Source organism: Rhizobium metallidurans (genome assembly GCF_014196505.1).
GTDB classification, from domain to species: domain Bacteria; phylum Pseudomonadota; class Alphaproteobacteria; order Rhizobiales; family Rhizobiaceae; genus Rhizobium; species Rhizobium metallidurans.
Map to the genome: position 1 here is coordinate 1 of NZ_JACIDW010000006.1, position 210,483 is coordinate 210,483.

Consider the following 210,483-nt stretch of genomic DNA (forward strand, 5'->3'; position numbering starts at 1 on the left):
GACCTGAACCCCATCGAAATGGCATTCTCCAAACTCAAGGCGCTCCTACGAAAGCGAGCCGCTCGCAGCTTCGATGCCATCACGCATGCACTCGGAGATATAATCAGCCTCTTCTCGGTCGCGGAATGTCGAAACTTCTTCAAGGCAGCAGGATATGAGGCTGAATAGATGCGACACGCTTTAACGCCCTCGTGTTGTGATTATGAGATCGGGGACGGTGCCAGAGCGCCGTCCCCGATGCGTGATGCAAGGCTCTGTGGATTGCGGCGTCAGTCCTCCGCCGCGTCACGGCAATTCCCATTCAGAACGTGTCTTATCGAGATACTACTACTCGCCCGGCTGATCGCGATGCTTGCGCCATTCGCGTTCGTGCCAAAGAACAGCGGCATAGGCGAGGATACCGATAATGGCCGGCAGGCCGAATGATATGAACAGCAAGGCGCCAGTGTTCATGGCTTCAATCCCTTCAGCGTTCGTCTCGCCAGAGAATGTAGTATCGCAGCAATCAAAAGCCAACCTGCAAGATAGCACACGAGCCACAGGCTGGGTGTCTGAATGAAATTGCCGATCCCGTAAAGCACGCCGGCGATCGGGGTGACGATGCCGACGGTGAAACAGGCGGTGGATGCCCGGTCCAGCGCGTTGGCAAGGAGCTTGATCTGTTCATTCTCAACCAAACTCATCGCCGCCCTCCGCGGGCTATATCTGGCCCCGCCTAAACGTCCTCCGGCCGATCCTTCGGGTCGAACTGGATGATGGTCGTCCAGCGTGCGGTGAGCGCCGGCTTGCGTTCGTTTTCGATCTCGATGGTGACCTCGTAGGTGGTCATCAGCATGCCGGCGCCGCGGAAGCGGGCTTCGGCGAGGACGAAGCGGCCGCGGATGCGGGCGCCCGCCTTGACCGGGGCGGCGAAGCGGACGGCGTCGAAGCCGTAATTGATGCCCATGGTCTGCTCGCGCACCTTGGGCAGGCAGTTGTAGTTCATCGTCGACAGCAGCGAGAGCGTCAGGAAACCATGAGCGATCGTGCCGCCGAAGGGGCTTTCGGCGGCGCGCACCGGATCGGTGTGGATGAACTGATGGTCGTGGGTGGCGTCGGCAAAGGCGTCGATCATCGTCTGGTCGACGACGATCCAGTCCGAAAGGCCGGTTTCCGTGCCGACCAGCCCGCGAACGTCCGCAAGCGAAATTTCCTTGAGCATCAATTCCTCTTGAAAAAGCTGTTTCTAAAAGGCTTACAGTGCGTTCGTGACGATTACGACAAGGATTCTAATACAACTCACGGGCGCGTCAATTTTCAAGCAGGAAAGTGACGGACCGCCCCGGTATGCGCACTTGTTTCTCTGGTTTCGGGTTTTCATCGCCGCCGATCCGGCACCAGGCCGCGTCGGCCGGGAGCGAGAACGGCTGTTCGGATTGCGCGCGGTTGATGAGCACGGCCAGCCTGAGCCGCCTGCCGGTGCCGGCATCGTCGGTTTGCAGGATCATGCCGAGCGTGGCGAAATCGGGCGTCTCCCAATCAGACACGGCCATCGGCTGGCCTGAAGGCGTGATCCAGCTGACGTCGCCGTCGCCCTTGAAGAAGGAGAATTGCGAGAAGACGCCGAAGCGCTTGCGCAAGCCCGAGACGAAGGCGGTGTGGGCGATCAGCTCTTCGTCGAGTGCCGCCCAGTCGACCCAGGTGATTTCGTTGTCCTGGCAATAGGCGTTGTTGTTGCCGCGCTGGCTGCGGCCGCCTTCGTCGCCCGCCGTCAGCATGACGGTGCCGCGCGTCGCGAAGAGGGTGGAAATCAGCGCCTTCAAGTCGGCGCGGCGGCGGGCGACGATCGAGGGATCGTCGGTCTCGCCTTCAACGCCGTTGTTCCAGGAATGGTTCTCGTTGTGGCCGTCGCGGTTGTCCTCGCCGTTCGCCTCGTTGTGCTTGCCGTTGTAGGAGACGAGGTCCTTGAGGGTGAAGCCGTCATGGGCGGCGAGGAAATTGACGCTGCGGGTAGAAGTGGCGCCGCCGCGCGCGAAGATGTCGGAGGAGCCCGCGAGAGCAGACGCCAGCGCGCCGGTCTTGTCGTGGTCGCCGCGCCAGTAGCATCTGACGTCGTCGCGCACACGGTCGTTCCATTCGAGGAAGGGGGCGGGGAAGTTGCCGAGCTGGTAGCCGCCGGGGCCGATGTCCCAGGGTTCCGCGATCATGACGCGGTCGGCGAGCACCTCGTCCTCCAGCATCGCCTTCAGGGTCTCGCCGCGTGCCTCGAAGCCGGTGGCGGTGCGGCCGATGATCGGCGCAAGGTCGAAGCGGAAGCCGTCGATGCCGGCCTTGAGCACGAAATGGCGAAGCGTGTCGACGATCAGCTGCCTGACATAGGGATGGTCGCAGGCGACCGTGTTGCCGGTGCCGGTGTCGTTAACCAGCGTGCAGGGCTGGCCGGGGACGTGGCGCAGAGCCACGCGGTTGTCGAGGCCGCGCATGGAGAGTGTCGGGCCGAAGCGGTCGCTTTCGCCGGTATGGTTGAAGACGAGGTCGAGAATGACGCCGATGCCTTCAGCGTGGAGCCTGGCGACGGTGTCGCGCAGTTCGGCCATGCCGCCCGGGGCAAGGCGCGGATCGAGCGCCATGAAGGCGACGGGATTGTAGCCCCAGCCGTTGGTGAGGCCGAGCGGCGGAAGGTGGCGTTCGTCGATCCAGGCGGTGATGGGCATCAGCTCGATGGCGTCGACACCGATGCGCTTGAGGTGGGCGATGACCGAGGGATGGGCAAGCGCCGCGATGGTGCCGCGCTGTGCTTCCGGCACATCGGGGTGCAGCATGGTGAAGGGGCGGACCGCCACTTCGTAGATGAAGCCGCCGGGGCGGAAGACGGGGGGCGCTGGCGTCACGTCGATGTCGCGGGTGACGATCGCGCGGGGGACGAGGTGCTGCGTGTCGGCGCCGAATTTCGACAGCATCGGATCGTAGCGGAAGGGGCGGTCGAGCTCGGTCGCGTAGGGATCGACCAGGAGTTTCGAGGGATCGAACCATAGGCCGTCGTCGGGGGCGTAGGTGCCTTCGGCTCGGTAGCCGTAGCGAGCGCCAGGGGCGATGCCTTCGACGAAGAGGTGGTGGAGGTCGTCTTCATCTCGCGTCATCGGCAGGCGGTCGGTTTCGCGGCCGGTCTGGTCGAAGAGGCAGAGGTGGAGTTTCGTGGCCTCGCTTGAGCGGACGACGAAGGTGGCGCCTGTGGCGGTGAGGGTTACGCCGGAAACGAACGGCATGGGGTGCTAGGTCCTTGTTCCGGGGGGATGTTTGATGGGGTTGATGGGATGCCGCGTGGCCCCCTCATCCCCGGTGCAACTTGTTGCACCTGAAACCTTCGGGCCACCTTCTCCCCGTGGGGGAGAAGGGAAGGTCGGCGCGAGCGGCCCGCCTCGAGTCTCTTCTCCCCAACGGGGAGAAGGTGGCGGCAGCCGGATGAGGGGGCTGCACGCGCTAAAGTTTCCGCTATCTCAGGTGATCACCGAAGGGGCGTCGCGGCCGGTGCGGGACTTGATCTCGGCGATGGTCTCGGCGGCGGCGATGAGGTCGGCGAGCGCTTCCTGGGTTTCGATGTTGTGGCGGCTGGAATTGGCCTCGTATCGCTCGATGTAGACGCGCAGCGTGGCGCCCGAGGTGCCGGTGCCCGACAGGCGGAAGACCACGCGGGAGCCGCCCTCGAACATGATGCGGATGCCCTGGTGCTCGCTCACCGACTTGTCGACCGGGTCGTGATAGGCGAAATCGTCGGCCTTCTCGACCTTGAGAGGACCAAACGTCTTGCCCGGAAGGCTCGCAAGCTGGGCGCGCAGGTTGGCGACCAGGCCATTGGCGGCTTCGGTGTCGACGCCTTCATAGTCGTGGCGCGAATAGTAGTTGCGGCCGTAGGTCTGCCAGTGCTGGGTGACGATGTCCTGAACGCTCTCGCCGCGAACGGCCAGGATGTTCAGCCACATCAGAACCGCCCAGAGACCATCCTTCTCGCGAACGTGGTTGGAGCCGGTGCCGGCGCTTTCCTCACCGCAGATGGTCGCCATGTTGGCGTCGAGCAGGTTGCCGAAGAACTTCCAGCCGGTCGGCGTCTCGTACATGCCGATGCCGCGCTTTTCGGCGACGCGGTCGGCGGCGCCCGAGGTCGGCATGGAACGGGCGATGCCGGCGAGGCCGCCGGAATAGCCGGGCGCCAGATTGGCGTTGGCGGCGATGATCGCGAGGCTGTCGGAAGGGGTGACGAAGATGCCACGGCCGACAATGAGGTTGCGGTCGCCGTCACCATCGGAGGCCGCGCCGAAATCGGGCGCGTCGTCGCCCATCATCTCGTCGAAGAGTTCCTTGCAGTGAACCGGGTTCGGGTCCGGATGGTGGCCGCCGAAATCGGGCAGCGGCATGAAGTTGCGGACCGAGCCGGAGGGCGCGCCGAGACGGTTTTCGAAGATTTCCTTGGCGTAGGGGCCGGTGACGGCGCTCATCGCATCGAAGGCGATGCGGAAGCCGAGGCTGATGAGATTGCGGATGGCGCCGAAGTCGAACAGCTCTTCCATCAGCGCCGTGTAGTCCTCGACGGAATCCAGAACCGAAAGCACCGTGCCGCCGGGCAGCTCGTCCTTGCCGATGCGGTCGAGATTGACGTCGGCGAAGTCGGCGATCTTGTAGGTGTCGATCACCTTGGTGCGCGCGAATATCGCGTCGGTGATCTTTTCCGGCGCCGGGCCGCCATTGCCGATGTTGTACTTGATGCCGAAGTCTTCGGTGGGGCCGCCGGGATTGTGGCTGGCCGATAAAATGATGCCGCCGAAGGCCTTGTACTTGCGGATCACATGCGATGCGGCCGGCGTCGACAGGATGCCGCCCTTGCCGACGATGATCTTGCCGAAGCCATTGGCGGCGGCCATCTTGATCGCCTTCTGGATGACTTCCTTGTTGTAGTAGCGTCCGTCGCCGCCGATGACGAGGGTCTTGCCCTGGAAGCCTTCAAGCGAATCGAAGATCGACTGAATGAAGTTCTCGGCGTAGTTCGGCTGCTGGAATACCGGGACCTTCTTGCGCAGGCCCGAGGTGCCGGGCTTCTGATCCTGATAGGGGGTGGTGGATACGGACTTGTTCATTTTCTGTCACTTGCCTTTCGGGGCGAGGCTTGAATAGAGGGCAGCATAGCGCTCGGCGCTTTTCTCCCACGAGACATCCGATTTCATGCCCTGCTTTTGCAATTGGGTCCAGACCTTTTGATCGGTATAGAGATGTAGCGCGCGGCGGATTGCCTGCAACAGACCGGAAGCGGTCACCGGAGAAAATTGTATCCCGGTTGCCACCTTGGCCGCAAGTGCGGCGTGATTGGCATCGATGACGGTATCGGCAAGGCCGCCGGTGTGGGCGACGATGGGGACGCAACCATAGCGCAGGCCATAGAGCTGCGTCAGGCCGCAGGGCTCGAAGCGCGAGGGGATGATGATGGCGTCGGAGCCGGCCTGCATCAGGTGCGACATCGGCTCGTTGTAGCCGATCGAGACGCCGATACGGCCGGGATGGCGGGCGGAGGCGGCGAGCAGCGAGCCCTCGAGCGCCGGGTCGCCGGAACCCAGGATGGCAAGCTTGCCGCCCATGGCGACGATCTCGTCGGCGCAGGCGGCGATCAGGTCCATGCCCTTTTGCCAGGTGAGGCGGCTGATGATGCAGAAGATCGGCGCGTTGTCGTCGTGCAGGCCGAAGAATTCCTGGACGGCGGCGCGGTTGGCGGCGCGGTTCTTCAGCGTGGCGCCGGTGTAATGGGTCTGCAGCACGGCGTCGGTGGCCGGGTCCCAGACCTCGTGGTCGATGCCGTTGACGATGCCGTGCAGCGCCTCGATGCGGCTGGCGATGACACCCTCGAGGCCCATGCCGAACTCCGAGGTCAGGATCTCGCCGGCATAGGACGGGCTGACGGTGGTGATCGCGTGCGCGGTTTTCAGGCCACCCTTGAGAAAGCCGATATTGCCGTAATATTCCAGCGCTTCCACGGAGAAGGCCTGCGGGGGAAGGCGCAGGCCGGAGAAGATCTCGGCGCTGAACTGGCCCTGGAAGGCGATGTTGTGGATGGTGAGGATGCTCGGGAGTTCGGGCGTCGGGTAAAAGCGCATATAGACGGGCGTCATCGCCGCCTGCCAGTCATGCGCGTGGACGACGTCGGGGCGCCAGCCGGGCATCAGGCCGGCGGCGATCTCGGCGCCGGCAAGCGACAGCGCGGCGAAGCGGCGCCAGTTGTCGTGGTAGTCCTTGCCTGTTGCGTCGAGATAGGGGCCGCCGGAACGATCGTAATAGGCGGGAGCGTCGAGGATGAGGATGTCGAGCCCCTCGTGATTGACCTCGAGCACGGTGGCGGGTTCGCCGAGCAGATCATCGAAGCGCATTCGGACGACGGGATCGCGAATGACCTTCATCACCGCGGGATAGCCGGGCATCAGCGTCTTGGTTTCGATGCCGAAGCGCTTCAGCGCGATCGGCAGGGCGCCGGCCACATCGGCCAGGCCCCCTGTCTTGATCAATGGGAAGACTTCGGACGAAACCGAAAGAACTTTCATCTTTTACAAATCCAGCTTGTCGATCATCGGCTGCGTGATGAGGCAGATCCCGCCCTCGGAGCGGCGGAAACGCTTGGCGTCGAGAACCGGGTCCTCGCCGACAACAAGACCTTCCGGAATGATGACGCCGTGGTCGATCACGACATTGGTCAGCTGCGCGTGGCGGCCGATCTTGACGCTCGGCAGCACGACGGCGCCCTCGAGCTTCGAGTAGGAATTGGCGCGCACACCGGTGAAGAGCAGGCTGTTGTTGAGCGTGGCGCCCGAGATGATGCAATCGCCGGCAATGACCGAGGAGGTCGCGGACCCCCGGCGGTTCTCGTCGTCGTGCACGAATTTCGCCGGCGGCGAGATCTCGGCATAGGTCCAGATCGGCCAGGACTTGTCGTAGATGTCGAGTTCGGGAACGATCGCCGTCAGGTCGATATTGGCCTGCCAGTAGGCATCGATGGTTCCGACGTCGCGCCAGTAGGGCTCGCGCTCGAAATCGGAGCGCACGCAGGAATTGGCGAAGCGGTGGGCGACGGCTTTTCCGTTCTTGACGATATAGGGGATGATGTCCTTGCCGAAGTCACGGCTGGAATTCGGATCGGCGGCGTCGCGGCGCAGTTCCTCGATCAGGAACTTGGTGCGGAAGACGTAGATGCCCATCGAGGCGAAGGCGCTGTCCGGCTTGCCGGGAATGGCCGGCGGATCGGCGGGCTTTTCGACGAAATCGATGATGCGGTCGGTCTCGTCGACATGCACGACGCCGAAGCCCACGGCTTCCATGCGCGGCACTTCGAGGCAGCCGATGGTGACGTCGGCGCCACTGTCGACATGCTGCTGCAGCATGTATTCGTAATCCATCTTGTAGACGTGGTCGCCGGCGAGGATCACCATGTATTCGACGCCGTAGTCCTGGATGATGTCGATGTTCTGGTAGACCGCGTCGGCCGTGCCTTCGTACCACTGCGTCTCCGAGACGCGCTGGGAGGCCGGCAGGATGTCGAAGCTCTCGTTGCGCTCGGGGCGGAAGAAGTTCCAGCCGCGCTGCATGTGGCGGATCAGCGAGTGCGCCTTGTATTGGGTGGCGACGCCGATGCGGCGGATGCCTGAGTTCAGCGCGTTGGACAGCGCGAAATCGATGATGCGCGACTTGCCGCCGAAGTAGACCGCGGGCTTGGCGCGTCGGTCGGTGAGTTCCTTCAGACGGCTCCCCCGGCCGCCGGCAAGAACATAGGCCATTGCATCGCGGGCAAGTGGCTGAATGCGTTTTTCTACCATTGTCTTCCTCCCACCAGTCTCAAGTCTCAGGTTCAAGCATGATCACCGCCAGAGGCGGCAAGGTCAGTGATGCGACGATGGTGCCGCCGGCGTTGACCGCCTGGACACGACCGCCATTGCCTTTGCCGCTGCCGCCATAGATGTCGGCGTCGGTATTCAGGATTTCGCGCCAGCGGCCTTCGGTGGGCAGCTTGACGGCGTAGTTCTCGCGGTAGACGGGCGTCATGTTGCAGATGACGGCGACCGGCTTTTCACCCGGCGACTTGCGCAGCCAGGCGAAGACCGAATTCTCGTGGTCGTCGGCAACCAGCCATTCGAAGCCTTCGCCCTCGCAGTCGCGGGCGTGCAGCGCCGGCTTGCTGCGGTAGGTGAAGTTGAGGTCGCGCACCAGGCGGCGCATACCTTCGTGCATGCGGTACTGAAGCAGGTTCCAGTCGAGCGAGCCGGCCTCGTTCCATTCGCTCCACTGGGCGAATTCCTGGCCCATGAACAGAAGCTTCTTGCCGGGATAGCCCCACATCAGCGCGTAATAGGCGCGCAGATTGGCGAACTTCTGCCAGTCGTCGCCGGGCATCTTGGCGATCAGCGAGCCCTTGCCGTGCACCACTTCGTCGTGGGAGAGCGGCAGCACGAAGTTTTCGGAGTAGGCGTAGAGCAGGCCGAAGGTCAGCTCGTTGTGGTGATGCTTGCGGTGCACCGGCTCGCGGCTCATGTAGCTCAGCGTGTCGTGCATGAAGCCCATGTTCCACTTGAAGCCGAAGCCGAGGCCGCCTTCATGCACCGGCTGCGACACCTTGGGCCATGACGTCGATTCCTCGGCGATGGTCATGACGCCGGGGTGCTCGGCATAGATGCGGGTGTTCATGTTCTGCAGGAAGCGGACGGCCTCGAGGTTTTCGTTGCCGCCATATTCGTTGGGGATCCACTCGCCGTGCTTGCGGGAGTAATCGAGGTAGAGCATCGAGGCGACGGCATCGACGCGCAGGCCGTCGAGATGGAATTTTTCCGACCAGTAGAGCGCGTTGTTGACGAGATAGGACACGACCTCGGTGCGGCCGAAATTGTAGATCGCCGTGTTCCAGTCCGGGTGGAAGCCCTTGCGCGGGTCCTCGTGCTCGTAGAGCGCGGTGCCGTCGAACCAGCCGAGACCATGCTCGTCGGTCGGGAAATGCGCCGGCACCCAGTCGAGGATGACGCCGATGCCGACCTTGTGGGCGCCGTTGACGAAGCGGGCGAAACCCTCCGGCTCGCCGAAGCGGGCGGTGGGGGCATAGAGGCCCGTCGTCTGGTAGCCCCAGGACGGATCATAGGGGTGCTCGGTGATGGGAAGGAACTCGATATGGGTGAAGCCCATGTCGACGCAGTAGGGGATCAGGCGGGCGGCGAGCTCGTCCCAGGAGAGGAACGTGCCGTCGTCGCGGCGCTGCCAGGAGCCGGCATGCACCTCGTAGATGGAGATCGGCTGGCGGCGCTTGTCGATCTCGCTCCAGTGCTTGAGGTGGGCTTCGTCCTCCCACTCCTGCAACAGCTCAGGCGTGGTGACCGAGGCGTTTTTCGGGCGCAGCTCGCTGCGGCGCGCGAAGGGATCGGCCTTCAGCGGCAGGAGCACGCCGTCCTGGCCACGGATCTCGAACTTGTAGGCGACGCCCGTGGGTACATCGGGGGCGAAGATTTCCCAGATGCCGGCGCCTGATCGAAGGCGCATGACGTGGCGGCGACCGTCCCAATTGTTGAAGTCGCCGACGACGGAGACGCGCTGCGCGTTCGGCGCCCAGACGGCGAAATGGATTCCTTGAGCGCCTTCGTGCTTGATCCAGTGCGCGCCCATCTTGTCGAAGAGGCGCAGATCCGAGCCCTCGCGGGCGTAGTAATCGTCCATCGGCCCGAGAACGGGGCCGAAGCTGTAGGGGTCGGTGACGGCCCATTCGGCATCGCCGCGGCGGGCGCGGTAACGCACCGGCACCTGCTTGCTGACCGCGACGGTGCCGGCGAAGAATCCGCTCGGATGCTGGAGCGCCAGATCGCCGATCGCGGTGCCGTCGAGCGACATCGCGGTCACCTCCTCGGCGCCGGGAATGTAGCATCGGGCAACGTAAACGCTGCCCGATTTGTGGACGCCCAGAACGGCAAACGGATTGGAATGCGCGCCGGCAAGGATCGCCGCTATTTCATCTGCCGAAATTTCCCAGGGAAGCTTGACTTCAGGGGTCGCCTTCGGCGTTTTCATCCGGCTCTCCAGATTTCCTTGGCATACTGCCGGATCGTGCGGTCCGACGAGAACCAGCCCATGCGGGCGGTGTTGCGGATGGTCTTCTCGCTCCAGGCGGCCTTGTCGTTCCAGAGATCGTCGACTTCGCGCTGGGCCTGGGCGTAGGCGTCGAAATCGGCGGCGACCATGAACCAGTCGTGCGAATAGATACCCTCGATCAGCTCGGAATAGCGGTTGCGGTCATCCGGCGAGAAGACACCGGAGCCGATGGCCGAGAGCGCCTGCGCCAGCTCGTGCGAGCCTTCGATGATGGCGCGGGGATTGTGGCCGTCGGCGCGCAGCTTGGCGACCTCGTCGGCGCGCAGGCCGAAGATCTTGATGTTGTCCTCGCCGACATTGTCGCGCATTTCGACATTGGCGCCATCGAGCGTGCCGATGGTGAGCGCGCCGTTGAGGCCGAACTTCATGTTGCCGGTGCCCGACGCTTCCATGCCGGCGGTCGAGATCTGCTCGGAGAGATCGGCGGCCGGAACCATGACCTCGGCCAGCGAGACGTTGTAGTTCGGCACGAAGACGACCTTGAGCAGGCCGCGCACGGCCGGGTCGTTGTTGATGGTGCGGGCAACGTCGTTGATCAGCTTGATGATCAGCTTGGCGTTGTGATAGCTCGGCGCCGCCTTGCCGGCGAAGAGTTTTACGCGCGGCACCCAGTCGAGCTCGGGACGCGAGCGGATCTGGTCGTAGAGCGCGACCGCCTCGATGACATTAAGGAGCTGGCGCTTGTATTCGTGGATGCGCTTGATCTGGATGTCGAACATGGCCGACGGATCGATCTTCACGCCCATCCGCGATGCAACCAGATTGGCGAGCGCCACCTTGTTGGCGCGCTTCACCGCCGCGAACTTCTCCTGGAAGGCGCCGTCGGTGGCGAATTTGTCGAGCGGACGCAGCTTTTCGGCGTCGTCGAGGAAATCGTCGCCGATCGCCTCGCGGATCAGGCCGGTCAGACCCGGATTGCACTGCTGCAGCCAGCGGCGGGGGGTAATGCCGTTGGTCTTGTTGTTGATGCGATCGGGATAGAGCTTGTGCAGGTCGGCGAAGACCGTGACCTTCATCAGGTCGGTGTGCAGCGCCGAGACGCCGTTGATCGAATGCGAGCCGACGAAGGCGAGGTTGCCCATGCGCACCCGGCGGCTGCCGCTTTCCTCGATCAGCGAGATCGAGCGGATCTCGGTGTCGGAGAAGTTCTTGGTCTTGCGCGCCTCGAGCAGAACCTTGGCGTTGATCGCGTAGATGATCTGCATGTGGCGCGGCAGGAGACGCTCGAACAGCGGCACCGGCCAGCTTTCCAGCGCTTCGGGCAGAAGCGTGTGGTTGGTGTAGGCGATGGTGCCGCGGGTGATGTCCCAGGCCTGGTCGAACTCCAGCCCGTGCACGTCGCAGAGCAGGCGCATCAGCTCCGCGATGGAGACGGCCGGGTGGGTGTCGTTCAGCTGGATCGCCACCTTGTCGGGCAGCGAGGTGAAGTCGTCATACTGCTGCAGGTGACGGCGCAGGATGTCCTGCAGCGAGGCCGACGAGAAGAAGAACTCCTGGCGCAGGCGCAGCTCCTGGCCGGCGGGCGTGGCGTCGGCCGGATAGAGAACGCGGGTCAGGCTTTCGGCCTTGTTGCTCTCGCGCAGCGCGCCGATATGGTCGCCGGCGTTGAAGGCGTCGAGCAGGATCGGGTCGATCGGCTGGGCCGACCAGAGGCGCAGCGTGTTGACGCGCTTGCCGCGCCAGCCGACGACGGGCGTGTCGAAGGCGGCGGCGATGACGCGCTCGGCCGGCTTCCAGACATAGCGCGGTTCGCCATCGGCGCCGTTGGCGACATCGACCGAGCCGCCGAAGCCGATTTCATAGGCGCTCTCGCGGCGCTCGAATTCCCACGGGTTGCCGTGGGCGAGCCAGCTTTCCGGCAGCTCGACCTGCCAGCCATCGGCCATCTGCTGGCGGAACAGGCCGTGGACATAGCGGATGCCATAGCCATAGGCGGGCACGTCGACGGTGGCCATACTCTCCATGAAACAGGCGGCGAGGCGGCCGAGACCGCCATTGCCGAGTGCGGCATCCGGCTCGAGGCCGGCGATGACTGACACATCGACGCCGAGCGAACCGAGCGCGTCGCGCACCTCTTCCATCAGGCCGAGATTGGACACGGCATCGCGCATCAGGCGGCCGATGAGGAATTCGAGGGATAGATAGTAAACGCGCTTGGCGCCGGTGGCGTAGACCTTGCGCGTCGAGTCCATCCACTTGTCGATGATGCGGTCGCGGATGACGAGAATGGTCGCCGTCAGCCAGTCATGCGGCTTGGCGACCTTGGCATCCTTGCCGATGCGGTAGGTCAGGCGCTCGATGATTTCTTCTGCGAGAATTTCCGGCTTGGAACTGCGCGGCGCGGGAGAGGGGATGGTGGGCTTCGAAACGGGGGTCATCGTCAGGCTCGCCAATTCTGGTTTTGTTTCAGTATGTTATAGGTGCTTCAATCGATTTACTCACGCACTAGCCATGCAGTTTATGCACCGTTACTACGCACTTGCAACAAGGGAAAACCGGCAAACGGAAAAATTGACGCGGGCCGCCCATCGCCGATGGAAAGAACTTGATTTTTATCGGCTTTCTGATTTTGATAGAGGCGGATTTGCACAACAACGAAAAGCCGCTCCGGTTTGTTCCGGAGCGGCTTTTTTGGTGCGATGAAATTGATGTTACTGGGTCAGGCGGACGTAGTTGCTGTCGGTAGCGGTGCAATCCGACGAGATCGTGTAGAAGATGTCCTGGCGATCCCAACCGCCGCCGTCTTCCCAGGCGTGGCTTTGCGGCTTCGCGCAACCGAAGTATTTTTCCAGCGGGAAGTTGATGCCCTGGGGCATCTGCTTGCCATCAACAAACAGGTAGTTGCTGGTCGCCGGATTGTCGGTTCTGAGCGTGTTGTTGTAGGAGAAGTAACCGGAATATTGGCTCTTGTTCTTATCCTTGGCGGGGATCACGTTGCAGGTGACGTCTTTCTTGCTGTTGACCGTAGCGTAGGCGCCGAGCGGGCAGCCGTCGGTTTTGATGTCCATCTTCAGCACGAGCTTGGTATATTTCCCGAGATCGATCGCGCCGGAGGGGTTCATGACCTTCGTGCCCTGGCCGCTATCGTTTTGCGTTGTCGGCTGGTAGGTATAAGTGCCGAGTACAACCTCATCGGTCGTGTCCGGGCGTACGACGATGATCGATACGACCTTGTACCAAAAGCCCTGGGCATTGGTCGGTGTCAGCGTGATCTTTTGCGGCTTCATCGGCGATATTGCTGCTGCGTTCGCGCCGATCGATATTGAGTTATAGTTGGCGATCTTCATCAGCGATGTGTCGACCGACGCGTTCAGGGCAACCTTGAACGTCCGGCCATCGGCGGTCATTGTCGATGTGACATTGCCTGGCATCTGTGAGGAATAGCCCTTGAGGAAGGCCTGGGCGGTGGTGGTTGCCGCGGCAAGATTGGAGCCGTCGAAGACTTTGCCGCCTTCGAGCGCGGTTGCGTCGGCAATCTGCTGCAGATTCGTCCTCTGCGCGGATGCATTGGAATAATCGACCGCGACGCCCCCTGCCAGCAGCAACGGGGTGGCGATCAAAGCCGTTACCATAGCGAAGTTGCCGCCACGGTCTTTCAGCAGGCCGGCGAAGCTGGCCTTCAGCGAATGCAAGGTGCTCATCATGTTCACCAGAATGGGGTTGCCCTTAATGCAAGTATTCATGGGCCACATTCGTTGCGGTCGACTTTATGCATTCGTTCGAAATTTAGCGATTTGTCGCTTTCCTGCGCGGAATCGCGCGAAATCGGCGACGATGCGGTCGGATTCGCCTCCTGGCGTTCGCCGGGAGGCCGGATGGCCGCCTTATTTCACGTTGTTTTGCTGGCGCTACTTGACGGGAATGACGTCGACCGCCTGCACGGCGCGCTGGCCGCCATAGCTCTTCAGCACGCCGATGACGGGGGCGACGTCGGAGTAGTCGCGGCCGTAGCCGACGACGATGTGGTCGGTGCCGGCGGGGATGTTGTTGGTGGGGTCTAGCTCCACCCAGCCGGTCGTCTCGCCGCACCAGACGCGCACCCAGGCATGCATGGCGTCGGCGCCTTCCAGCCGCTCCTTGCCCGGCGGCGGGATGGTACGCAGGAAGCCGGAGACGTAGCCCGCGGGAATGCCGAGGCTGCGTAGCGCCAGGATCATCACATGGCTGAAATCCTGGCAGACGCCGCGCTTCAGCCGAAAGGCTTCGATCGGCGTGGTGTCGACGTTGGTCGCCTCGGCGTCGTAGGTAAAGTCCTTGTGGATCGCGGCACAGAGGGCGGTGGCGATTTCGAGCACGGTCAACCGGGGCTGGACGACGCCTCTCGCGTAATCCGAAATGACCGGCGTCTCGATCAGGCGCGGGCTGTTGCCGAGGAAATGATGCGGCGAGCCCGGCTTCAGCGACCAGACGCCCGATATCTCCTCCGGCAGATCGGCGAGCACGGGGGAGAAATCGGCCGTGATCGAGTGGCTCTCGACCTGGACGCGGGCGTGCATGCGGATGTCGAGCTTCTCGTGCGGCGCGCGGACCATGAAGGAGGTCGCGGGATGCTCGAAGAAATCGGTGAAACTGGACTGCTCGTCGGGCGTCGGCGATACCTTGATCGAACCCGCTATCAGGCGCTGGCGATCGGGCAGCGACAGAGGTAGCAGGCGCATGATGTGGCGGGCGCCGGAGGCCGGCCAGTCGTAGCTATAGCCCATGTGCAGCGACAGATCGTAGAGCACAACATCACCCCAGATAGGTTTGCGCGAGGAGATCGGAGAGGTTCTCGAGCTCGCGTTCGAGGCTGCGATAGACGTCGTCGGTCATCGTCTCGGGCGTCATGACGGCGAGGCCGGAGCGCAGGCGCATGGATTCGCGGTAGAAGGGCGACATCTGGCCGTTGGTGAGCGCGTTCGGCAGCTGTTCGACCTCGCGCAGGATTTCGTTCAGCTGGAACAGGATGGAGCGCGGGTTGAGCGGGTCGAGCGCCAGAAGGTCGGTTACGGTCAGCCGCGCCGTGTTGACGTTGTAGCGGCGGCGGTGGGTCATGACGCTGTCGCCGATCTCGAGCAGCATGTCGAGCGCGCCATCGGGCGCCTCGGGGCCGGACATGTGGCCGAGCAGGCGGGTCATGTGCAGCGCGCGCTCGATATGGCGGCCGAGCGACAGGAAGCGCCAGCCGGTGAAGCGGTACATGTTTTCATGCACGAGACCGGCGAAGCCCGCGAGCTTGCGCAACAGGATCGTCATCGCATGGCTGGCGTCGTCGCCCGGCGACACGGTGGCGTGGAAACGGCGGGCGGTCTTGGCGAGATCGGTCAGCGCCAGCCATCCATCCGGCGAGAAGCGGTCGCGGATGTTGCTTGCCGAATAGACGGCGCTGTCGATGTTGCGCAGCAGCGTGTCGGGCACCGCGTCCTCGGTGTCGATGTCGACGGCGGCGAGATAGGCGCTGACATCGGCCAACAGCGGCTGGCTCGGATCGGCGGCCTCGGCGAAGCGGGCATGCCAGGCGCGCAGGATGCGCAGCGCCCCTTCGGCGCGCTCGATATAGCGGCCGAGCCAGAAGAGATTGTCGGCGGCGCGGCTGGGAAGGCTCCCCGGCATGTTGCGGGTGAAGCTCGCCTCGGTCGGCAGCAGCGTGTGGCGCTCGACGGGCTTGTCCGAGACGATCCAGACGTCGGCGGCGGCCCCACCCGACTGCATCGCGATCGCCGCCACGTCGTCGCCGGCGCCGATGCGGGCGAAGCCACCGGGCATGATCTGCCAGCCGTTCTTGGTGCGGGCGGCGAAGACGCGCAGCGACATCGGCCGCGGCACCAACTTGCCGTTCACCCAGCTCGGCGTGGTCGAGAGCGTCACGGCCTCCTGGCCGACGAGCTTGGGGCCATCGCTGTTCAGCCAGTCGCTGATGGAATCGCGAGCGGTGGCGCGCAGCGCCGAGCCGAGCACGGATTCACCGTTGTCGTCGAAGAAGGGCGCGCGCGAATAGGCCGGGCCGATCACCATCTTCTCGATGTTATGGGCGACATGGTCGCGCTCGCTCTTCTGGCCGCACCACCAGGTGGCGATGGACGGCATCTTGAGCTCCTGGCCAAAGAGGCGGCGACAGATGGTGGGCATGAAGGCGAGCAGCGCGCGCGTCTCGATGATGCCGCTTCCGAGCGCATTGACGATGGTGACGCTCTCGGCGCGCAGCGCGTCCACCAGGCCCGGCGTGCCGATGTGCGAGGTCTGGTTGAGCTCGAGCGGATCGGCATAGGCGGAATCGAGACGGCGCCAGAGCACGGTGATCGGCTTCAGGCCGGAGACGGTTCGCACCATTACCTTGCCGTTGACGACGGTCAGGTCCTCGCCTTCGAGCAGCATGAAGCCGAGATAGCGGGCGATGTAGGCGTGTTCGTAATAGGTCTCGTTGGCGGGGCCGGGGGTGAGCACGGCGATGCGGTCGTCGCCACTGTGCTTCATGCCCTGCAGCGCATCGCGGAAGGCGCCGAAGAAGGAGGCGAGGCGGTGCACCGGGGTTTCGGCGTAGATATCGGAGAAGGCGCGAGTGGTCGCCACCCGGTTTTCCAGCGCGAAGCCGGCGCCGGAGGGGGCCTGGGTGCGGTCGGCCAGGACCCACCAGTTGCCATCGGGGCCACGGCCGACCTCGAAGGCGCAGAAATGCAGATAGTGGCCGCCGGCCGGCTTGACGCCGACGAGCGGGCGCTGGAACTCCGGATTGGAGGCGATCAGCGCCGGCGGCAGCACGCCATCCTCGACCAGCCTGTTGTCGCCATAGATGTCGGCGACGATCGCTTCGAGCAGGTCGGCGCGCTGGACGAGGCCTTCCGACAGGCTCTCCCATTCGCGCTCGTCGATGAGCACCGGGATGGGCGAGAGCGGCCAGGAGCGCTCGGCGCTGCCGGTGCTGCCATAGGCGCGGTAGAAGACGCCGGCATCGCGGAGGTAGCGGTCGGCGCGGGCGAAGCGCTCGGTCAGGTCCTTCTCCGGCATGCCGCTCAGAAGCGCCATGAAGCGCTGCCAGACCGGGCGGATCGCGCCGTTCTGGTCGACCATCTCGTCGGCGACGCCAGGCGGCGGGCGATAGCCGAGCACCGCCTCGTTGCCGATGCGCTCGCTCTTGTCTTGCCGCAGCTCTCTTGCCGGTTTCTTGCCCATGGACCCCTAGTCTAATGCGTCTAACTGCCTGCCGGTCTTCTCAGATCCAGCGTCAGCGGGAACTCCGGCGATCCGGTCTCGATCGCGGGGATATAGCCGCCCGATGTATGCCCCCATGGCTCGAACCGCGCCAGGCGCCTGGCTTCGGCTTCGTTACCATTGACCGGGAAGGTGTCATAGTTACGCCCGCCCGGATGGGCAACATGATAGATGCAGCCGCCGATCGAACGCTTCGACCATGTATCATAAATGTCGAAGGTGAGCGGCGTGTTGACCGGCAGTAGCGGGTGCAATCCCGACGCCGGCCGCCATGCCTTGAAGCGGACGCCGGCGACCGAGACGCCAGCGGTGCCCGTCGGCGTCAGCGGCACGGTGCGGCCGTTGCAGGTGACGGTGTAGCGGGACGAATTGCTGGTCTCGAGCCGCACCTGCAGGCGCTCGACGGAACTGTCGACATAGCGCACGGTGCCGCCGATCGCGCCTTCCTCGCCCATGACGTTCCAGGGTTCCAGCGCCTGGCGCAGCTCCAGCTTCGAGCCCTCGTATTCGACCTCGCCGCAGAAGGGGAAGCGGAATTCGAGCTGCGCCTTGAACCATTCCGGGCTGAGATCGAAGCCGTTCTGTTTGAGATCGGCCAGCACGTCCTGAAAATCGGCCCAGACGAAGTGCGGCAGCATGAAGCGGTCGTGCAGCGTGGTGCCCCAGCGCACGAAACGGCCATCGGCCGGGTTCCGCCAGAAGCGGGCGATGAGGGCGCGGACCAGAAGCTGCTGGGCGAGCGACATGCGCGCGTTCGGCGGCATTTCGAAACCGCGGAACTCGACGAGGCCGAGGCGGCCGGTCGGGCCATCGGGCGAAAACAGCTTATCGATACAGATCTCGGCGCGGTGGGTGTTGCCGGTGACGTCGATCAGCAGGTTGCGGAACAGGCGGTCGGTAATCCAGGGCAGGGGCGTCGGTCCACGGCCGGGCGCCGGGATCTGGGCGAGTGCCGTTTCCAGCTCGTAGAGGCTGTCATGCCGAGCCTCGTCGATGCGCGGCGCCTGGCTGGTCGGGCCAATGAACATGCCCGAGAACATGTAGGAGAGCGAGGGATGGCGCTGCCAGTGCAGCACCAGGCTCTTCAACAGGTCTGGACGGCGCAGGAACGGGCTATCGCCGGGATTGGCGCCGCCGACCACCACATGGTTGCCGCCGCCGGTGCCGGTGTGGCGGCCGTCGATCATGAACTTGTCGGCGCCGAGGCGCGACTGGCGAGCTTCCTCGTAGACGACGCTGGTGATCGCTACGCAGTCCTGCCAGTTGGAGGCCGGGTGGATGTTGACCTCGATGACGCCGGGGTCGGGGGCGACGCGGATGACGTTGATGCGCTCGTCCTGCGGTGGCGAGTAGCCCTCGATATGGACGGGCAGGCCGAGCTCGGCGGCGGCGTTTTCGGCGGCCGCGATCAGCTCGAGATAATCCTCGATGCGCTCGACCGGCGGCATGAAGACGCAAAGCCGACCGTCGCGCGGCTCCACCGAAATGGCGGTGCGCACCGCGCCGCCGATCTCGCCCAGCGTCTGCTCGACGCGGCTCTGCCCGGCCTCTTCGCTATGGCGCGAGGCCTCCGGCATGGCGCGGCCCGAGGGCACGAAGACGTCGGGCAGCGGCTTGCGGGGGATGGAGGGATCGGCCGGATGGATGTAGGGGAAACGCGCGGGCGGCACGTAGGGCAGGGTGCCGAGCGGCAGGCGGTACCCGACGGGGCTGTCGCCGGGCACGAGGAAGATCTTGCCGCGACGGGTCTTCCAGCGCTCGCTCATCCAGCGTTGGCCGGATGCCTGGGCGTTCCAGGCCTGGACGGGGAGGATATAGCCCGTCGGCGTCGTCAGGCCGCGCTCGAAGACGCGGGCGATGCGGTTGCGCTCTTCCGGGTCCTTGAGCTTGGAATTCGAGGGATCGACATTGTCAGGCAGGCTGCCTTCCTTGAGGATCCATTCGGCGGGGTCCTCATAGGCCGGCAGCGCCATGTCGGGTTCTATCGCGAGTTCGCGAGCGATGGCGCCGAGCAGGTTGGCGGCGTCGTCGGCCGCGACACCGGTGTCCTTGCCTTCGCCGGCAATCAGATCAGGGTTGCGCCAGATCGGCTTGCCGTCCTTGCGCCAGTAGAGCGAGAAGGTCCAGCGCGGCAGGCTTTCGCCGGGATACCACTTGCCCTGGCCATAATGCAGGAAGCCGCCGGGGGCGAAGCGCTCGCGCAGCTTGCGGATCAGGATATCGGCCTTTTCGCGCTTGGTCGGGCCAACGGCCTCGGTGTTCCATTCGGCGGATTCGAAATCGTCGATCGAGACGAAGGTCGGCTCACCACCCATGGTGAGGCGGACGTCTTCTGCCTGCAGGATGCTGTCGACCTTGGCGCCGAGCGCGTTGAGTTCGTCCCAGCTGTCGTCGGAGAAGGGCTTGGTGATGCGCGGATGTTCGGCGACGCGCGTGACCTTCATGTCGAAGGCGAATTCGGTGCTGGCGTGGCCGTAGAGCGCGCCGGAGATCGGGGCGGCGTTGCTATAGTGCGGCGTGGCGGCAAGGGGGATGTGGCTCTCGCCGGTCAGGAGGCCCGAGGTCGGGTCGAGGCCGATCCAGCCGGCGCCGGGGATATAGACTTCGCACCAGGCATGCAGATCGGTGAAATCGACCTCGGTGCCGGAGGGGCCGTCGAGCGCCTTTAGATCGGGCGTCAGCTGGATGAGATAGCCGGAGACAAAGCGGGCGGCGAAGCCTAGATTGCGGAGGATTTCGACAAGGAGCCAGCTGCTATCGCGGCACGAGCCGAGCGCCAGCTTCAGCGTCTCCTCCGGCGACTGCACGCCGGGCTCCATGCGGATGACGTATTCGACGTCGTTCTTCAGCCGGGCATTGAGGCCGACGATGAAATCGGTGGTTCGCATCGGCGTGCGGTCGATGCCTGATAGATAGGCCGCCAGCGCCGGCTCCACCGGCTGCGGCTGCATGTAAATCTTCAGGTCGTCCCTGATCTCCTCGGGGTAGGAGAAGGGCCACATCTCGGCGCTCTCCTCGATGAAGAAATCGAAGGGGTTGTAAACCGTCATGTCGGCGACGAGATCGACCTCGATCTTGAACTCGGTCACCGGGTCGGGGAAGACGTAGCGGGCCAGATAGTTGCCGTAGGGATCCTGCTGCAGGTTCACGAAATGGTTCGCCGGCGAGACCTTCAGCGAATGGCTGATCACCCGCGTCTTGGAATGCGACGCGGGCTTGAGGCGGATGATCTGGGGCCCGAGGCGGACCGGCTTGTCGTATTTGTAGTGCGTCAGGTGATAGATGCTGGCTTTGATCGACATGGACTGCCTTATCCGCGGCCGTATCGTTGTACGGCATTTGCTGTTCCCGGGTGCAGTGTGTGCAATGCAGCGAGAGAATGCAAGGTAGGGATGGGGTGGTTTGGCGGTCGTGCGTTTGTGCCGTATCATCGCGTCGGATCGGAGATCATTTCATGACGACAGTGACGGTAACGGAGCAGGGCAGCGCGATTTTGCCGAAAGAGGTGTTGGAGCATCTCGGAATCCGGCCCGGCGAGGCGATCAGGCTCGATCTGCTGCCAGACGGGCGCGCGGAACTCAAAGCAGCCGGAGGCAGCGGTTCCTGGCGTGAGCTGAGCGGCATGCTAAAGGGCAAGACCAACGGCCGGACGCTTTCGATCGAGGAAATCAACGATGCGATTGCCGAGGCGGGAACGGCCGGGATCATTATCAAGATAGATCCATTTCCCTCGGACGATGAACTCAACAGCCTTTGGGTGGAAGCCTGGGGCGCTCATGAGGCGCGGGATTTCGGTAAGGTACTCGCTCGCAGTCTCACCCATCTCGGAGCCTACGAGGGCCCGCGCCTGGTAGGATTTGTCAACGTCGCGACGGATGGTGGTCTGCACGCATTCATTCTGGATACCTGCGTCACGCCTGATATGCGGGGGAAGGGGATTGCCACGATGTTGGTCGAGGAAGCGATACGCGTTGCCCGAGACAGAGGCGCAACATGGCTGCACGTCGACTTTGAACCGCACCTGGCCTCATTTTATCGTGGTTGCGGTTTCAGATCGACGGAAGCAGGTCTAATTCAGCTATAGGACGGGCGTGTAGCCCTCCGTATCGATGATCTCCTCATCCTCTGGCAAACATCACCACTGCCTTCACCCCCCGTCCATCACCACCGGGACCGAGGTCGAGCGTCGCGCCAAACAACCCGCAAATCTCCTCGACAATCGGCAAGCCCAATCCAGCACCTGGGGCGCCGGATTGGTCGGCGCGGGAGAAGCGGCGGCGGACGGTTTCTAGCTGGTCGGGTGGGATGCCGGGGCCGTTGTCTTCGACTTCTAGCAATACGGCATCGTCGAGACCACGAATGCGGACGGTGACTTCGGCGCCGTGGCCGGCATAGGCGATGGCGTTGCCTGTAAGATTGCGCAGGAGTTCGCCGATCAGCAGCGGTTCGGCGCGGATCATCTCGGGGCCGTCGCCCTCGAAGCCGAGGTCGATGCCGGCGGCGGACGCGGTCGGGATGAGTTCGCCGGTGATCTCCTGGGCGATCGCGGTGAGGTCGATCGCTGTCGCCGTCAGTGCCTCGCGCGAGGTGGCGGCGTCGATCTTCGCCATCAGGAGCAGCTGCGCCAGCACGCGCTCGGCATGCGCCACGGCCTGGTCGCCCTTCAGCGCGACGGCCTGGGCGTCTGCCAGCGAGGTGGCGCGCGCCGACAGCGCAAGTTGCGTGCGGATGATGGCGAGCGGGGTTCGCAGCTGGTGGCTGGCATTGCCGGTGAAATTGCGCAGCGCGTCCAGCGCCTGCTCCAGCCGGATCATGAAGCCGTTGACGGTATCGACCAGCGGCTGGACCTCGCTCGGGACGGATTGCTCGATCGGGTGCAGGTCGTCCGGGCTGCGTTCGCCGATCGCGTCGCGCAGCTTGTAGAGCGGGCGCAGCGCCACGGTGACCGAGATCCAGACGATGATGGCGGCGCCGAGGATCATGACGGAGAGGCGCAGCGCCGAGCGCAGCAGGATGGCGCGGGCAAGCTGGCGGCGGGCGATGGTGGTTTCGGCGACGGTGACGGTGAAGGGAACCGAGCGGATGCCCGTCGAGGCCGAACGGTTGAGGGTGGCGACGCGGATCGGCTCGTTGCGGAAGAGGTCGTCGGCGAAGACGGCGCTGTCGCCCTTGGTGTTCTTGATGACGGGGAGCGCCTGGTAACCGGTGATGAACTGGCCAGGCGGGCCGTCGACGCGGTAGAACACGCGGTCCTGCGCGGCCGATGTCAGCATTTCGAGCGCCACATAGGGTATGTCGACCTGCAGCGAGCCGTCCTCGGCGACGACGACGCGTTCGGCGATCGCCAGCGCCGAACCGGCGAGGACGCGGTCGGAGACGATGTTGGAGGTCTGCACCGCCTCGCGGTAGGTATCGGCCAGCGCCACGATGCCGATGACGGCGGTCGAGATCAGCAGCCAGAAGAGCAGCCGGCGGCGAAGCGAATAGGCTGCTGTCATGGCGCCTCGGGAGTGGCGGCGCCCGGTGGCGGGGCGTCCGTCGAAGAGGGGGTGGGGAGCTTGTCGAGATAGTAGCCGATCCCGCGCGCGGTCTTCACCGTCAGCCCATGCGGCGCCAGACGCTTGCGGAGGCGGCTCACATATTGCTCGATCGCATTGGCGGAAATATCGTCGTCGAAGGCGGTCAGCGACTGGATGATCGCTTCCTTCGAAACGACCTTGCCGGCGCGCATGAAGAGGATTTCGAGCAGGCCGAGCTCGCGGGCGGGGATGTCGAGCGGTGTGGCGCCGGAAAAGAAGGCGCGGGAATTCAGATCGAGCGACAGGCCGCCGAAGCTGACGGTCGCCGAATGCAGGCCGGCCTGGCGACGCAAAAGGACGCGCACGCGGGCCTCGAACTCGGCTATGTCGAAGGGTTTGATCAGGTAGTCGTCGGCGCCGAGATCCAGCCCCCTGACGCGTTCCTCCGGCGTGCCGCGCGCCGTCAGGATCAGGACTGCGGCCTGGTTCTGGCGGGCGCGCATGGCGCGCAGCACGTCGAGCCCGTCCATCTCCGGCAGGTTGAGATCGAGCACCACGAGATCGAAGCTCTCGGCCGCCGTCACCGCATTGGCGGAGGCGCCGTCATGGACCACGTCGACGGCATGGCCGGTGCCGCGCAAGATTGCCGACAGCCCATCGGCCAGCGCGATATTGTCCTCGACCAGTAGAATGCGCACGGATGTTCCCTTGATTTTTGCCGGAGACTACAGGGCGGCGCCGACGATGTCACGATGCCTCGTCGGGGGTGTCGTGCGATGGCTCTCACTGCCGCGCGATGGCCGCCATCAGCTTGATGAAGCGCGGGTCGGAGCGGATGTTGTCGAGGTCGGAATCGTTTTCGAACCAGCCGATCTGGTAGGCGGAGCTGTTGGGGAGCAGCTGCTGCAGGAGTTCCATGGCGCGGTCGGTGTCGCCGAGCACGGCGTGGACGCAGACGGCGTTGTAGCGGGTGATGACGTCGTGCGGGTCCATGGCAAGCGCGCGGTTGATCCAGGAGACGGCGCGTCCGCGGTCGCCGATCTGCGCGTAGGCCAGCGCCGCGCGGTGGACGGGGGCGGAATTGCCGGGGTTCTGCTCGGCGGAGCGTTCGGCGCGGGCCGCCCCTTCGGCCGCCCAGTTTCGGGCTTCCTCGTCGCTTCCGAGCGAGCGGCAGGCGGCGGCGAGCAGGACGGGGGAGACGTAGTCATCGGCGTAGAGTGCCGCCGAACGTTCGAAATAGACGATCGCCTCCTCGAACTGGCCGCGCTTGAACAGGCGGTGGGCGAAGTGAAAATTGGCCTCGAAAAGATTGGGATCGAGCGCCAGCGCCCTGGCGAAATAGATGTCGGCCTCCTGATCGCGGTCCGCGTGATGCAGCGCGATGGCGCGGGCGGCATGCGCCTCGGCGAGAGCGGGATCGAGCGCCAGCGCCTTTTCGGTCGTCTCCAGAATTTCACCGATCGGCAGTTCGGCGGCGTACCAGATGTAAAGCGCGCTGTCGCAATCGGCGATGCCGGCATAGGCGCGGGCATAGTGTGGATCGAGCTCGATCGCCTTGTAGAACATGCGCCTCGCCATGATCAGATAGGACATGGTCATGCTGCGGGCGAATTTGCGACCGCGCAGATAGTAGGTGTAGGCCTCGACATTGGTGGTGGGGTCGCTTTCAAGCGCGCGCACTTCCTCCGGCCGCATCTTGATCTTCAATTGCCCGACGATCGCATGGGCGATCTCGTCCTGTATGGCGAAGATATCGGTGAGGTCGCGGTCGTAGCGATCGGCCCAGAGGTGGTCCTCGTTCAAGGCGTCGATCATCTGGGCGCTGATGCGCACCCGCGTTCCCGACTTGCGGACGCTGCCCTGCAACACATAGCGCACCGAGAGTTCGCGGGCGATCTGGCCGATCTTCACGCTGCGCCCCTTGTAGGAGAAGGTGGTGTTGCGCGGGGTCACCATGAGGTCCGAGATCTTCGAGAGATCGGTGATGATGTCCTCGGTCAGGCCGTCGGAGAAATACTCCTGGTCGGGATCGCCGCTCATGTTGGTGAAGGGGAGGACGACGATCGAGCGGTCGTCGCCGGCCGTCGTTTCTGGGGCGGGCGTTCGCGGCTTGCGATCACCGGTCGTGTCGGCGGGGCGGTCGAAGCGGACGGCGTAGACGTGAACCTCCTGCTGGATGTTCTTCAGCGTCTGCCGGCCGCGATCGTCGAAGCCGAGGTCGAGGTGGGCGCCGACATGGTCGCGCACCGACGACGAGACCGCGATGCCGTCGGGTTCCGCCACGGCCTCCAGCCTTGCCGCGACATTGACGCCGTCGCCGAAGATATCGTCGTTCTCGACGATGACGTCGCCGAGGTTGACGCCGATGCGAAAGCGGATGCGCCGGTCTTCCGGCACGTCGTCATTGTCCAGCGCCGCGCCGCGCTGGATGTCGACGGCGCAGGCGACCGCGTTGACGACGCTGCCGAATTCGGCGAGCAGCCCATCGCCGAGCAGCTTCACCAGCCGGCCGCGATGGCGGGCGATCGCCGGTTCGATCAGCTCGGTACGATGACGGTTGACCGCCTTCAGCGTGCCGGCCTCGTCGATGCCCATCAGCCTGCTGTAGCCGACGACATCGGCGGCGAGGATGGCTGTCAGTCGGCGCTCCAATGCGTCCTCCGAATGATCCGGGAAGGTGGTTCAGGCGGGTACCGCTCGAAGTCTAACGTCTTTGGCTGTTTTTGTCGCGCGCGACGGCTACGCCTTTGGACGGGCATGTGGCATGCGCGGCATGCGGCGAGGGCCAGATCGCGTGGGCAGAGGTGCTCCCTTGTGCGCGCCATCGCAGTCATGCATTCTTGATGGATGAGGAGACTGCCGTTACTTGCGCTGATGCTGATCTTTCCGGGGCTTGCCCTGGCGGAGCCGGTTTTCTATCCGGCGGTCTCGGGCAATGCCACGGCCCCGACGCTCATTGTCTATTCCTCGCTCGACGAGCCGCTGGCGCAGCCGATGATCCGCGGATTTCAGGCGGCCAATCCCGACGTCGCCGTCAGTTACGAGGACATGCTGACGGGCGAGATCTACGATCGCATCGTCAGGGAGACCGACGCCGGCAAACCGACGGCGGATTTCGCCTTCTCGTCGGCCATGGACCTGCAGGTGAAGCTTTCCAACGACGGCTATGCGCAGCCGAGCAACCTGCCGATGAGCGGGCTCTGGCCGAAGTGGGCGAACTGGCGCAACACCGCCTATGCGCTGACTTTCGAGCCCGCCGTCTTCGTCTACCACAAGCCGAGCTTCGCCAACGAACAGCCGCCGAGCTCGCGCGCCGAATTCGTCGACTACCTCAAGCGCAAGGGCGACGCCGTGCACGGGCGGATCGGCACCTACGATATCGAACGCTCCGGCGTCGGCTTCCTGTTCATGGCGCGCGACCAGGAGCAGTTCGGCGATATCTGGTCGGTGATCGGCGCCATGGGGGCGGCGGGCGTGAAGCTTTATTCGACGAGCTCGGCGATCCTCGAGCGCGTGTCGGACGGGCGCTTCGTGCTCGGCTACAACATTCTCGGCTCCTACGCGGCGGATTGGGCCAAGCGCAACCCGCAAGTCGGCATCGTGCTGCCGAAGGACTATACGGTCGTCATGTCCCGGATCGGGCTGGTGCCGCAGGCGGCCGCCAATCCGGAGCTCGGGCGGCGCTATCTTTCCTTCTTCATGTCGAAGGAGGGGCAGACGGTCATGGCGCGCGAGCTGCAGATTCCCGCCGTCAGCCCAGAGGTGACCGGCGAAAACACCGCCAACACGATGCAGGCGCTGCTCGGCGCGCAGCTGAGGCCGGTGCCCGTCAGCCCCGGTCTGATGGTCTATCTCGACCAGGTGAAACGGGCGCGGCTGATCGCGCGCTGGAACGAGGTGCTGCGCACGCAGTAAGCGCCGCACGATCGCCCGATAAGCGCCAGGCGTGTTGTTTCGGGGCAATTATATCGGGTGGGTTGCATAAGTATATTGCCGCCCGGTTTCCTCGGCTTTGCCGGGATATGCGGGCTTTGTATTGAACATTCATACCCCAAAATTGGTGCGTCGCGCATACTATTCTTTTAACCCTCGGGCTCCATATTAGGAAATTGGAAAGGTCGGGAACCAATCGCGCCGTCAGGCGTTTTCGGGTTTCAGGCTAGCGTGCATTCCACGGATATGGGCAATACCGCATGAACATTCTCATTGTCGAAGACGAATTGCTGATCGCACTCGATCTCGAAGCCATCGTCGAGGATCTCGGTCACACCGTCATCGGCCCGGCCCGAACGCTGGATGAAGCGCTGGAGTTGGCCGAGCAGGCCGAGGTGGCGCTGGTGGATGTTCAGCTTGCCGACGGCGTGACCGGCCCCGCGATCGCCGAGCGGCTGTCCAGCGAGCATGGCGTCACCGTCGTCTTCGTCACCGGAAATCCGGAGATGGTGCGCGACAACCGCAACGCCGTCGGCGTCGTGTCCAAGCCGCATTGGCCGGAGAAGGTGTCGGAGGCGCTCGATTACGCCGCCGCGATCCGCTTCGGCAAATCGCTGATCTCGCCACGCTTCCTGATGCCGCTCGCGTCTTGAACCGCCGCGCTATCCAGCGCAGTTTCAATCCCGAGTTTCCGGAAATGGATGCGGCGCTCTATCGCTGTCGCGTGCTGTTGCGCGCGGGCGTCAGACGAAAGGCCCCGGCGATGCCGAGGACCGTGTGTTTCCCGTATCGAACCTGTTCGCACGCCTCCTAGTCTAGCGGAAGCGGCAGGGGCGCTGGGCGTTGGAGAGCAGTTCCTGCTTCGTCGCGAAGGATCCGAAGAGCTTCAAGAGGCGCTTTTCCTCGTCCTTTTCCAGCCGGTGACGGCGCGAGAATTCGGTGACGCTCCATACCTCCCGCAGGCGGTCGTTCTGGCGGTCGTCGTTGATCTGGTTGACGTCGATGTGCGTGCTCATGGCGCGATTTCCCCTATTACATCGGCCTAACGTCGAAGGCCGCAAACGGTTCCCGTGGCGCGTGCGAAATTTGCGATTTCGGTTCCGAATTCGAATTGCGGCAAAAAAGTGTCCCGCGTGACTGGATAAGCGCGGGACGTCAGCTAAATGACAGCTTGTTGTGGTCCCTTTTGACGAACTTCAACTCCGTGGAGGCGGATAGGGGAAGTTTCGGGAGGAGTTTCGCCAGATGTTTCGGATGCGTCCAGCATCCGTGGGCGCTGTCCTTCCCGATCCGATCGAGAACAATGCGCGGTGCTCCGCCGCGCTCATGGAGGACAGTCTCTTGAAGCATATTTTCCTGACAAGCATGTTCGCGGCCGCCATCGCGCTGCCGGCCTTCGCCGCCGATTACACCATCATGGCGCCTGCCGCTCCCGGCGGCGGCTGGGACCAGACCGCGCGCTCGCTGCAGCAGGTGATGCAGAAGGAAGGCATCTCGGGCAACGTTCAGGTGATGAACGTTCCGGGCGCCGGCGGCACCATCGGCCTGGCGCAGTTCACCGGCCAGAACAATGGCAATCCGAACGCGCTGATCGTCGGCGGCTATGTCATGGTCGGCGCGATCCTGACCAACAAGTCGCCGGTCTCGCTGAAGGACGTCACGCCGATCGCGCGCCTGACGGGCGAATACGAGGCGATCGTCGTTCCCACCTCGTCCGACATCAAGACGATGGCCGACCTCGTCGCCAAGCTGAAGGCTGATCCGGGCTCGGTCTCCTGGGGCGGCGGCTCGGCCGGCGGCACCGACCATATCGCGGTCGGCCTGATCGCCAAGGCGGTCGGCGTCGATCCGACGAAGATCAACTATGTCGCGTTCTCGGGCGGCGGCGAAGCGCTGGCGGCCATTCTCGGCGGCCAGGTGACGGCCGGCATCTCCGGCTACGGCGAGTTCGAATCGCAGGTGAAGTCGGGCCAGCTGCGTCTGCTCGCCGTCTCCGGCGACGAACGCATCGAAGGCACCGACGCGCCGACGCTGAAGGAAGCCGGCGTCGATGTCAGCCTGCAGAACTGGCGCATGGTCGCGGCCGCTCCCGGCCTCTCGGCCGAGCAGACCGCCGCCGTGACCGCCGATTTCGACAAGCTGTCGAAGTCCGCCAGCTGGCAGGAGATGCTGAAGACCAAGGGCTGGGCCGACACCTACCTCGCCGGCGACGCCTTCAAGGCGCAGCTCGACAAGGATGTCTCGGCGACTGAAACGATCCTCAAAGACATCGGACTTGTTCAATGAGCATGGGTAGAGAACCCGTGGCAGAAAAGCGCCGCCCCGACTGGGCGGCGCTTGTCATCGCCATCTGTCTTTTCGCCGTTGCCGCCGTGATGCTGTGGGACGCCTCGAACATGCGCGTCATCGCGCAGTACGACCGCATCGGGCCGGCGACGGCGCCGAAGGTCGTGGCCTTCGGGCTGATCGGTCTCGGCATCTGGACGATCTTCGAGGCGTTTCGCGGCGAGTTTCCTAAGCGCGAGCGCCAGGAAATCGGCCCCGTGGTCTGGGTCATCGCCGGGCTCGCGGCGCAGATGCTGCTGCTGAAGACCGCCGGCTTCTCGATCGCCACCGGCCTGCTGTTTGCCTTTACCGCGCGCGGATTCGGGCAGCGCAAGCTCTGGTTCTCGATCCCCTTCGGCATCGCCTTCAGCTTCATCGTCTGGGTGATCTTCTCGCAGCTCCTGAAGCTCACGCTGCCCGCCGGGCCGCTCGAGCGACTGTTTTTCTAGGAAATAGGCGATGAATACCTTCGAATTCCTGTTCCAGGGCATCCTGGTCGCCGTGCAGCCGATGAACCTCATCTATGCCTTCATCGGCGTGACGCTTGGCACCGCCGTCGGCGTCCTGCCGGGCATCGGGCCGGCGCTGACCGTGGCGCTTCTGTTGCCCGTGACCTACCAGCTCGATCCGGCCGGATCGCTGATCATGTTCGCCGGCATCTATTACGGCGGCATGTATGGCGGCTCGACCACCTCCATCCTGCTCAACACGCCGGGCGAAAGCTCCTCGATCGTCACCGCGCTCGAGGGCAATAAGATGGCGCGCGCCGGACGCGGCGGCCCGGCGCTGGCGACAGCCGCGATCGGCTCCTTCGTGGCCGGCCTGATCGCCACGCTCGGGCTTGCCTTCATCGCGCCCTATATCGTCAAGCTGGCGCTGGTGTTCGGGCCGCGCGAATATTTCGCGCTGATGGTTCTCGCCTTCGTCACCGTGTCGTCGGCCTTCGGGGATTCGGCGCTGCGCGGGTTGACCTCGCTGTTCGTCGGCTTCGTGCTCGCCATGGTCGGCATCGACCAGCAGACGGGCCAGGCGCGGCTTGCCTTCGGCATTCCCGATCTGCTCGACGGCGTCGAGGTGACGACGCTCGCGGTCGCGATGTTCGCGATCGGCGAGACGCTCTACATCGCCGGCCAGGGCAACAGCATCGAGGAAAAGGTCGAGGCCGTGAAGGGCTCGCTGTGGATGACGGCGGAAGACTGGGGCCGCTCGTGGAAGGCCTGGCTGCGCGGAACCGTGATCGGCTTCCCGATCGGCGCGATGCCGGCGGGCGGCGCCGAGATCGGCACGTTCCTGTCCTACGCCACCGAGAAGAAGCTGGCGAAGAACCCGGAGGAATTCGGCCATGGCGCCATCGAGGGCGTCGCCGGACCGGAGGCCGCCAACAATGCGTCGGCGGCCGGCACGCTGGTGCCGCTCTTGACGCTCGGCCTGCCGACCTCGGCCACGGCGGCGATCATGCTGGCCGGCTTCCAGCAATACGGGCTGCAGCCCGGGCCATTGCTGTTCGCCAACAATCCGCAGCTCGTCTGGGGCCTGATCGCCAGCCTGTTGATCGCCAACGCCATGCTCCTGGTGCTGAACCTGCCGATGATCGGGCTCTGGGTTCGTCTCCTCACCATCCCGAAGACGTGGCTCTATGCCGGCATCCTGCTGTTTGCGACGCTCGGAACCATCGGCGCCAATCCGTCGGTGTTCGAGCTCGGCATGCTGCTCGCATTCGGCGTGCTCGGCTACATCATGCGGCTGTTCGGTTATCCGATCGCGCCGGCGGTGGTGGGACTGATCCTCGGGCCGCTCGCCGAACAGCAGCTGCGCCGGGCACTCGCCATCAGCCAGGGCGATGTGACGACGCTGGTCATGTCGCCGATCGCGGCGGGCCTGCTGCTCGTCGCCGCAGCCGCCTTCATCATCCCGCTCATCCTGCGCCTGCGCGGGCGCGGGCAGGTGCTGTCGCAGCTGGCGGCCAACGAGGACTGAGCGTCTGACAAAGAAAGTGCCGGGAAACGTTCATATGCGATGAACGTTCCCAACCCCAGGCGTTGCGGCCGGCGGATACATCATCCGCCGGCCGTTTCTCGTTTACGGCGGGCCGTCGCCGGCGCCGTTGACGTGGCGCAGGAAATCGACGACGCGGCGGGTCAATAGCTCGGCGGCGTCGGAATCCCAGGAGGGAAGCGAGCTGTCGGCGAAATAATGCTGGTCGCCGGGGTAGAGGAAGATGCTCGCGTCCTTCACATGCTCCAGGATCTCGCGGGCGGCATCGATATCGCCCTCGCGCATGAAGATAGGGTCGGCGTCCATGGCGTGGATCTGCACCGGCACGCCCTCCGGCCAGGGACCGAAGGACCATTCGCCCGATATCGGCAGGCAGGCGTGAAAGAACAGCGCGCCGCGCGCGCCGGGCCGCGTCTGCGCCAACTGCTGCGCCGGCACGACGCCGAAGGAGAAGCCGGCATAAACAAGCTCGGCGGGCAAGTTCCGCGCCATTTCGACGCCGCGCTCGCGCAACGCATCGAAGCCTGCCGCCTCGATATAGGCCATGCCCTCGTTGATGCTTGCGAAGACATGGCCATCGAAGAGATCGGGCGTGTGGACGACATGGCCGGCGTCGCGCAGATGATCGGCGAAGATGTGCATGCCAGGCGTCAAGCCCTGGGCGTGGTGGAAGAGCAAGACTTCGGCCATCGTTACCTCCGGGAGGGATAGCTATGGCGGGGGTGGGGGAAGTCCATGGGGGAGGCTTCGCCGGGCCGGTGGCGTCTTTGCATCAGGAGCGGACATTTCCACTCGGTGTTGCTAAAGTTGATGCGGCAATCATGGAGGGACTTAATGAGTGCACCCAAGCTTCTGTCCGGCGGCAATCCGCAGATACCGAAGGGGGAAGGGGATGCTCCGGTTCAGGCATATATCGCCGCGATGCCGGGGTGGAAGAGCGCGGTTGGGAAGCAGCTCGATCAGCTCATAACAAGTCTCGTCCCCGATGTGCGCAAGGCCGTCAAGTGGAACACGCCGCTCTATGGCGCGGCAGGCGACGGTTGGTTCCTGGCATTTCACTGCTTCGATCGATACATCAAGGTAACGTTCTTCAAGGGCGCATCGTTGGTTCCCTTGCCGCCCGTCGGGTCCAAACAGGACGGGGTGCGGTATGTGCATCTGCATGAAGATGAGCAGTTCGATGCAGTCTTGCTGAAAGGTTGGATATTGCAGGCGGTGGAGTTGCCGGGGCAGGTATTGTGAGGTTGGCGGAAATCCACCCCATCGATTCCCGCATGGCTGGGTTGAATTCCCGGTGGTTGTGGTTGGTGCCGGGCGCGCCCATATGTGAGCTGTCAATCATATGCTAGAGAAAGAAAGACAATGTCCTTCCGCCAGTCCATTCGTGATGGCTTTCTTGGTCGCGCCTTTGCGATGATCGGTGCAGCCAATGCCGCCAGCGCCGCCGTCGAATCCGGCCGCCGCCCCCGCGCGCGCGATCTGAAGAAGCTCGGGATCGATCCGCGCCAGTTCGACCGCATCAATCACTAAGCCTGCGACATAAAGCGTGTCGCGATCCCCAGGATTCGCTCGTCACGTTTTAAGTCTTTGTTTTGTCGGACGTTGTTGTCGCAAAACAGTTGTACATTCCTGCGCGACATGCTTGGAAGCGGTCCTCGACCGCCCGACATGAATGAGCCCGCCACCCGGTCAAGTGACCGAGGTCGCGGGCTTTATTTTTGTCGAAAGTTTTGTTGCGCCGAAGATCGGGCTGCGGCGGCTGCCGCGGCCCGATCTTCACGTGGGCGCAGCCTCAGGTCTGGACCTGCGGCTCCTGCTTCTTGTGGGCGTGCGTTTCGCCGCGCGCGTGCTCTTCGGCCACTTCCCGCCTGTTGTGGCGGATGGAGGACCAGAGCGAGAGGCCGATCAGCGTCGCGCCGCCGAGGCCGGTGATGACTTCCGGAACGCGAACCATCGTCTGCGCATACATGACCACCGAGAGGATCAGGATGGCGTAGAAGGCGCCGTGCTCGAGATAGCGGTATTCTGCCAGCGTTCCCTTTTCCACCAGCATGATCGTCATCGAACGCACATACATGGCGCCGATGCCGAGACCGATGGCGATGATGAAGAGGTTCTGCGTCAGCGCGAAGGCGCCGATGACGCCATCGAAGGAGAAGCTGGCATCCAGCACCTCGAGATAGATGAAGGCGCCGACGCCACCCTTGGCGGCCGCGTTCATCGTCTTTTGCGAGGCATCCAGCAGGCCGCCGATCACTTCGACCGCGAGGAAGGTCAGGAGACCATAGATGGCGCTTTCAACGAAGCTGCTCGCCTCTTCTTCCGGCAGGAAGGAGGAGAAGATCAGGATCAGCGAAAGCACGAAGGCGATCTCGATGCCCTTGATGGTGGCCGAGCGCGACATCAGTCTTTCCAGGCCGGCGATCCAGTGCACGTCCTTCTCGTGGTTGAAGAAGTAGCTGAGGCCGACCATCATCAGGAAGGTGCCGCCGAAGGCCGCGATCGGCAGATGCGCGCCGTTCATGATGCGGGCATATTCGTCCGGTTCGCGGGCGGCCAGAACCACGGCTTCCCATGGGCCGATCTGCGCGGCGATGGCTACGATCGCCAGCGGGAAGACGATACGCATGCCGAAGACGGCGATGATGATGCCCCAGGTCAGAAAGCGACGCTGCCATTCCGGCGTCATCTCCTTCAGCTTGTTGGCGTTGACGATCGCATTGTCGAAGGAGAGCGAGATCTCCAGCACGGCAAGCACGGTGCAGATGAAGAAGACGGTCGCCATGCCGCCGAGGGTGCCGGTGGTCTGCCAGCCGAGGGCCGCGCCAAGCGCCAGGCCGGCGGCCGTGACGATGAAGGACCAGGTGAAGTAGCTGATGGTCGATTTCGACGTGGTGGGGGCGCTCATGAGCGAACCTCCCCGCCGGAAACGGTGTTCGGGAGCGTAAATACGCTCGTGAGCATCGAAATGCTCGGGAGCATGGATATGCTCGGGAAACGCGACATGCCACAACGAGCATGCGCGTAAGGCATGGTGTGCTTTTTCATAGAATGAAAATCCGCCGGCTCATTTGCAGGCGGTACCGACATCACGAGAGCGCCGTAAAAACTCTCGCCAGAGGGGCCCGGCACCAGGTTGCCCGTCGGCCGATGTCTGAGGCCGCGGGATGTTCACAGAGATAATCAACTTCAAGCGTCAGTCAAGATCACCTTGCGGGTTCGTGTCGCTTTTCCGGGAACCATCCCGTCGCTCGATCGTTAGCTTTCCGATTACCCGACAAATGTGTCGCTGATGGGCTGTCGACCTTGGTCGCGGCGCGCTCGGTACGCGGTCGGGAGCAGAGCCAGTGCTTATCGAAAAAGTGCCATCGAAACAGTGCCAGCCGAAAATCGTCGGTTGAGAGAAGGGAGAGGACGACCATGCAGAACTTCAGCCACGTTCCGGAGACCCATATTCCCGACAAGCGCACGGAAGCGCCCGACCGCATGAAGCGGGCGAAGCCGAACCGGATGAAGACGGCACAGGTGATGCCGCCGCACCAGGTGGACCTGACGCTGACGCCGGGGGTTCATCACGACATCCATGTGCCCGCGCACGTGACGGGCGGCGACCTGTCGCGCGAGGGGCCGATCACCAGCGACGGTGACAAGGTGCAGAACAAGAGCGTCAACAAGAACTGAATTCAAGCCGACAGCGAGGACACATGACCGTAAACACCGTACCCGTCGACCTCTCCATGAAGCCCGTCGACCTCTCCATGAAGCACGAAAGCGAGTGGCGGGCGATCAGGGCAGTCGCCACGCGCGGCGGCGACATCATGACAGCCGGCTCCCGTCAGAACCCGATGGTTTCCTCGAAGGCGTCCCAGGAGCGGGTGAGTTCGTAGCGGCCGATGCCGGGGATGGCGAAGTGGCCGAAATAGGGGCTGAGCTGGAATTCGGCGAAGGCCTCGCTGAACTTGCCGACGGCGCCGACATAGATCGCCGCGGCAAGGCCAGTGCGGTTGGCGCCGTGTTCGCAATGGATGAGCAGCGGCTTGGGCGCATCGGCCATCAGCCTGGCAAGGCGCTGAGCCTCCGGGACAGGCAGGATTTGCGACGAGGACATGGGGAAATCGATCAGCGTGATTCCGGCCTTGGCGGCGGCAGCGGCCTCCTGGCGGTACCAGTCGGTGCGCTCCTCGTCGCGCAGATTGACGATCGTCTTGATACCATAGGTATCGGCATAGGTGGCGATGTCCGAGCCGGTCGGCTGGGCCGAGCGGTAGAGTTCGCCGGGTATGACTTCGTGAAAGTTGCCGGTGAGCTGGCGGATGCCCGCATGGCCGACGACCAGCAGGACCGCGCCCAGCGCAAGGCCGACGGGCCACTTCAGAACTGCAAGATATCTTCGCGCCATGCCTTCACGTCCAGGCAGCCTTCATGGCTGTCGCGTCACTGCGATTGCGGTGACCGGGCATGACATGGGGTGCTCGGCAAGGTCATGCCAGCCTCTTCAACGAAACGTGAGCGGATGGCTCTGGCAGGGAAATGCCGCGTGGACGTGGCGGCTGCATGGGCGAAAACTTGCTGGTGGCAAACGGCGCTTGCCAACCTTTCGGAAAGGATTGAGCGGCGATAATCGGCCATCACGGGATTTGGGACATCATGGCCAAGACAGCGACACGCCGCAAGACATCGACACGCTCGCGGGCGGGAGCGAGAAAAAGCGGAGGCGGCAGCGCGGTTCCCTGGGTGGTCGCCGGTGTGCTCGCCTTTGGCGGCATCGCCGTCTACGACAACTGGAAGAGCGTGAAGCCGATGCTGGCCTCGACCGCGCCCGCGGCATCGATCGCGAGGCCGGTCAGCGTGGCCAAGAGCGCGCTGGCGCGCGAGCGCGACAACAGCCGCGATACCGGACCGAAGCAGACCGCGTCGATTTCGTCGATCTCGAGGATGGTGCCGCCGGCCGCCGTGCCATTGCCGTCCAGGGGGCCATCATCCAATAATCCCGCGGCCGAAAAGGCGGTGCCGGTTTCCGTTTCCCCGGTCTCCGTTTCACCTGCGCAGACGCAGGCCGCCAAGGCCGCGTTCGGCTATTGCGGGCAGGGCGAGCATGTCAACTGCGTCGCCGACGGCAGCACCTTCTGGTACAAGGGCGAGAAGATCGTGATCGCCGATATCGTCAGTCCCGGCATCGACAATGCGCGCTGCGACGGCGAACGCCGCGCCGGCTTCGCCGCCAAGCTCAGGCTGCTCAATCTCCTCAACGCCGGCTCGTTTTCGATGAACGCCGCCGGCCAGCCCGACAAGGGCGCCGCACCTCGGGTCATCTCGCGCGACGGCCGCTCGCTCGGCGCGCAACTGGTCGACGAGGGCCTGGCGCGCAAGCCCGGCCAAGGCGCCTGGTGCGCCTGAAGGCGCTTGAAGCTACTTCTGCTTCGGCGCCTTGCCGTTGGTCTTGAAGAGGGCGGAGAAGGCGGTATCGGTGCTCTTGGCGGTGCATTCGATCGAGACCGGCTTGCCGTCGTAGGGGTTGCCGAGCGTGCAGCTTCCCGACACCTTGACCTGGCCGGTCATCTTCTGGCCGACCCCTGTCACCACCATGTCGAGCGGCAGGGTGACATTGCCTGACGATGCCGGCTTGATCTTGGTGCCATCGCCCTGGAAGCCGAGCATCTTGCCCTCGGCGCTGAAGATCAAGGTGACCTGACCGTTGATCAGCGTGACGCTGGCGATCTCGTTCTGGCAGGGCTTGGACGCGTCGACCTTGCCGACGACAAGCTTGCTGCATCGTCCCGCCAGCGTCAGCGCGCCCGGCGCGCCCGGAAAATTCTGCTGCGGCGTGCCCGCGGCCTGCGCGATCGTTGCCGATAGAAGCACGCCGGCGGTCAGGATTACCAGTTTCATTTCAATACCTCGTCATTCTCCAGGGCACCGAGGCCATGGCATTCTTCTGTGTTCGAAATTGGTCGGCGGCCCGGACTTTCAAGCCGGGTGCGTACAGCTTCGTGGCAACGGGAAAAGCCACCAGAAATGGCTTCCAACACCACTTTTACATATATCGATCCGATAATAAGACCGTCGCCGCCCCGTGTGGGGCGCAATGAGGGGAAACATGAGAAACATCACGCTGTCGGCGGTCTCCGCCATCGCATTCCTGGCATTTTCGGGCGTCTCTTACGCGGAAGACCTGGTCTTCACGCTGAAGAACGGCACCAACTCCGTGCTCACCAATTTCTATACCTCGCCCGTCGGCGTCAACGAGTGGGAGGACGACGTCTTCGGCAGGCAGGTGCTGAACCCGGGCGAGAGCATGGACATCACCATCGCCGACGGCCGCGACGTCTGCAAATACGACATGAGATTCGAATTCGAGGAGGGCTCCAGCCTCGACACGACCACCGATACGCAGAACCTTTGCGAAATGGGCTCCTATACGATCAACGAATAGGTGCCGCGCGAATTGCTTCGAAGGACGAGGCTTCCAGTGACGAGGCCCGGCCGATCCGCCGGGCCTCTTTTCGTTTGCGCGGGACCCGACGGCAAAACGCCCCGGAGACCGGGGCGATGGCTGTTGCGGTGGTGTCGGCGCAATGCCCGACATTCCTAGCGGCAGACGCGCAGGCTTTCCATGTGGTAGCCGCCGTCATAGGCGTTCGGCACCTCGCGGTCCTCGAACCAGCAGCGCGGCGGGGGCGGCGGTGGCGGATCGATGTAGCGCGGGCCGGAATTACCGTTGGCGATGGCGCCGCCGATCAGGCCGCCCAGAACGCCCGCCGCAAGACCGCCGGCGATCACGGCGCCGTCGTTGTTGTGGCGGCGGCGCGGCGGCGGCGGGGGCGGCCGCTGGTCGCGATAGCCGTAGCCCGGTGGGCGACGGTCGTAATACTGCGCCATGGCCGGCGCGGTGGTCGCCAGGACGCTGCTCAACGTGGTTGTGGCAACCACAGCGTACAGAACCATCTTCTTCATTCGCATGCGTCTCCGTTAAGATCGAGGGGCCTGATAACCACTCAACATGCCTAGAAGATGGCATTGGTGAGCTTAACGGATTCTGAACGAGGGAGCGGGGTGGACGAGTTCGAAACGGAGGATGCTGGGCGGTCGCGCGCGCTCGGCAGCCAGCCGCCGAAATGAAAAAGGGCTCAGTGATTCTCGCCAAGCCCCTGACTATTCAGTCTAATCTGGATGGTGGGCGTGACAGGGATTGAACCTGTGACCCCTACGATGTCAACGTAGTGCTCTCCCGCTGAGCTACACGCCCATCCGATGTCGGCGCATAGACCACAAACCTATTTGGCCGTCAATAGGCCTTTTTCAGATTTGTGACATGCGCCCACAGAAGCCTTAGGCGGCAAGCATTTTGTTGACTTCGTCGACGAGGTCGCGGAGGTGGAAAGGCTTGGAAAGGACCTTGGCGTCCTTCGGTGCCTTCGAATCAGGATTGAGCGCGACGGCCGCGAAGCCGGTGATGAACATCACCTTGAGGTCGGGATCGAGCTCGGTGGCGCGGCGCGCCAGCTCGATGCCGTCCATTTCGGGCATGACGATGTCGGTGAGAAGAAGCGAAAAGGGTTCCTCGCGAAGGCGGTCGTATGCGCTGGCGCCGTTGTCGTAGGACAGGACCTTGTAGCCTGCCTTTTCGAGCGCCTTCACAAGGAAGCGGCGCATGTCGTTGTCGTCTTCTGCAAGAAGTATCTTCTGAGTCATTATCCAGACCGCTGATCAGTGGAATTTATGCGTGAGTATTGGTCATTTACACTAGATTTCGGCCGGTAAACAACCGGTGAAGCGCCTGTGCAAAGCGTCATCCCCATGAGATAGTATGGACTTGGCGGCCTTCAACTGGCAACATGGGCAAAGCAGGTGCCTGCGAGCATGGTTAAGAGGGAAACAGGTGGACGAGATTCCCGCGTACGAGCTTTTTGAGATACGGGAACCCGCGTCGCACACCATTCCATTCGTCTACAATTCCCCCCATAGCGGCCGCATCTATCCGCCCGAGTTCATCGCGCAATCGAGATTGCAGGGGATTTCGATCCGACGCTCGGAAGACCACTATGTCGACGAGCTGTTTTCGGCGGCCGGCGCGCTCGGGGCGCCGCTGCTGCTCGCCAATTTTCCGCGCGCCTATCTCGACGTCAACCGCGAGCCCTACGAGCTCGACCCGCGCATGTTCGACGGGCTCTTGCCTTCTTACGCCAATATCAATTCTCTGCGCGTGGCCGGCGGCCTCGGCACCATTCCGCGCATCGTCGCCGAGAACATGGAGATCTACGCCCGCCGCCTGCCGGTGCAGGAGGCGCTCGATCGCGTCGAGGCGGTCTACAAGCCCTATCACGCGGCGCTGCGGCGGCTGATCGCGCGCACGCATGTGCAGTTCGGCTTCGGCGTCTTGATCGACTGCCACTCGATGCCGGGCAATATCCGCGTCGCCGGTGCGACCTCGCGGCCGGATTTCATCATCGGCGACCGCTACGGCACCAGCGCCTCGGCCGAGCTGTCGCGCATGGCCGTCAGCATCTTCGAGGAGATGGGCTTCGCGGCGATCCGCAACAAGCCCTATGCCGGCGGCTTCATCACCGAGCACTACGGCCGCCCGTCGCGCGGCCTGCACGCGCTGCAAATCGAGATCAACCGGTCGCTCTATGTCGACGAGGTGACGCTCGAACGGCGCGCCGATTTCCCGCTCGTCGTGGCGGCGATCACCTCGTTCATGCGACAGATGGCCGACTACGTCGCCAAGTTCGCCGGCGATACGGCGCTGGCGGCGGAGTAGGGCGGCTCTCCCACGGCGGCCACGCTGATGGCGCCGGCATTGACGCCTGGGTGCGGTGGCTCTATTTTTTGTTCAGGGTCAAAGGTGGTGACGATGGATATCGCAGCTACGGTCTTGAGCACTGTGAATGCGCCTTACAGGCGCAAGCTGACGGCCGCTGAGCTGGCGTTTTACCTGTCGCACAGGGATGACGCCAGAACCGTACCCGGCCACATGTCGTCCTTCTTCGCCGAAGTGACCCCGCAGCTTCAGGCGGCGTTCGCGGCCTCGGTCGGCATCCCTTTGGCTGAACTGGTGGAGGCGGCAACGGCGTTCTCCCTCTATTCCGGCGAAACCTATCCGTTGGCTGCGTGACGATCGGCGGCCCTCCCGATTGGAGGCGGCTTTTCACTGTTGCGACAGGCCTGATCAATCACGTCAACCGGTCGTACCCTGTTATCGACGAATGGTCTTTCGGTGGCGGTACGGCGATGATGCTCCAGCTCGACCATCGGGATAGTCATGATGTCGATATTTTCCTGCCCGATGCTCAGGTGCTGCGCTATCTCGATCCCGCGAAAGCCGAATTGGCGTTCGATGTCGTTCCAGACGGTTATCAAGGAGACGGCGTCAAGTTCCAGAAGTTCGCCTTCAACGGGATCGGCGAAATCGATTTCATCGTCGCTCAAGCGTTGACGTCGGTTCCGCATCTTCGGACTTCCGTCGAGGGCGTGTCCACGCGTCTGGAGACTGTAGCGGAGATCGTTGCCAAGAAGGTCTATTATCGCGGAGCATCCATCCGGCCCCGTGATATCTTCGACATCGCCGCCGCCGCGCAGAGCCACGAGCGCGAGCTCATCGAGGCGCTTCGGTATTATCGGCCGCATGTCGCGGCGACGTTGTCGGCGATCGCCGGGCTCAATGCGGATTTCGTTTCGGCCGCGATTGCTCCATTGATGATCCGGCCGACGTTTCAGCATATCGCGGCGACTGCGATCGAGCGTACTATTACTGTCTTGAAGAGGGTGTAGTTTTCCCGCGCCAGGGTTGCGGATCTGTGCCGATCATCCCGGCGCTATCCACCCGACAAAAAAAGACCGCCTTGCGGCGGTCCAAGTCTAGGGAGGAAACACCCAAGGAGGGTATTTACAGTCAGAAGACTGTAGGGAGACGCTACTATTGCAGTGCACAATTGTCAATCAGTTTATTGCGGTGCGCAAAATATAGGCAGCCGGCTAAAAATTGCTGCCCGCGTTTGCAAAATGACCGGTTTCGGCTATGGAAAGCGGCATCGACGGTCTCACACGGATGTCCCTTATGTTTCCTGATCGCACCTTCTTCAATCGTCTCGCCGAAGCCGCCAAGGCCGAGACGCTGCCGCGGTTTCGCTCCGGGATCGACGTGACCAACAAGCTGGCCTCGGGGTTCGATCCCGTCACCGAGGGCGACCGGGCGGCCGAAGCGGCGATCCGGGCGTTGATCGAGACGCATTTTCCCGAACACGGCATTCTCGGCGAGGAGTTCGGCAATGTCGGGCTCGAGCGCGAGCATGTCTGGGTGATCGATCCGATCGACGGCACGCGGGCGTTCATCTCGGGAGTTCCCGTCTGGGGGACGCTGATCGGCCTCTACAGGAATGGCCAGGCGGTCATGGGGATGATCGAGCAGCCGTTTACCGGCGAGCGCTATTTCGCCGACGAGAGCGGCTCCTACTATACCGGTCCCGAGGGCGAGCGGCGGCTCAAGGTGCGCGATTGCGCCGGGCTTTCCGATGCGATCCTGTTCACGACGTCGCCGCATCTGTTTGCCGGTACCGAGATGGAGCGGTATCGCGAGATCGAAGGCCAGGTGCGGCTCTTCCGCTACGGCACCGATTGCTACGCCTACGCGCTTCTGGCCGCCGGGCACATCGATCTCGTCATCGAGAACAGCCTCAAGCCCTACGACGTCGGCGGCATCATTCCCGTCATCGAGAAGGCGGGCGGCATCATCACCACCTGGGACGGCGGGCGGCCGGAGAATGGCGGCTCGATCATCGCCGCGGGTAGCCGGGCGGTCTATGACGCGGCAGTGGCGATCCTGCGGCGTTAAACCGGTGGTTGCTTCCATTCCGGCAAGATGAAGCCGAGTTTTGTCAGATTCGTACAGTGTTCAGCATCAAAAGTTGCTCTCGTATATCCTCATCTCTCCCTGGTTGTTTTATTCACGAAAACGTGCCTCTACTTGCGCGATAAGATGCGCGCACTGGGCGAACATTAATCAAACAGAAAGAGTTCGCTGCAAATCTTGCTGATGAAGTGAATATTTCTACGGAATTTTGCCTTCCGGCGATCCGTATTTCAGTTTTGAGGCAAATATAATGCAGCTTTTTTCTTTCGGGTCCGCCGCCGGCGCCAAGGCCGTTCTTGATGCGGTCAGCCGCTCGCAGGCGGTGATCGAGTTCGACATGGCTGGCAATATCCTGTCCGCCAACGAGAACTTCTGCCAGGCGATGGGATATCGTCTCGACGAAATCGTCGGACGGCCACACAGCATGTTCGTGGAACCGGAAGAAGCGAAGAGCGCGGACTACGCCGCTTTCTGGAAGCAGCTGAACAAGGGCGAATTCGACCGCCGGCAATACAAGCGCGTCGGCAAGGGCGGGCGCGAAGTCTGGATCGAAGCCTCCTACAATCCCGTCTTCAAGGGCGGCGCGCCCTACAAGGTCGTGAAGTTCGCGACCGTGATCACCGACACGAAGCTGAAGAGCGCGGAAGACGCGGGCAAGCTCGACGCGCTGTCACGCGCGCAGGCGACGATCGAGTTCACGCCCGACGGTCATATCCTGACGGCCAACGAGAATTTCCTGACGACGCTCGGTTATACGCTGGAGGAAATTCGCGGACGGCATCACTCGATGTTCTGCGACCCCGCCTATGCCGACAGCGGCGAGTACAAGGAATTCTGGCGCAAGCTCGCGGCCGGGCAGTTCGCCGCCGACGAGTTCGCGCGCATCGGCAAGGGCGGCCGGAAGGTGTTCATCCAGGCCTCCTATAATCCGATCCTCGACATGAACGGCAAGGTGTTCAAGGTCGTCAAGTTCGCAAGCGACGTCAGCGAGCGGGTCAGGGCCGTCAACGAGCTCGCCGTCGGCCTGCAGGCGATGGCCGAGGGCGATCTGGACCAGACGATCGAGAAGCCGTTCATCGCCTCGCTGGAAACGCTGCGCACCGACTACAACTCCTCGATCGGCCGGCTGCGGGCGGCGATGCAGGCGATCGCCAGAAACGCGACGCAGATCGCATCGGGAACGCGCGAGATCAGTGCCGCGTCGGACGACCTTGCCCGCCGCTCCGAATCGCAGGCCTCTTCCGTCGAGGAGACCGCCGCGGCCGTCACCGAGATTTCCACGACCGTGTCGGATTCGGCCCGCCGGGCGGCCGATGCCGGACGGCTTGTCGACGACACGACGAAGAGCGCACAGGATTCCGCCGATGTCGTGCGGCAGACCGTCGAGGCGATGGCGCGGATCGAGCGCTCGTCGACCCAGATCGCCGGCATCGTCAGCGTCATCGACGATATCGCCTTCCAGACCAACCTCTTGGCGCTGAACGCCGGCGTCGAGGCCGCGCGCGCCGGTGAAGCGGGCAAGGGTTTCGCGGTCGTGGCACAGGAGGTGCGCCAGCTGGCGCAGCGCTCCGCCGATGCGGCGAAGGAGATCAAGGCGCTGATCCGCGATTCGGAAGCGTCGGTTCGCGACGGGGTCACGCTCGTCGACAAGACGGGTTCCGCGCTCGAGGCGATCGCGGCGCGGGTGCTGCAGGTGCACGACAACGTCTCCGGCATCGTGGTGGCGGCGCGCGAGCAATCGCAGGCGCTTGGCCAGATCAACGAGGCGGTGATGTCGATGGATCAGGACACGCAGCGCAACGCGGCGATGGTCGAGCAGACCGCGACGGCGAGCCGCAAGCTGGCGACGGAGGCGAGCGCGCTGTTCGACCTCATCGGCCAGTTCAAGGTTGGCGACGAGCGACGCGAACGCGTGACGGCGCCGTTGTCGAGAGTGGCCTGACCGTTCTCCGACAACTGTCCGGCGGGTGCCGGACAGTTGCGAGATCGCGTTTTGGCGATGACACGGCATCGTTCCGAGGACTGGCAGGGCGAACAGCCTGGCATATGAAGACATGAAAAAAGGGTTCCGCCGATAGGCTGGAACCCTTTTTCGTTCGATGGCACTGCTTGCGGCGGCGGCGATCAGCCGCCGATGCCGCCACGCATGCGGGCCATATCAAAGGCCGCCGGGCGCGGCGTGGGGACGGCGACCGCCGTCGGGATGGTGTAGGCAACGGCCTCGAAGGCGGCCGGCTCGGGCACCGACGGGACGTAAGCCTGCTGGACCGGAGCCTGCAGCACCTGCTTCTGCTGGATCTGAGGCTGCTTAGACTGGGTCTGTTGAAGCTGCGCCTGCTGAAGCTGGGGCTGCTGCATCCGCACCTGATCGGCGGTCGTCTGCATCGGCGCCGCCTGCGGCACGGGCACGTTATCAGGCGCTTCGTAGGCGGTATCGACAACGCCGTCCGCCATCGGGATCGGCGCGCGGGCCGGCGAGGCGGCGGGCGTGAGCAGCTCGAACTGCGCCGCCATCTGATTGTGTTCCGGCACGAAATTCATCGCGACTTCATAGGCGGGCAGCGGTGCGGGGGTCTGCAGCTCGCCGTCGGCGCCGCGCTTCTCGTAGAACGAATTGCCGCCGGCAACCGTCACGTAATACATGTTGTCGTAGGGGAACTTCAGGCCGCTTGTGTGGAAGAACATGGCCTTCTTGACGGCGGGGTTGCGTTCACCCTTCAAAAGCGCGTCGGCGGCCTCGTTCAGATCGGGCTCCGCCTGGGGCTTGACTTCGCGGGTCATGACGCCGGGAGCGAACTGTCTGGCCTGCGAAACGACGCCGCAAATGGACTTAGGGTAGGCCGGCGATGTCAGCCGGTTCAGCACGACGCTGCCGACCGCCATATAGCCGTCGCGATCCGACTGCCGCGATTCGAAATACATTGCCCGCTTGAGACAGGTGCGGTCTTCCGTCGTGTAATTGTAGGTGACCTTGCCGGGTGTGCTGGTCTGCAGCGGCTTTGTGGTCTGGATGCTGCCGGTCGTCTTCGGCGTGCTCGTGCACCCCGTGGTCGCCAAGCCCACAATCATGATCCCGAAAAGAGATCGTCCCAATACGTAATGCGCCCTCAACGCCAGGTGCCCCCTATGTGATTAGTTCAGCCCTTATCGAAAAAGTGAGTAACTATTATCTTACAATCGTAAAAATTCAAACACCGCGTTACATTTTTGTCTCAAAATGTGATCGGGCTCGGGTCGAGCCATGCGATATCGGGCGCGCGGGGCGTGGGAACGGCCCGACCGGGGACGCATCGCGTTCAGGTGCCGAAGCCCTCGAACTCCTCGGAAACCTCGGCATCCGCGCCCGGAATGAAGGCGTGGAAGGCGGCGAGCGCCGCCTGCCGGTAGACATCGCGTTCCTGCAACACTTCGTGACGGGCGCCGTTGATCGGCACCAGTTGGCCGGCGCGGAAATAGCGCGAAAGGCGCTCCTGGGCGATGTAGGGCACGATCGTATCGCGCGTCGGCGCGATGACCACCGTGGGAATGGTGATCGAAAACAGATGGTTCGGCGCGGTGACGCGTTCTATGGTCTTGAAGGATTCCAAAAGCCAGCGGGCCGTGGGCGGTCCGAGCGTCAGGTCGGGCTGGGCTTCGCCGATCGCGACATTGCGTTCGAAGCGCACCTCGTCCGATGTCAGCGGATTGTCGCGGAACGGCTTTTCCTTGAGCCTGCGCGCCAGCGGGTACGAGCCGAGGCCGAGCACGCAGGCCATGGTGGCGAGCCGCCGGATGGTGCCGGCCGAGGCGGGCTGGCCGGCGAGGCCGATAAAGGGCGCCGTCAGCACCATGCGCTCGATGCGGGTCGTGAGATAGGGGGCAGCCGACAGCGCGATCAGCGCGCCGGTCGAATGCGCCAGTATATAGAAGGGCAGGCGGGTATCGGGCAGCACGACCTTCTCGAGGAAGGTGTCGAGGTCGTGCTCGTAATCGATGAAGCGGCGGACATGGCCGTAATGCCGCTTCTTCAGCATGCGGTCGGAATTTCCCTGGCCGCGCAGATCGAAGGTGGCGACCCAGAGGCCCTTGTCGGTCAGGTCGCGGATCGTCTCGTAATATTTCTCGATGAATTCGTTGCGCCCGTGGAGCAGCACGACGGTGCCCTTGGCGACGGGGGCCGAGGAGCGGAAGACGGCGTAGCGCAGCTTCAGGCCGTCATGCGTCTCGAAGAAGCCTTCGGTACGGTTTTCCGGAACCGGATTGCCGGGTGTCGAATAGAGAACCTGGTCCATGGCCGTGCGCGCGCGTCCTTCGAAAGGATTCGGATAGAAGTAAAGCGGATAGGCGATCGGCCTGTCAAATCAAAGAAAAAAGCGCTCTTGCTGTGCGCTTGCCGCGCCCGGTCAAAAAAAAGTGGCCGGCATGCGGGACCTGAGGGGAGCGCAATGCCGGCCGGAGATCGGGCTGGAGACGAAGGGACGATACACTCCAGCCATCGAGCCAGTGTAACCCGATGACGCAATCTCTAGGCCCACGCGTCTGAACGGATGCCGAACCGGGCGTTCATGCGCGGTTCACGGTGGCTGGCCGCGGATTTCCGGTGGTTGTGGGCGGCTCTTCGAAAGGGTCTTGAAGTCCGAAAAAGCCATCCCCATCTCATGGTAGCGGACGCCAGAACGGGTCCGCGGAACCGTCCCGAAGCTGCCGATCAAGGGGTTTCAGGGGCAACTTATCGCAACCAGTCGCTTCCTCAGGAGGACATCATGCGTCACGTAGACTTCTCTCCCCTCTATCGTTCCACCGTCGGTTTCGACCGTCTCTTCACCATGCTCGACAGCCTGGGCCAGCCCGACCAGGGCCAGACCTATCCGCCCTACAATATCGAGCGCACCGGTGAAAACACCTACCGCATCACCATGGCCGTCGCCGGTTTCGACGAAACCGAAATTTCGATCGAAGCGCAGGCCCATGCTCTCACCGTCAAGGGTGAGAAGAGCGAAGATAATGCGGAAGGCTCCGAATTCCTCTATCGCGGCATCGCCAAGCGCACTTTCGAGCGTCGCTTCCAGCTTGCCGACCATGTCGAGGTGGCAGCCGCTTCGCTGAAGAACGGCCTGCTTCACATCGACCTTCTGCGCAGCATTCCCGAAGCGATGAAGCCGCGCAAGATCGCGATCGCCGCTGAGCCGGTGAGCGCGCCGAAGGCGATCGAGGCTCAAGTCACCAACTAAGTCACCAACTAACCAATCCCTCCCAGGATATGGCAAAGAGGCGGCGCTCCGGACGGGGCGCCGCTTTTTCGTTGTCCGGCGTTCGATCACTCCGGCCATTACACCGGCCATCACGCCGGGTTGGCGGCTTGCTCGATCTCGGCGGCGGTGGCGCGGCGGTGGTGGGCGGCGGCGTATTTCTGGGCGATGACGGCGCAGACCATCAACTGGATCTGGTGGAAAAGCATCAGTGGCAGGACGATGGCGCCGATCGGCTGGCCGGCGAAGATGACGTTGGCCATGGGAACGCCGCTCGCCAGGCTCTTCTTCGAGCCGCAGAAGGTGATGGTGATCTGGTCGGCCTCGTTGAAGCCGAGCAGGCGGCTGCCGAAGGTGGTGGCGCAGAGAACGATGGCCAGCAGGACGATGTCGGCGACGATGACGACGGCGATGTCCGTCAGCGAGAAGGTCCGCCACAGGCCCTCGACCACGGCGGTCGAGAAGGCGAGGTAGACGACCATCAGGATCGAGCCTCGGTCGACGGGCATCAGGAGCTTCTTCTTGGCGCGGATCCAGTCGCCGATCCAGGGCTGCAGCGCCTGGCCGAGGATGAAGGGGAGCAGCAGCTGCGTGAAGATCTGCAGCAGGGCGTTCCAGGAGAAGCCGCCGTGGCCGCCAACCGAGAAAAGCAGGCCGACGAGAAGCGGCGTCAGGAACATGCCGAAGATATTGGAGGCCGAGGCCGAGCAGATCGCGGCGGGCACATTGCCGCCGGCCATCGAGGTGAAGGCGATCGACGACTGCACCGTCGAGGGCAGAACGCAGAGAAAGAGAATGCCGAGATAGAGCGGTCGCGGCAGGATCGAATCCGGCACGAGGCCGAGCGTCATGCCGAGCAGCGGGAAGATGGCGAAGGTGGTGAGCAGGATCACCAGATGCAGCCGCCAGTGCAGCAGGCCGGCGATGACGACATCGCGCGCCAGGCGCGCGCCATGCAGGAAGAAGAGGAGCGCGATGGCAAGCGTCGTCGCCGTGCCGAAATAGCCCGCGAAGGCGCCACTGGCCGGAAGGATCGAGGCCAGGATGACGGTGCAGACCAGAAGGATGGTGAAGGTATCGGGCAGGAAACGGCGCATGGGCTGAACTCGGCTTATCCGGCGGGTCGACCGGCTTGGGATGGATCAGTCCTGTTTCTTCCATTATGATATGCGATGCAAGAAATAACAGTTATCGCGAAATGGGATAAGCATGCTTGATCTTACGCAATTGCGCAGCTTCGTCGCCGTCGAGCAGATGGGGAGCTTCACGCTGGCGGCCGAGCGGCTTGGGCTCGGGCAATCCACGGTCAGCCAGCATATCCAGCGGCTGGAGACGTCGATCGGGCGGCGGCTGCTGGCCCGTGACACGCACAAGGTGGTGCTGACCACGGATGGCGAGGCCTTGCTGTCGCATGCGCGCGCCATGCTCTCGATCGAGGGGCAGGTGCAATCGCTGTTCGGCGGGCCAAGCCTGCGCGGCAAGCTGAGGCTCGGGGTCTCCGAGGATTTCGTCACCAGCCAGCTGCCCGGCGTGCTCGAGGATTTCGTGCGCTCGCACCCTTCGGTCGATCTGGAGCTGACGGTGGCGCTGTCGGGCACGCTTTATGAAATGCAGGACAATGGCGAGATCGATCTGGTACTGGCCAAGCGGCGGCTCGGCGACGCGCGCGGGCGGCTGGTCTATCGCGAGCCGCTGGTCTGGCTGGCGCGCGATCCCGATCATATCATGAGCGCCTCGCCACTGCCGCTGATCGCCTTTCCGCCGCCAAGCGTGACGCGAGCGATTTCGCTGGAGGCGCTGGGGCGGCACCAGATTCCCTGGCGGATCGTCTGCACCTGCGGCAGCCTCAGCGGGCTGACGGCGGCGGCGCGCGCCGGCATGGGCGTGCTCGTGCAGCCGCGCAGCATGGCGCCGTCGGGGCTGAAGGTGATCGCGAAGGGCAAGCTTCCCGTGCTCGAGGATGTCGAGTTCGTGCTGGTGCCGCGCAAGGGGGCGGACCAGGCGCTGGTTTCGGCGCTCTCCGACGATATCCTCGCCAAGGTCAGGAGCCTGCGGTCGGGGTGACTGTTGCTCCGGCCCGGATGCCCGGTCTTGCGGGCGCGCGTCGTGGTTAATCCGTTGTCTCGAATTTTAAGTATCCTTCAACCCTGTCGCTTAGGTTTCTGGTTACCTTGGACCCCTTAGTCTGGTCTTCGCTCAAGGTCGACGTTCGGGGCTACAGGGAGAACGGACGATGGTATATGGAGCGCTCTTCGTCTCCGGGCTGGTTGCCTGCGTGATGCTCATCGTCGTGGCTGGTCACGACTCCAAGACGGCGGATACCGGGGCGCCGCCTTCCGCCGTGATGCTGCGTCAGAACTAGCCGCTTCGGAGAAACAATACGACAATGTCGACAATGGTGATCCGCCGCTCATGGCCGCGGATCACCATTGGAACGCGCCACCGCAGCCACGGTGACGATCTTCTTCGCCGTTCCCATGTCCGTCTATGATGCGAGGCAGCTCAGGAAGCCGTCGACGTCCTTTTCCTCTGTCGCGAAGCTGGTGACGAGGCGGATCAGGATCTCGTCAGGGCCGACGAGATCAGGCGTGGCCGACGGGATCGGCCATTCGTAGAACTTCGCGCCCTTGTCCTCGGCGGTCTTTCCGGCGCTCTTCCTTATAATGGCGAAGACTTCGTTTGAAGTCGTCGACCACGCAAGGCGGGCCGAGTTGCTGGCACCGATGCCGGAGCGCAGGCGGTCGGCCATGCCGTTGGCGTGGCGGGCAAGCTCCATCCACAGGCCGTTATCGAGATAGGCGTCGAACTGGGCGGCGATGAAGCGCGACTTCGAGAAGAGCTGGGCGGCGCGCTTGCGGATGAAGGACATTTCCTTCGCCTTGTCGGGATTGAAGACGACGATCGCCTCGGCGCACCAGCAGCCGTTCTTGGTGCCGCCGAAGGAGAGGATGTCGACGCCGCGCTTCCAGGTCATCTCGGCCGGGCTCGCATCGAGCGCCACCAGCGCATTGGCGAAGCGAGCGCCATCCATGTGGAGCGGCAGCTTGCGCTCTTTGCAGATGGCGGAAATGGCGTCGATCTCGTCGAGCGCGTAGACGGTGCCAATCTCGGTCGCCTGGGTGATGGTGACCGCTGTCGCGCGGCCGTGATGCACGGCGTTCTCGGGGAAGCCGGCGATCGCCTTGGAGAGCTTCGCCGGATCGATCTTGCCCAATTCGCCATCGACAGGCGACAGCCGTGCCTGGCTGAAGAAATCGGGCGCGCCGCATTCGTCGGCGATCACATGGGCTTCGGAATGGCAGAAGGTGATGCCGCCGGGGCGCTGGACGCTGGCGAGCGACAGCGAATTCGCCGCCGTGCCGGTCGCCACGAAGAAGACGGAGACCTCGCGCTCGAAGATCTCTGAGAAGCGCGCCTCGACGCGGCGGTCGAGATCGCTGGTGCCGTAAGCGGCGGCGAAACCGGCGGATTCCTGAAGCAGGCGCTCGGCAATGGAACGGTGGGCGCCAGCCCAGTTGTCGGAAGCAAAGATCATGGAAAATGCCTAGGAAAAATGGAGGTGGGGGCGGGTTCGGGTGGGAGCTTAGTCCAAAGCTTCACGGGATCAAGCGATTGGGGCGCAACCCATCACAAAAATTGAATTCCGCAATCAAGAAACAATATAATAGGGGATCGCGTAATTTTATGTCGCCACCTTGATCGATTTGGTAATCTTCCTGCGTCAATTGACGTTTTTTTAATTTATGGCCCTTGCGAAGCCGTCCTGTTTCTGGCATAGAACCGATGAATTAGGACAGGGTTGCTGTCCTATTTTGGCCGTCAAGGCCGAAGAGGCGCCAAGAGACCTTACACTGGTGGGGTTTCACGCTATAGTTCACCGAGCGCGGACGATGTTTCCCGCACGGACCTATGGCAGGCGCGGAGCGCAACGGCCGCTTTGTCGGGAAAGGCTCTGCCTTCCCGGATAATCCGGCCGCCGGCGACCGGATCTTCGATAATGCAACAGCGCTGTCATGCGCCGAACCTAAGATCAGGGGCGGTGCGCGACGAAGAGCCGCCCGCACAGTCGCGGGCTCTGACAGGAGGCAAAACGATGACGAAGAACACGCCATCCACTGACATCGACCAGTTCGCGGCCGCAGACATGCGCGCGGTGGCCGATACGCGTAAGTTCGCCGCCGGTCTCCCGGGTAAGCAGGGCCTGTACGACCCGCGCAACGAACATGACGCCTGCGGCGTCGGTTTCGTCGCGCATATGAAGGGTCAGAAGTCGCACCAGATCGTCAAGGACGGTCTCTTCATTCTCGAAAACCTGACGCACCGCGGCGCTGTCGGCGCCGACCCGCTGATGGGCGACGGCGCGGGCATTCTCGTGCAGATTCCCGATCGCTTCTTCCGCGAGGAAATGGCCAAGCAGGGCATCACCCTGCCGAAGGCTGGCGAATATGGCGTCGGCCACATCTTCATGCCGCGCGACGAACAGCAGATCGCGCACTTCAAGAAGGTGATGCAGGACGTCATCTCCGAGGAGGGGCAGGTTCTCATCGGCTTCCGCGACGTGCCTGTCGACAACTCGTCGCTGTCGAAGGCGCCCGATATCGCCGCCACCGAACCGCATCACTGTCAGATCTTCATCGGCGCCGGCGCCGGTGCCGCGACCACCGATGAATTCGAGCGCCGGCTGTTCACGCTGCGCAAGGTGATCTCCAACCGCATCTACGACGAGTTCGAAGGCGAGGAGAGCCATTTCTATCCGGTGTCGCTGTCGTCCTCGACGATCGTCTACAAGGGCATGTTCCTGGCCTATCAGGTCGGCGCCTATTACAAGGATCTGTCGGACCCGCGCTTCGAGAGCGCGGTGGCGCTCGTGCACCAGCGCTTCTCCACCAACACCTTCCCGTCCTGGAAGCTGGCGCACCCCTACCGCATGGTCGCCCACAACGGCGAAATCAACACGCTGCGCTCCAACGTCAACTGGATGGCGGCGCGCCAGGCTTCGGTGTCGTCTCCGCTCTTCGGCGAGGATATCTCCAAGCTCTGGCCGATCTCCTACGAGGGGCAGTCGGACACGGCCTGCTTCGACAACGCGCTCGAGTTCCTCGTGCGCGGCGGCTATTCCATGGCGCATGCCGTGATGATGCTGATCCCGGAAGCCTGGGCCGGCAACCAGTCGATGTCGAAGGAACGCAAGGCGTTCTACGAATACCATGCTGCCCTGATGGAGCCGTGGGACGGCCCCGCCGCCGTTGCCTTCACCGATGGCAAGCAGATCGGCGCGACGCTCGACCGTAACGGCCTGCGTCCGGCCCGCTATCTCGTCACGTCAGACGATCGCGTCATCCTGGCCTCGGAAGCCGGTACGCTGCCGGTCGCTGAAGAAGACATCGTCAAGAAGTGGCGCCTGCAGCCGGGCAAGATGCTCCTGATCGACATGGAGAAGGGCAAGATCGTCTCCGACGAGGAGCTGAAGACCGAGCTTGCGACCAAGCATCCCTACGGCAAGTGGCTCGATCGCACGCAGCTGATCCTCGAGGAACTGAAGCCGGTGGAGCCGCGCGCGCTGCGTCGCGACGTGTCGCTGCTCAACCGTCAGCAGGCCTTCGGCTATACCACCGAAGACACCCGAATCCTGATGTCGCCGATGGCGACGACGGGCCAGGAAGCCGTGGGCTCGATGGGTACCGATACGCCGATCTCGGCCATGTCGGAAAAGTCCAAGCTGCTCTACACCTATTTCAAGCAGAACTTCGCGCAGGTCACCAACCCGCCGATCGATCCGATCCGCGAAGAGCTGGTCATGAGCCTGGTGTCCTTCATCGGCCCGCGTCCCAACATCCTTGACCACGAGGGCGCGGCCAACGCCAAGCGGCTGGAAGTGCGTCAGCCGATCCTTACCAATGGCGATCTCGAAAAGATCCGCTCGATCGGCCACACGGAAGACCGTTTCGACACCAAGACGCTCGACTTCACCTATGACGTGGAGCGCGGCGCCGAAGGCATGCCCGACATGCTCGACCGTCTCTGCGAGCGCGCCGAAGCGGCCGTCAAGGGCGGCTACAACATCATCGTGCTTTCCGACCGCCAGATCGGGCCGGACCGCATCGCCATCCCGGCGCTGCTGGCGACCGCCGCCGTGCACCATCACCTGATCCGCAAGGGCCTGCGCACCTCCGTCGGTCTCGTCGTAGAGACCGGCGAGCCGCGTGAAGTGCACCACTTCTGCCTGCTCGCGGGCTATGGCGCCGAAGCGATCAACCCGTATCTGGCCTTCGACACGCTCACCGACATGCACATGCGCGGCGAATTCCCGAAGGAAGTGGACGCGTCCGAGGTCGTCTACCGCTACATCAAGGCTGTCGGCAAGGGCATCCTCAAGGTCATGTCGAAGATGGGCATCTCGACCTATCAGTCCTATTGCGGCGGCCAGATCTTCGATGCGATCGGACTGCAGCAGGAACTGGTCGACAAGTATTTCTTCGGCACCGCGACGATGATCGAAGGCGTCGATCTCGAGGCGATCGCCGAAGAGACCGTTGCCCGCCACACGGCGGCCTTCGGCAAGGATCCGCTGCTTGCCACCACACTCGATATCGGCGGCGAATATGCCTACCGCATGCGCGGCGAAAGCCATGCCTGGACACCGGATGCGGTGGCCACGCTGCAGCATGCCGTTCGCGGCAATGCCGAGGACCGCTACCGCGAGTTCGCCGAGATGGTGAACACATCGGCGCTGCGCATGAACACGATCCGTGGCCTGTTCAACATCAAGAGCGCCGAGCAGCTCGGCCGCAAGCCGGTTTCCGTCGACGAGGTCGAGCCGGCCGCCGAGATCGTCAAGCGTTTCTCGACGGGCGCCATGTCGTTCGGCTCCATCAGCCGCGAGGCGCATACGACGCTGGCGATCGCGATGAACAAGATCGGCGGCAAGTCCAACACCGGCGAAGGCGGCGAAGAGAGCGACCGCTACATGCCGCTGCCCGACGGTTCATCCAACCCGGAACGCTCGGCGATCAAGCAGATCGCGTCGGGACGCTTCGGTGTGACGACGGAATATCTCGTCAACGCCGACATGCTGCAGATCAAGGTCGCGCAGGGCGCTAAGCCCGGCGAAGGCGGCCAGCTGCCCGGCCACAAGGTCGACGCGACGGTCGCCAAGACCCGTCACTCGACACCGGGCGTCGGCCTGATCTCGCCGCCGCCGCACCACGACATCTATTCGATCGAGGATCTGGCGCAGCTGATCTACGACCTGAAGAACGTCAACCCGACGTCCGATGTCTCGGTCAAGCTCGTCTCGGAAGTCGGCGTCGGCACGGTTGCCGCCGGCGTCGCCAAGGCGCGCGCCGACCATATCACGGTCTCCGGCTTCGACGGCGGCACCGGCGCATCGCCGCTGACCTCGCTGAAGCATGCGGGTTCTCCGTGGGAAATCGGCCTTGCCGAGACACAGCAGACGCTGGTGCTGAACGGCCTTCGTTCGCGCATCGCGCTGCAGGTGGATGGTGGCCTGAAGACCGGCCGCGACGTCATCATCGGTGCGCTTCTCGGCGCCGACGAGTTCGGCTTCGCGACCGCGCCGCTGATCGCCGCCGGCTGCATCATGATGCGCAAGTGCCATCTGAACACCTGCCCCGTCGGCGTCGCCACGCAGGACCCGGTTCTGCGCAAGCGCTTCAAGGGCACGCCGGAGCACGTCGTCAACTACTTCTTCTTCGTCGCCAACGAAGTGCGCGAAATCCTGGCCTCGCTCGGCTTCACCAAGCTCGATGAGATCATCGGCGCTTCGGAGCTGCTGGAGAAGGACGAGATGCTGGCGCACTGGAAGTCCAAGGGTCTCGACTTCAGCCGCATCTTCCACAAGGTCGAGGCGCCGAAGGAAGCTACCTACTGGACGACGCGCCAGAAGCACCCGATCGACGACATTCTCGACCGCAAGCTGATCGCGGAAGCCGAGCCGGCGCTCGCGTCGAAGACGCCTGTCAGCTTCGAAGTCGGCATCAAGAACGTCGACCGTTCGGCCGGCGCGATGCTGTCGGGCGAAGTCGCCAAGCGCTACAACCATCGCGGCCTGAAGGAAGACACGATCAATGTGACGCTTCGCGGCACGGCCGGACAGTCGTTCGGCGCGTTCCTGGCGCGCGGCGTGACCTTCAAGCTGATCGGCGACGGCAACGACTATGTCGGCAAGGGCCTTTCTGGCGGCAAGATCATCGTGCGTCCGCCGGAGAACTCGAAGATCGTCGCCGAGGACTCGATCATCGTCGGCAACACCGTGCTCTACGGCGCGACCGAGGGCGAGTGCTACTTCCGCGGTGTGGCGGGCGAGCGTTTCGCGGTGCGCAACTCCGGCGCCATCGCCATCGTCGAAGGCGTGGGCGACCACGGCTGCGAGTACATGACGGGTGGCGTGGTGGTCGTGCTCGGCGAGACGGGCCGCAACTTCGCGGCCGGCATGTCGGGCGGCGTCGCCTATGTTCTCGACGAGAGCGGCGATTTCGCCAAGCGCTGCAACATGGCGATGGTCGAGCTCGAGCCGGTTCCGGAAGAGGACGACCTGATGGAGAAGCTGCATCACCATGGTGGCGATCTCGCGCACAAGGGCCGCGTCGACGTGTCCGGCGACATGACCCGCCACGACGAGGAACGCCTCTACCAGCTGATCTCCAACCACCTGCACTACACGGAATCGACCCGTGCCAAGCAGATCCTGGACCACTGGGCGGAGTATCGTCCGAAGTTCCGCAAGGTCATGCCGGTCGAATACCGCCGCGCGCTCGAGGAAATGGAGCGCAGCCGGATGGGGATCGCCGCGGAGTGATTGGAGTTTGATTGGTTGTGTGATATGCTTTTGTCATATCACGCAACGGAGGCACCGATGAACGAGCATTCCAGTGCTGTCAGGATCGCACAGGTCTTTAACAACGGTCGTAGCAGAGCAATCCGCATTCCGAAGGAGTTCGAGTTCGACGCCGACCAGGTGGAGATAAGAATGGATGAAAATGGCGATCTGCTTGTTCATCCGGTTAAGAAAAAGACTTTGTTAGAGGTTCTGGCGACTTTGGAGCCGCTTGGAGAAGATGAGATGTTTGAGATCGATGACAGTGATCTTCTGCCGCTCGACGAAATCGACCTCTAATGATTTACCTTCTCGACACTAACACGCTTTCGGATCTTTCGAGCAACCCGCAAGGGCGGGTCAAGCAGAACATAGAACGGTGCGGCATGGAAAATGTCGTGACCAGCGTCATCGTTGCTGGAGAAGTCGAATTCGGGCTGGAGTGGAAGCAGTCCAAAAAGTTGCGCGGAAACATGGACGCAATTCTGCGGTCGATCAGGGTGATGCCCCTGGAAGAGGCGGTTTGGCGTCGATACGGATGGCTCCGGGCGGACTTGAAGAAGAAGGGTACGCCTATCGGGCCTAACGATCTTTGGATCGCGTCGCATGCTTTGACGCTGGATGCGGTCATGGTCACGGCGAATGTACGAGAATTCTCCCGCGTGCCGGGATTAAAGGTTGAAAACTGGCTGCGCTGAACGAAAGAGGCGGTCATGAGTGTAAGGGAAGACAGCAGCATGGGTAAGGTAACAGGGTTTCTGGAAATCGACCGGCAGGTGGCGAAGTATCAGCCGGCGTCGGATCGTATCCGGCATTTCCGCGAATTCACGATCCCGATGTCGGACCCGGAAGTGCAGAAACAGGCCGCGCGCTGCATGGACTGTGGCATTCCCTATTGCCATGGCCCGACCGGTTGTCCCGTGCACAACCAGATCCCCGACTGGAACGATCTGGTCTACAACAACAACTGGGAAGCGGCGATCCAGAACCTGCATTCGACCAACAACTTCCCCGAATTCACCGGCCGCGTCTGCCCCGCGCCCTGCGAGGAAGCCTGCACGCTGAACCTCGAGGATGCGCCGGTCGCCATCAAGACCGTCGAGCAGGCGATCGCCGACAAGGCCTATGAGCTCGGCTTCATCCGGCCGCAGCCGGCCGCCGTTCGCACCGGCAAGAAGGTTGCGATCATCGGTTCGGGTCCCGCCGGCATGGCGGCTGCCCAGCAGCTCGGCCGCGCCGGTCACGAGGTGCATGTCTATGAGCGCGAATCCAAGCCCGGCGGCCTGCTGCGCTACGGTATTCCCGACTTCAAGATGGAGAAGAACTTCATCGATCGCCGCGTCGAGCAGATTTCGGGCGAAGGCGTGACCTTCCATTGCGGCGTCAATGTCGGCGTCGATCTGAAGGTCGAGCAGCTGATCGCCGATCACGACGCGGTGCTCTACTGCGGCGGTTCGGAAACGCCGCGCGAAGCCGGCATTCCGGGCTTCGACCTTGCCGGCGTCCACGATGCGATGCCTTATCTGGTGCAGCAGAACAAGCGCGTCGGCCGCGAAAACATCGACAGCGTCGGCTGGGCGTCCGACCCTATCCTCGCTGGCGCCAAGCATGTCGTCGTCGTCGGCGGTGGTGATACCGCATCGGACTGCGTCGGCACGGCGTTCCGCCAGGGGGCCGTGAAGGTCACCCAGCTCGACATCCGCCCGCAGCCGCCGGAGAAGGAAGACAAGCTCGCCGTCTGGCCGTTCTGGGCGACCAAGATGCGCACCTCCTCCAGCCAGGCTGAAGGCGCCGTGCGCGAATTCCAGGTGGCGACGCTCGAATTCATCGGTGAAGACGGCGTCCTGACCGGCGTCAAGTGCTGCGAAGTCGACGAACGCCGCAAGCCGATCGCCGGCACGGAGTTCATCATCAAGGCCGATCTCGCCTTCATCGCCATCGGCTTCAGCGGCCCGTTCACCACGAGCGTGCTCAAGGAACTCGAGGGCAAGCTGACGCTGAACACCGACCGCCGCGGCTCGACCAACGTCGTTGCCAACGACCGCGACTACAAGACCTCGGTCGACAAGTTCTGGACGGCGGGCGACGTGCGCCGCGGCCAGTCGCTGGTCGTCTGGGCGATCCGCGAGGGACGCCAGGCGGCGCGCGCCATCGACGAGGCGCTGATGGGCTCGACGGTTCTGCCGCGCTGAGCGGACGGCACGTTCGATCGATCTTTGGCTCGGGGCCGCCTTGCGCGGCCCCGAGCTTTTTTATCGGGTTGCGCGAGCGATAGCATGAAATGCCTGCGGCATGGTCAAGCGCGTTATGGCGATCCATGCTGTGCGCGCCATCGCGTCGCGGGGCCACGCCGGCAAGGGACAACGCCACATGCCATCCACCGAACTGCTGATCACCTTCTTCGTCACAACCGCCTTGTTTGCCTATATTCCGGGGCCGGCCATGCTCTACGCCGCTGCCCAGACGCTGGCACGCGGACGGCGCGCGGGGTTCATGGCGACGCTTGGGATCCATATCGGCTGCTATGTGCATGTGATCGCGGCGGCGGCGGGCCTGTCGATCATCTTTCACGCCGTGCCGGTGCTCTACATGGCGGTCAAGCTCGCCGGCGCGGCCTATCTGGTTTATCTCGGCATATCGCTGTTTCGCGCGAAGCCTCAGGGCGAGCCGACGCTTGCCGCCCTCGATCCCAGGTCCGGTCGGCGCGCCTTTGTCGAGAGCATCTCGATCGAGGTGCTGAACCCGAAGACGGCGATCTTCTTTCTGGCCTTCCTGCCGCAATTCATCGATCCTGCCGCGAGCTTTCCGGTGTGGCTGCAATTCGTGCTGCTCGGGACGATCGTCAATCTCATCTTCTCGTCGGCCGATATCGTCTGCGTCATGCTGGCGGGCGCCGTCGTCTCCAGGCTGAAGCGCTCCGGATCGGCGCAGCGGCTGGTGCAGCGTGCGGGCGGCGGAATACTGATCGGTCTCGGCGCGCATCTGGCGCTGCAGCGGAGCTAGCCGACGCGATCGATGTTGGCGCGGGGCCGCCTGACGCGGCCCCGCGTTTCTTGCTCAGTTAGTCTAAAGGGCCGCCTCGGACATCCAGAGTTCGGCATCGGCGCCGGCTGGAATGCGCAGCGGCGCGGATGGATCGGTTGCGGCGTGCCAGATGGCCTCGGCGACGTCTGAGGCATGGGTCACGGGCCCGGTGTCGTCCTGCACGCTGTTGATGAACTGCTGGAGCATCGGCGCGTAGTCCGCATCGTCAAGGCCACGGAAATGCGGACGCGCGTTCTGACCGAAGCGCGTGGTTGGCGAGCGGCCCGGCAGGACGATATGCACCCGCACGCCGAAGGGTTCCATCTCGACCGCGAGCGATTCCGTCAGCGCGTTCACCGCGGCCTTGCTCGCTCGATAGACGCCGATGACAGGCAGCGTCTTGACCGTCACCGTGGACGTGACGTTGATCACGACGCCCGCCCGGCGCCGGCGCATCTGCGGCAGGACAGCCTGGACCATCGACAAGGTGCCGATCGTGTTCGTCTCGAAAAGAGACCGCACGGTCTCCGGTGCCGTCAGCTCGATGGGTGAGGGTGCTCCGAAGCCGGCATTGTTGACCAGAACGTCGATCCGACCCGCCGCCGCCACGGCCTGCGCTATGCTTGCGGGGTCGGTGACGTCGAGCGACAGAACGCGCAGGCGTTCGGACAGCGGCAGCAGGTCCGGATCGGGATTGCGCATCGTGGCGATCACGTCCCAGCCGCGTTCAAGAAAGAGTTTCGCGGTCTCCAGGCCAAAACCGGACGAGCAACCGGTGATCAGTATCGTGGGCATCTGCGTCTCCAATTGAAAAGGGATGATCGCAGGGTAGTGACCGCGTTCAAGACTTGATATAGGTTGAAGTCTTTATTTCTTTAGAGATAGTCCTGATCGTGGCCGTTGATCCTCTTGCCGAAATCGTCACCCTGCTACAGCCCGCCGCACGCTTCTCGAAGCTGGTGGAATGCGCCGGCGCCTGGAGAATCCATCGAGAGGCCACCGGCGAGCCCTTCTATTGCGCCATTCTCGAGGGGCGCTGCCGCGTGGCGTTCGGGGAGCAGCCGCCGTTCATACTCGAGGCCGGCGACTTCGTGCTGGTGCCGGCCATGCGCGATCTGGTCAATGAGAGCATCGACGCACCAGGCGAATTGTCATCAGCCGTTCCAATCCAGATGGGCGATGGACGCTTCCGCGCCGGTCGTGTCGACGGGCCGCCGGATTTGCGCATGCGGATCGGGCATTGCAGTTTCGGTTCGCCGGATGCGGCGCTCCTGGTTTCGCTTCTGCCCGACGTGGTCATCGTTCGCGACCAGCCACGTCTTGCCACGCTGATACAATTGGTCGGCGAGGAGACGCGCGAGCGGCGGCCGGGGCGCGAGCTGGTGATCGAACGGCTGCTGGAGGTGTTGCTGATCGAGGCGCTCAGATCCGGCACGCAGCCGACAGGCGCGGCCGGGCTCAGCCGTGGTCTGGCGGATGAACGGCTGGCGACGGCGCTTCGCGCCCTGCATGAAAAGCCGGCCCGTCCATGGACCGTGGCGGATCTCGCTGCCGAAGCGTCACTCTCCCGATCGGCGTTCTTCGCCCGTTTCAGTCGTGTCGTCGGCCTGCCGCCGATGGAATATCTGCTGGCCTGGCGCATGGCGCTGGCAAAGCAGCTGTTGCGCGGCCGGGATCTCGGGATGGAAGAGGTGGCGGAGCGCGTGGGGTATGGCTCGGCAAGCGCGTTCAGCGTCGCCTTCTCGCGATATGCGGGCGTGCCGCCTGCTCGCTATGCCCGTGGGAGCCTGCCGCTGGGCGCGGATGTTCCGAGTTGAGACAAAGGCCGTGCGTGCGCACGCCCGTTTCTACTTGACCGAGACCTCGGCGGCCGATTTGGCCACGGGGCGGCTGTAGTCGTCGACGCGGCCGGCCGGCGGCTTGGCCATCTCGCCGTCCTGCACAAGCTTGTCGCGCGGCGACTTCGTGGTGCTCACGGGGAGTGCGGCGCCGCCGAGCAGTGCCGTGCCGCCGTCGAGGTTGGGGTCGGAGAGGGCGATCGGGTCGGTGTGATCGGCCGGGTTCGCCGACAGGTCGAGCGCCGGCGCGCTGCTGTTGTCGAGGCGCACGAGATCGGGGCTTGCCTGGGTGCCGAGGATGCGGCGGGCCGGCTTTTCGACATAGAAGGCGATCTTGCGGCGGCCGGCTTCGGTCATGTTGATACCGTCGGCGGCGCGCAGGCGCACCTGCTGGCCGTTGATGTCGGAGCCGGTGACGATGAAATCACCGCTTTCGCTGACGAAACCGTCCCAGATATCGACGAATTCGCCGCCGATCGATTCCACCTGCTTGCGGTAGACCTGGTTCATCTGCACCGCGTCCGCCATCATCGCGGGCGAATCGAAGGCGGGCAGGCCGACCCAGAGCAGCGGGATCTTTCTCGATGTCACCGCCTTGCCGAAGGCCAGCACGCGGCGCTGGTATTCCGCGTACCAGGCATCGGTGCGGAACTTCTCCTTGCCGGCATCGGTCACCATCTGCTGGCGGTCGTTGGCGCCGAGCATGACGACGACCATGGCGGGCTTGGCCTCGTCCAGGAATTTCGTCAGCTGCGTCGGCCAGTCGTAGTAGTCGTCGCGCACCAGGCCGGAGGCGACATTGCTGTGCGTCTCGATGAGGATGCCGGGCGAATCCTTGAAAGCGGCGTCCATGCCGGAGCCGAGGCCGCCGGCCAGGAAGTCACCGACGACCATGATCTTCTGGGCGTTGTCGAGCTTCTGGACGACCTTCTCTTCCGGCGCGATCACCGGCGCGGGGCGCGGAGCGGAGACGGCGGCCTTCGGCGGCGCCTTCTTCTTGCGTGGCGGGACGGCGCGCTGCGGCGCATACTGGCCGGGCGCCTGCGGGGCCTCGTCGATATAGCGGCGGCCCAGGAACAAATCGAGAAGCGAGCGGCGCTGATAATAGCGCTGTTCCTGCGCCTCGGCCGAAACGGGCGGCAGAACGGCGGTCGAAAAGACCAGCACCGCCGCGCTGAGCGCACCCCAGCGCAGCATGCCGCTAACGCCGCCGGCGGTCATTGTCCTGTCTACTCGTTTACGCATGTCGGCCGCCTCGCATCGACGCTTATTTTCTCATGGAGCGGGACGGGCGTCCACACCCCAAAGCGCGGTGCGCGTGTTTTTGATCGCGACGCGAGGTGCTACTTGCGCAGCGCGTTCAGAAGCGGCAGCGAGGGTTCGCCATCCGCCTGCATGCCCATCCGGCCCTGGACGGCCGATATCGCGGCCTTGGAGCCGCTGCCGAAATTGCCGTCGACCTCGCCGTCGTAATAGCCGAGCGCCTTCAGCCGGGTCTGCAGCTCGAACTTCTCCTTGACGTCGAGCGTGCCATCGGGACGCGGCCAGCGCTGCTTCATGCCGCCATAGCCGGCGATCTCGTCGGCGAGCAGGCCGACGGCGATGGCATAGCTGTCGGAGGAATTGTACTTCTTGATGGTGAAGAAGTTGCTGGTCATCAGGAAGCCCGGGCCGTCATTGCCGGCGGGCATCTTCAAGACCGCCTTGCCGCCGCCATCCCTGAAGCCCATGCCACTCGGGCGCTTCAGGCCGAGTGCCGCCCATTGCGACAGCGTCATGGTCTTGCCGACGTACTTTGCCGCGCTCGCCGGCACCTGGACCTCGTAGCCCCAGGTCTTGCCGGTGTCCCAGCCGTTCTTCTTCAGGAGATTGGCGGAGGTCGCCAGCGCGTCTGGAATCGAGTTCCAGATATCGCGGTGGCCGTTGCCGTCGGCGTCGATGGCGTAAAGCAGGTAGCTGGTGGGGATGAACTGCGTGTGGCCCATGGCGCCGGCCCAGGAGCCGGTCATGCCGTCGGGCGAGATGTCGCCGTTCTGCAGGATCTTCAGCGCGGCGATCAGTTGCTTCTCCGCGAACCTGGAGCGCTTCTGGTCGGCATAGCCGAGGGTGGCGAGCGCGCGGGGCACGTAATGCAGCCTGTCGTCCTTCTCGAGAACGGCGCCGTAATTCGATTCCATCGACCAGATCGCAAGCAGAATCGTCTTGTCGACGCCGAAGTTGCGCTCGATCCAATTCAACGTAGAGGCGTGCTTGGCCATCATCTTGCGGCCGATCTGGACGGTATAGGGATTTACGCGAGAATCCACGTAATCCCAGATTTTCGTCGTGAATTCAGGCTGATAGGCAGCCTTTTCCAGCACCGACGGGTCGGGTGCGGTGACGCCGGCGAAAGCTTTACGATAAGTTGCCTTGCTGATGCCATTTTGAGCGGCAGTTTGATAAAAGTCCGCGATCCACTTCTGGAACCGCTGGTCGGCCATGGCGTTTACCGGCGCCAGACTGGCGGATGCGGTCATCATAAATGCGAATGCAAGACCACGAAGGGAGATTTTGTGATTTTGAGTCATCGGCGGTCATCCGTCCTTTCGTTTCAGGCACAGCAGAGCGCGAAGTTTCCGCTCGGACCTGAGACTACCCGAACGGAGTCAACAAATTCTTTACCATGACGCACGAACCCAGTCACTATTTGCAAAACCGTAGCAAATCTCATCTAATCCGATCAAAATCGCGTTATATTTCAAGCGTTAGAATCATCGCAGGAGGCCTGTGTGGCAGAGCATAAAAAAGTTCGCAAAGCTGTATTCCCGGTCGCCGGTCTCGGCACGCGCTTCCTTCCGGCCACCAAGGCCGTTCCGAAGGAAATGCTGACCGTGGTCGACAAGCCGATCATTCAGTATGTGGTGGACGAAGCGCTGGAAGCCGGGATCGAACATTTCGTGTTCGTGACGGGCCGTAACAAGCACATCATCGAAGACTATTTCGACATCCATTTCGAACTTGAGCAGACGCTGCGCGAGCGTAGCAAGAACGCCGAGATCACGCTGCTCGCGGGCCAGCTTCCCAAGGCCGGCACCGTCAGCTTCACCCGCCAGCAGGAGCCGCTCGGTCTCGGTCACGCCGTATGGTGCGCCCGCGAGATCATCGGCAACGAACCCTTCGCGCTGCTTCTTCCCGACATGATCATGAAGAGCGAAGGCAAGGGCTGCATGAAGGGCATGATCGACCTTTACGGCCAGAGCGGCGGCAACATCATCGCCGTCGAGGAATGCGCGCCGGACCAGGCCCACAAGTATGGCATCGTCGGCGTCGGCGACGCGATCGGTGACGGCTTCCGCATCACCGGCATGGTCGAAAAGCCCGCCAAGGGCACGGCGCCGTCGAACTTCTTCATCAACGGCCGCTACATCCTGCAGCCCGAGGTGTTCAAGATCCTGGAAACCCAGGAACGCGGCGCGGGCAACGAGATCCAGCTCACCGACGGCATGCTGAAGCTGCTCAAGGACCAGGATTTCGCCGGCTACCACTTCAAGGGCACGACCTATGACTGCGGCGCCAAGGATGGCTTCATCCTCGCCAACGTCGCCTTCGCGCTCGAGCGCGCGGATATCCGCCCGACCGTGATCGACGGCTTCAAGGACCTGCTCAAGGGTCTCTGATATCAGGCGAAAAAAGGGAAGGCCGCGGCGCGGTTTTCCCGCTCGCTATCAGCGTTTAAGCTTCAGACCGACGCCGGCTCGCCATTGCTGCGAGTCGGCGCCCGTCTTTCTGGAGGTCAGTTCGTAGCCGATGGTGCTCGTCAGATCGAGATACCGGTTGATGTTCCAGGTCAGGCCGGCGCTGGTCGTATAGACCGTTTCGTCGCTGATCGTGCTATCCGACGGATAGTCACGCAAGGTTATGCCGCCCAGGAAGGTTCCGACGAGATTGTCGCGCAGCTGATGCGTGACCGCCGTCGTCATGGCGCGGGAGACATAGCCCGACACGCCCGGCGTGGTGGATGGCTGCAGGCTCGTCTGCAGGCCGAAATCGACATCCGTGCCGCGCAGCGGCGACCAGCGGACGCTGGCATCGAGCACGGTTGCGTCGATATCGGACAGCCTGTCGTCGTCGAACGTGGCGATCTCGTAGCCGATGCCAACTTCACCGCGCAGCTTCTCGCCGAGGTCGACCTCGACGCCCGCCTTTGCCCCATAGGAATCGCCGGACCGCTGATAGCCCGATGCATCGGTCGTCTGGTCGTAGACCGTCTTGCCGACATTGCCTTCGATGAAGGGGATGAGGGCGGGGGACAGTTCGTAGCCGATGCGGCCGCGCAGGGTGCCCGCGGTCTGGTCGCGGTCGCTGAGCGACACGAGCGTGCCGTCCGAGAGCGTTGCGTCGGAATAGATCGTCCGCGTCAGGTCGATGCCGGTGGTGCCGCGCAGGATGCCGAAGTCGCGCTGTATCGACGCGCCGAGACTGAGTTCCTGCACATCCGACTGCTGGTCGGCATCCTGAATGGCGTTCGGGTCGTTGGTGTCCTCGCGATAGAAGCGGTAGCCACCCGTCAGTCGGGCGGTGGTTTCCTGCGGCAGATCTAGCCTCAGTTCGCCGTTGATCCGGAAGTCCGGCTGCTCCGCGCCCTCGCCGCTGACGTTCTTCTGCCACGCGCCCTCGCTTGATATCAGCAACTGGTGCAGCGCCCAGTCCGATGTCAGCGTCGTCTTCATGTCGGTTTCGAGGAAGGCGCGGGTTTCCCTGGTGTCGCCGTCCTTCTGCGTCTCGGTGTTGATGCTCTGGGTGACGGTCGGGCGCAACACGAAGGTGCCGATGCGGATGCCCGGCGTTTCCTCGGTCGAGAGATCGACATCGGGCTTGCGCTGCCGTCGTTCATCGAACGGGGCCTCGCGTGTGTTCAGCCGCATCATGTCTTCGTCAAGGATCGAGCCGGTGGTCTCGTCGCTCGTCTGGTCGCCCGACAGGGCCTGCCGCGCGGCGGTGCCGGTGCCGCTGGCTGTTGCCGCGCCGGCATTGGCGGGGTCGTCGGGGGATGTCGCAGCGCCCGGTATGGCCGTGCCGTCATCCGGCTGGTCGCCCGTCGCATCCGGGGTGGCGATATAGGCCGACTGGCCGAGCGGATAGGGCGATGCGGAAGCGCGTGCCGACTGGGCGAGCGCCGAAGCCGGGGCGGTGAGCGCATGACCGGCCAGAACCACCGACACGGCAACGCCCGCCGCGCGGAGCGGCGTCAGACTGCTCGTATGTCTCCAATGGCCCATGTACTAGCGCTCGGCATGCTTCGAAGTGGTTACCCGAACGTAAAGCCTCGTGGTTAACCATTCGTTGCCAATCGGCCGCCGCCTGTGCGCAATCCGCCGCCATGGTGGACAGGATGCGCGAAAGCGGCTAACGGAGGGCGATGATCAAGCGAGCGGTAAATCTCATCGACAACGGCGTGATCGATTCGGCCAGGCGCACGCTTGGGACGGAAAGACAGGCGCTGGCCACCCTCGAACAGGCTTTCGACGGCGATCTCGCCGCGCCATTCCTGCAGGCGGTCGAGACCATCGGCGCGATATCGGGACGGGTGATCGTCACCGGCGTCGGCAAGAGCGGCCATATCGGCGTCAAGATCGCCGCGACGCTGGCATCGACGGGAACGCCCGCCTTCTTCATGCACGCCGCCGAGGCCAATCACGGCGATCTCGGCATGGTTGGACGCGGGGATGCGGTGCTGGCGCTGTCGAAGGGTGGCGAGAGCGTCGAGCTGCGCAACATCATCGCCTATACACGTCGCTTCTCCATACCCTTGATCTCCATGACCTGCGCGCCCGACTCGTCGCTCGGCAAGGCGTCCGATGTCGTGCTGTTGATGCCGAATGTCGAGGAAGCCTGCCCGCACGGGCTGGCCCCGACCAGCTCGACGATGATGCAGCTAGCCATGGGCGATGCGCTGGCGATCGCGCTGCTCGAGGCGCGCGGCTTTACCGCGCGTGATTTCCATGTGTTCCATCCCGGCGGCAAGCTCGGCGCTGCCTTGAGCCACGTCGCCGACGTCATGCATACCGGCGAGCGCGTGCCGCTGGTTGCCAAGGGCACGCCGCTGCCCGAGGCGATCTCGACGCTATCGCGCAAGCATTTCGGCTGCGTCGGCATTCTCGACGAGGACGGCCGGCTCTGCGGTATCGTCACCGAGGGCGACATGGCGCGCAACCTGTCGCGCAACCTGTCGGAGCTCGTGGTCGACGATATCATGACGCGGGCGCCGAAGACGGTGAAGCCGAATGTGCTGGCGACCGCGGCGCTGGCATTGCTCAACAAGCACAGCATCGGCGCTCTCATCGTCGTCGACGACGACAACAGGCCGGTCGGGCTCATTCATTTCCACGATCTTTTGCGGATCGGCGTGGCCTGAGCCCCGCCTGATCCATCCCGCTCGATGCGGCCTTGAGAGCTGAGTTCTCAGGCTTCCTCGACCGTCAGGTCGCGGCCGTTGCTTGATATGACCTTGACGCGTGCGCCGACCGGCAGGTCCGGGCCGCTCACCTTCCATTGCGTGTCGTCGAGCTTGATGCGGCCACGACCCTCGGTGATCGGCTCGGCAAGGGTCGCGGTGCGGCCGACGAGGCTGGCGCCGCGCTGGTTGAGGAAGGGTTCGTCAGTGTTGCCGTGATCGCGCGTCAGCTTGCGGCCGATGAAGGTGGCGGCGACGGCGAAGGCGGCGAACAGGATCGCCTGCAACTGCCAGACCCAAAAGGCGCTGTCCCAGAAGAGCAGCGAGAGCGCGCCGACGGCGACCGCCGCCAGACCGATCCAGACGAGGAAGAAGCCGGGCACCAGCATCTCGGCGGCGAGCAGCACGAGGCCGACGACCCACCAGCTCCAGGGCCCAAGTTCCGATGTGATGGCCGACAGCATCGATCAGCGCTCCGGATTCTGGTTGAAGGGGTTGACCTGCGGCGTGGTGCGCGGGGCCTGGACCTGGCGCGGCGCGGGGGCTGCCGGCGGGTTGTCGCCGCCGCCGAAGACCTCCTTGGCGATGGCGCCGATGCCGCTCAGCGACCCCAGGATGGCCGACGCCTCGATCGGCATCAGCACGACCTTGGAATTGTTGCCGGAGCCGATCGCGGTCAGCGCCTCGGTGTATTTCTGCGCCACGAAGTAGTTGATCGCCTGCACGTCGCCGGCGGCGATCGCTTCGGAGACCATCTTGGTGGCCTTGGCTTCGGCCTCGGCCAGGCGCTCGCGCGCCTCGGCGTTGCGGAAGGCGGCTTCGCGCTGTCCTTCGGCCTGCAGGATGGCGGACTGCTTGGAGCCCTCGGCGCGCAGGATCTGCGCGTTCCTCGAGCCTTCGGCCTCCAGCACCTGGGCGCGCTTCTCGCGCTCGGCCTTCATCTGGCGGGCCATGGCGTCGACGAGGTCGCGCGGCGGCTGGATGTCCTTGATCTCGACGCGGGTGACCTTGATGCCCCACGGCTGGACAGCATCATCGACGACGCGCAGCAGGCGGTCGTTGATGGCGTCGCGGTTGGAGAGCAACTCGTCGAGGTCCATCGAGCCCATGACCGAGCGGATGTTGGTCATGGTCAGGTTGAGGATGGCGTTTTCGAGGTTGGCGACCTGATAGGCCGCCTGGGCGGCGTTGAGGATCTGGTAGAAGGCGACGGCATCGGCCGAGACGGAGGCGTTGTCGCGGGTGATGACTTCCTGCGTGGGGACGTCGAGCACCTGTTCCATGACGTTCATGCGCGCGCCGACGCGCTCGATGAAGGGGGTGATGATGTTGAGACCCGGCCCCAGCGTGCGGGTGTAGCGGCCGAAGCGCTCGACCGTGTACTGATAACCCTGCGGAACCGTCTTGATGCCGGCGAAGAGCACCAGGATGACGAAGACCACCAGTGCGATGACCACGATGTCGAAGCCGCCCAAAACCATGAAATATCTCCCCAAAACCCGAATCGAATAGCCGCACCTTAACCGAGACGATTTCAAAAGCCACGCTCTCAGGTAGTCGTGCTGCTCTACCCATTAAATATGGGGTTTCGATTGGTTCTTCACAATGCGGTCTCTTTGGCCTAGAACCCGCCCATCCGGTCGCAGCCCACCCGGTCAAAACAAGGGATCAAACATCATGAAGACCATCGTCATCTGCTCCGGCGGATTGGACTCCGTTTCGCTTGCGCACAGGGTCGCCGGCGAACAGCAACTCATCGGCCTGCTCTCCTTCGACTACGGCCAGCGTCACCGCAAGGAACTCGACTATGCCGCCGCCTGCGCCATCAGGCTCGGGGTGCCGCATCAGATCATCGATATCAGGCCGATCGGCAGCCATCTCACCGGCTCGGCGCTGACCGACGATATCGACGTGCCCGACGGCCACTATGCCGAGGAAACGATGAAGGCGACCGTGGTTCCGAACCGCAACGCCATCATGCTCGCCATCGCCTTCGGGCTTGCCGCCGCGCAGAAGGCGGATGCCGTGGCCGTTGCCGTGCATGGCGGCGACCACTTCATCTATCCCGATTGCCGCCCCGGCTTCATCGACGCGTTTCAGGCCATGCAGGATGCGGCGCTCGACGGTTATGCCAGCGTCAGGCTGCAGGCGCCCTACGTCAACGCCACCAAGGCCGATATCGTCACCGATGGCGCGAAGCACCGCACGCCGTTCAAAGAGACCTGGTCGTGCTACAAGGGCGGGGCGCGCCATTGCGGGCGCTGCGGTACCTGCGTCGAGCGGCGCGAGGCGTTTGATCTCGCAGGCGTCGAGGACCCGACGGATTACGAGGACGCCGATTTCTGGAAGTCGGCGACCTCGGGCTTCTCGGCCACGGAGGTGTAACCCCGTGTTCCGCATCACCAAGGAATTCCACTTCTCCGCCTCGCATCAGCTCTCGCATCTGCCCGCCGATCACCAGTGCGCGCGGCTGCATGGGCACAACTATATCGTCGTCGTCGAACTGGCGGCTTCAGAGCTCAACGCCGACGGCTTCGTGCGCGATTATCACGAGCTTGCCCCGCTGAAGCGCTATATCGACGAGCGTTTCGACCACCGGCATCTGAACGAGGTGCTCGGTCATAACAGGGTGACTTCCGAATATCTCGCCAGGCACTTCCATGACTGGTGCAAGGCGATCCTGCCGGAGACCTCGGCCGTGCGGGTCAGCGAGACGCCGAAGACCTGGGCGGAGTATCGGCCATGAGCGCCGACCGCCGAATTCGCGTCAGCGAGATCTTCGGGCCGACGATCCAGGGGGAGGGCGTGCTGATCGGGTTGCCCACGGTGTTCGTGCGCACCGGCGGCTGCGATTACCGCTGTTCGTGGTGCGATACGCTGCATGCCGTCGACAGCGAATATCGCGATCAATGGACGCCGATGACGGTGGAGGAGATCTGGGCCGAGGTCCTTTCGCTCTCGGGCGGGCGGCCGCTCACCGTGTCGCTTTCCGGCGGCAATCCGGCCATCCAGCCGCTCGGCCCGCTGATCGAACGCGGACACGCCGAAGGCTATCGCTTCGCGCTGGAAACGCAGGGCAGCGTCGCGAAAGACTGGTTTGCCGATCTCGATACGCTGGTGCTGAGCCCGAAGCCGCCGTCGAGCGGCATGGAGACGGACTGGGCGCTTTTCGAGGATTGTCTGGCAAGCGCCGCCGGCGGGCCCGATGTCGCGCTGAAGATCGTGGTGTTCGACGAGCGGGATTATCGCTACGCGCGGGAGGCTTCCGCGCGGTATCCGGACCTCCCGGTCTATCTGCAGCCGGGCAACCACACGCCGCCGCCCGCCGATGACGACGATGCCAGGATCGATATCGATGGGATCATGGAGCGGATGTTGTGGCTGGTCGGGAAGGTGACCGAGGACCGGTGGTTCGAGGCCCGGGTGTTGCCGCAGCTGCATGTGCTGTTGTGGGGGAATCGGCGGGGGGTGTGAGTGGGGTGTGGGGGGCTCGATAAAAGACCCCTCCCAACCCTCCCCACAAGGGGGAGGGCTTAATCCAGCCTCGCCCTCGGTGCGCAATCGAGGCAGTCGAGTGCCGCTGGTCTTCTCCCCCCTTGTGGGGGAGATGGCCGGCAGGCCAGAGGGGGTGTTTCAGGCCGCAGCATAACTGACCTCAAACCCAACCCAGCAATTCGCGCCGCACCACCTTCTCCAGCACCGCCATGCCATCATCGCTGTCGTTCAGACACGGGATATGGGCGAATTTCTCGCCGCCGTTCTTGTGGAAGGAATGCGCCGCCTGTTCGGCGATTTCCTCGAGCGTCTCGAGACAGTCGGAGACGAAGCCGGGGTTCAGGACGGCGATCTTTTTCACGCCGTCCCTGGCGAGCTGCTCGATCGTCTTGTCGGTGTAGGGCTGCAGCCATTCCTCCGGTCCGAAGCGGGACTGGAAGGTGATCATGAACTGGTCCTTCGACAGGCCGAGCTTTTCGCGCAGCAGGCGGGCGGTCTTCTGGCACTGGCAGTAATAGGGATCGCCCTTCTGGAAGTAGGACATGGGGATGCCGTGGAAGGAGGCGATGATCTTTTCCGGTTGCCAGTCGAGCGTCGACAGATGCCTGGTGATCGAGTTGGCCAGCGCTTCGATATAGGTGTCGTCGTCGTGATAGTCTGGCACGGTGCGCAGCGCCGGCTGCCAGCGCATCTTCAGCAGATGCTGGAAGGCCTTGTCGTTGACCGTCGCGGTGGTGGCGGCGGCATATTGCGGATAGAGCGGGAAGAGCACGATCCTGTCGCAGCCGTCGTCCTTCAGCGCCTGGATGCGCGAGGCGATCGAGGGTGTGCCGTAGCGCATGGCCCAGTCGACCTTGACGTTTTCCAGGTCCTTGAGGCGCTCGGCCATCAATTCGGACTGGCTGCGGGTATAGGTGCGCAGATAGCTTTCGTCCTTGTCCCGGTTCCAGATCAGCTCATAGGCCTTGCCGACCTTGCCGGGGCGGGTGTTCAAGACGATGCCGAAGAGGATCGGATACCACTTCCAGCGCGACCACTCGATGACGCGCCTGTCGGTCAGGAATTCCCTGAGATAGCGGCGCATCGAGGTGTAGTCGGTGCCGTCGGGCGTGCCGAGATTGACGAGCAGGACGCCCACCTTGCCATGTTTCACCGGCGGGTGTTCCGCCGGAACGTGCGTGGTCTCAACGGTCGTCATCCATACCCCAATCCAGCTGCTCGACCGCTCATACGCGGAGGAGATCGAATGGTTCACCCTATAGGAACAAAAGCCGGCCCGGGAAACCCCGGACCGGCTCACATCATTGGGACAAATCGTCGTAGCGTGTCGCGTTCTCGCGCAAGGCTTACTTGGACGGGATCTCCAGCTCCCTGCCAACCGTCAGGCGGCGCGGCGTCGGCTTGTCGTTGGCGTCTGAAATCTTCTTCCAGAGCGTGCCGTCGCCATAGAACTGCTTGGCGAGATCCCACAGCGTGTCGCCCGATGCGATGACGTGGGTGGTCGGCGTGTTGGGGGCGAGGGCCGCCGGGGCTTCCGTCGAAGGTGCCGTTGCCGCCGGAGCGGCGGGAGCGGGCGTTGCCTCCGACGTTGCCGGCGCCGCGGGGGCGGCCGGTGCGGCCGTACCCGATGCGGTCGGCGCGGGCGCTGCCGCAGAGGAGGCGACTTCGGTCACGCGGCCGTCCGTATAGGGCTTGTAGGGCGAGCGGGCGGCGAGGAACTCGGCGGTGACGTCGGCAAGATCGGGGCCGAAGTCATAGGCGTTCTTGCCCGCCGTGGCGAAGATCGAGTAGCCATCGCCGCCGGAGCGCATGTAGTTGTTGGTGACCACGCCATAGGTCTTGGCGTCGTCGAGGGGAACGAAGGCGTCGCCGTCCTTGACGTCGACCGAGACGACGCGGCTGCCCGGCGGCTTCGACTTGTCGAAGCTGTATTTCATGCCCGACACCTGCGGGAAGCGGCCGGCGCCCTCCTCGATCTTGCCGAGACCGTTTTCCAGCGCCTTGCGGATATCCGCGCCTGAAAGCTGGAAGGTCGCGAGCGTGTTCTGGAAGGGCAGGACGGTGATGACCTCGCCCTGGGTGACCTCACCGGCATCGATCGAGGCGCGCAGGCCGCCGCCGTTCTGGATGGCGATCTGCATGCCCTGGCTCTTGCCGCGTTCGAGCATGGCGTCGGCGACGAGGTTGCCCATCGAGCATTCCTTGACGCGGCAGACCGTGCGGTCACCCTCGATCGGGCCTTCGGAGGAGCCGATGACCTTCTTGCGCAGCTCCTCGATCGGCTTGGCGAGTTCGGCGATGCGGGTCGTGAGCGTCGGATCGGGCGTGAACGAGCTGTCGATCAGGATCGGATCGCCCTTGGCGCCCGTGACGACGCCGTTGTCGTCGAAATTGATGACGAGGTCGCCGAGATACTTGCTGTAGGAGGCGGCCTGGACGACCGGCACCTTGTAGCCGCCAGGGTTGTCGACCATCGTCGGATAGGGGCCTTCGGCCTTCGCGTCGGTGTTGGAAAGCAGGCTGTGGGAGTGGCCGCCGACCACGACGTCGACATCGGGGATCTTGGCGATCTCCGAGACCTCCCTGCCGTAGCCGATATGCGTGAGCGCGATGATCTTGTTGACGCCCTGCTTCTTCAGATCCGCCACGGCGGCGGTGATCGTCTGCACGTCGTCGGCAATCATGATCTTGGGGCCGGGCGAGGCCAGGTCCTCTGTGTCGTTGGTCACGGCGCCGACGATGCCGATCTTCTGGCCGCCGATCTCGAGGACGACGGAGGGCTTGACGCGGTCGCCGATCTTGGCGCCGTCGGCCGCCAGCACGTTGGCGGAAACGACGGGGAATTTCGCCTTGTCGAGGAATGCGGCAAGGCCATCCTCACCGTCGTCGAACTCGTGATTGCCGACGGCCATGACGTCGAATTTCATGTCGTTCAGGACTTCGGCTTCCACGGCCCCCTTGTAGGTGGTGTAGAAGAGCGAGCCCTGAAAATTGTCGCCGGCGCTGAGCAGGAGAACATTCTGGCCCGACAGTGCCGCGCGGCGCTGGTCGATGGCGGTCTTCAGGCGGGCGGCGCCGCCGAAGCATTCCTTCTTGCTCTCTTCCTCGGCCGAGCAGGTGGAATCGAACTTGTTGATCGCCTCGATGCGCGAATGGAAATCGTTGATGTGCAGAATATTGAGCTGGTAATCGGCAAAGGCGGCGCTGCTCGACAGCGCCAATACGGACGCGGTCAGCAGACCGAATTGAAACGATTTCGTCATCCTGTTCTCCTGATTTTATCGGCGGCGCTCGAACCTGATCCGGTTTGCCGGATGACAGTCCCCCAAGCCCCGCCGTCCCTACGCGGTCGATGGTTCCATCAACCATTAGTGGCCGCAAGAGAAAAACCTGTGACAGCGAAGGTGCATTCCAAGAGCGGTAAACAAAAAAAGCTCCCGCGAGGGGAGCTTTCCTGATGTCCGTATGACGCGGCCTACATGCGGCGCGACAGGCTGAACTGCGAGCCGCTGTCGGAGGTGCAGTTGAGCTGGCTCTGGGTGACCAGCGCGCAGTTGACCTTGGACTGCGTCTTGCGCACCAGCGAGGTCATGTTGATCTCGACCAGCGTCGGCGACGTGTTGATATAGGTGCCGGACGCCAGCATCTGGTTGCTGTCGGTCGTGCGCGTCGTGAAGGTGCCGGCCTGGAAGGTGGAGATGATGCCGTTCGGATCCGACCAGGAGCCTTCCACGCCCGATTGCGTGGGCGCCGCGGCGACTGGCATCGGACGCGGTGACTGCGGAACGCAGGCCGAGAGGGCCGCCGAGGCAATCGCGATCGCGATGAGGGTTCTGGATCTCATAAGTTTCTCCCGGAAGTTCAGACCGAAAAACATAACGCTTGGTTAACGAACACATGGCGCGCGCGTTCCGGGAAGGCAAGGCTTCTTGCGGGCGCGAAGGCATTTATACAGCAGGCGTTACAAAAATGCCCGCCTTGCGGCGGGCATCTCGTGATCTTGCTCGTTACTATCAGCGAACGAGGATGTTCTTGAACTGCCAGGGATCCTTGGTGTCGATGTCCTCGGGGAAGAGACCCGGGCGGCCATCGAGCGGGGTCCAGTCGGTGTAGTGACCTTCGACCGGGCCGAGGTAGGGCAGCTGCACTTCGAGGCAGCGCTTGTAGTCGATCTCGTCGGCTTCGACGATGCCGGCCTTCGGGTTCTCAAGCGCGTAGACCATGCCGGCCAGGACCGCCGAGGTGACCTGCAGGCCGGTGGCGTTCTGGTAAGGCGCGATGCGGCGGGTCTCTTCGAGCGACAGGCGCGAGCCGAACCAGTAGGCGTTCTTCTCGTGGCCGTAGAGCAGCACGCCGAGTTCGTCGACGCCGTCTACCAGCTCGTGCTCGTCGAGAACGTGGTGAACCGGCTGCGCGGTGCCGCCGTTGCCGAACATCTCATGCAGCGACAGAACGGCGTCGTTGGCGGGATGGTAGGCGTAGTGGCAGGTCGGGCGGAAGGTCACTTCGCCGTCCTTGTCGCGCACCGTGAAGTAATCGGCGATCGAGATCGACTCGTTGTGGGTGACGAGGAAGCCGTATTGCGGGCCAGGCGTCGGGCACCAGGTACGAACGCGGGTGTTGGCGCCCGGCTGCTCGAGGTAGATGGCGGCCTTGCAGCCCTTCTTGTGCTTCTTGGCGTTCTTCGGCATCCAGTTTTCGTGGGTACCCCAGCCGAGTTCGGCCGGCTGCAGGCCTTCGGAGATGAAGCCTTCGACGGACCAGGTGTTCCAGAAGACGTTGAGCGGCTTCGGGTTCTTGGTCAGCTGCGTGTCTCGCTCGGCGATGTGGACGCCCTTGACGCCGAGCTTCTTCATCAGCTTGGCCCAGCCTTCGCGGTCATGCTGATCCGGTTCGTCGAACTTCAGGCCGGTATCGTTGGCGAGGTTGACCAGCGCCTGCTTGACGAACCAGGACACCATGCCCGGGTTTGCGCCGCAGGTGGAAACGGCGGTCGTGCCACCCGGATTCTTGGCCTTTTCCTTGCGAACGGTTTCGCGCAGCGCGTAGTTGGTGCGGTCGGCGTTCTTCATGGATTTGTCGAAGTAGAAGCCGAGCCACGGCTCGACGACGGTGTCGATGTAGAGAACGTCGAGCTTGCGGCAGAGCTTCATCAGGTCGAGCGAGCCGGTGTCGACCGAGAGGTTGACGCAGAAGCCCTGGCCTTCGCCTTCGGTCAGAAGCGGCTTCAGGAGCTCCTTGTAGTTGTCCTTCGTCACGTATTCCTTGATGTGACGGACGCCGTGCTGCTTGAGGATCTCCATGTCGGAGGGCTCTTCACGCGGGTCGATGACGACCATCCGGCTCTTGTCGAACTTGAAGTGGCGCTCGATCAGCGGCAGCGTGCCGCGGCCGATGGAGCCAAAGCCGATCATGACGATCGGGCCGGTAATTTCGGCATATACCGGGTGGTTCTGTTCCGTCATTCTTTTCTCCTGTGGAAGGCGACGAAGGCGAGACGCCTCTAAGAATTCATCTGAAATCGTTCAAATACCGCTAGGTGACCGGCTCTAATCACAAAATCACGTCACAATAAAGAGCGTTCCGGCCGGGAATGTAAATATCAGGTGAAGCGATCGTTGCTTGCAAACGCGTGCAATTTTGCCACGAGTTCGCTCTTCTGCAGGCTCAGCCCCTTGTAGGCCGTCTGGTGCTCGTCGAGACTTTCGAGCTGCGCCGCGAAGCTCGCCGCGAGGCTTTGCGCCCGCGGGTGGCTGATGATGGCGGCGATGGGATCGACGTAGACGCGGATGGTAAAGAGGATGTCGCCCGACCGGGGGAGCTTGCGCAAGGTCTGGCGCTCGACGCGGGCGAAGCGGTCGGCGAGCGTGAAGGGCTCGGCCTGCGGCGGGCGACGGTGCTTGGACAGCGGCAGGAAGAGGGCGCTCGAGGTATTGACCGACCAGTTCAGCCGCTCGACCGCTTGGGAGACCTGCAGATTGTCGAAGATGCGGTGGATCAGGGTGGCGTTGCGCGTACCCTCGCCGAAGCCCGGCACATCCGCATGGATCGCATGCATCGGCCGGCCGAATTTTTCGCGCAGCGACCACGAGGACGGGAAGGCGACGAAACCGGCAACGAGCTGCCAGCCATCCGGCTTTCGGCGCATGATGACAAGATCATCCTGGATCATCAGGCCGGCGCCGAGCAGCGGAGGGCGGTCGGCGTCGGTGTCCGGGACGTTGGGAAGGAGCTGCGGATGGCGTTCGCGCAGATGTTGTCGCAGCAGGTCGAGTGCTTCCTGCTGTGCGTCCTCGGTGCCGGCTTCGGCCACGAAGACCTCGTCGCGACTGCTCTCGACCAGCGCACGCTTTTCGCCGACATAGCGGGCCCAATCGGCATCGGGCTCGATCCAGCGGTCGGGATCGAGCGGCATGAGGCCGATGGTGAAGGGCCTGGCCGAGCCGTCATAGGGTGTGTAGGTCGGTGGCGTCATTGTCAGCAAAGTGCCGATTTGCTAGCCTGCTGGCAATAGGTGACGAGGGGCCGGGCGATGGCTGGCAAAGTTGTTTCATTTCGTGTGTCTGACCCCCTCATGCAGAGGTTGGACAAACTCGCTCAGGTGACAAAGCGCGACACGTCCACGCTCGCGCATGAAGCGCTTGCAGACTACCTCGCGCGCCAAGACGAGCAGGCCGCCGCGATCGATGAGGCCATCTTGGCGGCCGACAGTGGCGAGTTTATTTCGAACGAGGCGATGACGAAGTGGCTCGAATCTTGGGGAACCGATAACGAGCTTCCGCCCCCTGAAATCGATATCCGCAAAAAACGCCGATGAGCGTCGTCTGGTCGTCGCTTGCCAGAGACGATCTGATCGCGATCCAGCGCTATATCGCGCAATTCAACCCGGCTGCGGCTCGGGCTGTTTCGGCACGGCTCATCAATGCCGCCAAGTTATTGGGTGAACGCCCGCATCTTGGCCTGCGAACCCATCGTGAGGAAGCCCGCAGGCTGATTGTGTCGAATTCCGTCTATTCGCTCATCTATTTGATACGCGACGGAGATATCGAAATTGTCGAGGTGTTTGACGGTCGGCGGCGGGCACCGCGTACCGACCTCAGTCGCGACGTGTGAGCTTCACCTTGCCCCAGCCCGGCTATCGCCTTCGTGAACCAAGGCGTCGCATTCCGAGACACCTGAATAGGGCAATTGCGCCGAAACCATCCATCATCTTTTCAGATTTTTGCGTCAAACTGCGAATCATCGTTATCTCTACGCCCCGGAACCATCGGATGAACCAGATATCGGAGCGGCTTGCGGAATTGCATGAGGACAGTTTTGTCCTGATCGCCCTTTACGATCAGGACGACCGCCTGCGCTACGCAAACCCGGCCTTTCGCACGACCTTCGCACTGGAGCCGGAGGAATACCCGCTATGGGCCGAGCTGATGCGCCGCAATACGAGCAGCGGCAAGGGCACGATCATCCGCGCCGCCGACTTCGAGACCTGGCTGGTCTCGGCGCAATCGCGGCGTGGCAAGCTGCCGTTTCGCGCCTTCGAGACGGATGTGGTCGACGGCCGGTGGCTGTGGATGACGGAGACCGTGCAGAAGGATGGCTGGATGCTGTGCATCGCCAGCGACATCACCCATCTGAAGGCCAGCGAACGCGACGTCAGGCAGGATCGCGACTTCGCGCTCAAGGCCTCGCAGACCGACGAACTCACCAGCGTCTCCAACCGCCGATTCATGATGGCGGCGCTCGACAATCTCGCCAACGGCAAGGCCGTCTCGCGCTCCGCGGGCGGTTGCATCTGCATCATCGACCTCGATTTCTTCAAGCGCATCAACGATGTCTACGGGCATCAGACGGGCGACGACGTGCTCATCGATTTCGCCCGCCGGGTGCATCCCCTCGTGCGCCGGCGCGACAGTTTCGGGCGGATCGGCGGCGAGGAGTTCATGCTGATCCTGCCCGATACGACCTTGGCGCAGGGTGAGCTGATCATCGAGCGGATCCTGACCACGGTGCGTGGCGCCAGGCCGATCCTGAACGCGCCGGGTTTTTCCTACACCTGCTCGGCGGGACTCGCGGAACTGCACCCCGGCGACACGGCGCGCGAGCTTTACGCGCGCGCCGACGAGGCGCTCTATCATGCCAAGCAGGGCGGGCGGGATCGATTGCGGATCGTGGCTTAAAGCACGATCTTTGCCGGTATCAACCCGCGCAGCGAATTGCCGACGTAGAGTTTTCCCGTTTTCAGGTCATCGCGCGTGATGCGGCCGACGCGGGCCTTGCGCTGGCAGATGAGTTCGGTGCGCAATACACCAGCCAGCAGGCCGCAGGAGATCGGCGGCGTGCGCAGGAGGCCGGAGCCGTCGTCGAGGAAGATCGAGGTGATCGTGCCCTCGCAGGCCTCGCCGCGCTCGTTCAGCATCAGCACCTCGTCGGCTTCATCGGTGGCGTATTCAGCTCTCGCCCGATCGTAGACCGCCCGGCGCGTGGTCTTGATGCGCAGCAGTTTGTCGGTGGAGTCCAGCCGTTGATCGGCGATGCGGATGGTCCAGATCGTATCGGGCGCAAGCGGCGTGAAGGGGGCGGTGGTGACCGCGATATTCGCGTTTTCGTCGAAGGTCAGCCTGACGCGCTGCGGCGATGTGGCGCCGGCGACGGCTTGCTGCAATCTTTCGAGCGCGCCCAGCGGCTGCGGAAAGCCGATGCGGCGGGCGGAGCGGGTGAGGCGGGCGAGATGCAGGCGCAGGCGAATGAAGCCGGTGTCGGGCTCGTAGCGCAGGGTTTCGATCAGCGAGAAATCGGCCACGGTCAGACGCTCCCTGTCCCTGCGATTGGCTGGTCGCCGATGGCGAAGCGGGCCTTCAGGAGGCACTCCTCGTATTCGGCTGCCGCGGTTGAATCGATGACGATGCCACCGCCGACATTGAAGACGGCGCGGCCGTCGTCGAAGAGCGTCAGCGTGCGGATGGCGACGGAGAAGCGCATGGCGCCCGATGGCGCGATCATGCCGATCGCGCCGCAATAGACGTCGCGCGGGCCGTCCTCCAGTTCATGCAGGATGGTCATGGCGCTGATCTTGGGGGCGCCCGTGATCGAGCCGCAGGGGAAAAGGGCGGCGAGAATGTCGCGGATTTCGAGGTTGGGCAGGAGCTTTGCCTGCACGTGGCTCACCATCTGGTGCACCGTAGGATAAGTCTCGATGTCGAAGAGTTTTGGGACGTCGAGCGTGCCGACTTCCGTGATGCGGGAGATATCGTTGCGCAGGAGGTCGACGATCATGCGGTTTTCGGCCTGCGTCTTGATGTCGGCGAGCATGGCTTGCCTGATCGCCTCGTCCTCTGCGGGGGTGTCGCCGCGCCTTGCGGTGCCCTTCATCGGATGCGTCTCGATCCAGCCTTCCTCGTCGGTGCGGAAGAAGAGCTCGGGCGAGCGCGACAGGATGACCGGGCCGCCGAGATCGACCAGCGCGCCGTATTTCACCGGCTGGCGCGATATCAGCGACCAGAAGGCCGCGCGCGGGTCGCCGGACCAGCGGGCCGTAATCGGCATGGTGAGATTGGCCTGGTAGCCATCACCCTGCATGAGGTGGTGGTGGAGGCGGTCGAAGCGGTTCTTGTAGGTGCAGAAATTCCATGCGGCTTTCGGCGCCGTCAGGAACTCTTCGTTTTCGAGGCGTTGTGTTGGCTGGGCGAGGGGGTGGCCGTCCGGCTGCGGGTGGTCGAAGACGCCGAAGCAGAGAAGTGGGGTTTCGCGGTTGTCGATGGCGAAACCGGCGAGCTTGTCCTCGAAGAGGTGGCCGGCCTCATAAGAAATGTAGCCGGCGAGCCACTTTCCGGATGCCTTGGCCTTCTCCATGCGGGCGAGGCCGGCAAAGACCTCGGCGCGGGTGTGGGCGACGATGATCTCGGCCGGGTCTGCGAAGAGCATGACTTGGCCGGTTGTGTCGTCGCGGAAGAGGATGTGGGGGGCGCGCCCGTTCATGCTGGGTCCTGTTTCTGAAGCGGGGCGGTGCGACGACCTCCCTTCTCCCCGACGGGGAGAAGGTGCCGGCAGGCGGATGAGGGGGCCACGGGCGCAATTGCCTATCGCATTCGCTCAAGGCGTCGCTTCCGCTCCGCCCCCTCATCGCCTCGCTACGCTCCGGCACTTCTCCCCATCGGGGAGAAGAGACCTGTGGCGGCGTAACGCCCCATCTCTTGTTTCCGTGGCGTGAGAAGCACGCTACTGGCGCTTCCTTCCACCTCAGCCCTTATCTAGCGCTTCCAGCTCGTCGATCAGCCCCTCGATCATCGACAAACCCTTGCTCCAGAACGACGGATCGGTGGCGTCGAGGCCGAAGGGCTTGAGGAGTTCGGAGTGATGCTTGGTGCCGCCCGCCTTCAGGAGCTCGAAATACTTGTCCTGAAAGCCCTGATCCGCCTTCTGGTAGACGGCGTAGAGCGAGTTTACCAGGCAGTCGCCGAAGGCATAGGCGTAGACATAGAAGGGCGAGTGGATGAAGTGGGGGATGTAGGTCCAGTAGGTCTCGTAGCCCTCGGAGATCCTGATCGCCGGGCCGAGGCTTTCGGCCTGCACCGACAGCCATAGCTCGCCGATCTGCTCGGCCGTGAGCTCGCCTTCCTTGCGGGCGGTGTGAACCTTGCGCTCGAATTCGTAGAAGGCGATCTGGCGCACGACCGTGTTGATCATGTCCTCGACCTTCTGGGCGAGCATCGCCTTGCGCTCGCGCTTGTCCCTGGTCTTGTCGAGAAGGGCGCGGAAGGTCAGCATTTCGCCGAAGACGGAAGCGGTTTCGGCAAGCGTCAGCGGCGTCTGGCACATCAGCGCGCCCTGGCCGCCGGCCAGCACCTGGTGGACGCCGTGGCCGAGTTCATGGGCGAGCGTCATCACGTCACGCGGCTTGCCGAGATAGTTGACGAGCACATAAGGGTGGGCGGAGGGAACGGTCGGGTGCGCGAAGGCGCCCGGCGCCTTGCCGGGGCGAACGGGAGCATCGATCCACTCCTCGTCGAAGAAGCGCTTGGCGATCGCGGCCATCTCGGGGGCGAAGTTGCAGTAGGCGGATAGCACCGTGTCCTTGGCCTCCGTCCAGGAAATGACGGTGTTGGAGGTTTCCGGAAGCGGCGCGTTGCGGTCCCAGAACTCCATCTGATCCATTCCGAGCCACTTGGCCTTCATCGCGTAGTAGCGGTGCGACAGGCGCGGATAGGCGTCGCGGACGGCGGCGGCCAGCGCATCGACCACATCGCGCTCGACGCGGTTGGCGAGGTGTCTCGAATCGGCGATGTCGTCGAAGCCGCGCCAGCGGTCGGAAATGTCCTTGTCCTTGGCGAGCGTGTTGGTGATCAGCGTGAAGATGCGCAGATTGTCCTTGAAGGTCTTGGCGAGCGCCATGGCACCCTTGCGGCGCACCTCGGGGTCGCGGTCCTGCAGCATGTTGAGCGTCACCTCGATCGACAGCATCTCGCCATCCACCTCGAAGCGCAGTTCGGCCATGGTCTCGTCGAACAGGCGGTTGAAGGCGGCGGCCGAGGTCATCGACTTCTCGAGGAAGAGCTGTTCCAGTCTGTCGTCGAGCTGGTAGGGCTTGTCCTTGCGCAGATCGACCAGCCAGGGGCGGTAGTGGCCTGCATCGGGGTCGTTCTTCATGCAGGCGTCGATCACGGCGTCGTCGATGCGGTTCAATTCGAGCGCGAAGAACAGCAGGTGGCCGGAGAAATCGGTGATCTTCGCCTGCACGTCGCCGTAGAGCTTGCCGTTTGCGGGGCTCGACGTGTCGGAAAAATAGGTGAGGCCGGCGAACGAGCCGAGGCGGCCGACGATGTCGTCGAGCGCTTCATATTCCTTCAGCGCCTGGCCGATGCCGTCGGCACCCTTTTTCGTCGCGGCGTCCGAGAGCTTGCCCTTCCATTTGGCTTCGAAGGCAAGAGAATCCTTTTCGGCTTTCGCCATGTCGGCCTTGAAGGCGTCGGAGGTGGCGGAGGGATAGAGGTCTTCAAGCTTCCAGGTCGGGAGGTCGCCAAGTTCGATCGCCTTCGCGGAACCGGCATTGCTTACCGAAAAGTTGCATTCGGCGCCGAAGAGCGGGTTTTTCATGAGCGGGATCCTCTTCCTATTTTACGACAGGTCTGACTGTCTAAGCGCCCAAAGCCTTGGCATCAAGGGGCTTTTCGTCGCGCGGGAGCGTCGTTTCGAGGCGAATCCGCCTTCGTCACAAACGTTAAAATGCGATTATTTCTCAAAACTGGATGTTCAAGCCTTTCTGCGACATTGCCATCCAAGGTTTCGCATGAAGTGAGGCAGCAATGACCGGTTACAACGAGCACAAGGGTGCAGCGCAGATACTTGTCGTCGAGGACGATCCTGTACAGCGCAGACTGCTTAAGAACGCCATCGAGCGTCACGGACACGTCGTCCACCAGGCAGAGAATGGCCGGATCGGTCTTGAGATGGTGAAGAGGGGCAGCGGCCTCTACAACGTCATCGTTCTCGACCTGATGATGCCCGAGATGACAGGTCTCGAGTTTCTCGAGGCAATCCATGCGTTCGGTACGCAAATTCCCGTGATCGTGCAGACCGGGCAGGGGGGAATCGAGACGGTGGTGCAGGCGATGCGCGCCGGCGCCTTCGATTTCGTCGTCAAGCCGGTGTCGCCGGAGCGGATTTCCAATTCGATCGCCAATGCGCTGAAGCTCGATCAGCGCGAGGTCAAGGCGCGTGCCGGGCGACGTTCGCGCTCGGGTGCCGTCGGCTTCGACGATATCGTCTCGGCAAGCCCGGCGATGATCCGGGTGCTGGATCTCGCCCAGCGCGCCGCGCAATCCAACATTCCCGTCGTGCTCGAAGGTGAATCCGGCGTCGGCAAGGAACTGGTGGCCCGCGCCATCCAGTCCGGCAGCGACCGCTCCGGCAAGCCATTCGTCACCGTCAACTGTGGCGCCATTCCGCACAATCTGGTCGAGAGCATCCTGTTCGGCCATGAGAAGGGTGCGTTTACGGGCGCCACGGAGCGGCATGTCGGCAAGTTCATGGAAGCCGACGGCGGTACCATCTTCCTCGACGAGATCGGCGACCTGCCGCTCGACGTGCAGGTGAAGCTGTTGCGCGCCGTGCAGCAGGGCGAGATCGAGACCGTCGGCGCGCGCACCGCGCACAAGGTCAACGTCCGCCTGATCTCGGCGACCAACAAGGATCTGATCGAAGAGGTCAAGAACGGCCACTTCCGCGAAGATCTCTACTATCGCCTCAACGTGTTCCCCATCACCATCCCGGCGCTGCGCAAGCGCAAGGAGGATATTCCGCATCTGGTGCGGGTGTTCACGGAACGCTTCTCGAGCGAGCAGAAGAACGGCAACCGCATGACGGTCAATGCCGGCGCGCTGGCGCTGCTCACGGCCTACGACTGGCCAGGCAACATCCGCCAGCTGGAGAACGCGATCTTCCGCGCCGTGGTTCTGGCCGACGGTCCGGAACTGACGGAGGCCGATTTTCCGCAGATCGCCGCGCAGCTGCCGGAATACGATGTCGTCGATCATCTGGCGCTGGTTGCCGACAACAGCAGCAATGTTCGCCTCGGCGAGATCGCCGCCGCCGAATTCGGCGTCTCGCAGACGGTGGCCGACAATGTCGCGGCGCGGATCAACGACGCACCCGACAACGCGATCTCGAGCACCAATCCGGCCGGCGACGTGCGCAAGCTTGCCGACGTCGAGGAAGAGCTGATCCGATTCGCGCTGAAGTTCTATCGCGGTCAGATGAGCCAGGTTGCACGCAAACTGGGCATCGGTCGCTCGACGCTTTACAGAAAGTTGAAGGACTACGGAATTGACCCGGACAACCCGCAAAAGGACGCTGCATAGGGTGTATCAGTTAAGATTCCGGCAATCATCTTTTGTTACCAATCATAAACCACTTGTTAGTGGCCTGTTCACTATGTAAAGAAAAGGTTGATCATGTGTGGCATTTTTGCCATCGTGTGACCGCATTTAACAGTCAAGGGTCAGATTGAGGGACCATCGGCTGTCTGACGGGGATTGAGTTTGCCGGATCTGAATTGGAATACGAAGCCTTCGCGCCTGACATGGCGCACTAGGTGCGCAGACCTTTGCGGAAAGGTGACAAGGACGGCTATGGCCGCCCTTCTCGCAGTTGCAGTTTCGTCGCCCGTCATTGTGAGTTCGCCCTCGCAGGCGGCCGGCGAGACGCGTAGTCTCAAGCTTTATTTCATCAATACGGGTGAAAAGGCTGTCATCACCTACAAGCGCAACGGCCGCTTCGACCCCAAGGGTCTCGAGCAGTTGAACCGCTTCCTTCGCGACTGGCGCAAGAACCAGCCGACGAAGATGGACCCGCGCCTTTTCGATCTGATCTGGGAAGTCTACCGCCAGAGCGGTTCCCGGGAATATATCAGCGTCGTCTGCGGCTTCCGCTCACCGGCAACCAACGCGATGCTCAAGGGCCGTTCGCGTAATTCCGGCGTTGCGGAAAAGAGCCAGCATATGCTCGGCAAGGCCATGGACTTCTTCATTCCCGACGTCAAGCTCGCGACCTTGCGCGGCATCGGCATGAAGATGCAGGTCGGCGGCGTTGGTTTCTATCCGAAATCGGGTTCGCCTTTCGTGCACATGGATGTCGGTGGTGTTCGCGCCTGGCCGCGCATGACCCGCGACGAGCTTGTGCGCCTGTTCCCGAACGGCAATACCATGCACATCCCGGCCGACGGCAAGCCGCTGCCGGGGTATGAGCAGGCCGTCGCCGATTACAAGCGCCGCGTCAGCGACAGCTCCGTGCAGATGGCAAGCTCGGGCGCTTACGCCGGTTCGTCCGCCGAAGAGCGGAAGCGACCGAAGACCCTGTTCGCTGCCCTGTTTGGCGGTGGCGAGGATGATGCGGAAGATAGCGCGGAAGACAGCGCGCCCGTCGCCGTTGCCAAGGCAACGCCGCCGAAGGCCGCCGACATGCCGAACGCGGCTGACCCGAGCCAGGGTGCTCCCGCCGAGGCGGCCGCGCAGCAGCAGACCGAGGTCGCAAGCGTGAACGCGCCGATCCCGCAGGTGCGGCCGGCGTTCGCAAATCAGCCTGGCGGCAGCGAAGTGGCCAACGCCCTCGTCGCTCCGCAATCCGGCAACGCCGCGCAGGATGCGCTTGCCGCTGTGACCGTTCAGGGTCAGCAGAGCTTCGCCGATCTGAGCGGCTATAGCATTCCCGTGCCTTCGCTCCTCGGCGCGCGTCGTTCTCCTGGAGACGCGGAAGTCGCTTCAGCCGATCCGGCTGCCGCGATGACGGGGAATCTCGCGGGCGTGCCGACACCGGTCGAGCGTCCGGCCCTGGCAGAGAAGCTCCTGGCCGCGGCGAATGCCGGTCCGGAAGCTGGCGATGACGAGGCGGATCAGCAGGATACGCTTTCACCTGCTGTCGCCGACGCTCTCAACCAGCAGCACAATGCCAATAGTGGCCAGCTTGCGGCCAACCAGCCGCCGGTATCGAGTGTCGAACAGGCTATAAACGCGGCCATGCCGCAAAAGGTTCCGGCTGAAAAGCCGCCGGTCCAACTGGCCGCCCTTGCTCCGCCGACCAAGTCGGCAAGCTTCGGCGATGTCTTCGATACGCCGAAGCCGGCGATCGAGCCCGGCGCCACTCAGGGCCTTTCCACCAAGGGTGGCCGCCCGACCAAGAACCAGGCCGCCGAGGCCGATGCCAGCCGTGCGACCGTTACCACCGAGCCGAAGCTGACGCAGAAGATCATCTCGCAATGGGCGCTGAGCAACGCGCGCATGGAAATGGTCACCAAGCCGGTCAAGGCACCGCGTTTCGTCAGCCAGACGTTGCGTGCGCAGCCGAAGGCGGTCTATGCCGAGGGCTTCACCAAGACGGCGTCGATCGACACGGGCCGCTTCAGCGGTACGGCGGTCAATTTCATGGAAGTGCGCAAGTTCGACGCGAACTGAGTCTGCTTCCAGACCAGACACCAGAACCGCCGGAGCAATCCGGCGGTTTTTTGTTGATGTCCCCATGGTCGGTAGAGGCCGATACGCTGAGGATGCGCGCCGGTAAATGGCAGAGGAGGAGTTGCTATGAAGATCGGGTTCTTGGGCACGGGGGCGATCACCGAGGCCATGGTCAAGGGGATGCTCGGCTCCTCGCTCGACCTCACGCGCATCATTGTCTCGCCGCGCAATGGCGAGATCGCGGCACGGCTTGCGAAATCGTCGCCGCTGGTCGAAATCGGCGCCGACAACCAGGCCGTGGTCGATGCCGCCGATGTCCTGTTCCTGGCCATCCGGCCGCAGATCGCCGAGGCGGTGATCAAGCCCTTGCGCTTTCGCGCCTCACAGAGCGTGGTCAGCGTCATTGCGGCAACGGACCGGGCGACGCTCGAGGGCTGGATCGATGCGCCGGTGGCGATCACCCAGGCCATTCCGCTGCCATTCGTCGCCGAGCGCGCCGGGGTGACGGCGATCTTTCCCGAGAACGACACGGTTGCGGCGATCTTTTCGGCCCTCGGCAGCACGGTGGCATGCGAGACGCGGGCGGAATACGACCTGCTGGCGGCGGCGAGCGCGTTGATGGCCAGCTATTTCGGCATCCTCGATCGCACCACCGGCTGGCTCGCCGATCAGGGGATGGCGAAGGAGAAGGCGCGGGCCTATCTGGCGCCACTGTTCCTCAGCCTGGCGCAGACGGCGGTCAAGCATGGCGACACGCCGCTTGAGACGCTGAAGGAGGAGTTCTCCACCAAGGGCGGCCTAAACGAACAGGTATTCGATGACTTCGACCGCAAGGGCGGCAGCGAGGCGCTGATCGCGGCGCTCGATCGCGTCCTGGCGCGGATCAGGGGGTAGGGCGTGAGCGCCGTTCAGGGCTTGCCGGGGTTGTCGTTGGCGGTGGAGCGAAACTGCTCATCTTCAAGCACGCGCGCACCGGTGTCGAGAACACGGATCACCATCTCGTAGATGTTGAGCGCGCGTTTGCTTGAGGGCATGCCATTGTCGAGCATATCAAGCGCCTGACGCAGGCGCTCGGCCAGCTCCCTGTCGGTAATCGTTTTCACGGCACGCGCTCCGCAAGTTGCTCTTCTGACAGCGCAATCTACCCCGAATTGCGGGATGAAGCCACTATCCGAAGGTTGGAGACAGGTTTTGCGCGTAGCCTCTCAGGCGGCGATCCCGGACACGACGTGTTCGGCGATCGCCAGTGACGAAGTCAGGCCCGGGCTCTCGATTCCATAGAGATGCACCATGCCATTTATGCCGTGCACGGCTGGGCCGTGAATGGCGAAGTCGGCGGCGGGCTGGCCGGGGCCGGAGAGTTTCGGGCGGATGCCGCTATAGGCCGGCTGCAGGCAATTGTCGGGCAGGCCGGGCCAGTAGCGCCGGATCTCGTCGTAGAACCGCTCGCAGCGGGTCGGATCGACCTCGTAGTCGATCGCGTCGATCCATTCGACATCGGGCCCGAAGCGGATGGAGCCGCCGAGATCCATCGTCAGGTGAACGCCGAGACCGCCATCCTCGGGTACCGGATAGATCAGCCGCGAGAAGACGTTGCGTGTCGGGGCGGAAAAGTAATTGCCCTTGGCAAGCTGGAGCCTGGGCACCGTGGCGTGGTCCAAGCCGGAGACGAGCCGGGCGAGATCGTTGGCGCGCAGGCCGGCGGCGTTGATGAAGTGGCGCGATGATATGTCGTATTCCTCGCCGCTCGTCTTGTCGCGGGTGCGCAGGACGAAGCGATTGTCGGCGGCCTCGCCTGACACGATCTCGGTGTTGAGAGCGATGAAGGCGCCGGCGTCCTCGGCATCGCCCCGCAAGGAGAGCATCAGCGCGTGGCTGTCGATGATGCCGGTCGAGGGCGAGACGAGGGCGGCGACGCAACGGAGCGCCGGTTCGCGCGCCATCGCTTCCTCGCCGGAGATCAGCACCAGATCATCGACGCCGCATTCGACCGCCTTCAAGCGGATGGCCTCGAGTTTCCCGACCTGCGACGGGCTGGTCGCGACGATGAACTTGCCGCAGCGGGCATGGGGGATGCGCCTGTCCTCGGCATAGCGATAGAGCTTTCCGCGGCCCTCGATGCAGAGCCGCGCCTTCAGCGATCCCGGTGGATAGTAGATGCCGGCGTGGATGACTTCGGAATTGCGGGAGCTGGTCTCCATGCCGATCATCGGATTGGCCTCGATGACGAGCGTGTCCAGTCCGCGCATCGCCGCTTCGCGCGCGATCGCCAGCCCGATCACGCCGGCACCGGCGACGATGCAACCGACTTCGTCCATGTGCTTTTCTCCCACGACGTCATGTTCAGTACATCAATCCGGGGCATGGTCAAAGTACCGCAATCGTGGGGTTGAAGGGTGTGGCCGGCTACCAAATTATGGGGCTCGCAGGCCACGATTTTCGGTCTATAAGGTCGCAGCCCCTAAGAACGGGCGGATGCCTAGCCTATATGGAATGGGTGTGGAGCGATGTGTTTTTCGCCGGCTCCGCTGTCCGACAATTTGATTGATGAAGACGACAAGGAATAATCATGCAGACCTATCCCGATGTGAAGCTGTTCATCGACGGCGAATGGAAGAATGCGGCCTCCGGCCGGACGCTGCCCGTCACCGACCCGGCCACGGGTGAAACCATCGGCACCATTCCGCATGCCTCCCGCGAGGATCTCGACGCGGCACTCGCCGCCGCCGACAAGGGCTTCCGCGTCTGGCGCGACACCTCGCCCTTCGACCGCTCCAAGATGATGCGCCGCGCCGCGGACCTGTTGCGCGAGCGCAAGGAAACCATCGCCTGGATGATGACGCGCGAGCAGGGCAAGCCGCTGGCGCAGTCGCTGGTCGAAATCGCCGGCGCCGCCGACGTGATCGACTGGTTCGCCGAAGAGGCGCGCCGCACCTACGGACAGGTCATTCCGTCGCGCGCGCCCAATGTCACGCAGCTGGCGATCAAGTCGCCGGTCGGTCCGGTGGCGGCCTTCACGCCTTGGAACTTCCCGATCAACCAGGTGGTGCGCAAGCTTTCGGCCGCGGTTGCCGCCGGCTGCTCGATCATCGTCAAGGCGCCCGAGGAAACGCCGGCATCGCCGGCCGAGCTGATCCGCGTCTTCGCCGATGCCGGCATTCCCGCTGGCGTCGTCAACCTCGTTTACGGCATTCCGGCCGAGATCTCCGAGTATCTGATCTCGCATCCCGTCATCCGCAAGATCTCGTTTACCGGCTCGACCCCCGTCGGCAAGCAGCTGGCGGCGCTCGCCGGCCTGCACATGAAGCGGGCGACCATGGAACTCGGCGGCCACGCGCCGGTCATGGTGTTCGACGACGCCAATGTCGATCAGGCCGTGTCGATCATGGCAGGCTCGAAGTTCCGCAATGCCGGCCAGGTCTGCGTCGCGCCGACGCGCTTCCTGGTGCAGGACGGCGTGATGGACCGGTTCACGGATGGCTTCGTGAAGGCCGCGCAGGCGGTCAAGGTCGGCAACGGCCTGGATGCAGGCGTCGAGATGGGCCCGCTCGCCAACGAGCGCCGCATCCCGGCTCTCGAGGAGCTGATCAACGATGCCGTTTCGAAGGGCGCCGAGCTCAAGACCGGTGGCCGCCGCATCGGCAACACCGGCAACTTTTTCGAGCCGACTGTGCTTGCCAACGTGCCGCTTTCGGCGCGCGTGATGAACGAGGAGCCCTTCGGCCCGCTCGCCATCATCAACCGCTTCTCGACGCTCGACGATGCGATCACCGAGGCGAACCGCCTGCCGTTCGGCCTGGCCTCCTTCGCCTTCACCAGCTCGAGCGCCACCGCGCAGGCGCTTGGCCGCCGCGTCGAAGCCGGCATGCTGTCGATCAACCACAACGGTCTGGCGTTGCCTGAAGTGCCGTTCGGCGGCATCAAGGATTCCGGCTACGGCACGGAAGGCGGTTCGGAAGCGATCAACGCCTATCTCGACGTGCGCTACGTCACGCAGCTCGGCTGAGTCACACAGCTCGGCTGATCGGCTGAGCAAAGAGACAAAAAGAAAGCCGCCGGGGCGACCCGGCGGCTTTCTCATTGGTGGCGATCGTGTCGATCGTAACAGGTAATCAGGCTTCCGCCGGACCTTCGATCATGCCGAGGGCTGCCAGATAGGTGTCGAGGATGGCTTCTTCCTCGAGACGCTCCTGCTCGTCCTTCTTGCGCAGCGCGATCACCTTTTTCAGGATCTTGGTGTCGAAGCCGGTACCCTTGGCTTCGCCGTAGACGTCCTTGATATCGTCGGCGATGGTCTTCTTTTCTTCTTCCAACCGTTCAATGCGCTCGATGAAAGCGCGAAGCTGGTCGCGGGCAACGCCGTGGGCATCAGACATCGTGTTCTCCTGCTAGGGGGATAAAAATTCAGATGGCGTTGACTGCCGCGAAGTGCCGCCGGGGTCAAGCCTATTCGACAGAGCGGGGGCTCATTTGTGCGGGTTGTTGCTTTCGAATGCGGCTTTTTGTTGGGCCGAGGCTTCGGTCTGGTGGCGGCTTTTCCACTCGTCGAAGGGCATGCCGTAGACGATCTCGCGAGCCTCGTCCTTCGTCAGTCCGACGCCGTCGGCATCGGCCGCGTCCTTGTACCAGTTGGACAGGCAGTTGCGGCAAAAGCCGGCCAGATTCATCATGTCGATGTTCTGCACGTCGGTGCGTTCGCGCAGGTGCGCCACGAGGCGGCGGAAGGCGGCGGCTTCGAATTCGGTCTGTTGTTGCTTGCTGAGCGTGGTCATGTCGCTCTCCTCTTCTCAGTATGGGCCAGTGCGCGAGGCATGCACCTCGTATTGATGCAGGGCCGGATCGGCGTTCATGGTCTTGAAGATCGGCGCCAGCCGCTCGGCCCAGGCGGCGATCCCGGCGGCGTCGCCGATCAGGTCCTGGCGCACCTCGAGCAGCGCATGCGGGATGCCCGTGACCATGCAATGCCGGTACATGGTGTCACCCTTCAGCGCGCCATCATAGGGCTCGTTATCGCCGATCACCAGATCGGGATCGGCGCGCAGCAAGTCAAGAAGCGGGCCGACGGCGCGGTGGTCGCTATCCCACAGGACGGCGGCGTGCCACGGGCGCGGCACGTTTTTCCAGGCGGGCGTGAAGGAGTGAAGCGAGAGCACCAGTGGCGCCTTGCCGGTGGCCGAGGCGACCGCCGAAATCGTCTCGCTGACGGCATTGTGATAGGGGCGGTGAAAATTGGCGATGCGGCCGTTCCACTCTTCGTCCGATATCGGATGATTGCCCGGAATGATGGCGCCATCGGAGATCTTCATGATCAGCGTCGGGTCGTCCTCGCCGCGGTTCGGATCGATCAAGAGACGGGAGAAACCGCCGAGCACGGCGGGAACGCGAAGCTTTTCAGACAGTGCCCGCGTCAGCCCCTCGATGCCGATGTCATAGGCGATATGGCGGGCGAAGGCGCTTTCGGGAAGGCCCAGGCTACCATGGCGCTCCGGCAGGCGATTCATCGCATGGTCGGCGAGCAGCACCATACCGCTGTCATGATGCCCGCCTAGAATTTCGAAGGATTGGAAGTCGTTCATCGAGGACAATGCCGTTGACTGTTTTGAAGCGTGTCACTGATCGCACGGGCAGGGGAAGCGTTCAAGCGCGGGCCGCGATCATTCGCCTGGCAATAGCGCGGCAATCTCGGCGCGATCCTTGCGGCAGCGAGTGCCGCCGTTGGTCCATGTCAGAAATATAATCGATTAGCATTGCGTTGACTTTCGCCGGGAGGCAGCGCAAGAAGGCACGACAACGAATAACCGGGAGCCAATTGGAAGTCGTGTTGATCCAGACCGCGCCATGTTTCCTTACGCGTTCCGGGCCGCTTGCCCGTTTTGCTCTTTTTGTTCTCGCGGCGTTCTCGCCGTTCTTCATCGCCGACGTGGCGCGCGCGGATTTTCGCGTCTGCAACGGGACGCAGAATCTGGTGGGTGTGGCGATCGGATACCGCGCCACCGACGGCTGGATGACGGAAGGCTGGTGGCAGGTGCCGGCAACGACCTGCGCGACGCTGATCGAGGGAGAGCTGCAGTCCCGTTACTACTATCTCTACGCAGAGGACGCTGCCCGGGGGGGACGATGGACGGGCGACGTGCAGATGTGCGTGGCGGAAAACGAATTCAAGATCACGGGTGTCAATGATTGCTACGCCCGTGGCTACCAGAAGATGGGGTTCAAGGAATATGACACGGGCCGCCAGGGCAGCTGGATGGTCCAACTTTCCGATACCCCAGGCACCCAAGAAAGTCCGAACTGATGAAGCGTAACCGCAAAGTAAAAATCCTCGCAACTCTCGGACCCGCCTCGTCCGAGGAAGCGATGATCGAGAAGCTGCACCAGGCCGGTGCCGACGTTTTCCGCATCAACATGAGCCATGCCAGCCATGACACGATGCGTACGCTGATCCAGCGCATCCGCGCCGTCGAATCGCGTAGCGGCCGGCCGATCGGCATTCTCGCCGACCTTCAGGGTCCGAAGCTGCGCGTCGGAAAGTTCGCCGACGTTAAGGTCGACCTGAAGCCGGGCGACACGTTCACGCTCGACAACAACGACACCCCCGGCGACAAGAACCGCGTGTTCCTGCCGCATCCCGAGATTCTCGAAGCCGTGAAGCCGGGCGACCGTCTGCTGATCGACGACGGCAAGCTGGCGCTGCGCGCCGAAAAGTGCGACGGCAAGAGCATCGTCACAACAGTCATCTCCGGCACCCGGATTTCCGACCGCAAGGGCGTCAGCCTTCCCGACACCATCCTCACCGCTGGCGTGCTGACCGACAAGGACCGCGCCGACCTCGATGCGGTTCTGGCGACCGACGACGTCGATTGGGTGGCGCTGTCCTTCGTGCAGCGTCCCGAGGATCTCGTCGAAGTGCGCAAGATCGCCCGCGGCCGCGTCGGCCTGATGGCCAAGATCGAAAAGCCGCAGGCGATCGAGCGGATCGAGGAGATCATCGAGCTCTCCGACGCGCTGATGGTCGCCCGTGGCGACCTCGGCGTGGAAATGCCGCTCGAATCCGTTCCCGGTATCCAGAAGCAGCTGATCCGCGCCTGCCGCCGTTCGGGCAAGCCCGTCGTCGTCGCCACGCAGATGCTGGAATCGATGATCTCGGCACCGGTTCCGACCCGCGCCGAAGTCTCCGACGTCGCGACCGCCGTCTTCGAAGGCGCCGACGCCGTCATGCTGTCGGCCGAATCCGCGTCCGGCGACTATCCGATCGAGGCCGTCTCGACGATGGCGTCGATCGCCAGCACGATCGAGCGCGAGCCGCACTATCCTGGGATCATCTACGCGCAGCGCGCCCAGGCGGAAGCCACCGGCGCCGACGCGATTTCGCTGGCCGCGCGCCAGATCGCCGAAACGCTGCGCCTGTCGGCCATCGTCTGCTACACCTCGTCGGGCACGACGGGCCTGCGCGCCTCGCGCGAGCGTCCGCAGGTGCCGATCCTGGCGCTGTCGCCGGTTATCCAGACCGCGCGCCGCCTAGCCATCGTCTGGGGCCTGCACTGTGTGGTCACGCATGACGCGACCGACCTCGACGACATGGTCAACCGCGCCTGCCGTATCGTCGCCGACGAAGGCTTCGGCAAGCCGGGCGACCGCATCATCATCTCGGCCGGCGTGCCGCTCGGCACCCCCGGCGCCACCAACATGCTGCGCATCGCCTATATCGGCTCGGACGGCCAGAGCGGGTTTTGATCCGGATTTGGTTTGATTGAATTGAGAACCCGCTGCCTCCTGGAGGTGGCGGGTTTTTCGTTGTTGGGTTGTGGTGGATTGCCGGCTTGGCGGATGGGGAATTTTCGCGCCGACCTCGCGATCCGCGACCTACCCCCGCAACGCCAGCGCCCGGGCGAACATCTCGTCATCGACATTGCCGCCCGAGGTCACCACGATGGCGGCATCCTCCTGCAACTGCTCTCCATGAAACAGCGCGGCGGCCAGTGCCACGGCGCCGCCGGGTTCGACGACGATCTTCAGGCGGGTGAAGGCCAGCGCCATGGCGCGCAGCGCCTCCTCGTCGGTAACGACGATGCCCGGGCCGGCGAGGCGCTTGAGAATCGGGAAGGTGATGTTGCCGGGCTGCGGGGTGATGATGGCGTCGCAGATCGAGCCTGATAGCGTGGCGTTGCGCTCGATCCTGCCCGAGGCCAGCGAGCGGGTGGTGTCGTCGAAGCCTTCGGGCTCGCAGGGGCGAACACGGAAGCCCGGCGTGCGCGCCTCGAGCGCCAGCGCGATGCCCGAGGTCAGGCCGCCGCCGCCGCAGGGAGCCAGCACCTCGGCCGAGCTTACGCCTTCCTCTTCCGCCTGTTCGGCGATCTCCAGCCCGGTCGTGCCCTGGCCGGCGATGACCTGCGGTTCGTCGAAGGGCTTGATGAGCGTCAGCCGGCGTTCCTCGGAGAGGCGCGCGCCGATGGCGTCGCGGTCTTCCTTGGCGCGGTCGTAGAGCACGACCTCGGCGCCGAGCGCGCGGGTGTTTGATATCTTCAGCTTCGGTGCGTCGTCGGGCATGATGATGACCGAGGGGACGCCGTGCAGCCTGGCGGCAAGGGCGACGCCCTGCGCGTGGTTGCCGGAGGAAAACGCGATGACGCCTCGGGCGCGCACCTCGGGTTCGAGCGCCGAGACGGCCGACCAGCCGCCGCGGAACTTGAAGGAGCCGGTGTGCTGCAGGCATTCCGCCTTGATGAACAGCCGGCGCCCGGCGATCTCGTCGAGAAACGGAGAGGAAAGAAGCGGGGTGCGGCGGGCATGTCCACGCAGGCGGGCGCGGGCGGCGACGATCATTTCAATGCTGACCATGGAAAGCTCTTTCGGATGATAATGTCATCATGAATAGGACGCCAACCCGACATTGTGAACGGCTGCTTTGTCACGGTGACATGAAAAGCGTCTTTCGCGGCGCCGGCAAGAGTTCGGGCTCCAGCGCGGGCTGCGGCGCGGGGGCCTTGCCGGTCGGGCGGGTCTGGTGGCGCCTGCGGTAGTCGGTAGGGTTCGTGCCGGTCAGGCGCAGGAATTCGCGGTTGAAATTCGACTTGCTGATGAAGCCGCAGTCGAACATCAGCCGGGTCACGGGCTCGTCGCTCTTTTCCAGCATTTCGCGGGCGGCGCGAATTCGGAAGTCGTTTGTCTTTCAGCATGTCTTCACCCCCAAACCGGTGACCACGTTCGGGAGACATGCCGTAGCGATATGAGCACGACAATGACCTTGATCGCAATCGCGCGCGACCCGGATCGCGATCAAGGTCTCGATTTTGCGTTGCGTCGGCGACCTTGGGTTCGCCGCTCGATGGGAGCGGCGTCACGCAAGGAGACTGCCATTATGATCATCATAACCATACCACTGCTCCTGTTCACGCTGGTTTCGAGCTATGCCGACGGCTGGCGGATGGGTGAGACGATCGACGTCTCGGCGATCCGCTCGATCGTGATAACGGGTGACGCCAGTTCCATCCGCATCAGCACCAATACCGACAATCCCTATCGCGCCGAGACGCGGGGCCGGCGCGACGGCTGGTTCAGCCGCTGGTATTCGAGCTGGTTCTTCAGCGGTTGCGAGGACCAGAGCCGGATGACGATAAACGGCCCGACGCTGTCTATCGCGGTCGCTTCCGGGCAATGGTTCGATCTCTCCGATTGCTCGTCCGAGGTCGTCGCCAACATTCCGCCGGGCGGGTCGATCCAGGTCAACCAGCAGGCGGTCATGGCGCGGTTCGAGGGAGAGTTTGAAAAGCTCCGCCTGTCGAGCAATGCGGCCGATGTGACGCTGCAGGGTCACGCCGCGAGCGTTGAGATCAACAGCGACGCTCTGCGGGCCCGTCTCGTCTACGACAAGCTCGATGCCGACGAGACGATCGACGTCAGGGCGCGTTCGGTGGACAGCTATCTCGACTTCGGCAAGGACGCGCCTGTCGACTACACCGTCACCGCGGCCGCTTCGCTGATCGACAGCGCGCGGCCTAGCGTGACCGGCGCCAAGCCCGCCGTCACCATCAGGGCGCAATACGCCCGCACGACGATCCGCTAGATGCCGGGACTAAACATCTAAGCCGATCAGTAACCGCGGGCCGAGCCCTCGGTCGCGCGGCTGTCCATGGCGCCGTAGTAGCGGGCGCCGCCGCCCTTCTCGATATCTTTCAGGCTCTTGCCGCCGACGAGGATGCCGGCGGCCTGGCCCCAGACGGGCGGGCCGCTGCCGTCGTCCATGGTGTGGCCCATCGCGATCAGGGCCCGGATCGTGTCGGGCGACAATGCATAGGGCTCGAAATAGATCTTGTCGGGCTGCCACTGGTGGTGGATGCGCGGGGCATTGACGGCCTGGCTGATATCCATGCCGAAATCGACGACATTCAGGATGGCTTCCAGCGTGATGGTGATGATGCGCGAGCCGCCGGGGCTGCCGATCACCATGAAGGGCTTGCCGTCCTTCGTCACGATGGTTGGACTCATCGACGAGAGCGGGGTCTTCTTCGGCGCGATGGCGTTGGCTTCACCCTGGACGAGGCCGTAGAGATTGGGGACGCCCGGCTTGGAGGTGAAGTCGTCCATCTCGTTGTTCAGCAATATGCCGGTGCCCGGCGCCACGACGCCGGCGCCGAAGTTGCCGTTCAGGGTGTAGGTGACCGCGACCGCGTTCCCCTCCTTGTCGATGATGGAATAGTGCGTGGTTTCGGTGCTTTCCCTGGCGCCGAGCGGCTTCAGGTTGGCGGATGTGCCCGACTTGTTGATGTCGATCCTGGCGCGGATATTCTTGGCGTAGCTCTTGTCGAGAAGGGTCGTGACAGGGTTGTCGACGAAATCCGGGTCGCCGAGGGCGGCGTTACGGTCGACATAGGCGTAGCGCATCGCCTCGGTCATGAGGTGCACGGTCTCGGCCGAGCCGTAGCCGAGGAAGGAGAGCGGATAGCCTTCCAGGATGTTCAGGATTTCGCAGATGATGACGCCGCCCGATGAGGGTGGGGGCGAGGAGATGATGTCATAGCCGCGATAGCTGCATTCCACCGGTTTCAGTTCGCGCACCTGATATTGCTCGAAGTCCTCCCTGGCGAGAATGCCGCCCTTGGCCTGGCTGGCCTTGACGATGGCGTCGGCCGGCATGTCCTTGTAGAAGGCGTCGGTGCCCTTGTCGGAAATGCTAGCAAGCACGGCTGCCAGTTCCGGCTGGACCAGCTTTTCGCCCGAGGTGAAGAGCTTGCCGTCGGGCTTGAGGAAGATCTTGGCGGCCGCCTCGTCCTTGGCCAGCCGCTTGGCGCTGTTCTCGATCGAGGCCACATCGCCCTGCTCGAGGGTGAAGCCGTCCCTGGCGTAGCGGATGGCGGGAGCGATGAGATCCTGGCGCGACTTGGTGCCGTATTTCTCGCGAGCGGTCTCGAAGCCCATGACCGAGCCGGGCACGCCGACGGCCAGATAGCCGTCGAGGCTGGCGCGGGGCACGATGTCGCCCTTGGCGTCGAGATACATGGTCTTGGTGGCGGCCAGCGGCGCGCGCTCGCGGAAATCGAGGAAGGTGGTCTTGCCGTCCTTCATGCGGATGGTCATGAAGCCGCCGCCGCCGATATTGCCGGCGGTCGGATAGACCACGGCCAGCGCATAGCCGACGGCGACCGCGGCATCCACGGCGTTGCCACCGTTCTTCAGCACATCCACGCCGACATCGGTCGCCAGGTGCTGGGCCGTGACGACCATGCCGTTGTCGGCCTCGACCGGCGCGGGCGAGGCGGCGAGCGCCGGCGAGATTGGCCCGAGCGTCAGCGACAGGGCGGCGAGCAGGGCTGCGGATTTCGTGCGAAGGCGGTCCATGATGTTCCCCTCGGTGGACGGCGATAGGGAAGATATGGGGCTGCAGGCGCGGCGGGCAATGCGTGGCGCGCGTCAAGCACTGCCTTGCAGGTCCGGGGTGGCGATGGGTTGCGGCTGCGGGGCTATCGGTAGATTGGCGTCAGGTGCAACAGCGGTTGCCAGCCTCGCCTCGGCGACGCGCGCGGCTGCCTGGAGATCGCGGTCGTGGCCGGCGATCTTTTCGAGCGCGGCGATCGCGACGTCGGTGGCGAGGTAATCCGGCTTGTGGCCGACGCCCTTGATCCTGACCAGTTCGGAGCCGGCGATATCGCGGGCGAGGCCCTGCGAGTGCAGGTGCTCCCAGACGATGTCGTCGCTGTCGCCCGTGATGATGACGGTGGGCGCCGATATTCGCACATAGAGATGCGATTGCGTCTTGAAGTAATCGAGAAGGCGCACGAAGTCGGCGGCGTTGTTGTGGAAGGTGGCGGGGCGCAGCACCAGCGATGGGCCTGTCTTCATGATGTAGTCTTCCGGCCGCGGGTTGGGGCGGAAGACGTTGTGCGTGCCGCGCTCCAGGCGCCTCAAACCCAGCGGTATGACGAGCGCGTGGTTGAAGAGCCAGCCGATCACCGGCGCGGTGGAAACGTGATAGTACCAGTCGACGCCGCCTGGCCAAGGGTGGGTGGCGGGCGCCAGGAAGAGCAGGCCCGCCGTCTTTTCCGGATGACGGACGCCGAAGGCGGCGGCGATGGCGCCGCCGAAGGAGTGGCCGACGATGATCGCCTTGTCGATGCCGCGTTTTTCCATCAGCGCGGCGATGGCGTCCGCCTGGCCCGAGGGCAGGGCATTGTCCGGTCCGCCGCGTTCGGAATAGCCGTGGCCGGGGCGATCGACGAAAAGCATTTCGGCGCGGCCGCGCAGAGGCTCCAGAAAGGCGCCGATCTGGTCGAGCAGGTTGCCGCTGGCGCCGTGGATGAAGACGAGCGGCGGCAGGTCGGCGGTTTCGGGGCGCTCGATGTGGACCGCGTTCATGCGGTAGCCGCCGATATCCGTCAGTTCGCCGATGTTGGGATAGGCCTGTTCGAACTGGCGGGCCTTATAGGAGGAGTAGCCGATCGCGGCGGCTATGGGGGCGAGGAGGGCGGAGACGAGGGTAAGCATGGTGCGACCTGCGGCATGGACTAACGGACAATACGTTAGATTGGCCCGCGCGGTTCACCTTCAAGAGGCCAGAGGCCGCGCTATGACGTTACGTCAGGTGCGGCTGCCGGCAAGCTTTTCGGAGAGCGTGTTCAGCTGATCCTGCGCATTGCGGTTGGCGGGGAATATTTCGAGAAAGCGCTCCCACGCCTTCAGCGCCAGCTGGTCGTTGCCGCTGTCGCCGAGGATCGCGGCCATGCCGGCGAGCGCGCCGAAATGGCGCGGCTCGATATCGAGCACACGTTCGATATCGGACATCGACTTGCGCATGGCGCCGTTGGTGTAGTTCAGCGTGGCGCGGCGGTTCCAGCTCTCGGAATAGCCGGGCTTCAGCGCAATGGCCTGGTCGAGGAAATCGAGTGCGGCACTGTTGCGCTTCTCCTCGACCGCCTTGTCGGCCCACTGCATCAGGAGATTGACGGTGGCGCTGCCCGAATCGTTCCACTCGGCACGGATCTGGTTGGCGATATCGTCCGCCTTGTCGGCATCGCGCTCGCGCTTCAATTGCGCGAAGAGCTGGTCGAGATGTTCCCTGGGCGAAAGGTTCGCGGCCTGCTGCTCGACGAGCTTTTCCTTTTCCCGCACGGGTGCGGGCTCCTGCGCGTGGGCAGGCAGGGACGTGGAAAGCAGTGCGAGGAAGAGCGGCAGGGCCGCGCAGGTCATAGCCAAAAAACGCATGGCGGGCATCATAGCCCGCCAACGCGAAAGATCAAAACACTTTAACGGGATCATTCATCGAGAAAATGAAACCCGGGACCCTTCCGGACAGGCTCAGGCGCTGAAACGCTGCCGAGCCATCCGGCCAGCCAAATCAGCCCTGACGAGCCTTGAAGCGTGGGTTCAGCTTGTTGATGATGTAGATGCGGCCCTTGCGGCGAACCAGGCGGTTGTCACGGTGACGAGCCTTGAGCGACTTGAGCGAATTCTTGATCTTCATTGTTTTGATCCGCGATGTTTGGGGGAATTCACATTCGCCCGTATCTATTACATTCAAAAGCGCGCTCAGGGCGCGCTCTTCAGGTTGGGCGTGCAGATAACCCGGCCACTTGTCTGTGTCAACCACGTGAAGGTGTTTTTCCCGTGGCTGTGGCCGGTTTTGTCAGGGAAAAACCCCTTATTTCCCCGCAAGTGTGGTGGCAAGCGTGGTCACATGGCCCATCTTGCGGCCGGGTCTCGATTCCGTCTTTCCATAGAGGTGAACGAGCGTGTCGCGCCGCTTCAGCCAGTCCGGAAGTGCCAGAATATCGTCGCCGATCAGGTTCCGCATGACGCAGTCGGAGTGGCGATCGGCGTTGCCGAGCGGCAGGGCGGCGACGGCGCGGATATGTTGCTCGAACTGCGAGATCACGCAGGCCGCTTCCGTCCAGTGGCCGGAATTGTGCACGCGCGGCGCCATCTCGTTGGCGATCAGGCTGCCGTCGGAGAGCGCGAAGAACTCGATGCCGATCACGCCGACATAGCCGAGCGTCGTCAGGATCTTCTCGGCGGCCTCGCGCGCGGCGCTGGCCGTGGCGTCGGTGATTGACGCTGGAACCGTCGAGGTGTGCAGGATGCCGTTGCGGTGCACGTTTTCGGCCGGGTCGTAGCTGACGACGCTGCCGTCGGTGGCGCGGGCGGCGATGACCGAGATCTCGCGCTCGAAGGCGACGAAGCTCTCGAGGATCAGCGGCACGCCGCCGAGTTCGGCGAAGGCGCCTTCGGCGCTGTCCGATGCCGAGCGGAAGACTTTCTGGCCCTTGCCGTCATAGCCGAGCCGGCGCGTCTTCAAGACACCCTGGCCGCCGAAATCGGCAAGGGCTGCCTCGAGATCGGCCTGGCTGTCGACGGCGTGGAATCGCGCTGTCGGAATGCCGCAATCATTGATGAAGCGCTTTTCGACGAGACGGTCCTGGGCGGCTTCCAGCGCCTTCGGCGGCGGATAGACCGGCACGGTCTGGGCCAGCGCTTCGGCTGCGGAGACGGGGACGTTCTCGAATTCGTAGGTGACGACGTCGCAGACGGTCGCCAGTTCCTCGAGTGCCGCGGGATCGTCATAGGCGGCAACGATCTGCCGGCTGGCGACCTGCGCTGCCGGGCAATCGGCCTGCGGCTCGAGAATGATGGTGCGGAAGTTCAGGCGGGCGGCAGCCATGGCCAGCATGCGGCCAAGTTGGCCGCCGCCGATGATGCCGATCGTTGTCATGCTCATAGGTCGTCCATCGGATATTCGGCGATCGCCGCACTTTGGCTCTCGCGCCATTCGTCAAGCCGGTCGGCGAGGTCTTCGTCCGCCAGCGCCAGAACCGCCGCGGCAAGAAGCGCCGCATTGATGGCGCCGGCCTTGCCGATCGCCAGCGTGCCGACCGGGATGCCACCGGGCATCTGCACGATCGACAGCAGGCTGTCCTGGCCGGACATCGTCTTCGACTGCACGGGAACGCCGAAAACAGGAAGCGGGGTCATGGCCGCGGTCATGCCGGGAAGATGGGCGGCGCCACCGGCACCGGCGATGATGACCTTGAAGCCTTCCGCCTTGGCGCCCTTGGCGAACTCGACCATGCGATCGGGCGTGCGATGTGCCGATATGATCCTGGCGTCATAGGGGATCTCGAGCGCCTCCAGCGTATCGGCGGCGTTCTTCATGGTCTCCCAATCGGACTGGCTTCCCATGATGATGGCAACGGTCGGTCTGTCTGTCATCGTCACGACACTTCCTTCAGGCGATGATATCCGGGATGATCTGGTCTTCGAGCTTCGACAGCTTGTCCTTGATAACCAGCTTCTTTTTCTTCATGCGCTGAACGCGCAGCGCATCGCAGCCAGTCGCGATCATGGCGTTGATGGCGACATCGTAATCCTCATGCTCCTGGCGCAGGCGCGCCACGATGAGCCTGACTTCCGCCTGTTCCTGATCCGGCATACGCAATCCCCATGATCGTCTTCAGACCTTCTCCGGCCTGTCGCTAATTTTTGCAAGCTCCTATCACCAAATAGCGGTAACGGCTAGTTAGTCTCGATCATGAATTTGCCACGCTCTCTCCTTGTTTTCGCCTTCGACAACCCTTCAAAAATGTGTCACAGTTTGAGGGTTGACGCCTTGGATCTCCGGCGGTGTTGGCTGGAGAAAGGCTAGAGGAAGGAAGGGTCATATGACTGTTCAAGCTCATCTTGAATCACTCCAGAAGAAGCATGGCGCTCTCGAGGAGGAGCTCCATTCACTGATGGCATCCCCCTCCAGAGACGACCGTGAGGTTGCCGAGTGCAAGCGCAGAAAACTGCGCATCAAAGACGAGATTGAGCGTCTTAAATCATCCGTACATTAAGCAGAACAGAACGTTACAGGGCGTGGTCGACGCGATGCAAAGGGTAAATATCGCAATATAACCAGTTGTTTAGTCATTGATCGCGGCCGTTGGAATGTTCCTGCGCGTCGGTTGCCGAAAAGGTCGCAGCCGGCGCGTTTTCATGTCCGGGCAATGCTATGCCCAGAACTGATCGAGCCAGAGATTGAGCCTGTCGAAGCCGCGATTGTTGACCGCGTAGATGCGTTTCGTGCCATCCGCGGTGACCGAGACGAGGTCGCAATCGAGCAGGGCCTTGAGGTGCTGGGAAACGGCCGGACGGCTGATCGGAAGGCCTTCGGCCAGCTCGTTGACGGTGCGCGGCGAGCGTCGCAATTCCTCCAGCAGGAAGCGCCGGTGAGGGTCGGCAATCGCAGTGAAGGGGTCCACGTTCGACATGGCGAAAAGCTACGTCAAATGGAGAATTTGGGCAAGCGGATTGTGCGCCGCAGCGAAACCCGGCAAGCCCTAGTATCCAAGGCCTTCGCGGGCGATCAGCACGGCGGCGATCAGCGCCATCGCATACATGAACGGATAGAATATTTTCGGCTGCATGCGCTTCACGCACCACGCACCGGCGATGGTGGCAAGCGGGGCGAAGGGGAGCAGCGTCGCCGAGGTCGCGAGATTCTGGGTGTCGAGCTGGCCAAGCGCGAAATAGGGGATCAGCTTGACGGCATTGAGGATGGCGAAAAAGCGGACGCTGGTGCCGGTATATTCGCGCGGCGGCATTTGCAGCGGCAGCACATAGATCTGGAACGGCGCGCCGCCGGCGTGCGCCACGAAGCTGCCGTAGCCGGAGAAGGTGCCCCAGAGCGTGGCGCGGACCGGCCGCTGTCCATGCGGCGGCACGATCTTTCCTCTGCCGGGGCCGAAGTTGTTCAAGAAATAGCGCAGGCAGAAGAGGATGGTGACGACGCCGATGACGACGCGCAGGACGCTGCCGGGGACGAGCGCCGATGTGGCCCAGCCGAGCGCGATACCGGCGAGCGCGCCGGGGAGCATGATCTTCAGCGTCGTCCAGTCGCCATGCTTGCGCCAGATGACCAGCGAGATCATGTCCATGAAGATCAGGATCGGAAGCAAGATGGCGGCGGCCTGCACGGGGGAGACGACGAGCGCCAGGAAAGGCAGTCCGATCAGCGACAAGGCGTCGCCCATGCCGCCCTTCGCGAGGCCGACGAGAATGACGGCGGGAATGGCGGCGTAGTAAAATGACACGTCCATCGGCATGCTTTTGAAGTCCTCCCCTTGCCAGCCCGGTCTAACGGAATTACTCACACAAAACGAGTGCGGATCGGCCGGCAGACGGCGAAATCCGCTGGAAATGGAAAGAGTTCATGAGCGAACCTGAAAACCGCTGCCGCCTGGTGCTGATCGTGCCCGATATCGCCGATGCCGACGAGCAGGCGAAAATCGTCGGCGATGCCTTGAAGGGCGGCGATGTCGCCTCGATCATCCTGCCGCAATACGGGCTTGGTGACGGCGAGTTTCAGAAGCATGCCGAGAAGATCGTGCCGCTCGCGCAAAACGCGGGTGCGGCGGCGCTGCTGGCCGGCGACAGCCGTGTCGTGGGCCGCACCAAGGCGGACGGCCTGCACATCACCGGCGGCGCGGCGGAGATTTCCGAGGCGGTCGAGAAGTATGCCGACAAGCTGATCGTCGGCGGCGGCAACGCGGCCGACCGGCACCATGCGCTCGAAATCGGCGAGGAGCGCCCCGAGTATGTCTTCTTCGGCAAGCTCGAAGGCGACATCAAGCCGGAGGCGCATCCGAAGAACCTGGCGCTCGCCGAATGGTGGGCGTCGATGATCGAGATCCCGTGCATCGTCATGGGCGGCACCGATCCGGCGTCGGCTCTCGCTGTCGCCGAGAGCGGCGCGGAGTTCGTTGCCATGCGTCTCGCGGTTTTCGGCGAGCCGGCGCGGGCGGCCCTTGTCGTCGCGGAAATCAACGCACTTCTTGACGAAAAAGCGCCACGGTTTGAGGGTTGATATCGCCCTCATGCCCATGCTGACACGCCATTTGCGCCTTTCCTTCCTTGCCGCCGCCACATGTGTGGCGGCTTTCGCGCATGGCGCATCGGCTCAGCAGGTCGACAATCTGGTCACGCGGCCGCTTACCGGCGCGCCGGAAACGCTGAAATCCGGACGGCCGCAGCCGGACGGGGTAACGCCGTCCACGGGTGTCGGTGTGTTCGATCGCATGGGCGCGAAGCTTCCCGACCTGCCGCCGGAGAAGGACTACACGGGCAAGACCGACGATGCCTATGGCGCCTATCAGCGCGGCTATTTTCTGACCGCGATGGGCCTTGCCCTGCCGCGCGCGCAGCTTGGCGACCCGGCGGCGCAGACGCTGATGGGCGAACTGCTGGCCGAGGGCCTCGGCGTCAAGCGCGACGCCAAGAACTCCGCCTTCTGGTACGGAAAGGCGGCCGAGGGCGGCGACCCGTCGGCGATGTTCAAATACGCGCTCATCCTGATGGAGGGCCGGCTCGTTACGCGCGACAAGGCGCTCGCCGACGAATACATGCGCAAGGCGGCGGAAGCCGGCAATGCATCGGCTCAGTTCAACTGGGGACAGATCGTCGTTGCCGACAATCCCGGCGAAAAGGGGCTGAAGCTGGCGCTGCCCTTCTATGAAAGATCGGCCGAGCAGGGCGTCGCCGACGCGCAGTACGCGGTGGCGCAGATCTATTCGTCGCTGGCCGATCTGCCGCCCGAGAAGAAGCAGCTTGCCCGTGAATGGATGGCGCGCGCCGCCCGTGCCGGATTCGACACCGCGCAACTCGATCTCGGCATCTGGTTCGTCAACGGGACCAACGGCCCCCGCGATTTCGACAAGGGCTTCCAGTGGCTCAGGCTTGCCGCCAATGACGGCAACGTGGTGGCGCAGAACAAGCTGGCGCATCTCTATATCAATGCGCTCGGCACGAAGCCGGACCCGGTCGAGGCCACCAAATGGTACGTGCTCTCGCGCCGTGCCGGTCTGCCCGACCCGGCGCTCGAGGATTTCTACCTCGGTATCGATGAAAAGCAGCAGAAGGCGGGGATCGAAGCCGCCAACAAGTTCCGCCGCCTGCGCTGATCGCGCCCGATCGGTTTAGAACAACGCGTCCTCGAACAGGTCCTCGTCGCTGGACGCGGCACTTGCCGGCTCGGGTTCGGCAACGGCCGTCTCCTCGACCGCGGCGATGATGTCGCGGTGGACGTTTCGCTCCTGCACCATCGTATAGAGCTTGAAGATCCTGCGATCGAGCGGCGCGATGGCCTCGGCGAGATCCGAGATATCGGCGATCTCGGCGCCGGCCGCGTCCTCCAGCGCGTCGGCGCAGCCCGCCAGTACGTCACCGAGGTCCTTCTGGAAATCGAGCGTGCCGATCAGGAGGTTGATCTTGCCGGCGACCTCGCGGCCGTGTTCGGAGAGGATTTTCAGCTCCGCTTCCATCGTATCGGCGGCGGTGCGGATATCGGCGACGGCGGTGGTGAGGTTCTCGGCCAGGCCACCTGACGTCGTCTCGCTCGACGGCGCCACGCGACCGGCGGCTTCCTCCAGTGATGGAAGGCCGTTGACGATGGCGTCGGCGCTGTCATCCAGCTTGCCGGCGAAAATGCGCAGCTCCGCCGTGACGACGTTGATCGACTTGCCGGCTTCGCCGAGCCGGCTGCAGCGCAGATTGGTGTTCAGCGCCATGTAGTGAATATCGGTCTTCACCGCCTTGATGTTGCCGATCGCCTCCAGAAGCTTGGCGGTGGTGTCGCGGGTCGACTGACTGACCTGGTCGGCCTTGAGGGTGACGGCGTCGACCTGCTTGACGATCTCGTGGGCGGCCGAGACGCTGGATTCCAGCGCGCGGATGAAGTTGCCCTGACCGCCGCCGCTCATCTGGTCGCGCAGCCGCATGATCTCCTGGGTGTCGTGGCCGAAGCTGGCGATCGTCTTGACGACGTTCTGGGAATCGCGGTGAAAATCGCGGCACATTTCGTTCATCTGCGCTGCCGTCAGGTGCTGAATGACGTTTTGCAGGCGCGCGCGGGCGTCGGCGTTCAGGCCGCGGCCTTCCTCGCCGTCCAGGAATTCGTCGAGCAGCGTGAAGGTGCTCTGCACATGCTCGATACGCTGGCGGGTGATGTCGCCGATCTGCAGCGCCGACAGGGTCGAGGCGACCTTGCTCTGCACGCCTCTGGCGACCGCGCCGACGTCACGGGCGATGGCGCTCAAGGTCTGGCGGTGTTCGGCGATCTTGCGGGCGTCGCCGTCAAGGGCGCTCGCCACGGCGGGAACGGTGTCGGCATAGCTTCTGGAGACATCGGCGCCGAAGGTCAGCGCCAGCTTGACTTCCTTTTCCAGTTCCGCGATCCGCTCGGCGAAGCGGTTGACCTCGTCGGTGCCGGAATAGATGCGCTCGAGGATCTCCTGGGCGAAGCCCGCGAACTCGGCAAGACCGGCACCGGTGATCTTCACGGTGACCGCGAAAGTGCGCAGGTAGCGCATGGTTTCCTGCATGTCGGAGACGTGCCGGCGCAGCGAATATCCGGTCTCGGCGAGCGACGAAAGCGCTTCGCGGCGGGACTTTTCCGCAGTCGGGAGATCGCTGAGGCTCTTGACCGTCGCGCGCAGTTCGGCGCCGGCGTCGCCATTCTCACCGGCGTCGAGCGCCTTGGTGATGTTGTCGAGCGAGCTCAACAATCGGTTGAGGACGTCCATGACGGAGAGCAACACGGTGCCGCCTTCGAGAAAGCGCTCCTCGACCTTGCTGCGCGCCGCTTCCAATGTTTGGCTGATGGCTGATCCCGATCCCTGGAATGCAGTCAGTGCCGATGTCGCCCCGTTCGTCATTTTCTTGTCCTTTACTTAAAACCCTGGCAAGGTTCGGGACCATTTTTACGGGCATCGTGGAAATGACGGGTAAACAAACGAGACTCGTCAACGTTGTGCTTAACATAGCGTGAATTGCGCGGCTGATGTTTCCGGCGAAAGTTCCTATTTCATATAACATCATGATTTAATTTCTTTTTCCAAATATTATGCCGTGCTAATTATTATTTCTCCCGGGTGATAATTCGGGGAGTCGAGACTCGCCTCAATTGTATTTCATTGCAACCTAACTTTACGCGTTGTTAAGCGTGTCGTGAGATTCCTCAGCGTGTTGAAAAAGTATTTCTCCGCCATAGGAGGCCGAAGTGAGTGTGCGTGAACAGTATTCCGAGTCTATGTCCCTGCCTGAATCCCTGAGTATCAGGAATATATCGGATATATTCTCAAGAATTGTGTCTTTATTTAAGAATAACAACTCCGTTGTTCTTGATATTCCCGAAAAAGCTGAAGCCGATTTGAGTTTTGTGCAGCTGATCGAAGCTGTTCGTCGGCATGCCGATAGCAACGACAAAGCGCTCGCACTCGCGGCTCCGGCCCGCGGCCAGGTCCTGAAAGTGCTGGAGCGTGCCGGCTTCGTGGAAGCCTTCAACGGCGAAGATACAAAATTCTGGTTGCATGAAGAGGTAAAGCCATGAGCGCCAATATTCTTACCGTCGACGATTCCGCGAGCATCCGGCTGACGACCAAGGTCACGCTCACCAATGCCGGCTACACCGTCAGCGAGGCGGCCGATGGCGCGCAGGGTCTGGCGGCCGCGAAGGCCGGCAATTTCGACCTGATCATCACCGATCTCAACATGCCTGTCATGGACGGCCTGACGATGATCGAGGAGCTGCGCAAGCTGCCCGAGCATACCGGCGTGCCGATCATCTTCCTGACGACGGAATCCGACGCCGACCTCAAGGCCCGCGCCAAGGCGGCCGGCGCCACCGGCTGGCTGACCAAGCCGTTCGATCCCGAAAACCTCGTCAAGATCGCCAGGAAGGTGCTCGGCAGATGAGCGCTCTCGATCCTGTAGCGGTCTTTCGCACCGAGGCGGCCGAATGCCTCGAAGCCATCGAGGCGGGTCTTCTCGACCTGACGCACAAGCTCGACGACAAGGACGTCGTCGATGCCGTCTTCCGTGGCCTTCACACGCTGAAGGGCTCGGGCTCGATGTTCGGCTTCGATGCGCTGGCCGCCTTCACGCATCATTGCGAAACGGCGTTCGACCGGGTTCGCAAGGGCGAGGTGCCGGCGACGGCTGAACTCGTCGCCGCCGTGCTTGCCGCTCAGGATCACATGCGCGCGCTGGTCGATCGGCCGGACGCCGATCACGGCGATACGGGCCAACTGTTGCTTGCCCAGTTGCAGGCCGCGGTCGGCGAGACCTCGGGTGGCGCCGCGGTATCCGCCGTTCAGCCGGCTCCGGTGACCGTTCCCGCCGCCGCTGCCGCCAAGACCACCACATGGCGCATCCGCTTCAGCCTTCCCTCGAATTCGATGGCGAACGGCACCAATCCGCTCGGCCTGCTCGACGAGTTGCGCGATCTCGGCGAATGCAGCGTCAAGGCCAACCTTTCCGCCATTCCGCCGCTCGAAGAGCTCGTTCCGACGGATCTCTACGTCACCTGGGACGTCACCCTGACCAGCACGCAGGACCGCTCGGCGATCGACGACGTGTTCATCTTCGTCATGGACGACATGGAGCTCGAGGTCGAGGAAATCGCCGGTCCGGTGGCTCAGGAAGCCAAGGCTGAACCGGTCGCTCCGGTCGCCGAAGTGAAGGCCGAGCCTGTCGTCGCCGCGCCTGCTCCCGTCGCCGCGGCGCCGGAATTCAAGCCGGTCGACGCCGTGCCCGCGAAGCGCGAGAGTGCGGCCCAGGCCGACCAGCGGCAGGCGAAGGCGGCCGAAAACGTTCGCGTTCCGGCCGAGCGCCTCGACGAACTGATGGACCGCGTCGGCGAGCTCGTCATCGCCCAGTCGCGCCTCAGCCAGCTCGCCAGCGCCAGCGCCGATATCGCGCTGCGGTCGGTGTCGGAAGAAATCGAGCGCCTGTCGGGCGAACTGCGCGACACGATGATGGTGCTCCGCATGGTGCCGGTGGCGACGCTGTTTTCGCGCTTCCGCCGTCTCGTCCACGATCTCGCCCGCGAAACGGGCAAGGTGATCGAGCTGGTGACCGAGGGTGAAAGCACCGAGGTCGACAAGACCGTGATCGAGCGTCTCGCCGATCCGCTGGTGCATCTGGTGCGCAATTCGATCGACCACGGGCTGGAAACGCCGGCCGAGCGTCTGGCGGCGGGCAAGAGCGAAGCCGGCACGGTGACGCTGTCGGCGCGGCAGGCGGGCGGCGAGGTGATCATCTCGATCAAGGACGACGGCCGCGGCATCAACCGCGAGCGGGTGCGCGCCAAGGCGGAATCCTCCGGCCTCATCGCGCCGGGCCAGCCGCTGACCGATTCCGAACTGCTGCAGCTGATCTTCGCGCCGGGCTTTTCGACGGCCGCCGCCATCACCAATCTCTCCGGCCGTGGCGTCGGCATGGATGTGGTCAAGAAGACGGTCGAGGCGCTGCGTGGCGCGATCGACATCACCAGCCTCAATGGCCAGGGCTCGGAAGTGTCGCTGCGCATTCCGCTGACGCTTGCCATCATCGACGGCCTGCTCGTGCGGGTCGGAAACGGCAGCTACGTCATTCCGCTCTCGGCCGTCGAGGAATGCCTCGAACTGTCGCTGGAAGAGGACCTGCGTTCGCGCGGCCGCAGCTTCATCTCGCTGCGTGACAGCCTCGTGCCGTTCCTGAGACTGCGCGATCTCTTCCGCACCGGCACCAAGCCCGATGTGCACCAGAAGGTCGTGGTCATCTCCACCGGCACGGAGCGTGTCGGCCTGGTGGTCGACCAGATCATCGGAGACCACCAGACGGTCATCAAGTCGATGTCGAAGCTGCACAACGACGTGTCCACCTTCTCGGGCGCCACCATCCTCGGCGACGGCAGCGTCGCCCTCATTCTCGACGTCGGCCATCTCGTGGCCGCCGGTCAGCAACAGGAAACACAGATGCGGGTGGCAGGATGAGCGCGGCAGCCGAGAAGATAGACCATCATTGGAACTATGCCGACGAGGTCGAGGTCCTGACCTTCGACATGAACGGCGAGACCTTCGCGCTGGAGGCGGTGATCGTCCAGGAAATCCTGGACCTCTTGCCGGAGACGGCGGTACCGGGGGCGCAGCCCTTCGTCGCCAGCGTCATCAATTTCCGCGGCAAGGTCATTCCGCTGGCCGACCTTCGCCTGGCCTTCGGCATGGACGGCACGGAAGCGACGATTGACAGCCGCATCATCGTCATCGAGATCGATCTCGATGGTGAGGCGACGCTGGTCGGCCTGCGCACCGACAAGGTCAACGAGGTGACGACGCTGGCGCGGGCAGCCAGCGAACCGCCACCGAGCGTCGGCATGCGCTGGCGCGCCGACTACATCGACTGCCTGGTGAAGCGCGGGGGCGAGTTCATCATCCTGCCAAATCTGCAGGCACTGTTTTCTTCACGACACGAAACACCGACCGCCGTTTAGGCAGCGTCATCGAGGGTAAGGGGTTACAAGATGCGATTGACGATCAAGACGAAACTGGTGTCGGCGTTTGCCTTCATCATCCTCATGCTGCTGGGCACATCGACCTATTCGATCATCAGCCTCAGCGGCCTGAACAACACCATCTCCGCCGTGTTGACCGGTCCGGCGGCGCGTCTGGAACTGGCGCAGAGCATCAATATCGGCCAGCTGGAAGCCATCCGTCAGCAGAAGAACCTGCTGATGGCGACGAATGCCGCCGAAGTGGACGGCTCCATCGCCAAGGGTGATGTCGGACGCAAGGAATTCGCGCAGTCGCTGGCATCCGTGCTGCAGATCGCCACGGAACAGGGCCGTCCGCGCTGGGAACAGGTCTCCGAGCTCTCGAAGGCGTTCTTCCAGGCCGACGACCAGATCCGCACATTCGTGAAGGCGGGCAATACGGAAGCAGCCAACAACATCTCCGTGACCACGGCGCGTACCGCCGCCAACGAGATCGATGCCGCGCTCGCTGAAATCCTCAAGCTCGAAAAGCAGCGCATGAGCACCGCCGACGACGAAGCCGAGGCGAGCTATGTCGCAACGCGCACGACGATGATCGTCGCGGTCGCCGCAGCGCTTGTTTTCGCCGCCATCACCGCCTTCTGGATCGCCAGCACCATCTCCAAGGGCCTGAGCCGCGCCAACATGGTGGTGCGCGAAGTCGCCGAAGGAGATCTCACGAAGATGGCCGAGATCACCAATCGTGACGAGATCGGCGAAATGCTCGGGAACGTCAACCTGATGATCGAGCGCCTGCGTGGTGTCGTCGGCGATGCGCTTTCGGCCTCCGAGAACGTGTCCGCCGGCAGCCAGGAGCTGTCCGCCAGCTCCGAGCAGGTGTCGCAGGGTGCGAGCGAACAAGCGGCATCGGCCGAGGAAGCCTCGGCTTCGATGGAGGAGATGGCCGCCAACATCAAGCAGAACGCCGACAACGCGGCGCAGACCGAGAAGATCGCGCGTCAGTCCGCCAAGGACGCGGAAGAAAGCGGCGCCGCCGTCAGCCGTGCGGTTGAGGCCATGCGCACCATCGCCGACAAGATCGTCATCGTGCAGGAGATCGCTCGCCAGACGGACCTTCTCGCTCTCAACGCCGCCGTCGAGGCCGCGCGTGCCGGCGAGCATGGCAAGGGCTTCGCGGTCGTTGCTTCGGAAGTCCGCAAGCTCGCCGAACGCAGCCAGTCGGCAGCCGCCGAGATCAGCGCCATGTCGGGCGATACCGTCAAGGCCGCCAGCAATGCCGGCGACATGCTTGGCCGCCTGGTTCCCGATATCCGCAAGACCGCCGAGTTGGTCTCCGAGATCAGCGCCGCCTGCCGCGAGCAGGATATCGGCGCCGCCCAGATCAACGAGGCGATCCAGCAGCTCGACAAGGTGACGCAGCAGAACGCCGGCGCCTCCGAGCAGATGTCGGCGACATCGGAAGAGCTCGCGGCGCAGGCCGAGGAGCTGCAGGCCTCGATCGCCTTCTTCAAGGTCGATACCACCGGCAGCAAGGCCGGCTTCAAGAAGCCCGCGACCAAGCCGGCCGCCAAGGCTCCGGCCGCACGGCCCGCCGTCGTCAGCAACAAGAATGTCGCCACCCGCTCCGTCGCCGCCCAGCAGGCGCGCGCCAAGGGCTTTGCCCTCGACATGTCGATGGGCGGCCCGGATGCCAGCGACGACGATTTCCGCGAAAGCGCGTGATCGATGACCATGTCGTGGCCGGTTGGCCGGCCACGACAGTCGCATGCCAACGAATGGATCGTTGGAGGCGCGGCGCGCGACAGCAGCCGGCCATGAGCGGATGAAAGCTCCCACTTTTAAGAAGAATTTCAGTGTCCGCTCGGTTTCGGCCCAGCAGGCACGCGCCAAGGGTTTCGCTCTCGACCTGTCGATGGGTGGCCCGGACGCCGGTGACGACGATTTCCTCGAAAGCGCCTGATTTACGTTTCGTCGCCTCGGGCGTTCAGCCCGGAGCGACAACCCGACGTGTGTATACGTCGGTTGAAATATCCGGATTCCGGAGATCGCAGAAGGGTGGATGTACAGTCTTCCTGCGCCTGTCGTGCCACCATTTCCCCTAATGGCGGCGTCTTTAATACTGCGATTTCAAGGATATGAAGAAATGCGGTTCACCATCAAATCGAAACTGGCCATTGCCTTTGGCCTGATGATCGTCCTGCTTCTGGCTACGGCCGGCTACGGTATCTACAGCCTCTCCAACCTCAATACCGCGATCAGCGATGTCATCGCCGGACCGGCCAAGCGTCTCGAGCAGGCACAGAATCTCGGCAACTTCCAGCTTCGCATCGTTCGCGCGCAGATGAACATGGCGACAGCGACGACGCCCGAGGACGTCGCCAAGTACATCGACGCCAGCGACAGCAACCGCAAGCAGTTCTCCGAGACCCGCCAGTGGCTGTTTGACAATATCACCACCGAGGCCGGCAAGAAATCCTGGCAGGACGTGGGTGACCTGGAGAAGAAGCTCTACACGCTCGACGACCGCGTCCGCCAGCTTGCCCGCGACGGCAACGGCAGCGAGGCCGTTCGTCTGGCGACCGGCGAGGGCCGTGCGATCGTCGACGACATCGAAGCGCAGGTACAGGTTCGCATCGATGCAAGCCGCGCCGCGATGCAGCAGGCCGACGAGGATACCAACACGCAGTACGCGACAACCCGCAACTTCATCTTCGCCGTTGCCGCCATCGCCCTGCTGATCGCCGTTGCGGCGGCTCTGTGGATCGCTCTGGGGATCAGCGCCGGTCTCAACAAGGCGAAGGCCGCCGTCAACGCGGTCGCCATCGGCGATCTCGACCAGGACGTCCTCGTCAAGACCAATGACGAAATCAAGGATCTGGTCGATACGCTGAACGTCATGACCGCGAACCTGCGCAACACGGCGAACATCGCCACGCAGATTTCGAACGGCGACCTGACCGTCGCGCCGAAGCCGCTGTCGGACAAGGACACGCTCGGCATGGCGCTGGAGCAGATGGTCGAACGTCTGCGCGGCGTCGTCGCCGACGCGATCGCGGCGGCCGAGAACGTCTCGGCTGGCAGCCAGGAGCTGTCGGCGAGCTCCGAGCAGGTCTCGCAGGGCGCCACCGAACAGGCGGCATCGGCCGAAGAGGCCTCTGCCTCGATGGAAGAGATGGCCGCCAATATCAAGCAGAACGCCGACAACGCGGCGCAGACCGAGAAGATCGCTCGCCAGTCCGCGAAGGACGCGGAAGCCAGCGGCGATGCCGTGACCCGCGCCGTCGACGCCATGCGCACGATCGCCGAGAAGATCAGCATCGTTCAGGAAATCGCCCGCCAGACCGACCTTCTCGCCCTCAACGCCGCCGTCGAGGCAGCGCGTGCCGGCGAGCATGGCAAGGGCTTCGCGGTCGTGGCTTCGGAAGTCCGCAAGCTGGCCGAACGTAGCCAGTCGGCAGCGGCCGAGATCAGCGCCATGTCGGGCGATACCGTCAAGGCCGCCAGCGAAGCCGGCGACATGCTCGGCCGCCTGGTTCCCGATATCCGCAAGACCGCCGAACTGGTCTCCGAAATCAGCGCCGCATGCCGCGAGCAGGACATCGGCGCCTCGCAGATCAACGAAGCGATCCAGCAGCTCGACAAGGTGACGCAGCAGAACGCCGGCGCATCGGAAGAGATGTCGGCGACATCCGAAGAACTGGCGAGCCAGGCGGAAGAACTGCAGACCTCGATCGCCTTCTTCAAGGTCGACATGGCCGGCAGCCGCGATAGCCGCAAGCCCGCCGCGCGCATCAGCGTTCGCAGCCCGGCACCCGTTGCCGCACGCAAGCCCGCATCCAAGCCGGCATCCAAGCCGGCTGGCAATTCGGTCTCGGCGCAGCAGGCGCGCGCCAAGGGCTTCGCACTCGACATGGCCATGGGCGGACCCGATGACGGCGACGCCGATTTCAAGGAAAGCGCATAATATGGCAACCACCTCCCAGGAAGCGCAGTTCGTCACCTTCAGCCTCGGCGAGGAAATCTTCGCCGTGCCTGTGGAGGTGGTCCGCGAGATCCTCGACTATGCCGAGGCCTTCAAGATCCCCAATGGTCCCGACTATCTCCTTGGCCTGCGCGACGTGCGCGGCCAGGGCGTCCCGACCATCGATCTCAGGCTGAAGCTCGGCATGTCGAAGACAGTTCCGACGTCGCACACGCGGGTTCTGGTCCTCGATATCCCGATGGAGAGCCGCGTGCTCACGCTCGGCCTCGTCGCCGACCGGGTCTTCGAGGTCACGCCGTTCCGCCAGGACCAGATCGAGGCGGCGCCTGACATCGGCGTGCGCTGGCGCTCGGACTACATTTCCGGCGTCGTGCGCCGGGAAACCGGCTTCGTCGTCATCGTCGATCTCGCGCGGCTTCTGTCGCGCGAGGACGCCTCCGTCCTGCAATCGGCCGCCTGAGCGCGGCCAAGCTGGAGTATTCTGATCCATGAGCATGGCTGCCGTTGAGGCCCCGATGGTGGGTGACAGGATCAGCAAGCGGAATTTCGAGAAGCTTGCGCGATTCATCTATGATTACAGCGGCATCAAGATGCCGCCGACGAAGCTGACGATGCTCGAGGGCCGGCTCCGCCGCCGGCTGCGGGCGACGCAGCACGCGACCTTCGACGACTACTGCGACTTCCTGTTTCACGACGACGGGCTGGAGCAGGAGACGGTCTATCTGATCGACGCGGTGACGACCAACAAGACCGACTTCTTCCGTGAGGCGCGCCACTTCGAATACATGCAGCAGGTGGCGCTTCCGGCGCTCGTGTCGAGCGGCGTCCGCACGATCCGCACCTGGAGCTCGGCCTGCTCGACCGGGGCCGAGCCCTATACGATGGCCATGGTGCTCGAAGAGTTCGTCGCCGACCGGCGCGACCTCAACTACAGCATCCTCGCGACCGATCTCAGCACCGACGTGCTGGCCACGGCGCGGCGCGGCATCTATGCCGAGGACATGGTGCATCCCGTGCCGCGCGAGCTGCAGCGCAAATACGTGATGGTCGCCAAGCAGCAGAACCGCCGCGAGGTCAGGATCTCGGCCGAGCTGCGCAGCCGCGTCGGCTTCGCCCGCATGAACCTGATGGACGAGAACTATCCCGTGGGCGAGGGGATGCACATGATCTTCTGCCGCAACGTGCTGATTTACTTCGACAAGCCGACGCAATCGGGCGTGTTGAAGCGTCTGTGCGCGCGGCTTCTGCCTGGCGGCTACATGTTCATCGGCCACTCCGAATCCATCACCGGTATCGACCTGCCCCTGAAGCAGGTTTCCAACACCGTGTTCCAGCGCATCTAGGTCAAAGAGCATATGGGCAAGAAGATCCGCGTTCTCGTCATCGACGATTCCGCAAGCGTCCGCCAGACGCTCGTTCGCGTCCTGCAGGAAGATCCCGATATCGAGATCATGGGGGTGGCGACAGATCCCTTCATGGCGGCGAAGAAGATTCAGGAAGAGATTCCCGATGTCATCACGCTCGATGTCGAGATGCCGCGCATGGATGGCATCACCTTCCTGCGCAAGCTGATGTCGCAGCGGCCGATCCCCGTCGTCATGTGCTCGTCGCTGACGGAGGCGGGGTCGGAAACGCTGATGCAGGCGCTGGAGGCGGGCGCCGTCGACGTCATCCTGAAATCGAAGATCGGCGCTGCCGACGGTCTGGCCGACGATGCGGTCCGCATCCGCGAGGCTGTGAAGAGCGCTTCGCATGCGCGTCTCGGCAATGTCAGGCGTAACGTTAACAGCCTGCGGCCCGGCGCGCCGATGCCGGCGCAGAAGCTGACGGCGGATGCAATGCTGCCGCCGCCGACGGGCAAGGCGATGGCGAAGACGACCGAGATGGTGGTCTGCGTCGGCGCGTCGACCGGTGGAACGGAGGCGCTGCGCGAGTTTCTGGAGGCGCTGCCGGCCAATGCGCCCGGCATCGTCATCGTCCAGCACATGCCGGAGAAATTCACCGCGGCCTTCGCCAAACGGCTGAACAGCCTGTGCGAGGTCGAGGTCAAGGAGGCCGTCGATGGCGATCCCGTGCTGCGCGGCCATGTGCTGATCGCGCCCGGCGACAGCCACATGCTGCTCGAGCGGCGCGGCGCGCGCTATCACGTGGCTGTCAAGAGCGGGCCGCTGGTCTCGCGCCACCGGCCTTCGGTCGATGTGCTGTTCCGCTCGGCGGCGCGCTCGGCAGGGTCCAACGCCATGGGCATCATCATGACCGGCATGGGCGACGACGGCGCAAGAGGCATGCTGGAGATGCACCAGGCCGGCGCCTACACGGTGGCGCAGGACGAAGCGACCTCCGTCGTGTTCGGCATGCCGAAGGAGGCGATCGCCAAGGGCGGCGTGGACCGCATCCTGCCGCTCGAGCAGATTGCCCGCGAGGTCCTGATCACGCAGCAGAAGTTCTGAGGCGAGGGCGTTCGCCTGATATCCGCGACCGCGGTGTTGCCCGTTGCCCGGCAAACGATCCGCCCGACGTTCGGCGGCGCTCTTGAAATTTCCCCGATTTTGTGGTCTTGAAGCCGCCAATCTTATAAAGCGCAGCTTCTACCGGCGATCAGGGACCATCCCCGCCCTGACAACGCGCATCTATTTAGCCCAAGGAAAACCGCCCACATGGCCCGTTCAGCTCTTCTCAATGTCATGGTTCAGGCTGCCCTCAAGGCAGGAAAATCGCTGGGGCGTGATTTCGGCGAAGTGCAGAACCTGCAGGTTTCGGTCAAGGGACCGGGCGACTTCGTCTCGTCGGCCGACCGCAAGGCCGAGAAGATCGTGCGCGAAGAGCTGCTGAAGGCACGCCCGACCTATGGCTTCCTCGGCGAGGAAGGCGAAGAGATCAAGGGCACCGACGGCGCGCATCGCTGGATCGTCGATCCGCTCGACGGCACCACCAACTTCCTGCACGGCATTCCGATGTTCGCGGTCTCGATCGCGCTCGAGCGCAACAACGAGATCGTCGCCGGCGTCATCTTCAACCCGGCGACCGACGAGCTCTACACCACCGAGCGTGGCGGCGGCGCCTTCCTCAACGATCGCCGCCTGCGCGTCGGCGCGCGCCGCTTGCTGTCGGATTCGGTTGTCGCCTGCGGCGTTCCGCATCTCGGCCGTGGCAACCACGGCAAGTTCCTCGTCGAACTCCGACACGTCATGGGCGAAGTCGCCGGTGTGCGCCGCATGGGCTCGGCCTCGCTCGACCTCGCTTACGTCGCGGCCGGCCGTTTCGACGGCTTCTGGGAAACCGGCCTTTCGGCCTGGGACATCGCGGCCGGCATCCTGCTCATCCGCGAAGCCGGCGGCTATGTCAGCGACTTTGATGGCGGCAACGCGATTATCGAGACCGGCAGCGTCGTGGCTGGCAACGAGTACATCCAGAAGGCGCTGATGGAGGTTGCCAAACGCCCGGTGCCCAGCCGGTAAGTCTTTGTTATAAAGACAGGCTTTTTCGTTCGGCATACTTCAATTCGGCACAATGATGATCTAGTCTCCGGCTGTGATGAAGCCGGAGGCTGCGGAATCTATGGAAAATGTGAGTGTGGCGGAGTTCGGCTCGACCGAAAAAACCACGGGAAATTACAGCTATAAGCTATCCAGCCCGATGCCCTTTCTGTGGACGATGGTGCTGTTCCTCGTCATCGTCGGGTTCATCGTGTCCATCCTGTTCAGGCAGGCGCAGACGGCCTTCATGCACAATCCGGGGCTGAACGGCCTCATTCTCGGCGTTCTCGGCATCGGCGTCATCCTGGTGTTCAGCCATGTGCTGTCGCTCAGGCCCGAGGTGCGCTGGTTCAATTCGTTCCGCGCCGCCGGCAGCGCCGACAAGGTGAACCGCAACCCGAAGCTGCTGGCGCCGATGCGCACGCTGATCGGCAGCCGCAATGCGTCGGCGAGCGGCATCTCGACCACGGCTTTCCGCTCCATCCTCGATTCGATCGCCAACCGTCTCGACGAATCCCGCGACGTCTCGCGCTATCTCATCGGCCTGCTGGTCTTCCTCGGCCTGCTCGGCACTTTCTGGGGCCTCATCGGCACGATCGGCTCGATCAGCTCAGTCATCCAGTCTCTCGATGCCGGCACCAGCGGGTCTTCCGACGTGCTGACCTCGCTGAAAGAGGGGCTGTCGCAGCCGCTTTCCGGCATGGGGCAGGCGTTCTCGTCTTCGCTGCTCGGTCTCTCGGGCTCGCTCATCCTCGGCTTTCTCGACCTGCAGGCCGGTCGCGCGCAGAACCGCTTCTATACCGAGCTGGAAAACTGGCTGTCGTCGGTGACCGATGTCGGCTCCGATCTCGCGGCACCCGTGATCGACACCAAGGGCGGTGTTTCGCCCGAAGAGATTCGCGCGCTGTCGGAATATATGCAGAAGGTCTCGGAAGAGGGTGGTGGCAGCCAGCGCTCGGTCGCGGCCATGGCCAATCTCGCCGAGGGCATCCAGGGGCTGGTCAAGAATATGCGCAACGAGCAGCAGATGCTGCGCGACTGGATCGAGGCGCAGCAGGACGAGGCGAAGGCCATGCGCCGCACGCTCGACCGGCTGGCCGAACGGATCGGCGCGCAGGAAAAGCACGCCGAGCGCCCGCGCATGCCGCAGACCGAAAAGAGCGAGGGCAAGTAAGCCATGGCTCTTGCCCGCAACCGTCGCCGCGAACGCACGGTCGACTACTGGCCCGGATTCGTCGACGCGCTATCGACGCTTTTGATCGCGGTGATGTTCCTGCTGACGGTGTTCGTCGTCGGACAGTTCATTCTCAGCCGCGAGATATCCGGCCGCGACGAGGTTATGAGCCGGCTGAACAGCCAGATCAACGAGCTGACGCAGCTGCTCGCGCTCGAAAAGGGCAGCAAGCAGGATCTGGAGGACAGCGTCGCCAACCTGCAGGCGTCGCTGGCCAACGCCGAGGGCGAGCGCTCGCGGCTGCAGGCACTGCTTTCGGCTGGCTCCGGCGGCCAGGACGCCGCGCAGCAGCGGATCGGCTCGCTGACCAAGGAACTCGACGAGCAGAAGGAGATGAGCGACCGTGCGATGAGCCAGGTCGAGCTGCTGAACCAGCAGATCGCGGCGCTGCGCAACCAGATCGCGGCGGTCGAATCGGCGCTGCAGGCTTCCGAGCAGAAGGACCAGCAGTCGCAGACGAAGATCGCCGATCTCGGCCGCCGTCTCAACGTGGCGCTTGCCGCGCGTGTGCAGGAACTCAACCGCTACCGCTCGGACTTCTTCGGCCGGCTGCGCGAGATCCTGTCGGACCGAGAGAACATCCGCATCGTCGGCGACCGTTTCGTGTTCCAGTCGGAAGTGCTGTTCCCCTCCGGCGGCGCCGATCTCAATCCCGAAGGGCAGGCGGAGATGGCCAAGCTCGCAACCGCGCTGCTCGACGTCGCCAAGGAGATTCCGCCCGAGATCAACTGGGTGCTGCGCGTCGACGGCCACACCGACAACGTACCACTCGCCGGCACCGGCCGCTTCGCCGATAACTGGCAGCTGTCTTCGGCGCGCGCCATTTCGGTGGTCAAGTTCCTGATCGCGCAGGGCGTGCCGGCGGACAGGCTGGTGGCGGCAGGCTTCGGCGAATATCAGCCGATCACGCCTGGCTATACGCCGGAAGCGCGCGCGACCAACCGACGGATCGAGCTGAAGCTGACGGAGAAGTGACGCGGGTAGGCAGGTTGCGGAAGGTAGCTTGCCGAACTCCGCCGGAGCGATCGCCGCGCATAAGCGATCAAACGGAAGCGCGGAAGGAAAAAGGCGGCGCCCTGGGGTGCCGCCTCTTTGATGTGTCAGGCGTCTGCCGCCTTGGTGGTGTCGTCGATGACGGCGCCGGGAGCGTTCTTCTTGATGGATTCGATGGCGTTCAACGCCGACGCCTTGGCCTTGTAGCCTTCGGAGCCGAACATCGCCTCGCCGTTCGATGCCTTGAAACGGAAACGAAATTCGCCTGCCTTGTCCTTATAAACTTCGAACTTATACATCGATTGTCTCCCGGAATCAGGATGTTGTTTACATCTGCAAGCGCAGCCTAAAACAAAAAATCCAACTATTCCATCGAGATGTTTGGGCGGGCTTTCGATCTCGCCGCGCCGCTTGCCGGTCGCCGGCCCGTTGGGTCACGGCTTGAAAAATGAAAATGCCGACGAGAATTTGTTGACGATGTAGGGGGCGAAAAGCACGATGCCGGAATAGAAGAAGCTCGAGCCCTTGGACATGTCGGGAATATCCTCGCCATCGGCGAAGCGGCGAAGGCAGGCAAGCCCGAAGCCGACATAGAGCATGAGGATCGCCACCGTTCCGATCATGGCGATGAAGCGGCTGGAGCTTGCTTTCATCAAAGTCATGGTGATCGGCGCCTGACCGGGAGGCAATGGCTTGCCGACGGCATCGACAGGGTTTCCATCCGCATCGGTCTTGGTCAGCGGCACCTCTTCCGAGAGCGCGTCGGTGAGCGACCAGCTCTTGGCATCACGCAACGAGCGATAGCACAGCATCATCGATATGATGACGCCGAAGGCGACGACGACCACCAGTATTTCGGAAAAGCGGATCGAACTCATCTGACGATATCCCACCATGAGAACGGACGGTTTCAACGATGTCCGAATGTAATCTATTGGTGTATATTGTCAATGTGCTCGCAAAGGTGGATATTGCGGTTGTATCGGTTGTGGAACGGCGCGGCGCATGTCCACCCCGGCGTTCCGATGCCTACTTCACCGCGGCGAGAAGTTCCTCGGAACCGGCATCGAACTGCAGGCGCGCCAGCTTGGCGTAGATGCCGCCCTGGCGGACGAGGCTCTGGTGCGTTCCTTCCTCGACGACGCGGCCCTGGTCGAGGACCAGGATGCGGTCGGCCTTGAGCACCGTTGCGAGACGGTGGGCGATGATCAGCGTGGTGCGGCCGTCCATGAGGCCGTCGAGGGCACGCTGCACCAGCGTTTCGCTTTCGGCATCGAGCGCCGAGGTGGCTTCGTCGAGCAGCAGGATCGGCGCGTTCTTCAGGATCGCGCGGGCAATGGCGATGCGCTGGCGCTGGCCGCCCGACAGCATGATGCCTCGTTCGCCGACCTTGGTGTCGTAGCCCTCCGCCAGCCTTGCGATGAACTCGTCTGCCTGGGCGGCGGCGGCTGCGGCGCGCACCTCCTCGCGCGTGGCGCTCGGGCGGCCAAAGGCGATGTTGTCGTGGATGGAGGCGGCGAAGATGGTCACGTCCTGGGGCACGATGGCGATGCGCTGTCGCAGGCCGCCGGTGTCGGTCGCGCGGGCATCGACGCCATCGATCGTCACGGCGCCCTGCTGCGGATCGTAAAAGCGCAGCAGCAGCGAGAAGATCGTGGTCTTGCCGGCGCCCGACGGCCCGACAATGGCGACGGTCTCGCCTGGTTTCACCGCGAAGCTCAAGCCATGCAGCGCCGATGTGTCGGGGCGCGAGGGGTAGGCGAAGTGGACATCCGCGAACTCGACGCGGCCGAGGCTCGGGTCGGGCAGGGCGACGGGCGAGGCCGGCGTCACGATCGGCGATACTTCGTCGAGCAGTTCGGTCAGCCGGTCGGCGGCACCCGCTGCCTGCGACAGCTCGCCCCAGACCTCCGAGAGCGCGCCGAGCGAGCCGGCGGCGATAACCGAATAGAGCAGGAACTGGCCGAGCGTGCCGGCCGATAGCGTGCCTTCCAGCACATTGCGCGCGCCGACCCACAGAACGGCGACGACGCTGCCGAAGATCAGCGTGATGGCGATGCCCGTCAGAAGCGAGCGCGAGCGGATGGCGGCGCGGGCAGCCGTGTAGGCGGCCTCGACCGCGTTGCCGTAGCGGCTTGTCGCGGCCGTCTCGCCGCCGAAGGCCTGGACCGTGCGGGTGGCGGCGATGGTTTCGTTGGCGAAGGCCGAGGCCTCGGCCAGCGTGTCCTGCGCCGCGCGCGAGCGCTTGCGCACCGAGCGGCCGAAGGCGACAAGCGGGAAGACGATAAGGGGTATGGCCGACAGCACCAGGCTGGCGAGCTTCGGCGATGTGACGACCATCATGACGATGGCGCCGAGACACAGAATGATATTGCGCAGGGCCACCGAGGCGGTGGCGCCGACGGCGGACTTGATCTGCGTGGTGTCGGCCGTCAGCCGCGACACGATCTCGCCGGACTGGTTGACGTCGAAGAAGGAGGCCGACAGCCGCGTCACATGCGCGAAGACGTCGCGGCGAAGGTCGGAGACGATGCGCTCGCCCAGTGTGATCACGAAGAAATAGCGCAGCGCGCTCGCTATGGCGAGAACGACGGCCATGGCCATGAGCATAATGAAGTAGCTGTTGATGAAGCGGCCATCGGAGTAGCTGAAACCGTGGTCGATCATGCGGCGCACGGCGAGCGGAAGCGCCAGCGATGTGAGGGCGGCAAGCGCCAGCGAGAAGAGGGCGCCGGTGACGAGGCCGCGATAGCGCATGACGTAAGGCGTCAATCTGCCAAGAGGCCTCAGAGAACGCGACTTTTTCTTCTCGGTCTGCATTGCGCCTGCCAATTCAATCTCCAGCGCCATCAACGCCGTGCAACACGGCTCGGGGCTCTTGTTATCCTAGTGGCCTTCATGTATAGGCACCGCATCCTAATGGGAAGCCGTAGCCAGAAGCGACTGCGGCTTCATTTATTCAATCGGTCCTCTTGTCGCAACGTGGTGCGTCAAATGGACGTGACATCGCAGGAAGATTGTTATGAAGGCTGATATCCATCCCGACTACCACACCATCAAGGTGGTCATGACCGACGGCACCGAATACGAAACCCGCTCGACCTGGGGTTCGGAAGGCGCCGTGATGAACCTCGAAATCGATTCCAAGTCGCACCCGGCCTGGACGGGCGGCAACCAGCAGCTCATGGACCGCGGCGGCCGCGTTTCCAAGTTCAACAAGCGTTTCGGCGGCCTCGGCCTCTAATCGCTGCTGTTGCACTGATTTCGAAGGAGCCCTGCGAAAGCGGGGCTTTTTTGCGTTTGGGATATGCTCGATCCGAACGTCTATCGCCGGCTCCCGTGCGGACAACAAAAAACCGGCCGCGCAGGGAACGCAGCCGGTTCATGTCGTCCACTTCGAATGGATCAGTTGTTGCCGAAGGCCGTCTGCAGCAGGCTGAGCTGAGCCTGGACGCTGTTCTGGTTGTCGGGCACGATCGGTGCTTCGTTCGGGCGGTAGATTTCGCGGTCGAGCAGGGCGACGCGGTTCTGCAGGCGCAGCGAACGTTCGATCAGGTCGCGGAACGCTTCCGGCAGGTCGCCCCAGCCCGGCGCGTTGCGATCGACGTTGAAGCCGTCGAGGCGAACCTTGTTCTTTTCGGCCAGAACCTGATCGCGCGACATCTCGCCATTGTTGACGGCGCGCTGCAGCAGGAGCCAGGAGGCCATCTGCATCAGGCGGGTGGTGAGGCGCATGGATTCCGCGGCGTAGAGAACCGATGCCATGCGCGGCAGAACCTTGGATGCGGTGCGGCCATTGCCATCCAGATAGGCGGCGGTCTCTTCGACCAGCGACATGCCCTCGGCGTACAATGTCTTAAACTGCGACGATGCGGCGGCGCGTCCTGCAAAACTGATCGTGTTCAATCCAAGCTCTGACATCTAAGGGGTCCCTGTTGCACGCATCTACTTATTGATCAGGTAACGCCGGCCGATGCTAAAAGGTTTCACGGGCCCGCTTCAATGATTTTAAAGATGGTAGCTTTAGCCCAATAGCGCAAGGCGTTTCTTAATAAAGGGTTAACTTCCACAGTTTCGTGGTTTTCGTCCCCAGCCAATGCGAAAAAGGAGAGCCGCAAAAGCGGCTCTCAAGGTAAAACAGGGAGAAAAATCAGACCAATTCACCGCATGGGAAACTGTCTGAGATCCAGAGCAAGTCCGGATGAGCACATCAATACATTAGAAAGCTTAACGCCTCATTAAGTGTGTGCCGAATTAACACTTGCGCGGTGGCTATAAATCAAATCCGGCCTCTCGGCGGATCACGATTTGAAGAGGTTTTCTGCAGCCAGTCTTCCCGATGCCTTGCGCGCCGCTTCCTGTTCGATGCGCGAAATCTCGGCTTTCAGCATGTCGATGCGCGCGTTCAGCTCGTCCACCGACATCATCGACAGGTCCATGCCGATCTCGTGATTCGCTTTCTTTTGTGGCCGGTCGTCATCCATCAAGCTCATCTTCGGTCCTCCGTCCTCGTGCCGGCCGGGCCGCGCCCGGCCTTCCTCGCTTCACCTTATCGCGGCGCCGGCTCCATCGGCGGTTCTGATGTCTTGTTCTGTCCGCGATCGGCCAGCGACATGCCCTCGGGCGTCATCATCTGCGAGGTGGCCGTCGGGATGGTCGTGTAGGCGTCGCGGTCGCTGGCCGGAATGGCGGCGCGCATGCGGCTGCGAATGATCGCATAGGCGGTGATCAGCACATGGGCGAGCGCTGTTACCAGGAACAGTGCGTGCGGGTTGATCAACGACATCACGGGGCCACCAATCGTCGGGCCGATGATGGTGCCGATGCCGTAAAGCAGCAGCAGGCCGCCGGAGACCTTCACGAAGTCCTCCGACGAGGCATAGTCGTTGGCGTGGGCGACGGCGATCGGATAGAGCGTGTTGGCGACCGCGCCATAAAGCACCACGAGCGTGATGATGAAGACCGGCGAGGCGGGCTGGAATACGACGAGCATCAGGCCGGCGAGTGCCGCGATCGCCGACATGGCGGCGAGCACGTAGCGACGGTCGATGCGATCCGACAGGCGGCCGGCGGGAAGCTGCATGACCGCGCCGGCGAAGATGGTGGCGCTCATCATCACGGCGATCGAGGTGTCCGAGAGGCCGGCGCCGGCGCCGAACACGGCTCCCAGCGTGCCATAGGCGCCGTTGGCGATGCCAACAAGGAGAATGCCGAGGCAGGAGACCGGCGAATTGCGATAGAGCGCCTTGAGATCGAGCTTCACGGCCTTCAGCGGCTGCGGCGAGGCGGCGGTCGACAGAAGCGTCGGCAGCATGGCGATGCAATAGAAGATGCCGCAGATCATGAAGAGAACGGGCGTGCGGACGTCCTCGAGCGGGATCATCATCTGGCCGGCGACGACGCCGATAAGGGTGATGGCGATATACAGCGAGAAGATCGCGCCGCGGCTTTCGTTGGTCGCCCGCTCGTTCAGCCAGCTCTCGATGATCATCGAGGTGCCGGCCGTGGCAAAGCCGGTGACGGCGCGCAGCAGCACCCACCAGACCGGATGAACGGCGATGCCGCTCACCAGCGCGATGATGGCGATGATCGATATGAAGCCGGAGAAGGCGCGCACATGGCCGACACGGCTGACCATGCGGGGCGCGACGAGGCAGCCGATGACGAAGCCGGCGGCCCATGAGGTGCCGAGCAGGCCGAGCGTGGTGGTCGCATAGCCTTCGAGATTGCCGCGGACGGGGAGGAGGATGCCCTGGAGGCCATTGCCCATGAACAGAAAAAGCGTGCCGAACAGAAGTGATGCGACGGATAGAAGATTTCGTTTCATTGGCCCCCCATGCAACTCGACTTAGTTACGCGAAGACATATGGCAGCCCGCGATGCCGCCCAGTCTCTGACATGTTGATTGTCTCCCCGAATGCCTTTACGGCGTATTTAGATACACTCGTCGCGCGAAATAATGTCCGTCCTGTGACATCAAGAACGTATGGAAAAATAAAGACATGACGAAGCTCATCGCGCTTCTGCTGATGCTTGCGATGGTCGTGCACCTGATCAAGCCGCTTGGTCTGCCGGGTCTGAGGAAGCGCGCCGATTTCTGGAAGATCGCGCTCTTTGCCTTCGCGATCTGGGCGGTCGCGCTTTTGGGGCGGGATCTGTTCGTTTAACGGTCCGGGAGCGGTGCCGTTGGCAGGATCTGCTCGGCTTCGTCCCGTAACCTTACCGAAGCATTATGCCGACCACGGATCGTCCGGCAGCGGGGTTTCCTCCTGGATGCTCCGGAGGATGCCGATCAGGCGTGGCGCCATTTCGCGGATTTCCCTGAGGTGGATGGTCGTCAGCTGTCTGAGGACTGCTTCGGCCTGGTCCGTCAGGATGAGCGTCTGGCGGCGGCGGTCGTTGGGGTCGGCGCGGCGGCTGACGTAGCCGGCGGTTTCCAGCCGCCCGACGAGTTCGGTCGCCGTATGCGGCGCGATGATCAGCCTTTCGGCGAGCAGGCCGACGGTCATCGGATCGGGGGAGCGGTGTCCCTTGATGGCGAGCAGCGCCTGATGCTGCTGGGCGGGCAGGCCGGCTTCGAGCGCGGCCGAGGCGCTGAAGTCCATGAAGCGGCGTAGCGTGTGGCGAAGGTTCGCGAGCGCTTCGTAATCCTCCTCCGTCAGGTCGTCCCGCATCGCCACATCCTTCCGTCGATACCCGTGAAAATCAGGGCGATCTCTACCCGTTATCGCTGTCATCCGCAAAGCCCCGCGGCGCGCGGGCGGACCACCGTATCGGGCATGAACGCGGGCGTCTTGATTTATATCGTATTACGATATATTTGAGCGCGCAGACAAACACCAGACAGGATCGACGATGCCCCCCAAGTCTCTTCCGCCCGATACTTCATCCAATGTTGCCTCGCTTGCGCCGCGCCGCGCGGCCGGTGATTTCACCACCGACAAGCGCGTTCTGGCGCTGACCTTGATGGCTGTCGTCGTCGGCACGGGCGGCGCGTTCGCGGCATGGCTGCTGGTCAGCCTGATCTCGCTCGTCTCCAATATCGTCTGGTTCGGAAAGTTCAGCCTCGTTGCCGAAAGCCTGGCGAATGCGCGACCTTCGCTGTGGATGCTTGTCGTTCCCGTTATCGGCGGCCTGGTCATCGGCTTGATGGCGCGCTTCGGTTCGGAGAAGATCAGGGGGCACGGCATCCCTGAAGCCATCGAGGCGATCCTGATCGGCGGAAGCCGGATGTCGCCGAAGGTGGCGGTGCTGAAGCCGCTGTCGTCGGCGATTTCGATCGGTACCGGCGGTCCGTTCGGGGCCGAAGGTCCGATCATCATGACCGGCGGAGCGATCGGCTCGCTGTTCGCGCAGTGCTTCGAGATGAGTTCTGCGGAGCGCAAGTCGCTGCTGGTCGCGGGTGCGGCCGCCGGCATGACCGCGATCTTCGGTACGCCGATCGCGGCACTTCTGCTCGCGGTCGAGCTGCTTTTGTTCGAATGGAAGCCGAGAAGCTTCATTCCGGTCGCCGTGGCCGTGTGCGTATCGGCCTGCTGGCGGCCGGCTCTGTTCGGCGCCGGTCCGCTGTTTCCCGTGCAGTTCGCCATGAACCTGCCCTGGTGGGGGATCGCCTTGTGCGCCGGGCTCGGCATTCTCACCGGGTTCGGCTCGGGTCTCCTGACCGTGCTCCTCTACAAGGTCGAGGACCTGTTCGAGGCCTTGCCCATCCACTGGATGTGGTGCCCGGCGATCGGCGGGTTGTTCATCGGGATCGGCGGGCTGATCGAACCGCGCGCGCTCGGTGTCGGCTACGACATCATCGAGGATCTGCTGCACAGCAACGTGCTTCCGGCCGCCGTTCTCACCATCCTCGCCGTGAAGGTGGCGATCTGGCTGATCGCGCTCTCCTCCGGCACGTCGGGTGGCGTGCTGGCGCCGCTGCTCATTTTCGGCGGCGCGATCGGCTGGTTGGCGGGGCTGTTTCTGCCGGGCGACCAGGGTTTCTGGGCGCTGATCGGCATGGCGGCGATGATGGGCGGCACGATGCGCGCGCCGCTGACCGGAACCTTCTTCGCGGTCGAGCTGACGGGAGACCTGTCGGCGCTCCTGCCCCTGCTTGCCGCCACGGTGTCCGCCTATGCGGTGACGGTGCTTGTGCTCCGGCGGTCGATCCTGACGGAAAAGATCGCCCGGCGCGGCCAGCACATCACGCGCGAATACGGCATCGACCCGTTCGAGCTGACACGCGCCCGCGACATCATGATCGTGGATGTCGACGTGCTTTCCTCGCGCCAGACGGTGGGGGAGGTGAAGACCTTCTTCGAGACGGCCGAGAAGACGCACCGCGTCTATCCCGTCGTCACCGACCAGCGTGTGCTGCTCGGCATGGTCTCACGCGCCGACGTGCTGCGGTGGCAACAGGAGGGCGTGGCGCCGGACATGAGCATTGCCGACGCGACCTCGGACGCTGACATCGCCTATGCGCTTGCCGATGACACGGTCGGGCACGTTACCGATATCATGCTGAATTCGGGGGAAGGGCGCATCCCCGTCATCGACCCGCAGACGAAGCGGCTGGTCGGGCTGATCGCGCGCAAGGACCTGCTGCACCTCCGGCATTCCTTCAAGACGAGCGAGACCGAACGCCGGCCCTATCTGTTTTCAAACGCGGCGTAGCCGATGCAAACATAGCCGCCCGTCACGCATCGCGTGGCGGGCGTTCTTATTTTCCTACTTCTCGACCCCATCGATAGCCGGCCCCTTCCGCTCCCTGATATGGCGAAGCGAAACGCCTGATGGGATGGTGCCGATGGCGCGGCGTTTCGGCACGCCGAGGCGCTGGGCCAGATAGATGCTCGAATGGCCGCTGCAGAGATAGGCGAGGAAGCAGGCGACGGCGAGGTAGACGGCGTGGGTGGCGCCGAAGAGCTCGATGCCCATGATCATGCAGGCGAGCGGCGTGTTGGTGGCGCCCGCGAAGATCGCGACGAAGCCGAGCCCGGCGAAGAGATCGGACGGCGCGCCCAGGAGGGCCGCCAGCGCATTGCCGAGCGCGGCGCCGATGAAGAACAGCGGCGTCACCTCGCCGCCCTTGAAGCCGGCGCTCAGCGTGACGATGGTAAAGAGCGCCTTCCATAACCAGCTCCAGTAATCGACGGCGCCGGGCGCGAAGAAGCCCGGTATCGTCGGGTCGGCGACATTTGGCGACCAGACGCCGAGGCCGAGATAGGCGCGGGTACCCAGCAGATGGACGAGGCCGATGACGATCAGCCCGGCGAGAACGGGACGCAGCGGCGCGTAGGGCAGGCGCTTCCTGAACAGCGCGGAGGCGGCGTGGGAGAGCTCGGCGAAGGATTTCGCGGCAAGCCCGAAGATGACGCCTGCGACCGCGACCTTCAGCAGCAGGATCGCGTCGAGACGGAAGACATCGGCGGAGGCGTCGGCGAGATAGGCGATGTGGTAATGCGTGTGCTCGATGCCCCAGGCCTGGGTGGTCCAGTCGCCGGTGATCGATGCCATCAGGCAGGGGATCAGCGCCTCGTATTGCATGCGGCCGATGGTCAGCACTTCGAGCGCGAATATGGCGCCGGCGATCGGCGTGCCGAACACCGCGCCGAACCCGGCCGCGACGCCGCCCATGAGGAGAATTCGGACATCGGCGGGTGAGAGGCGGAAGAGCTTCGCGACGGCGCTGGCGACGCTGCCGCCGAGCTGCACCGCTGTGCCTTCGCGGCCGGCGGAGCCGCCGAAGAGATGGGTGGCGATGGTGGAAACGAGGATGAGCGGCGCCATGCGCAGGGGAACGCCGGCGCCGGGCTCGTGGATCTGGTCGACGATGAGGTTGTTGCCGCCTTCGGCCGATTTCCCGAATTTCTGGTAGACCAAGACCATGAAAAAGCCGGCGACGGGCAGGCCGTAGAGCAGCCAGGGATGATCGAAGCGGGTCCGGGTCGCGATATCGAGCGCCCAGAGGAAGAAAGCGCAGAACGAGCCCACGACGATCGCCATCGGAACGATGACGGCGATCCACTTGCCGATGTCGCGAAGCTGGCGGAGACGGATGCCGAAAATGTCGGAGAAGGCGATCATAGCCCAACCCCCTGATGAGGGGCGGCATCGCCGGCGATCTGTGATGACAATGAGACTTCGAACATGACTCTACCCTTTCGCGCGATGGCAAATGAAGTAGGAGTCATCGGCTTCGTCGGGGAAGCGGTTCAGCCTTTTCTGGCCTCGGCAGAATCCATTGCCGATACGAGGGGTGATATCGCTCGCGACGGATCACTGTCAAGCGCGGGGGAGCGTCGATCCGTCCTCTTCAAGCGTGCTGCGCTCAGCAGTCGATGACGCCGCGCATGAGCTCGACGCAGGCGCCAGAGATCACCACGTCGGTCACGACGCCATTCGTCTTCGTCACCTCGATGCCGATGAGGCTGCGGCGGCCCATTTCGACGCCCTGCTCGATGGTCAGCGACACCCTCATGTCGGGATCGGGTTCGAGCGAGACGAGGTAGGCTCCAAGCGCCGCCGAGGCGTTGCCGGTCGCGGGGTCCTCGGGAACATTGTCGAGCGGGGCGAACATGCGGGCGCGGATATGCCAGGGCTTGTCGGCCGATCGGACGTAGACGAAGAGCGAGAAGTCGTGGTTTCCCTCCAGCGTGGGGCCGGCGGCATCCTGAAAACAGGCGAGGTTGGGCCGGGCGCGGCCGAGTGTCTCGAGATCGGCGAGTTCGGCGACGGCGAAGCTCAGGCCGACGGACACTGTCAGCGGCCGGTGGATGCGCGCGCTGACCTTCGAGCTGTCGATGGCGATGCAGCGGGCGATGGTGTCTTCGGCGACGGTAGAGCCAGTGGATAGCGGCTTCGGGGCGCGGATCGCGGTCGAGACCACGCGGCCCTGTTCGCGGCGCACGTCGACGGTGACCACGCCGGCCTTTTCCTCGAAGCGCATGATGTCGCCGAACGGCTTGCCGAAGATGTCGTCGAGGTTGCCGAGCACATAGGCCGTGCCGACATTGGGGTGGCCGGCGAAGGGCACTTCCGTCGTGGGCGTGAAGATGCGCACGCGGGCGGTATTCTCGGGGTTTTCGGGCGGCAGCACGAAGGTCACCTCCGAATAGCCGAACTCGGCGGCGATCTCCTGCATCCGGTCGTCGGAGAGGCCGCGCGCATCCGTCATGACGGCCAGAGGATTGCCTTCGAAGCGGGTGGAGGTGAAGACATCGACGGTGGTGAAGGAAACGGTTGTCATCGCGTGCTCCGATGGTTTCAGGAGCCTCACTCAGTAGCCATCGCCAGCGGCCGGCAGAAGGGCAATTCTTGTCGCCGTGACAATCGACCGGCAATAAAAAACCGGCCGTCAGAGGCGGCCGGGTTTCCGTCGGTTCCGGTGAACGGTCGGCTCGCGCGTCAGGCCTTGTTGACGCTGGCGGCGTAGATCTCGTCGATGGTTTCGGCGAGGCTGGCGTTGAACTCGGCGTCGCTCATCGAAACGCGCAGGTTTTCCGTCAGGGCGCGCGAGAAGCTTGCGATCATGCCATGGTTGCGGCTGAGCTTCTCGCAGGCATCGACACGGCTGTAGCCGCCGGAAAGGGCGACGACGCGCACGACCGACTTGTGGGCGATCAGAGGCGCGTAGAAATCGGCGACGGTCGGGATGGTCAGTTTCAGCACCACCTCTTCGCCCGCGGGAAGCAGGTCGAGCTGCTTTGCGATCTCGTCGCGAAGAATGGCTTCCGCCTCCTGCTTCGTCGGGCTCTTGATGGAGACTTCAGGCTCGACGATCGGAACGAGGCCGTTGCCGATGATCTGGCGCGCCACCTCGAACTGCTGCTTGACGACGGCCGCGATGCCGGCCTTGTCGGCGCTTGATATCACCGAGCGCATCTTGGTGCCGAAAATTCCTTTGTCGCGGCCGCGCGCCAGGAGGGCATCGAGTTCGGGCATCGGCTTCATGATCTGGACGCCGTTTTCTTCGGCGGCCAAGCCCTTGTCGACCTTGAGAAGCGGCACGACGCCGCGCTTTTCCCAGAGGTAGGAGGGAACCGGCTGGCCGTCGACGTCGCCATCCATGGTGCGTTCGAACAGGATGGCGGCGACGATCTTGTCGCTGGTAAAGGCCGGCGCGCTCATGATGCGGACGCGCATGGCGTGCATCAGGCGGAACATTTCCTCGTCACCCTGGTAATCGGTGTCGGCAATGCCGTAGAGGCGCAACGCTGCGGGTGTCGAACCACCGCTCTGGTCCAGCGCTGCAATGAATCCTGGCGCCGAGCTGATCTTGTTCAACATCTTCGCGTCCACCATAGGTCACTCCTTCTTCGAACCGGCGCCTCGCGCGCGGGTTATCTTCTATCTCAAAACCGATCGGCAACGCCTGATCGATCAATCAACGGATCGACATCGGCAAGATGTCGGGTCCTTTCACGCTCTCGAAGCACTGGATCTGCGATATCAGAAGAATTTTAAAAGGAAAATCCTGGGTTAAGCTATTGAAACGATTGAAATCATTTCAAACGTTTGAAACTTAAGGCTTATTCTAGCATCAACTAAAAGACCGCGAAAGCGCTGGCTTTCGCGGTCTCGATTAAACAGTTCAAACCGGCCAGAAGCCCGGTTTGGCTTACTTGGCCTTGGTCAGGACTTCGACGCCAGGAAGGACCTTGCCTTCCATCCATTCCAGGAATGCGCCGCCCGCCGTGGAGACGTAGGTGAAGTCGTCGGCAACGCCGGCATGGTTCAGCGCCGAGACGGTATCGCCGCCACCGGCGACCGAGGTGAGCTTGCCGGCCTTGGTGCGCTCCGCCGCATATTGCGCGGCGGCAACGGTCGCCTTGTCGAAGGGTTCGATCTCGAAGGCGCCGAGCGGGCCGTTCCAGACCAGCGTGTTGGCGCGCTCGATCCAGGCCTTCACGGCTTCGACCGACTTCGGGCCGACGTCGAGCATCATGGCGTCATCGGGGATGGCGTCGATGGCGACGATCTCGTTGGCGGCGCCCGCCTTGAATTCGCGGGCGACGACGCCGTCCTCGGGCAGAACGATCGCGCAGCCTGATGTCGCGGCTTCGATCATGATCTGGCGGGCGGTGTCGGCGAGGTCATGCTCGCAGAGAGACTTGCCGACGCTGGTGCCGCGGGCGGCGATGAAGGTGTTGGCCATGCCGCCGCCGATGACGAGCGCGTCGACCTTCTTCACGAGGTTCATGAGGAGATCGATCTTGGTGGAGACCTTGGCGCCGCCGACGATGGCGACAACAGGACGGACCGGCTGGCCGAGGCCCTTTTCCAGCGCTTCCAGTTCAGCCTGCATGGTGCGGCCGGCGTAAGCGGGAAGGTGACGTGCGAGGCCTTCGGTGGAGGCGTGGGCGCGGTGCGCCGCCGAAAACGCGTCGTTGACGTAGATATCGCCATTGGCGACCAGCGCCTTGACGAAATCGGGGTCGTTCTTTTCCTCGCCCTTGTGGAAGCGGGTGTTTTCGAGAAGCAGGATATCGCCATCCTTCATGGCGGCCACGGCGCCGGCGGCGGCTTCGCCGATGACATCGGTCGCCGTCTGAACGGGATGGTCGAGCACGGCTTCGACGGATGGGGCGATGAGGGTCAGCGACAGGTCGGCCGAGGGGCCATCCTTCGGGCGGCCGAAGTGCGCGAGCAGGATAACCTTGGCGCCCTTCCTGGAGAGTTCCTTGATGGTCGGGGCGACGCGCTCGATGCGGGTCACGTCCGTCACCTTGCCGTCCTTGACCGGAACGTTGAGGTCGACGCGGACGAGAACGCGCTTTCCGGCAATGTCGTTAAGATCGTCGAGTGTCTTGAAGGAGGGCATTGGGAAATCCGTTCGTTTATTGCCTGAAAAGATGCGGGGACCATAGCAAGGATCATCGCGGACGCAAGGCGTTCAGCGCGGGTTTTCGTCGGCTTTTCCAGCCGCGGCGGCGGCTGCCGTCTCCTTGTTCTTGCGGCTCTTGAAGCGGTCGTGCACGCGGTCGATGATATCGCGCAGATTGATGAAGATCGGCAGCGTCACGGCCGGCTCGACGGCCTCCAGCGACATGCCGATGGCGCTGATATGATCGTGGTCGTCGAGGTCGCGGACGATCAGGATGATGGAGCCGAGGCGCACGCGGTCGGCATATTCCGCCTTGCCGCCGAGACGCTGCTTCATCAGTTCGGCGATGGTCAGGCCCTTCTCGTTTTCGTTCAGCAGACCCGGGCCGTAGGCGGCGTCGAGATCGGTCGCCGGGCGGCTCGGGGAAAGAGCGAAGGCGCCGAAGAAATCGGTGTCGTCCTCCTCCACCGGCACGCGGCTTGCGAAGAGCTTGTCGAGCAGGCGCGAATAGGAGGGGACGATGAAGAGGTAGACGAGATCGTTCTCGCGCAGGCGGCCGGCATATTGATAGCGCATCGACTTGCCGTCGCGGATGACGAGCGAGGGGGTGGCCCAGCGCGGAATGCGCTCGCCGCGCAGCACCGGGCTGTCCTTGACGACGCGGTAGGAGAGGAGTTCGTGGTTGGCGGCGCCCGGCAGGTCGACCTCCACCTTGTCGACGGCGCCGATGCGCGGCGGAATGATCAGGCCGAGCTTCTTGGCGACCGGCTTGATGGTCCAGCCCTGCACCAGCAGCGAGACGAGCACGATGATGAAGGCGGTGTTGAAGTAGACCTGGCCGTTTTCCAGCCCGCCGAGGATCGGCATGATGGCGAGCAGGATGGAGACGGCGCCGCGCAGGCCGACCCAGGCAACGAAGCCGATTTCCTGCTGCGTGTAGTCGAAGGGCAGCAGCGACAGCCAGATCGCAAGGGGGCGGGCGATGAAGATCAGGAAGAGCGCAAGCAGCACGGCGGGGATGGCGATCGTGCCGAATTGCGATGGTGTCGCCAGAAGGCCGAGCACCAGGAACATGATGATCTGCGCCAGCCAGGTCATGCCGTCCTGGAAGCGCTTGATCGAAGCGTAGCCGGGCAGCTTGCGGTTTCCCGCATAGATGCCGGCGACGTAGACGGCAAGGAAGCCGCTGCCGCCGACGGCGCCGGTAAACGAGAAGACCAGAAGCGCCAGCGCCAGCACGAAGATCGGCGTCAGGCCGCGATCGGTCTCGAGCCGGCCGACGATGAGCACGATCATCATGCCGCCCAGCAGGCCGAGAATGACGCCGAGGCCCATCTGCTGCACGAACATGGCGAGCATGCCGATATTGATGCCGCTGTAGCGCTCGCCCGACGCCAGGACCTCGACCAGCGCGATGGTCAGGAAGATCGCCATCGGGTCGTTGGTGCCGGATTCCACCTCGAGCGTCGAGCGCACCTTGTCGCGGATGTTGATGCCGCCGATGCGCAGCAGGAAGAAGACCGCGGCGGCGTCGGTGGAGGCGACGATGGAGCCGAGCAGCATGCCCTCGAGCCAGGTGAAGTTCAAAAGCCACATGGCCGCGACGGCAAAGAGCGCCGCCGTCATCAGCACGCCGACCGATGCCAGGGTTATGGAGGGAACGGCGGCGAGCTTGAAGGCCTGTACCGGCGTGCCGAAGCCGGAATCGAAGAGGATGATCGCAAGCGCGATCGAGCCGAGGATATAGGCGAGGTAATTGTTGGTGAATTCGATGCCGAGACCATCACTGCCGGCAAGCAGGCCGATACCGAGGAACAGAAGGAGCAGCGGGGCACCGAAGCGGAAGGCGAGCAGGCTGGAGAAAGCGGCAAGAAGCACAAGCGCCGTCGATACCAGCACGACGATGTAGAATGCTTCCATGCCCAAGCCCCTTCACGCAAAATCAATCGCCGCAGTTTCGCTTCGCGTCGAATGCGGCTGTCTCAAAAGATCGTATCGCTTCTCCGGTTCCTGTCCGATGCCTGCCAGTAAAGGGCAAAATTCAGGCGAAGGGTAGACCTGAAGGGCTATCCTTGCGCTTTGCATGCATCATGCTGCTGAGTGGTCCGCCCGGGGCAAATCGAATGAACGGTTGGAAAGTGATCCTGCGTAAAGTGTAGGGTCAAATCAGGCGAGAGCAGGGCAAAAATTACTGCCCTGTTCTTTTCTTGCACATTCGTATTCCGGGATATTTGTGACGGCTCACGCGTCGTCGTTGCCGTCGTCTTCGTCCGCGTCGGAAATCGGGATCAGGAAGACGACGAATTCGTCTTCGATGGTGCGGGAGGGATCGTCGTCGAACTCGTAGGCATGCTCGACTTCGCTCGCCTCATCCGGGGTCGCCTTGCGCAAGGTGATTGCCGCCGCGCCATCCCATACGGGCTTGCCTTCGGTCTGAAGCACGGTCAGGTCCTCGCGGAAATCCTCGGCCTCGAAGAAGTGCCGGGCGTCCTCGGCGTTTTCGGAACGGAAGCTCGCGATGGGTTTGCCTGATATCTCGATGGTGAAGTAGTCCATTGAATTCTCTTTCGCTTTTCGTTTGTCCGACACTATGGTGTTCGGCGATGCCATGCCAGCCCGCCGCCAGTATAATTATCGCGGTCCCATCAAGCGCGAGGAGGAGGCGAGCAGCGGCTGGCCCTTGGCGATCTGCCTGGAGCCGCCGCCGACGACGGTGAGGCTGAGTACGCCGGCGATCATGACAAGTAGGATTGCCAACATCAGCATTCTCATGGGTGATCCGCCTGTTGCAGGTCCGGCTTCTCGTTGGGCGCCGCGTTGCAGCCCGTGGCGCGAATTTACCGCATCCGGCAGGATGCGGGCAAGCGCGTTTGACCGTCGCGGCTCGTCTCGACAAATGAAAAGCGGCCCGGTTTCCCGAGCCGCTTTCCGAAATCCATATTGCCGATCTTAGATGGTCTTGGCGTAGGCGACGGCCGTGTCCGACATGCGGCTGGAGAAGCCCCACTCGTTGTCGTACCAGGTGAGGATACGAACGAAGTTGCCTTCCATGACCTTGGTCTGGTCGGTGGCGAAGATCGACGAGTGGCTGTCGTGGTTGAAGTCGCGGGAAACCAGCGGCTCGTCGGTGTAGCCGAGGATGCCCTTCAGCTTGCCGTTCGACGCAGCCTTGATGGCTTCGTTGATCTCGCCAACCGTGGTGGCCTTCTTGGAGACGAACTTGAAGTCGACGACCGAGACGTTCGGGGTCGGAACGCGGATGGACGTGCCGTCCAGCTTGCCCTTCAGGTGCGGCAGAACCAGGCCGACGGCCTTGGCGGCGCCGGTCGAGGTCGGGATCATGGACAGGGCTGCGGCGCGGGCGCGGTACAGGTCCTTGTGCATGGTGTCGAGCGTCGGCTGGTCACCCGTGTAGGAGTGGATCGTGGTCATGAAGCCATGATCGATGCCGACGGCGTCGTCGAGAACCTTGACGACCGGAACCAGGCAGTTCGTGGTGCAGGAGGCGTTGGAGATGACCAGGTGGTCCTTGGTCAGCTGGTCGTGGTTGACGCCGAAGACGACGGTCAGGTCGGCACCATCGGCAGGCGCCGAGATGATGACGCGCTTGGCGCCAGCCGTCAGGTGAGCGGCAGCCTTGTCGCGCGAGGTGAAGATGCCGGTGCATTCCATGGCGATGTCGACGCCGAGTTCCTTGTGCGGCAGCTGCGCCGGATCACGCACGGCGGTGACCTTGATCGGCTTGCCGCCGCCAACGGTGATCGTGTCGCCTTCGACCTTCACTTCGGCCGGGAACTTGCCGTGGATCGAGTCGTAACGCAGCAGGTGCGCGTTGGTCTCGACCGGGCCGAGGTCGTTGATGGCAACGACTTCGATGTCCGTGCGACCGGATTCGACGATGGCGCGGAGAACATTGCGGCCGATACGACCGAAGCCGTTGATGGCAACCTTTACAGTCATGTGTGTCTCTCCCGAGAGTAGGGCTTGCGTTATGGAATGAGGAGCGCCCTCGGGCGCTCCTTTATCACATCAAAGCTTGGCTTCAACAGCAGCGACGACAGCTTCCGTCGTGATGCCGAATTTCTTGAAGACATCCTTGGCCGGGCCGGAAGCGCCGAAGCTCTTCATGCCGACGAAGGTGCCTTCCGGTCCGATGAAGGCATCCCAGCCTTCGCGGACGGCGGCTTCGACGGCGATCTTGATCGGCGACTTGCCGAGGATCTCGGCGCGGTAGGCATCCGGCTGCTCGAAGAACAGTTCGGTCGAGGGGACGGAGACGACGCGGACGGTAACGCCCTTTTCCTCGAGCGTCTTGCGGGCGGCGACCGCCAGCTCGACTTCCGAACCCGAAGCGAAGATCGTGACCTTGGCGTCGGCATTGCCCGCCAGCGTGTAGGCGCCGAGTTCGCAGAGGTTCTTCTCGCTGTATTCGGTCCGGACGGTGGTGAGGTTCTGGCGGGTGAGCGCCAGGCCCGACGGACGGTCCTTGGTGTTCAGCGCGATCTGCCAGCACTCGGCGGTTTCGACGGCGTCGGCCGGGCGGAACATCATCAGGTTCGGGATGGCGCGCAGCGAGGCCATCTGCTCGACCGGCTGGTGGGTCGGGCCGTCTTCGCCGACGCCGATCGAATCGTGCGTCAGAACGTGGACGACGCGGATGCCCATCAGCGCCGCGAGGCGGATCGGAGGACGGCAATAATCCGAGAAGATCATGAAGCCGCCGCCGTAGGGGATGAGGCCGCCGTGCAGCGCGATGCCGTTCATGGCGGATGCCATGCCGTGCTCGCGGATACCCCAGTGCATGTAACGACCGGCGAAGTCCGTCGGCGTGATCGAATGCATCTGGCTGGTCTTGGTGTTGTTCGACGGCGTCAGGTCGGCGGAGCCGCCGATCGTCTCGGGCAGGAAGCCGTTGATGACTTCAAGCGCATCCTCGGAAGCCTTGCGGGTCGCAACGGTCGGCTTGGTCTCGGCGAGCTTCTTCTTGTAGTCGCTGATGGCGGCGTCGAAGCCCTGGGGCAGGTCGCCGGCGAAGCGGCGGTTGAATTCGGCCTTGGTCGCTGCCTTTTCGAGGCGGCCTTCCCAAGCCTTGACGGCGTCAGCCGAACGGGTGCCGGCGGCGCGCCAATCGGAGAGAACGTCGTTGGGGATGACGAAGGGTTCGTATTCCCAGTTCAGCGCCTTGCGGGTGGCGGCGATTTCCTCGGCGCCGAGCGGCGAACCGTGAACCTTGTGGCTGCCCTGCTTGTTCGGAGCGCCGAAGCCGATGACGGTCTTGCAGGCGATGAAGGTCGGCTTGTCGGACTTGTGGGCTTCCTCGATGGCTGCCGCGATCGCCGCCTGGTCGTGGCCGTCGACTTCGATCGTGTGCCAGTGAACGGCCTTGAAGCGCATGATCTGGTCGGTCGAATCCGACAGGGAGACAGCGCCGTCGATGGTGATCGAGTTGTTGTCCCAGAAGAGGATGAGCTTGTTGAGCTTCAGGTGGCCGGCGAGCGCGATGGCTTCATGGCTGATGCCTTCCATCAGGCAGCCGTCGCCGTTGATCACGTAGGTGTAGTGATCCTGCAGGTCGGCGCCGAATTCCTCGCGCAGCTTGCGTTCGGCGATCGCCATGCCGACGGCATTGGCAATGCCCTGGCCGAGCGGGCCGGTGGTGGTTTCGATGCCGGTGGCGTGGCCGTATTCCGGGTGACCGGCGGTCTTGGAGCCGAGCTGGCGGAACTGCTGGAGGTCATCAACCGACATGTCAGGGTAGCCGGTTAGATAGAGCAGCGAGTAGAGCAGCATCGAGCCGTGGCCGGCCGACAGCACGAAGCGGTCGCGGTCTGGCCAGTGCGGCTTCAACGGGTCGAACTTCAGATACTTCGAGAACAGGACGGTCGCGACATCGGCCATACCCATCGGCATGCCCGGATGGCCGGAATTCGCCTTCTCGACTGCATCCATTGAGAGGAAACGGATCGCGTTTGCCATCCGGTCGTGTTGTTCAGGAGAAATCATCGCTATTCCGCTTGTTCCGGGGTGTCGGGGGATGGCCTCAAGCCTGCGGAGACCATCAATGAGAGCGGGTGCACAAATAGCAGTTGGAGCAGGCAAGTCAATAAATCGAAGCCCTATTAGAGGGGTCGGAATGACGATTTTTGACATTTGACCAATGATTTTAACAAAAGTTGACAGGCGTGTGACAGGCCCGCTGACGGAGCCGCCGATTTCAGTCATCCACAACTAGCTCGCCTGCCGCCCTCCGACCTTTATTGACGGGCAGTTGGCGAGCTGCATATCCTTTTGAAAACATCGCGTCGGGCCTCAATACCGATTCGCGGGTCTTGCGCGGGGAACCGGAAAGACATGACATCCACTGGCAACAGCATCGATGCAGCGCTCTTGGAGCTCAGGCAGGCGATTTCGGCGCTCGACAGCGCCGTAGACGCCCGGATCGAGCGGCAGCGCGAGACCGGCGAGATCGAGGGCGAGGTTCGCCGCGTGCATGCCGATCGCTCCAAGCTGGCGCAGGAGCTCGACCAGGCGGAATTCCGCGCGAACCGGCTGGAAGAGGTCAATCGCGAGGTGTCGCGTCGCCTGGTGACGGCGATGGAGACCATCCGCGCGGTTCTCGACCGCTAATAAAGGGCTTAGGACATGGCGCAGGTAACGGTAATGATCGACGGCAAGGCCTATCGCATGGCCTGCGAAGAGGGACAGGAAGACCACCTGACCGATCTCGCCACCCGTTTCGACCGTTATGTCGGCCATCTCAAGGACCAGTTCGGCGAAATCGGCGATCTCCGTATCACCGTCATGGCCGGCATCATGATCATGGACGAGATCTCGGAGCTGACGCGGCGCGTCGCCAGCCTTGAAGATGAACTCAACAGCCTGCGCAGCAACCGCGACACGGTGCTGGCCGCAACCAGCCGCACAGAAGAAAGCATCGCAGCCGCCATCGTCGAGGTCAGCAGCCAGCTGCGCGGGATCACCGACAAGCTGAACGGCCGGGCGCCCGCAGCGCTGAACTAGCGCCGTGAATTAAATCAGGGACGTCCGCGTCAGCCTCTGGCGCGCGTCATGGATCGGTCTTATATAGCAGTTGCGATCTGCGCCTCTCGACAGGAACCACAATCCCTGGGGCCATACTCGATCCAAAGGGAGCTGTCCCTGGCCAGGCCCGTGGGCTTGGACATATGGCGCCCACCTACGTTTGTAGGCACCCAGGATCGTAAACCTCCATCGGTTGCCGCGGATCGCACTCTTGCTTCCCATCGCCCGTGATCGCGTCGCGCTTCGAACGCCCTGGCGTCCGGCCTTATTCGCCGCCGTTTTCCTTCATGCAGGTCATCAGCTCGGTGAACGCCTGCTCCGTGCCGGTCAGCGACAGGATGACGTCGATGCCGTTGGCGGTGACGGTCAGCTCCTTGCCGGAGGTCAAGGCGGTGACGGTCGGCGCATCGTTCGGGACGTCGATCGTCACGGTCTTGTCGCTGTCGGCGGTCGAGGAGAATTCCGCGGCGGCGGCGCCATCCACGGACCATGTACCCTTGACGCGCTCGCCCTTGGTGATCGCGAAGGCGTCCGCATTGGCAAACAGGGCCAGCTTGTCGCCGACCGCGAGGTAGCCGATGCCGGTGCGGTTGTTCTGGGCAAGGCAGCCGATGAAGCTGTCGCCATCCATCATCGGGGTGACGCCGAAATCGGCCGCGCGGGCCGTGGCCATGGAGAGCAGGGTGGCCGCAACAAGCGTGGCCGCCGCGAGGATATGCTTCATATGACTTCCTTGTTGCGCGGGTACTGGCACGGCCGCCGAAGGTCGCGCACTCGATCGCATCGGCGCGTCTCTACTGCCGTATGCCGGGTTTGCTGGCAATGGGGCCGCCGGCTGTTTTCGGCGAAAAGCGGTGTGTCGACGTGCCTTCGGGGATGGTTCTGGCGCGCTGTCGCAGGGGTGTGGAGAATGTATGCGCTGAGTGCATTGGAGGAAATTCGTGTTTTTGCAGCCGGGGATTGCCGCATATCCGTAATTCCAAGCAGATATCCGTCGATTAAAACGGTTAAAACACTTTAATGAATGTGGCCGGGGCGGCCTCGTTCCGCGGAGATCGGGGCGAAAGTTCCTGAAAAGGGCGGCTTTCTGAAACGTTTACGGCTTTTTCAGGGGCAAAAATATTAAGCAGCACCGGTTTAGTCATGCGCTGAACGCATGGGTGTTCTGATGCTTTAGCGCTGTTCGCCGACGGGGAGGACGCCTATATTCACATCAACAGAGAGACACGGGCAGCAAACGCGCTGCCAGGCGCTGAAAGCCCTAGGAAAGGGGATTTACCATGAACGTAGCACGCTCCTTCAATAACTGGCGCAAGTATCGTCAGACCATCAACGAACTCGGCCGCATGTCCAACCGTGCGCTCAGCGATCTCGGCATCAACCGCGCCGACATCGAGCGCGTTGCCCGCGACGCCACGCGCTAACACGCGACCGCCGCTCCTGGCGAGCGGAGACATTTCAAACGCCCGTTGCGTTGAGCCGCGGGCGTTTTGCTTTTCCGGCTTCCGATTTGCGGTCGGGAGCTTCCGGCGGGAGCCGGTTTTGCTTGCGAAGCGAGCGTTGCTGGCGATATGGCAATGGCCATGTTTTCACTTATCCGCACCGAGACACTCGAGCAGATCGTCAAGAAGAGCCGGTTTCTGGCTGTCGCGGCGCCGATCGGCTCCGAGGAGGATGCCCGGACATTTCTGGCGGCGCATGCGGATCCCGCCGCCAATCACAATTGCTGGGCATGGCGGATCGGCCAGAGCTATCGGTTCAACGACGATGGCGAACCGAGCGGAACCGCCGGCAAGCCGATCCTGCAGGCGATCGACGGGCAATCGCTCGACCGGGTGGCCGTCGTCGTCACCCGCTGGTTCGGCGGCGTGCTGCTTGGAACCGGCGGGCTGATCCGCGCCTATGGTGGCACGGCGGCGGCCTGCCTGAGAGCGGCGACGCTGGTCGAGCTGGTCGCGACCGTCGAGGCCGAGATCGCGGTGAATTTCTCCGATCTTGCCTTGGTCAAGGCGCGGATAGCGGCCTCGGCCGGCGTGCGCGTCGTGGCCGAGGTGTTCGTGGACGCGGGGGCGCTGCTGACACTGTCCATCCCGGAAGCCGTGGCGCCCGAGACCGCGCGGATGCTCAGCGACGCCACCAGCGGCCGCGTTATTCTTGCAGTGCAGCAATGAGCCGTGGGGTGAGCGGCGGTCCGCGGTTGACATTCGCGATATTTTTTCAGGTTCCAGATTCGACGGAATGCCCTGCGCGCTCGCGGTTTCAGCGATGATCGTCATGCGATGCGTTGACGTTCCCGTCATTGTGACGGAGACTTCGCTTGCTTGCTGCAGCGCGAGTGATAGGTATTCGCGCATAATATCGATTAGATTCTTAATTCTCAGGAGATTATGAGATGCAGCTTGGTATGGTTGGCTTGGGCCGCATGGGCAGCTTCATGGTCCAGCGCTTGATGCGCGATGGCCATGAATGCGTGGTCTACGACGCGAAGACGGAAAGCGTGAACGATCTGGTCGGCAAGGGCGCCGTCGGCAGCGCTTCGCTGGAAGAATTCGTTTCGAAGCTGTCGCGTCCGCGCGCCGTGTGGCTGATGCTGCCGGCGGCCATCACCGACAAGGTGATCGCGCAGATCACGCCGCTGCTCGACAGCGACGACATCATCATCGACGGCGGCAACTCCTATTACCACGACGACATCCGCCGTGGCGGCGAACTGACGGCCAAGGGCCTGCACTATGTCGACGTCGGCACCAGCGGCGGCGTCTTCGGTCTCGAGCGCGGCTATTGCCTGATGATCGGCGGCGAAAAGCCGGTGGTCGACTCGCTGTCGCCGATCTTCAAGTCGCTGGCGCCGGGCGTCGGCAACGTCGCGCCTTCGGCACATCGCCCCGATCAGGCCGGCAGCACGGCCGAGCAGGGCTATCTGCATTGCGGTCCGCACGGCGCGGGCCACTTCGTCAAGATGGTGCATAACGGCATCGAATACGGCCTGATGGCCGCCTATGCCGAAGGCTTCAACATCCTGAAGCGCGCCAATATCGGTGCTGCCACGCATGAAGTCGATGCCGAGACGGCGCCGATCGCCAATCCGGAGCACTACCAGTACGACTTCAACCTGCAGGACGTCGCCGAAGTCTGGCGTCGCGGCAGCGTCATCACCTCCTGGCTGCTCGACCTGACCTCGGACGCATTGCATGCCGATCCGGTGCTCGGCGCCTATGCCGGCCGCGTGTCGGATTCGGGCGAAGGCCGCTGGACGATCATGGCCGCCATCGACGAAAGCGTGCCGACACCGGTGCTGAGTGCCGCGCTCTACAGCCGCTTCTCCTCGCGCGACAACGACGAATTCGCCAACAAGGTACTGTCGGCCATGCGCGCCGGCTTCGGCGGCCACGTCGAAAAGCCCAAGGCGTAAACCATTCAGCAATAATGCTTATCCAAGCCCGCGCCGCCGCAAGCCGCGCGGGCTTTTCTTTCCCGCGCTTCAATATAAGCTATGCTATATATGTTGGAGGGCTGGCGATGGGTCTGGGGTTCGGCGCACGCGTTATGAAGCGGCTTCCGCCGCTAGTTGCATTCATGATGACCAGCTGGGGGGCCGTGGCGCAGACGCCGCCGGCCGCTTCGACAGCAACGGTGCCGCCGCCCGCCGAGGTGCGGCAGATATTCGAGCTGATGGAAAAGCCCGCCGTCAAGCAATGGATGGCAACGCAGGCGCCCACCCAACCACTTGCCCAACCAGCCGCGCAGCCATCGGCCCCGGCATCGACGGCGGCGCCGGCTCAACCGGCTGCACCCGCTGGCGAGATGTCCGGTGAACAGATGTCGGTGCTGGCGGAATTCCTCGGTCATACCCGCACGCATTTCAACCTGGTGTCCGGCGCGGCGATGACGCTGCCTGACGAGGTGGAGAATGCTTCCGAGATCGTCGAGCGCGAGGTCCAGCCGAGCGGCTGGGCTGTCGTTTCGTTCGAGCTTCTGGCTCTGTTCCTGGCCGGCGCGGTCGCCGAAGTGGTGTTCCGGATGATCGTGCCGCGCCCGCGCATCAAACAGGAGGATGGCGCGGTGACCACGGTCGCGCATCATGCGGCGACCAATCTCAGTTACCGGGTGGTGCCGGCGCTGGTGTTCTGCATCGCGACGCTCGTTCCGCTCGTGCTCTTCAACTGGCCGCCGATCACGCAATCGCTGGCGATCGCGGTCGCCATCGCGCTGATCGTCTCTCGCGTCACCATCTCGGTCGGCCGCATCCTGGTGTCGCTGGTGACGCTGCCGCATGCCGACGGCGCGCGCGACGTCTCGCGCGAAACGGCGATGTTCTGGTTCAAGCGCAGCTGCACGTTCATCATCTATTTCGTGTTCGGCTGGGCGCTGATCCAGCTCCTGGCACCATTGGGCTTTTCCAACGGGTCGCGCTATCTCGTGGCCTATGTGCTCGGGCTGGGGCTGCTCGCCATCGCCACGGAAGCGGTCTGGTCGCGTCCGGCCGAGGGCGGACATAAGAGCGCCACGGCATCCTGGATGCTGACGATCTATTTCGTGGCGCTCTGGCTGCTCTGGGTGGCGGGCTTCAATCTCTTGCTGTGGATCGGTATCTATCTCGTCCTCTTGCCGCGTGTCCTGCGCATCTCGACGCTCGCCGTGCGGTCGCTCGACAAGGCCGAGGCCGGGTTCGTCGCCAGGAAGCGGATCGCGGCGGTGCTGTTTGATCGCGGCGTGCGGGCCATCATCATCACCATCGCGGCCATCTGGCTCGGCCGCATTCTCGGCTTCGCGGCCGACCGGATGGCGGCCGGCGAGACGATGGTCGACCGGATCGTGCGCGGTTCCGTCGGTGGCATCGTCATCCTGCTCGCGGCCGACCTGGTCTGGCATTTGGCGCGCGCCTATATCAACGGCAGGCTGGCGGACTCGTCTCTCGAAGGGACGATCAGCGATGACGAGAAGGCGAGGCGCGCTCGGCTGCAGACGCTGTTGCCAATCTTCCGCAATATCCTCGCCGTCGTCATCGCGGTCATCGCCGTGCTGATGGTGCTGTCCGGCCTCGGCGTCGAGATCGGGCCGCTGATCGCCGGCGCCGGCGTCGTCGGTGTCGCCGTCGGTTTCGGGGCGCAGACCATCGTCAAGGATGTGATCAGCGGCATGTTCTATCTCTGGGACGATGCCTTCCGCGTCGGCGAATATATCGAGAGCGGCAGCCACAAGGGCGTGGTCGAGGCCTTCAGCCTGCGATCCGTCAAGCTGCGCCACCATCGCGGGCCGCTGACGACGGTGCCGTTCGGGACGCTCGGCGCGGTCCGCAACCTCAACCGCGACTGGACGATCGACAAGATCACCCTCAACGTCACCTATGACACCGATCTCGTGCTGGCCAAGAAGGTGATCAAGCAGATCGGCCAGAAGCTGCTCGACAATCCCGATTACGCGCCTCACATCATCGAGACGCTGAAGATGAAGGGCGTCGAGCAATTCGGTGAATTCGCGATCGTCATCCGCCTGGCGATGATGACGAAGCCCGGCGAGCAGTTCGTCATCCGCCGCAACGCGCTGGCGATGATCCGCACGGCCTTCAAGGAGAACGGCATCGAATTCGCCGTTCCCACGCTGCAGGTTTCGAGCGAGGGGCACGATGCCGACGCCAACGCGGCGGCGGCGCGCTATGCCGCGCAGAAGACCAACCAGGCCGCGGCCGCGGCTGCGGGGACCGAGCCGGCGGCATAAATGGCGGGCCGGCATCTTCGGATGCCGGCAGTCGATGCCGGCAGTGGCCCTTCGAAGAATTTAACCTTACGAAAATACAATATTGAAATCTCTGTCCGCGCGCCAAAAATGCCCCAATTGGAGATAAAGCAGGCGTCGTTAGACGGCATTGGGTAGTGTTGCCATGTATTCGAGGGCTTGCGTCCAAGAACTTACATGTAGCTTATGTTAGATGTCCAAGACATGATTTCCGCTCATATGTAGGTTTACGACGGTCCGTGATGTCGAAGCACGCCAACTTGGAAGAGATTGAAGTTATAGAAGAATCCGCGATCGCGCGATTTTTCAGCCGATATCGGACACATCTGACGGCGCTGGCGACGCTCGCCGTGTTCTGCATGGTCGGTTTCGCGATCGAGCGGCTGACGACCGAGGTGCGTTACGAGGACGTGGTGCAGGCGCTGGCCGATACCAGGATCAGCTCGATCGTGCTGGCACTGTTCTTCACGGCCCTCAGCTTCCTGGCCCTGGTGTTCTACGACGTCAACGCCATCGAGTATGTCGGCAGGAAACTGCCGTTCCCGCAGGTCGCCCTGACCGCGTTTTCCGCCTATGCCGTCGGCAACACGGCGGGCTTCGGCGCGCTCAGCGGCGGCGCGATCCGCTACCGCGCCTATTCCAGGCTTGGACTGACGCCCGAGGAGATCGGCCGCGTCATCGCTTTCGTCACCATCGCCTTCGGGCTGGGGCTGGCTGGCGTCGGCTCCATCGCGCTTCTGGCGATCGCCGACGAGATCGCGCCGCTCATCGATGTCAGCAGCTGGGTTCTGCGCCTCATCGGCGGGGCGATCGTGCTGGTGCTGGCGGCGGGCGTCGTGCTCGGCCGTGGCGGACGGGCGCTCAGCGTCGGGCGCTTTTCGCTGCGGCTGCCGGATTCCGCCACCTGGTCGCGGCAGTTCCTGGTCGCCGCCTTCGATATCGCGGCGTCGGCCACCGTTCTCTACGTTCTCCTGCCGCAAACGGCGATCGGCTGGCCGGTGTTTCTCGCCGTCTACGCGATCGCCGTCGGGCTCGGCGTGCTCAGCCATGTGCCGGCCGGCCTCGGCGTGTTCGAGACCGTCATCATCGCGGCGCTCGGCAGCGCCGTGAATATCGACGCCGTGCTCGGCTCGCTGGTTCTCTACCGCCTGATCTATCATGTCGTGCCGCTGTTGCTCGCGGTTCTGGCGGTCTCGGCCACCGAGCTTCGCCGCTTCGCGGACCATCCCGTCGCATCCGGGTTCCGCCGGATCGGCATCCGGCTGATGCCGCAGCTCCTGTCGGCGCTGTCGCTGCTGCTCGGTGTCATGCTGATCTTCTCGAGCGTCACGCCGACGCCGGATTCCAACCTGGAGTTTCTCGCCAATTACCTGCCGCTGCCGATCGTCGAGGGCGCGCATTTCCTCTCGAGCCTCGCCGGCCTGGCGCTGGTCGTCGCCGCGCGCGGCCTTGGCCAGAAGCTCGACGGCGCATGGTGGATCTCGATCTTCTCTGCCGCCGCCGCGCTCATGCTGTCGCTGCTGAAGGCCGTCGCCCTCGTCGAGGCGTCGTTCCTGGGCTTTCTGATCTTCGGCCTGCTCGTCAGTCGCCGGCTGTTCCGGCGTCGCGCCTCGCTGCTCAATCAGACGCTGACCGCGTCATGGCTGACGGCGATCGCCGTGGTCTGCGTCGGCGCCGTGGTGATCCTGCTCTTCGTCTACCGCGACGTCGACTACAGCAACGAGCTATGGTGGCAGTTCGAGTTCGCCGAAGAGGCGCCGCGCGGCCTGCGCGCCGTGCTGGGGATCACCATCATCTCCACCGCCATCGCCGTCTTCAGCCTGCTGCGGCCGGCCACGACCCGGCTCGAGCCGGCATCGGACGAGGCGCTGGAGCGCGCCGTCGATATCGTCGAGAAGCAGCGCTACGCCGACGCCAATCTGGTGCGCATGGGCGACAAGAGCGTGATGTTCTCCGAGAGAGGCGACGCCTTCATCATGTACGGACGCCAGGGGCGTTCGTGGATCGCGCTGTTCGACCCGATCGGCGACCGCAGCGCCATGCCCGAACTCGTGTGGCGTTTCGTCGAGACGGCTCGCGCCTCCGGCTGCCGCGCCGTGTTCTACCAGATCTCGCCGGCGCTGCTTTCGCATTGCGCCGATGCCGGGCTCCGGGCCTTCAAACTCGGCGAACTCGCCGTCTCGGATCTCTCGACCTTCGAGATGAAGGGCGGGAAATGGGCGAACCTGCGGCAGACCGCGAGCCGCGCCCAGCGCGACGGACTGACCTTCGAGGTGGTCGCGCCGGAAGACGTGCCCGGCGTGATGGACGAACTGGCGGCGGTTTCCAACGCTTGGCTTTCCGACCACAACGCCAAGGAAAAGGGCTTCTCGCTCGGCGCGTTCACGCCGGATTACATTCTCGCCCAACCCGTCGGGATCCTGAGGCTCGAAGGCAAGATCGTCGCCTTCGCCAATATCCTCATCACCGGCGCCAAGGACGAGGGAACGATCGACCTGATGCGCTTTTCGCCGGACGCGCCCAAGGGCTCGATGGACTTCCTGTTCGTGCAGATCATGGAGTATCTGCGGGCCGAGGGCTTCGCGCATTTCAACCTCGGCATGGCGCCGCTTTCGGGCATGTCGAAGCGCGAGACGGCGCCGGTATGGGACCGGATCGGCAGCACCGTGTTCGAGCACGGCGAACGCTTCTACAACTTCAAGGGCCTCAGGGCCTTCAAATCCAAGTTTCACCCTCAATGGCACCCGCGATATCTCGCGGTGTCCGGAGGAGGCAATCCGATGATCGCCCTGATGGACGCGACGCTCCTGATCGGCGGTGGATTGAAAGGGGTCGTAAGGAAATGATGAAAAGATACATTCTGGCCGCCGCCTGCGCACTGGCGCTCTGTGTTCCCGCCGCAATGGCAGCCGACGAGACCACGCAGACATTCGAAAGCGGGCTCATTCCTTCGCCGCGCGTCTTCCTTCCCCAGGGAGAGGTGAAGGGCACCGTGATGCTGATCTCCGATGCGGCGGGCTGGGGCGACAACGAGAAGGCCGAGGCCGACAGGCTGGTCGGGCAGGGGAGCGTCGTCATCGGCGTGGATTTCCCGTCCTACATGGATTCGCTGCGCAAATACGACGCCAGCGAGAACGATGGCTGCATCTATCTCGTTTCGGATATCGAATCGCTCAGCCAACAGGTGCAGCGCGCCGCCGGCAACAGCCCGTACCGTCTGCCGATCATCGCGGGTATCGGCGAGGGTGGAGCGCTCGCCCTGGCGATCGCCTCGCAGACACCCGATGCCACGATCGGCCAGACGCTGGCGATCGACCCGCTTGCCGGCATCCCGCTGACGCAGCAGCTCTGCACGCCGGCCAGGAAGAAGACCGTTGGCGACCGGATGATCTATGGGCTCAGCGACACGGCGCTGCCCGATCCCATCATCGCGGCCTTCACGGCTGGCGCAGACAAGGATGGCCGCGCCCATGTGGAGGAGCTGAAGAAGGCGCAGCCGGATATCGATATTCGCGATTCGGAGGACGATGCACGGACGACGCTCAGCAATACGCTCGACGAGGTGATCGCCGCATCCGGCAATGCCGACAATCCGCTCGGCCTGCCGCTGACGATCCTCGACGCCAAGCCGGCCTTCGACACGATGGCGATCATCTATTCCGGCGACGGCGGATGGCGCGATATCGACAAGGAGGTGGGTGCCGCCCTGCAGAAGCAGGGCATTCCCGTCGTCGGCGTGGATTCGCTACGCTACTTCTGGTCCGAGCGCCAACCGCAGGAAACCGCCGACGATCTGGGCAGGATCATCGAGCTCTACCGCAAGCAATGGAAGGTCAAGCATGTACTCCTGGTCGGCTATTCCTTCGGCGCCGATGTCGTGCCCGCCGCCTATTCGCGGCTGAAGCCGGCGGCCAAGAGCGCGGTGGCGCAGATGTCCCTGCTGTCGCTGTCGCGCCAGGTGGATTACCAGATCTCGGTCATGGGCTGGCTCGGCGCCAAGACCGACGGCGCCGGCGGTGACCCGGTAAAGGATCTCAAGGCCGTCGATCCCAAGATCGTCCAGTGCGTCTACGGCAAGGATGACGACGGAGCGGCCTGCCCGGATGTGAAGGACAGCGGCGCCGACGTGATCGCGCTCGACGGCGACCATCACTTCGACGAGAACTACGCGGAACTCAGCAAGACGATCATCGACGGGTTGAAGGGACGGCTGCAGGATTAATCCATGATCCTTGCTTCGCTCCAGCCGAGGGCGGCGATCTCGTCGCCCCGGAACCTGGCATCGTCGGCGACGATGAATTCGTCCAGCTGCGGCGGCTTCACGCTGGTGCCCGCCAGCATGGCATGCACCTGGCCGCGATGATGCGTCTGGTGCTGGAAGAGATGGCTGAGCACATCCTCCATCCGCTCCCGCTGGATGCGCTCGCCACGGTGGATCGCGACGCCTGAGACCAGTCCTTGCGGCGAGAGCGCCTCGACGAGTGTCACCAGTCTCTGATCGACGGCTTTCTGTTCGGCGGCAAGGCTCGCGATATCGGGGCAGGGCTCCTCGACCGCCCAGGCGCTCGGGCCGAGCGTTCCACCCTCCAGCGCATCGACATAGAACCAGTCCACCGTCAGCATGTGGTTCAGCGTCGACCTGATCGACGGGAAGAAGCTGACGCGCGGCGCATCGAACTCGCCGGGCTGCAACAGCGCGCAGGCCATGTGCAGGCGATGATTGGCGAGGGCGTTGTTATAGGCGAGCTTGCGAAAGGATCGGGTGGGATCGAAAGCCGTCATGGCATGTCCTCCTCGTTGCAGCGGCTGGAGCATGCAGGCGCTTTACGCCGCCGTCAGCCGGATTTCTTCAGCTCTGAATGGCTCTTCAGCACCTTGCCGCCGTCTTCCTGCTCGATCAGATAGGCCAGCTCCTCGGTGCTCGCCTTCCGCTTGATGACCGCACCTTCGATCGCACGCTCGACGTCATCGGTGAAGCTCTTCTTGATCTTGCCGGTTCCGGTCCCCGTGCCCCATTTCCATTCGACATCAGTGCCGATGCGGTACTTGCGCATGACGATCTCCTTTCGAGATGCCAATGCGCGAAGCGGGGCACAGTTCCCTCAATCGTCCTGCTGGAACAGGCGGAACTGGGCGGCTTCGAGATCCTTCGGCGGCTGCATGCCGAGATGCTTCCAGGCGGTGGCCGTCAGCACGCGTCCGCGCGGGGTGCGCTGGATGAACCCCTGCTGGATCATATAGGGCTCGATGATATCCTCGATCGCGTCGCGCGGCTCGGATAGCCCGGCGGCGATCGTCTCGATGCCGACGGGGCCGCCGCCGAAATTCACCGCGATCATGTTGAGATAGCGCTTGTCGAGCTGGTCGAGGCCAAGATTGTCGACCAGCAGGCGGGTCAACGCCTCGTCGGCGATCTCGCGGGTGACGGCTTCGGCCTTCGCGACCTCGGCGAAATCGCGCACGCGGCGCAGCAGGCGGCCGGCGATGCGGGGCGTGCCGCGGGCGCGGCGGGCAATTTCGCGCGCACCCTCGTCGGTCATCGGCAGGTTCATCAGCCGGGCGCCGCGACGCACGATCAGCTCGAGTTCGTCGACGGTGTAGAAGGACAGGCGCACCGGAATGCCGAAACGGTCGCGCAGCGGCGTCGTCAAGAGGCCGAGGCGGGTGGTGGCGGCGACCAGCGTGAATTTCGACAGGTCGATCTTCACCGAGCGGGCGGCCGGGCCTTCGCCGATGATCAGATCGAGCTGGAAGTCCTCCATGGCAGGATAGAGAATTTCCTCGACCGCGGGGCTCAAACGATGGATCTCGTCGATGAAGAGCACGTCGCGCTCCTCGAGATTTGTGAGCAACGCCGCGAGATCTCCGGCCTTGGCGATGACGGGGCCCGACGTCGAGCGGAAATTGACGCCGAGCTCCTTGGCCATGATCTGCGCCAGCGTCGTCTTGCCGAGGCCGGGCGGGCCGACAAAGAGGACGTGATCGAGCGCCTCGCCACGGTTCTTCGCCGCCTCGATGAAGATCTTGAGATTGGCGCGGGCCTCGGCCTGGCCGGTGAACTCGTCCAGCGATTGCGGCCGCAGCGTCGCGTCAAAATCCTCGCCGCGCTTTTCCGGGGTGATGAGGCGGGCGGTGTCGGTCATGCGAGAAGTTCCATTCCGGGAATTTTGCGGGCGGCCTTGCGGTCGAAGGTAAAGGTTTTGGCGCAGCCGGCATTGGCGGCGGCCCAGACAACAAGATAGTCCGCGATATCGGCGATCGGACGGGACGCATCGGCGATCAAAAGCTTCAGCTCGTCCGCATGTTCGACAATGATTTCATCCGTTTGAGCAAGCAGTCCCAACACCGTGGCGATCTCGGACTTGGCGTAACCGAGACGCCGGCTGAGCAGCCAGATAGTTTCGGCGAGCACGACCGCGCTCACATATGCTGGATCGTCGGCGGTTCGCTCTGACATGAGTTGCCGAGCCATCGCGCCTTGCGTCGGCTCATCATCGAGAAGAAACCGCAGCAGGATGTTCGTGTCTATCCCGATCATTTACGGCCTTCGCGCCATTGCCGCTGGATACGCTCCTCGTCTTCGGTCACCGCGTCCATGATGGCCTCATCGATTTCGTCCATGTTCAAGCTTCTGCCATTGCGGGGCTTGCCGAGAATGCCTGCGAAATCCATCAGTCTTTTCGTTCCCGGTAATGAGGCGCGCTTTGGCGTTGCCAAAAGTCTTCCGCCTTCGACCGTCAAGTAGAATTCGGTGCCTGGCGCGATATCCAGCTTCTCCCGAATTCCCTTCGGGATCGTAAGCTGTCCTTTCGAACTTAGTTTGGTCAAAGCGCTCATCGTTGAAGCCTCTTTCGGTCGAGTGCATCAATAGTAATTGCAAACCTGCTTCCAGCCAATCACCGCGACAGTTCCTTCAGCCCAAGCCGGATCAGCTTGGCGCTGTCGGCGCCTTCACCCGCCGTCTTCATGGCGGCGGCAACCGCGTTGGCGGCCTGGTCTCTGCTGTAGCCGAGGTTGGTCAGCGCCGAGACGGCGTCGGCGACAGGCGCGGAGGCAACGCCTTCGCCGAGTTCCTGCTTCAGGCCGATATTGGCGGATGCCTCGCCGGCGAAGGCGGGGGCCTTGTTCTTGAGTTCGGTGACGATACGGACCGCGACCTTGGGGCCGACGCCGTTGGCGCGGGAGACCGATGTCTTGTCCTGCAGGGCTATGGCGTTGGCGAGTTCGCCCGGCGTTAGCGTCGAAAGCACCGCCAGGGCCACCTTGGCGCCGACGCCCTGGACGCTCTGCAGCAGGTTGAACCATTCACGCTCGAGCGCGGTCATGAAGCCGAAGAGCTTCAGCTGGTCTTCACGCACATAGGTCTCGATGAAGAGAATGCAGGCTTCGCCCACCGAGCCGATGCGCGACAGGGTGCGCGCCGAGCAATGGGCGACGTAGCAGACGCCGTGCACGTCGACGAGCACATAGTCGTCGCCGATTTCGTCGATGGTGCCTTTGAGCTTGCCGATCATGTTTGGTGGTCCGCCGGTTAAGAGTTCAGATGGGATGGGTTTCGGGCGTGATGAGGTGGAGCGTCGGGAAGTAGGCCCGGTAGCGCCCGGGGTCGCGGGTGAGCAGACGATGGGAGCGGACGGACGCATGCGCGCCGATCAGGAAATCGGGCAGGGTGCGCTCGCGCGCGCCGCCGGCGCGGCGGTAGGCGATGTGTGCCATCCCAGCCTGATAGGCCGCAGGAAAGGGTACCGCTTCGCGCGCCAGATTAAGACGCGCCAGCATGAACATGAGCTGATCCTCACTCGGCGCCATGCTCGCCAACTCGGCCCAGACGATCGGCGTGAGAATGAGCTGCGCTTGTGGGCGCAGCCTCAAAATCATCTCCGATGACCACTCCTTGAATTGCGTTTCCGGCCCAAAAACGTCGATGAAGACGTTGGTATCAACGAGGACCGAGGTCATCGCGCGGCCCCCTCAGCCATTCCATATATTCATCCGTGGTCATGCCGAGCGTGTCGAACGTACCCGACACACTTTTCAGCCACGTCGCGAATTCCTCGTCCGATGTGGATTTGCCTTCGGCGACGACCACAAGTCGAGCGCCTTTCTCGTCCGCGACAAAATCCACCTCCGACCCAGGGCCGATATTCAATCGGTCGCGGATCTCCTTGGGGATCGTCACCTGGCCTTTTTCGGTTACACGCATGGTAATACCTCTCAGGTATTACTTACCACGAAATGAGAACAAGTCAAGAACAAGCTAGCCGGCGAGCGCTGCCATGCGCATGCGGGCGCCGCCACGGTTATGGGCGTGGCAGATGGCGATGGCGAGCGCGTCGGCGGCGTCGTCGCCCTTGAACTCGGCTTTCGGCATCAGGATCTTCAGCATCATGTGGATCTGCTTCTTCTCGGCGTGGCCGACGCCGATGACGGCCTTTTTCACCGCGTTCGGCGCGTACTCCGAGACTTGCAGGCCGGCGCGGGCGGGGACCAGCATGGCGATGCCGCGGGCCTGGCCGAGCTTCAGCGTCGCCACGGCGTCCTTGTTGACGAAGGTCTGCTCGACGGCGGCTTCGTCGGGCTGGTGACTGTGGACGACGTCGGCGAGGCCGTCGTGCAGCTGGCAGAGGCGCGAGGCGAGGTCCATGTCGCCATCCGACGTGACAGTGCCGGAGGCGACGAAGCGCAGCGAATTGCCGAGCGTCTCGATGACGCCCCAGCCGGTGCGGCGCAGGCCGGGATCGATGCCGATGATACGAATCGCGCTTTGCATGGCGTAATCCTATTGCAGATCAGCGATAACTGCCATCGATATGTGAACAAAACAAAAACATGCCATCGTTTTTGATGGGCCATATTTACGTGAATTTAAATTCCCTCGGTAACTTATGATCCACAAGAGATGAGAGGAGCCAGCTTTCTTGAGCGAAGGCTCCCCGTGTTCTGTTTTCAGGCCTGCCTGTTGGGCGCCAGCCCCACCGGTATCAGCCGTTCCGGAAGGGGTTCTAGTTTTTCCATGGTTCAGAGATTCCAGTCGCTGTCCTTCAAGGTCATCGCTACTTTCATTCTGCTTACGGCGCTGTCGATCGCCGCCATCAATTGTCTCGCCTATTTCGCCAGCAGCCGGATTTCCGGCGAGCAGGCGCTGAAGGCGAAGGAGAGCGTGCTGATCTTTCGCGGCGACATGCTGCGCGATCAGCTGGCGCAGCTGGACAATCAGGCCAATTCGATTGCGCGCATCGAGGCGTTGCAGATGTCCATCACCAGCCTGAAGAGCGGCTGGAAGACGATCGAGAAGACCTCGGGGGATGCGCGCGCCGAGCTGAAGAAGGTATTCATCACCGACAATCCTAACCCGGCCGGCGAGCGCGAGAAGCTGCTGAAGCCGGATGCGCCGAGCGGCTTCTATTATTCGAACCATGAGAAGACGCAGGGCGAGGTGGCGCGCGATCTGCAGAACACCCCGTTCAGCGATCTGCTGATCGCCGATCTCGATGGTTTCGTGCTTTATTCCTACAAGAAGAACGACGACTTCGCCGAGAACCTGACGTCGGATGCGTGGAAATCGACTGGCGCCGGTCTTGCCTTCGCCAAGGCGATCGAAAACACCGCCAAGGCGACCGACGATGGCGCGCCCGCCGGCTTCTCCGGCCTGCGGGTGGATGCGAATGGCGCGGCGGCTATCTTCTATGCCGTGCCTGTCGTCAAGCTCGGCCAGCCGAAGGGCGTGATGCTGTTCAAGGTGCGCGACGATGTCGTTGCCAGCATCCTCTCCAAGGGTATCGTTGCTGGAAGCACGGCGCAGGCCGCGATCGTCTCGGAAGACGGCTCGGCGGTCACGGTCAACGAGGCCGGCCGGCTGGCGACGCTCGATACCGCGTCCTTCACCTTCCTGAAGGACGCCTTCGCCAATTCCGCGATGTCGGTCGACGATTTCAACCGCGCCGATGGCGCCGCGCGTGCCTATATGAAGCCCGTTGACTATGAGGGCGCGCGCTATCTGGTGGTCGAGAGCATGCGTCTCAGCGAGATCAATGCCGGCTCGCTGGAAATCGCGATGCTCCTGACGATGATCGGTTTCGGCGTGCTCGTGGTCATGGCGGTCGCCACCGGAATCATCACGAAAATGCTGTTCTCGCCGCTGGCCAGACTTGCCGGCGTCACCCGCGCGGTGGCCGATGGCGATCTCGATGTCGAGATCGGCAGCCAGAACCGCCACGACGAGATCGGCACGATGGCAAAGGCGCTCGCCCGCTTCAAGCAGTCGCTCATCGACAGCCGCGCGCTGGAAGCTGCCAGCGCCGAGACGCGCGACCGCGCCGACCGCGACCGCCAGCAGCATATGGCCGAGCGCGAGGCGGAGGCGAAGACGCTGCAGGACGTGGTCGAGGCGATCGACGAGGGGCTGCTGCATCTGGCGAACGGCGATCTCGCCTACCAGATCGACCGTCGCTTCCCGAACGAGCTCGAGGGGCTGCGCCTCAATTTCAACCAGGCGCTGGCGACGCTCAGCGACACGATGACGGCGATCGGCGGCAATTCGGCGGCGGTACGCGCCGGCTCGGAAGAGATGCGCGCCGGCTCGGACGATCTTGCCGGCCGCACCGAGCGGCAGGCGGCGTCGATCACCGAGACGGCAAGCGCCATCGACGCGATCACCCAGTCTGTCCGCGCGCAGCTCGCGCGTGCCGAAGAGGCCGAGCGGATCGCCCGCGACGCCAAGCACGAGACGTCGGGCTCCGGCCAGATCATGCGCGACACGATCGCGGCGATGGAGGCGATCCAGGCATCGTCGCGGCAGATCAACTCGATCATCTCGGTGATCGATTCCATCGCCTTCCAGACCAACCTCCTGGCGCTCAATGCCGGCGTCGAGGCCGCACGCGCCGGCGAGGCCGGGAAGGGCTTCGCGGTCGTGGCGCAGGAAGTGCGCGAGCTTGCCCAGCGCTCGTCGGGCGCCGCCAAGGAGATCTCGCATCTCCTGCAGAAATCCACGCATGAAGTGGAGGCCGGCGTGTCGCTGGTCGAGCGCGCGGGCGTCGCGCTGACAGGCATCGGCGGCCATGTCGAGGCAATCAACGGCCAGATCAGCGAGATCATGGACGCGACCCGCGAGGAGGCGGAGACGCTGCGTCAGATCAACACGGCGGTCGCGGAACTCGATCAGATGACACAGCAGAACGCGGCGATGGTCGAAGAGAGCACGGCCGCCATTCATCTGCTCGCCACCGAAGCGGTCGAGATGGACCGCCAGCTCGCCAATTTCACGCTGGCGCAGGGCGAACACCAGCACAGCGCCGAAGTGCATGTGCTGCGGCGGCGGAGATAGGGTGTTCCTCGACGGCGCCGCTTTCTGACGAAGGCGGCGCCGTCGTGAATGCCGTCCGTGAGCAGCGATTGACTGTCCGAAATCCCGAACAGCCCGTGCGGATTGTCTTGGCTTATCGATGGAACCAGACTGGCCTATTTCTCGTCTTGATCGAAACGGAGAGAGATCATGTCCAATCTTGAAAAGGCCAATCTTGAGAAGTCTGGAACATTCAAACTCGGCAACCGCACCGTCAAACGGCTCGGCTATGGCGCCATGCAGCTTGCCGGCAAGGGCGTCTTCGGGCCGCCGAGGGATCGCGCCGAGGCGGTGGCGGTGCTGCGCGAGGCGGTCGAGAGCGGAGTCGATCATATCGACACCAGCGATTTCTACGGCCCCCACGTCACCAACCAGATCATCAAGGAAGCGCTGCATCCCTATAAGGACGACCTTGTGATCGTCACCAAGATCGGCGCCACGCGCGGGGCGGATGCGTCCTGGAACCCGGCCTTCTCGAAGGAGGCGCTGACACAAGCGGTGCACGACAACCTCAGGAACCTCGGTCTGGACGTGATCGAGGTGGTCAACCTGCGCGCCATGTTCGACGTGCACGGCCCGGCCGAGGGCTCGCTGGAAGAGCCGCTGACGGTGCTTGCGGATTTGCAGCGCCAGGGGCTCGTCAAGCATATCGGTCTCTCCAACGTCACCGCCAGACAGATCGCCGATGGGCGCAAGATCACCGAGATCGTCTGCGTGCAGAACCAGTACAATCTCGCGCACCGGGAGGACGATGCGCTGATCGAACAGCTTGCGGGCGAGGGGACGGCCTATGTGCCCTTCTTCCCGCTTGGCGGTTTCTCGCCGCTGCAGTCCTCGACGCTGTCCGATGTCGCGGCCGATCTCGACGCATCGCCGCTGCAGGTGGCGCTGGCCTGGCTGCTGCAGCGCGCGCCGAACATCCTGCTCATCCCGGGCACTTCGTCGCGCGGGCATCTGCGGGAGAACCTCGCGGTCGCCGATCTCGTGCTGCCGGCCGATGCCGTGGCCAAGCTCGATGGTATCGCATCGGCAAAGACGGGTTGATCCCTTAAACTCGATGACAGGCCCGCGTCGGTAGCCATGAGCGACCGGCGCGGGCTTTTTCTCACGTTCGGCTTTTTGGCGGTGAAACCTTTGGTCGCGCCGGTCGGGCACCTACATAGGATGTCCAGTCCAATCACCGACAGGCCGCGCCATGGTTCCCTTCTCGATCCTCGATCTCTCGCCCGTTGCCGAAGGCAGCACAATCAGGCAGTCGCTCGAGAGCTCGGCGCGGATGGCGCGGAAGGCCGAGGCGTTCGGCTATAACCGGGTCTGGCTGGCCGAGCACCACGGCATGCCGGGGATCGCCAGTGCCGCCACCGCGGTGGTCATCGGCCATGTCGGGGCCGCCACGAAGAAGATCAGGATCGGCTCGGGCGGTATCATGCTGCCAAACCACTCGCCGCTCGTCATCGCAGAGCAGTTCGGCACGCTGGAGGCGCTGTTTCCGGGGCGTGTCGATCTCGGGCTCGGGCGGGCTCCCGGCACCGACATGCGCACCGCGCAGGCGCTTCGGCGCAATCTCGATGCCGGCAGCTTTCCCAACGATGTCGTCGAATTGCAGCAGCTGCTCGGCGCGCCGGTCGAAAACCAGGCGATCCTCTCCGTGCCTGGGATGAACAGCAACGTGCCGATCTGGCTGCTCGGTTCCAGCCTCTACAGCGCGCAGCTCGCCGGCATGCTCGGGCTTCCCTACGCCTTTGCCTCGCATTTCGCGCCCGACTCCCTGATGGAGGCGCTCGATATCTATCGCGACCGGTTCCAGCCGTCCGCCGTGCTCGACAAGCCCTATGCGATGGTGGGCGTCATGGGATCGGTGGCGGAGACCGACGCGGAGGCCGAATATCATTTCACCTCGGCGCAGCAGCAGTTCGTCAACCTGCGCCGCAATGTCCGCGGACAGTTCCCGAGACCGCTCGAGGACATGGAGAGCTTCTGGTCGCCGATGGAGAAGATGACGGTCGAGCATACGCTGCGCTACGCCGTGGTGGGGTCGCCGAGGACGGCGGAGGCCAAGCTCGGTCAATTCCTGCGCGACACGCAAGCCGACGAGCTGATCATCTCGATGCCGATCCACGATATCGAGGCGCGGCTGAGATCCGTCGAGCTGTTCGCGGGGCTCGATACGCTGATGCAGGCGGCCGCCTGACCGAGCGCGGCTCGGCCAACATGCGGGTCCCGCCACGCCGCGTGTCGCGGGCCTCGACCATCACTTTATCGTTTCGTTCGGGTAGACGCCCCAGAGCGCGGTCTGCCTGACGAAGCCGCTCAGATCGTGACCGGGCACCTCGACGTCGCACCAGCTGCCGTCGCAGGTGTTGATCGCAAGACGCACGCGCGCGGCGAGCGAAGCCAGCGTGCGAGCGGAGGATCGCGGTTCGGCTCGAAGGCTGACGTTAGACGCGGCCCAGGGGCCGATCATGGCGGTGCGCTTCCCGGATAGCAGGGCGCGGTGCATCCAGCCCGATACGCCGTCGCTGTCGCGCACCTGGCGCCAGTTGCCATATTCCTCGATGATCTCCAGCGGCAGGCCGGGAACGCGGTAGATCCAGGCGATGCCGTAGTCGAGCGAGGGACCGACGCGCATGCGGGCCTCGCGGGACCGAAGGGATACGAAGCGAGGAACCTTCAAGCCGCTCTCACGCCCCTTCAGTCCTTGGTCGGTCCGCGCCGGGGATTGGACGCTCGCCGGCGATTGCGGGCTCGCCGCCATGGACGGGCCCGTCAGCGCGATGCCGAGGAAGCAGAGCGCCAGCGTTTTCTTCCAGCCCGTGCCCCAAGCTTGGCCGAGGTGTCGGGCAAGGGGACCGGAGGCCGGTCCCGCCCGTTCTTGTCTTGCGCGGGGCATGCTCAGTTGCACTGGGCCATGCGCTTCAGCGCGGCGGTGACGCCGTTCAGGGAGTAGGTGTAGCTGGTGGCGGTGCCGCGGCGCGAGATGGCGTCGACGGTCATGTCGCTGCCGCCGCGCATGGACTGGATCAGCTCCGGTTCCTTGCTTTCCTCCAGCACCCAGGCGGAATTGTCCTTGGTGAACATGGCGAATTCCTTGTCGCCGATCTGAACCTTGGCGCGCGAGCCGGACTTCAGCTCGTAGCCCATGATCGCCTGCGGCTCGTAGTTGGTGCCGCGGCCGGGCGCGCGACCGACCACGAAGTAGTTGCGGCCGTGTTCGACGGCCGCGGGCCGCATGGTCTTCGGCACCGTCAGAATATAGCAGACCGTCTTGCCCGAGCGGTCGTAGGAATAGACGCCCCAATCGTCGAACTGCTTGACCATGGATGGCTGCGCATGAGCCGTGATCGCGCCCGCGAGCGTGCCTGCGAGTGCGATGGAGAGCGAAAGGGCTTGTCTTTTCATGGGTCGTTTTCCCGCCGAGAGTGTGAGTTAGGCTGGCCTTGAGGCAGACCGGCTGGGTTAGCGAGGGCATTGACGGGCGGTAGCGTTACCGCTTCCTTAAAAACGGCCCGCGGTTCACAGAGTTGTGAACCGCTTTGATCCGGATCGGGACGGACCTCACAGGAAAGCGGCGATCGGCGTCGGGCCGCTTCGCTTCAGCCATGCGTCGATCGACAGCGATCCGGCGCCCGATATCGCCAGCACGAACATGCCGCCGGCGATGGCGAAGTCCTTCTCGAAATGCAGGAGTTCGTTGCGGCTGGCGAAGTCCGTGTGAAAGAGCACGGCGGTCAGCAGGCAGAAGATCCCGAGGGCCGTTGCACCCAGGCGCGTCGCCAATCCGGCGGCGACCGAAAGACCGGCGGCGAGCTGCAGCAGGATGACACCGATGGCGACGGGCAGGTCGAGACCGAGCCTGGCGAAGGTTTCGACGGTGGCGCTGAAATCGAGCGCCAGCGTTGCGCCTTCATGCAGGAAGATCGCCGAGAGCAGCAGGCGCCCGGCGAGCAGCATCGTGTTTGCGCCCGCGGATCGGATGAGTGAGCGTTCCATGATCATCTCCTTGTTTAAGCGGGGCGAGCGGCTGGGTCGCCCGCCCCGGGGCAAGCGCCCTCAGTTGCCGCCCCGTGCGGCGATCGCTTGCTGCAGGTCCTCGAGCTCCTCGCAGCCCGCCGGGCAAAGCTGCTTCAGCGAAGCGAGCTGTTCGTTCGCCTTGTCCGGCTTGCCGGTCTGCAGGTAGAGCTCGCCGAGATACTCGCGGGCGGCCTTGTGATCCGGCTGCAGATCGAGCGCCTTGGTGTAGTAGGTCAGCGACGTCTCGTAGTCGCCGGTCATGCGCAGCGTGTAGCCGAGCAGATTGTAGACGTCGGCCTGCTGGTTATCCTCGGCGAGGCCGCGCAGTTCGGTGAGAGCCGCCTGGTAGTCCTTGGCGGCGATCTTGGCGCGGACGGAGGTGAGATCCGGGCCATCGCCGGTCTCCATGTTGTCGACCGCGTAGGCGGGCATCGCGGTCAGTGCCGACACGGCGGAGCCGGCCGCGCACAGCGTGTAGAAACCCATGACGCCGAGAACGGCATAGCTGGTGAACGAGCGTTTCATGACTGTTGTCTCCTCAGGCGTCAGGCCTGGCTTGTGGGGGTGAAGGCATAGGCGTTTCCGTCCTTGACGAAGCTGCCGGAGCCGGGGAAGGGGAAGTGCGAGCCGCAGATGGCGATCTTGTCCGCGATGACGCGATCGATCAGCTTGCGGCGGCTGGTGATGGCAAGCGGCCCGTCCTGATCGTAGCTGCCTTGCCATTGCGGATGCGGGGCGAGCAGCGCGGGCACGTACATGATGTCGGCCGAGACCAGGAGCTGACTGTTTCCGGAATTCACCAGATAGGTCGAGTGTCCGGGGGTATGTCCCGGCGCCGAGATCAGCTGGATGCCAGGCGCCACGTCCGCGCCGTCTTCCACCAGCTTCCAATTCTTCCATTTTGGGAAGACCTCGGCGATGCGCTTTCCGGCGGGCTTGCGTCCCTCGGCAAGCTTTTCGACCCGGCCCGGATCGGTCCACCAGTTGTACTCGGCGGAATGGACGACGAGTTCGGCGTTCGGGAAGACAGGCGCGTTCGACCCCTTCTCCATCAGGCCCCAGACGTGGTCGGGATGGAAATGCGAGATCATGACCGTGTCGATCTTCCTGTAGTCGATGCCGGCGGCGGCCATGTTGCCGGGCAGGTGTGTGGCGTTTGCCTGCCACTGGCCGACGCCCGAGCCGGCGTCCATCATGATCAGCCGTCCGCCGACGTTCAGCACGATCACCGTGAGCGGGATCGGCATGAAATCGGTCGGCAGGTGGGCATTGGCGAGCGCCTGCCTGGTCTCGTCGACGGACACGCCCTTGATGAAGGCGGGATCGTGCGGCTTGCGCCAGATGCCGTCATAGATGGCGGTCACTTCGATATCGCCGACCTTGTAGCGGTAGAAACCGGTCGACGGCTCATCCGGCGATGCGGCCAAGGCGGGTGCGGCGATTTCGAGCTTCGATGCGAGGCCGAATGCAGCTGCCGCGGCGGCCGAACCGAGCAGCGTACGGCGTGACATTGCGAACATGGGGATGCCTCCTCTGGCTTGTCCATTGTTTCAGCGGGATCGGGATGGGTTCGACGTTCCCGCTGCGGAACTAGACCGGAGTGGCCATGGGCTTATTCCCCGATATCGTCGGGTTTCTCATCAAGCCATTGAAAGCGTTTTCCTATTTTTATCGACGCGGACGTTGCGCGAAAAAATCCCGGCGGGAGGGAATAAAACGGGGCCATCGTCGATCTATCCGGTAAAGGGCCGCGTTGCCTGCGAGGCGGTCCAGGGATTAGAATCGGCTGGGCTGCAGCCGCGGGGGACGTGATGACCCAAGTCAGTATTGCCTACCCCATGCCATCGGACGATCAGCTGGCCGAAGCCGTTCTGCGGTGGCGGCGGCGGTCGCGCGCGCTGGCCGGGCGTGCCGGCCGATTGCTCGGCGAGGCCGCATCCATCCTTATCGGCTATATGGAGATGGCCCGCGACCAAAGGCGGGCTCGCGCTGCCCAGCCGCTGCAGGCCGACCAGACGCTGCGCTTCCAGCAGAACATCCTGCCGCATATGGATGCCGCCTATAATTTCGCGCGCTTCCTCAGCCGCGACCGGGATGCGGCGCAGGATATCGTGCAGGATGCGTTCCTGCGCGCCTATCGCAGTTTCGAGACATACAGGGGTGGCGATCCCCGGGCCTGGGTGTTCTCCATCGTCCGCAACTGCCACCTCGCCTGGCAGCAGCAGGGGCGGCGCAAGGCGCGCTTCGAAACACCGCTCGACGGCGATGCCGGAAGCGAAGGCGTGGCACATGAGATCGCTTCCGATGACGATACGGCGGAGACGGCGATGATCCGCGAGAGCGAATCCTCGCGCGTGCGTCATGTCATCGGCATGCTGCCGGAGGCGATGCGCGAGATCCTCGTGCTGCGCGAGCTGGAGGAGCTGTCCTACAAGCAGATCGCCGACGTGATCGACGTGCCGATCGGCACCGTGATGTCGCGCATCGCCCGCGCGCGGCGCGAATTCGGCGAAGCCTGGGATGCAATTGAAAATGGCGGGGCCGAAAATCGCGGGGCCAAGAATGGCGGGGCGGGGACATGAGCGACACGCCGAAACAGGGCTGCGACCAGTGGGGGCCGGTGCTGCACGCCTTCATCGACGGCGAACTCGATCTGGTGCGGGCGGCGGAGCTGGAGGCTCATCTTGCCGTGTGTCCAGATTGCCGGGAGGAGGTGGAAAGGGTGCGTGGGGCGCGGCAACGGATCGGACGAGAGGGCGTGCGCTTCACGATGCCTGAAGAGACACGCTTGCAGGTGCTTGATGCGCTGGCGCGCGAGCAGGGCGTGGGCGTGCCGGCGCAAAGGTCCGGCGCGGCGGCATCATCATGGAGCCGCTTCTTCCGCTTCGTGCGTGACTGGAGTTTCGTGCCGTCGCTGGCGGCGCTTGCCGCGAGCGCCATGCTGTTCGTCAACGCGCCGGCGCCCGAGCTCGGCATCCAGGATCAGTTGCTCGCCAGCCATGTGCAGTCGATGCTTGCCGATCACCTCGTCGACGTGCAGACCTCCGACCAGCATACCGTGAAGCCCTGGTTCAACGGCCGCATCGATTTCTCGCCGCCGGTCAATGACCTCGCCAAGGACGGCTTTCCGCTGGTTGGCGGCCGTGTCGATTATGTCGGCGGCAGGGTCGTGGCGGCGCTCGTCTACCGGCGCAACGGCCACGTCATCAATCTCTTCGTCTGGCCGCAGACGGCTGGCAGGCAGACGGACGGCGAACACGACGGCTACAACATGGTCGAATGGTCGGCGAACGGGCTGGTCTTCTGGGCGGTGTCTGATGCCAGCGTCGGCGACCTTTCCGCCTTCCGCTCAAGCTTCATGCGCGCGGCGTCCGGAATGTGAGGCAAGAAAAAAGGCGGACCGGAGCCCGCCTTTCGACCATTGTCCGGAGGACAGGTCAGGCCGAGAGCTTGGCCAGCACTTCTTCCGAGACTTCGAAGTTCGAATAGACGTTCTGCACGTCGTCGTCGTCCTCGAGGCTGTCGATCAGCTTCAGCAGCGACTGGGCACGCTCTTCGTCGACCGGCACGTTGTTCTGGGCGCGCCAGACGGCCTTGACGGTTTCGGCTTCGCCGAGCGAGGCTTCCAGCGCCTTGGCGACTTCGCCGAGGGCTTCGAAACCGCAGGTGACGTAGTGGCCGTCCTCGTCGGTCTCGACGTCGTCGGCACCGGCTTCGATCGCCGCTTCCATCATCTTGTCGGCATCGCCGGCCGCAAGCTTGTAGGTGATTTCGCCGACATGGTCGAAGGAGAAGGACACCGAGCCGGTTTCGCCCAGTGCGCCGCCGGCCTTGGTGAAGATCGAGCGGACGTTGGAGGCGGTGCGGTTGCGGTTGTCGGTCAGCGCTTCGACGATGATCGCGGTGCCGCCGGGGCCGTAGCCTTCGTAGCGCACTTCATCGTAGTTCTCGCCATCGGCGCCGGCGGCCTTCTTGATGGCGCGATCGATGTTGTCCTTCGGCATCGACTGGGCCTTGGCGTTCTGGATCGCCAGGCGCAGGCGGGCGTTCATCGTCGGGTCGGGCAGACCGGCCTTGGCGGCAACGGTGATTTCGCGCGCGAGCTTGGAGAACATTTTCGACCGCACGGCATCCTGACGGCCCTTGCGATGCATGATGTTTTTAAACTGTGAATGGCCAGCCATGGCACCCCTGTTCACGTCTTATTGTTGGGAATGGGCCGCCTTATAAGAGCGAAACGGGGCGCGTTCAAGGGAAAACAGGCGTATCGGACGGCCGTGCCGCCGCCGTGCGCTATCAATCGACGCTGTATCCGTCGCGGCTCGCGAAGAAGCCGTGTCCGCCCTTGCGGCGGCAGGTGAGGCCGGTCTCGGCGGAGGTGCAGGTGAATGGTCCGGCCTTCCAGCGCTCGCCGTAGTTCAGCACGTTGACATCGTCGCAACAGGCGGTGTCGCCTTCCATCTCGAAGATGAAGGCCTTGCCCGAGGCCGACAGGATCAGCCGGATGTATTTTGGCCCGATGCGGTCGCAGCCGAGCTCGGGGCCGCCGTCATCCGGCCTGTACATCTCGGTGCCGCCCTTGGGGATATAGGTGCAGCCGATGTTTCTGGACGGCGTGACGAAGATGATCTGGCCGTATGCGTCGGGCATGAAGCTGCGGTCGGCGGCGGCGGTCGGCAAGGCCGGCGCGAGAGAGAGTGCCGCAGCAGCCAAACCCAGCATGACCACTGCCGCGACGCGCATGACGATCCCCCTATCCCCACGATACCAGGAGCGTAGCATCAGTTCGCGCCTTGGGGAACAAAGCCCGCGAGATGACGTTTCAAACACGGACCACTCGAAACGGAAGGAAGCGCTATGGCTAGTTTCAACGAGGCGCGGGAGCACCCGGCACGCCAGCTCTGGGATCAGGTCAACAATATTCATGCCGGCATGCTTGGTGTCGATGGCACCGACATGCACATGCAGCCCATGGCGCCGAACGCCGACCCCAAGACCAACACCATCTGGTTCTACACCAAGTCCGACGCGGAGATCGTGCGGGCGATCAAGCCCGGGACGCGCGCGCGTTTCTGCGTCGTCGGCAAGGATCACGACTACCACGCCTGCCTCGCCGGCAAGATCGAGGTTCGCCAGGATGCGTCGAAGATCGAGGAATACTGGAACTCGGTGGTCGCCGCCTGGTACGAGGACGGCAAGAAGGACCCGAAACTGACGATGCTCGCCATGCATGTCGACGATGCGGAAATCTGGGTGTCGACCGGCAGCAAGTTGAAATTCGGCTGGGAAATCGCCAAGGCCAATCTCGACGAGGACAAGATGCCCGACGTCGGCGTGCGTCAGCATTTGCAGTTTGCTTGAGTGCGGCCTTTCAGCGAGGTCGATCGAGGCCCGGGAGCTTTGGTTCCCGGGCTTTTTGTTGCGTCGGTTGCATGGGCGGGAGGTTTGACGCGTCAGCTGGTATGGCGTACCTTGTATTACAAACGGAGGTAAAAACGATGAGCAATCGTGAGCTTTCTGACCCGATTACCATGCGTCTGCCTGTTGATGTGCTGGCCGAGATCGAGCAGATCGCTGGTATCTGCGACAGAAGCAGAAGCTGGGTGTTCGTGCGAGCTCTGAAATCCTATCTCGCGTCGGAAGGCCGCGAAATCATCGAGCTGGATCAAGCTCGCAAGGATATCGACGCAGGTTTTGGACATGACCTTGATGACGTGATCGACGAGGTCGATGCCATCGTGAAGGGTGCCGTTGCGTGAAGGTCATTCTCTCGCCGAAAGCCAGAGAATATGTCACGTCCGAAGCACGTTACCTGAAATCCAAAAGCACACGCGCCGGCCAGCAATTCGCCGACGATCTCAAGCGCCTGCGACATGATCTTGGCATGTTCCCCCAGATGGGAAAAGCGACCGCTGAGTTGCCGTTCCCGAATGCATTTCGGTTCGTCCTTGGCGCCTATCTTGTCGACTACGAAATAAGGGCGGCGCAGATTTTCATCCTCGCGATCCGCCATGGCAGGGAGCGACCGCCGGGCGTTGCTGTCGAGGACGATTTCGATCTTGAAGAAGCGGACGACAAACCGGATTCCGCTTCTTAGCTGTGTAACCCCTACTGCATCCCCTTCGCGACATAGATCTGCGGCTTCTTCGGCAGCGTGCGGATCGAGATGTCGATGCTGTTTGAAGGTGCGTAGACGACGTCGAAGTCGGGGCCGAACATCGAGAGGAAGTTGGCCAGCGGTCGTTGCTGGTGCATTGGCAAGATGAGCGACGACCGCAGGCGCTTGATGACGCGGCTCATGCTGTCGGCGCCCATGGTGAGGCCGCCGTCGACGGGCACCATGACGACGTCGAGCCGGCCGATCGCGGTGTATTGGGCGTCGGTCAGTTCATAGTGCAGGTGGCCGAGATGGCCGATGCAGAGCCCCGCGACCTCGAAGATGAAGATCGAATTTCCATCCGGCTGCGGCGCGCCGTAGCCGCCCCTGATGTCGGTGGTGACGTTGCGGATGTAGGTGTCGCCGACCATGAGGTCGATCTTGGCCTTTTCGCCGGGCACGTCGCTCCAGCCATGCAGCACTTGTTCGATCGCCGGATCGGGCGTCAGCGTGTAGTGCGAGGAATGAGCGCGGTTCATCGTCGCCACCATCGGCGGCTGCGGTGTCGGGTACCAGCCGCTGTAATCGGTGGCGATGCTGACGCCGCCGGGTGTCTCGATCAGAAAGGTCGAATGACCGATATAGGTCAGCGTCACGGTCTCATTGTCCGCCGCGATCGGCACGGCGCCCGAGAAGCTTGCGAATGTCGCCTTGGGAATGGACTGCGCGATCGCCTGGCATTGGCTGACGTTTCGGCGCGCTTCCTGCGCCTGCGCGGTGCCGGGGCTCAACCAACCGGGCAGCAGGCCCGACAGGATGGTCATTGCGAAGACAAGAAAATGCAGCTTCATGCCACGTCCCCAGCGCTTTCACTGGCAAAAGGATGCGGCAAGGGTCGGCGGCGGTCCAGATCAAATCCCGAAACCGCTGCTCACTTTTCCGTCACTGCGGGGCCATGCCCGGCTTAGCGCCAGAACTCCGGAATGGTCTCCGACAGTCTGGGGCCGAGGCGCAGCGGTGCGATCTTTTCGGCAAGCCCTGTCGCGTCCGAAATCTCCACGCCGACACCGCAGATGGTGGCGGGGCCGGTGGCGGCCTCCATGCGGCCTTTCGGCATCTTCGAGATGAAGCGGTTGAGCGGCTCTTCCTTGTCCATGCCGAGCGAACTGTCATAGTCGCCGCACATGCCGGCATCGGAAAGATAGGCGGTGCCGCCGTTCAGGATCTGGTGGTCGGCGGTGGGCACATGGGTGTGGGTGCCGACGACGAAGGAGGCGCGACCATCGACGAAATGGCCGAAGCACTGCTTCTCGCTGGTGGCTTCGGCGTGGAAGTCGAAGATGATCGCATCGGCCTGCTCCTTCAGCGGGCAGGCGTCGAGAATGGTTTCGGCCGCCTTGAAGGGATCGTCGAGCTCGGGATGCATGAAGACGCGACCCATGACGTTGGCAACCAGCACGCGGGCGCCGTTTCGGGCATAGAACAGACCGGAGCCGCGGCCGGGCGTGCCCTGCGGATAGTTGGCGGGGCGCAGGAACTGGTCGTTGCGGCCGGCGAAGGCGACGGCCTCCTTCTGGTCCCAGACGTGGTTGCCCGTCGTCACGACGTCGGCGCCGGCATTGATGGTCTCGAGAAAGATGTCCTCGGTGATGCCAAAACCGCCGGCGGCGTTTTCGCCGTTGACGATGACAAAGTCGAGCTTCAGGTCCGATATCAGGCCGGGGAGGCGATCCCAGACCGCCGTGCGTCCCGTCTTGCCGACCATGTCACCCAAAAAAAGCAGTCGCATTGCTATCCAATCCAAGAGGCAAAAAAGCGCAGGCCGCTTTCTGTCAGGATGGCATCCAGGCTTACATCGTGCGGCTCGTCGGGCACATGTGCCACTTCCTGGCAGTCGAATGCAATGCCGATGAGTTTCGGATGCATGCCTTTTTGCCTGATACGGTCGATCGCGCGGTCATAATGGCCGGCGCCGTAGCCGATGCGGTGGCCGCGTCTGTCGAAGGCCGACAGCGGCACCAGCAGGATCTCGGGGTCGAGAACCGGCGCGTCGGGGCCGGGACCGGATGTACCGAAGCCGGTGGAGACCAGTGGCGCGCCATCCACGAGTTCGCGAAAAGCGATGGTCTGGCGGTCGAGAATGGCGGGGACGCAGAGCCTTGCGCCACGTGCGCGAAACCGCGCCATCAGCGGGCGAAGATCGGCTTCCGAGCGGATCGGCAGGAAGCCGGAGATGATCGTGCCTGGGTCGAAGGCAACGGCCTCGCCGGCGTGTTCGGCCATGGCAAGGCTCATCGCGGCCCTGGTCTCCGCGGGAATGGCGTCTCGAAGCGCCAGCCTTTCGGCGCGTATCGCGGCCTTGATGTCTTTCATGTTCATGGTGTCCGCCTTGCTCTTTTGGCGGGACAATAGAACGCACGGCGCGCAATGCAACGCGCGTATGCAAATGCAACGCGCGAATGCGACGTTCGTGCGTCAGGCCGCCGGCTGTGTCGCGAGCGCGTGGATGGTTTCCTCGAAGAGTGGCAGTCCGCCCGGCTGCCAGCCCAGCGCCTGCAGCTTGGTCGTGTCCATCGGCGTCAGCAGCGACTTGTCGGCGGCTACAGGCAGGCGGTTGGCGCAATCGTGCTCCCAGCGGATCGGCTCGAGGATGTCCCAGGTGTCGAGCGCGAGATCGGAGACGTTGAAGGTCTCGCCGGAGATGCGACCGGCATCGGCCTCGAGCATGACGCGCACTGCCTTGCCGACATCCTGGCCGTGCACTTCGGTTCCTGCCCGTGCGGGGATCGGCCGGCCGCTCAGATAGTCGCCGAACAGCTTGTCCCATTTGTTGGGACGCAGATTGCCGTAGACACCGGTAAGCCGCAGGCTGGCGGTCGCGAAGCCTGGGGCGGCCAGATGCGCCAGGCTGCGCTCGGCGTCGAGCTTGGTCTGGCCGTAGAGCGTTTCCGGCTTCTCCTGCGTCGCCTCGGTCAGCGTGGTTCCCGGCGGGTGCTCGCCATAGGCCGCGCGACTGGAGATGAAAATGCAGCGGCGCGTGCCGGCGCGCTTGGCGGCCTCGAACAGACGCACGGTGCCATCGAGATTGAAGCGCCTGAAGGTCTCGGGATCATCGCCTTCGCCGCCGCGATATTTGCCGGGCGCATGGTGAAATGCGGCATGAACGAAGAAATAGGCGTCGTCGAAGGCCTCGATGTGGTCCTTTTCGGGGTCGAGCGACAGGGGCGCGAAATCGACGGGGCGGGAGAAGGCGCGCGGCAGCGGGGCGTGGCGGCCACCGATGATGACCGAATATCCGGCTGCAAGCAGTTCCTCGACGATATAGCGACCGACAAGTCCTGTTCCACCCGATACCAGTACCTTCATGCTGCCCCTTTCGGATTGGCCATGGCCGATATGTCCGGCACGTCCTTGCCCGTATGGAATGCCTGCCATAGGTCGATCAGGGGCCGCAGGCTTTCCGCCTTCGGATGATCTGTTTCCCATGGCTTTTCATACTGGTAGTGCAGGATGGAAATACTGTTCCAGTCCCAAAGCGCAGGCATGGTAAACCAGACATATTGTAGCATGTTGAAATAAACAGGTAGACCATGCCATTCCGGGAAAAACGCCTGCAGGAAGGTCTGGTCGGTGCGTTTCCACAGGATTTCCGGCTGGTCGAGCCGCTCCAGCATGGCGCTGAATGTTTCCTTCGATGGCTTTGCGACGAAGACGCCGGAGTTCATGCGGTGAAAGTCGGCGAGCGATTCGTAGACGTTGGGCGCGGCGGAGAATTCGGGGTAGGCGAACAGCCGGTCGATATTGCGCAGCACGATGGCATCGGCGTCGATGAAGACGCAGGTCGTGTATTCGGTCAGTTCCCAGAGGCGCAGCTTGCAGAAATTGTCGAGCGGCGAGTGGAACAGCGGCTTGCGGCCCTTGGTGAAGGGGGCTGCGGCGTGGAGTTTTCCGCGCGCATGGCGTTCGTTGAAGGCGTCCGACAGCGGCAGGTGTTCGACGGGGACGAGGCGGCAGCCGAGGGTGTTCAAGGGTTCGAGGTCAGCGTCGGTGACGCCGCCGGTGTGGAGGACGACGATGTCGGCGGTGGTGCGGGTCACCTTGAGCGAGCGGGCGAGCGCGGTGGCGCCCATGGCGTAGTCGGCATTGGTGACGAGAGTGACGTAGGCGTTGGGGGAGGTCATGGTGCGTGGGTCTCCAGGCGGAAGGTTGTATTGGCCTTCGCTTGCCGCTCAGGCCGCTCGGAATGCCTCGCCCCCCTCATCGCCTCGCTGGCGCTCCGGCACTTCTCCCCGTCGGGGAGAAGTGGCAGGTGGCGAGCATCGCCGCCTATCGCAGGAACTGAACGGGTGATTTGTGCCAAGTGGGTGCAACGAGTCTCTTCTCCCCAACGGGGAGAAGGTGCCGGCAGGCGGATGAGGGGGCTCCGGGCTCTGGGTTTTCCTTGTCGCGCGCCCCTCACGACACCGACTTCAATCGTTTCCCCTCGGGGTCGTGGTTGATGGTCGGCGCGATATCCCGCGTCCAGGCCGACACCGCCGGCACGCGGCTGCGGTCGACGCGATAGGCGAACTTCCTGGCGACATCGACGATCTCGCCCATCAGCCCCGTTTTCAGCGTGATCGGATCGAGGCCGAGATCGCGGAACTTGTCGTTTTTCACGATCAGCTCGTTCTCCGGCGCTTCCTTGCGCGGATTGGGCAGCCAGGCGATCTCGGCGCCGGTGAGCTTCGAAATCATCTCGGCGAGGTCGCGGACGCGGTGGGTTTCGGTCATCTGGTTGAAGATCTCGACGCGCGCGCCGCGGGCCGGCGGGTTCTTCAGCGCCAGCTCGATGCAGCGCACGGAATCCTGGATGTGAATGAAGGCGCGCGTCTGGCCACCGGTGCCGTGGACGGTCAGCGGGTAGCCGATCGCGGCCTGGATCAGGAAGCGGTTCAGAACGGTGCCGTAGTCGCCGTCATAATCGAAGCGGTTGACCAATTGCTCGTGCCGGCGGGTCTGTTCGGTGTGGGTGCCCCAGACGATGCCCTGGTGCAGGTCGGTGATCCTGAGGCCATCGTTCTTGGCGTAGAAATGGAAGAGCGTCTGATCCAGGCACTTGGTCATGTGGTAGATGGAGCCCGGATTGGCGGGATAGAGGATTTCCTGGCTCACCGTCTCGCCGCTGGTCGTCTCGATGCCGACGGGGAGGTAGCCCTCGGGGATGGCGGCGCCGACCGTCGAATAGCCGTAGACGCCCATGGTGCCCAGGTGGATCAGATGCGCGTCGAGCTGCAGTTCGACCAGCGCGTTCAGGAGATTGTGGGTGGCGTTGATGTTGTTGTTGACCGTGTAGTTCTTGTGGCGGTCGCTCTTCATCGAATAGGGCGCGGCGCGCTGCTCGGCGAAATGGATGATGGCGTCGGGACGGTTTTCGGCAAGCCACTTCTTCAGGAGCTCGTAATCCCTGGCAAGATCGATCAGGTTGAAGTGTATGCGGCGGCCGGTCTCGGCGTGCCAGATGCGCGTGCGCTCCTGGATCGAGTCCATCGGGGTGAGCGACTGGACGCCGAGTTCGGTGTCGATCCAGCGTCTGGAGAGGTTGTCGAGGATGTGAACATCGTGGCCGGCGTCCGACAGATGCAATGATGTTGGCCAGCCGATAAATCCATCTCCGCCCATCACCGCAATCTTCATTGTGTCGTCTCCTTGTTGGCCTTCGCTATCGAGGATTACTTAGAAAGCGTGACAATTGTTCAATGCTTGCAAGGCGGAATGTCTTCAGCCAAAGAGGGCGCGCGACTTTGGAGAAAATTATGGCGGACGGTGTGCATTCGATCTCTCATTCGATCTCGGGCGAACTGACGGAAGCGGGTCATCGCCTGCTGCAGCGGGTCTATTACGAGGACACCGACTTCTCCGGTCTCGTCTACCACGCCCGCTATCTGCACTTCCTCGAACGCGGCCGCACCGACTATCTGCGCTGCCTTGGCGTCGAGCAGCGCGAGCTGATCAGCGCCGACGAGGAGGGGCTCGTCTTCGTCGTCCACCGCATGGAGATCGACTTCAAGTCGCCGGCGCGCATGGACGATATCCTGACGGTGACGACGCGCACGGAAAAGGCCGGCGGCGCCAAGATGGTGCTGGCGCAGGAGATCCGCCGCGACGACACGCTCTTGATCGCCGCCAAGGTGATCATCGCCGTCATCAACGCCAGCGGCCGCCCTCGGCGGTTGCCGGAGGGGCTGGCGAGGCAGATGATGATCGAGGTCTGACGTCGGCGGTTCGTTGAAATTTCTCGAGCGGACTGCTATGTAGTTACTTGTGGTCACACTGAGGTCTCGATGACGACAGTTACGCTTCGCGATGCAAAGGCAACTTTCTCCAGTCTCGTCGATGAAGCGATGAGCGGCGAGTTCGTGACGATTACTCGGCACGGAAAGCCGGTCGCCGCTATCGTTTCGCTTGAAGCGGCGGAGGAGGCGAAGAAGGCGCTTGCCAGGGCGAAGCTCAATCTTGGCGACTATCTGATGTCATTTCCCGGCGGTCTCGACGATGACCTCGATCTGCATCGGAATACGTCCGGCATGCGTGATGTCGAGCTGTGACCGGTTACCTGCTCGATACAAACGTCATCTCGCTGTTCGCGCCCGGTCGGCCGGCAATCTCACCCGGCCTTCGAGACTGGATATTTGAACGGGGTGCCGAAGGAGCGCTCTATCTCTCGGCCATAACCATCGCCGAAATCCAACGCGGTATCAAAAAGCTGGAACGCAAAGGCGCTGATGCGAGGGCCGCCAAGCTCGCGGAATGGCTTTCCGGATTGATTGGTCAGTTCGGCGATCACGTTCTGGCTGTCGACGCGGATATCGCGATGGCGGCCGGTACGATCGAGGAGCAGGCAGAGGCAGGTGGGCAAAGGCCGGGCTTGGCTGACGTGCTGATCGCGGCAACGGCTTCGGTGCGCAATCTGACGGTGGTCACGTCGAATGTCCGTCATTTCGCGCCGTTGGGCGTGATCGTGCTCAGCCCTGACGACATGGCAGCTTTCTGAAAACGCTGCTTGCAAAAACATGACTTTCATGTGAAGGAATTGCCGCGCGCAAGATTTGTGCGGTTTTGGTCATCGATTAGAGATCTGGCCAAGTATTCCAAGGGATCATCCTCTCGCCAATAGTCAGCCTTTTATGATCCGGCGCTAACGAACTATTAACGATAATAGTGTCTTACTCGGATTGTCAGAGTTTGTGCGGTGCACGCCTTCCTTTGACCAAATTTGACGGCAAGGAAGGCGGATAAGAGCTTGGAAGCTTGACCAAGGCTTTAGGCGGCGGCAGCCAGACATATCTTGCGAGATCATTTTGTGCCGCCCGGTCAAGTGCCGGGCGTTTGGATTCGGGGATTTTGGATCAATGGAACAAGTAGGATTGGCAGCAGCAACGACGGACGTCAGCCTCTGGTCGCTGTTCATGCAGGCAGGTCTCGTCGTCAAGCTGGTCATGCTCGGGCTGGTCGCGGCTTCCGTGTGGACCTGGGCGATCGTCATCGACAAGTATCTGGCCTTCGCCCGCGCACGCCGGCAGTTCGACAAGTTCGAGCAGGTGTTCTGGTCGGGCCAGTCGCTGGAAGAACTCTACCGCTCGCTGTCGGAACGCAACAATACTGGCCTCGCCTCGATCTTCGTCGCCGCCATGCGCGAGTGGAAGAAGTCGTTCGAGCGCGGCGCGCGCTCTCCGATCGGCCTGCAGATGCGTATCGACCGCGCCATGGACGTGACGCTGGCGCGTGAAGCCGAAGGGCTGACGGCGCGTCTCGGCTCGCTGGCGACGATCGGTTCGGCCGGCCCGTTCATCGGCCTGTTCGGCACCGTCGTCGGCATCATGACATCGTTCCAGGCCATCGCCGGTTCGAAGTCGACCAACCTCGCCGTCGTCGCGCCGGGTATCGCCGAAGCACTGCTCGCAACCGCGATCGGTCTCGTGGCCGCTATCCCGGCGGTTATCGCCTACAACAAATTCTCCGCCGACGCGGGCAAGCTCTCGGCGCGCATGGAAGGTTTCGCGGATGAATTCTCCGCCATCCTTTCGCGCCAAATCGACGAGAAGCTGCAGCCACGCCAGGCCGCGCAGTAAACGACGGACACGGGGAGAACGACATGGGTATGGGTGCTCCAAGCGGTGGCGGAGGCGGTGGAAACCGCCGGCGTCGTCGCGGTGGCCACAGAGGTGGCGCCATTTCCGAAATCAACGTGACGCCGCTCGTCGACGTCATGCTCGTGCTTCTGATCATCTTCATGGTCGCCGCGCCGATGATGACCGTCGGCGTGCCGATCGACCTGCCGGAAACGCAGGCCAAGGCGCTGAATTCCGAAACGCAGCCGATCACGATCTCCGTCAAGAACGACGGCACCGCGTTCCTGCAGGAAACGCCGATCCCGGTCGAGGAAATCGCCGCCAAGCTCGAGGCGATCGCCACCACCGGCTACAACGAGCGCATTTTCGTTCGTGGGGATTCGGCCGCGCCTTACGGCGTGATCGCCGACGTCATGGCGCGTATCCAGGGTGCCGGCTTCAAGAACATCGGTCTGGTCACCCAAGAGAAGAAGGGCCCGTAGTAGACCTATGAAGGCCAGTCTCGTCTCATCTGCTGTCCTGCATTGCGCCTTGGTCGCCTGGCTGCTGGTTTCGATCGGCTCGCCATCCGACTTCAAGGTCGAGGATTTCGAGGCCATGCCCGTCAACCTCGTGCCTGTCGAGGACCTGACGCAGCTGCAGCAGGGCGACAAGACGGCCAAGCCGAGCGACAAGCCGGCGCCGAAGCCGACCTCCAAGCCGACCAATGTGGCCAATGCCGAGAACATGGGCGAGAACAAGGTCGACCTGAAGACGCCGCCGATTCCGAACGCCAAGCCGAGCAACAACGAGTCGGCAGCGGCTCCCAAGGCATCCGAAAAGCCGCTTCCCCAGAATGATCCCGTGCCCAACGAGGTGAAGGAGATCATGAAGGAGGATACGGCGGTCGAGCCGAGCCAGGTCGCGTCGATCACGCCGCCGAAGCCGGAGATCGCGCCGACACCGACGCCGCCCAAGGCCGAGGAAAAGCCGCAGGACATGCCCGAGCCGCCGAAGCCGGATGCGGAAGCATTGCCGGACAAGGTGCCGACGCCGGTGATCAAGCCGCAGCCGAAGCCGCCGGAACAGAAGCCGGCTGAAAAGCCGCCGGAGAAGAAGACGGAAGACAAGGCGCAGACCCAGGAGAAGCCGTCCGACAAGAAGAAGTCCGACAAGAAGCAGGAAAAGGCCAAGGCCTCGTCCTCGCAGCAGAGCGACTTCAACGCCGACGATATCTCGGCCCTTCTCAACAAGCAGGATCCGTCGAACGGCGGCGCCAAGAGCTCGACCGAAGAGGCATCGCTCGGCGCCAAGAAGGCGACCGGCGGGTCCAAGCTGTCGATGAGCGAAATGGATGCGCTGCGCAGCGCGATCGCCGGCAACTGGTCGGTCATTCCCGGCATGGAAGGCGCCGGCGACGTTCGCATCAGGGTGCGCATGAAACTCGATCCCGACGGCAACATCGTCGGTTCGCCCGAGGTTGAAGCCATCGGCGGCACGAACGAGGCGACCCGCACGGCGCTTGCCAGCGGCGCCAAGCGCGCCGTCATGAAGTCCTCGCCGTTTTCCAATCTGCCAAAAGACAAATACGACGCCTGGGGCGAAGTCATCGTCAATTTCGACCCCAGCGATCTAGCCCTTTAAAATGCTGAAAGGCTTGTGCTCAATGACCAAGTGTTCCCTTTTCCGCGCCCTGATGGTCGCCGTCGGCATGATGAGCGCCGCGGTTATCGCCACGCCGGCGCACGCGCTTGTCGAAATCAACATCAACAAGGGCAATGTCGAGCCCCTGCCGATCGCGATTACCGACTTCCAGGGCGACATGGGCGCCCAGGTTTCGCAGGTTATCGCCGCGGATCTGCAGCGCTCGGGCCTGTTCAAGCCGATCGACAAGAACGCCTTCATCGAGAAGATCTCCAATCCCGACGGCGCGCCGCGCTTCGAGGACTGGAAGGTCATCAACGCGCAGGCGCTGGTCACCGGCCGCGTCACGAAGGAGGCCGACGGCCGCCTTCGCGCCGAGTTCCGCCTCTGGGACACGTTCGGCGGCACCCAGATGACCGGGCAGCAATTCTACACGCAGCCGGAAAACTGGCGCCGCGTGGCCCACATCATCTCCGACGCGATCTACAAGCAGATCACCGGTGAAGAAGGTTATTTCGATACACGCGTCGTCTTCGTCTCCGAATCCGGCAGCAAGCAGCAACGCAAGCGCCAGCTGGCGATCATGGACCAGGACGGCTTCAACGTCCGCATGCTGACCAATGGCAGCGACCTGGTTCTGACCCCGCGCTTCTCGCCGAACCGGCAGGAAGTCACCTACATGTCGTTCGCCAACCAGCAGCCGCGCGTCTATCTGCTGCAGCTGGAGACCGGACAGCGCGAAGTGGTGGGCAACTTCCCCGGCATGACGTTCTCGCCGCGCTTCTCGCCCGACGGCCAGAAGGTGGTGATGAGCCTCCAGCAGGAGGGCAATGCGAACATCTACACGATGGACCTGCGTTCGCGCACCACGACCCGCCTGACCTCGACGGCGGCGATCGATACCTCGCCATCCTATTCGCCCGACGGTGGCCAGATCGTGTTCGAAAGCGACCGCGGCGGCCGCCAGCAGCTCTACAAGATGAATTCCGACGGCTCCAGCCAGACGCGTATCTCGTTCGGCGACGGCTCGTATTCCACGCCGGTCTGGTCTCCGCGCGGCGATCTCATCGCCTTCACCAAGCAGTCGGGTGGCAAGTTCTCGATCGGCGTGATGAAGCCGGATGGTTCGGGTGAGCGCATCCTGACCACGGGCTTCCACAATGAAGGCCCGACCTGGGCGCCGAACGGACGCGTCATTATGTTCTTCCGCCAGGCGGCGGGCGCAGGTGGCCCACAGCTCTATTCGATCGATCTGACCGGCTACAACGAGCAGATGATCAAGACCCCCGCATACGCTTCGGACCCGGCCTGGTCGCCGCTGCTGGAGTAGGAAGTTTGGATGCCTGCCTTCTTGTCGCCTCAAAAATCTACGAATTGGGCGGCAGAGGGCCGAATCAACCACTCGTTAACCATAGTTGTTGAAAGCCGATTAACCGAGAACGGTTACAGTCCGGCAACCCTAATCAAGTCGCAAGGAGACCGGCCATGAGCCGAATTCATACCCCGGCAATGAGCCGCATGCAGAACTTCGCCCGCAACCCGGTCATGATCGCGCTCGTCGCCGGTCTGGCACTGGCTGGTTGCGCCAACAAGAAGAACATGGCCAACAGCGCCGGTGACCTCGGCCTCGGCGCCGGCGCCGCGACGCCGGGCTCGACCCAGGACTTCACCGTCAATGTCGGCGACCGCATCTTCTTCGACACCGACTCGACCTCGATCCGCGCCGACGCCGCCCAGACGCTCGACCGCCAGGCTCAGTGGCTCGGCCGTTATCCGAAGTACGCCGTCACGGTCGAAGGCCATGCCGACGAACGCGGCACGCGCGAATACAACCTTGCTCTCGGCGCTCGTCGTGCCGCCGCCGCCAAGGACTACCTCGCTTCGCGCGGCGTTCCGGCTCAGCGCATGAAGACGATCTCCTACGGCAAGGAACGCCCGGTCGCCGTTTGCGACGACATTTCCTGCTGGTCGCAGAACCGTCGCGCCGTTACCGTTCTCGGCGGCGCCGGCATGTAATTGCCGATCCGGCGGCAAAAGCCGGATTTCATTACAAATCGGAAAGGCGGCTCCATCGCGGGCCGCCTTTTCTTTTTGACCACACTTTGGCCGAACTCCGTTGCTTTTTGAAAGCAATTGGAAAAATCTCCTGTTCGTGCCATCGAGGCGCGAAGAATCACTGGGACAGGACGAACCAAATGAAGAAATTTGTCGTGGCGGGCATGCTCTGCCTCGCAACGGTGGCCGGGGTTGGCCCGTCGGCGAACGCGTCGTCGCTATTCGGCTTGCATTTAGGAAGCAAGGCATCAAGCCAGGCGCCCGCGCAGGCGCCTGTTATCAACGTTCAGGCCGGCGGCCCGGAAGTGCGCATCCAGCAGCTCGAGGACCAGCTTCGCCAGCTCAACGGTCGTATCGAGGAAATGAGCTTCCAGCTGCTGCAGATGCAGGAGACGATCCGCAAGGCGCAGGAAGACAATGAATTCCGCTTCCAGGAGCTCGAAAAGGGCGGCGCCAGCAGCGCCGGCGGCGGAGCCAAGCCGATGAAGAAGAGCGAAGCCGATATCCCGGCTTCCAACCAGACGGCGCAGGGCCAGGGAATGGGCCAGGGTCAGGGAATGGCACAGGGCGGCGGCGACGATGTCGCCCGCACCATCCAGGCCTCGAGGGCACCCGAAACGGCGCCCTCGACCGACGTTCCCGAGAATACCGGCCTCGGCCAGCCGCCGCAGCAGCTCGGTTCCATGCAGTTCGACCAGAACGGCAACCCGATCGGCGGTTCGGTCAATCCGGGCGCCGAGGTCGGCTCCAGCCCGTTGCCGCCCGTTGGCGCCGGCGGCTCGCAGACGGCCTCGCTCGGCAGCGAAACGGATCAGTACAAGGCCGCCTATGGCCTTGTGCTCGCCGGCGACTACGCGACCGCCGAGAAGGAATTCAACGCCTATATCCGCCAGTATCCGAACAGCTCGCGTTCGGCGGACGCCAATTTCTGGCTTGGCGAAGCGCGCTATTCGCAGGGCAAGTTCAACGAATCGGCCAAGACCTTCCTGAACGCGCACCAGAAGTACGGGACCTCCGAGAAGGCGCCGGAAATGCTGCTCAAGCTCGGCATGTCGCTGGCCGCTCTCGACAATACCGAAACCGCCTGCGCGACGCTCCGCGAAGTGCCGAAGCGCTATCCGAAGGCTTCGCGCGCCGTCATATCCAAGGTCGCCAGCGAACAGAAGCGTCTTTCCTGCTAAGGTTTTCCGGTCTTGCGCCCGGACGGTATCCTATCTCTCGAGACGGCGACACGCCGCTTTCTCTCCTCGCTTGACCAGCCCTCGCGCATTCTCGTCGCGATCTCGGGCGGCAGCGATTCCACCGGCCTGCTGATCGCGCTCTCCGATGCGCTGAAGGCCGAACCAGCTTCCGCAATTTCTCTTTGTGCCGCGACCGTCGATCACGCGTTGCGCCCGCAATCGGCCGATGAAGCGCGCGATGTCGCCGCTCTTTGCCGATCGCTCGATATTCCTCATGCCACAAAGGTCTGGCGCGGCGCCAAGCCGAAGGCCGGCATCATGGCCGCGGCACGCGACGCCCGCTACGCGCTGCTGGCCGACGCGGCGGCCGAGTTCGGCGCCGACATCATCGTGACCGGCCATACGCTGGACGATCAGCGCGAGACATTTGCCATGCGCGGCCAGCGCTCGGCCCTCAACATGACCGGGATCGCCGACGCGGTGCTGTTCGACCACCGCATCTGGATCGCGCGGCCGCTGCTTTCGTCGCTGCGGGCGGATATTCGCGCGATGCTGGAGCTGCGTGGTATCGGCTGGAGCGATGATCCGAGCAACGAGGACACGAGGTACGAGCGGGTGCGGACGCGCCAGGCATTGGCGGGCGAGGGGATCTCGGTCGCCGAGATCGAGGCGATGACGGCTTCGCGGATGGCGCTCGACGAGGCTGCTGCCGGGTGGGTCGATGCGCATGTCGATGTGCATGAGGGCATGCTGGTGCAGGTCGGCGTTGCTGGGCTCTCCGGCGACCGCGCGGTGCTCGGGCATGGACTTGCGCGGCTGGCGGCCGTGATTGGTGGGCAGGCGTTTGCGCTAGGGGCGGAGCAGATCGGCGCGGTGCTCGACTTTCTTGCCGCAGGCCGGCTTGGCCGGATGACGGCGGGGCGGGTGGTGTTCGATCTCAGGCGCGATGGGCTGTATCTGGCGCGGGAGACGCGGGGGCTGTTGCCGCTGACGGTTGGGGCCGGAGAGCGTGGCGTTTGGGATGGGCGGTATCTGGCGGTGAATGGTTCCGGCGTTGAGGTGAGAGTGGTGGCTGCGAATGCCCCACACTCCCTCATTCCTGTGCCCAAGGACTTGGGCACGCTGGATTCCTGTGACATCGCCCGAGCGAAGCTTGGGCACAGGAATGAGGGAGGAGAGGGGCGAGGCGCTGAGGCTACCTTGCCGCTCGAAAACCTCCCCAGAAGCACGCTCGCCAGAGCCGCTGCGGCGCAACCGCGCATCCTGGCGGCCGATCCGTCGCCCGATCTCGCCGGCAAGATCGAGATCGTGCCGTATTTCGCGCTCTATGACCGTTTTTTGACACGATTGGACGTCAAGTTCGCCGCCAGCCTCGCGGCAGCCTTTGGAACACGCCCCTATCCAAAACCGCCTTTAGGTCTTATTGACGGAAAAACCATCTAACTGATGGGTTTGCCTTGGCAACCGCCTGACGCAATCCTATGTTAGAAGCCAAATAAAGCGGTCGCCATGAGGCGGTCGTTCCAGTGCTGGGGAGTTCGATGAACCCTAACTTACGTAATTTCGCCTTGTGGGCAATCATAGCGCTTTTGCTGATTGCCCTCTTCAGTATGTTCCAGACGTCGCCGGCGCAGACCAGCTCCCGCGATATCCCTTATTCGCAGTTCCTGCGTGAAGTGGATGCGGGCCGCGTCAAGGAAGTCGTCGTCACGGGTAACCGCGTCTCCGGCAGCTATGTTGAAAATGGCACCACCTTCCAGACCTATACACCTGTCGTCGACGACAATCTGCTCGAGCGCCTGCAGACGAAGAATGTCCTCGTTTCGGCTCGTCCGGAAACCGACGGCTCGTCCGGTTTCCTGAGCTATCTCGGCACCCTGCTGCCGATGCTTCTCATCCTTGGCGTCTGGCTGTTCTTCATGCGGCAGATGCAGGGTGGTTCGCGCGGCGCGATGGGCTTCGGCAAGTCGAAGGCAAAGCTTCTCACCGAAGCGCATGGCCGCGTCACGTTCGATGACGTCGCCGGCGTCGACGAAGCCAAGCAGGACCTCGAGGAAATCGTGGAGTTCCTGCGCGATCCGCAGAAGTTCCAGCGTCTCGGCGGCAAGATTCCGCGCGGCGTGCTTCTGGTCGGCCCTCCCGGTACCGGTAAGACGCTGCTCGCGCGCTCCGTCGCAGGCGAAGCCAATGTGCCGTTCTTCACGATCTCGGGTTCCGACTTCGTCGAAATGTTCGTCGGTGTCGGCGCGAGCCGCGTCCGCGACATGTTCGAGCAGGCCAAGAAGAACGCGCCCTGCATCATCTTCATCGACGAAATCGACGCCGTCGGCCGCCATCGTGGCGCCGGTCTCGGCGGCGGTAACGACGAACGCGAACAGACGCTGAACCAGCTGCTGGTCGAGATGGACGGCTTCGAAGCGAATGAGGGCATCATCCTGATCGCCGCGACCAACCGTCCCGACGTTCTCGATCCGGCGCTTCTGCGTCCGGGCCGTTTCGACCGCCAGGTCGTGGTTCCGAACCCCGATATCGTCGGCCGCGAGCGCATCCTCAAGGTTCACGCCCGCAACGTGCCGCTGGCGCCGAACGTCGATCTCAAGGTTCTGGCTCGCGGTACGCCCGGCTTCTCCGGTGCCGATCTGATGAACCTCGTCAACGAAGCCGCCCTGATGGCCGCGCGCCGCAACAAGCGCGTCGTCACCATGCAGGAATTCGAAGACGCCAAGGACAAGATCATGATGGGCGCCGAGCGCCGCTCGTCCGCCATGACCGAAGCCGAGAAGAAGCTGACCGCCTACCATGAAGCCGGCCACGCCATCACGGCGCTCAAGGTTCCGGTGGCCGATCCGCTGCACAAGGCGACGATCATTCCGCGCGGCCGTGCACTCGGCATGGTCATGCAGCTTCCCGAGGGCGACCGCTACTCGATGAGCTACAAGTGGATGGTGTCGCGCCTCGTCATCATGATGGGTGGCCGCGTCGCCGAAGAACTGACGTTCGGCAAGGAAAACATCACATCGGGCGCATCGTCCGACATCGAGCAGGCCACCAAGCTTGCCCGTGCGATGGTCACCCAGTGGGGCTTTTCCGACAAGCTCGGCCAGGTTTCCTACGGTGAGAACCAGCAGGAAGTCTTCCTCGGCCACTCGGTTTCGCAGTCGAAGAACGTATCCGAAGCGACGGCCATGACCATCGATTCGGAAGTTCGCAAGCTGATCGACGAAGCCTACACCGAAGCGCGCCGTATCCTGACCGACGACCACGATGCGTTCGTGGCGATCGCCGAAGGCCTGCTCGAATACGAGACGCTGACCGGCGAGGAGATCAAGGCGTTGATTCGCGGTGAAAAGCCGTCGCGTGATCTCGGTGACGACACGCCTCCGAGCCGCGGCTCGGCCGTGCCGAAGACCGGTACGCGTCCGGCCAAGGGCGACGAGGCCGAAGGCGGCATGGAGCCGCAACCGCACTGATTTTCTTTGGAAATCATGAGAAGGCCGGACACCCGAGGTGGTGTCCGGCCTTTTTCGTTGGTAACGGGATATAATCGATTTTCTCGGTAATTGACGTGATGGCTGCCGCGATTTGTGGCATTCCGCTGACATAAGGTGGCCTCAATGAAGGCCTCACTGGCGAGGGAACACGCGCAGGCGTGCAAATTGCGATTAAGACGATGCGCCGCGTGACGCGCGCTCAAGGCACAGGGGTGCACATGAAAAGACGCTATTTCGGCACTGATGGTATTCGCGGTCAGTCCAACGTGTTTCCGATGACGCCGGATCTCGCCATGCGGGTCGGTATCGCGGCGGGCACGATCTTCCGGCGCGGCAACCATCGACACCGGGTCGTCATCGGCAAGGATACGCGGCTTTCCGGCTACATGCTCGAAAACGCCATGGTCGCGGGCTTCACCGCCGCCGGCATCGACGCCTTCGTTCTCGGCCCGATCCCGACGCCCGCCGTCGCCATGCTGACGCGCTCGCTGCGCGCCGATATCGGCGTGATGATCTCCGCCTCGCACAATCCCTACGAGGATAACGGCATCAAGCTCTTCGGCCCGGATGGCTACAAGCTGTCGGATGATCTGGAAATGCAGATCGAGGATCTGCTCGAGAAAGACATGACCTCGCAGCTGGCCAAATCCGACGATATCGGCCGCGCCAAGCGCGTCGATGGCGTGCACGACCGCTATATCGAGCATGCCAAGCGCACGCTGCCGCGCGACGTCACGCTGCAGGGGCTGAGGATCGCCATCGATTGCGCCAACGGCGCCGCCTACAAGGTGGCACCGGCCGTGCTCTGGGAGCTGGGCGCCGAAGTCGTCGTCATCGGCAACGAGCCGAACGGCACCAACATCAATCTCAACTGCGGCTCCACCAGCCCGGTGGCCTTGCAGAAGAAGGTCGACGAAGTGCGCGCCGATATCGGCATCGCGCTCGATGGCGACGCGGACCGCGTCATCATCGTCGATGAGAACGGTGCGATCGTCGACGGCGACCAGCTGATGGCCGTCATCGCCGAAAGCTATGCCGACAACCAGCAGCTGCGCGGCAACGGCATCGTCGCCACCGTGATGTCCAATCTCGGGCTCGAGCGCTTCCTGCAGGGCAAGGGTCTCGGCCTGGTGCGCACGGCCGTCGGCGACCGCTATGTGGTCGAGCACATGCGCAACAACAATTACAATGTCGGTGGCGAGCAGTCCGGCCATATCGTCCTGTCGGATTACGGCACGACGGGCGATGGCCTGGTGGCGGCGCTGCAGATCCTTGCCGCAGTCAAGCGTACCGGCAAGACGGTCAGCGAGATCTGCCGCCGCTTCGAGCCCGTGCCGCAGCTCCTGCGCAACGTGCGCTATTCCGGCGGCAAGCCGCTGGAAGACCTGCATGTGCAGCAGGCGATCGCCGAAGCCGAAGCCGAGCTCGCCAAGAGCGGGCGCCTGGTCATCCGCCCGTCCGGCACCGAGCCTTTGATCCGGGTCATGGCGGAGGGCGACGATCGCAGCCAGATCGAGCGCATCGTCAACGACCTGATCGGAACGATCTCGAGCGTGCGCACGGCCGCCTGACACGCGTCAGGCACCGTCGACAAGCATTCCAATGCCCAGCCTTTAGCTGGGCATTTTCATTTTTCATCGCGATTTTGTCAGATCGAGTCCCGACGCATAAGCTCGAGAAGCGCTGGTGTCGTGATGGCACCGTCTTCGAAGAAGTCGAGCAGCCTCGATGCGGCCGCGCAGCCCTGAAGGCTGTCGGCCCCGAATTTCTGCTCCCTGCACCAAAGCGACAGGGCCTCGAACACGGGCGATAGATCATCTTCGAACGAAATAGCTCTATTGAGCTTCGACATGGGCGCACCTCCATAAGGGGGCGGAAGCGCTTAGTAACTCGCAAGCGGTCATTGCCTTAAAGTCCTGACCGACGATGCACCCTACGCCCTTGCGGCCGGAACCGCTATTAACTTTGTTAACCCGGGCGATTTTATCGGCGCTCCGGCGGCCATCGCCGCGTTCGGCGCGGATGGCCGTTCCATGAATAAAATGCGAACTATATCAGCGGTTTGATAGTGCCTTTGAGTAAAAGGCGATGTTTCACAATTACAGTTAAGCAGCGCTTAACGTTTCCACTTCATTATCCTTACCGAAACGTATTCCACTGGCGGAGCTCGATCCTGCCAGGCGTCGAACCTTGGAGTGGGATCCATGAAGAGAAGTTTGTCCGGCGTCTTCGCCGCATTGCTCATTGCCTCGAATGCTTACGCCGCGGACCTCGCGCCCGCCGAACCGATCGCCCCGCCGGAGGTCACCGTGACCGAAGCGACGGGCTGGTATCTGCGCGGCGACGTCGGCTACGGCTTCAACGATCTGCGTGGCGCGAAATACTTCCAGGGCAGCAATGCCAGCGAAGTCGATTTCGACCGTGCCGACGTCGATGACGCCTGGACCATCGGCGGCGGTGTCGGTTACCAGATCAACAGCTACCTGCGCACCGACCTGACGCTCGACTACCTCGGCAAGTCCGACTTCAACGGATCGACGAACGGTGGCGGCGCCGGTGTCGGCGGCGGCGCATGCTCCTTCTCGTGCTCCTCCACGGACATTTCCTCGATGACCGCATGGTCGCTGATGGCCAATGCCTATGTCGATCTCGGCACCTATGGCTACGTCACGCCTTACGTCGGCGCAGGTATCGGCGGCACCTACGTCAAGTGGAAGGACCTGAACAACACGTCTTGCGACACCAGCGGCAGCGGCATCGGTTGCGATCCCACCGTCACCCATGGCGGCAAGGGCAGCTGGCGCTTCAGCTACGGCCTGATGGCCGGTGCGTCGATCGACGTGACCTGCAACGTCAAGGCCGACGTCGGCTACCGCTACCTGCGCGTCAATGGCGGCGACATGTTCGGCTACAACCTGAACGGCGGCCCGGGCCGCGACAAGGGCTTCAACATTCACGAAGCACGCGTCGGCGCCCGCTACATGTTCGGCGGTTGCCAGACGGCGTCCTACGAGCCGCCTCCGGAAATTCCGCTGCAACAGCCGGTCTACAAGTAACAGACAGCATCAAAAGAAAGCCGCCCGACAATCGCCGGGCGGCTTTTTTCGTTTCGGGCGATCCTTCAAGCCGGATCAGAATTCCTTCTTGAGCAGGGTGCGGTCCACCGAGAAGGCGCCGCCGCCGAAGGCCGCGAACAGGCCGGCGCCGCCGGTCCAGAAGAGCGAGGCCAGTTCGGCCTTGGTCTGGACGGCGCTGAGGAAGGCGCCGCCGCCGTCGCTGAGGCGCTTCATGGCCGCGGGCGTGAAGTATTCGGTGGCGCCGCTCTTCAACGCCTCGACCCCGGCCGGTGTCAGGAATTCCGAACCGTAGGGATTGGCGAAGTGAAACCAGAGCGTGATGGCCAGCATCACGGTGTTGGCCAGCGCCAGCGGACGGGTGAACAGGCCGATCGCGATCAGGAAGCCGCCGAAGAACTGCAGGCCGGCCAGAAGCGGCGACCAGAGCCATCCGGGATAGAAGCCGATATTCTCGACGAATCCCACCTGCGCCAGGGGATGGCTGATCTTCTGCCAGCCCTCGATGACAAGCATGCCGCCGACGGCGATGCGCAACGCCGCCCATGCGAAGGGCTCGGCGACGCGATCGTAGAAGCCGCACATGAATGGAATGATCAAATTGTTCTTGGTGCTGTAAAAAGTGGTCGGGGCATTCATGGCAATCACTCTTTCCGATGTCCTGTGTTTGCTTACGGATCAGTGATGCTTCAATTCCGCCGTGGTCGGTTTGATCTGCGTCAAGCGCGCGATTGTCATTCCTCACGTTTCCGTGATCGCCAATCGGCGTCCCAGTACCCGTTGTCCGGTACCGACGATTTTCCGCTTGACTGCGACAGGGACCAGGAATACATCCGACGGCGGGACACCTCTCCCCAACGAGAGGCTAATTACCTGGAAGGGTATACATATGGCCACTGCCACCGCGAAGCCGGACGTCCGTCCGAACAACACCCATTTTTCTTCTGGCCCTTGCTCGAAGCGTCCCGGTTGGTCGCTCGAAGCCCTTTCCGACGCGCCGCTTGGCCGTTCGCACCGCGCGAAGATCGGAAAGACGAAGCTCAAGCAGGCCATTGATCTCACTCATGAAATTCTGGAAGTGCCTGCGGATTACCGCATCGGCATCGTGCCCGCTTCCGATACCGGCGCCGTCGAAATGGCGCTCTGGTCGCTGCTCGGCGAGCGCGGCGTCGACATGGTCGCCTGGGAAAGCTTTGGCGCCGGCTGGGTCACCGACGTCGTCAAGCAGCTGAAGCTGAAGGACGTGCGCAAGATCGAAGCCGGTTACGGCGAGCTGCCCGACCTCTCGACCATCGATTTCGACCGCGACGTCGTCTTCACCTGGAACGGCACCACCTCGGGCGTTCGTGTCCCGAACGGCGATTTCATCCCCGCCGACCGCAAGGGCCTGACGATCTGCGACGCGACGTCCGCCGCCTTCGCGCAGAACCTCGATTTCGCCAAGCTCGATGTCGTCACCTTCTCCTGGCAGAAGGTTCTCGGCGGCGAGGGCGCTCATGGCGTCATCATCCTGTCGCCGCGCGCCGTCGAGCGTCTCACCACCTACGCACCGGCCTGGCCGCTGCCGAAGATCTTCCGCATGACCTCGGGCGGCAAGCTGATCGAGGGCATCTTCACCGGCGAAACCATCAACACCCCGTCGATGCTCTGCGTCGAGGACTATATCGATGCGCTGCTGTGGTCGAAGGACGTTGGCGGCCTGAAGGGCCTGATGGCCCGCGCCGACGCCAACGCCAAGGTCATCGCCGACTTCGTCGCCGCCAATGACTGGATCGCCAACCTGGCGGTCAAGGCCGAGACGGCTTCCAACACCTCGGTCTGCCTGAAGATCATCGACAAGGACGTGCTGGCGCTCGACGCCGACGGCCAGGCGAACTTCGCCAAGGGCATCGTCAGCCTGCTCGACAAGGAAGGTGTCGCCTACGACATCGGCCATTACCGCGACGCGCCATCCGGCCTGCGCATCTGGGCCGGCGCCACGATCGAAACTTCCGACATGCAGAAGCTGATGCCGTGGCTCTCCTGGGCGTTTTCGACCCAGAAGGCGGCGCTTTCCCAGGCTGCTGCCTGAGTTGATCGCATCCGGCTCCGCTCACGAAGCGGAGCCTCGCAATCCCGATTACATTCCATCGTTGAACCTTTTTGAAGGAAGCCCCCAATGGCACCTCGCGTTCTCGTATCCGACGAACTGTCGGAAACCGCCGTCCAGATCTTCCGTGATCGCGGCGTCGAAGTCGATTTCCAGCCGCAGCTCGGCAAGGACAAGGACAAGCTCGCCGAAATCATCGGCAACTATGATGGCCTCGCCATCCGCTCGGCCACCAAGGCGACGGAAAAGCTGATCGCTGCCGCGACCAACCTCAAGGTCATCGGCCGCGCCGGCATCGGCGTCGACAATGTCGATATCCCGGCCGCCTCGCGCCGCGGTATCATCGTCATGAACACGCCGTTCGGCAACTCGATCACGACCGCCGAACACGCCATCGCTCTGATGTTCGCCGTTGCCCGCCAGCTGCCGCAGGCCGACGCCTCCACGCAGGCCGGCAAGTGGGAAAAGTCGAAGTTCATGGGTGTCGAAATCACCGGCAAGACGCTCGGCGTCATCGGCGCCGGCAATATCGGCGGCATCGTCTGCAAGAAGGCCATCGGTCTCGGCATGCATGTTCTGGCCTACGACCCCTTCCTCTCGGCCGAGCGCGCGCAGGAGATGGGCGTCACCAAGGTCGAGCTCGAAGAACTGCTCGCCAAGGCCGACTTCATCACGCTGCATGTGCCGATGACCGACAAGACGCGCGGCATTCTCGGCCGCGAAAACCTCGCCAAGACCAAGCCCGGCGTCCGCATCATCAACTGCGCCCGTGGTGGCCTGGTCGACGAAGCGGCACTTGCCGAAGCCATCAAGTCCGGCCATGTCGCCGGCGCAGGCTTCGACGTGTTCGAGGTCGAGCCCGCCAAGGAAAGCCCGCTGTTCGGCCTGCCCAACGTCGTCTGCACGCCGCACTTGGGCGCATCGACCACCGAAGCGCAGGAAAACGTGGCCCTTCAGGTCGCCGAGCAGATGTCGGACTATCTGGTCAAGGGTGCCGTTTCCAACGCCATCAACATGCCGTCGATCACCGCTGAAGAGGCGCCGATCCTGAAGCCCTTCATCAAGCTCGCCGACGTTCTCGGCGCCTTCGTCGGCCAGGTTTCGGACGATCCGATCAAGGAAATCGAGATCCTCTACGACGGCGCGACCGCGACGATGAACACCAAGGCGCTGACGTCCGCGCTGCTCGCCGGCCTCATCCGCAACCAGGTCGCCGACGTCAACATGGTTTCGGCACCGATCATGATCAAGGAAAAGGGCATCGTGCTCGCCGAGGTCAAGCGCGACAAGACCGGCGTCTACGACGGCTACATCAAGCTGACGGTCAAGACCGACAAGCAGACCCGCTCGGTCGCCGGCACGGTGTTCTCCGACGGCAAGCCACGCTTCATCCAGATCAAGGGCATCAACCTCGACGGCGACGTCGGCGCCAACATGGTCTACATCTCCAACACCGACGTTCCCGGCATGATCGGCTTCATCGGTACGACGCTGGGCGCGGCTGGCGTCAACATCGCCAACTTCCAGCTCGGCCGCGGCGAGCAGGGCGGCGACGCGATCGCGCTGCTCTACGTCGATGGCCCCGTCAGCGACGAGGTGCTTGGAAAATTGACCGCCAATCCGGCAGTCCGGCAGGCCAAGCCGCTCGTATTTGCTGTTGATTGAGCTTTCCTCCCAGGGAAGATGTGAAGAGACCCGGCGCAGGCGACTGTGCCGGGTTTTCCGTTTCGGGCTCTCGCGGCGGCGTTGATCGCGCAGGGGCGGGCGCTATCTGTCTGATTGCGTGCCGTTCCGGCCCACCACTTCACTATTCCGAACACTGGGGAGATTTTCATGACACGATTTGCCGTTGCCATCGCGCTAACCTCGATGCTGGCCCTGTCTTCCTGCGCCAATACCGCCAACGGGCTGGCCAAGGACGGCCGCCAGATGGGCAATGCCCTCGATGACAGCACGCACCGGGTGCTGAAAGCCGGCCAGAACTGACGCTTGCAGCAAGCATCGGCCTTGCCTGAAAGACGGCTTCGCACGAAAAAGCCCGCCTGAACCGGCGGGCTTTCCCTCGTCTGCGATTGATCCGGCTTTTACTGCGGGTTCGCGGGAGCCGGCGTTGCGGGCGCTGGTGTCGCGGGTGCTGGCGTTGCCGGCGCCGGGGTCGCGGGATCTGCTGCCGGTGGCGTCGCGGCCGGAGGCGTGGCCTGCGAGGCAGGCGGTGTTGCCGGGGCCGCGGGTTCGGTTACCGGTGCCGTCGCGCTTGGCGCGGATGCCGTGGGAGCGGAAGCACCCCTTGGCCAATAGGTCGCCGCCAGGGCGACGATGACGACCAGAAGTGCGATCGCAACCCACATGGTTTTCGAAGAACTCTTCGCCGGTGGGGTGTTCGCGGCATTCGGACGATTGAAATCATTGGTCATGGTGCTTCTCCTCCTCAGCGACAAACGCGCGAGAAAGGGATAGGTTCCAGAATGTGACGATCGCTGCCTTCGGTTGCAGCTTCAGGCCGTCAATGCCCCGCATGGCAGGCGGGCCTGGCTTTGTCCTCGCGGTCACGGCGCACTGGCGCGGGGAAAGTCAAAACCAGCGGTAGAGCCGCTCGCGGATACCGACCAGATCGTTCATCGATCGCTTGCTTGTCATTGACAAGTATCCCTCCCATATTACTCTAGAGACTAGAGATTTTAAAGGAGCGCGTGATGAGAAGGATCACCATCGGCGAGGCATCGCGCCAGAGTGGCGTCAAGGTGCCGACGATCCGCTATTATGAAGGCATAGGGCTGCTGAACGTGCCGAGCCGCAGCGAGGGCAATCAGCGCTCCTATGAGCGTGCCGATATCCGGCGGCTGGCGTTTATCCGCCATGCGCGCGAACTCGGTTTCGAGGTCGATGCGATCCGCACGCTCCTGACGCTGCAGGACGATCCCAACCAGCCCTGCGCTTCGGCCGATGCGATTGCCAAGGCACGGCTTGTCGATGTCGAGCAGCGCATCCGCAGCCTGACGGCGCTCAAGGTGGAACTGGAGGCGATGGTCGCCGGATGCGGCCACGGCCGTGTCGATGAGTGCCGGGTGATCGAGGTGCTGGCCGATCACGGGCAGTGCGAGCATAGCCGCCATTGAGCTGGTCGATCGTTGTGCAGACCTTTCCAAGGTGTGAAGAAAAGCCGCGAAACGTCATGGCAAGCGGTTGCATATGCCCATGGCGAGGGCGGTTCGCCTAAAGTTTGTGCGAACTATGATTCTGATTTTATTTAGCTTTTTTCACTATTACTGGTGAAATCAGCCATCAAATTCATGTGACATCGCCGATGACAGGTATTCAGAGAGCATTCGCTTCGACCGATACGCCCAATGATGATTTCCAGTCTCTGTTCGCAACCCATCCGTCGCCGATGTGGGTCTACGACCCCGATACATTGTGCTTCCTGATCGTCAACAACGCCGCCGTCGATCTCTATGGCTACTCGCGCGAGGACTATGCTGGCATGACCGTGCTCGACATCCGCCCGGCGCATGAACGCCAGCGGATGATCGCCGCCGTGCATGCGCGCTCCGACATGGAGCGGGCCGAGCGCTGGACGCATCTGAAGGCCGACGGCACCATGCTCGAGGTGCTGACCTACGGGCGCGGCGTTCGGTTTAACGGCCGCGACGCGATCCTCGCCATCGTGCAGGACCGCACCGAGGTCAATGCCGCGCATCGCGAGATCAGCGACACGCGCTCGCTGCTCGACAGCATCGTCGACAATCTGCCGGTCGGGGTGTTCGTCAAGGACATGGAAGCGGATGGTCTTTATATCCTCTTCAACGAAGCCTGCGGCGACATCGTCGGCCGTCAGTCTCTCGACGTGGTCGGCCACAGCGACCGCATTTTCTTCGACAAGGAGCAGACGGCGGCGTTTCGCGAGCAGGATGCCCGTGCCTTCGCGGCGCCGGCTGCGATCAGCTTCGAAGAGACGATGCAGCGCACCGACGGCCAGCAGCGGATTTTGAGGACCGTCAAGCGCGCCCTGCCGTCGCCCGATGGCAGCGCCCCGCGCTACCTGCTCGGCATCTCGCAGGATGTGACCGAGGAGCGCTCCGTCGAGGCGCGGCTCGCCTACATGGCCATGCACGACGTCCTCACCGGCCTGCCGAACCGCGCCGCCTTCGCCGAGCATATCAAGCGCGCTTCCGCCTGCGCCACCGCCGACAAGCCGGTGGCGCTGCTCTATCTCGATGTCGATCACTTCAAGCATATCAACGACAGCAAGGGTCACGCGGCCGGCGACGCGCTGCTCTGCCAGGTGGCCGGGCGGCTGACCGACCTCGCCGACGAGGGCGACCTTGTGGCGCGTCTCGGCGGCGACGAGTTCGCGCTGGTGGTGGGCTTCAGGGAGCCCGGCTGCATCGAGCGTTTCGCCGAGCGGCTGCTCGCCTCCCTGTCCTCTCCCTTCGATCTCGACGGCGTCAACGAGCATGTGACCTGCAGCATCGGCATCGCGCTGGCGCCCGATCACGCCGAGGACGACGACGTGCTGATGCGGCATGCCGATCTCGCGCTCTACGCCGCCAAGGAAAGCGGCCGCTCGACCTACCGCTTCTACGAGCCGTCGATGCGGCTCGAGGCGGAGCGCCGGCACATGCTGACGGCGGAACTGCGCGAGGCGCTGCAGAAGAACCAGTTCGAGCTCTATTATCAGCCGATCGTGCAGCTGGAAAATGACCGACTGGGCGGCTTCGAGGCGCTGATCCGCTGGAACCATCCCGAGCGCGGGCTGATCCCGCCGATGGAGTTCATTCCCGTCGCCGAGGAGACCGGGCTGATCGTGGCGATCGGCGAGTGGGTGCTGCGCGAAGCCTGCCGAACGGCGGCGGACTGGCCCCTGAACCTGAAGATTGCCGTCAATCTCTCGGTCAGCCAGTTCCGCCACAACGGCCTGCTTGCCAGCGTCGTTTCGGCGCTCGACGAGAGCGGCCTGCGGCCGGAGCGGCTGGAGATCGAGATCACGGAATCGGTTTTCCTCGCCGATGTCGGCCAGAGCCTGCCGCTCTTGAAGTCGCTGAAGGAGCTAGGCATCCGCATTGCCATCGACGATTTCGGCACCGGCTATTCCTCCTTCAGCTATCTGCGCGCCTTCGCTTTCGACAAGATCAAGCTCGACCGCAGCTTCATCGCCGGCATCGACACCGATCCCGGCAACCTGGCGATCGTCCGCGCCGTGGTCGGCATCGGCTCGGGCTTCAACGCGACGACGCTCGCCGAGGGGATCGAGACCGAAACGCAACTGCTGCGGTTGCGCCAGGAGGGGTTTCACGAGGTTCAGGGGTATCTGCTGGGCAAGCCGATGCCGCTTGCCGAGGCCGAGAGGCTGATTGCGCGCGGGGGCGTGGTGGCTTCGACGGCGGCTTGAGGTGTGGGAGTTCGGTGTGCCTTTGGAGAGGGTGTGCCGTGGAATACCCCCCTCTGTCCTGCCGGACATCTCCCCCACAAGGGGGGGAGATTGGCTGGGGGCCGCCGCTCACTCCACCTTCATTGTTTGGCGGAGACCTCACCACGAGTCGATCTCCCCACCTGTGGGGGAGATGCCCGGCAGGGCAGAGGGGGGTATCTCACGGCACAACAGTTATGAGACCAAGCGCCACACGCCAAAACCCACCACCCCACCCCAGAATCACCGCCCCTTGCACGACAACCCAATCCTTTCTATATCCACGGCCAGACAAGAACCGGCGGTCGATCCCGTCGGTTGCGATGCAAATCCGCCAAGATTCTGTAGGATAGGGCGGATCGAGACACCCATTTGAATTGGCAGCACCCCCGTGAACACACTGGATTTTGACAAGAGGCCGGAAGATACGCGCGTTGTCGTGGCCATGTCTGGCGGCGTCGACAGCTCGGTCGTGGCCGGAATTTTGAAGCGGCAGGGCTATGATGTGCTCGGCATCACGCTGCAGCTCTACGATCATGGCGCCGCCGTGCATCGCGCCGGCTCGTGCTGCGCCGGTCAGGATATCGACGATGCGCGCCGGGTCTGCGAAACGCTGGGCATTCCGCACTACGTGCTGGATTACGAAAAGCGTTTCCGCGACACCGTCATCAATCCGTTCATGGAAAGCTATGTCGCCGGCGAGACGCCGATCCCCTGCGTGTCGTGCAACCAGACGGTCAAGTTCGCCGATCTGCTCGAGACCGCGCGGGAACTCGGCGCCGATGCGCTGGCGACCGGCCATTACATCCGCTCCGGCGCCAATCCGGCGCCGGGCAATCCCGGCCGCCGCGCGCTCTACCGCCCGGCCGATGCCGATCGCGACCAGAGCTATTTCCTGTTCGCCACGACGCAGGAGCAGATCGACTATCTGCGCTTTCCGCTCGGCGGGCTGCCGAAGGCGGAGACCCGCAAGCTCGCCGAGGAGATGGGCCTCGTCGTCGCCAAGAAGGCCGACAGCCAGGACATCTGTTTCGTGCCGCAGGGCAAGTACACCGACATCATCAACAAGCTGAAGCCGAACGCGGCGCTGGCGGGCGAGATCGTGCATCTCGACGGCCGGGTGCTCGGCCAGCATGAGGGCATCCTGCATTACACGATCGGCCAGCGGCGCGGCATTGGCGTTGCCACCGGCGAGCCGCTCTACGTCGTCTATCTCGACGCCCGCTCGCGGCGCGTCATCGTCGGCCCCAAGGAAGCGCTGGAGACGCACCGCGTCTATCTGCGCGATGTAAACTGGCTGGGCGACGAGGAGCTTGCGCAGGCGGCAGCGGGCGAGGGCTTTGCCTGTTTCGCCAAGGTGCGCTCGACGCGCATGCCGACACCGGCCGTGCTGCATGCCGATCACACCGGGATCTACGTTGATCTCGCGGTCGGCGAGGCGGGTGTCGCGCCGGGGCAGGCCTGCGCGCTCTACTCGGCGCCGGGCGACAATGCGCGGGTCTATGGCGGTGGTTTCATCGAGCGCTCGGAGCGCGAGCCGGCGGCGGAAGCGTCGCTAAAGGCGCTCTTGGCGGGCGCCGTGGCGGCGTGACAAAAGCCCGGTGATTTTCTCGATCATGTGCTTGACATGACAGTGAGGCGCGCCTTATAAGCCGCTCATTCCACGGGTCGGGCGCATCGCAAACGGCATCGTCGGTGGTGTGGCTGGGTAGCTCAGTTGGTGAGAGCGCAGGATTCATAACCCTGAGGTCGGCGGTTCAATTCCGCCCCCCGCTACCATTCTTCCAGTGATAACACCGTTTCAAGACAATAATATTTGTCTCAGGAAAAAGTCGCTGCGACCAAAAACACGCCAGCCCAGAAAAGGGCGGACATTTCCGCGGCGACCAGAAAGCCAACAACGCTATCGTTCATCTTTCCCTCCTTCGGCAACCTCCATTGCCTAAAGGGAACGATAGGTCGGATCGTATTGTTCCGCCACCAAAAAAACATGTCCTCGCCTCTTCGTGTCTCTAAGCCGGCTATTGCGTGGCGGCGATGCAACTTTTTCGCCGTCCGCGCGTATCAGCTCCGGGCGAGCATGCTTGCCCGGGATTTTACGGTTCGTTGCAGGATTGATGATGCGGTCCGTGCTTTACCTGCTTGGAATTGCCGCGATCATCTTCCGCGCCCGTGGCGCGGATTAAGCGTTTGGAACCGCGCAGCCGGGCGGTCCGCCGTGCCTGGCTTGCCCGCCCAGGCACGGATTGCTACCTCAGGTTTCCTAAACTCGCCCGCCGACGAACCGCCTAGCCCTTGGTGAACTGGGCGGCGCGAGGCCCCGCCAGCGTCACCTGCCATGCAGCCTTGCGATTGAAGTTCTGGCTGGCGAGGAAGGTGTAGCCGGTGCGTTGCCACGGCTTGACGCTGTAGGCGAGATTGTCGAGCACGTAATCGCCGGACTTCAACCGGGCGATCAGGACGAGATGGTTGCCGCCGTTGCGATCAAGGGCCACCGAAAGTGCCAGCTTGCTGGTCGGAAAGCCGATATCGAGCAGCGTCTTCATCTTCAGGAGCGCATAGTCCTCGCAGTCCCCCCTGTTGTTGATCGGCAGCGTCCAGTTCTCGGATTTGCCGCTCGTCGCCCGGTCCTCGGCCGGCTTCACCTTCGCGTTGACGTAGCGATTGACCGCCTGAATCGCGCGAAGCGCCTCCTTGTCATCAACATCGACACCACCCGTGCCGTTGCAAACCCATCCGTATTTGGCACAGGCTTGTCCAAATCCAACAGGAGGAGCTATAGAACGGCTGGCGGGAATTTCGGATCCTGCAAAACTCTGACTAGAAACTAAAGGAATACCGATAACAAAACTTAGAATGGCCGCAATTCTCCGCATATAAAGCTCCTTGTGTTATTCAGAGGTTCCGCGATTATCTACTATTAGATGATGCTTTTATACTAAATAATGCAATTGCAGCCGAAATGAGTATGCTCTTCATTTTTATTTGTCCTTCCTAATTTACTGCTCACTCATATAAAAATTCCCTGGTTAACGCCACGTTAACGATGGGAGTGAGCGAAATGAACAGAACACTATTGAAGCTCTCTGTCAGCGTAGGATTTCTGCTGGCAGGAACGAGCCTAGGGAGCGCCCAGGCGCTCAATCTCAATTGCAGAAACGTGCAGCCGGGATCGATCGAGGAGCGACTGTGCTTTCCGGTTCAGTCGATTTTCGAAGTGAATCCCTTCCTCGATTCCAACCATGATCGAAATGGACGGAACGGAGACAACGGTTCTTCCAACAACCGCAATGGCGGCAGCGATACGGCGAGCGCCGCCCCAGGCGCCGGGATAGTCGATCCCGGCGGGAATGGTAACGGCCAGGGCAATGGAAACGGCAATGGCAATGGCAACGGTAATGGCCACAACCATGGCAACGGCAATGGTAATGGCAACGGTAATGGTAATGGCCACAACCATGGCAATGGCAATGGTAATGGTAATGGTAATGGCAACGGCCACAACCATGGCAACGGCAATGGCAATGGCAATGGCAACAGCCACAACCATGGCAATGGTAACGGCAACGGCAACGGCAATGGCAACGGCTACGGCAATGCCGGAAGCGGTGGCAATGGCGGCGCCGGCGGCAATGGCGGCGATAACCATGGCGGTGACGGCGGTAACGGCGGAGCTGCCGGTAACGGCGGCAACGGCGGCAACAACCGTGGCGGCAATGGCGGCAACGGCGGCAACGGCGGCGGCGGCGGCAATGGCGGCTTCTGGTGGGGTGGCGACGGCGGTAACGGCGGAGCGGCCGGCAACGGTGGCAACGGCGGCAACAACCGTGGCGGCAACGGCGGCAAGGGCGGCAACGGCGGCGGCGGCGGCACTGGCGGCAGCTGGTGGGGTGGCGACGGCGGTAACGGTGGAGCTGCCGGTAGCGGCGGCGACGGCGGCAACAACCGTGGCGGCAACGGCGGCAAGGGCGGCAACGGCGGCAAAGGCGGCAATGGCGGAAGCTATGGCGGCGGTGACGGCGGAAATGGCGGCAAGGCCGGCAATGGCGGCAAGGGCGGCAGCAACAACGGTGGCAATGCCGGCGACGGCGGCAACGGTGGTGCTGGCGGCAATGGCGGCAGCACCTTCGGTGGCAGCGGCGGTAAGGGCGGCAATGCCGGCAATGGCGGCAATGGCGGCGACAACGGCGGTGGCAGCGGCGGTTCCGGCGGCAATGGCGGCGCCAACGGCGGCGGTAACGGCGGCGGCGGCGGCAATGGCGGCAATGGCTCCAACGGCGGCAGCAACGGCAGTGGCGGCGGCGGCGGCGGCAACGGCGGCAATGGCGGCAGTGGCGGCAGCGGCAACGGCGGCGGCAACGGCGGCTCCGGCGGCAACGGCGGCAATGCCAACGGCGGCTCCGGCGGCAACGGCGGTGCTGGCGGTGCCGGCGGCAAGAGCGGCAGCTAAGCACTGGTCGCGTCTGCCTCGATCGGGACATGGCGGCGGTTTACCGAAGCCGCGCCATTTCTCCGTCGCAAACATCAAGCCCGGGCGAGGTGCCCGGGCTTTTGCGGTGTGAACACGATGTCGTCGGGCGCGTACCGGATGCCGGCGAAATCCGTGCGGAGTCCGTTCAGGTACCGGAGAACTGGGCCGCGCGCGGTCCGGCAAGCGTCACCTGCCATGCGCTCTTGTTGTTGAAGTTCTGGCTGGCGAGGAATGTATATCCGGTGCTGGACCAGGGCTTGACGCTGCCCGAGAGGTTGTCGAGCACGTAATCGCCCGACTTCAGGCGGGCAAGGAGAACGACGTGGTTGCCGCCGTTGCGGTCGATGACCACGGATATGGCGAGTTTGTTGGCGGGGAAGCCTGCGTCGAGAAGGGTTTTCATCTTGAGCAAGGAGTAATCCTCGCAATCGCCCCTGTTGCCGATCGGGAGCGACCAGTATTCGGCCTTGCCCGTCGTGGTGTAGTCCGTCGCCGGCCTGACGCTCGAATTCGCGTCGCGGTTGATCTTCTTCAGAAGCGGCATCGCCTTTTCGTCGCTGATGTCGCCGCTGCTGGTATTGCGGCACAGCCAGGCATAGCGGGTGCACGCGGAGGGGAAACCGATCGGCGCGCCGATCGCGCGGGAGGCGCGCAGCGCGGAGCCGGCCGTGCCGGTATTGGGGAAGGCCATCAGCATCGTCGCCAATACTGAAATCATGAATGATATCCGCATCATCATACCTTTCGGCTCGCCGCGTGGGCACGCGGCGGCATCCTATCCTGTTGAATTTTATGGAAATTTTATGCGTTAGAGGTTGGTGACGTACTAACGGATCGGCCTGTTCACGCGGCCTTGTATTAGCCTCTTCTTACCTTCCGACGGTGAGTCGGACAAGGAAAGCGCGGCGCGATCCCGAAATATCCCACAGGTTTTTCGCGTCCGATGGTGGCTTTACGTTACCTGTCGAGGCTCCCTGTCGAAACGACCAGGCCTCCAGACATGGAAAAGCCCGGTGCGGGACCGGGCTCTTTCAACAGGCGGCATTCAGCCGCCAAGCATGCTGGGTCAGAACTTGATGCCGACGCCGACGGTCACGACATTCTGGTTGAAGTCGGTGTCGACGCCCAGAAGGTCCTTGCTGCCGTAGTCGTTGTAGCGATATTCGACACGACCGAAGACATTGTCGGTGAAGGCGTAGTCGACGCCGGCGCCGACGGTCCAGCCGGAGAAGGTGGCGCTGTCGCTGCCGACGGGCGTATCGACACTGCCGCGGGCACCGGTCCAGCCGGCCGCGCCGTAGAGCAGGGCGCGGTCAAGCGCGTAACCGACACGCGCGCGAACCGATCCCGTCGTGTCGAACTTGTAGCTGTTGGGACCGACGTCCTCGGAATTCCAGTTGTAGGAGACGTCGCCTTCCAGACCGAGCACGATGCTGTTGTCGAGCTGCCAGTTATAGCCGGCGAAACCCGTGACCAGGCCGCCATTCATGCTGGACGAGCCGATGCCGGAGAAATCACCATTGCCCCAGGCGCCGCCGCCCTGGATACCGGTGTAGAAGCCGTTCCAGGTAAAGAGCGGCGCGGCCTGCTCGACCGGTGCGGGTGGCTGTTCCGCGACGATGTCTGCCGCCGAGGCCGACCCGGCGATCATGAGAAGCGCTGCTGACGCAGTCACGATACGAACATTCATGATAAGATCCCTCTCCTATGAATAAGGGTACACTCTTGACTGAATTGTCGGGAACCGCGGTGCCCGACCGTGGATCGCTGCATCTGGCAAGCCGAGGGCATGCCGCAGACAATGGCGCCTATGCGACCCGACGTACCAACGTCGCCACATCTTAAATGGTTCCATCACAAATAGCTAATTTTACGGCAAAAGGCTCGGCCGCTGCCTATTCGGCCGCCAAAGTCCTGTTTCTCGCGTGCAGGAAAGGGGCGATTTCGTCGGCGGGCATCGGCCTGCCGAAGAGATAGCCCTGGCCGACATCGCAGCCGAGCTCGAGCAGATGGTTGAGCTGTCGCGGCTCCTCGATGCCTTCGGCCGTGGTCTTGATGTTGAGGCTGAGGCCGAGCGCGAGCATGGCCCGCACGATCTTTTCCTGGCGCTCGTCGTCGCGATAGGTGGCGGTGAAGCTCTTGTCGATCTTGATCTTGTCGAAGCGGTAGTTGGCGAGCTGCGACAGGCTGGAATAGCCCGTGCCGAAATCGTCGAGCGCGATCTGCACGCCGGCATCGTGCAATTCGTCGAGGACGGCGGCGGCGCTGGAGGGGTCCTGGATCAGGGCGTTTTCGGTGATCTCGATTTCGAGGCGGTGGGCTGGCAGGCCGTTTACCGTCAGCGCCTTGAAGATGCGCGCCGTCAGCAGGCGGTCCTCCATCTGCACCGGCGAGACGTTGAACGACAGCGTGATGTGATCGTCCCAGGCGAGTGCATCATGACAGGCCTGGCTGAGCAGATCCTCGAAGAGGACGGTGATCAGCCCGGTCTCCTCGGCGATGCCGATGAAGACCGAAGGCGGAATGCTGTTGCCTTCGTCGTCGGTCCAGCGGGCGAGCGCCTCGAAGCCGCAGACCTCGTCGGTCTTCAGATCGATCAGCGGCTGATAGAACGGGCGGATCGCCTTGTCCTTGATCGCCACGCGCAGCTTGGCTTCCAACGAGGCGCGCAACGCGACCTTGTCGCGCATCCATGCCTCGAAGGCCAGATAGTTGTTCGGGCCGCGCGATTTTGCCTCGTACATGGCGAGGTCGGCGCGGTGGGCGGTGTCTTCCAGCCGTTCGCCTTGTTGCCAGCGGTCGTAACCGACGCTGGCGCCGACTTCGACGGCGAAGCCGTTGATGTGGATCGGGCGCGTCACGGCCTGGATCAAAAGCCGCGACAGGCGCTCCTCGTGCTGCGACGACAGGCCGGTCGCGACGATGATGAATTCGTCGCCGCCGAAACGGTAGACGGAGTCGGCGCTGCCGATGGCGCAGATCCGCTTGGAGACCTCGACCAGCAGCGCATCGCCGCCATTGTGGCCGATCAGGTCGTTGACCTTCTTGAAGCCGTCGAGGTCGACGCAGAAGATGCTGACGTTGCGTGCCCATTCCTCGCTGTATTCGTCGATCTGCGCGCGCCGGTGCAGGAGCACGGCGCGCTCGAAGGCGTAGCGGTTGGGAAGCTTGGTCAGGTGGTCATGCGTCGCGGTCCAGTCGGCCCTGGCTTCCGCCTTGGCGCGCAGGTCCATTTCCTTGCGAAGATCGGTGATGCGCAGGACGGAATAGACGAAGCTCATCGTGCCGCCGACGGCGAGCGCCAGCACCAGCTTGTCGGCGCCGTAGCTGTCGAATTGCTGGACGAACCAGGCGAGCAGTTCGCCGAATTCCAGCAGCGCTCCCACGACCCACAGGGCCGCGCCAAGCACCACGAGGGACAGCCACTGCCGTCCGGCTCTGCTCCGGAAAAATGCCGGCATCTCCCCACTCCATCTCCACCTTCAAGAGATATAGCATGGAAGTCTAAAGTATCCGTTGAAACTAGGAGGTGACTTCTAGTTATCCTCACCTACCCATAGGCGTATCTCGATCTGTTGAAATACCTGCCTCAAGGGAGAGGAAACGGGCGAACGCAGTCGTTCGCCCGTTGTCCGCATGGTCTACAGTCGCATCATTATGGACACGGTGACAGCAAGGCACAGGAAGATCGCGCCGCCGGTGAGCCGCATGAGGCGCGTGCGTCTCAGCCGCGCCCCGTTCCAATCGTAAGACATGGTCAGGCCTCCTTTTACGAAGGATTATCACCTGGAAATGCCAGGCGAATTAGCTTTCGCGCAATTGGCTTGCGCAAGGCTTATCTAAATTTCAAGATGTGAAATCTCCGCGTCTACACGCGATCGAAGCGCAGCGACCAGCGCGCGCCGTTGCTGGTCATTTCGATGGCGGAAAGCGGTTCGACGTCGATATGCCAGAAGGAGGACAGCGGTGCTGAAAGGGCGATCAGGGCCGCGACCCTGATGACGGGGGCGTGGCTGACGGCGATCACCTGACCGCCCTGCGCGGACTGCGCCCGCATCCACGGCTCGACGCGGTCCCGCAGCGCGCGGATGCTCTCGCCACCGTGCGGGGCCGCGTCGGTATCGGTCAGCCATTCGGACAGGGCGTCCGGCTCGCTCTCGTGCAGCGCCGCGATCGGCTGCCCGGCCCAGCGGCCGTAATCGCAGTCGGACAAGGCCGGAACGACGCCTGCGTCCAGCCCGAGGGCGTCGGCGGTCTGGCGGGCGCGCAGCGCCGGGCTGGTGAAGACGCGGTCGGCGCGCGGCATTCGCGAGGCCAGCGCCCGGGCCGCGGCGGTCGCCTTCTCCTCCAGCGCTTCGTCGAGCGGGAAACGCGCTTTCCGGATGGCGTCCGTGGCGCCGTGGCAGATGAAGGTGAGGCGCGTCATCACGCTTGCTGTTCTCCTCGTCATCGAGGCGCCGCCCGCCTTGTGTGACAGTGCGTTGACAGGCCCGGGGTCGCAGCTATATCGTCGATTCCGTAGGTTTGGAAGCCGGTGAAATTCCGGTGCGGTCGCGCCACTGTGATCAGGATGAGGATACCTCAGACTGGAAGTCAGACCCTACCCACGAACATTCTCGACTGAACGCGTTATTCCAGGAGGAATTCATGTCTCGTACCACGCTCGCGCCCACTTCGGTGGCCGCACCCATTCCCGTCGGCGACATCCTGCCATGGGCCATTTTCGGCGGCCTGCTGATGCTGATCGCCATCTATTTCGTCGGCACCGAAGAAGGCGCGATGGCGCTGTTCGACGGTATGTATGTGCACGAATTCGTGCATGACGGCCGACACCTTCTCGGCTTCCCCTGCCACTAAAGCGTGTCGCGATCCGCAGGGTTCGCTCGTTACGCTTCAAGTCTTTGTTTTGTCGCATGTCGTTGCCGCAAAAGCGCTGCACGCTTTCGCGCGGCATGCTTTGAGGGAGTTTGAGATATGGTTGGAAAACTTTTGCTTCGCGGCATGCTGGCGGGCCTGATCGCCGGCGTCCTTGTGTTTGCCTTCGCCCACACGTTCGGCGGACCGCTCGTCGATCAGTCGATCGCCATCGAGGAAGCAGCGGCGCAAGCCGCGGGCGAGGCGCCGGAACCGGAATTGTTCAGCCGGACCGTACAGGTGGGCATCGGCCTGTTCATCGCGGTCACGGCCTACGGGATGGCCATCGGCGGCATTTTCGCGCTGATCTTCACCTTCGTGCAGGGCCGCGTCAGCAGCCTTGGCGCGCGGGCGACCTCGGCCGTCATCGCTGCCCTGGCCTTCGTTGCCATCGTCATCGTGCCCGCCATCAAGTATCCCGCCAATCCGCCCGCGGTCGGCCGTCCCGAGACGATCGAGGTCAGGACCCAGCTGTTCTTCCTGATGATCGTGGTGTCGATCGCCGCGCTGGTTGCCGCGATCGTCCTTGCCCGGCGGCTTTCGCCCAGGCTTGGAGCGTGGAATGGCGCGATCGCGGCCGGATTTGCCTATGTCCTGTTCATCGGCGCGGTGCTCTATCTTCTGCCTGCGATCAACGAGGTGCCGGACAACTATCCGGCGATGCTCCTATGGCGGTTCCGCACCACCTCGATCGGCATGCACGCGATCCTCTGGGCGGTGATCGGTCTTGCCTTCGGGGCGCTTGCCGAACGCAAGCTCTCGGCCGCGCCGGGTGTTCGCCGCGCGTCCGCCCCGGTTCTTCGCTAAGGAGAAGGCAAAGCCCCGGTCCACCGGGGCTTTGCCTCGCCCAAACATCTAGTTCCGGTCGGTCTCGCGGTGCAGGTGCATCGCCACCAGCATGGCGGTGAGGTGCACCGTGTTCTTGGCGCCGTAGCGTTCCTTCATCCGCTCCAGCCTGTGCTCGACCGTGCGGTGGGAGATGCCGAGTTCGCTGGCGATCTGCTTGGCGGTCGCGCCCTCGGCCAGCAGCTGCACCACCGCTTCGTCGGTGACGTCGAGCTTGGCCTGCCGCTCGGGCGCGTTGAACATGAAGCGGCCATTGGTGACGGTCAGCAGCCAGGCCGGGCGCGCCTCGGTCGTCCTCTGCGGCAGCACCATGCGCTCGTAGGCGATGTCGACGCCGAGCAGCCTTGTCTTGACCATTTCCATCGACGGCTTCTGCGAGGCGATCACCTCGCGATAGCGCGGAATGACCGCCGTCTCCATGTAGCTGCGATCCTTGAAGTCGCCGATGCGCTGGTTGGCGAAGAGCTTGTTGATGTTGAGGATGCGGGACGCGAAGCCGGAGGAGCGGACGACCCGCAGCTGCCAGTCCATCGGATCGTCGCCCTCGAGCACGATGATCGTCAGACGCATCTTGAGCGTCAGCAGGTCGAGCGCGTCGCGATAGACGGCTTCCGGCGTGCCCGGCTGATGCGGAGACGTACTCAGCCAGGCGTCGAGAAGCTTCTGCGTGACGGTGTGAAACGACGTGTCCTTGGTCATCAACTCGGGCGTGAAATGTGCGACAGGTAATCCGAACAACCCAGGATGGGTTCATGCGGTGCACCATTCTGCGGCCAACTTACACTAAAGGATTCGTTTGAACAGAATGTTCAATGTAGAGGCGAGTAAATCTTTGCGTAAGACGCGAAGGAATGCGCGTTAAACGCGCTTGTCCCCGGCAGGCGCGCGCGGCTTCACGAACGCCAGGCGATCAGTCGTCGGCATAGCGCTGTTCGCGCCAGGGGTCGCCATACATGCTGTAGCCGTTGCGCTCCCAGAAGCCGGCCGCGTCCGCCGGCATGATGTCGATGCGGCGCAGCCACTTGGCGCTCTTCCACAGATAGAGGTGCGGCACGATCAGCCGCATCGGGCCGCCATGTTCGCGGCTCAGCGGCAGATCCTCCCAGGAGGTGGCGAGAATGGCGTCTTCGGCGGCGAAATCGGCAAGCGGCAGGTTGGTCGTATAGCCGTCATAGCTGGTCAGCATGACGTGGGTCGCTTCCGCCTTCGGCATGGCGAGGTCGAGAAGATCGCGCGTGGCGACGCCCTTCCACTTGTTGTCGTAGCGCGACCATGTCGTCACGCAGTGAATGTCGGATACCCTGGTGGTCTGTTCCAGCGCCTGAAAGGCGGTCCAGCCGAGATCGAGCGGGGTCTCGACCAGCCCGCCGACCTGCAGCCGCCATGTGTCGGTGGAGACAACAGGCTGTTCGCCGAGGTCGAGCACCGGCCAGTTCTTGACGAGATGCTGGCCGGGCGGTAGCCGGTCGGTCTCAGGCCTACTCGTGCGGCCGGTCAGGAACTTGCCTTCGTCGGCCCAGCGGCGCTTCGAATTGGTGAGCTTGCTATCGGCGGGGATCTGGTCGTCGCTCATGGTGCGGCCTTTCGCGTTGAAGGGATTACGTCACCCGAGCGCGGTTGCTGTCAAGTTGTCGTGCGACGCGCAAAATTCGCCACGCGTTCACAAGTGCGGGAGATCGGCGGCAACGGCGCCGCACACGCCAATGCTGCACTCGCGAAAGGTTGAATTCGCCGCTCCTTTGCCTGATAGATAACCGTCTCTGACGGGCGCTGCCCTGGCGCCGACTGCATTTACGGGATCGTCCATCGCATGCCTATTTCCGCCGAGATCGAAGCCGATCTGCCGTTCCTCACCGCGCTGCGCCGCGATCTGCACGCCCATCCGGAACTCGGTTTCGAGGAAGCGCGGACCAGCGGCATCGTCGCCAGGCTCTTAGGTGAGGCGGGCATCAAGGTGCACCGCGGGCTCGGCGGCACCGGTGTGGTCGGCACGCTGCAGGTGGGCAACGGCACCCGCAGCATCGGGCTTCGCGCCGACATGGATGCGCTTGCGATGCCCGAGATCGCGGATCGTCCCTACAAGTCGACCGTGCCGGGCAAGATGCATGCCTGCGGCCATGACGGGCACACGACGATGCTCATCGGCGCCGCCCGGCATCTGGCGGCCACGCGCGGCTTCTCCGGCACCGTGCATTTCATCTTCCAGCCGGCCGAGGAGGGGCGCGGCGGGGCGAAGCGGATGGTGGAGGAGGGGCTGTTCGAGCTCTTCCCCTGCGACGCCGTCTACGGGCTGCACAACATGCCGGGGCTTGCCGTCGACGAGATGGCTGTGGTCGCCGGGCCGCAGCTTGCCTCCTCCGACAGCTGGCGCGTCACCTTCCGGGGGACCGGCACGCATGGCGCCAAGCCGCATCTCGGCCGCGATCCGATCACCGCCGCCGGCACGTTCCTCTCGTCGCTGCAGACCATCGTCGGCCGCGTCGTCGATCCGTTGCAGCCGGCCGTCGTCAGCGCCTGCTCGCTGCAGGCGGGCGACCCCAAGGCGCTCAACGTCATCCCCGATATCGTCGAGATCGGCGGCACGGCGCGCGCCTATTCGCCCGATGTCCGCGACCAGCTCGAGCACGAGATCGGCCGGCTGGTGGAGGGCACGGCAGCGATGTTCGGCATTGCCGCCGATTACGGCTTCGAACGGCGCATTCCGCCCGTCGTCAACGATACCAACGCGACGGAGCGGGCGCTGGCCGCTGCTTGCGACGTGTTCGGCGAGAAGGTGGTGACACACTTCCCGCCCTCGACGGCCGGCGACGACTTCGCATTCTTCGGGCAACAGGCGCCGGGCTGCTACGTCTGGCTCGGCAACGGCCCGGCGGTGGATGGGGCGCTGCATCACAATACGGCTTACGATTTCAACGATGACGCGATCGGGCCGGGCGTGGCGTTCTGGACGCGGCTGGTGGAGCGGGAGTTGGCGGCGGGGTGAGGCGCGGCGCGCTATGATCCTTCACGGCGCGAGCAAAATTTGATGTCACGGAGCACAAATATCGTTTGTTAATCAGCGCGTTGGCCGAAATCGTCGCGCTCATTCATCCCCGTCATCCGGTGTCGCTCCACAATGGCCGCGTCATCGGACAGGGAGCCGGGTTCGCGAACCGGTAACGCCAGGTTTGGTATCCGGCCTTCGGTGATGGTCGCCACAGGTGGATCAAGGGCTGTCAGGGCCTGATATCCATCCGGCAAGGAAAGGCCGAGAGACGCTCCTGTCGGCCCGGACGAACCGGAAACCCAGACGCGATCGGGCAGGTGGAATGCCTGATACCCATACTATCCATACGATGCCGCCTGCCCGTTCCCTTTTTTCAGCCGACCGTCGCCGGGCCTTGCTCGGGCGCGGGGTTTTGTGGTGTGCATATTGCTGGAGTAGCACCGTTTGCGCCCGTGGCCCCCTCATCGCCTCGCTGTCGCTCCGGCACTTCTCCCCGCTGGGGCGAAGGGGCTGGGCGCACCGGCGCGCCCAATCTTGACGTCCTTTTCGCAAACGAGAAAGATCTGGGCGAGTGGCCACCGCGAGTCTCTTCTCCCTCGCTGGGGAAAGGTGCCGGCAGGTCAGGTGCAACTTGTTGCACCGGGGATGAGCATCTGTGTTGAAGGTCAAGGTGGATTTGGCGTCCAGCATCGATTTTCAGCGAGAAGCGTGTTGGCGAGGACGACGAGTTTTCGCATGACGGCGGTAAGAACGACCTTGGCCTGCTTTCCCTTGTCCTTCAGCCGCGTGGCGAAGATTTTCATGTCCGGATTGTAGCGGCAGGCCGACAGCGCCGCCATGTAGAGGGCGTTGCGCGGTGCCTTGCGGCCGCCTCTGATCGATCGCTGCCCCTGGCGCGCCCCACTGTCGTTGGCGATCGGCGCCAGGCCGGCCAGCATGGCCGCCTGCTTGGCATTGCACTGCCCCAACTCGCTCAGGCCGACGATCAGGGAATAAGCCGTGAC

Annotated in this window: 206 protein-coding genes, 2 tRNA genes, 1 other RNA gene and 4 pseudogenes; 104 read left to right on the plus strand and 109 right to left on the minus strand. The window is 63.4% G+C overall.

What is annotated here, in order from left to right; translation table 11 throughout:
* A pseudogene (locus tag GGQ67_RS25300) lies at positions 1-168 on the plus strand (IS630 family transposase); the annotation flags it as partial.
* 159 nt (positions 169-327) lie between these two features.
* Here GGQ67_RS25300 and GGQ67_RS25495 read toward each other — a convergent pair.
* The 9 genes from GGQ67_RS25495 to GGQ67_RS11675 form a co-directional block, all read right to left on the minus strand.
* Entirely contained in the window at positions 328-453 is a 126-nt protein-coding gene (locus GGQ67_RS25495) for a hypothetical protein (protein ID WP_281393578.1), read from the minus strand.
* A complete protein-coding gene (locus GGQ67_RS11640; protein WP_113197877.1) occupies positions 450-683 on the minus strand; it encodes a hypothetical protein in 234 nt (77 codons plus the stop codon). Before GGQ67_RS11640 ends, GGQ67_RS25495 begins: the two co-directional genes overlap by 4 nt.
* A gap of 32 nt (positions 684-715) precedes the next feature.
* Complete coding sequence (locus GGQ67_RS11645; RefSeq protein ID WP_183900336.1) at positions 716-1,201, minus strand: MaoC family dehydratase; 486 nt, start codon at positions 1,199-1,201, stop codon at positions 716-718.
* An 88-nt stretch (positions 1,202-1,289) separates the two neighbouring features.
* A complete protein-coding gene (gene glgX, locus GGQ67_RS11650; protein WP_183900337.1) occupies positions 1,290-3,245 on the minus strand; it encodes a glycogen debranching protein GlgX in 1,956 nt (651 codons plus the stop codon).
* 231 nt (positions 3,246-3,476) lie between these two features.
* The gene (locus tag GGQ67_RS11655; RefSeq protein WP_183900338.1) at positions 3,477-5,108 is read right to left on the minus strand and encodes an alpha-D-glucose phosphate-specific phosphoglucomutase; all 1,632 of its coding nucleotides are present in this window, start codon (positions 5,106-5,108) and stop codon (positions 3,477-3,479) included.
* Positions 5,109-5,114: 6 nt separating this feature from the next.
* Positions 5,115-6,557 carry a glycogen synthase GlgA gene (gene glgA / locus GGQ67_RS11660; RefSeq protein ID WP_183900339.1) on the minus strand — a complete coding sequence of 481 codons (1,443 nt, stop codon included), beginning with the start codon at positions 6,555-6,557 and terminating at the stop codon, positions 5,115-5,117.
* Positions 6,558-6,560: 3 nt separating this feature from the next.
* Positions 6,561-7,823, minus strand: a complete 1,263-nt coding sequence (gene glgC, locus GGQ67_RS11665) for a glucose-1-phosphate adenylyltransferase (protein WP_183900340.1) — start codon at positions 7,821-7,823, stop codon at positions 6,561-6,563.
* A gap of 19 nt (positions 7,824-7,842) precedes the next feature.
* A complete protein-coding gene (gene glgB, locus GGQ67_RS11670) occupies positions 7,843-10,050 on the minus strand; it encodes a 1,4-alpha-glucan branching protein GlgB (protein ID WP_183900341.1) in 2,208 nt (735 codons plus the stop codon).
* Positions 10,047-12,509 carry a glycogen/starch/alpha-glucan phosphorylase gene (locus GGQ67_RS11675; protein ID WP_183900342.1) on the minus strand — a complete coding sequence of 821 codons (2,463 nt, stop codon included), beginning with the start codon at positions 12,507-12,509 and terminating at the stop codon, positions 10,047-10,049. The genes glgB and GGQ67_RS11675 overlap by 4 nt, the downstream gene beginning before the upstream one ends.
* On the opposite strand from GGQ67_RS11675, the gene GGQ67_RS11680 reads away from it, so the two are divergent.
* Positions 12,484-12,774 carry a hypothetical protein gene (locus tag GGQ67_RS11680; RefSeq protein WP_183900343.1) on the plus strand — a complete coding sequence of 97 codons (291 nt, stop codon included), beginning with the start codon at positions 12,484-12,486 and terminating at the stop codon, positions 12,772-12,774. The two genes, GGQ67_RS11675 and GGQ67_RS11680, sit on opposite strands and share 26 nt — an antisense overlap.
* Before the next feature lie 8 nt (positions 12,775-12,782).
* On the opposite strand, the gene GGQ67_RS11685 is transcribed toward GGQ67_RS11680, so the two are convergent.
* The 4 genes from GGQ67_RS11685 to GGQ67_RS11700 form a co-directional block, all read right to left on the minus strand.
* Entirely contained in the window at positions 12,783-13,814 is a 1,032-nt protein-coding gene (locus GGQ67_RS11685) for a TadE/TadG family type IV pilus assembly protein (RefSeq protein WP_246400168.1), read from the minus strand.
* Positions 13,815-13,979: 165 nt separating this feature from the next.
* Positions 13,980-14,858 carry a transglutaminase domain-containing protein gene (locus GGQ67_RS11690; protein WP_183900344.1) on the minus strand — a complete coding sequence of 293 codons (879 nt, stop codon included), beginning with the start codon at positions 14,856-14,858 and terminating at the stop codon, positions 13,980-13,982.
* A gap of 4 nt (positions 14,859-14,862) precedes the next feature.
* Entirely contained in the window at positions 14,863-17,280 is a 2,418-nt protein-coding gene (locus tag GGQ67_RS11695) for a circularly permuted type 2 ATP-grasp protein (protein ID WP_183900345.1), read from the minus strand.
* Positions 17,281-17,300: 20 nt separating this feature from the next.
* Positions 17,301-20,621 carry a transglutaminase family protein gene (locus GGQ67_RS11700; RefSeq protein WP_183900346.1) on the minus strand — a complete coding sequence of 1,107 codons (3,321 nt, stop codon included), beginning with the start codon at positions 20,619-20,621 and terminating at the stop codon, positions 17,301-17,303.
* 401 nt (positions 20,622-21,022) lie between these two features.
* Between GGQ67_RS11700 and GGQ67_RS11705 the strand changes: the two genes are divergently transcribed.
* Positions 21,023-21,403: a GNAT family N-acetyltransferase gene (locus GGQ67_RS11705; RefSeq protein WP_343056510.1), complete on the plus strand. Its 381-nt coding sequence runs from the start codon at positions 21,023-21,025 to the stop codon at positions 21,401-21,403.
* A 34-nt stretch (positions 21,404-21,437) separates the two neighbouring features.
* Here the strand turns inward: GGQ67_RS11705 and GGQ67_RS11710 are convergent, their stop codons facing one another.
* The 3 genes from GGQ67_RS11710 to GGQ67_RS11720 form a co-directional block, all read right to left on the minus strand.
* A complete protein-coding gene (locus tag GGQ67_RS11710; protein ID WP_183900347.1) occupies positions 21,438-22,817 on the minus strand; it encodes a sensor histidine kinase in 1,380 nt (459 codons plus the stop codon).
* Complete coding sequence (locus GGQ67_RS11715) at positions 22,814-23,536, minus strand: response regulator (protein WP_183900348.1); 723 nt, start codon at positions 23,534-23,536, stop codon at positions 22,814-22,816. The genes GGQ67_RS11710 and GGQ67_RS11715 overlap by 4 nt, the downstream gene beginning before the upstream one ends.
* 85 nt (positions 23,537-23,621) lie before the next feature.
* Complete coding sequence (locus GGQ67_RS11720) at positions 23,622-25,490, minus strand: TPR end-of-group domain-containing protein (protein ID WP_183900349.1); 1,869 nt, start codon at positions 25,488-25,490, stop codon at positions 23,622-23,624.
* A gap of 222 nt (positions 25,491-25,712) precedes the next feature.
* Here GGQ67_RS11720 and GGQ67_RS11725 point away from each other — a divergent pair, with 222 nt between their 5' ends.
* Both GGQ67_RS11725 and GGQ67_RS11730 read left to right on the plus strand, forming a co-directional pair.
* Entirely contained in the window at positions 25,713-26,753 is a 1,041-nt protein-coding gene (locus tag GGQ67_RS11725; protein WP_425503779.1) for an ABC transporter substrate-binding protein, read from the plus strand.
* A gap of 272 nt (positions 26,754-27,025) precedes the next feature.
* Positions 27,026-27,424: pseudogene (locus GGQ67_RS11730) on the plus strand (response regulator); the annotation flags it as partial.
* Between the two features lie 162 nt (positions 27,425-27,586).
* On the opposite strand, the gene GGQ67_RS11735 reads toward GGQ67_RS11730, so the two are convergent.
* The gene (locus GGQ67_RS11735; RefSeq protein WP_183900352.1) at positions 27,587-27,787 is read right to left on the minus strand and encodes a hypothetical protein; all 201 of its coding nucleotides are present in this window, start codon (positions 27,785-27,787) and stop codon (positions 27,587-27,589) included.
* 310 nt (positions 27,788-28,097) lie between these two features.
* Here GGQ67_RS11735 and GGQ67_RS11740 point away from each other — a divergent pair, with 310 nt between their 5' ends.
* The 3 genes from GGQ67_RS11740 to GGQ67_RS11750 are packed head-to-tail and all read left to right on the plus strand — an operon-like array spanning position 28,098 to position 31,073.
* Entirely contained in the window at positions 28,098-29,057 is a 960-nt protein-coding gene (locus GGQ67_RS11740; RefSeq protein WP_425503780.1) for a Bug family tripartite tricarboxylate transporter substrate binding protein, read from the plus strand.
* Positions 29,054-29,545: a tripartite tricarboxylate transporter TctB family protein gene (locus GGQ67_RS11745; RefSeq protein WP_183900353.1), complete on the plus strand. Its 492-nt coding sequence runs from the start codon at positions 29,054-29,056 to the stop codon at positions 29,543-29,545. The genes GGQ67_RS11740 and GGQ67_RS11745 overlap by 4 nt, the downstream gene beginning before the upstream one ends.
* Positions 29,546-29,555: 10 nt before the next feature.
* On the plus strand, positions 29,556-31,073 hold the full coding sequence (locus GGQ67_RS11750; protein ID WP_183900354.1) for a tripartite tricarboxylate transporter permease: 1,518 nt from the start codon (positions 29,556-29,558) through the stop codon (positions 31,071-31,073).
* Positions 31,074-31,175: 102 nt separating this feature from the next.
* Here GGQ67_RS11750 and GGQ67_RS11755 read toward each other — a convergent pair whose 3' ends face one another.
* Positions 31,176-31,781 (minus strand): dienelactone hydrolase family protein, encoded by a 606-nt coding sequence (locus GGQ67_RS11755; RefSeq protein WP_183900355.1) that lies wholly within the window; start codon positions 31,779-31,781, stop codon positions 31,176-31,178.
* Positions 31,782-31,925: 144 nt separating this feature from the next.
* Between GGQ67_RS11755 and GGQ67_RS11760 the strand changes: the two genes are divergently transcribed.
* Complete coding sequence (locus GGQ67_RS11760) at positions 31,926-32,333, plus strand: DUF1801 domain-containing protein (protein ID WP_343056504.1); 408 nt, start codon at positions 31,926-31,928, stop codon at positions 32,331-32,333.
* A gap of 120 nt (positions 32,334-32,453) precedes the next feature.
* On the plus strand, positions 32,454-32,621 hold the full coding sequence (locus GGQ67_RS11765) for a hypothetical protein (RefSeq protein WP_183900356.1): 168 nt from the start codon (positions 32,454-32,456) through the stop codon (positions 32,619-32,621).
* A 262-nt stretch (positions 32,622-32,883) separates the two neighbouring features.
* Here the strand turns inward: GGQ67_RS11765 and GGQ67_RS11770 are convergent, their stop codons facing one another.
* On the minus strand, positions 32,884-33,999 hold the full coding sequence (locus tag GGQ67_RS11770) for a DUF475 domain-containing protein (protein ID WP_183900357.1): 1,116 nt from the start codon (positions 33,997-33,999) through the stop codon (positions 32,884-32,886).
* A gap of 512 nt (positions 34,000-34,511) precedes the next feature.
* Here GGQ67_RS11770 and GGQ67_RS11775 point away from each other — a divergent pair.
* Complete coding sequence (locus GGQ67_RS11775; RefSeq protein ID WP_183900358.1) at positions 34,512-34,772, plus strand: hypothetical protein; 261 nt, start codon at positions 34,512-34,514, stop codon at positions 34,770-34,772.
* Between the two features lie 23 nt (positions 34,773-34,795).
* Positions 34,796-34,978 (plus strand): hypothetical protein, encoded by a 183-nt coding sequence (locus GGQ67_RS11780; protein ID WP_183900359.1) that lies wholly within the window; start codon positions 34,796-34,798, stop codon positions 34,976-34,978.
* On the opposite strand, the gene GGQ67_RS11785 is transcribed toward GGQ67_RS11780, so the two are convergent.
* Complete coding sequence (locus GGQ67_RS11785; protein ID WP_183900360.1) at positions 34,927-35,490, minus strand: fused DSP-PTPase phosphatase/NAD kinase-like protein; 564 nt, start codon at positions 35,488-35,490, stop codon at positions 34,927-34,929. The genes GGQ67_RS11780 and GGQ67_RS11785 overlap by 52 nt on opposite strands.
* A 248-nt stretch (positions 35,491-35,738) precedes the next feature.
* On the opposite strand from GGQ67_RS11785, the gene GGQ67_RS11790 reads away from it, so the two are divergent.
* Positions 35,739-36,488: a hypothetical protein gene (locus GGQ67_RS11790; RefSeq protein ID WP_183900361.1), complete on the plus strand. Its 750-nt coding sequence runs from the start codon at positions 35,739-35,741 to the stop codon at positions 36,486-36,488.
* Between the two features lie 12 nt (positions 36,489-36,500).
* Here GGQ67_RS11790 and GGQ67_RS11795 read toward each other — a convergent pair whose 3' ends face one another.
* A complete protein-coding gene (locus GGQ67_RS11795) occupies positions 36,501-36,980 on the minus strand; it encodes a hypothetical protein (RefSeq protein ID WP_183900362.1) in 480 nt (159 codons plus the stop codon).
* Positions 36,981-37,188: 208 nt separating this feature from the next.
* On the opposite strand from GGQ67_RS11795, the gene GGQ67_RS11800 reads away from it, so the two are divergent.
* The gene (locus tag GGQ67_RS11800) at positions 37,189-37,524 is read left to right on the plus strand and encodes a hypothetical protein (protein ID WP_183900363.1); all 336 of its coding nucleotides are present in this window, start codon (positions 37,189-37,191) and stop codon (positions 37,522-37,524) included.
* A gap of 155 nt (positions 37,525-37,679) precedes the next feature.
* Here the strand turns inward: GGQ67_RS11800 and GGQ67_RS11805 are convergent, their stop codons facing one another.
* From GGQ67_RS11805 to cpdR1, 3 genes are all read right to left on the minus strand, one after another.
* Complete coding sequence (locus GGQ67_RS11805) at positions 37,680-38,045, minus strand: hypothetical protein (protein ID WP_183900364.1); 366 nt, start codon at positions 38,043-38,045, stop codon at positions 37,680-37,682.
* Positions 38,046-38,262: 217 nt separating this feature from the next.
* Positions 38,263-38,337 (minus strand) — tRNA-Val (locus GGQ67_RS11810).
* 83 nt (positions 38,338-38,420) lie between these two features.
* Positions 38,421-38,783, minus strand: a complete 363-nt coding sequence (gene cpdR1 / locus GGQ67_RS11815) for a response regulator CpdR1 (RefSeq protein WP_003542883.1) — start codon at positions 38,781-38,783, stop codon at positions 38,421-38,423.
* Between the two features lie 187 nt (positions 38,784-38,970).
* Here cpdR1 and GGQ67_RS11820 point away from each other — a divergent pair, with 187 nt between their 5' ends.
* The 5 genes from GGQ67_RS11820 to GGQ67_RS11840 all read left to right on the plus strand — a co-directional run bounded on the left by GGQ67_RS11820 (position 38,971) and on the right by GGQ67_RS11840 (position 43,882).
* Positions 38,971-39,852 carry an N-formylglutamate amidohydrolase gene (locus GGQ67_RS11820; RefSeq protein ID WP_183900365.1) on the plus strand — a complete coding sequence of 294 codons (882 nt, stop codon included), beginning with the start codon at positions 38,971-38,973 and terminating at the stop codon, positions 39,850-39,852.
* Positions 39,853-39,945: 93 nt separating this feature from the next.
* The gene (locus GGQ67_RS11825; RefSeq protein ID WP_183900366.1) at positions 39,946-40,206 is read left to right on the plus strand and encodes a hypothetical protein; all 261 of its coding nucleotides are present in this window, start codon (positions 39,946-39,948) and stop codon (positions 40,204-40,206) included.
* Positions 40,203-40,862, plus strand: a complete 660-nt coding sequence (locus GGQ67_RS11830) for a nucleotidyl transferase AbiEii/AbiGii toxin family protein (protein ID WP_343056506.1) — start codon at positions 40,203-40,205, stop codon at positions 40,860-40,862. The genes GGQ67_RS11825 and GGQ67_RS11830 overlap by 4 nt, the downstream gene beginning before the upstream one ends.
* Positions 40,863-41,148: 286 nt before the next feature.
* Positions 41,149-41,922, plus strand: coding sequence for a histidinol-phosphatase (hisN, locus tag GGQ67_RS11835; protein ID WP_183900368.1), 774 nt, complete (start codon positions 41,149-41,151; stop codon positions 41,920-41,922).
* 268 nt (positions 41,923-42,190) lie between these two features.
* Positions 42,191-43,882 carry a methyl-accepting chemotaxis protein gene (locus tag GGQ67_RS11840; RefSeq protein WP_183900369.1) on the plus strand — a complete coding sequence of 564 codons (1,692 nt, stop codon included), beginning with the start codon at positions 42,191-42,193 and terminating at the stop codon, positions 43,880-43,882.
* A gap of 182 nt (positions 43,883-44,064) precedes the next feature.
* Here GGQ67_RS11840 and GGQ67_RS25655 read toward each other — a convergent pair whose 3' ends face one another.
* The gene (locus GGQ67_RS25655) at positions 44,065-45,003 is read right to left on the minus strand and encodes a cell wall hydrolase (protein ID WP_425503777.1); all 939 of its coding nucleotides are present in this window, start codon (positions 45,001-45,003) and stop codon (positions 44,065-44,067) included.
* A 233-nt stretch (positions 45,004-45,236) separates the two neighbouring features.
* Positions 45,237-46,211 (minus strand): alpha/beta fold hydrolase, encoded by a 975-nt coding sequence (locus GGQ67_RS11850; RefSeq protein ID WP_183900371.1) that lies wholly within the window; start codon positions 46,209-46,211, stop codon positions 45,237-45,239.
* Positions 46,212-46,682: 471 nt separating this feature from the next.
* Here GGQ67_RS11850 and GGQ67_RS11855 point away from each other — a divergent pair, with 471 nt between their 5' ends.
* Positions 46,683-47,150, plus strand: coding sequence for an Hsp20 family protein (locus tag GGQ67_RS11855; protein WP_183900372.1), 468 nt, complete (start codon positions 46,683-46,685; stop codon positions 47,148-47,150).
* Positions 47,151-47,260: 110 nt separating this feature from the next.
* On the opposite strand, the gene GGQ67_RS11860 is transcribed toward GGQ67_RS11855, so the two are convergent.
* Positions 47,261-48,265, minus strand: a complete 1,005-nt coding sequence (locus tag GGQ67_RS11860) for a bile acid:sodium symporter family protein (protein WP_183900373.1) — start codon at positions 48,263-48,265, stop codon at positions 47,261-47,263.
* Between the two features lie 112 nt (positions 48,266-48,377).
* On the opposite strand from GGQ67_RS11860, the gene GGQ67_RS11865 reads away from it, so the two are divergent.
* A complete protein-coding gene (locus GGQ67_RS11865) occupies positions 48,378-49,232 on the plus strand; it encodes a LysR family transcriptional regulator (protein ID WP_183900374.1) in 855 nt (284 codons plus the stop codon).
* A 169-nt stretch (positions 49,233-49,401) separates the two neighbouring features.
* Complete coding sequence (locus GGQ67_RS25500) at positions 49,402-49,530, plus strand: hypothetical protein (protein ID WP_281393579.1); 129 nt, start codon at positions 49,402-49,404, stop codon at positions 49,528-49,530.
* 123 nt (positions 49,531-49,653) lie between these two features.
* Here GGQ67_RS25500 and GGQ67_RS11870 read toward each other — a convergent pair whose 3' ends face one another.
* A complete protein-coding gene (locus GGQ67_RS11870) occupies positions 49,654-50,703 on the minus strand; it encodes a threonine aldolase family protein (RefSeq protein WP_183900375.1) in 1,050 nt (349 codons plus the stop codon).
* A 558-nt stretch (positions 50,704-51,261) separates the two neighbouring features.
* Between GGQ67_RS11870 and gltB the strand changes: the two genes are divergently transcribed.
* From gltB to GGQ67_RS11895, 5 genes are all read left to right on the plus strand, one after another.
* Positions 51,262-55,986, plus strand: a complete 4,725-nt coding sequence (gltB, locus tag GGQ67_RS11875) for a glutamate synthase large subunit (RefSeq protein ID WP_183900376.1) — start codon at positions 51,262-51,264, stop codon at positions 55,984-55,986.
* A gap of 57 nt (positions 55,987-56,043) precedes the next feature.
* On the plus strand, positions 56,044-56,304 hold the full coding sequence (locus tag GGQ67_RS11880) for an antitoxin (protein ID WP_183900377.1): 261 nt from the start codon (positions 56,044-56,046) through the stop codon (positions 56,302-56,304).
* Complete coding sequence (locus GGQ67_RS11885) at positions 56,304-56,702, plus strand: type II toxin-antitoxin system VapC family toxin (protein WP_183900378.1); 399 nt, start codon at positions 56,304-56,306, stop codon at positions 56,700-56,702. The genes GGQ67_RS11880 and GGQ67_RS11885 overlap by 1 nt, the downstream gene beginning before the upstream one ends.
* Before the next feature lie 39 nt (positions 56,703-56,741).
* Entirely contained in the window at positions 56,742-58,196 is a 1,455-nt protein-coding gene (locus GGQ67_RS11890; RefSeq protein WP_183900516.1) for a glutamate synthase subunit beta, read from the plus strand.
* Between the two features lie 178 nt (positions 58,197-58,374).
* Positions 58,375-59,007: a LysE family translocator gene (locus tag GGQ67_RS11895; RefSeq protein WP_183900517.1), complete on the plus strand. Its 633-nt coding sequence runs from the start codon at positions 58,375-58,377 to the stop codon at positions 59,005-59,007.
* A 63-nt stretch (positions 59,008-59,070) separates the two neighbouring features.
* Here GGQ67_RS11895 and GGQ67_RS11900 read toward each other — a convergent pair whose 3' ends face one another.
* Entirely contained in the window at positions 59,071-59,823 is a 753-nt protein-coding gene (locus tag GGQ67_RS11900; RefSeq protein WP_183900379.1) for an SDR family oxidoreductase, read from the minus strand.
* Between the two features lie 98 nt (positions 59,824-59,921).
* Here GGQ67_RS11900 and GGQ67_RS11905 point away from each other — a divergent pair, with 98 nt between their 5' ends.
* A complete protein-coding gene (locus GGQ67_RS11905; RefSeq protein ID WP_183900380.1) occupies positions 59,922-60,845 on the plus strand; it encodes a cupin domain-containing protein in 924 nt (307 codons plus the stop codon).
* A 30-nt stretch (positions 60,846-60,875) separates the two neighbouring features.
* Here the strand turns inward: GGQ67_RS11905 and GGQ67_RS11910 are convergent, their stop codons facing one another.
* Both GGQ67_RS11910 and GGQ67_RS11915 read right to left on the minus strand, forming a co-directional pair.
* Complete coding sequence (locus GGQ67_RS11910) at positions 60,876-62,111, minus strand: SGNH/GDSL hydrolase family protein (RefSeq protein ID WP_183900381.1); 1,236 nt, start codon at positions 62,109-62,111, stop codon at positions 60,876-60,878.
* Between the two features lie 98 nt (positions 62,112-62,209).
* On the minus strand, positions 62,210-63,433 hold the full coding sequence (locus GGQ67_RS11915) for a lytic murein transglycosylase (protein ID WP_183900382.1): 1,224 nt from the start codon (positions 63,431-63,433) through the stop codon (positions 62,210-62,212).
* A gap of 201 nt (positions 63,434-63,634) precedes the next feature.
* Between GGQ67_RS11915 and galU the strand changes: the two genes are divergently transcribed.
* Entirely contained in the window at positions 63,635-64,522 is an 888-nt protein-coding gene (galU, locus tag GGQ67_RS11920; RefSeq protein WP_183900383.1) for a UTP--glucose-1-phosphate uridylyltransferase GalU, read from the plus strand.
* 48 nt (positions 64,523-64,570) lie between these two features.
* On the opposite strand, the gene GGQ67_RS11925 is transcribed toward galU, so the two are convergent.
* On the minus strand, positions 64,571-66,124 hold the full coding sequence (locus GGQ67_RS11925; RefSeq protein WP_183900384.1) for an outer membrane beta-barrel protein: 1,554 nt from the start codon (positions 66,122-66,124) through the stop codon (positions 64,571-64,573).
* 140 nt (positions 66,125-66,264) lie between these two features.
* On the opposite strand from GGQ67_RS11925, the gene GGQ67_RS11930 reads away from it, so the two are divergent.
* A complete protein-coding gene (locus GGQ67_RS11930; protein WP_183900385.1) occupies positions 66,265-67,260 on the plus strand; it encodes a KpsF/GutQ family sugar-phosphate isomerase in 996 nt (331 codons plus the stop codon).
* Between the two features lie 47 nt (positions 67,261-67,307).
* On the opposite strand, the gene GGQ67_RS11935 is transcribed toward GGQ67_RS11930, so the two are convergent.
* Together GGQ67_RS11935 and GGQ67_RS11940 are read right to left on the minus strand one after the other, a co-directional pair.
* The gene (locus tag GGQ67_RS11935) at positions 67,308-67,763 is read right to left on the minus strand and encodes an NfeD family protein (protein WP_183900386.1); all 456 of its coding nucleotides are present in this window, start codon (positions 67,761-67,763) and stop codon (positions 67,308-67,310) included.
* 3 nt (positions 67,764-67,766) lie between these two features.
* On the minus strand, positions 67,767-68,780 hold the full coding sequence (locus GGQ67_RS11940) for an SPFH domain-containing protein (protein WP_183900387.1): 1,014 nt from the start codon (positions 68,778-68,780) through the stop codon (positions 67,767-67,769).
* A 196-nt stretch (positions 68,781-68,976) separates the two neighbouring features.
* Between GGQ67_RS11940 and queC the strand changes: the two genes are divergently transcribed.
* Genes queC through queE form a run of 3 tightly spaced genes read left to right on the plus strand, consistent with a single transcriptional unit; the run spans position 68,977 to position 70,773 of the window.
* Complete coding sequence (queC, locus tag GGQ67_RS11945) at positions 68,977-69,684, plus strand: 7-cyano-7-deazaguanine synthase QueC (protein WP_183900388.1); 708 nt, start codon at positions 68,977-68,979, stop codon at positions 69,682-69,684.
* 4 nt (positions 69,685-69,688) lie between these two features.
* Positions 69,689-70,045: a 6-carboxytetrahydropterin synthase QueD gene (queD, locus tag GGQ67_RS11950; RefSeq protein ID WP_183900389.1), complete on the plus strand. Its 357-nt coding sequence runs from the start codon at positions 69,689-69,691 to the stop codon at positions 70,043-70,045.
* Positions 70,042-70,773 carry a 7-carboxy-7-deazaguanine synthase QueE gene (queE, locus tag GGQ67_RS11955; RefSeq protein WP_183900390.1) on the plus strand — a complete coding sequence of 244 codons (732 nt, stop codon included), beginning with the start codon at positions 70,042-70,044 and terminating at the stop codon, positions 70,771-70,773. Before queD ends, queE begins: the two co-directional genes overlap by 4 nt.
* A 181-nt stretch (positions 70,774-70,954) precedes the next feature.
* On the opposite strand, the gene hemH is transcribed toward queE, so the two are convergent.
* From hemH to GGQ67_RS11980, 5 genes are all read right to left on the minus strand, one after another.
* Positions 70,955-71,992 (minus strand): ferrochelatase, encoded by a 1,038-nt coding sequence (hemH, locus tag GGQ67_RS11960; RefSeq protein ID WP_183900391.1) that lies wholly within the window; start codon positions 71,990-71,992, stop codon positions 70,955-70,957.
* Positions 71,993-72,140: 148 nt separating this feature from the next.
* Positions 72,141-74,057, minus strand: coding sequence for a bifunctional metallophosphatase/5'-nucleotidase (locus GGQ67_RS11965; protein WP_183900392.1), 1,917 nt, complete (start codon positions 74,055-74,057; stop codon positions 72,141-72,143).
* A 212-nt stretch (positions 74,058-74,269) separates the two neighbouring features.
* Positions 74,270-74,638, minus strand: a complete 369-nt coding sequence (gene omp10, locus GGQ67_RS11970) for an outer membrane lipoprotein Omp10 (protein ID WP_183900393.1) — start codon at positions 74,636-74,638, stop codon at positions 74,270-74,272.
* A gap of 169 nt (positions 74,639-74,807) precedes the next feature.
* The gene (locus tag GGQ67_RS11975; protein WP_183900394.1) at positions 74,808-76,259 is read right to left on the minus strand and encodes a homospermidine synthase; all 1,452 of its coding nucleotides are present in this window, start codon (positions 76,257-76,259) and stop codon (positions 74,808-74,810) included.
* 137 nt (positions 76,260-76,396) lie between these two features.
* The gene (locus GGQ67_RS11980) at positions 76,397-77,269 is read right to left on the minus strand and encodes a heme-dependent oxidative N-demethylase family protein (RefSeq protein ID WP_183900395.1); all 873 of its coding nucleotides are present in this window, start codon (positions 77,267-77,269) and stop codon (positions 76,397-76,399) included.
* 57 nt (positions 77,270-77,326) lie between these two features.
* Here GGQ67_RS11980 and GGQ67_RS11985 point away from each other — a divergent pair, with 57 nt between their 5' ends.
* The 3 genes from GGQ67_RS11985 to GGQ67_RS11995 all read left to right on the plus strand — a co-directional run bounded on the left by GGQ67_RS11985 (position 77,327) and on the right by GGQ67_RS11995 (position 78,971).
* The gene (locus tag GGQ67_RS11985) at positions 77,327-77,611 is read left to right on the plus strand and encodes a CopG family ribbon-helix-helix protein (protein WP_183900396.1); all 285 of its coding nucleotides are present in this window, start codon (positions 77,327-77,329) and stop codon (positions 77,609-77,611) included.
* Positions 77,608-77,907 carry a type II toxin-antitoxin system RelE/ParE family toxin gene (locus GGQ67_RS11990; protein ID WP_183900397.1) on the plus strand — a complete coding sequence of 100 codons (300 nt, stop codon included), beginning with the start codon at positions 77,608-77,610 and terminating at the stop codon, positions 77,905-77,907. Before GGQ67_RS11985 ends, GGQ67_RS11990 begins: the two co-directional genes overlap by 4 nt.
* 158 nt (positions 77,908-78,065) lie before the next feature.
* Positions 78,066-78,971, plus strand: coding sequence for a sensor domain-containing diguanylate cyclase (locus GGQ67_RS11995; protein WP_183900398.1), 906 nt, complete (start codon positions 78,066-78,068; stop codon positions 78,969-78,971).
* Here GGQ67_RS11995 and GGQ67_RS12000 read toward each other — a convergent pair.
* The 3 genes from GGQ67_RS12000 to GGQ67_RS12010 all read right to left on the minus strand — a co-directional run bounded on the left by GGQ67_RS12000 (position 78,968) and on the right by GGQ67_RS12010 (position 82,884).
* Entirely contained in the window at positions 78,968-79,594 is a 627-nt protein-coding gene (locus GGQ67_RS12000) for an aminotransferase class IV (RefSeq protein WP_183900399.1), read from the minus strand. The genes GGQ67_RS11995 and GGQ67_RS12000 overlap by 4 nt on opposite strands.
* Before the next feature lie 2 nt (positions 79,595-79,596).
* Positions 79,597-80,769, minus strand: a complete 1,173-nt coding sequence (locus tag GGQ67_RS12005; protein ID WP_183900400.1) for an aminodeoxychorismate synthase component I — start codon at positions 80,767-80,769, stop codon at positions 79,597-79,599.
* A gap of 261 nt (positions 80,770-81,030) precedes the next feature.
* The gene (locus GGQ67_RS12010; protein ID WP_183900401.1) at positions 81,031-82,884 is read right to left on the minus strand and encodes a M3 family oligoendopeptidase; all 1,854 of its coding nucleotides are present in this window, start codon (positions 82,882-82,884) and stop codon (positions 81,031-81,033) included.
* Between the two features lie 209 nt (positions 82,885-83,093).
* Here GGQ67_RS12010 and GGQ67_RS12015 point away from each other — a divergent pair.
* From GGQ67_RS12015 to GGQ67_RS12025, 4 genes and pseudogenes are all read left to right on the plus strand, one after another.
* A pseudogene (locus tag GGQ67_RS12015) lies at positions 83,094-84,348 on the plus strand (sigma-54-dependent transcriptional regulator); the annotation flags it as partial.
* 86 nt (positions 84,349-84,434) lie between these two features.
* Positions 84,435-84,647, plus strand: a pseudogene (locus GGQ67_RS25660) (helix-turn-helix domain-containing protein); the annotation flags it as partial.
* Positions 84,648-84,827: 180 nt separating this feature from the next.
* Positions 84,828-86,735 carry a peptidoglycan L,D-endopeptidase MepK gene (locus GGQ67_RS12020; protein WP_183900403.1) on the plus strand — a complete coding sequence of 636 codons (1,908 nt, stop codon included), beginning with the start codon at positions 84,828-84,830 and terminating at the stop codon, positions 86,733-86,735.
* 126 nt (positions 86,736-86,861) lie between these two features.
* Entirely contained in the window at positions 86,862-87,629 is a 768-nt protein-coding gene (locus GGQ67_RS12025) for a pyrroline-5-carboxylate reductase (protein WP_183900404.1), read from the plus strand.
* A gap of 14 nt (positions 87,630-87,643) precedes the next feature.
* Here GGQ67_RS12025 and GGQ67_RS12030 read toward each other — a convergent pair whose 3' ends face one another.
* On the minus strand, positions 87,644-87,838 hold the full coding sequence (locus GGQ67_RS12030) for a hypothetical protein (RefSeq protein ID WP_183900405.1): 195 nt from the start codon (positions 87,836-87,838) through the stop codon (positions 87,644-87,646).
* 102 nt (positions 87,839-87,940) lie between these two features.
* Positions 87,941-89,053 (minus strand): NAD(P)/FAD-dependent oxidoreductase, encoded by a 1,113-nt coding sequence (locus GGQ67_RS12035; protein ID WP_183900406.1) that lies wholly within the window; start codon positions 89,051-89,053, stop codon positions 87,941-87,943.
* Between the two features lie 251 nt (positions 89,054-89,304).
* Here GGQ67_RS12035 and GGQ67_RS12040 point away from each other — a divergent pair, with 251 nt between their 5' ends.
* Positions 89,305-90,741, plus strand: a complete 1,437-nt coding sequence (locus GGQ67_RS12040; RefSeq protein ID WP_183900407.1) for an NAD-dependent succinate-semialdehyde dehydrogenase — start codon at positions 89,305-89,307, stop codon at positions 90,739-90,741.
* Between the two features lie 106 nt (positions 90,742-90,847).
* Here the strand turns inward: GGQ67_RS12040 and GGQ67_RS12045 are convergent, their stop codons facing one another.
* From GGQ67_RS12045 to GGQ67_RS12055, 3 genes are all read right to left on the minus strand, one after another.
* Positions 90,848-91,111 (minus strand): DUF2312 domain-containing protein, encoded by a 264-nt coding sequence (locus GGQ67_RS12045; protein ID WP_018899724.1) that lies wholly within the window; start codon positions 91,109-91,111, stop codon positions 90,848-90,850.
* A 90-nt stretch (positions 91,112-91,201) separates the two neighbouring features.
* Positions 91,202-91,507, minus strand: coding sequence for a DUF1244 domain-containing protein (locus GGQ67_RS12050; RefSeq protein ID WP_183900408.1), 306 nt, complete (start codon positions 91,505-91,507; stop codon positions 91,202-91,204).
* Between the two features lie 15 nt (positions 91,508-91,522).
* A complete protein-coding gene (locus GGQ67_RS12055; RefSeq protein WP_183900409.1) occupies positions 91,523-92,311 on the minus strand; it encodes an N-formylglutamate amidohydrolase in 789 nt (262 codons plus the stop codon).
* Positions 92,312-92,544: 233 nt separating this feature from the next.
* Here GGQ67_RS12055 and GGQ67_RS12060 point away from each other — a divergent pair, with 233 nt between their 5' ends.
* Both GGQ67_RS12060 and pyk read left to right on the plus strand, forming a co-directional pair.
* A complete protein-coding gene (locus GGQ67_RS12060) occupies positions 92,545-93,030 on the plus strand; it encodes a DUF1036 domain-containing protein (RefSeq protein ID WP_183900410.1) in 486 nt (161 codons plus the stop codon).
* Positions 93,030-94,469 carry a pyruvate kinase gene (gene pyk, locus GGQ67_RS12065; RefSeq protein ID WP_183900411.1) on the plus strand — a complete coding sequence of 480 codons (1,440 nt, stop codon included), beginning with the start codon at positions 93,030-93,032 and terminating at the stop codon, positions 94,467-94,469. Before GGQ67_RS12060 ends, pyk begins: the two co-directional genes overlap by 1 nt.
* A 129-nt stretch (positions 94,470-94,598) precedes the next feature.
* On the opposite strand, the gene GGQ67_RS12070 is transcribed toward pyk, so the two are convergent.
* Together GGQ67_RS12070 and GGQ67_RS12075 are read right to left on the minus strand one after the other, a co-directional pair.
* Positions 94,599-95,573: a threonine ammonia-lyase gene (locus GGQ67_RS12070; protein ID WP_183900412.1), complete on the minus strand. Its 975-nt coding sequence runs from the start codon at positions 95,571-95,573 to the stop codon at positions 94,599-94,601.
* Between the two features lie 70 nt (positions 95,574-95,643).
* Positions 95,644-95,886 (minus strand): helix-turn-helix domain-containing protein, encoded by a 243-nt coding sequence (locus tag GGQ67_RS12075; RefSeq protein WP_343056511.1) that lies wholly within the window; start codon positions 95,884-95,886, stop codon positions 95,644-95,646.
* 207 nt (positions 95,887-96,093) lie between these two features.
* Here GGQ67_RS12075 and GGQ67_RS12080 point away from each other — a divergent pair, with 207 nt between their 5' ends.
* Positions 96,094-96,798: a hypothetical protein gene (locus tag GGQ67_RS12080; protein ID WP_246400169.1), complete on the plus strand. Its 705-nt coding sequence runs from the start codon at positions 96,094-96,096 to the stop codon at positions 96,796-96,798.
* Between the two features lie 26 nt (positions 96,799-96,824).
* Here GGQ67_RS12080 and ggt read toward each other — a convergent pair whose 3' ends face one another.
* From ggt to GGQ67_RS12115, 7 genes are all read right to left on the minus strand, one after another.
* Entirely contained in the window at positions 96,825-98,570 is a 1,746-nt protein-coding gene (gene ggt, locus GGQ67_RS12085; protein ID WP_183900414.1) for a gamma-glutamyltransferase, read from the minus strand.
* A 72-nt stretch (positions 98,571-98,642) separates the two neighbouring features.
* A complete protein-coding gene (locus tag GGQ67_RS12090) occupies positions 98,643-99,713 on the minus strand; it encodes an alpha/beta fold hydrolase (RefSeq protein WP_183900415.1) in 1,071 nt (356 codons plus the stop codon).
* Between the two features lie 93 nt (positions 99,714-99,806).
* On the minus strand, positions 99,807-100,439 hold the full coding sequence (locus GGQ67_RS12095; protein ID WP_183900416.1) for a tetratricopeptide repeat protein: 633 nt from the start codon (positions 100,437-100,439) through the stop codon (positions 99,807-99,809).
* A gap of 124 nt (positions 100,440-100,563) precedes the next feature.
* A complete protein-coding gene (gene ykgO / locus GGQ67_RS12100; protein ID WP_003566454.1) occupies positions 100,564-100,689 on the minus strand; it encodes a type B 50S ribosomal protein L36 in 126 nt (41 codons plus the stop codon).
* 177 nt (positions 100,690-100,866) lie between these two features.
* The gene (locus tag GGQ67_RS12105) at positions 100,867-101,940 is read right to left on the minus strand and encodes a 5-(carboxyamino)imidazole ribonucleotide synthase (protein ID WP_183900417.1); all 1,074 of its coding nucleotides are present in this window, start codon (positions 101,938-101,940) and stop codon (positions 100,867-100,869) included.
* Positions 101,937-102,431 (minus strand): 5-(carboxyamino)imidazole ribonucleotide mutase, encoded by a 495-nt coding sequence (gene purE, locus GGQ67_RS12110; RefSeq protein ID WP_183900418.1) that lies wholly within the window; start codon positions 102,429-102,431, stop codon positions 101,937-101,939. Before purE ends, GGQ67_RS12105 begins: the two co-directional genes overlap by 4 nt.
* 16 nt (positions 102,432-102,447) lie before the next feature.
* Positions 102,448-102,651: a YdcH family protein gene (locus GGQ67_RS12115; protein WP_112433111.1), complete on the minus strand. Its 204-nt coding sequence runs from the start codon at positions 102,649-102,651 to the stop codon at positions 102,448-102,450.
* Positions 102,652-102,880: 229 nt separating this feature from the next.
* Between GGQ67_RS12115 and GGQ67_RS12120 the strand changes: the two genes are divergently transcribed.
* Entirely contained in the window at positions 102,881-103,054 is a 174-nt protein-coding gene (locus GGQ67_RS12120; RefSeq protein ID WP_183900419.1) for a YdcH family protein, read from the plus strand.
* Between the two features lie 156 nt (positions 103,055-103,210).
* Here GGQ67_RS12120 and GGQ67_RS12125 read toward each other — a convergent pair whose 3' ends face one another.
* Entirely contained in the window at positions 103,211-103,471 is a 261-nt protein-coding gene (locus GGQ67_RS12125; RefSeq protein ID WP_018899705.1) for an ArsR/SmtB family transcription factor, read from the minus strand.
* Positions 103,472-103,540: 69 nt separating this feature from the next.
* Positions 103,541-104,305: a sulfite exporter TauE/SafE family protein gene (locus GGQ67_RS12130; RefSeq protein WP_183900420.1), complete on the minus strand. Its 765-nt coding sequence runs from the start codon at positions 104,303-104,305 to the stop codon at positions 103,541-103,543.
* A gap of 107 nt (positions 104,306-104,412) precedes the next feature.
* On the opposite strand from GGQ67_RS12130, the gene GGQ67_RS12135 reads away from it, so the two are divergent.
* Both GGQ67_RS12135 and GGQ67_RS12140 read left to right on the plus strand, forming a co-directional pair.
* Positions 104,413-105,066, plus strand: a complete 654-nt coding sequence (locus GGQ67_RS12135) for a thiamine phosphate synthase (protein WP_018899703.1) — start codon at positions 104,413-104,415, stop codon at positions 105,064-105,066.
* Between the two features lie 10 nt (positions 105,067-105,076).
* A complete protein-coding gene (locus GGQ67_RS12140) occupies positions 105,077-106,159 on the plus strand; it encodes a tetratricopeptide repeat protein (protein WP_183900421.1) in 1,083 nt (360 codons plus the stop codon).
* A 15-nt stretch (positions 106,160-106,174) separates the two neighbouring features.
* Here the strand turns inward: GGQ67_RS12140 and GGQ67_RS12145 are convergent, their stop codons facing one another.
* On the minus strand, positions 106,175-107,911 hold the full coding sequence (locus GGQ67_RS12145) for a methyl-accepting chemotaxis protein (RefSeq protein ID WP_183900422.1): 1,737 nt from the start codon (positions 107,909-107,911) through the stop codon (positions 106,175-106,177).
* 344 nt (positions 107,912-108,255) lie between these two features.
* On the opposite strand from GGQ67_RS12145, the gene GGQ67_RS12150 reads away from it, so the two are divergent.
* The 13 genes from GGQ67_RS12150 (at position 108,256) to GGQ67_RS12210 (ending at position 121,174) form a co-directional block, all read left to right on the plus strand.
* Positions 108,256-108,585, plus strand: coding sequence for an STAS domain-containing protein (locus GGQ67_RS12150; protein WP_183900423.1), 330 nt, complete (start codon positions 108,256-108,258; stop codon positions 108,583-108,585).
* Positions 108,582-108,950 carry a response regulator gene (locus GGQ67_RS12155; protein WP_112980074.1) on the plus strand — a complete coding sequence of 123 codons (369 nt, stop codon included), beginning with the start codon at positions 108,582-108,584 and terminating at the stop codon, positions 108,948-108,950. Before GGQ67_RS12150 ends, GGQ67_RS12155 begins: the two co-directional genes overlap by 4 nt.
* A complete protein-coding gene (locus GGQ67_RS12160) occupies positions 108,947-111,010 on the plus strand; it encodes a chemotaxis protein CheA (protein ID WP_183900424.1) in 2,064 nt (687 codons plus the stop codon). The genes GGQ67_RS12155 and GGQ67_RS12160 overlap by 4 nt, the downstream gene beginning before the upstream one ends.
* Positions 111,007-111,507: a chemotaxis protein CheW gene (locus tag GGQ67_RS12165; RefSeq protein ID WP_183900425.1), complete on the plus strand. Its 501-nt coding sequence runs from the start codon at positions 111,007-111,009 to the stop codon at positions 111,505-111,507. Before GGQ67_RS12160 ends, GGQ67_RS12165 begins: the two co-directional genes overlap by 4 nt.
* Before the next feature lie 30 nt (positions 111,508-111,537).
* Positions 111,538-113,229: a methyl-accepting chemotaxis protein gene (locus tag GGQ67_RS12170; RefSeq protein WP_183900426.1), complete on the plus strand. Its 1,692-nt coding sequence runs from the start codon at positions 111,538-111,540 to the stop codon at positions 113,227-113,229.
* A 43-nt stretch (positions 113,230-113,272) separates the two neighbouring features.
* Positions 113,273-113,467, plus strand: coding sequence for a hypothetical protein (locus tag GGQ67_RS12175; RefSeq protein ID WP_183900524.1), 195 nt, complete (start codon positions 113,273-113,275; stop codon positions 113,465-113,467).
* Positions 113,468-113,650: 183 nt separating this feature from the next.
* The gene (locus tag GGQ67_RS12180) at positions 113,651-115,471 is read left to right on the plus strand and encodes a methyl-accepting chemotaxis protein (RefSeq protein WP_183900427.1); all 1,821 of its coding nucleotides are present in this window, start codon (positions 113,651-113,653) and stop codon (positions 115,469-115,471) included.
* A 1-nt stretch (position 115,472) separates the two neighbouring features.
* Entirely contained in the window at positions 115,473-115,949 is a 477-nt protein-coding gene (locus tag GGQ67_RS12185) for a chemotaxis protein CheW (protein WP_183900428.1), read from the plus strand.
* A 28-nt stretch (positions 115,950-115,977) separates the two neighbouring features.
* Entirely contained in the window at positions 115,978-116,832 is an 855-nt protein-coding gene (locus GGQ67_RS12190) for a CheR family methyltransferase (RefSeq protein WP_183900429.1), read from the plus strand.
* A gap of 12 nt (positions 116,833-116,844) precedes the next feature.
* Positions 116,845-117,939, plus strand: coding sequence for a protein-glutamate methylesterase/protein-glutamine glutaminase (locus GGQ67_RS12195; protein WP_183900430.1), 1,095 nt, complete (start codon positions 116,845-116,847; stop codon positions 117,937-117,939).
* Between the two features lie 207 nt (positions 117,940-118,146).
* A complete protein-coding gene (locus tag GGQ67_RS12200; RefSeq protein WP_183900431.1) occupies positions 118,147-118,947 on the plus strand; it encodes an inositol monophosphatase family protein in 801 nt (266 codons plus the stop codon).
* A gap of 100 nt (positions 118,948-119,047) precedes the next feature.
* Positions 119,048-120,139, plus strand: a complete 1,092-nt coding sequence (locus GGQ67_RS12205) for a flagellar motor protein MotA (protein WP_183900432.1) — start codon at positions 119,048-119,050, stop codon at positions 120,137-120,139.
* Between the two features lie 3 nt (positions 120,140-120,142).
* Entirely contained in the window at positions 120,143-121,174 is a 1,032-nt protein-coding gene (locus tag GGQ67_RS12210; protein ID WP_183900433.1) for a peptidoglycan -binding protein, read from the plus strand.
* 125 nt (positions 121,175-121,299) lie between these two features.
* Here GGQ67_RS12210 and GGQ67_RS12215 read toward each other — a convergent pair whose 3' ends face one another.
* From GGQ67_RS12215 to GGQ67_RS12225, 3 genes are all read right to left on the minus strand, one after another.
* Positions 121,300-121,491: a YegP family protein gene (locus tag GGQ67_RS12215; protein ID WP_183900434.1), complete on the minus strand. Its 192-nt coding sequence runs from the start codon at positions 121,489-121,491 to the stop codon at positions 121,300-121,302.
* Positions 121,492-121,626: 135 nt separating this feature from the next.
* Positions 121,627-122,070, minus strand: a complete 444-nt coding sequence (locus GGQ67_RS12220; protein ID WP_183900435.1) for a hypothetical protein — start codon at positions 122,068-122,070, stop codon at positions 121,627-121,629.
* A gap of 151 nt (positions 122,071-122,221) precedes the next feature.
* Positions 122,222-124,012 (minus strand): ABC transporter transmembrane domain-containing protein, encoded by a 1,791-nt coding sequence (locus GGQ67_RS12225; protein ID WP_183900519.1) that lies wholly within the window; start codon positions 124,010-124,012, stop codon positions 122,222-122,224.
* Between the two features lie 202 nt (positions 124,013-124,214).
* Between GGQ67_RS12225 and rpmE the strand changes: the two genes are divergently transcribed.
* The gene (gene rpmE, locus GGQ67_RS12230) at positions 124,215-124,436 is read left to right on the plus strand and encodes a 50S ribosomal protein L31 (RefSeq protein WP_007527409.1); all 222 of its coding nucleotides are present in this window, start codon (positions 124,215-124,217) and stop codon (positions 124,434-124,436) included.
* A gap of 161 nt (positions 124,437-124,597) precedes the next feature.
* Here rpmE and rcdA read toward each other — a convergent pair whose 3' ends face one another.
* The 3 genes from rcdA to GGQ67_RS12245 all read right to left on the minus strand — a co-directional run bounded on the left by rcdA (position 124,598) and on the right by GGQ67_RS12245 (position 127,019).
* Positions 124,598-125,113, minus strand: a complete 516-nt coding sequence (gene rcdA, locus GGQ67_RS12235; RefSeq protein WP_183900436.1) for a protease adaptor protein RcdA — start codon at positions 125,111-125,113, stop codon at positions 124,598-124,600.
* Between the two features lie 380 nt (positions 125,114-125,493).
* Entirely contained in the window at positions 125,494-125,685 is a 192-nt protein-coding gene (locus tag GGQ67_RS12240) for a DUF1192 domain-containing protein (RefSeq protein WP_183900437.1), read from the minus strand.
* Positions 125,686-125,741: 56 nt separating this feature from the next.
* The gene (locus tag GGQ67_RS12245) at positions 125,742-127,019 is read right to left on the minus strand and encodes an MFS transporter (protein WP_183900438.1); all 1,278 of its coding nucleotides are present in this window, start codon (positions 127,017-127,019) and stop codon (positions 125,742-125,744) included.
* Positions 127,020-127,194: 175 nt separating this feature from the next.
* On the opposite strand from GGQ67_RS12245, the gene GGQ67_RS12250 reads away from it, so the two are divergent.
* Positions 127,195-127,359: a hypothetical protein gene (locus tag GGQ67_RS12250; protein WP_018899677.1), complete on the plus strand. Its 165-nt coding sequence runs from the start codon at positions 127,195-127,197 to the stop codon at positions 127,357-127,359.
* A 63-nt stretch (positions 127,360-127,422) separates the two neighbouring features.
* Here the strand turns inward: GGQ67_RS12250 and GGQ67_RS12255 are convergent, their stop codons facing one another.
* Positions 127,423-127,866 (minus strand): MarR family winged helix-turn-helix transcriptional regulator, encoded by a 444-nt coding sequence (locus tag GGQ67_RS12255; protein WP_183900439.1) that lies wholly within the window; start codon positions 127,864-127,866, stop codon positions 127,423-127,425.
* Between the two features lie 181 nt (positions 127,867-128,047).
* On the opposite strand from GGQ67_RS12255, the gene GGQ67_RS12260 reads away from it, so the two are divergent.
* The gene (locus GGQ67_RS12260; RefSeq protein ID WP_183900440.1) at positions 128,048-129,850 is read left to right on the plus strand and encodes a chloride channel protein; all 1,803 of its coding nucleotides are present in this window, start codon (positions 128,048-128,050) and stop codon (positions 129,848-129,850) included.
* Positions 129,851-129,904: 54 nt separating this feature from the next.
* Here GGQ67_RS12260 and GGQ67_RS12265 read toward each other — a convergent pair whose 3' ends face one another.
* The 9 genes from GGQ67_RS12265 to tkt all read right to left on the minus strand — a co-directional run bounded on the left by GGQ67_RS12265 (position 129,905) and on the right by tkt (position 141,005).
* Positions 129,905-131,263, minus strand: coding sequence for a voltage-gated chloride channel family protein (locus tag GGQ67_RS12265; protein ID WP_183900441.1), 1,359 nt, complete (start codon positions 131,261-131,263; stop codon positions 129,905-129,907).
* A gap of 244 nt (positions 131,264-131,507) precedes the next feature.
* Entirely contained in the window at positions 131,508-132,425 is a 918-nt protein-coding gene (locus GGQ67_RS12270; RefSeq protein WP_183900442.1) for a PhzF family phenazine biosynthesis protein, read from the minus strand.
* Between the two features lie 158 nt (positions 132,426-132,583).
* Positions 132,584-133,480 carry a fructose bisphosphate aldolase gene (locus GGQ67_RS12275; RefSeq protein WP_183900443.1) on the minus strand — a complete coding sequence of 299 codons (897 nt, stop codon included), beginning with the start codon at positions 133,478-133,480 and terminating at the stop codon, positions 132,584-132,586.
* Positions 133,481-133,796: 316 nt separating this feature from the next.
* Positions 133,797-134,999, minus strand: a complete 1,203-nt coding sequence (locus tag GGQ67_RS12280; RefSeq protein ID WP_183900444.1) for a phosphoglycerate kinase — start codon at positions 134,997-134,999, stop codon at positions 133,797-133,799.
* A 72-nt stretch (positions 135,000-135,071) separates the two neighbouring features.
* Positions 135,072-136,922, minus strand: a complete 1,851-nt coding sequence (locus GGQ67_RS12285; protein ID WP_183900445.1) for a potassium/proton antiporter — start codon at positions 136,920-136,922, stop codon at positions 135,072-135,074.
* Positions 136,923-137,243: 321 nt separating this feature from the next.
* Positions 137,244-137,558, minus strand: a complete 315-nt coding sequence (locus tag GGQ67_RS12290) for a hypothetical protein (RefSeq protein WP_183900446.1) — start codon at positions 137,556-137,558, stop codon at positions 137,244-137,246.
* Positions 137,559-137,633: 75 nt separating this feature from the next.
* Positions 137,634-137,762, minus strand: coding sequence for a hypothetical protein (locus tag GGQ67_RS25505; protein ID WP_281393585.1), 129 nt, complete (start codon positions 137,760-137,762; stop codon positions 137,634-137,636).
* A gap of 189 nt (positions 137,763-137,951) precedes the next feature.
* Complete coding sequence (gap, locus tag GGQ67_RS12295; protein ID WP_183900447.1) at positions 137,952-138,962, minus strand: type I glyceraldehyde-3-phosphate dehydrogenase; 1,011 nt, start codon at positions 138,960-138,962, stop codon at positions 137,952-137,954.
* Positions 138,963-139,031: 69 nt separating this feature from the next.
* The gene (gene tkt / locus GGQ67_RS12300; RefSeq protein WP_183900448.1) at positions 139,032-141,005 is read right to left on the minus strand and encodes a transketolase; all 1,974 of its coding nucleotides are present in this window, start codon (positions 141,003-141,005) and stop codon (positions 139,032-139,034) included.
* Positions 141,006-141,353: 348 nt separating this feature from the next.
* Here tkt and GGQ67_RS12305 point away from each other — a divergent pair, with 348 nt between their 5' ends.
* The 3 genes from GGQ67_RS12305 (at position 141,354) to ssrS (ending at position 142,252) form a co-directional block, all read left to right on the plus strand.
* Entirely contained in the window at positions 141,354-141,629 is a 276-nt protein-coding gene (locus tag GGQ67_RS12305) for a DUF4164 domain-containing protein (RefSeq protein ID WP_018899664.1), read from the plus strand.
* A 15-nt stretch (positions 141,630-141,644) separates the two neighbouring features.
* On the plus strand, positions 141,645-142,022 hold the full coding sequence (locus GGQ67_RS12310) for a cell division protein ZapA (protein ID WP_183900449.1): 378 nt from the start codon (positions 141,645-141,647) through the stop codon (positions 142,020-142,022).
* Positions 142,023-142,093: 71 nt separating this feature from the next.
* Positions 142,094-142,252, plus strand: a non-coding RNA gene (gene ssrS, locus GGQ67_RS12315) — 6S RNA.
* 56 nt (positions 142,253-142,308) lie between these two features.
* On the opposite strand, the gene GGQ67_RS12320 is transcribed toward ssrS, so the two are convergent.
* Positions 142,309-142,767 (minus strand): hypothetical protein, encoded by a 459-nt coding sequence (locus tag GGQ67_RS12320; protein WP_183900450.1) that lies wholly within the window; start codon positions 142,765-142,767, stop codon positions 142,309-142,311.
* Positions 142,768-143,323: 556 nt separating this feature from the next.
* Between GGQ67_RS12320 and GGQ67_RS12325 the strand changes: the two genes are divergently transcribed.
* The 6 genes from GGQ67_RS12325 (at position 143,324) to GGQ67_RS12350 (ending at position 152,001) form a co-directional block, all read left to right on the plus strand.
* A complete protein-coding gene (locus GGQ67_RS12325; RefSeq protein WP_183900451.1) occupies positions 143,324-143,467 on the plus strand; it encodes a DUF1127 domain-containing protein in 144 nt (47 codons plus the stop codon).
* A gap of 159 nt (positions 143,468-143,626) precedes the next feature.
* Positions 143,627-144,214, plus strand: coding sequence for an IMPACT family protein (locus GGQ67_RS12330; RefSeq protein ID WP_183900452.1), 588 nt, complete (start codon positions 143,627-143,629; stop codon positions 144,212-144,214).
* Positions 144,215-144,435: 221 nt separating this feature from the next.
* Positions 144,436-145,455 carry a phosphogluconate dehydrogenase (NAD(+)-dependent, decarboxylating) gene (gene gnd, locus GGQ67_RS12335; RefSeq protein ID WP_183900453.1) on the plus strand — a complete coding sequence of 340 codons (1,020 nt, stop codon included), beginning with the start codon at positions 144,436-144,438 and terminating at the stop codon, positions 145,453-145,455.
* Positions 145,456-145,619: 164 nt separating this feature from the next.
* The gene (locus GGQ67_RS12340; protein WP_425503778.1) at positions 145,620-147,761 is read left to right on the plus strand and encodes a mechanosensitive ion channel family protein; all 2,142 of its coding nucleotides are present in this window, start codon (positions 145,620-145,622) and stop codon (positions 147,759-147,761) included.
* A 260-nt stretch (positions 147,762-148,021) separates the two neighbouring features.
* Positions 148,022-150,625 carry a bifunctional lysylphosphatidylglycerol flippase/synthetase MprF gene (mprF, locus tag GGQ67_RS12345; protein ID WP_183900455.1) on the plus strand — a complete coding sequence of 868 codons (2,604 nt, stop codon included), beginning with the start codon at positions 148,022-148,024 and terminating at the stop codon, positions 150,623-150,625.
* Entirely contained in the window at positions 150,622-152,001 is a 1,380-nt protein-coding gene (locus GGQ67_RS12350) for a virulence factor family protein (RefSeq protein ID WP_183900456.1), read from the plus strand. The genes mprF and GGQ67_RS12350 overlap by 4 nt, the downstream gene beginning before the upstream one ends.
* Here the strand turns inward: GGQ67_RS12350 and GGQ67_RS12355 are convergent.
* Genes GGQ67_RS12355 through ruvC form a run of 9 tightly spaced genes read right to left on the minus strand, consistent with a single transcriptional unit; the run spans position 151,998 to position 156,549 of the window.
* Positions 151,998-152,561 (minus strand): DinB family protein, encoded by a 564-nt coding sequence (locus GGQ67_RS12355; RefSeq protein WP_183900457.1) that lies wholly within the window; start codon positions 152,559-152,561, stop codon positions 151,998-152,000. The two genes, GGQ67_RS12350 and GGQ67_RS12355, sit on opposite strands and share 4 nt — an antisense overlap.
* A gap of 53 nt (positions 152,562-152,614) precedes the next feature.
* The gene (locus tag GGQ67_RS12360; protein WP_183900458.1) at positions 152,615-152,833 is read right to left on the minus strand and encodes a hypervirulence associated TUDOR domain-containing protein; all 219 of its coding nucleotides are present in this window, start codon (positions 152,831-152,833) and stop codon (positions 152,615-152,617) included.
* A gap of 48 nt (positions 152,834-152,881) precedes the next feature.
* On the minus strand, positions 152,882-153,922 hold the full coding sequence (gene ruvB / locus GGQ67_RS12365; protein ID WP_111563312.1) for a Holliday junction branch migration DNA helicase RuvB: 1,041 nt from the start codon (positions 153,920-153,922) through the stop codon (positions 152,882-152,884).
* Entirely contained in the window at positions 153,919-154,317 is a 399-nt protein-coding gene (locus GGQ67_RS12370; protein ID WP_183900459.1) for a type II toxin-antitoxin system VapC family toxin, read from the minus strand. Before GGQ67_RS12370 ends, ruvB begins: the two co-directional genes overlap by 4 nt.
* Positions 154,314-154,616, minus strand: coding sequence for an AbrB/MazE/SpoVT family DNA-binding domain-containing protein (locus GGQ67_RS12375; protein WP_183900460.1), 303 nt, complete (start codon positions 154,614-154,616; stop codon positions 154,314-154,316). Before GGQ67_RS12375 ends, GGQ67_RS12370 begins: the two co-directional genes overlap by 4 nt.
* A gap of 59 nt (positions 154,617-154,675) precedes the next feature.
* Positions 154,676-155,293: a Holliday junction branch migration protein RuvA gene (ruvA, locus tag GGQ67_RS12380; RefSeq protein WP_183900461.1), complete on the minus strand. Its 618-nt coding sequence runs from the start codon at positions 155,291-155,293 to the stop codon at positions 154,676-154,678.
* A gap of 25 nt (positions 155,294-155,318) precedes the next feature.
* Positions 155,319-155,738 carry a type II toxin-antitoxin system VapC family toxin gene (locus tag GGQ67_RS12385; protein WP_183900462.1) on the minus strand — a complete coding sequence of 140 codons (420 nt, stop codon included), beginning with the start codon at positions 155,736-155,738 and terminating at the stop codon, positions 155,319-155,321.
* The gene (locus GGQ67_RS12390) at positions 155,719-155,982 is read right to left on the minus strand and encodes an AbrB/MazE/SpoVT family DNA-binding domain-containing protein (RefSeq protein ID WP_018899646.1); all 264 of its coding nucleotides are present in this window, start codon (positions 155,980-155,982) and stop codon (positions 155,719-155,721) included. Before GGQ67_RS12390 ends, GGQ67_RS12385 begins: the two co-directional genes overlap by 20 nt.
* Positions 155,983-156,036: 54 nt before the next feature.
* A complete protein-coding gene (gene ruvC / locus GGQ67_RS12395; RefSeq protein ID WP_111563306.1) occupies positions 156,037-156,549 on the minus strand; it encodes a crossover junction endodeoxyribonuclease RuvC in 513 nt (170 codons plus the stop codon).
* A gap of 243 nt (positions 156,550-156,792) precedes the next feature.
* Here ruvC and GGQ67_RS12400 point away from each other — a divergent pair, with 243 nt between their 5' ends.
* From GGQ67_RS12400 to GGQ67_RS12410, 3 genes are all read left to right on the plus strand, one after another.
* Positions 156,793-159,105: a methyl-accepting chemotaxis protein gene (locus GGQ67_RS12400; RefSeq protein WP_183900463.1), complete on the plus strand. Its 2,313-nt coding sequence runs from the start codon at positions 156,793-156,795 to the stop codon at positions 159,103-159,105.
* Positions 159,106-159,273: 168 nt separating this feature from the next.
* Positions 159,274-160,167 carry an aldo/keto reductase family oxidoreductase gene (locus GGQ67_RS12405; protein WP_183900464.1) on the plus strand — a complete coding sequence of 298 codons (894 nt, stop codon included), beginning with the start codon at positions 159,274-159,276 and terminating at the stop codon, positions 160,165-160,167.
* Positions 160,168-160,318: 151 nt separating this feature from the next.
* Positions 160,319-161,314 (plus strand): LLM class flavin-dependent oxidoreductase, encoded by a 996-nt coding sequence (locus tag GGQ67_RS12410; protein WP_183900465.1) that lies wholly within the window; start codon positions 160,319-160,321, stop codon positions 161,312-161,314.
* A gap of 60 nt (positions 161,315-161,374) precedes the next feature.
* Here GGQ67_RS12410 and GGQ67_RS12415 read toward each other — a convergent pair whose 3' ends face one another.
* From GGQ67_RS12415 to GGQ67_RS12435, 5 genes are all read right to left on the minus strand, one after another.
* The gene (locus tag GGQ67_RS12415) at positions 161,375-162,013 is read right to left on the minus strand and encodes an SH3 domain-containing protein (RefSeq protein ID WP_246400170.1); all 639 of its coding nucleotides are present in this window, start codon (positions 162,011-162,013) and stop codon (positions 161,375-161,377) included.
* A gap of 2 nt (positions 162,014-162,015) precedes the next feature.
* A complete protein-coding gene (locus tag GGQ67_RS12420) occupies positions 162,016-162,522 on the minus strand; it encodes an invasion associated locus B family protein (RefSeq protein WP_183900466.1) in 507 nt (168 codons plus the stop codon).
* Positions 162,523-162,678: 156 nt separating this feature from the next.
* Positions 162,679-163,113, minus strand: a complete 435-nt coding sequence (locus tag GGQ67_RS12425) for a DoxX family protein (protein ID WP_183900467.1) — start codon at positions 163,111-163,113, stop codon at positions 162,679-162,681.
* A 60-nt stretch (positions 163,114-163,173) separates the two neighbouring features.
* A complete protein-coding gene (locus GGQ67_RS12430; RefSeq protein WP_183900468.1) occupies positions 163,174-163,659 on the minus strand; it encodes a tetratricopeptide repeat protein in 486 nt (161 codons plus the stop codon).
* A 20-nt stretch (positions 163,660-163,679) separates the two neighbouring features.
* Positions 163,680-164,654, minus strand: coding sequence for an MBL fold metallo-hydrolase (locus GGQ67_RS12435; protein ID WP_183900469.1), 975 nt, complete (start codon positions 164,652-164,654; stop codon positions 163,680-163,682).
* 288 nt (positions 164,655-164,942) lie between these two features.
* On the opposite strand from GGQ67_RS12435, the gene GGQ67_RS12440 reads away from it, so the two are divergent.
* Entirely contained in the window at positions 164,943-165,716 is a 774-nt protein-coding gene (locus GGQ67_RS12440; RefSeq protein WP_343056508.1) for a sigma-70 family RNA polymerase sigma factor, read from the plus strand.
* The gene (locus GGQ67_RS12445) at positions 165,713-166,516 is read left to right on the plus strand and encodes an anti-sigma factor family protein (RefSeq protein ID WP_183900471.1); all 804 of its coding nucleotides are present in this window, start codon (positions 165,713-165,715) and stop codon (positions 166,514-166,516) included. The genes GGQ67_RS12440 and GGQ67_RS12445 overlap by 4 nt, the downstream gene beginning before the upstream one ends.
* A gap of 55 nt (positions 166,517-166,571) precedes the next feature.
* Here the strand turns inward: GGQ67_RS12445 and GGQ67_RS12450 are convergent, their stop codons facing one another.
* Together GGQ67_RS12450 and GGQ67_RS12455 are read right to left on the minus strand one after the other, a co-directional pair.
* Complete coding sequence (locus tag GGQ67_RS12450) at positions 166,572-167,318, minus strand: YebC/PmpR family DNA-binding transcriptional regulator (protein ID WP_183900472.1); 747 nt, start codon at positions 167,316-167,318, stop codon at positions 166,572-166,574.
* Positions 167,319-167,430: 112 nt separating this feature from the next.
* On the minus strand, positions 167,431-167,877 hold the full coding sequence (locus GGQ67_RS12455) for a DUF6636 domain-containing protein (RefSeq protein WP_246400171.1): 447 nt from the start codon (positions 167,875-167,877) through the stop codon (positions 167,431-167,433).
* A 114-nt stretch (positions 167,878-167,991) separates the two neighbouring features.
* Between GGQ67_RS12455 and GGQ67_RS12460 the strand changes: the two genes are divergently transcribed.
* The 3 genes from GGQ67_RS12460 (at position 167,992) to GGQ67_RS12470 (ending at position 169,231) form a co-directional block, all read left to right on the plus strand.
* Positions 167,992-168,495: a pyridoxamine 5'-phosphate oxidase family protein gene (locus GGQ67_RS12460; RefSeq protein ID WP_183900473.1), complete on the plus strand. Its 504-nt coding sequence runs from the start codon at positions 167,992-167,994 to the stop codon at positions 168,493-168,495.
* Between the two features lie 137 nt (positions 168,496-168,632).
* The gene (locus GGQ67_RS12465) at positions 168,633-168,893 is read left to right on the plus strand and encodes a CopG family ribbon-helix-helix protein (RefSeq protein ID WP_183900474.1); all 261 of its coding nucleotides are present in this window, start codon (positions 168,633-168,635) and stop codon (positions 168,891-168,893) included.
* Positions 168,890-169,231 carry a type II toxin-antitoxin system RelE/ParE family toxin gene (locus tag GGQ67_RS12470; RefSeq protein ID WP_183900475.1) on the plus strand — a complete coding sequence of 114 codons (342 nt, stop codon included), beginning with the start codon at positions 168,890-168,892 and terminating at the stop codon, positions 169,229-169,231. Before GGQ67_RS12465 ends, GGQ67_RS12470 begins: the two co-directional genes overlap by 4 nt.
* Before the next feature lie 11 nt (positions 169,232-169,242).
* Here the strand turns inward: GGQ67_RS12470 and GGQ67_RS12475 are convergent, their stop codons facing one another.
* From GGQ67_RS12475 to GGQ67_RS12500, 6 genes are all read right to left on the minus strand, one after another.
* Entirely contained in the window at positions 169,243-170,082 is an 840-nt protein-coding gene (locus tag GGQ67_RS12475) for an MBL fold metallo-hydrolase (RefSeq protein WP_183900476.1), read from the minus strand.
* A 113-nt stretch (positions 170,083-170,195) separates the two neighbouring features.
* On the minus strand, positions 170,196-171,020 hold the full coding sequence (locus GGQ67_RS12480) for a TIGR00282 family metallophosphoesterase (protein WP_183900477.1): 825 nt from the start codon (positions 171,018-171,020) through the stop codon (positions 170,196-170,198).
* A gap of 2 nt (positions 171,021-171,022) precedes the next feature.
* The gene (locus tag GGQ67_RS12485; RefSeq protein WP_183900478.1) at positions 171,023-171,610 is read right to left on the minus strand and encodes a 5-formyltetrahydrofolate cyclo-ligase; all 588 of its coding nucleotides are present in this window, start codon (positions 171,608-171,610) and stop codon (positions 171,023-171,025) included.
* Positions 171,611-171,706: 96 nt separating this feature from the next.
* The gene (locus tag GGQ67_RS12490) at positions 171,707-172,597 is read right to left on the minus strand and encodes an NAD-dependent epimerase/dehydratase family protein (RefSeq protein WP_112980024.1); all 891 of its coding nucleotides are present in this window, start codon (positions 172,595-172,597) and stop codon (positions 171,707-171,709) included.
* Positions 172,594-173,412: a glycosyltransferase gene (locus GGQ67_RS12495; RefSeq protein ID WP_183900479.1), complete on the minus strand. Its 819-nt coding sequence runs from the start codon at positions 173,410-173,412 to the stop codon at positions 172,594-172,596. The genes GGQ67_RS12490 and GGQ67_RS12495 overlap by 4 nt, the downstream gene beginning before the upstream one ends.
* 274 nt (positions 173,413-173,686) lie before the next feature.
* A complete protein-coding gene (locus tag GGQ67_RS12500; protein WP_183900480.1) occupies positions 173,687-174,907 on the minus strand; it encodes an NAD-dependent epimerase/dehydratase family protein in 1,221 nt (406 codons plus the stop codon).
* Positions 174,908-175,026: 119 nt separating this feature from the next.
* On the opposite strand from GGQ67_RS12500, the gene ybgC reads away from it, so the two are divergent.
* The 12 genes from ybgC to glmM all read left to right on the plus strand — a co-directional run bounded on the left by ybgC (position 175,027) and on the right by glmM (position 187,263).
* Positions 175,027-175,485 carry a tol-pal system-associated acyl-CoA thioesterase gene (ybgC, locus tag GGQ67_RS12505; protein ID WP_183900481.1) on the plus strand — a complete coding sequence of 153 codons (459 nt, stop codon included), beginning with the start codon at positions 175,027-175,029 and terminating at the stop codon, positions 175,483-175,485.
* A gap of 69 nt (positions 175,486-175,554) precedes the next feature.
* A complete protein-coding gene (locus tag GGQ67_RS12510; protein ID WP_183900482.1) occupies positions 175,555-175,818 on the plus strand; it encodes a type II toxin-antitoxin system Phd/YefM family antitoxin in 264 nt (87 codons plus the stop codon).
* On the plus strand, positions 175,815-176,264 hold the full coding sequence (locus GGQ67_RS12515) for a PIN domain-containing protein (RefSeq protein ID WP_183900483.1): 450 nt from the start codon (positions 175,815-175,817) through the stop codon (positions 176,262-176,264). The genes GGQ67_RS12510 and GGQ67_RS12515 overlap by 4 nt, the downstream gene beginning before the upstream one ends.
* Before the next feature lie 358 nt (positions 176,265-176,622).
* A complete protein-coding gene (tolQ, locus tag GGQ67_RS12520) occupies positions 176,623-177,342 on the plus strand; it encodes a protein TolQ (protein ID WP_183900484.1) in 720 nt (239 codons plus the stop codon).
* A gap of 23 nt (positions 177,343-177,365) precedes the next feature.
* Positions 177,366-177,824 (plus strand): protein TolR, encoded by a 459-nt coding sequence (gene tolR, locus GGQ67_RS12525; RefSeq protein WP_026283221.1) that lies wholly within the window; start codon positions 177,366-177,368, stop codon positions 177,822-177,824.
* Positions 177,825-177,831: 7 nt separating this feature from the next.
* Positions 177,832-178,965, plus strand: coding sequence for a cell envelope integrity TolA family protein (locus GGQ67_RS12530; protein ID WP_183900485.1), 1,134 nt, complete (start codon positions 177,832-177,834; stop codon positions 178,963-178,965).
* Positions 178,966-178,987: 22 nt separating this feature from the next.
* Entirely contained in the window at positions 178,988-180,295 is a 1,308-nt protein-coding gene (tolB, locus tag GGQ67_RS12535) for a Tol-Pal system beta propeller repeat protein TolB (RefSeq protein ID WP_183900486.1), read from the plus strand.
* Between the two features lie 155 nt (positions 180,296-180,450).
* Positions 180,451-180,981 carry a peptidoglycan-associated lipoprotein Pal gene (gene pal, locus GGQ67_RS12540; RefSeq protein ID WP_183900487.1) on the plus strand — a complete coding sequence of 177 codons (531 nt, stop codon included), beginning with the start codon at positions 180,451-180,453 and terminating at the stop codon, positions 180,979-180,981.
* A 179-nt stretch (positions 180,982-181,160) separates the two neighbouring features.
* On the plus strand, positions 181,161-182,201 hold the full coding sequence (gene ybgF, locus GGQ67_RS12545) for a tol-pal system protein YbgF (protein WP_183900488.1): 1,041 nt from the start codon (positions 181,161-181,163) through the stop codon (positions 182,199-182,201).
* 12 nt (positions 182,202-182,213) lie between these two features.
* Positions 182,214-183,644 carry a tRNA lysidine(34) synthetase TilS gene (tilS, locus tag GGQ67_RS12550; RefSeq protein ID WP_183900489.1) on the plus strand — a complete coding sequence of 477 codons (1,431 nt, stop codon included), beginning with the start codon at positions 182,214-182,216 and terminating at the stop codon, positions 183,642-183,644.
* A 98-nt stretch (positions 183,645-183,742) separates the two neighbouring features.
* Positions 183,743-185,671 (plus strand): ATP-dependent zinc metalloprotease FtsH, encoded by a 1,929-nt coding sequence (gene ftsH, locus GGQ67_RS12555; protein WP_183900490.1) that lies wholly within the window; start codon positions 183,743-183,745, stop codon positions 185,669-185,671.
* Between the two features lie 239 nt (positions 185,672-185,910).
* A complete protein-coding gene (gene glmM / locus GGQ67_RS12560) occupies positions 185,911-187,263 on the plus strand; it encodes a phosphoglucosamine mutase (protein WP_183900491.1) in 1,353 nt (450 codons plus the stop codon).
* A 77-nt stretch (positions 187,264-187,340) separates the two neighbouring features.
* Here glmM and GGQ67_RS12565 read toward each other — a convergent pair whose 3' ends face one another.
* Entirely contained in the window at positions 187,341-187,544 is a 204-nt protein-coding gene (locus GGQ67_RS12565) for a hypothetical protein (RefSeq protein WP_183900492.1), read from the minus strand.
* Positions 187,545-187,896: 352 nt separating this feature from the next.
* On the opposite strand from GGQ67_RS12565, the gene GGQ67_RS12570 reads away from it, so the two are divergent.
* Complete coding sequence (locus GGQ67_RS12570) at positions 187,897-188,748, plus strand: outer membrane protein (RefSeq protein ID WP_183900493.1); 852 nt, start codon at positions 187,897-187,899, stop codon at positions 188,746-188,748.
* Positions 188,749-188,823: 75 nt separating this feature from the next.
* Here the strand turns inward: GGQ67_RS12570 and GGQ67_RS12575 are convergent, their stop codons facing one another.
* Positions 188,824-189,405 carry a DoxX family protein gene (locus GGQ67_RS12575; protein WP_183900494.1) on the minus strand — a complete coding sequence of 194 codons (582 nt, stop codon included), beginning with the start codon at positions 189,403-189,405 and terminating at the stop codon, positions 188,824-188,826.
* A gap of 250 nt (positions 189,406-189,655) precedes the next feature.
* Between GGQ67_RS12575 and GGQ67_RS12580 the strand changes: the two genes are divergently transcribed.
* The 3 genes from GGQ67_RS12580 (at position 189,656) to GGQ67_RS12590 (ending at position 192,841) form a co-directional block, all read left to right on the plus strand.
* Positions 189,656-190,837, plus strand: coding sequence for a phosphoserine transaminase (locus GGQ67_RS12580; RefSeq protein ID WP_183900495.1), 1,182 nt, complete (start codon positions 189,656-189,658; stop codon positions 190,835-190,837).
* 87 nt (positions 190,838-190,924) lie between these two features.
* Complete coding sequence (gene serA, locus GGQ67_RS12585) at positions 190,925-192,520, plus strand: phosphoglycerate dehydrogenase (RefSeq protein ID WP_183900496.1); 1,596 nt, start codon at positions 190,925-190,927, stop codon at positions 192,518-192,520.
* Positions 192,521-192,688: 168 nt separating this feature from the next.
* Positions 192,689-192,841: an entericidin gene (locus GGQ67_RS12590; protein WP_183900497.1), complete on the plus strand. Its 153-nt coding sequence runs from the start codon at positions 192,689-192,691 to the stop codon at positions 192,839-192,841.
* Positions 192,842-192,939: 98 nt separating this feature from the next.
* On the opposite strand, the gene GGQ67_RS12595 is transcribed toward GGQ67_RS12590, so the two are convergent.
* Complete coding sequence (locus GGQ67_RS12595; RefSeq protein WP_183900498.1) at positions 192,940-193,269, minus strand: hypothetical protein; 330 nt, start codon at positions 193,267-193,269, stop codon at positions 192,940-192,942.
* Between the two features lie 279 nt (positions 193,270-193,548).
* Between GGQ67_RS12595 and GGQ67_RS12600 the strand changes: the two genes are divergently transcribed.
* The 4 genes from GGQ67_RS12600 to GGQ67_RS12615 all read left to right on the plus strand — a co-directional run bounded on the left by GGQ67_RS12600 (position 193,549) and on the right by GGQ67_RS12615 (position 198,041).
* Positions 193,549-193,971, plus strand: coding sequence for a MerR family transcriptional regulator (locus GGQ67_RS12600; RefSeq protein ID WP_183900499.1), 423 nt, complete (start codon positions 193,549-193,551; stop codon positions 193,969-193,971).
* A 188-nt stretch (positions 193,972-194,159) separates the two neighbouring features.
* Positions 194,160-196,244, plus strand: coding sequence for a putative bifunctional diguanylate cyclase/phosphodiesterase (locus GGQ67_RS12605; RefSeq protein WP_183900500.1), 2,085 nt, complete (start codon positions 194,160-194,162; stop codon positions 196,242-196,244).
* Between the two features lie 409 nt (positions 196,245-196,653).
* Complete coding sequence (gene mnmA / locus GGQ67_RS12610) at positions 196,654-197,853, plus strand: tRNA 2-thiouridine(34) synthase MnmA (RefSeq protein WP_183900501.1); 1,200 nt, start codon at positions 196,654-196,656, stop codon at positions 197,851-197,853.
* A 111-nt stretch (positions 197,854-197,964) separates the two neighbouring features.
* Positions 197,965-198,041 (plus strand) — tRNA-Met (locus tag GGQ67_RS12615).
* 509 nt (positions 198,042-198,550) lie between these two features.
* Here the strand turns inward: GGQ67_RS12615 and GGQ67_RS12620 are convergent.
* Complete coding sequence (locus GGQ67_RS12620) at positions 198,551-199,138, minus strand: transglutaminase-like cysteine peptidase (protein WP_183900502.1); 588 nt, start codon at positions 199,136-199,138, stop codon at positions 198,551-198,553.
* A gap of 185 nt (positions 199,139-199,323) precedes the next feature.
* Between GGQ67_RS12620 and GGQ67_RS25310 the strand changes: the two genes are divergently transcribed.
* Entirely contained in the window at positions 199,324-200,712 is a 1,389-nt protein-coding gene (locus GGQ67_RS25310) for a hypothetical protein (RefSeq protein WP_183900503.1), read from the plus strand.
* Between the two features lie 166 nt (positions 200,713-200,878).
* Here the strand turns inward: GGQ67_RS25310 and GGQ67_RS12630 are convergent, their stop codons facing one another.
* The 4 genes from GGQ67_RS12630 to GGQ67_RS12645 all read right to left on the minus strand — a co-directional run bounded on the left by GGQ67_RS12630 (position 200,879) and on the right by GGQ67_RS12645 (position 205,162).
* Positions 200,879-201,451: a transglutaminase-like cysteine peptidase gene (locus tag GGQ67_RS12630; RefSeq protein WP_246400172.1), complete on the minus strand. Its 573-nt coding sequence runs from the start codon at positions 201,449-201,451 to the stop codon at positions 200,879-200,881.
* Positions 201,452-201,799: 348 nt separating this feature from the next.
* Positions 201,800-202,423 (minus strand): outer membrane protein, encoded by a 624-nt coding sequence (locus GGQ67_RS12635; protein WP_183900504.1) that lies wholly within the window; start codon positions 202,421-202,423, stop codon positions 201,800-201,802.
* A 205-nt stretch (positions 202,424-202,628) separates the two neighbouring features.
* The gene (locus tag GGQ67_RS12640) at positions 202,629-204,194 is read right to left on the minus strand and encodes a putative bifunctional diguanylate cyclase/phosphodiesterase (RefSeq protein WP_183900505.1); all 1,566 of its coding nucleotides are present in this window, start codon (positions 204,192-204,194) and stop codon (positions 202,629-202,631) included.
* Between the two features lie 407 nt (positions 204,195-204,601).
* Positions 204,602-205,162 carry a histidine phosphatase family protein gene (locus GGQ67_RS12645; protein ID WP_183900523.1) on the minus strand — a complete coding sequence of 187 codons (561 nt, stop codon included), beginning with the start codon at positions 205,160-205,162 and terminating at the stop codon, positions 204,602-204,604.
* 218 nt (positions 205,163-205,380) lie between these two features.
* Here GGQ67_RS12645 and GGQ67_RS12650 point away from each other — a divergent pair, with 218 nt between their 5' ends.
* Both GGQ67_RS12650 and GGQ67_RS12655 read left to right on the plus strand, forming a co-directional pair.
* Positions 205,381-205,590, plus strand: a complete 210-nt coding sequence (locus GGQ67_RS12650) for a CbtB domain-containing protein (RefSeq protein ID WP_183900506.1) — start codon at positions 205,381-205,383, stop codon at positions 205,588-205,590.
* 117 nt (positions 205,591-205,707) lie between these two features.
* Positions 205,708-206,454 (plus strand): CbtA family protein, encoded by a 747-nt coding sequence (locus GGQ67_RS12655; RefSeq protein ID WP_183900507.1) that lies wholly within the window; start codon positions 205,708-205,710, stop codon positions 206,452-206,454.
* A 48-nt stretch (positions 206,455-206,502) separates the two neighbouring features.
* Here the strand turns inward: GGQ67_RS12655 and GGQ67_RS12660 are convergent, their stop codons facing one another.
* Together GGQ67_RS12660 and GGQ67_RS12665 are read right to left on the minus strand one after the other, a co-directional pair.
* Complete coding sequence (locus GGQ67_RS12660) at positions 206,503-207,192, minus strand: response regulator transcription factor (RefSeq protein WP_183900508.1); 690 nt, start codon at positions 207,190-207,192, stop codon at positions 206,503-206,505.
* Positions 207,193-207,403: 211 nt separating this feature from the next.
* Positions 207,404-208,066, minus strand: a complete 663-nt coding sequence (locus tag GGQ67_RS12665; protein WP_183900509.1) for a sulfite oxidase-like oxidoreductase — start codon at positions 208,064-208,066, stop codon at positions 207,404-207,406.
* 237 nt (positions 208,067-208,303) lie between these two features.
* Between GGQ67_RS12665 and GGQ67_RS12670 the strand changes: the two genes are divergently transcribed.
* Positions 208,304-209,476 carry a M20 aminoacylase family protein gene (locus tag GGQ67_RS12670; protein WP_183900510.1) on the plus strand — a complete coding sequence of 391 codons (1,173 nt, stop codon included), beginning with the start codon at positions 208,304-208,306 and terminating at the stop codon, positions 209,474-209,476.
* 668 nt (positions 209,477-210,144) lie between these two features.
* Here GGQ67_RS12670 and GGQ67_RS12675 read toward each other — a convergent pair.
* Positions 210,145-210,483, minus strand: a 339-nt coding sequence (locus GGQ67_RS12675) for a transposase (RefSeq protein ID WP_183900511.1), incomplete at its 5' end; no start/stop codon positions are given.

Bases quoted from the DNA above. Each gene is read 5' to 3' on its own strand.
- GGQ67_RS12570 (WP_183900493.1), top strand. From the start codon at position 187,897: ATGAAGAGAAGTTTGTCCGGCGTCTTCGCCGCATTGCTCATTGCCTCG.
- GGQ67_RS12530 (WP_183900485.1), top strand. From the start codon at position 177,832: ATGAAGGCCAGTCTCGTCTCATCTGCTGTCCTGCATTGCGCCTTGGTC.
- ybgF (WP_183900488.1), top strand. From the start codon at position 181,161: ATGAAGAAATTTGTCGTGGCGGGCATGCTCTGCCTCGCAACGGTGGCC.
- GGQ67_RS11895 (WP_183900517.1), top strand. From the start codon at position 58,375: ATGCCATCCACCGAACTGCTGATCACCTTCTTCGTCACAACCGCCTTG.
- GGQ67_RS12665 (WP_183900509.1), bottom strand. From the start codon at position 208,066: ATGAGCGACGACCAGATCCCCGCCGATAGCAAGCTCACCAATTCGAAG.
- GGQ67_RS11735 (WP_183900352.1), bottom strand. From the start codon at position 27,787: ATGAGCACGCACATCGACGTCAACCAGATCAACGACGACCGCCAGAAC.
- GGQ67_RS12455 (WP_246400171.1), bottom strand. From the start codon at position 167,877: ATGCGCGTCGCGGCAGTGGTCATGCTGGGTTTGGCTGCTGCGGCACTC.
- rcdA (WP_183900436.1), bottom strand. From the start codon at position 125,113: ATGTCAGAGCTTGGATTGAACACGATCAGTTTTGCAGGACGCGCCGCC.
- GGQ67_RS12135 (WP_018899703.1), top strand. From the start codon at position 104,413: ATGAGCGAACCTGAAAACCGCTGCCGCCTGGTGCTGATCGTGCCCGAT.
- GGQ67_RS12500 (WP_183900480.1), bottom strand. From the start codon at position 174,907: ATGAAGATTGCGGTGATGGGCGGAGATGGATTTATCGGCTGGCCAACA.
- GGQ67_RS12220 (WP_183900435.1), bottom strand. From the start codon at position 122,070: ATGAGTTCGATCCGCTTTTCCGAAATACTGGTGGTCGTCGTCGCCTTC.
- GGQ67_RS11645 (WP_183900336.1), bottom strand. From the start codon at position 1,201: ATGCTCAAGGAAATTTCGCTTGCGGACGTTCGCGGGCTGGTCGGCACG.
- GGQ67_RS12605 (WP_183900500.1), top strand. From the start codon at position 194,160: ATGACAGGTATTCAGAGAGCATTCGCTTCGACCGATACGCCCAATGAT.
- GGQ67_RS11780 (WP_183900359.1), top strand. From the start codon at position 34,796: ATGACCGTAAACACCGTACCCGTCGACCTCTCCATGAAGCCCGTCGAC.
- GGQ67_RS12255 (WP_183900439.1), bottom strand. From the start codon at position 127,866: ATGCGGGACGACCTGACGGAGGAGGATTACGAAGCGCTCGCGAACCTT.
- GGQ67_RS12165 (WP_183900425.1), top strand. From the start codon at position 111,007: ATGAGCGCGGCAGCCGAGAAGATAGACCATCATTGGAACTATGCCGAC.
- GGQ67_RS11900 (WP_183900379.1), bottom strand. From the start codon at position 59,823: ATGCCCACGATACTGATCACCGGTTGCTCGTCCGGTTTTGGCCTGGAG.
- GGQ67_RS11755 (WP_183900355.1), bottom strand. From the start codon at position 31,781: ATGGCCGAAGTCTTGCTCTTCCACCACGCCCAGGGCTTGACGCCTGGC.
- GGQ67_RS12045 (WP_018899724.1), bottom strand. From the start codon at position 91,111: ATGTCTGATGCCCACGGCGTTGCCCGCGACCAGCTTCGCGCTTTCATC.
- GGQ67_RS12475 (WP_183900476.1), bottom strand. From the start codon at position 170,082: ATGAAGCTGCATTTTCTTGTCTTCGCAATGACCATCCTGTCGGGCCTG.
- tkt (WP_183900448.1), bottom strand. From the start codon at position 141,005: ATGATTTCTCCTGAACAACACGACCGGATGGCAAACGCGATCCGTTTC.
- GGQ67_RS11790 (WP_183900361.1), top strand. From the start codon at position 35,739: ATGGCCAAGACAGCGACACGCCGCAAGACATCGACACGCTCGCGGGCG.
- GGQ67_RS25495 (WP_281393578.1), bottom strand. From the start codon at position 453: ATGAACACTGGCGCCTTGCTGTTCATATCATTCGGCCTGCCGGCCATT.
- GGQ67_RS12205 (WP_183900432.1), top strand. From the start codon at position 119,048: ATGGAAAATGTGAGTGTGGCGGAGTTCGGCTCGACCGAAAAAACCACG.
- cpdR1 (WP_003542883.1), bottom strand. From the start codon at position 38,783: ATGACTCAGAAGATACTTCTTGCAGAAGACGACAACGACATGCGCCGC.
- GGQ67_RS12265 (WP_183900441.1), bottom strand. From the start codon at position 131,263: ATGATCGCCTTCTCCGACATTTTCGGCATCCGTCTCCGCCAGCTTCGC.
- gltB (WP_183900376.1), top strand. From the start codon at position 51,262: ATGACGAAGAACACGCCATCCACTGACATCGACCAGTTCGCGGCCGCA.
- queC (WP_183900388.1), top strand. From the start codon at position 68,977: ATGAAGACCATCGTCATCTGCTCCGGCGGATTGGACTCCGTTTCGCTT.
- GGQ67_RS11935 (WP_183900386.1), bottom strand. From the start codon at position 67,763: ATGCTGTCGGCCATCACATCGGAACTTGGGCCCTGGAGCTGGTGGGTC.
- GGQ67_RS11760 (WP_343056504.1), top strand. From the start codon at position 31,926: ATGAGTGCACCCAAGCTTCTGTCCGGCGGCAATCCGCAGATACCGAAG.
- rpmE (WP_007527409.1), top strand. From the start codon at position 124,215: ATGAAGGCTGATATCCATCCCGACTACCACACCATCAAGGTGGTCATG.
- GGQ67_RS12670 (WP_183900510.1), top strand. From the start codon at position 208,304: ATGCCTATTTCCGCCGAGATCGAAGCCGATCTGCCGTTCCTCACCGCG.
- GGQ67_RS11885 (WP_183900378.1), top strand. From the start codon at position 56,304: ATGATTTACCTTCTCGACACTAACACGCTTTCGGATCTTTCGAGCAAC.
- GGQ67_RS11930 (WP_183900385.1), top strand. From the start codon at position 66,265: ATGATCAAGCGAGCGGTAAATCTCATCGACAACGGCGTGATCGATTCG.
- GGQ67_RS11940 (WP_183900387.1), bottom strand. From the start codon at position 68,780: ATGGTTTTGGGCGGCTTCGACATCGTGGTCATCGCACTGGTGGTCTTC.
- GGQ67_RS12010 (WP_183900401.1), bottom strand. From the start codon at position 82,884: ATGAAAAACCCGCTCTTCGGCGCCGAATGCAACTTTTCGGTAAGCAAT.
- GGQ67_RS11785 (WP_183900360.1), bottom strand. From the start codon at position 35,490: ATGGCGCGAAGATATCTTGCAGTTCTGAAGTGGCCCGTCGGCCTTGCG.
- ruvC (WP_111563306.1), bottom strand. From the start codon at position 156,549: ATGCAAAGCGCGATTCGTATCATCGGCATCGATCCCGGCCTGCGCCGC.
- GGQ67_RS12590 (WP_183900497.1), top strand. From the start codon at position 192,689: ATGACACGATTTGCCGTTGCCATCGCGCTAACCTCGATGCTGGCCCTG.
- GGQ67_RS11640 (WP_113197877.1), bottom strand. From the start codon at position 683: ATGAGTTTGGTTGAGAATGAACAGATCAAGCTCCTTGCCAACGCGCTG.
- GGQ67_RS12180 (WP_183900427.1), top strand. From the start codon at position 113,651: ATGCGGTTCACCATCAAATCGAAACTGGCCATTGCCTTTGGCCTGATG.
- GGQ67_RS11890 (WP_183900516.1), top strand. From the start codon at position 56,742: ATGGGTAAGGTAACAGGGTTTCTGGAAATCGACCGGCAGGTGGCGAAG.
- GGQ67_RS12195 (WP_183900430.1), top strand. From the start codon at position 116,845: ATGGGCAAGAAGATCCGCGTTCTCGTCATCGACGATTCCGCAAGCGTC.
- glgA (WP_183900339.1), bottom strand. From the start codon at position 6,557: ATGAAAGTTCTTTCGGTTTCGTCCGAAGTCTTCCCATTGATCAAGACA.
- GGQ67_RS12565 (WP_183900492.1), bottom strand. From the start codon at position 187,544: ATGTCGAAGCTCAATAGAGCTATTTCGTTCGAAGATGATCTATCGCCC.
- GGQ67_RS12035 (WP_183900406.1), bottom strand. From the start codon at position 89,053: ATGGACGAAGTCGGTTGCATCGTCGCCGGTGCCGGCGTGATCGGGCTG.
- GGQ67_RS11685 (WP_246400168.1), bottom strand. From the start codon at position 13,814: ATGAATACTTGCATTAAGGGCAACCCCATTCTGGTGAACATGATGAGC.
- GGQ67_RS12660 (WP_183900508.1), bottom strand. From the start codon at position 207,192: ATGACCAAGGACACGTCGTTTCACACCGTCACGCAGAAGCTTCTCGAC.
- GGQ67_RS11745 (WP_183900353.1), top strand. From the start codon at position 29,054: ATGAGCATGGGTAGAGAACCCGTGGCAGAAAAGCGCCGCCCCGACTGG.
- GGQ67_RS11860 (WP_183900373.1), bottom strand. From the start codon at position 48,265: ATGCGCCGTTTCCTGCCCGATACCTTCACCATCCTTCTGGTCTGCACC.
- GGQ67_RS11965 (WP_183900392.1), bottom strand. From the start codon at position 74,057: ATGACGAAATCGTTTCAATTCGGTCTGCTGACCGCGTCCGTATTGGCG.
- GGQ67_RS12575 (WP_183900494.1), bottom strand. From the start codon at position 189,405: ATGAATGCCCCGACCACTTTTTACAGCACCAAGAACAATTTGATCATT.
- GGQ67_RS12430 (WP_183900468.1), bottom strand. From the start codon at position 163,659: ATGAAACGCTCGTTCACCAGCTATGCCGTTCTCGGCGTCATGGGTTTC.
- GGQ67_RS12650 (WP_183900506.1), top strand. From the start codon at position 205,381: ATGTCTCGTACCACGCTCGCGCCCACTTCGGTGGCCGCACCCATTCCC.
- GGQ67_RS12225 (WP_183900519.1), bottom strand. From the start codon at position 124,012: ATGCAGACCGAGAAGAAAAAGTCGCGTTCTCTGAGGCCTCTTGGCAGA.
- glgX (WP_183900337.1), bottom strand. From the start codon at position 3,245: ATGCCGTTCGTTTCCGGCGTAACCCTCACCGCCACAGGCGCCACCTTC.
- tolR (WP_026283221.1), top strand. From the start codon at position 177,366: ATGGGTATGGGTGCTCCAAGCGGTGGCGGAGGCGGTGGAAACCGCCGG.
- queE (WP_183900390.1), top strand. From the start codon at position 70,042: ATGAGCGCCGACCGCCGAATTCGCGTCAGCGAGATCTTCGGGCCGACG.
- ruvA (WP_183900461.1), bottom strand. From the start codon at position 155,293: ATGATCGGCAAGCTCAAAGGCACCATCGACGAAATCGGCGACGACTAT.
- GGQ67_RS12190 (WP_183900429.1), top strand. From the start codon at position 115,978: ATGAGCATGGCTGCCGTTGAGGCCCCGATGGTGGGTGACAGGATCAGC.
- GGQ67_RS12275 (WP_183900443.1), bottom strand. From the start codon at position 133,480: ATGGTGGACGCGAAGATGTTGAACAAGATCAGCTCGGCGCCAGGATTC.
- GGQ67_RS11750 (WP_183900354.1), top strand. From the start codon at position 29,556: ATGAATACCTTCGAATTCCTGTTCCAGGGCATCCTGGTCGCCGTGCAG.
- GGQ67_RS12210 (WP_183900433.1), top strand. From the start codon at position 120,143: ATGGCTCTTGCCCGCAACCGTCGCCGCGAACGCACGGTCGACTACTGG.
- GGQ67_RS12445 (WP_183900471.1), top strand. From the start codon at position 165,713: ATGAGCGACACGCCGAAACAGGGCTGCGACCAGTGGGGGCCGGTGCTG.
- GGQ67_RS12170 (WP_183900426.1), top strand. From the start codon at position 111,538: ATGCGATTGACGATCAAGACGAAACTGGTGTCGGCGTTTGCCTTCATC.
- GGQ67_RS11825 (WP_183900366.1), top strand. From the start codon at position 39,946: ATGGATATCGCAGCTACGGTCTTGAGCACTGTGAATGCGCCTTACAGG.
- GGQ67_RS12200 (WP_183900431.1), top strand. From the start codon at position 118,147: ATGGCCCGTTCAGCTCTTCTCAATGTCATGGTTCAGGCTGCCCTCAAG.
- GGQ67_RS12400 (WP_183900463.1), top strand. From the start codon at position 156,793: ATGGTTCAGAGATTCCAGTCGCTGTCCTTCAAGGTCATCGCTACTTTC.
- GGQ67_RS12090 (WP_183900415.1), bottom strand. From the start codon at position 99,713: ATGCTTACCCTCGTCTCCGCCCTCCTCGCCCCCATAGCCGCCGCGATC.
- GGQ67_RS12005 (WP_183900400.1), bottom strand. From the start codon at position 80,769: ATGAACGGGCGCGCCCCCCACATCCTCTTCCGCGACGACACAACCGGC.
- purE (WP_183900418.1), bottom strand. From the start codon at position 102,431: ATGACAGACAGACCGACCGTTGCCATCATCATGGGAAGCCAGTCCGAT.
- GGQ67_RS12425 (WP_183900467.1), bottom strand. From the start codon at position 163,113: ATGGAACGCTCACTCATCCGATCCGCGGGCGCAAACACGATGCTGCTC.
- GGQ67_RS11850 (WP_183900371.1), bottom strand. From the start codon at position 46,211: ATGGACCAGGTTCTCTATTCGACACCCGGCAATCCGGTTCCGGAAAAC.
- GGQ67_RS12620 (WP_183900502.1), bottom strand. From the start codon at position 199,138: ATGCGGAGAATTGCGGCCATTCTAAGTTTTGTTATCGGTATTCCTTTA.
- GGQ67_RS12600 (WP_183900499.1), top strand. From the start codon at position 193,549: ATGAGAAGGATCACCATCGGCGAGGCATCGCGCCAGAGTGGCGTCAAG.
- GGQ67_RS12310 (WP_183900449.1), top strand. From the start codon at position 141,645: ATGGCGCAGGTAACGGTAATGATCGACGGCAAGGCCTATCGCATGGCC.
- GGQ67_RS12320 (WP_183900450.1), bottom strand. From the start codon at position 142,767: ATGAAGCATATCCTCGCGGCGGCCACGCTTGTTGCGGCCACCCTGCTC.
- GGQ67_RS11725 (WP_425503779.1), top strand. From the start codon at position 25,713: ATGCTGATCTTTCCGGGGCTTGCCCTGGCGGAGCCGGTTTTCTATCCG.
- GGQ67_RS12120 (WP_183900419.1), top strand. From the start codon at position 102,881: ATGACTGTTCAAGCTCATCTTGAATCACTCCAGAAGAAGCATGGCGCT.
- gap (WP_183900447.1), bottom strand. From the start codon at position 138,962: ATGACTGTAAAGGTTGCCATCAACGGCTTCGGTCGTATCGGCCGCAAT.
- GGQ67_RS11985 (WP_183900396.1), top strand. From the start codon at position 77,327: ATGGCTGGCAAAGTTGTTTCATTTCGTGTGTCTGACCCCCTCATGCAG.
- GGQ67_RS12040 (WP_183900407.1), top strand. From the start codon at position 89,305: ATGCAGACCTATCCCGATGTGAAGCTGTTCATCGACGGCGAATGGAAG.
- GGQ67_RS12185 (WP_183900428.1), top strand. From the start codon at position 115,473: ATGGCAACCACCTCCCAGGAAGCGCAGTTCGTCACCTTCAGCCTCGGC.
- GGQ67_RS12385 (WP_183900462.1), bottom strand. From the start codon at position 155,738: ATGACCTCGGTCCTCGTTGATACCAACGTCTTCATCGACGTTTTTGGG.
- hisN (WP_183900368.1), top strand. From the start codon at position 41,149: ATGTTTCCTGATCGCACCTTCTTCAATCGTCTCGCCGAAGCCGCCAAG.
- GGQ67_RS12485 (WP_183900478.1), bottom strand. From the start codon at position 171,610: ATGAACATGAAAGACATCAAGGCCGCGATACGCGCCGAAAGGCTGGCG.
- glmM (WP_183900491.1), top strand. From the start codon at position 185,911: ATGAAAAGACGCTATTTCGGCACTGATGGTATTCGCGGTCAGTCCAAC.
- GGQ67_RS12250 (WP_018899677.1), top strand. From the start codon at position 127,195: ATGACGAAGCTCATCGCGCTTCTGCTGATGCTTGCGATGGTCGTGCAC.
- GGQ67_RS12105 (WP_183900417.1), bottom strand. From the start codon at position 101,940: ATGAGCATGACAACGATCGGCATCATCGGCGGCGGCCAACTTGGCCGC.
- GGQ67_RS12155 (WP_112980074.1), top strand. From the start codon at position 108,582: ATGAGCGCCAATATTCTTACCGTCGACGATTCCGCGAGCATCCGGCTG.
- GGQ67_RS12290 (WP_183900446.1), bottom strand. From the start codon at position 137,558: ATGGACTACTTCACCATCGAGATATCAGGCAAACCCATCGCGAGCTTC.
- ykgO (WP_003566454.1), bottom strand. From the start codon at position 100,689: ATGAAGATCAAGAATTCGCTCAAGTCGCTCAAGGCTCGTCACCGTGAC.
- GGQ67_RS12420 (WP_183900466.1), bottom strand. From the start codon at position 162,522: ATGAAAAGACAAGCCCTTTCGCTCTCCATCGCACTCGCAGGCACGCTC.
- GGQ67_RS12115 (WP_112433111.1), bottom strand. From the start codon at position 102,651: ATGCCGGATCAGGAACAGGCGGAAGTCAGGCTCATCGTGGCGCGCCTG.
- GGQ67_RS11680 (WP_183900343.1), top strand. From the start codon at position 12,484: ATGGTGGGCTTCGAAACGGGGGTCATCGTCAGGCTCGCCAATTCTGGT.
- GGQ67_RS12130 (WP_183900420.1), bottom strand. From the start codon at position 104,305: ATGCCGATGGACGTGTCATTTTACTACGCCGCCATTCCCGCCGTCATT.
- GGQ67_RS12025 (WP_183900404.1), top strand. From the start codon at position 86,862: ATGAAGATCGGGTTCTTGGGCACGGGGGCGATCACCGAGGCCATGGTC.
- GGQ67_RS12375 (WP_183900460.1), bottom strand. From the start codon at position 154,616: ATGAGCGCTTTGACCAAACTAAGTTCGAAAGGACAGCTTACGATCCCG.
- pyk (WP_183900411.1), top strand. From the start codon at position 93,030: ATGAAGCGTAACCGCAAAGTAAAAATCCTCGCAACTCTCGGACCCGCC.
- GGQ67_RS12240 (WP_183900437.1), bottom strand. From the start codon at position 125,685: ATGAGCTTGATGGATGACGACCGGCCACAAAAGAAAGCGAATCACGAG.
- glgB (WP_183900341.1), bottom strand. From the start codon at position 10,050: ATGAAAACGCCGAAGGCGACCCCTGAAGTCAAGCTTCCCTGGGAAATT.
- tolQ (WP_183900484.1), top strand. From the start codon at position 176,623: ATGGAACAAGTAGGATTGGCAGCAGCAACGACGGACGTCAGCCTCTGG.
- GGQ67_RS12305 (WP_018899664.1), top strand. From the start codon at position 141,354: ATGACATCCACTGGCAACAGCATCGATGCAGCGCTCTTGGAGCTCAGG.
- GGQ67_RS11975 (WP_183900394.1), bottom strand. From the start codon at position 76,259: ATGACGGAACAGAACCACCCGGTATATGCCGAAATTACCGGCCCGATC.
- ruvB (WP_111563312.1), bottom strand. From the start codon at position 153,922: ATGACCGACACCGCCCGCCTCATCACCCCGGAAAAGCGCGGCGAGGAT.
- GGQ67_RS11990 (WP_183900397.1), top strand. From the start codon at position 77,608: ATGAGCGTCGTCTGGTCGTCGCTTGCCAGAGACGATCTGATCGCGATC.
- GGQ67_RS12285 (WP_183900445.1), bottom strand. From the start codon at position 136,922: ATGGAAGCATTCTACATCGTCGTGCTGGTATCGACGGCGCTTGTGCTT.
- GGQ67_RS11795 (WP_183900362.1), bottom strand. From the start codon at position 36,980: ATGAAACTGGTAATCCTGACCGCCGGCGTGCTTCTATCGGCAACGATC.
- GGQ67_RS12125 (WP_018899705.1), bottom strand. From the start codon at position 103,471: ATGTCGAACGTGGACCCCTTCACTGCGATTGCCGACCCTCACCGGCGC.
- GGQ67_RS12145 (WP_183900422.1), bottom strand. From the start codon at position 107,911: ATGACGAACGGGGCGACATCGGCACTGACTGCATTCCAGGGATCGGGA.
- GGQ67_RS12405 (WP_183900464.1), top strand. From the start codon at position 159,274: ATGTCCAATCTTGAAAAGGCCAATCTTGAGAAGTCTGGAACATTCAAA.
- GGQ67_RS11865 (WP_183900374.1), top strand. From the start codon at position 48,378: ATGCTTGATCTTACGCAATTGCGCAGCTTCGTCGCCGTCGAGCAGATG.
- GGQ67_RS11805 (WP_183900364.1), bottom strand. From the start codon at position 38,045: ATGAAGAAGATGGTTCTGTACGCTGTGGTTGCCACAACCACGTTGAGC.
- GGQ67_RS12510 (WP_183900482.1), top strand. From the start codon at position 175,555: ATGACGACAGTTACGCTTCGCGATGCAAAGGCAACTTTCTCCAGTCTC.
- pal (WP_183900487.1), top strand. From the start codon at position 180,451: ATGAGCCGAATTCATACCCCGGCAATGAGCCGCATGCAGAACTTCGCC.
- GGQ67_RS12080 (WP_246400169.1), top strand. From the start codon at position 96,094: ATGATCATCATAACCATACCACTGCTCCTGTTCACGCTGGTTTCGAGC.
- GGQ67_RS11800 (WP_183900363.1), top strand. From the start codon at position 37,189: ATGAGAAACATCACGCTGTCGGCGGTCTCCGCCATCGCATTCCTGGCA.
- GGQ67_RS12280 (WP_183900444.1), bottom strand. From the start codon at position 134,999: ATGCCCTCCTTCAAGACACTCGACGATCTTAACGACATTGCCGGAAAG.
- GGQ67_RS12635 (WP_183900504.1), bottom strand. From the start codon at position 202,423: ATGAATGTTCGTATCGTGACTGCGTCAGCAGCGCTTCTCATGATCGCC.
- GGQ67_RS12640 (WP_183900505.1), bottom strand. From the start codon at position 204,194: ATGCCGGCATTTTTCCGGAGCAGAGCCGGACGGCAGTGGCTGTCCCTC.
- GGQ67_RS12495 (WP_183900479.1), bottom strand. From the start codon at position 173,412: ATGACCTCCCCCAACGCCTACGTCACTCTCGTCACCAATGCCGACTAC.
- GGQ67_RS11870 (WP_183900375.1), bottom strand. From the start codon at position 50,703: ATGATCTTTGCTTCCGACAACTGGGCTGGCGCCCACCGTTCCATTGCC.
- GGQ67_RS12270 (WP_183900442.1), bottom strand. From the start codon at position 132,425: ATGACAACCGTTTCCTTCACCACCGTCGATGTCTTCACCTCCACCCGC.
- ftsH (WP_183900490.1), top strand. From the start codon at position 183,743: ATGAACCCTAACTTACGTAATTTCGCCTTGTGGGCAATCATAGCGCTT.
- GGQ67_RS12260 (WP_183900440.1), top strand. From the start codon at position 128,048: ATGCCCCCCAAGTCTCTTCCGCCCGATACTTCATCCAATGTTGCCTCG.
- GGQ67_RS11700 (WP_183900346.1), bottom strand. From the start codon at position 20,621: ATGTCGATCAAAGCCAGCATCTATCACCTGACGCACTACAAATACGAC.
- glgC (WP_183900340.1), bottom strand. From the start codon at position 7,823: ATGGTAGAAAAACGCATTCAGCCACTTGCCCGCGATGCAATGGCCTAT.
- GGQ67_RS12215 (WP_183900434.1), bottom strand. From the start codon at position 121,491: ATGTATAAGTTCGAAGTTTATAAGGACAAGGCAGGCGAATTTCGTTTC.
- GGQ67_RS12095 (WP_183900416.1), bottom strand. From the start codon at position 100,439: ATGCCCGCCATGCGTTTTTTGGCTATGACCTGCGCGGCCCTGCCGCTC.
- GGQ67_RS12050 (WP_183900408.1), bottom strand. From the start codon at position 91,507: ATGACCACGCTCAGCAAGCAACAACAGACCGAATTCGAAGCCGCCGCC.
- GGQ67_RS12350 (WP_183900456.1), top strand. From the start codon at position 150,622: ATGATGAAAAGATACATTCTGGCCGCCGCCTGCGCACTGGCGCTCTGT.
- GGQ67_RS11910 (WP_183900381.1), bottom strand. From the start codon at position 62,111: ATGCGTAAACGAGTAGACAGGACAATGACCGCCGGCGGCGTTAGCGGC.
- GGQ67_RS12460 (WP_183900473.1), top strand. From the start codon at position 167,992: ATGGCTAGTTTCAACGAGGCGCGGGAGCACCCGGCACGCCAGCTCTGG.
- GGQ67_RS12055 (WP_183900409.1), bottom strand. From the start codon at position 92,311: ATGAACGACTTCCAATCCTTCGAAATTCTAGGCGGGCATCATGACAGC.
- GGQ67_RS25500 (WP_281393579.1), top strand. From the start codon at position 49,402: ATGGTATATGGAGCGCTCTTCGTCTCCGGGCTGGTTGCCTGCGTGATG.
- GGQ67_RS12160 (WP_183900424.1), top strand. From the start codon at position 108,947: ATGAGCGCTCTCGATCCTGTAGCGGTCTTTCGCACCGAGGCGGCCGAA.
- GGQ67_RS12595 (WP_183900498.1), bottom strand. From the start codon at position 193,269: ATGACCAATGATTTCAATCGTCCGAATGCCGCGAACACCCCACCGGCG.
- GGQ67_RS12360 (WP_183900458.1), bottom strand. From the start codon at position 152,833: ATGCGCAAGTACCGCATCGGCACTGATGTCGAATGGAAATGGGGCACG.
- GGQ67_RS11775 (WP_183900358.1), top strand. From the start codon at position 34,512: ATGCAGAACTTCAGCCACGTTCCGGAGACCCATATTCCCGACAAGCGC.
- GGQ67_RS11925 (WP_183900384.1), bottom strand. From the start codon at position 66,124: ATGGGCCATTGGAGACATACGAGCAGTCTGACGCCGCTCCGCGCGGCG.
- GGQ67_RS11995 (WP_183900398.1), top strand. From the start codon at position 78,066: ATGAACCAGATATCGGAGCGGCTTGCGGAATTGCATGAGGACAGTTTT.
- omp10 (WP_183900393.1), bottom strand. From the start codon at position 74,638: ATGAGATCCAGAACCCTCATCGCGATCGCGATTGCCTCGGCGGCCCTC.
- GGQ67_RS11710 (WP_183900347.1), bottom strand. From the start codon at position 22,817: ATGACAGCAGCCTATTCGCTTCGCCGCCGGCTGCTCTTCTGGCTGCTG.
- GGQ67_RS12435 (WP_183900469.1), bottom strand. From the start codon at position 164,654: ATGTTCGCAATGTCACGCCGTACGCTGCTCGGTTCGGCCGCCGCGGCA.
- GGQ67_RS12390 (WP_018899646.1), bottom strand. From the start codon at position 155,982: ATGCGTGTAACCGAAAAAGGCCAGGTGACGATCCCCAAGGAGATCCGC.
- GGQ67_RS12140 (WP_183900421.1), top strand. From the start codon at position 105,077: ATGCCCATGCTGACACGCCATTTGCGCCTTTCCTTCCTTGCCGCCGCC.
- GGQ67_RS11770 (WP_183900357.1), bottom strand. From the start codon at position 33,999: ATGAGCGCCCCCACCACGTCGAAATCGACCATCAGCTACTTCACCTGG.
- GGQ67_RS25505 (WP_281393585.1), bottom strand. From the start codon at position 137,762: ATGTTGGCAATCCTACTTGTCATGATCGCCGGCGTACTCAGCCTCACC.
- GGQ67_RS11695 (WP_183900345.1), bottom strand. From the start codon at position 17,280: ATGGGCAAGAAACCGGCAAGAGAGCTGCGGCAAGACAAGAGCGAGCGC.
- ggt (WP_183900414.1), bottom strand. From the start codon at position 98,570: ATGGACCGCCTTCGCACGAAATCCGCAGCCCTGCTCGCCGCCCTGTCG.
- GGQ67_RS11675 (WP_183900342.1), bottom strand. From the start codon at position 12,509: ATGACCCCCGTTTCGAAGCCCACCATCCCCTCTCCCGCGCCGCGCAGT.
- GGQ67_RS11765 (WP_183900356.1), top strand. From the start codon at position 32,454: ATGTCCTTCCGCCAGTCCATTCGTGATGGCTTTCTTGGTCGCGCCTTT.
- GGQ67_RS11655 (WP_183900338.1), bottom strand. From the start codon at position 5,108: ATGAACAAGTCCGTATCCACCACCCCCTATCAGGATCAGAAGCCCGGC.
- GGQ67_RS11855 (WP_183900372.1), top strand. From the start codon at position 46,683: ATGCGTCACGTAGACTTCTCTCCCCTCTATCGTTCCACCGTCGGTTTC.
- GGQ67_RS12415 (WP_246400170.1), bottom strand. From the start codon at position 162,013: ATGCCCCGCGCAAGACAAGAACGGGCGGGACCGGCCTCCGGTCCCCTT.
- GGQ67_RS12340 (WP_425503778.1), top strand. From the start codon at position 145,620: ATGATGACCAGCTGGGGGGCCGTGGCGCAGACGCCGCCGGCCGCTTCG.
- GGQ67_RS11980 (WP_183900395.1), bottom strand. From the start codon at position 77,269: ATGACGCCACCGACCTACACACCCTATGACGGCTCGGCCAGGCCCTTC.
- GGQ67_RS12175 (WP_183900524.1), top strand. From the start codon at position 113,273: ATGCCAACGAATGGATCGTTGGAGGCGCGGCGCGCGACAGCAGCCGGC.
- GGQ67_RS12325 (WP_183900451.1), top strand. From the start codon at position 143,324: ATGAACGTAGCACGCTCCTTCAATAACTGGCGCAAGTATCGTCAGACC.
- GGQ67_RS11840 (WP_183900369.1), top strand. From the start codon at position 42,191: ATGCAGCTTTTTTCTTTCGGGTCCGCCGCCGGCGCCAAGGCCGTTCTT.
- GGQ67_RS12370 (WP_183900459.1), bottom strand. From the start codon at position 154,317: ATGATCGGGATAGACACGAACATCCTGCTGCGGTTTCTTCTCGATGAT.
- GGQ67_RS12630 (WP_246400172.1), bottom strand. From the start codon at position 201,451: ATGATTTCAGTATTGGCGACGATGCTGATGGCCTTCCCCAATACCGGC.
- ybgC (WP_183900481.1), top strand. From the start codon at position 175,027: ATGGCGGACGGTGTGCATTCGATCTCTCATTCGATCTCGGGCGAACTG.
- GGQ67_RS11915 (WP_183900382.1), bottom strand. From the start codon at position 63,433: ATGACTCAAAATCACAAAATCTCCCTTCGTGGTCTTGCATTCGCATTT.
- serA (WP_183900496.1), top strand. From the start codon at position 190,925: ATGGCACCTCGCGTTCTCGTATCCGACGAACTGTCGGAAACCGCCGTC.
- GGQ67_RS12480 (WP_183900477.1), bottom strand. From the start codon at position 171,020: ATGCGACTGCTTTTTTTGGGTGACATGGTCGGCAAGACGGGACGCACG.
- GGQ67_RS12330 (WP_183900452.1), top strand. From the start codon at position 143,627: ATGTTTTCACTTATCCGCACCGAGACACTCGAGCAGATCGTCAAGAAG.
- gnd (WP_183900453.1), top strand. From the start codon at position 144,436: ATGCAGCTTGGTATGGTTGGCTTGGGCCGCATGGGCAGCTTCATGGTC.
- GGQ67_RS12450 (WP_183900472.1), bottom strand. From the start codon at position 167,318: ATGGCTGGCCATTCACAGTTTAAAAACATCATGCATCGCAAGGGCCGT.
- GGQ67_RS12490 (WP_112980024.1), bottom strand. From the start codon at position 172,597: ATGAAGGTACTGGTATCGGGTGGAACAGGACTTGTCGGTCGCTATATC.
- GGQ67_RS12410 (WP_183900465.1), top strand. From the start codon at position 160,319: ATGGTTCCCTTCTCGATCCTCGATCTCTCGCCCGTTGCCGAAGGCAGC.
- hemH (WP_183900391.1), bottom strand. From the start codon at position 71,992: ATGACGACCGTTGAGACCACGCACGTTCCGGCGGAACACCCGCCGGTG.
- GGQ67_RS12355 (WP_183900457.1), bottom strand. From the start codon at position 152,561: ATGACGGCTTTCGATCCCACCCGATCCTTTCGCAAGCTCGCCTATAAC.
- GGQ67_RS25310 (WP_183900503.1), top strand. From the start codon at position 199,324: ATGAACAGAACACTATTGAAGCTCTCTGTCAGCGTAGGATTTCTGCTG.
- GGQ67_RS12580 (WP_183900495.1), top strand. From the start codon at position 189,656: ATGGCCACTGCCACCGCGAAGCCGGACGTCCGTCCGAACAACACCCAT.
- GGQ67_RS11880 (WP_183900377.1), top strand. From the start codon at position 56,044: ATGAACGAGCATTCCAGTGCTGTCAGGATCGCACAGGTCTTTAACAAC.
- GGQ67_RS12465 (WP_183900474.1), top strand. From the start codon at position 168,633: ATGAGCAATCGTGAGCTTTCTGACCCGATTACCATGCGTCTGCCTGTT.
- tolB (WP_183900486.1), top strand. From the start codon at position 178,988: ATGACCAAGTGTTCCCTTTTCCGCGCCCTGATGGTCGCCGTCGGCATG.
- GGQ67_RS12245 (WP_183900438.1), bottom strand. From the start codon at position 127,019: ATGAAACGAAATCTTCTATCCGTCGCATCACTTCTGTTCGGCACGCTT.
- GGQ67_RS12655 (WP_183900507.1), top strand. From the start codon at position 205,708: ATGGTTGGAAAACTTTTGCTTCGCGGCATGCTGGCGGGCCTGATCGCC.
- GGQ67_RS11740 (WP_425503780.1), top strand. From the start codon at position 28,098: ATGGAGGACAGTCTCTTGAAGCATATTTTCCTGACAAGCATGTTCGCG.
- GGQ67_RS12070 (WP_183900412.1), bottom strand. From the start codon at position 95,573: ATGGTCAGCATTGAAATGATCGTCGCCGCCCGCGCCCGCCTGCGTGGA.
- mprF (WP_183900455.1), top strand. From the start codon at position 148,022: ATGTCGAAGCACGCCAACTTGGAAGAGATTGAAGTTATAGAAGAATCC.